The sequence below is a fragment of the Ruania alba genome, assembly GCF_900105765.1.
Lineage (GTDB): Bacteria > Actinomycetota > Actinomycetes > Actinomycetales > Beutenbergiaceae > Ruania > Ruania alba.
Genome location: NZ_FNTX01000002.1, coordinates 1,080,878 through 1,311,563, shown reverse-complemented (window position 1 = coordinate 1,311,563; position 230,686 = coordinate 1,080,878). Strand labels below are relative to the sequence as shown.

Below are 230,686 nucleotides of genomic sequence, written 5' to 3'. Positions count from 1 at the left end.
CACGTCACCATGTGGCAGGAGGTCCTGGCTGCGCTGCGCGAGGGACGCCCATGCGCCATCGATGCACCGGAGGCTGCCCGCACCGTCCAGCTGCTGGATGCGATCTACCGGGCTGCCGATACCGGCACTCAGGTGGAGGTGTCGGCATGATCCGGGTCGCCATTCTGGGAGCGGCACATCCGCACGTCTCGTACGCGCTCGACGAGGTGGCTGCGCGGGAGAACTGCACACTGGTCGCCGTCGCCGAACCGGACCCGGACATGCAGGCGGCACACCTGCCGGACATCGGCGACACACCGCGTTACGACTCCCCCGCTGAGCTACTGGCAGCCCACCAGGTCGACGTCGCACTGGTCGCCGGCGTCTATTCCCGCCGCGGTGCGGCCGTGATCGCGGCCCTGGAGGCGGGGGCACATGTGGTGGCAGACAAGCCGCTGTGCACCTCCCTGGACGAGCTGAACCAGATCGAGGAACTCGCCGCCGCGGCACACCGGCACGTCTCCGTCGTCTTCGAGAAGCGGTTCTATCCGGCCACACTCGCGCTGCGAGACCTGCTTGAGGACGGAACGCTGGGCCGGCCGGCGCTGATGGCCAGTACCGGTCCGCACAAGCTCAACCTCCCCAACCGGCCGGCCTGGTTCCTGGACCGCAGCACCTATGGCGGGATCGCCGGAGACCTCCCGGTGCACGACATCGACCTCGCCCTGATACTCAGCGGCGCGACCTCGGGGACCGTCTCAGCCATCACGGGCAACGCCCGGGCGGCCGACCACCCCCGGTTCGATGACCATGTGGCGGTGCTGCTGCACGCCGGGGATCTCACGGCGACGATCGAGGCCAACTGGCTCGCCCCCCAGGCAGCCGATGTGCACGGCCACTACCGGATGCGCCTGGCCGGGACGAACGGCACGGCCGAGCTGGACTGGGCCTATGACGCGGTGACGGTCACCACGCACGGCGAGCCCCGCCGTCAGGTGGACCTCCCGCCGGGCCGGCGCCCGGCCGCCTACTTCTTCGATGCGGTGGCGGCCGGCCACGAGCCGGAGATCACGACGGCGCAGAGCGTGTTGGCCACACGGGTCGCCTTGCTGGCTCAGGACAGTGCCGATCACGACGGCGCCCCGCGCCACTGGTGAGGACGAACCCCGCCCATGGTGGAGACCTGACCCAGATGCGTGTGCGGGATCTGCGCGTGTGGGCGTGCTCACGGGTACCACGGCGGCCCAGACGACGTGAGACGTCACAGTTCGGATACGGACACCACGCGCCTTGACAGGGCATCCTGCCGATCGTTACGTTGCGTGCAACCGATTGCAGGTTGCCGACCTCGACGCTGATCATTCACACACCCAATGGAGGGCTCATGAAGCACAAGGCCAAGGTCGCCGTGAGCGCGGCCGTTACGAGCGCACTGCTGCTCGCGGCATGCAGTGGCGAGGACGAGTCTCCCGAACAGGAGAACGCCGCGCCGGAGGACGTCTCCGGCACCGTGACGTTCTGGACGTACCCGTTCTCGACGATCACCGAGGCGTCCTGGTGGCAGCCGTACGTGGACGAGTTCAACGAGGAGTACCCGAATGTCGAGGTCGAGGTCGTGATGCAGGCCTGGCAGGGGCGTGAGGAGTCGCTCGTCACGGCGATCACGGGCAACAACGCACCCGATGTCGTGTACTTCAATCCCGACTTCGTACCGAAGTATGCCGACCAGGACCTGCTGCTCCCGATGGACGACCTGCGCGAGGACTGGGACCAGTTCTACGACTCCTCACTCGAGGCCATGACCTGGGACGACACCCTCTACGGACAACCCATGCTGATGCAGCTGCAGACGTCCTACTGCAACACCGACGTGCTAGAGGAGGCAGGTGTCGCCGCCTGCCCGACCACGTGGGACGAGTTCCGTGACGCCGCACCCGCCATCCGGGAAGCCGGCTACTACGCCACGGAGTACAACGGCGTCTCCACGCTGAACCACACCTTCTACATGTACCTCTGGCAGGCAGGCGGTGAGGTCCTCAACGAGGACATGACCGAGGCGACGTTCAACGGCCCGGAGGGCCTGCAGGCGCTGGAGTTCATCCAGGAGATGGTGGACAACGAGTGGGTTCCGCAGGAACCGTTGAGCATCGCTGAGCCCTTCGAGCAGACCGAGGCCGGGCAAGGGAACCTCGGCTACGTGATGGGGGCGAACCTGGCGGCGACTCGTGAGTTCGTCGACCCCGACGTCATCGAGACGGTCCCACCGATGAGCGGCGTCGAACAGGTCGCCTCCGGCTCAGTGGGTGCGTGGTCGGTGTTCAACACCACCGAGTCCCCGGAAGCCGCTCAGGCTTGGGTTCGGTTCCTCGGCGAGCCGGAGTTCCTCGAGGACTTCCTCAGCGAGTCGGGATATCTCTCACCGCGCACGGACCTCGACGGCCTGTTCGCCGATGATCCGCAGATCGCCGGCGGGTCCGACTACCTCGAGTACCTCCGCACCGGCGTCCAGCACCCCAAGGCTCGGGAGATCATCGACATGATCCGCCCGCACATCCAGAGTGTGCTGCTCGAAGGTGCCGATCCGCAGGAAGCACTGGACGCAGCCGCCGAAGAGGTGAACGGGGCCCTCTGACCCCGAGTCAGAGCCTCGTGTGTGCGTGGGGCCAGCCACCGCGCTGGCCCCACGCCTATTCAGAAAGGGATCGATCATGGCAGTAGCCACGGGATCCGCACCGGCAGACCAGACGGCGCAGGACACACGGCAGCCGCCGACCCGCAAGCGACGGTGGTGGAGGTCGAAGAGCGCGATCGCGGCGTACATCTTCATTGCGCCGTACGTCGTGTTCTTCATGGTGTTTCGCATCCTGCCGGCGATCTTCGGGATCGGTCTCAGCTTCGGCGAGTACAGTCTCTCAGGCGCGCTCACCTTCGTCGGGCTCGAGCACTACGCCAGGCTCTTCGACGACCCCAACTTCTGGGGGGCGCTCTGGGTCACGCTGAAATACGCAGCGATCGCCATGCCGCTGACAGTGGTGCTCTCCCTCGCGATCGCTCAACTGTGCAACCGCGTGATGCGCGGCATGTCCTTCTACCGCTCCATCTTCTTCCTTCCGGCCGTGACATCACCGGTGCTCTCCGGGCTCATCTTCGTGTGGATCTTCTCCGACTCGGGCCCGATCAACGGCCTCGTCAGAGCCGTGGGACTCCAGCCGATCAGCTGGCTGCAGGACGGATTCTGGGTGCTCCCGGCGCTGGCGCTCGTGAGTGCGTGGATGAGCTTCGGCTACAACATGCTGATCCTGCTGGCCGGCATGCTGGCGATCCCGCAGGAGTACTACGAGGCGGCATCGATCGATGGTGCGAACGGGTGGCAACGTTTCACGCGTATCACGCTGCCGTCCCTTCGGCCCGCTCTCTTCTTCGTGCTGGTGCTCGAGACCGTCAAGTCGTTCCAGACATTCGACACCATCTTCGTGATGACCGGCGGCGGCCCCGTACGGGCGAGCTACACGCTCACCTTCATGCTCTATGACCAGGGATTCGGGTACTTCGACTTCGGCTACGCCAGCGCAGTGGGCGTCGTCCTACTGATCATCGCCCTGGTCTTCTCACTCATCCAACGCCGACTGGTCGGGAGGGACGACTGATGTCCGTCACACGTGATCTCTCACCAGCTCCCGCTCCCACACCGCCTCGCACGAGTGCGTCCATGCCACTGTCACGCCGCCTGACCCGGGCCCGCCGCCTCGTCCCGATGCACGCGCTGCTCCTCGTCGTCGCGGTGGTGACGGCGTTCCCCTTCTACGCCATGGTGATCATCGCGTTCCAACCGGGCCAAGCCATCGTTCTCCCGGAATCGATGTTCCCGGAGGAGCTTTCCCTCGCTGCCTTCGAAGATGCACTCAACAGCCAGAACATTCCGCAATGGGCGTTGAACTCAGCGATCTACTCGGTCGTGTCAGTGGTCATCGTGCTGCTGTTCGCGTCCATGGCCGGATACGCCTTCGCCAAGAAGCGATTCGCGGGACGAGAGGTCATCTTCTGGGTCTTCATCGCGATGCTGATGATCCCCTACCACCTCACGATCATCCCGCAATACCTCATCGTCGGCGGGCTCAACGGTCTCGACACCATGTGGGGAATGATCGCGGCAACGATCGCGAATGCCCAGGCGATGTTCCTGATGCGGCAATTCATCTACAGCATCCCGGACGAGATGCTCGACGCGGCCAAGATCGACGGTGCCGGCGAGTTCCGGATCTATTGGTCGATCGTGCTGCCGCAGACCAAGCCCATCATGGCGACGCTGGGCACATTCGTCTTCCTCTGGCACTGGAACGACTTCCTGTGGCCGATGATCTCGCAGCAGTCTCCGGAGAACTACGTGCTGACGGTCGGCCTGAACACCCTGCAGGAGCAGCAGGTCCCGCTCTCGACCATGATGGCGGCCGCGGTGGTCAGCTTCATCCCGACTCTCATCATCTTCATCCTGCTGCAGCGCTACTTCGTCCGGGGCGTCATGATGTCCGGGATGAAGTAGCGCCGTAGAGCCCCGCTCCGTCGAGCCCGTCCATCCTCACCTGGCCGTCCTTCACGTGAGCCAGCTTCGGGAGCATGCGACGGAGCCCGTCATTGTCGGCAGGAGCGTACTGCCTGCTGTTGTACTCGAGCTGCGGCACGCTCACCCGCAAGACGCTGGCAATCCGCGCGGAGTGCAGATAGGCACCTCCAGTGGCGGTGAGGTCCTGAACGGTGACGAACAGTCCGAGGTGCCGTGCAACAGCAGCGGCGATCACCGCGGGTGTCTGCCCCTTGCTGGCCTTGATGACCACACCGGACCATCCCTCTGCGCGAAGTTGCGGTAGTCGCGCGAGGGACGTGAATCCCTCGTCCATGATGGTGGGCACCTGTTCGGAGAGGTACCGCATCTGGTCCGGGTCGACGACCACTGAGCGCGAGATCGGTTGCTCCAGGTACTGCACGGTGGCGGCGGCTTCCGGATCGGAAGCGGAGAGCTCGTCGAGCATGGTTCCCGCGACGATCGCGTCCGGGTAACCTTCGTTCGGGTCGACGGCCAGTTGCGGGGAAAAGCCATGTGACCTGGCAATGCGATAGATGTCAGAGATCCGCTGGGCATCGACAGCTGGGTCGGCACCTGCCACTTTGACCTTGAGACGGTCGACACCCTCCTGCACCATCCAGTCCGCGAGCGCGGTCGACCCGTCCCCTGCTGCCGCGGAGGTCAGCGGATCGGAGATGCCGACGACGTGCTGCACAGGCAACGACTGCCGCGGCGAAGGTTCGACCCCGTCGCCGGGGTAGCAGCCGGGCAAACCATGGGCACGCAGATCATCGGCCAGATGATCGGCCGTGTACATCTCGAATACGTTCTGGCCGGCCGCGTTGCCCCACGCATCATGCAGCGCATTGTCGACGGCGCCCAGGGCCAGGGCTATGCCCAGCTCCGGAACTCGCTCGTGCGCAACTGCCTGCAGGGCTGCGCGGCTGTCCTCAGTGCTGGTGGCCAGGTGGCCCCATATCGCGATCGGATCGGCCGGGTCGAGCCTCGCAGCGTGCTGTGCGTAGTGACGCACGAACCCGCGCAGCACTGCGTCTCGTTCTCCGACGGAAAGGGCGCTTCCCGGCCAGGCCCATGGCACCGACAGCACACTCTCGCCGTGCCCCGTTCCGCGCGCGCCTGAACGATTCACGACCTCCACATCGACTTCGGCCACGGTGAAGTGCGTGATCGACCCTCCGCTGATCGTCAGCGGCGACTCAAGCTTCACGTCGCGGTAGGCGACAGTTGCGTCGAGTACCCGGATGTCAGTCCCGGCCATCGTGGCTTGCGTCCCTCATCGCACGAAGGTCGATGAAGCCACACGGCACGTCATCCGCCTCCCAGGGCGAGCCCGGCGCATTGGCCGTCGGCCGAGCCGGTGATCGTGCTGGCACTGGCCTCATCGTCCGGATCGGAGGTGTTGTCGGAGCACTGCACGGAGCCGTGCACATCGTTGCCCGCGAACACGAACTCATCGGCGGTGCCAGTGACCGACACGTCACCGCGGATCTGACTGTCACGCACCTGCACACTCACAGCATCCACCGCTGTCAGGCCACCGCGGATCTGACTCAACCCCTCGACGACCAGCGTGCCACCGACCTCGACTGATACGCCCCCGTTCACGAGCGCGGCGTCGAGGCATAGGACGTCCCCGTCGGCAACGGTGAGGCCACCGTTCACCCGGTCGGTGAGCGTCTCGCTGCAAGTCGATGGCTCCTGGGAACCAGTCACGTTGTACCGGAACAGGTTGGCACCCGAACTCAGGTAGACGTCACCGTCCTCATCCACGGTGCTCCACTGGAGCCCGTTCGCGATTCGCGTTGTCTCACCGGTCTCGGGATCGTGAACGCTGAAGCGACTCCCCGCCGTGACGTAGATCCTTCCGTCCGCATCTGACATCGAGACTGTGCCGTAGGCCCAGAAGGTCCTGCCGTCCGGGTAGCGACCGCCCACGGTGCCCCTCACCTCCGACTCACCGGTGGCGGGATCGTAGGCGAACAGTGCCTCCTCAGCCACCCCCCACACCACGCCGTCGGGATCGACCATCAGTCCGGTGATGCCCTCACGCTCACTTCCGGCCGGATCGATCGTGGTGACAACGCTCCGGGTCTCCGGATCGAACACGATCAACTTGCCCGCCGTATTGCCGCTCGGGTCCGATCCGAGCCCGCCATCGACGGTGCTGCCGAGGTACACGAGACCGTCGACGGGGTTGTACGCGACTGAGACGATGTTCTCGTCCTGACCGATCTCAGAGGTCAGCCATTCGTGTTCGCCAGTGGCTCCGTCCCAGATCGCAAGTCCACCCTGGGTCTGCCCGTAGATGGCAACTGTGCCCATGTAGATCTCGTCACGATCGGGGTTATACGCCATGCCGAAAGGACGATCCTGCCCCTCGGCCAGGCCATCGAAGAGCCTCGGGACCGTGCTCCCATCCGTGGGATCGTATGTCTCGGGGTCGAGGACTTCGAGCTTGGCGTGCCCGTAGGCGCCGAGGTAGAGCTTCCCATCGCGCACCGCAGCCGACTCATACTGACCGCGCTGCATGGTGGGGCCGTGATCGGCGCCGCTCTTGTCCACCTGCGCCAGACCCACCATGTAGCCGGAGGCCCACACGGTGTTGCCGGGCCCCGTGTGGAGCTTCTGGATCAGCGTGGGCTGGGCGAAGTCGATCGCGTTCTCCGAGATCAGCGATTCGCTCTCAAGATCGGCGACGAACACACCGGACGCCGAGGTTCCATAGAGAAGAGGCGTGCCGCTCGAGTCGTCAACGATGCCGTTCGAGAGGTAGCCACCGATGCTGATACTCGTTGGCGCGAAGGAATTGGTCGCGATGTCGTATTCCACCAATGTCCCGCCTGCGGTCGAGAAGATCGCGGTACCGGGATCCGCACCAGCGATGAGGTGGTGCCCGAAGAAGTAGCGAGTCTGGTCGGCGTCCCAGTGGATGACGTTCCCGTCCAGATCCAGGACGAGCATTCGCAGCCCGACCTGAGCGAAGATCCGGTCACCGACGATGTCCATCCGGCCCACGAAGGTAGCTCCATCGTTCAGGCCTGGTGCCGTGGATTCGTCGGCGATCAGCGTCTGTTCGCCGCGTCCGGCGTCCGTGATCTTCCAGATTTGAGGGACTTGCCCGCCGGAGCCGACATAAACCGTGTCAGTCTCCTCGTGGTAAGCGATCGAGTGGATGTAGTCCGCATTCGGATCGATCTCGCGCAGCAGCTCGACCTCATCGGTCACCGGGTCCACATGCAGGAGGCGACCATCGGGGTAAGCCCCGATATACATCGATGCGTCAGGTCCGGGAGACATGCCGAAGGTCGAGTCCTTCTGGTCGCTCATCCGGCCCAGATTCTCGCACTCGCCCGTGGCGGGGTCATAGCGCCACAGCATGGAATCGTGGTACGTCCCCCAGTACACGCGACCGTCATCAGCGATGTTGAGGTTCCTCGAGTGCTCAGCACCGTCGATCTCACAGGTGCGGACCTGCTCGCCGGTGGCCACATCAGTCACCGCAAAGGTTGCCGGATATCCCGTGTCCGGCGCGCCCTTGAACGCCTGATACGACACGTGCCGCCCGTCCTCGATGCCGTGAGCCGCCTGACTCGGGATCTGAGTGGTCACGGGAGTACCGAGGTACTCGAGATTCTCATCCTGGGCGAGAATCGTCTCGACAGGAGACAGTTCAGGCTCCTCAGGTTCCTCACTCGCCGGCCCGAACCACACATCATCGATGAACGTGTTGAGCGTCGCCCCGGAGACCGCATAGAAGAGCAGACGTGCCGAGACTGTTCCCTCGGGAGCCTCGAAACGAACCGCCGTACGCTCCCACCTGTCGGTCGTAGAACGCACCATCTCGTACGGCTGGCTGATCACGTTCCCGTCGGAGTCGTCGAAGTAGAACGTGACGCTCAGCGCGCCGCCCACGCGATACTGATCAAAGTTGAACTCATACGTTTCGCCGCCGTCGGCTGGCACCGGATCAGAGACGAACCCACCGGTGCGCATCCCGTCTTCCCGGACAACGTGCAGACTCCGCACGCCATCGCTGGCGCGCTCCTCGGAGAACGAGACAAGCTCGTCCCTCCCCCACAATGGCGACCACCCCGGCGCACTGGTTGCGTCCTCGCCTTCTTCAAAGCTCGTGTTCGTGAGCCGATTGGGCTCCTCAGCCGGCGGATCGCCTGCTGCATGTGCACTGACGCCCGCCACGGCAAGCATCACTCCCGCCAGCAGGACACCCGCTGCTCGTGTCAGCAACCTTCTGGACTGTGTCATGGTCACTTCTCCTCCGCGCTGGGACAACGGCGTCGCGCGCTTTTCAACAAGCCGCAGATCTGCAATCGGTTGCAGATCTGGCTCGTCGAAGATACCGTGGTCCACCGACACTGCACAAGCCCGAGCTCGGAAGGCCATCCATGCGCATCGCCCTCCTCCCGCCGGACGAGCGCCCGAACACGGCCGGCTATGCAGAATGGTTCGGCCGGTGCTGCGGCGTCGACGTTCTCCTGCCCCCTCGGCATCTGATGCCGCGCTTCCGCGAGGGCGCGAACACAGCCGGGCTTGCCGTGTGGCTCCGGGAGATCGACCGGGACGTCGATGCCGTCGTCCTCTCGCTCGACCTCCTGGTGCACGGCGGACTCATCCCGTCCCGGAACACGCCAGACGGGATCCTCGATGCACTCCCGCGGCTCGAGGTACTCCGAGGACTCACCTCCCCGATCACGGCGTACCAGGTCGTCACCCGCCTTCCGCACTACGACAACAACACGCGCAGCCGGCAAGAGCCCGAGTACTGGGCGACCCATGGGCGTCGCCTGTTCGAGTTGTCCCAGGCCTGGGACAACTACGAGCACGGCGAGACCGACACCGACCAGGTGAGCGCCGCCCGGGAGGCCGTACCTGCCGACGCGGTGGCAGATCTGGTCGGGCGCAGGTTGCGCAACCACACGATCAACCTCACAGCCCTGTCCCTGCTCGCCGACGGCACGGTGGCCACGCTCGCCATCACATCCGACGACACCGCACCCCGCGGCCTTCCTGCATCGGACCGGCGCGCCCTGGACCGATGGAACAACCGCCTCGGCACACACGCCCTGTTCTACCCCGGGGCCGACGAGGTGCCGAGCGTGCTCACGGCCCGGGTCGCGGCCGAGGCGCAGGGAGTGACGCCGCGGATCTGCGTACGGTGCCCGGAGCCGGGCGGCCTCGACCGCACGGCACCGTACGAGGACCGCCCGCTCAACGACGGCATCGGCAATCAGATTCGCGCGCTCGGAGCGGTCCGCGTGGACGATCCAGCAGATGCCGATGTCGTTCTCGTCGTCTATCCACCGTCCACGACGCCCGGCGATTGGACCGGCGAGGCACCAGAACCGAGCACGCCAGCAGAGCGTGAGGGGCTCGTCGCCGAGGTCGAGGCACTGCTCGCTGATGACCGCCGCGTCGCGCTCGCCGACGTGCGCTACGCGAACGGTTCAGACCCGCTGCTGGTGGACGCCCTCGACGGCGCGAACCTGCTGCAACGCCTGGTCTCCTACGGCGGCTGGAATACGGCGGGAAACACCCTGGGGACCACTCTCGCGACCGCAGCCAGCGAGACCATCGACAATTCCGACGAGGCGTGCCATGAACGTGAGCAGTTCCGGGCGAACAAGATCATCAAAGACGGCCACTACCTGCCGGTGCTGCGCCCCCGGCTGCTGCACGAACTCAGGGAGCGTGGGCTGACCGATCCGCCGCTCGAGGAAATCCCCGATCTCGAGCGACGCGTCGAGGCCGAGCTCAACGACTGGGCATCCGGCATCGGCGCGCTGAACGGGTGGCGGGTACGCCACGTGCGCTGGCCCTGGAACTACCTGTTCACCGTGGACTTCGATCTGGAACGCATTCAATGAGTGCCGCCGGCCACGGGTCTGCTCACACCACCGATCCCACCGACCGGGCCGCGTGGATCAATTGGATCGGCGCACGCCGCCCCGTCAACGGATCGTGGCGGCTTGGCGAGGCGACACCCGGCCCTCACGGCAGCGTGCAGCGCCAGCTGCACCTGCACAGTTTCGGAGCGGACCTGACGGCGGTGCTGCTCACGCCCGATGCCAGCTCGCCCTCCGCCGTCGTGGTGGTGCCGTTCTACGACACGGACACGCTGCTGGGCCGGCCAAGCCCGCTCTATCCGGCGAGCCGCCCGGGGCCGGGCCGGGACTACGCGCTGCGCCTCGCCGCACACGGCCTCGGAGTGCTTGCCGTGCCGTGGTGGGCGGAGATGCTCTCCGAGCGCGAAGGCCCCACCGACCTGTCCGCGCGATACGGACCGCCGGCCGCGGCACACGCAGCGCATCACCCCGGTGTCACCGGCCTGGGCCGCAGCGTCGCCGATCTGCTGCTCGCCGTCGATGCACTGACCGAGATCCCGGGGGTCGACGCCGATCGAATCGGCACACTCGGCCACTCCCTCGGTGGCAAGCACGCGCTGTTCCTCGCCGCCCTCGATCCACGGATTCGCGCCGCCGTGGTGCACGAACCAGGCCTGGGCTTCGCGCACTCGAACTGGCACGACCCCTGGTACCTGGGCGACCAGCTGTCACGACACCGCGATCTGGACGAACTCACCGGACTCATCGCCCCTCGCCCCGTCCTGTACGCGGGCGGTGGAGCTTCGGACGGTTCGCACAACGCCGAGATCGCCCAGAGTGCGCAGCAGCACTGGCCCGATGCAGGCTTCGACGTGCTGATGCACGACGCGGGCCACCCACTTCCCGACCACATCTTCGCCGCCTGCGCTTCCTGGCTCACCGACCACCTGAACTAACCTTGCGGGAGTATCGTGCCGATGAACCGACGACGGACAGGGGGCGCACGCGTGAAGGCGACCATCTACTCGATCGCGCGAGAGCTCGACATCTCGGCATCGACTGTCTCGCGTGCCTTCTCCCGGCCGGACATGGTGAACACGAAGGTCCGCGAGCGGATCCTCGCGACTGCGGCGGCCCAGGGATACGAGCTCAACCGCGCCGCCCGCGGGCTCGCCACCGGGCGCACCGGACTGATCGGCCTGGTGGTGCTGGACATCACCAACCCCTTCTTCCCGCCACTGGTCCGAGCGGTCGAGCGCGCGGCGAGTGCGTCGGATGCGTCGGTGATGCTGCTCGACGCCGAGTCCGGCGGTCAGAAGGCCGCCGACCAACTCAAGCGCCTCAGCGCCCAGGTCGACGGACTGATCGTCGCTTCACCTCGCCTGGCCACCAAGGACCTGCAGGCAGCGGTTGGGTCGACGCCGACGGTGCTGGTCAACCGGGCGGTCCGCGGCATTCCCTCGGTGACCTGTGACAACTCTGCAGCTCTGCGGGAGGCGGGTGACCACCTGGTCGAGCTCGGTCACCGCAGGATCCTGCTGCTTCGCGGACCCGCAGGATCCTGGGCGGCAAGTCAGCGGACGAACGCCGTCCGCTCCTGGGCGCAGCAGACCTCGGCCGATGTCGAGCTCGTCGAGCTGGGACCCGTCGAAGCCACGTACGAGGCCGGCTGGCACGCAGCGGAGGCAATCGCTTCGAGCGGGGCGACGGCGATCATGGCCTTCGATGACTACCTTGCCTGCGGGGTGGTCGGCGGGCTCGACGAGCAGGGCCTGTCCGTCCCGAACGATCGCAGCATCATCGGCTGCGACGACGTGCTCCTTGCGCGCACCCTGACACCGCAGTTGAGCACTGTCACCGCTCCGTTCGAGGAGCTGGGCACCCGCGCGGTGACGCTGCTGAGCGAGGTCAGCGCGGGTGGAGCGCCAGGGAATCAGAAGTTGTCAGGGGAGTACGCGGCGCGGGGGACGACGGGGAGGGTCTGACGGCGACAGCTGGCCAGAGCGAGGGCCCCGGATCGGACCCACCGATACGATAGGGTCATGCCCGAACTCTCATCGCCAGCCCAAGGGCCGTTCAGCGGCTCTACGGGCCGGCGGGTAGCCGCACACCGTAGCGAGTTGCGCCGGGTGATGCGGCGCCATGGGCTGACCAACCCAGAGATCTTCGGCAGCACCGCCCGAGGGGACGACCACGAGAACAGCGACGTCGACATCTTGGTCGACATCCCGCCGGGCACCAGCATCATCGACCTCATTGGCATTCAGCATGCGCTCGAGGATCTCCTCGGTGTCCATGTCGACCTGGTCCCGCGCGACGGACTCAAGGAACGAGTGCGCGAGCGAGCGGCCAAGGACCTGGTCGCGCTGTGAGGCGCTCAGACATCGACCGCCTGAACGACATCGCGGACGCCATCGCCGCGATCCACTCGCACCTGCGGCACGGCCCGATCTCACGCGAACTTGTGATGGATGCCGTCGCGATGAGACTCCTTGAGATCGGCGAGGCAGTGAAGTCGCTGACCGCCGAGATCACTGACACTGAACCCGGAATCAGGTGGCGTGACATCGCAGGAATGCGGGACTTCCTGGCCCACCACTACTTCTCGACCAGTCCCGGCGTCGTTCAAGCCGTGATCGACAAGGACCTGCAGCCGCTGGCGGACGCGGTCCAACGTATGCGCAATGCACTCTCTACCGGGAACGAGCGCCCACCGAAGTCCGACTGAACCACGTGTCAATCGAACGACTTCCCGCCGCAATCACGCCACCAACTGGCGGCGCAACATGCCCTCCGCGGGCCTTCTCTCGAAATGTCTTACATCTCGTGAGACACTCAAGTTGTGGCCGCAACGATCACATTCCGTCCCGATGATGAGGCTCGGCTCGCACTCGATGAGTTGACCTCCGATGGAACTCCCGTGTCGCAGGCGGTGCGCGATGCCTTGGTCGAGGCGGCTGCCAAGCATGCGAAGTCCCGGCTACGGACCGAGGCTGAGGCTCTGGCTGCGGATCCCGATGACCGTGCTGAGGCCGCGCAGGTTTTGCGCGACATGGAGTCTCTGCGTGCGTGGTGATGTCTACCGTCTACGCGCACCCCGCGGTACCCGGGGTCACGAACAGCAGAGATCTCGCTACGCAGTCGTTGTGCAGTCCGATGATCTGCATCTCCTGTCGACCTGGCTGGTCGCTCCCACGTCGACGTCGGCACGCCCTGCCACATTCCGCCCGAGCGTTGAGATCGACGGCATCGAAACTCGCGTCCTCGCCGAACAGGCGAGCGCAGTCGATCCGAGCCGGCTCGGCGACCGGATCGGGCACCTGGGCTTCGATGAGTTGCGCGCGGTCGACGCCGCGCTGCGTGTGGTGATGAGCCTGTAGCGCGATGCGATGGCCCTCACCGTGGCGACGTGGTGGAGCCTGTCACCACAGTCTCGTCACAGCTCACTCAACGAGACCTGCCGGTGCTCACGCGTGCTCCGATGCACCGCTTCGGTGAATCGCATATAGCGCACGCCATCCTCGAAGGTCGTCCGGCGCACCTGCTCGGTGCCGCGGATCGCTGCCACGAACTCCTCTTCGACCCGCCATCCGGCCGCGGCGTCGGGCGGAACCGCCTCCGGTTCGGCGTCCCGCCGCTGAATCGTCAGCTCCCCGTCAGCGAAGGTCAGCGTGCCGTCGGTTCCGAGCATGTGCACGCCGTTCCCGGCCGACCGGCTCACCTGACTGATCGTCATCCGCAACTGACCACCCCCGGCCAATTCCCCGATGAGATCGACGTGGTCCGGCACGTCGACGGCGACAGTCCCACCAGCACCATCCGGTCGCACCGGGACGACCGTGCGCGCGAGCGCTGAGACGCGCGTCGCCTCCCCGACCCAGCGCATCACCTGCTCGTACCAGATTCCCAGCGTCATCACGTTGAGGCCACTGATGTCGACGTCCTGACGCCAGCTGCGAGGTGCCTGGCGGTCCGCGTACCCGGTCCGCATCGTCACGTCCACGCCGACCAGTTCCCCGATCGCTCCCTCGCCGATCAGGCGGGAAATAGCATCGTCATAGGGCAGCGTGAACGGCGCCGGCACGAGCTGCGCCGTCTGCTTCGGGTGCGTGCGCGCCGTGGCGAGCATCCGGCGAGCCTCGGCCAAGTCGCGCGCCATCCGCGCCTCGCACAGCACATGGTGCCCCGCCCGCAGTGCAGCCACGGTGACCGGCTCATGCATGTTCGGCCAGGTCCCGATCACGACGGCGTCCACGTCAGCATGGCCGACGAGATCCTGCCAGTGGTCATGGACCACGGGAATCCCGAACTCCTCAGCCACCCGGCTCCCCGATGCCCGGCTCCGGTTGGCGACGGCGACCACCTCGACACCGTCGATGGCCTGCAGCTTGGGCAGGTGGTGGCGCCGGGTGTTCGCTCCCGCTCCGACGACACCTACACGCACGGACTCGCCCACAACGTCCTCCAATCGTCTGGTTCACCCAGGTTCTCATATCGATGCTGCAATCGGTTGCATTTTTGGGCACGGATCCGTACCGTGTCCGCCATGGCCGCGCAGCGGTCGCCAGCGTCCCGATGCCGGGCGCAGCCGCGACCACCGCAGCGGCACAGTGCGGCACTCGCTCCCAACGAACTGGAACCTGTGATGAAGACTCTGCACGAGCTCGAGGAGGCCCTCGCGGTGCCCAGCGACGGGCTCATTCGTGACATGCGCGCCCTCGACGGCGACCTGGTCGTCCTCGGCGCGGGCGGCAAGCTCGGCCCCAGCCTGGTCTCACTGGCCGTGCGCGCGATCGAGCGCGCAGGAACCGGTGCGACGGTCTACGCGGTCTCCCGCTACGGCAGCGCGTCGTCTCGAGAGACGATCGAGCGAACGGGTGCGCGGATCGTGTCCGCCGACCTCAGCGACGACCGCGCGCTCGACGACCTCCCCGATGCGGCGAACGTCGTCTTCCTCGTGGGCGCCAAGTTCGGCAGCACCGGAGCTGAGGCCGCCACGTGGGCCACGAACGCCTACCTGCCCGGACGCGTGGCGCAGCGCTACGCCGGTTCCCGGATCGCAGCCCTGTCCACGGGGAATGTCTATCCGCTCGTGCCGGTGGCCGGCGGCGGCTCCCGCGAAGGCGACTCGCTCGGTCCGGTCGGAGACTATGCGATGTCCTGCCTGGGCCGGGAGCGCGTGCTCACCCACCTGGCCGGCACCACGCACACCCCCACCTCCCTGATCAGGCTGAACTACGCCGTCGAGATGCGCTACGGGGTACTGGTGGACATCGCCCGCGAGATCATGGCCGGCCGGCCGGTCGACGTGACCACCGGATTCGCGAACGTGGTGTGGCAGGGCTACGCCAACGAGGTGGTGCTGCGCTCGTTGCTGCACGCAGATGTGCCCCCGTTCGTGCTCAACCTCACCGGACCGGAGACGATCTCGATCCGCCAGGTGGCGAGTCAGCTCGCCGAACGGATGGGACGCGAGGTCGAGTTCACCGGCGAGGCGGCACCCACCGCACTGCTCGCCAATGCCGCCCGGTGCCACGGCTTGTTCGGCTACCCGGCGCTCACGCTCGATCAGCTCATCACGGCCACCGCCGACTGGGTCGCCTCCGGTGGCGAGACGCTCGGCAAGCCCACCAAGTTCCAGCAACGAGACGGGAAGTTCTGATGACCACCGCGACAGCACTCGACGCCTCGCCCGCCGTCGCCCGTTTCCGGGCCGGTGGCGTCATCCCCGCCCACCCGCTCGCGCTGACGAGCGACCGCAGACTCGATGAGCGCCGACAGCGAGCGCTGGGTCGCTACCAGATCGAGTCCGGGGCGCTCGGACTCGCGGTGGCCGTGCACTCGACGCAGTTCGCCATCCACGATTCGCATCAACACCTGCTCGAACCCGTCCTCACGCTCACGGCCGACGTCGCCCGGGAGTACCCGGCCGAGAACCCCCTGCTCGTGGCCGGCATCACCGGCCCGATTCGGCAGGCGGTGCGCGAGGCCGAGCTCGCCGCGTCCCTCGGCTACGACCTCGTGCTGCTCTCGCCCTACGGCGTCGGTGACGCGAGCGAGGACGATCTGATCGAGCGCGCCGCGGCGGTCGCTGCCGTGCTGCCGGTGATCGGCTTCTACCTCCAGCCCGCCGTCGGGGGCACGCGGCTCGCCCGCTCCTTCTGGGAGCGACTGGCCGCGCTGCCGAACGTCGTGGGCATCAAGATCGCCCCGTTCGACCGCTACGCCACGCTCGATGTGATCCAAGGTGTTGCCCGGTCCGACCGCGCCGATGAGGTGGCCCTGTACACGGGGAACGACGATCACATCGTGATGGATCTGCTCACCTCGTTCCCGGCTCAGACCACCAGCGGCGAGACCAGGCAGATGGAGATCGTCGGCGGGCTGCTCGGGCAATGGGCAGTGTGGGTGGGCGGCGCCGTCGACACACTGGCGCTCGCCGGCCGCGCCAAGCAGGGGGACGGCGAGGCGCTGGCGACCCTGCTGCGGATCAACCCCGCGCTCACCGATGCCAACGGGGTGATCTTCGATGCCGCGAACAGTTTCGCCGGCTGTATCCCGGGTATCCACGAGATCCTGCGCCGGCAGGGCCTGCTGGAGAATCTGGTCTTCCTCGACGAGAGCGAGGGCCTCTCCCCCGGGCAAGCCGAGGAGATCGACCGCATCTGGGCGGCCTACCCCCATCTGCGCGACGACGAGTTCATCGCGGAGAACCTTGACCGCTGGCTGGCCTAGCCCGTCGACCTCGCCAGGACGGCACCACCGCGCCACCGGAACCGATTGACCGTAGAACAACGCCACACTAGAGTAGTGCAACCGCTTGCAAGCGAAAGGAATGACATGCCCGTCACCGACGAGCTGGAGCCACGGGTCATCATGGGGGCCACCGTGGAGGAGACCGCTCGCGCAGCGGCCCAGCACGCCGCCGCAGCGATCATCGGGGCTATCCAGGATCACGGATCGGCACGCGTGGTCTTCGCCAGCGCCCCGTCCCAGGAGGCGATGCTGGCCGAGCTCTCGAGAGACGAACGCATCGACTGGTCGAAGGTCTCCTCCTTCCACATGGACGAGTACCTCGACCTGGCCATGGACCGGCCGCAGGCCTTCGGCCAGTGGCTCGCCGACCGCCTCCCGCTCACCGCTCTCCCCGGTTTTGAACGCATCCGCGCCGATGCCCACGACAGCGCGGCCGAGATCGCCCGGTACAGCGCCTTGCTTACCCGAGCACCGGTCGACGTGACGTGTCTCGGCGTGGGCGTCAACGGGCACATCGCCTTTAACGAGCCGGAGATCGCGGACTTCGCGGACCCCGGCTGGGTGCGGGAGGTCACGCTGGACCTGGTATCCCGGCAGCAGCAGGTCGACGACGGGCTGTTCGCCGACGTCTCGGAGGTACCCTCGCGGGCGCTCACGCTGACGGTGCCGGCCCTCGCCTCCGCCGCCACGATGGTGTGCACGGTCGTCGGCAGCCAGAAGGCACCTGCGGTGGCCCGGGCACTGACCGGTCCGGTGGAGCCGGCTTGCCCGGCGAGCCGCTTGCAAGAGCACCCCGGCGCCCGCTGGTTCCTCGATCGCGACGCGGCGAGCGAGCTCGATACGCACCCCGACGGATTGCCTGCGGCATCATCGACGCCATGACCACGCAGGAGCCAGGAAACCCCAGACACGTGACCTGGCCCGGCCTGGTCGATCTGCAGGTGAACGGCTATGGCGGTCTCGATCTGAACGCCCCTGAGGTCGACGCCGACCTGGTCATCGCGCTGACCCGGCGACTGTGGGCCGAAGGGACCACCACCTACCTGCCGACCCTCGTCACGGCGCCCGAAGCGCAGATCCTCGCAACGCTCCGTGCGATCGGCGAGGCACGCCGTCGGGATCCGCTCGTGGCGCATTCGATCCCGGGCGTACACATCGAGGGGCCTGCACTGAACCCCGACGACGGCCCTCGGGGCGCACACGACGGGCGCCACCTGCGTGACCCCGACCTGGCCGAGCTGGACCGGTGGCAGGAGGCCGGGGACGGGCTGGTGCGCATCGTTACCCTCGCCCCGGAACGGGATGGCGCACTGGAGTACATCCGCGGCGCCGCCGCACGGGGCGTGCGGGTCTCGCTCGGGCACTGCGCACCGAGCCCGGACCGGGTGCGCGAGGCGGCGGAAGCGGGCGCCAGCCTCGCCACCCACCTCGGCAACGGGACCTACCCCCAGCTGCCACGCCACCCGAACCATCTGTGGGCACAGCTCGCCGAGGACCGGCTGACGGCGATGGTGATCCCGGACGGGCATCATCTACCTGCCGACGTGCTCACCGTGTTCCTGCGAGCGACCGTTGACCGCTGCATCTTCACCTCCGACTCGGCCTCCCTCGCCGGCGCCGAGCCGGGCGAGTACCGCACACCGGTGGGCGGTGCGGTCACCGTCGCCGAGGACGGCCGGTTGACCCTGGCAGGAACCCCACTGCTCGCGGGGTCCGGCCGCTCGTTGCGCGCCTGCCTGGACTGGGCGCGCACGCACCTTCCCTTCCCCGAGGACGAGCTGGTCGGGATGGCCACGCACCGTCCGGCTGCCCTGCTCGGGCTCGAGGAGCGGGTCGGCCCCGACGGGGACCGCGTGCTAGTCGACCTCGACGGCACCGGCAGTCGGGTGCGTGCCGTGGACGTGGCCGGCATCCGCGTGGTGGAGCAGTAGCACCACGGCAGTGGCGCCACCCGGCCACCAGGCCGACCGCGGGCGGTGCGGAAGTCGTTCGTGCCGACCGCGGGACCAATATACGGAACGCTGTCTTTGCGAAATGATTTACATCGCGCTACTCTTTCGAAAATTTGCCCCACGGTTCGTCGCCTCGCCGGCGCACACCGACATCGATGGAGTCGCACCCCACCATGCCCCGGACCCGCTCAGCCCTCGCGCCCGCCGCGCTCCTGACCCTGCTGCTCTCCGCGTGCGGCACGGCCGCCACCTCGTCCGGCGAGGGCGGCGGCTCGGACGAGAACACCTCCGCCGTCACCGTCGAGCACGCGATGGGAAGCACCGACGTGGAGTGCACACCGCAGCGCGTCGTCACGCTCGGGCAGGGCCAGACCGACAGTGTCCTCGCTCTCGGCGTCACCCCCGTCGGCGTGGTGAGCCCGTGGACGGACGACTGGTACTCCTACCTCCCGGACGAGGTGAACGAGGCCGAGGTGCTCGGCACCGAGCTCGAGCCCGACCTGGAAGCGATCGCGGCCCTCGAGCCGGACGTCATCCTGGGTTCGAAGCTGCGCCACGAGGCGCTCTACGACCAGCTCTCCCAGATCGCTCCCACCGTCTTCTCCGAGACGATCGGCGTGACGTGGAAGGAGAACGTCTCGCTCTGGTCCGAGGCACTCTGTCTCGAGGAGGAGGGTGAGCAGATCGTCACCGAGTACGAGGAGCGGGCGGCTGCGCTCGGCTCCGCGCTCGCCGAGCGCGACGAGGCCGACACCGAGGTCTCCATGATCCGGTTCATGCCGGACCAGGTGCGCATCTACCTCACGGGGTTCCCCGGCTCGGTGCTGCGCGACGCCGGCCTGCAGCGGCCCGAGGCGCAGCAGGTCGAGGACTGGGCGTCCTCCGACCAGCTCATCGAGATCTCCGAGGAGCGGATCCCGGAGATGGACGGTGACGTGATCTTCCAGATGGTCTCCAGTGAGCACTACGCCCAGCAGGGCAGCCAGACCGTCGACGAGCAGATCGAACGGTGGACCAGCACCGACCTGTGGCAGAACCTTTCGGCGGTCCAGGCGGGCAACGTCGTCGTGGTGGACGAGAGCCACTGGAACCTCGGCGGCGGGATCGGCTCCGCCAATGCGATGCTGGACGACCTCGAGGATCACTTCCTGGACGGCGAGTGACCCCTCTCACCGCCACGCCGACGGCGCAGCGGGCCCGGTCAGGACCGGGCCTGCTGCGCCGTATCGGCGTCCCGGTGGCGCTGCTGGTCGCACTGGGAAGCGTCCTGGTCGCGAGCGCGGCGATCGGCTCGGTGCCGCTCCCGCTCCAAGAAGTCCTGGACGCCCTGGCCGGGGCGCGGGAGCTGGACGCGCACCTGATCGTGCAGGACTCCCGCCTTCCCCGCACGGCGAGCGGGATCGTGGCGGGCGTGTGCCTCGCCGTCTCCGGTGTGCTGCTGCAAGGCGCGACGCGGAACCCGCTCGCCTCCCCCACCCTGCTGGGTATCACCTCGGGTGCGGGGTTCGCGGTCGTGCTCACAGTGGCGGTGCTCGGCATGCCCTCCGGCTTTGCCGTCTGGGCAGCGTTCGCCGGCGGCGCGGGTGCGGCCGGGCTCGCACTCGCCCTGGCCAGCAGCGGGCGCGACGGGATGTCCCCGCTGCGCCTCGCCCTCTCCGGTGCGGTCATCTCCCTGCTGCTCTCGGCGTGGACCCGCGGGATCCTGGCGCTCAACGAGAGCCACTCGGACCAGGTGCGGCACTGGCTGGCCGGTTCGCTCGCCGGACGAGACGCGGCCGATGTACCGCCACTGCTGCCGGCCGTGGCCGTGTGCCTCGTCGCGGCCGTCGCCCTGGCCCGGCCGCTCGATGCGCTGGCCCTCGGCGATGAAGCGGCCGTCGGGCTCGGACAACGCCCGGCGCGCGTACGTACGCTCACCAGCGTGGTCGCCGTCGCGCTCGCGGCCATCGCGGTGGCCGTGGCCGGGCCGATCGCCTTCCTCGGACTGATGGTCCCGCACCTGGCGCGGTTCCTCGTCGGCGGCCGTCATCTGGAGGTGCTGCTCACCTCGGCGCTCATGGGGCCAGTGGTGCTGCTCGCCGCCGACATCGTCGGCCGGGTGATCGCGCGCCCGACCGAGGTGCAGGCCGGGGTACTGACGGCGCTGATCGGCGCACCCGTGCTGGTCTGGGTCGCGACGCGGGCAAGGATCGCCCGATGACCGCGACGACGCAGGTTCGCCCGGCGCGGCGACGCTCCCACGTGCGCATGCTGGTGCTGATCGTACTCATCGCGGTGCTGGGCACTCTCGCCACCGTCTCGCTCACGATCGGCTCCAGCGACATCCCTCCGCTGCAGGCGCTGCTGGCCGCCCTCGGCGTCGGGGAGTCCGGCGACGTGTTCGCGGTCCAGGTGCTGCGCCTGCCCCGGGTGCTCGTGGCCATCGCCGCCGGCGGGTGCCTCGGTGCCTCGGGTGCGCTGCTGCAGGGCTTGATGCGCAACCCGCTCGCCTCCCCGGACATCGTCGGAGTCACCGGCGGGGCGACCCTGGCCACCGTGCTCACCATCGGCGCCGGGGTGAGCCCGTCCCTGCTCCCGGTGAGCGCCGGCATCGGCGCCCTCGGTGCCACCGCACTCCTCGCCGCCCTGTCCCGGCACACCGGGACCTCCACGGTCCGCCTGGTCCTGGTCGGGATCGGACTGCACGCCATCGTCAGCGCCGCGGTCACGCTCGTGATCGCGCGCATCCCTGCCGACCGGCTGGGGGCGGCGGAGGTGTGGATGGCCGGGAGCCTGCACGCCCGCAGCACCACCCATGTAGTGATCGTGCTGCTCGGCGCCGCCCTGACGCTCCCCCTCGCCTACCTGCTGCTCCGCCGCCTCGGCGCCCTGGAGCTCGGCGACGAGATGTCGGTGGCGATGGGGGTCCCGACCCGGACCACCCGGACCCTGCTGCTCGTGGTCGCTGCCCTGCTGGCCGGTGTGGCCGTTGCCGTGGCCGGACCGATCGGCTTCGTCGCACTCGGCGCACCACACATCGCGCGACGCTTGGTTGGCCCCACCTCGGCTGCCATGCTCACCACCTCTGCGGGAGTCGGCGGCCTGCTCCTGGTGGCCGCGGACCTGATCGGCAGGACGATCCTCGGCACCACCGCGATCCCGGCCGGCATCATCACCGCCGCGCTGGGTGCTCCTTACCTCCTCTGGCTGCTCCATCAGACAGGACGACGATGACGAACGAGACCATGGACCGCACTCCCATCGACCTGAATCCGACCGCGCAGACCGCGGCACGGACCCCTGCCGGAACTCAGGTCCGGGTCGAGGGACTGCGGGTCGGCTATGCCCACGTGCCCGTCCTCGACGGCGTCGACCTGACCATCCCGACCGGCGCTGTCACGGCCATCGTCGGTCCGAACGGGTGCGGGAAGTCGACGCTGCTGCGGGCGATGGCGCGCGTGCTCACCCCCCAGGCAGGTGCCGTGGTGCTCGACGGCCGGCCAGTGCACCGGATGCCGACCAAGACTGTGGCCCGCATGCTCGGCCTGCTGCCGCAGAGCAACGTGGTGCCGGAGCAGCTGACCGTGCGCGACCTGGTGCAGCGGGGCCGCTACCCGCACCGCGGCGCCTTCGCACGCTGGTCACCCGAGGATCAGCGAGCCGTCGACGACGCGCTGCGCGACACCGGCACCACCGAGCTCGCTGATCGCCCGGTGGACGAGCTCTCCGGCGGGCAGCAACAGCGGGCCTGGGTCGCGATGGTGCTGGCCCAGCGGACCCCCGTGCTGCTGCTCGACGAGCCGACGACCTACCTGGACCTGGCACATCGGCTGGAGATTCTCCGGCTGCTGCGGCGGCTGAACGCCGAGCGCCGAGTGACCGTGGCGATGGTGCTGCACGACCTGGACGAGGCGTGCCGGTACGCCGACCACGTCGTGGCCATGCGCGACGGGGAGGTGGTCGCCGCCGGCCCGCCGCGGGACGTGGTCACCCCGGCGATGGTCGAGGCCGTGTTCGGGGTGCCGTGCACGACCGTTCCTGACCCGGTGACCGGCACCCCGATCGTGGTGCCGTTGGAGGAGGAGCACCCGGGTCCGCCCTGACCCGCTACCCGGCTCCTGCTCCGGCGGCGCCATCACGCAGAGTGACGTGCCCCTGGGTGGCTGACGTCCGTCCGGACGCCCACAGGCAGGTCAGCGGAGGACGTCGTCGATGCTCGCAGCGCCGGGCAGTCGGTCGACCCAGGCGTCAAGTTCCTCAGGAGTCGCAGCCTGGATCCGCTCAGTCTGCTCAGGGGTGGGTGGACCGAACCGCTGCACCAGCAGCCGGGTCAGCATGTGAGCAGCCCCTTCGGCGCGCCCCTTGGCGACGCCCTGTGCGACGCCTCGTTCGAGTGTGGTGGACATGTAGGCCTCCTGTGCATCTGGTCCAAGCTGGTGGAAGAACGTCTGCAACTCTTCCGGTTCTGTGTCGCTGACCTGGTAGGCGTACTCCATGATAGTCGCGAACATCCGATCCGCCCGGGTTCGCACCAGATCCAGCACATCCGGGGTGAACTCTTCCAGCACCTGCGCCAGGTGCTCCTGACGCGGCGCAAACCTCAGCATCGCCAACGCCAACCGCGCCGCCGGCGTCAACGGCGCCGCCAGCAACTCCTCCACACTCACCCCCGTCAGGTCATGCAGCACGAACTCATGCCGCGGCAACAACGCACCCAGTTCCCATTCGCCGACAGGCCCGTACAACCCAGCCAGGCTCGTGGGCACATTCCAGCGGCGCCGGCCCTGATACACCACAACCGGCAGCACGATCGGCAACCGCACCGACGATCCCGTCCCGCCTCGGCGCCGGGTAGCGCCGGTGCCCGACCCCACTCGAGCGTCCAGGTGACGCCACCAGATCCGGGTGACGTAGTCCAGGACCCGCAACGCCATCAACGGGTCAGGACTGGACTGATGCTCCACGAGCACATACACCAGCGTCGGCTCACGTTCAGCCGGGTGCTGAACAACAGGTCCGTATGCCGCTGGCGCATCTCCTCATCGACGAAACTGCCAGGCTCCAGCCGCAACCCGTCCTGGTCCAACCCGCCCGCAACCTCGGCAGGCAACACCGACGCCAGCACCGACGCCGCGTTCGCAGGCACCTCCACCACAGCACGGAACAACCCATCATGCGGGCTCGACCGCTCAGCTCTGCTCGCCATCCGAGCACCGTAGAACCGAACACCCCATCCCGCAGGCCTCACACCCGGGGCTGTGGATAACCCCTCGCCGGGCCCACAAGTCACCACAATGCGGCACTAGAACCGAGCACGCTCACGGCGCCATCGCCGGTCACCGCAGCTCGACGGGCCCCTCCCCCTCGGCGGCCCGCCGCAACCACGCCTCCACTCCCCCGATGTGCACGGTCAGCGCCGCGCGCGCCATCTCGGTGTCACGCCGGCGCAATGCCTCCAGAATGCCTCGGTGCTCGGCGAGCGTGCGGTCGGTCACGCCGTCCTGAGTGATCCCGCGCCAGACCCGCGCCCGCACCGTGGCACTGGTGAGCGAGTCGAGCAGGCTCGCCAGGTAGGTGTTGCCGCCGGCCGCTGTGATCGCGGCGTGGAAGCGCACGTCGTGGTCCACCAGCTCCTCCACCGTGGGCTCGGCAGGGAGTGCGTCCAGCTCAGCGGCGAGTGCATCCAGCTCTTCCGCCGTGATGCGCGTCGCGGCCCGCGCGGCGGCGTGCGGTTCGAGCAGCCGGCGTACCTCGAAGATCTCCAGCACGGAGTCGTCCTGATGCAGATCCACCACGAAGCTCATCGCCTCGAGCAGCAGGCCCGGCTCAAGCGAGGTCACATAGGTTCCATCGCCGCGCCGCACGTCCAGCACCCGGATGAGGTCCAGAGACTTGACCGCCTCGCGCAGGGAGTTCCGGGAGAGGCCGAGCCGTTCGCTGAGCTCCTTCTCCGGAGGAAGCCGTTGGCCGGGCCGCAGCTCACCGGAGACGATCATCTGCTTGATCGTCTCGATCGCGGTATCGGTCACGGCCACCGAATCATCCCACCTCTCGGCGGGTCAGCCCGCGGGAGTCCACGTGAACTCCTGGACGGATGCGGCATGCATCTCCGCGCCACTGCCGGGCCGCTGCGGGGCCCGATAGCGCGCGTTCTCGATCACCACCGGCTCGAGGAAGTGCTCGTGCAGGTGATCCACGTACTCGATCATCCGATCCTCGGTGGTGCCCGAGAGCGCCACGGCGTCGAACATCGACAGGTGCTGCACGACCTCGCACAGGCCCACCCCACCGGCGTGCGGGCATACACGCACCCCGAACTTGGCGGCGAGCAGCAGGATCGCGAGGTTCTCGTTCACCCCGGCCACGCGGGTGGCGTCGATCTGCACCACCTGGGCACCGCCGGCCTGCAGAAGCTGCTTGAACATCACCCGGTTGGCGGCGTGCTCCCCGGTGGCCACCGGCACCGGGTCCACCCCGCGCGCAATCGCGGCATGGGCGAGTACGTCGTCGGGGTTGGTGGGCTCCTCGATCCAGGCGAGGTCGAACTCGGCCAGGGCGTTCACCCATTCGATCGCCTCGGCGGTGTCCCAGCGCTGGTTCGCGTCGATGGCGATCTTCACGTCCGGCCCGACGGCGTCCCGTGCGATCCGTAGACGCCGCTTGTCATCCTCGAGGTCAGCACCGACCTTCAGCTTGATCTGGTGGTACCCGTCCGCCACCGCCTCCTTGCACAGGCGGGCGAGCTTCTCGTCCGAGTAACCGAGCCAGCCGGGGGTGGTCGTGTACGCGGGGTAGCCCTCAGCGAACAGGGTCGCCTCACGCTCGGCGCGCCCGGGTTCGGCGGCGGTGAGCAGTTCCAGTGCCTCGTCCCTGGTGAGCGCGTCGGTCAGGTAGCGGAAGTCCACGAGGTCCACGATCTCGGCCGGGCTGAGCCGGGCGAGCAGCTGCCACAGCGGCACTCCTTCGCGCTTGGCGCGTAGGTCCCACAGGGCGTTCACCACGGCGCCGACCGCCATGTGCGAGACGCCCTTCTCCGGGCCGAGCCAGCGCCACTGGGAGTCGTAGACCAGTTCCCGCCACATGCCGCCAAGGTCAGCGAGCATCGGCTCGACCTCCCGCCCGACGAGCTGTTCGGCCAGGCTGCGCACCGCAGCGGCCTGCACATCATTGCCGCGCCCGATGGTGAACACGAACCCGAATCCTGCGTGCTCGTCCTGAGCATCGGTGTCCACCCGGAGGTAGGCCGCCGAGTAATCCGGGTCGGGGTTCATCGCATCCGACCCGTCGAGGTCGGCGGACGTGGGGAAACGGATGTCGGTGACGTCGATGGCGACGACCTTGCTCATGGCAACCTCCCGTGGATACTGTGGTGAGCCTAGACATCGGATGTTTCGCGGGTCAACTGCCCGCACCGCCACACTGGAGGATCGATGAAGCTCGCCCGCCTGGGAGACCCCGGCCACGAGGTGCCCGTTCTGCTCGACGACGCCACGGCGTACGACCTGCGCTCGGTGGTACCTGACCTCACCGGGAACCACCTGAGCCCGGACTCGCTGGAGAAGATCCGCACCGCAGCCCAGGCAGGGGACCTGCCCGTGCTGGAAAACGCCGACGACCACCGGACCGGCTCGCCGATCGCCGCCGCCGGGTCCATCCTGTGCATCGGGCAGAACTACGCCGCGCACGCGGCTGAGTCCGGCTCCGCACCACCCGAGGTGCCGATCCTGTTCTTCAAGGCCGCGAACACGCTCACCGGCCCGAATGACCCCGTGGCAATCCCCCGGCGGGCCACCAAGACCGACTGGGAGGTGGAACTGGGCATCGTGATCGGCACCCGAGCCCTCTACCTCGACTCCCCCGAGCAGGCCCGCGCACACATCGCCGGCTTCGTCACCGCCGACGACCTCTCCGAGCGGGACTTCCAGCTCGCCGAGTCCGGTGGGCAGTGGAGCAAGGGCAAGTGTGCCCCCGACTTCTCCCCGCTCGGCCCCTGGCTGGTGACCGCCGATGAGGTGGACCCGACGAACCTCACCCTGCGCAGCTGGGTGAACGGTGAGCCGCGGCAGGACTCCAGCACCTCGGACATGATCTTCGGCGTGGACCACATCGTGTGGCACCTCAGCCAGTACCTGGCACTGGACCCGGGTGACGTGATCCTCACCGGCACCCCGAGGGCGTGGCGCTCTCCGGCCGGTTCCCTTACCTGAGCGAGGGGGACGTCGTCGAGGTGGAGATCGAGGGCCTCGGGCGTCAGCGCACCGTGATGGGAGCTGCCTGATGAGCACCTTCGACGGCCTGGTCGCCGTGGTCACCGGCGGTGCGTCCGGGATCGGTGCCGCGATCGCCACCCGTCTGCACGACGACGGCGCGCACGTGGTGGTCCTGGACCGTGATCTTCCCGCCGGCGAGCCGGCCCCGGTCCCGGGGCTTCCCGACGACGTGCGCGGGCTGCGTGCGGACGTCACCGATTCCGAGGGTGTGCGTGCCGCGGTGGAGCAGGTGGTGGCCGCCTACGGGCAGATCGACATCCTGGTGAACAACGCCGGGATCGGCGCCCAGGGCACCGTGGCCGACAACGACGACGCCGAGTGGGCGCGGGTGCTGGACGTGAACGTCGTCGGGATGGCCCGGGCGAGCCGCGCCTGCCTGCCCCACCTGCGCGCCTCGGAGCATGCAGCGATCGTGAACGTCAGCTCGATCGCCGCGACCGCCGGTCTGCCACAGCGCGCGCTGTACACCGCGTCGAAGGGGGCGGTGCTCGCCCTCACTCGGGCGATGGCCGCCGACCACGTGCGGGAGGGCATCCGGGTGAACTGCGTGAGCCCGGGCACCGTGGATACCCCGTGGATCGGCCGGCTGCTGGACGCAGCCGACGATCCGGGGGCCGAGCGGGCCGCCCTGGAGGCCCGCCAGCCGCACGAGCGGCTGGTCGACCCGACCGAGGTCGCGGGTGCCGTCGCCTACCTCGCCAGCCCGGCCAGCACCTCCACGGTGGGCGTCAGCCTGGCGGTGGACGGTGGCATGCACGAGCTCCGGTTGCGGCCGCGATGAGCGCCGACGTGATCGATGCTCATGCGCACGTGTGGGAGCGTGCCCGCACCCCGCAGTCATGGATCGACCCGGCCACGATGGCTGCCATCGACGCCGACTTCACGCTGACCGAACTGCGCGCGATGCACGACAGTCTGGGCATCAGCGGGGTCGTGCTGGTGCAGACCGCCCACGAGGAGGCCGAGACCCGGGAGTTCCTGAGCGCCGTGGACGGTCGCTGGGTACGCGGCGTCGTCGGGTGGGTGGACCTGACCGGCGATGTGACGGCGGCCGTCGACTCGCTCGGCGGGCGGGGCGCAGGCCTGGTCGGCGTCCGGCACCTGGCGCACCAGGACCCTGACGACGAGGCGTTGGTCCGGCCCGAGCGGGCAGCGGGCATCGACGCACTCGGTGCGCAGGGGCTCGCCCTGGACCTGGTGCTGCGACCCGAGCAGCTCGCCCAGGCCGTTCGTCTTGCCGAGACGCATTCCACCACGCTGGTGCTGGATCACCTCGGGAACCCGCCGTTCGGCACTGACCGATGGGCGGACTGGGAGCGTGACCTGACCGAGCTGGCACAGCACGACCACGTGGTCGCCAAGGTGTCCGGCCTGGGCCCGCTGGATCCGCACGCGTGCGACGCCGACGGGCTGCGCCCCGCCGTGGACCTCGCACTCGAGGTATTCGGACCGGACCGCCTGCTGTTCGGGACGGACTGGCCAGTGGTGCGGTTGCGGGGCGACGCCCCGCAGTGGGCCCGAGCAGCGCAAAACCTACTGGCCGGGCTCTCCCCGACGGAACGGGCCGCCGTCATGGGTGGCAACGCCACGCGCGTGTACGGCCTGGGGGAGGTGGCCCGCGATGCACACACGTGAGATCCGGGCCCAGTCGGGGTCCCTGGACCTCACCGAGATCGGGTTCGGCGCCGCCGGGCTCGGCAACCTGTATCAGGCGATCGACGACGAGGCCGCCCAGGCGACCGTGGACGCAGCCTGGGACGGCGGTATCAGGTATTTCGACACGGCCCCGCACTATGGGCTGGGGTTGTCCGAACGGCGCCTCGGTACCGGCTTGGCGGGGCGTCCGCGGGACGAGTATGTGCTCTCGACGAAGGTGGGTCGGCTGCTGGTGCCGCGGCTTCCCACAGCAGCCGTGGACGATGAGATGTTCGACGTTCCCGGCGACCTCACCCGCGAGTGGGGGTACGACCGGGACAGTGTGCGGCGCAGCCTCGACAGCTCGCTGGTGCGTCTCGGCATGGATCACGTGGATATCGCATTGGTGCACGATCCCGACGTCAGCGATGTGCCCGATGCCCTGGACCAGGGCGTCCGGGCACTGCTCGAACTGCGGGAGGCCGGCGTGGTGCGCGCAGTCGGAGTGGGCACCAACGACGCCGCGACCGCCGCGGTGGCGCTGGAGCGGTACGACATCGACACGGTGATGCTGGCGGGCCGCTACACGCTGCTCCGCAACGACGGGTTCGACCGGGTGGCCGCTGCGGCCGGTGACCGCCGGGTGGTGCTCGCCGGCGTGTTCAACTCTGGGATCCTCGCCAGAGAGACGGTGCCGACCGACGCCACGTTCGACTACTTCCCGGCCGACCCTCAGGTGCTGGAACGGGCGCGCGCGATGGCTCAGACAGCCGCGGCGCACGGGGCGACGCTGCCGCAGCTGGCGGTCGAGCACCCGCTGCGCCGACCCGAGGTGGCCTCCGTGGTGCTCGGGATGCAGACGGCGGCCGAGGTGACCGCGAACGTCGCGCTACGCGACCGGCCGCCGTTTACCGCCTGGGACCAGCTGGAGCTCTAGGACGACCGAGGGGCCGGCCCCGCACCGTGGACGCAGGGCCGGCCGTCGGCTGCGGTCAGCTCCGTCGGCGGACCACCAGGAGGACCACGCCACCGAGCACGGCGAGTACCGCGACGCCGATGATGGCGAAGACACCTGCGCTACCAGTGTCGGGCAGGCTCGGCACGACAGGCGGGGCCGACAGCACCGGCGATTCGGGCAACTCGAGGACGGTCGGGTCGTCCGGCTCGCCGTCACCGTTGGCGTCGGTGTCAGTGGGGTCATCCGGGTCGTCCGAGATGTCCTCCACCGGGTCACCGTTCGGGTCGGTCCCCTCGGTCAGGGCCTGGTTCTCGATCGATCCATTCGCCACGTCGCCCTCAGTGACCGTGTAGGTCGCCGACCAGGTGACAGTCTCGCCCGGGGCGAGGTCCATGTCGTCACCCTCACCGTCGGTGTCCGTGCCGCCCTCGAGGTACGCGGGAGCGGGCAGGTCACCTGTGCCGGTGAACATCGCGTCCTGCTCCGTCACGGTCACGTCGTAGACCGTGACCGCACCGGTGTTGGTGGTCACGTAGGTGTAGGTGATCACGTCCCCAGCGCTACCCGTGGTGCCGTCATCGTTGGTATCGACCACCTCGGACGTCTTCTCCAGGCTGATCGAGGCATCGAGGCCCAGCGGCGTCACTGTCGGGTCGCAGGCATCCGCGCCCCACGTGCACCCCTCCGTGACGTCGGTGGGATCTGTCGGATCGTCCGAGGTGTCATAAACGAGCTGGCTGTTGAGGTCGACGCCCTCAACCAAGGACTGATTCAACACCTGACCCTGGTCCACATCGGCCTGCACGAGCGTGTAGAGGCCCGTCCAGGTCAACGTGTCTCCGGGGTCCAGATCGGGATCGTCACGATGGCCGTCCAAGTCACTGCCACCACTGTCATAACGCATGGTCGGTGTTCGCGCGCCGTTCCCGGTGAAGGTGTCCACGATCTCTCCGACCCACACGTCGTAGACCGTCTCCACACCGGTGTTCGTGACCAGGTGCGTGTAGGCGATCTGATCGCCTGCATTCCCCACCACCCCGTCACCATTGGCGTCGACCAGCACCCCGGATTTCTCCAGGCTGAGCTCACCCGACGGGTGACCGATCTCGACCTTCGTCGGGTCACACGCATCGGCGCCAGCCGCGCATCCCTCGGTCATGTCGGTCGTGTCCTGCGGATCGTCCGAGGTGTCCGACACCGGAACATCGCCTGCATCGGTGCCGACAGCGGTCGCCTGATTGGTGATCGTCGCTTGCAGCGAATCCACGTCGGCCTCGGTCACGATGTACGTCGCAGTCCAGGTGACCGACTCGCCCGGGGCGAGATCCATGTCATCCGCTTCACCGTCGATGTCGGTCCCGCCCGCGGAGTACGCCGGGACCGGCAGCGGCCCCGAACCGGTGAACGACGCCTCGTCCTCGGACACCGTGACGTCGTAGACGGTCACCGGCCCCGTGTTGGTCGCCACGTAGGTGTAGACGATCTCGTCACCGGCGCTGCCTCCTACACCGTCGCGATTGGAGTCGGACACGTCGCCCGACTTCTCGAGCGAGATCGCCGGAGGCGGCGCGAGGGGTACCACTGTGGGATCGTCCGGATCGCCGTCGTCGTTCGGGTCGACGTCGGTCGGATCAGCCGGATCGTCCGAGGTGTCAGTCACGGGGTCTCCCGCTGACGTATCGCCAGACGTGATCGCCTGATTCTCGATCTGCCCCTGGTCGATGTCGGCCGGCACGATCGTGTACGTGGCCGTCCACGTCGCCGACTCCTCCGGGGAGAGGTCCAAGCCGTCGGCCTCGCCATCAAGATCAGAACCGCCCGAGGCATGCACCGGCGTGGGCAGTTCCCCGTTGCCGGTAAAGGCTGCTGCGTCCTCCGAGACAGTCACGTCGAACAACGAGGACGACCCGGTGTTGGTCGAGACGTAGGTGTACGCGATCTCGTCACCCGCATTGCCAACCACGCCGTCATCATTGGCGTCCACCACCTCGGCGGACTTCTCCAGCCCGATCGCGCAGGCGCCTTCGCTCTCCAGCATCACATTCCGGACGCGAAAATCGTCACCTTGCGGAACATTGTCGGTGACGGCCGCCACCGAGAACTCCAGCTCCCCACTCGCCGGAATGGAGTCCGGGAGGGTCACCTCATATGAGGCCCATGTAGCCGCGGCGGCTCCAGAGGTCGGGGTGATCGTTGCGCCGTTCAGGACCGTGACGGTCGACATAGTTCCGCTGTACGAGCTGGCCACTGCCGCGTAGGTCACCTCGTCGTACCGGAAGCTCACCTCGAGCACATCGCCAGGTCCCGGGATTCCATGACTCCAGTTGATGTCAAAGCTGAGTGTGCTCCCTGGAGTCACGCCAGAGACGCTCTGCACCACAGTATTGGTGCCGGGATCAGGTTGGTCGTCGAAGTACGTGAACGGGCTTGAACCCGCCCGGTACCAACTCTGGACGCTCACAGCGGAAGGGACGGGAGCTCCGTTGCCGAGCGTCCATGCCGAATCGTCGACCGGGTACACCGGGCATGACACGGGTGCCGCGGCTGCTGGTGTCGGCATGGCCACCACGCCGACTGCTCCGAGTCCAGCGCCCACGAGGATCCCGACACCCGCACCTGCGACAGCACGGCGAAGCCGCTCCCCCCACGCCCGCGCCCGCGCACCTGACCGCCTGGTCATCGGCGAACCTGTGCGCGCTGCGACTACCAATTCGCTGCCACTCACGGCATACCTCGTCTCTCCTCGAAGCGGAACTGGGGCATCCGTGCCTCAACCCGTCCGCGTCCTGCAGTTCTCCACACTCGTGCCCTCTTGCAAAAGACCATCAGCGGAGCGCTACTTCTCCGCGACGCGGTGTCGTCGGACGCCCACCAGCAGCAGTGCGCCGAGACCGCTCAAGGCAGGCAACGCGGCAGGGAACACACCCGCCTGCCTGCGCCATCGCCGGAATCCGGGCACGCGATTGAACGGTGACGAGCTCATCGTGCTCGGTGCCCTACTCATATGGTCCCTTCGTGCCCTAGCCGGCCGATTCCTCTCCCCCGAGAGGGCGCCAACGCGCCACTCATCGACCGCACTATCCTCGACGATACCGTCGATCCGGTCGTCCCGACGGGTGAGGCCTGGGTGAGAGCAGGGTGAAGTTCCGGCGGCCGTCAGCAGCACGGTCGCACCACAGCCGACCGGGGCTACCGACCTGCCAGACGTCATCCCGTGAGTCGCCACGAGGAGATCCGGGCGCGATGGCAACCTTGACGACCTGCGATCATCGCAGCGTCCGTCGACGGGTCGCAGCGAGCACTGCCGCACCGCCGCCCAGGGCAGACAACGCACCGAGCGCCAGGCCGACTGCGTCGGACGAGCCGGTGCGGGCCAGTTCACTGGTCGCACCTTCTGATGGATCGGTCGTCCGCCCCGACGTCGTCGTCTGGATCAGCTCGTGCGTCGGTTCTCCCGTCGCCGTCTCCGCCGGCATCGGCGAACGTGCCGGGTCGTCGGTCGACGTCGGACTCTCGGTCGGATCGGACACATCCGTTCTCGGTTCCTCAGTCGGAGCAGGATCGAGCGACCGGTTCACTACGGTGACAACGGTCGGCTCCACCTGCGCGACCGGTTCGACGACGGCGAGCAGACAGAACGCCGTGTCGGCCCGCTCCGCCGTGAACACCTCGTTCGTGGGCGCACCGCAGGTGCCGTCGGCCCCCATCGCACCGAAGGAGAGGCGCACGTCCACTCTCGCCGTTCCGAGACCCACCACAGCCTCGTCGGGCTGCGTCAGGGTGACGCGGTCCGCACAGGCGAACGCCCGGTTGGGGACGTCGCTCCCCTGGTACTCACAAGAGCTGGCCGAGAACACCAAGTCCTCGGTTTCGTCGATCCGCACCGTGTACGTGGCGTCCACCACCGGCGTCTCGCCGGTGGCCAGGTCGGTGAACGTCAACGACAGCGCGAGGTCAGCGTTGTGCAGACCGCGCTGGATGGTCTGGTTGAGGTGTGCGAGCTCAGCCAGCACCACCTCGCCCGGCGGCAACTGCTCGCCGTCGGGGGTGAGCACGGCAGCGAACCGGAGGCCGCTCTTGCGCTCGCTCGGCAGGTCGCACTCGCGGGTCAGCGGATTCCTGCCGGCACGAATCTCGGCGGTGCCTGCACCCTCGAGGCAGGAGATCGCCAGCGTGCTGCCGTTCGGCTCGGGATTCCGGGTGGGGTTCACGAACTCCCCGACGGCCTCGGTCAGCGCCACACCCGTGGCGGGCTCGGTCTCGGGCGTTCCCGCTGTGAGACCCTCGAGCTCAGCCTGGGCGGTGACCTGTTCGTAGCCCTCCCGCGCGCTCTGCACGACGACGTAGGAACATTCGGTCTGCTCGGCCTCGGCGGCATAGACAGCCAGGTCGAGGAATGAGGCGACGCCGGTCTCGTCACTGACAGCGACGGCACCCTCGGGCACGGCGCAGTTCTCGCTGCTGACGGCGTACTCCCAGCCATCCAGTGGGACGGACGGATCGCTCCCCTCAACGGTGATGCGGATGGTACCGAGGGCGGTGAGCGCCATCGCTGGCGCGGCTAGTGAGAGCACGAGCGAAGATGCAGCGACGAGACCCAGCATCATCGCACGCGCGCATCGAATGCGCGTCATGACATCGTTCCTTTCGGGGGATCGGAAGGGCGGAGGTTCCGCCCCGGCACCGCGCCCTCCCCCGAAGGCACTGCATGCAACGATCGGAGAGTACTCCGCCTACCACCCCGCCACAAACCTCGACCGTGCCTCCTGGTACAGGTCACGTGACCGACAGGTTGCTCGGTCCGCCATCGCGTTCTCTCGGCCCATGCCCTGCCGCGCACGGGCCATGGATACACTGCGCTGGTACAGCGACGTGCCGCCCTGTGATGATGAGGTATGGACTCCATGAAGCCTTCCGACCAGCTTCCGGACCGCGACCAGGTGATGACCGAGGTCGTCGATGCCGCGGGTGAGGAGCATGCCTGGCTGGCCGAGCGGCTCCTGGAGCACGTGGCCACCGAGGACCTGGCCGAGCGGCTCCCGGAGGAGGCTGTCGGAATGGTCCGCGCGATGCGCGCGCTCGCCGAACGCCGCCGCCCGAAGGAGACCCTGGTACGGGTAGGCGCTCCGGAAGAGTCGGGCACGGCCTGGTCGTCTTCGCACACGATCGTCCAGGTGTGCACGGACGACATGCCGTTCCTGGTGGACTCGGTCACCGCGGCGCTCTCGGCCGGCGGGCACCTCGTGGACCTCGTGGTGCACCCCACGATCGCGGTTCGACGCGACGACGGCGGAACTCTCACCCAGGTGCGTGAGGAACGGCCACCCACCACGGCCGGCACGGTCGAGTCCTGGATGCTGTTCGCCGTCGAGCGGATGTCCGAGCAGCGACGTGCTGAGCTGACCGAACGCCTGGAGGGCGTGCTCACCGACGTGCGCAACGCCGTCAGCGACTGGGCCGCGATGCGGCTGCGGTGCGAGGAGATCGCCCGCGAGATGCAGGCGGGTGCACCTCCCACGGTGGACCCGGCCGAGGTGGAACCCACAGAGAACTTCCTCACCTGGCTGGCGCGGGACCATTTCACCTTCCTCGGCTATCGCGAGTATCAGCTCATCGAGCGCGACGGCGAAGACGCGTTGAGCCCGATCGAGGGCACCGGACTGGGGATCCTGCACGACGCTCCCGAAGGCCCCGGCATCTACTCCCGGCTCCGGCCCGAAGCGCGCATCAGCGCCCGCACCCCCCGGTTGCTCACCATCACCAAGGCCAACTCCCGCGCGACCGTGCACCGCCCGGTCTACCTGGACTACATCGGGATCCGCACCTTCGACCCGGACGGGAACGTCACCGGGGAACGGCGCATCCTCGGGATGTTCACGTCCGCCGCCTACGCCGAGTCAGTGCTGCGGCTACCGATCGTGGCCGAGAAGGTGCGCGCCGTGCTGGAGCTCAGCGGGTTCTCCGCGCACAGCCACTCCGGCAAGGATCTGCTGCAGATCCTCGAGGCCTATCCGCGGGACGAGCTGTTCCAGAGCGAGCCCGACCACCTCTGGGAGGTGGCCGAGCAGGTGATGCACCTGGAGCAGCGGCGCCGGGCGAAACTGTTCCTGCGCCGGGACGAGTTCGGACGATTCGTCTCCGTGCTGGTGTACCTGCCCCGGGATCGCTACAACACCACGGTGCGGCTGCGCCTCGAGTCGATCCTGCGCCAGGCATTCGGTGCCGAGCATGTGGAGTTCGCCGCGCGGGTCACCGACTCCCCGCTCGCCCAGCTGCACGCCATCGTGCGGATGCCGCGGGGCACCTCGATCCCTGATGTGAGCGAGGGGCAGCTGCAGCCGCAGCTGATGGCCGCCACCCGCACCTGGGAGGAAGACCTGCTCGATGCCCTGCACGGGCAGGACGGGGAAGATCGGGCCGTCCCGTTCGTGCGCGGGTTCCCGGAGGCCTACAAGGAAGACGTCGACGCGGCGGGCGCGGTGGCCGACCTCGCCCAGCTCGTGCTGCTCGACGGGGACGAGACCCGGGTGCGCTTGTACGAGCCCGGACCTGACTCCCCGGTGCACCGGCGGATCAAGGTGTACCGCGCCCAGCCGATCGTGCTCACCGACATCCTGCCCGCGTTCACCGACCTGGGTGTGGACGTGGTGGACGAGCGCCCGTACCGGGTTGCCGATGACAATGGCACCACTCGGTACGTCTACGACTTCGGTCTCCGGATCCGCGACCTGCCGGGCTGGCCCGAAGGCGCCGAGCTCGCGCGCGGGTTCGAGGAGGCGTTCCTCGCCGTCCGGGACGGGCGGGCCGAGTCCGACTCCCTCGGCGCCTTGGTACTGCGTGCGGGGCTGACCTGGCGCCAGGTCACCGTCCTGCGCACCATCGCCCGATACATCCGGCAGGTCGGTTCGACGTTCAGTGTGGAGTACCTCGAGGACGCCCTGGTCGCCAACCCCAGCATCGCCGCCTCTCTGGTAGCCCTGTTCGAGGCCCGGTTCGACCCGGACCGCAGTGGCACGCCGGAGGACCGCGAGGCGACCCAGCAGGAGATCGTCGCAGACATCGATGCCGCGCTGGAGCAGGTGGCGAGCCTCGATCATGACCGCATCGTGCGTACGTTCACCGGCGTGATCATGGCGACCCTGCGCACGAACTACTACGTGACCGACGCAGGTGAGCATCGCCGGCAGATCAGCCTGAAGCTGGACTGCCGCAACGTGCCCGGGATCCCCGCACCGGTGCCGATGGCAGAGATCTGGGTGTACTCCCCGCGGGTGGAGGGGGTACACCTGCGGTTCGGGCCCGTGGCCCGGGGTGGATTGCGCTGGAGCGACCGGCGGGAGGACTTCCGCACCGAGGTGCTCGGGCTGGTGAAGGCGCAGATGGTGAAGAACGCCGTGATCGTGCCCACCGGGTCCAAGGGCGGGTTCGTGGCCAAGCGCCTCCCGGACCCGGCGGTGGACCGGGAGGCGTGGCTGGCCGAGGGCAAGGGCGCCTATCAGCTGTTCATCCGCGGGATGCTCGACATCACCGACGATCGCGTCGCCGGTGCAGTGGAACCACCGGAGCGAGTGGTGCGTCACGACGGTGACGACCCCTACCTGGTGGTCGCAGCCGACAAGGGCACCGCCACGTTCAGCGACATGGCCAACGGGATCGCCGGCGAGTACGGCTACTGGCTGGACGACGCGTTCGCCTCCGGCGGCAGCGCCGGCTACGACCACAAGGAGATGGGCATCACCGCCCGCGGCGCGTGGGAGTCCACCAAGCGCCACTTCGCCGAGATGGGCCGGAACTCCCAGACCGAGGACTTCACCTGCGTCGGGATCGGCGACATGAGCGGAGACGTGTTCGGCAACGGGATGCTGCTCTCGGAGCACATCCGCCTGGTGGCCGCGTTCGACCACCGGCACATCTTCCTCGATCCCGACCCGGACGCCGCCACCTCCTACGCCGAACGGCAACGGCTCTTCGACCTGCCCCGCTCCACCTGGGCGGACTACGACTCCACCTGGATCAGCGAGGGCGGCGGCGTCTACCCCCGCACCGCGAAGTCGATCGATATCACCCCCCAGGTGCGCGAGTCCCTGGGCCTGGCCGAGGACGTCACCTCGCTCACCCCCGCCGAGCTGATCCATCGGTGCCTGCTCGCCCCGGTGGACCTGTTGTACAACGGCGGGATCGGCACCTACGTCAAGGCCAGCTCCGAGTCCGATGCCGAGATCGGCGATCGCTCGAACGACGCCATCCGGGTCGACGGTGCCGAGCTGCGCTGCCAGGTGTTGGTCGAGGGCGGCAACCTCGGCGTCAGCCAGCTCGGTCGGATCGAAGCGGCTCAGCACGGCGTCCGGATCAACACCGACGCGATCGACAACTCCGCCGGGGTGGGCACCTCCGACCGAGAGGTGAACATCAAGATCCTGCTCACCGGCCTGGTCAAGGACGGCGTGCTCGACCTGGACTCCCGCAACGAGCTGCTCGCCTCGATGACCGACGAGGTGGCCGCCCAGGTGCTGCGGGACAACTACGTGCAGAACGTGCTGCTCGGCAACAGCCGCGACCAGGCGCATGTGATGCTCACCGTGCACCAGCGGCTGATTCACTGGCTCGAGGAGCGAGGTGAGCTGGACCGCTCGCTGGAGTTCCTGCCCAGCGATAACCAGATCGCCGAGCGGGATGCCGCGGGCGTGGGCCTGACCAGGCCGGAGTTCGCCGTCCTGGTCGCGTACGCGAAACTGGCGCTGAAGGCGGACCTGGCCACGACCGACCTGCCCGACGGCGCGTGGTTCTCCCGGACTCTCGATGCCTACTTCCCGAGCGCCCTGCGCGAGCAGTACGGGGACGCGATTGCCGAGCATCCGCTGCGCCGGGAAATCATCGTCAACGACGTGGTGAACTCGATGGTGAACCGCGGCGGCATCACGTTCGCGTTCCGCGCCACCGACGAGACCGGAGCCACGAGCGAACAGGTGGCGCGCGCGTTCGTGGCCTGCCGGGAGATCTTCGACCTGGAGTCCTACGTGGCCGAGGTGGAGCGCCTCGACCACGAGGTGCCCGCCGCCGTCCAGACGCGGATGTACATCGACTTCCGGCGATTGCTCGACCGCAGCTCGCGCTGGCTGGTGCTGCGCCGCCCGGACGCCGTGGACGTGGCGGCAGAGGTGGACACCTTCGCTGAGTCGGTGCGCCGCTTGGTCGGGCAGTTGCCCCGGCTGCTCCAGGGCGCACAGGGCGAGCGGTGCCACCGGATGGCTGCCGAGCTGACCGAGTCCGGGGTACCGGCCGACCTGGCCGAGCGGACCGCCACGCTGCTGCCTTCGCTCGCCCTGCTCGACGTGGTGGAGATCGCTGCGGAGAGCGGGGAATCGCTGGAAGACGTGGCGTCTTTGTACTTCGCGATCTCTGCGCGTTTCGAGGCGGACGACCTGCTCAACAAGGTGGCTGCCCTCGGGTTGGATGACCGGTGGGACGCCCTGGCCCGGGCCGCGCTCCGGGACGACCTGACCGCGACCCTACGGGACCTGACCCGCACCGTGCAGACCTCCACGACCTCCGGGGACACCGCGCAGACGCGGATCGCAGCGTGGGAGTCCACCGCCGGAGCAGCGCTGGAACGTGCGGAACAGGCGTTGCCGGCGGTCACCGGACTCGATCGCGCGACCTTGGCGCCGCTGTCGGTGGCGGTGCGGGCGCTGCGCTCGCTGGTGCGGTCCTAAGCCTCAGCCGCCCCGGGAGGAGATGCAGAACTCGTTCCCTTCCGGGTCGGCGAGGACGGTCCAGCCCGGGTGCTCGGCGAGCACCCGGGCGCCGAGCACCTGCACCCGGGTGACCTCGGCCTGCCGGTCCGCTGCCGTGACGTCGAGGTGGAGCCGGTTCTTCCCCGACTTCGGCTCGGGCACCTCCTGGAAGAACAGCGTCGGGCCGGGGCCGTCAACGGCCACCGTCGGGTCCGTCTGGGGCGTCAGGCCGAGGCCCGCCAATCGGGCGATCTCCGCGTCGTCGTAGGGGCGCACCGCATACCCGTCGAGCACCTCCGCCCAGAACCGCGCGAGGGCCGGGGCAGCACGGCAGTCCACGACGATCTCGTCCAACCGGGCCATCGTGCCTCCTTCCGAGGGCAGCGAGAGTAGCGCGGACGGCGGGACTCGACCAGATCACATGAGCGTGTAGCGGACCCTTCCCGCCGTGCCGTGCGGGATGCGCAGCATGTGCACCCGCCGCCGCGCGTCGGCGAACAGGGTGCGGGCGGTGGGCTGCACCGTCACCGCTGTCGCATCGCCCCAGTCGATCGTCAGCACGACGGCGTCCCTGGTGATGGTCACAGACGTCGCCGTCGCCTCGGCCGGCTCACCGTGGGTGAGCGTGCTGCCGTCGGAGAAGCGCACGCCGTCGGTCGGGAGCAGCACCAGCGGCACCTGCTCGACGGCGTCCATCGTCGCGGAGATCTCCCGCACGATCTCGGCGTCACTGATCAGGGCCTCGCCGGTCACGTTCCCGCCGGTGGTGGTCCAGCGCACGCCCAGGTCGGTCTCCAGTCCGGTCGGATCCGCCAGCACGCCGCCGTCGGCCACCGGCCCGTCGTACCAGGTGGGCGTGAGATTCGATGCGCCGTCGGTGCCGCCGTTCGGCAGCACCGTGGCCCAGCACTCGGTGTTCGAGCTCTGCCCACCCTGGATCAGCACCCCGGCCTCCGGATGCCAGAGCAGCCCGAACCCGGCCCGGACCACCGAGTTCGGCCGGGTGCCGAAGAACGCCATCAGGTAGCTCGCCGGCCGCCGGACGAACAGGTAGTGCTGGTCCATCGGGTCGGTGCGTAGTTCGGTGAACCGCTGCGAGCGCACCGCCGGGATCCGGCGCCATGCGGCCGCCTTCACCTGCTCACGCGGATAGTGCTCGCCGTAGGCGACGTTGGCGAGGATGCGCGGGTTCGCCCGCCCGGGTTCGAACGGAGGCACCGGCTCGGGCGATGCCGCCCACTCGGCGCGGATCCGGTCCCGCTCCTCGGCGGTGGTGTAGAAGGACGCCAGGTCCGGCACCTGCCGGCTCAGCACCGAGCCAACGTCCCGTTGCTGGAAGTCGGTAGTAACGGCGTCCAGGTAGTACATGGGGATCCGCGCCGCACCCGAGGCGAAGGAGACCAGGCCGGACCCGTCCGGTTCGGGCACGTTGACATAGCCGAACCAGTCGGCCAGCCGGTGCACCATCGGCAGCAGGGATGGTCGACCGGTCTCCCGGTGGATCTCAATGATCTCGGTGAGCGCCACGTTGAGGTTATAGGCGATGTCCATCCCGCGGGGCTCGTAGAGGAACCCGGCCGGGCTCTGCCCATGGTCGGCGATGAACTCGATCCGGTCCGTGAGCAATGCCTCGAGCCCGGCGTCCGGGTCCAGGCTCAGCGCACGGGCAGCACCGGAAACCCCCGCCAGCGGCTGGTTCACGAACTCGACCAGCTCGTCCTGCCAGATCTCGCCGTTGCCGGGGTCCAGGAACCACCGCATCGCCGCCCGGAGCGCGTCGGTGATCTGTGGCCGCCGGCCGGGCAGCAGGTCGGCCGAACGGAGCAGGTCGAGCGTCTTGCTCAGGTAGCCGAGCGCGAAGGCGGTGGCCGCGCGGGAGTGTTCGGTGGCCGAGTACTCCGGCCACGAGCCATCCTCGTGTTGCAGTGTGAGGTAGTAGCCGATCGCGGCATCGGTGCGGGCCACCAGGGCGGGATCACCGGTGTAGGGGTTCCAGCTGCGCTCGCTGGCCGCGAACCAGGCGAACACCGAGACCATCTCACTGATGCGAGCGTTGAACGGGGCGTCCGGGGAGCGCCACCAGCCGCCGTGGATGAAGCCCCGTAGCTCGGTGTCGGAGTCGTCCACGTCGTTCGCGATGTCGGCGAGGGTCACCAGGTAGTACGCGAGCCGCTGTTCCTCGGGGGCGAATGCCTGGCGGTCCGGGGCGCCCGCCGGCAGCGCAGACACCGGTGGGAGCGGCCCACTGGTCTGGTTCGCAGGCCGGGAGACCTCCGCACGTGCGGGGGTGTCGAGAGCTGTCGTGGCGACGCCTGCTGCTCCGGCAGCAAGGCTTCCGATGACGATGCGGCGAGTGGGGGCAGACGAGCGCATGGCGGCTTCCTTCCAGGGGCGGAACGGGTCCGCCGGGTCGACGTTGACTCGATTGAACGGTAGCCGTTACCGTCGACTTGCGCCATAGTGTCGCCTGTAGTTCGATATTGTCGAACGCACGCACGGCGCTGGTCCGATGAACGACGACGTTCGACAGGTAGGTCATGGACGATCCCGATACGCAGAGCACCCCGCAGGCAGCCCGCAGCTCGATCCAGGTGATCGACCGGTCGGTGGCCATGCTGCGCGCCATCGCACAGGCCGGTCCCGGAGGGCTCGCCCTGAAGTCACTGACGGCGTCCGCCGGTCTGCGACCGTCCACGGCCCGCACACTGCTGAGCGCCCTGGCCACCCACGGCTTGGTACGCCAACGGGACCCGGAGCGCCACTACCTGCTCGGCCCGACCTTCTTCGAGCTGAACCGCGCCTACGTGGAGCAGACCGACCTCGCCTCGGTGGCCACGCCGGTGCTGCGCGAGCTGTGGGAGAAGACCGACGAGACCGTGCACCTGTCCGTACTCAAGGACGGGCATCGCGTAGACCTGGCGGTGCTGGTGAGCCGGCAGTTGCTGAACATCAATCCGACGGTGGCGCGATTCGACACCGCGACGGCGACCGTGCCCTTCCACACCGCAGCGGGCAAGGTGCTCTTCGCCGAGCTCGATGATGCGCGACGCGACCACTTGCTCACATCGGCGCCCTGGCGGTCCAACGTGTCTGAGTCCAAGGCACAGCTCGCCGCCCTCGTCAGCGCCGTCCGGCAGCAGGGCTTCGCCACCAACGTCGAGGAGGAGGCGGCCGGCGTCTGCGGGGTGGCCGCCCCGGTGCGCGACCACAGCGGCGCGGTCGTCGCCGCGCTGTGCATCGGCTACCCGTCAGTGCGCAGCACCCCGGCGCATCAGGAGGCGATGCGCAGTGCCGTGCTGGACGCTGCGGACACCCTCTCTGCCCTGCTCGGCGCCAGAACCGACACCGTCCAGCAGGGCGAGGAGGAACGATGACCGAGCGCTACGACGTCGTCGTGATCGGCGGCGGACCAGCCGGAGCCCCGGCCGCCGTCCAGTCCGCCCGCGCGGGCGCACGCACGCTGCTGGTGGAGAAGAACGGCGCCCTCGGTGGCACCACCACCGTGGCCGGGGTGGCACTGCCGGGCCTGTTCCACGCCTGGGGTGAGCAGATCATCGCCGGCATCGGCTGGGAGATGGTCTCCCGCGCGGTGGCACTGACCGGTCGGGACCTGCCGGACTTCTCCCGCTGGGACCTCCCGCACTACAAGCTGCAGATCCCGGTGGTCCCGGCCATATACGCATCGGTGATCGACGAGACCGTGCTGGGCTCGGGTGCCGAGCTGCTGCTGCACACCATGCCGGCCACGGCAGAGCCCACGGCGGACGGCTGGTCCCTCACCCTGTGCGGCAAGGAGGGCCTGCGCCGCATCGAGGCCGCCCAGCTGGTGGACACCACGGGCGATGCCGACGTGACCGGGCTGGCCGGTCTCCCCCGGCGGCACAACACCGGCCGCCAACCGGGCACCATCATGGTGCGCCTGGACGGCTATGACCCCACCACGCTCGACTATGAGGCCCTGGACGCCGCCTACGAGGAGGCCGTCGCCGAGGGCCGGTTGCGCCGCGGCGACCTGCAGGAGTTCCACCAGCCCACCCGCGCGTTCCTGCGCAAGCGGGGCGAGAACGCGATCCACGTCCCAGGCATCGACGGCGGGACCTCCGAGAGCCGGACGGTCGCCGAGGTCGCCGGCCGGGCCACGCTGATGCGCGTCTACACCTTCCTGCGCGCTCAGCCAGGTCTCGAGGACCTCTCCATCGCCCGGTGGGCGATCGAGACGGGTGTCCGGGAGACCTTCACCATCGAGGGTGTGGAGCGGGTGACGCTGGCCGACTACACCTCCGGGCGACGGTGGCCGGACGCACTCAGCTACAGCTTCTACCCGATCGATGTGCACTCGGTGGACGGCGACGGGATCGACATCCGTCCGCTCAGCTTCGGCACCTTCCCCACGATGCCTCGCGGGGCGATGATCCCGCGCGGCAGCCACCGGCTCGTCGTCGCCGGCCGGCCGATCTCCGGCGACCAGGAGGCCAGCTCCGCGTACCGGGTACAGGCCTCCTGCATGGCGATGGGCCAGGCGGCCGGAGCACTGGCGAGCCTCGCCGCCGACACCGCCGCCGACCCGTTGGACGTCTCCCTGGAGTCGGCCCGCGGCCTGCTCCGCACGCATGGCGCGATCGTCCCGGGCGACCCCGGCACGCCGGGCACCGATCCACATCACACCCCTGCCCCACCCTCGAAGGAGAGGTCATGACCCGCACCGCACACCCGCACTCCCGTCGAGCCGTGCTCACCGGCGCGAGCGTCGCGACGCTCGCGCTCACCCTTGCCGCCTGCAGCGGCTTCGTGAACACCGACGATCCCGAGCCCGGCGGTTCCGGTGACGGCGATGCCGCAGGCGGCACCGTCACCGCCTATGTCTCGACCGAGCAGAACACCGGATTGGAGCCACTGCTGGAGGGCTTCACCGACGAGACCGGCATCACCGTGGACCACACGTCCGCCGCGGTCCCCGACCTGAACCAGCAGCTCGCGGTGCAGCTCGGCTCCGGTACTGCCGCGGACGTCTTCCGCGTCTCCCCCGGGTACTCCAGCAGTGTCGCGGCCGGGGCGCTCGGCTCCAGCGGGGGCCTGCTCGACCTGTCCGACCAGCCGTGGGTGAGCTCTATCGACCCCGGCACCACGGCCCTGTCCGCAGTGGACGGCGTCACCTATGGCTTCCCGGTGGCCAGGAATTCCCTGGTGATGGCCTACAACGTGGCGCTGTTCGACGAGCTCGGCCTCACCCCGCCGACCACGTGGTCGGAGTTGCTGGAGGTCTGCCAAGAGTTGCAGGACGCCGGCAAGACCCCGATCGCCCAGGGATTAGCCGGCGGGGCGATCTACCTGCAGTTCTACGTCTATGCCCTGGCCGGCACGATGATCTACGGCCCGGAGCCGGACATCGAGGAGCGGATGCGCGCCGAGGAGACCTCGTTCTCCGAGCACCCGGAGTGGACCGAGGTGTTCGAGAAGTATCTCGAGCTGCGCGACCGCGACTTCTTCACCGCCGACTCGCTGGGTGTGCCGCCGGAGGAGGCCCTGCAGGACGTGGCCACCGGCGAGGCAGGGATGGTGCTGCTGACCAACTCGGGCCTGCCGCAGCTGGTGGAGTACGCCCCGGGCGGGGCCGAGGACATCGCCATCTTCGCGATGCCGGCCACCGATGACGCCGAGGCCACTCTGCTGCCGACGGCACCGGACTTCCTGGCTGTGAACGCCGAGGCTGCCAACCCCGACGCTGCGCGGACCTTCCTGGAGTACCTGTCCCGCCCGGAGAACGTGGAGACGTACGCGAACACGATCGCGGCACTGCCCGGTCTGGACGTCGGAGCGCAGAGCACCAACGAGGCGCTGGAGCCGGTCATGCCGCTGGTGGACTCGGCCCGCACGGTCGCCTACGCGAATTACCTGTGGCCGAACGGGGATGTGCAGCAGACCATGCTGCAGTCCGGCGCACAGCTCTACGCGGACGAGATCACGATTCCTGACCTGCTCGAGCAGATGGACGCCGAGCACGACCTGGGTACCCCGTGACCACAGCACCACTGACTCGTGGCGGGCGAGGGACGCCGTCGTCCGCCACGAGCGTCACCCGGCGCACCCCTGCCGGGGTGCCCTATGCCTTGCTGCTCCCGGCACTCGCGCTCTACGGGCTGGTGGTGCTGTACCCGACGTTGTCCGGTGCGGCCTACGCGTTCACCGACTGGAGCGGCCGTGCCGACGGCACCACGTTCCTGGGGTGGGCCAACTTCACCGAGATGTTCTCCGACGTGGCCGCCCGGGCGGCACTGCGGAACACGGTGATCATCGCCGTCAGCGTGACCTCGATACAGACGGTGGTCGGTCTGGCGCTGGCGATCGCCCTGCACTCGGCGTTGCTGACCAAGAACGTGCTGCGCACGTTGTTCTTCGCTCCTGCGCTGCTGCCCCCGGTGGTGATCGCGTTCCTCTGGCAGTTCCTGCTCACCCCGTCCGGCCCGTTGAACACGGTGCTGCGCGATGTCGGGCTCGGGGCTCTGGCGCAGAACTGGCTGGGCGACTCCTCCATCGCGCTGGGGACGGTGATCGGGGTGATGATCTGGCAGAACGCCGGGCTCACGATGGTCATCTACCTGGCCGGCCTGCAGGGGATCCCTGCCGAGCTGGTCGAGTCTGCCTCGCTGGACGGGGCGTCGGCGTGGCAACGACTCGTGCAGATCACCATCCCGCTGCTGATCCCGGCCACCACGGTGGCGATGTCGCTCACCCTGATCAGCAGCCTCAAGGTGTTCGACCAGGTGTTCGCGATGACCGGTGGTGGCCCGGGCTACGCCACCGAGACCCTCTCGGTGATCATGTACAAGGAGGCGTTCGTCTCGGGACGGTTCGGCTATTCCACGGCGATCGCCCTGGTGCTGACGATGATCGTGTTCGCCTTCGCGCTGGTGCAGCTGGGGGCGTTGCGCAAGTTCGAGGTTGATCGATGAGTGGGAGGAGCCGTCAGATACAGCCGCAGGCAGGGGCGCCGAGGGACGAGGTGCACCGCAGCGAGGCACCGGACCACTCAGACCAGAAGACATCGATGAGTGGGAGGAGCCCCCGCGCAGGGGCGCCGAAGAGAGCGATCCGCCCCGGGCGGGTGGTCCGCGAACTGGCCATGGTGGCCCTCGCCGCCTGCTTCGTGTTCCCGTTCTACGTGTTCTTCACCGTCTCGCTGAAGACACCTCCCGAGGTGGCGGCCGACCCGCTCGGGCTCCCCACCGGACTGCACCTGAGCAACTACTCGACGGCCTGGGAGGCCGGGAAGCTCGGCAGCGCCTACGTCTCCTCGATCGTGGTGGCCGTGCTCTCCGTGGCGCTGCTGGTCCTGCTGGGATCGGTGGCCGCGTACACCCTGGCCCGCAGGCTGAGCCGGCTCAGCACGGTGATCTACCTGGTGTTCCTGCTCGGGCTGATGATCCCGTTGCAGCTGGCCATGGTGCCGCTGTACCAGTGGATGAACGAGGCCAACCTGCTCGGCACCTGGACGGCGGTGATCTTGTTCGAGGCTGGCCACCAGCTGCCGTTCACCGTGTTCCTGTACGCGGGCTTCGTGCGCGCCCTGCCGCGCGAGTACGAGGAGGCCGCCCGGGTGGACGGCGCCGGACCGCTGCGGACCTTCGGTTCCGTGGTCTTCCCGCTGCTGCGCCCGATCACCGGCACCGTGGTGATCCTCACCGGGATCACCACCTGGAACGACTTCCTCACCCCATTGCTGTACGTGGGCGGCAGTCCGCAGCAGACCCTCCCGGTGGCGATCTACGCCTTCCGCGGCGAGTACGCCACCGACTGGGGCGTGCTGTTCGCCGGGATGGCCATCGCGATCATTCCACTGCTGATCGTCTACTTCTTCATGCAGCGCACCTTCATCGTGGGCTTCGCCAGCGGGGTGAAGGGCTGACGGCGCCGTCCGCCCCTGTCGGAGCACAGAAGCGCAGCGGATGCGCCCCGGCGACCGGTCGGAGACGATGGTGCCCAGGCGCCCCCTGGCGCCGGAGAGGATGGTCAGCATGGGTATCGGCGGAGGTATCTTCCTCCTCGTTGTCGGCGCGATCCTGGCCTTCGCGGTCCGGGACAGCATCGACGCGGTCGATCTGACTATGGTCGGCTACATCTGCATGGGCGCCGGAGCGCTTGCGCTCATCCTGGCGATCGTCGTGAACGCCCAGCGCAACCGGAGCTCGCATACGGCCACCGTGGAGCACCGTGAGACCGGTCTTCCGCCGGAGGAGCGCCGCCGGGAGCAGTGAGCCCCGCAATCGGTCGCGGGTGACGTGTATCTAGGAGGCCGACGCACGCTCTGAAGGGGTAGCGGTGTCGAGCGTCGGCACCGGATTCCGCGACGCCCCAAGGATGCTGCCCCATGAACGACGGACTCGAACCGGACACCACTGAGTGGTGGGAGGAGCGTCCCGGCAGAGGCCCCTGTCAGGACTGTGGTGACGTGCACGGATCCGCACCGTGGGACTGCGACGCGGCCGGCGCCGCGCTGGTGCTCGGTAGACCTAGAGGGTGCTCGTTCGCAGATGGTCCCGAGGGCGATCAGCCCTCGGCCACGACGGCCACCCCGTGAGCGGGCACCACCACAGATTCACCGACCTCAGCACCGGAGACCAGGTCCGTTCCCGTGGCTGGCACGGTGGCAGCAGCGTCGGTGTGGTTCAGCACGAACAGGAAACTGCGGTTGCCACCGTCCTCGCCGTGCTCGGCGCGGCGCACCACCTCCACGCCCGGCGTCGTCGCTGCTGCCGGAGCCACTCCGGACTCGGCGAGCACCTGCTCGATCACGGCGGCGGTCCCGGCCTCGTCCTGACGGGTGGCCACGTACCAGGCAGCGCCCTCGCCGACGGCGTTGCGGGTGACCGCAGGACCGTCCGGTAGTGGACCGTCGGTGAAGGAGCGCACCACCTCGGCCGTGGTGACCTCGACCCGTTCGGTCCACACGTCCGCCGTCGTGCCGTCATCCAGGGTGACTCGCTCGTCGGCGAGTAGCGGGAAGAACTCGTCCGTACGCACGCCCAGCAGTTCCCGGAACGCACCGGGGTAGCCGCCGAGTCGGGCGTGGTCGTTCTCGTCGACGATCCCGGAGAAGTAGGTGATCAGCACCGTGGCGCCGCGCTCGGCAGCAGCCGCCACGTTCGCGGCGTCGGCGTCAGTGATCAGGTACAGCGTCGGAACCAGGATGAGGTCGTACTCGCTCAGGTCGGCACCGGGCTGCACCACGTCCGTGGCCACGCCGCGGCGCCACAGCTCGCGGTACAGCGCGCGCAGCCGGTCGCCGTAGGTGACGTCCTCGCTGGGGTGGGAGTCCAGCTCGCACGCCCACCACGCCTGATAGTCGAAGAGCAGCGCCACGCGTGCCTGCACCCGAGAGCCGACGACGTCCCCCAGGTTGGCGAGCACCTCGCCCAGGTGCACGCTCTCGCGCCAGATGGCTGACTCCCGCCCGGCGTGCGGCACCAGCGCGGAGTGGAACTTCTCGGCGCCTGCCTGGGACTGGCGGAACTGGAAGAACATCACCGAGTCCGCACCGCGGGCCACGTGCGCGAGCGAGTTGCGCAGCATCTCCCCCGGTCCCTTGGCCCGGTTGCGGGGCTGCCAGTTCACCGCGCCGGTGGAGTGCTCCATCAGGATCCACGGCTTGCCGCCGGCCACGCCGCGGGTCATGTCCGCGGCCAGGGCGAGGTCGACCTCCCGCTCGGCATCGGCGGCGATCGTGTAGTGGTCGGTGGCCACCACGTCCACCTCGCGCGCCCAGCGGTAGTAGTCCATCCACTTGGTGCTCAGGTTCACCATGAAGTTGGTGGTGGACGGGATGTGTGGAGTGATCGGCCGGACGGCGTCGCGCAGCTTCTTGTAGTAGTCCAGCAGGGTGTCCGAGGAGAACCGGGCGAAATCGAGCTGCTGGGTGGGGTTGGCGTAGGTGGGCGCCGACAGTGGGGGCAGCACGTCCTTGAATGCGCTGTAGCGCTGGGACCAGAAGGCGGTGCCCCAGGCAGTGTTCAACCGGTCGATGGTGCGGTACCTGCGGCGCAGCCAGGTGCGGAACGCCCGCTGCGCGGACTCGGAGTAGTCGTGCGGGACGTGGCAGCCGATCTCGTTGTCGATGTGCCACAGGGCGAGCGCCGGGTGCTCGGCGTACCGTTCGGCGATCGCTTTGGCCATCTTCACCGCGTACTCGCGGTACACCGGGGAGGACGGGGCGTAGGACTGCCGGCCGCCCTGGTGGAGCTCCACACCCTCGGCGGTGCGGGGCAGGATCTCCGGGTGGTTCGCCGTCAGCCACGGTGGTGGTGAGGCGGTTGCCGTGGCCAGCGCGACCTTCACCCCGGCGGCCTGCAGCCGATCCAGGATGTTGTCCAACCAGGTCCAGTCGTAGCGCCCCTCGCGCGGCTCGAGCGTGGCCCAGGAGAAGATCGCCAGGCTCACCAGGTTCACCCCGGCCTCACGCATCATCGCGATGTCCTCGAGCCGGACCTCCATCGGCCACTGCTCGGGGTTGTAGTCACCGCCGTACCCCATCACCGTCAGGCCGATCGGCCAGCTCGGGATGGCCGGCTTCGCAGGGGTGGTGGGTTCTGGTGCGGTGACATCGTCGGCCATGCGCCCCAGGGTATTCATTCACCTGTCAGCGGGCCTAATTCCGGGCCGTGCGCGGGCCGTGGGTCAGACCAGCGCATCGTCCGTCTGCCTACCAGAAGGCCGTCGACCTGCCTCACCGAGTCCGGCCATCTGCCTGATAGATGCTCGGCCATCTGCCTCATAGAGAAGTGGTGCCGTTGGCTCTGCTGGGTCCGTGAACCTCAGGAGATCGAGACCCCCAGCTGCTCGAGCAGCCCGATCCGCGCGGCCGCATCCCGCAGCAGCAGGAACCCGGCAATCCCCATCACCCAGCTGATCGTCTCGCCCGAGGACTTCGCCATCCAGGCCGACACCCGAGTCAGCAACGGCTCCATCACCCGGCGGGCAGCGATCCGCCCGCCGAGCAGCACCAGCGCCGGGAGCACCATCACCAGGCAGTATCCGGCCAGCAGCAGCACCCGATCGGTCGCGGTGAGATCGGCGGCGGTGAGCATCCCGACGGCGCCGAGGTACGGCAGCATCGTGGCCACCTCGAGAGTGGCCGCGCCCAGCGCAAGACCCACCAGGGCCGTCCAGCCGCCGCGCCCGTCCGCGGTGACGGTGCGTTCGCGCCATCGGGAGAGCCGACCGGGCGCGCGCTCCCCCTCCTTCGGCTTTCGGCCGACGACGAACGCCCCGGCGAACAGGGCGGCACCGAGCACCAGCTGGCCGTAGGTGAGCGCTGGGGAATCCTCGTCGAGGGCCGCCATCAGGGAGTCCGCACCGGCGAGCAGGAGCAGCCCGACGCCGAGGTAGAAGACCGCGACGGTCGCGAGGAAGACGAGCACCCGGCCCGGGCGCAACCGTCCTGGGCTCAGCATCAGCCAGATCGGGATGAGCAGCGTGCCGAAACTGGTGGAGTCCACCAGGGCGAGGACGGCCAGAGGGCCGAGCAGGGCGAGCGTCATGGCCTCAGCCTGCGCGAACGCGCCTGCGCAGGCATCGGCCAGGCGTCGCCATCGTGCCTCACACTTTCGTCGCATCCGCAGATCGACGGTGGCAGCGAGAATGGTCGCGTGGACGGATGGGTCGAGACGTGGCGCCGGCACCTGCGCGGCACCCCGCTGCGGCGCGCCGTCACCGACGCGGCAGCCGTCGCGGCCGTCGGCCTGATCGCGCTGAGCATCGGGCTGGGACCGGTGCTCAGCAACGCGCCGGTCTCCGGCGCACCCGGATGGTGGCACGTGCCGCCGCTCGCGCTCGGCTGCCTGGTGATGCTCGGCAAGAGCCGGCACCCGGTGGTCATGCTCGCCCTCGGTGCACTGATCTTCACCGCCGACCTCGCCATCGGCGGGAGTCTCGGCGTCATGCTCGTGCTGATCGACCTGCTCTACACCCTCGCCCTGGTCGGTTCCGAGCGCGCGCTCCGGCGGTTGTTCACCGTCACGGCCATGGTGATCGCCGGGGCCACCGTGCTCACCTGGGCGCTGGCGCTGGACCTGCGGGTGGGCCTCTTCGTCGGGCTGCAGGCGTTCGCCGTGCTCGCCACCCCGATCTGGTGGGGCACGTCGGTGCGCCGGCAGGCTCAGCTCGCCGCGCTCGCCTCCGCACGGGCGGACGACCAGGCCCGGCTCGCCCAGCTGCAGCAGGAGGAAGCGCTGCGGGACGAGCGGGAGCGCATGGCCCGGGACCTGCACGATGCCATCGCCGGGAACCTGTCCGCGATCGCGCTGCACACCGAGGCTGCCCTGGTGCGCACCGGCGCTGATCCCCCGACGCGCCGTGCCCTCGAAGCCACCCGCGCCTCAAGCCTGTCGGCGCTGAGCGAGATGCGCACCATGATCCGGTTGCTGCGTGGTGGTGAGCCGGAGCGTGCGGCCACCCGGATCAGCGACGCCCAGACCGTGCGGGACCTGGTCGCCGCTCATCACGGCACGTTGCGCTGCGCTGACCTGCCGGAACTCCCGACGGCGGTGGACCAGACCGCGTTCCGCCTCCTCCAGGAGAGCCTCACCAATGCGACCAAGCATGGCGACCAGCCACCTGAGATACGGGTGAGCACCACAGACGCGCACCTGAATCTGGAAGTGCGCAACGCCGTCAGCACGGCCGGCAGGGCGGAACGCACCGGTTCCGGGCTGGGGCTGGACATCATGACCGAGCGAGCCCACGCCGTCGGGGGTATCTGCACCGCTGGACTCGACGGCGGTACCTGGACGGTGCGGGCGCGGCTCCCGCTGACACAGGAGGCTCCATGACGATTCGCGTGCTCCTCGCCGACGACCACGGGGCCGTGCGCGCCGGGTTAAGGATGCTGCTCGAGACCGACCCGGGGATCGAGGTGGTCGGCGAGGCGGCCGACGGCGAAGCCGCCGTGGCGAACGCCCGTGCCCTGCGACCCGATGTGGTGCTGATGGACATCCGGATGCCCCGGATGGACGGCGTGCAGGCGACCGAGGCGATCGTCGCCGCCGCCTCGTCCCACGTGCTCGTCCTGACCACCTTCGACCTGGACGAGTACGTGCTGGCCGCGCTGCGTGCCGGTGCCGCCGGGTTCCTGCTCAAGACAACCGACGGCCCGTCGCTGGTGGATGCGGTGCGACGGGTGGGGGCGGGTGAGGGCGTGATCGCCCCGGAGGTCACCCGCACTCTCCTGGACGCCTTCGTCGCCTCCCGCCCGGGTTCTGGTGAGGGGACCGAGGCCGGCGAGCCCGATCAGTTCGGCGACCTCACCTCCCGCGAGTGCGAGGTCCTGGCCTGTATCGGCCGCGGCTGGTCGAACCAGGAGATCAGCCGGGCGTTGCACATCACGGAGGCGACCACCAAGTCGCACGTCTCCCGGGTGCTCGCGAAACTCGGTTGCCGGTCCCGGGTGCAGGCGGCGATCGTGGCGCGGGAGGCGGGGCTCACCGAACCGGTGCGGAAACCTCAGGCGTAGCCGATACCTTGCCCTCCCGCGTGCGGCCATGACCTCCGCCCTAGCCTGCCGACCCACGCCTCCGGCCGAGCACGGCGCGCAACCCGAGCAGGGCGAGACCTGCCATGATGCCGAGCGCGGCCAGACCGATCGGCGGGCCCGGGCTACTTCCGGTGCTGGGCAGATCCGCTGCACCCTCGGGCGCCTCAGGCTCGGCCGGCGGCTCGTCCGGTACCGGCGCCAGCACATCGGCCGGCTCTACCACGATCACCAGATCTGCTTGCGCCGGATTGTTCACGCCGATCGTGAAGGCATACTCGCCGGCGCTGGTCGGTGTCCCGGTGATCATCCCGTCGCCGCTCAGCTCCAGCCCCGGCGGCAGGGCGCCGGCCACCAGGGTCCAGGTGTAGTCCGCGACCAGACCGCCGGTGGCCGCCAGCTCCGCGGAGTAGGCCACGCCTTCCTGGCCCCCGGGCAGTTGCTCCGTGGTGACGAGGAGCGGGGCGAACGGGGTCGCCTCGACCGGCTCCGCGGCCGGGCCCTCACCGATCGCGTTGACGGCGGTGATCGCGTAGTAGTACGTGGTGCGGTTCTCCACGGCGGTGTCAATGTACGCGGCGGCTTCCAGCGGCCCGTCGGTCGTCAGCAACGTCCCGCGTTCGCCTGCCTCGGTGGATCGGTAGACCTGGTAGCCGAGCAGCGGGGACTCGCCATCGCTGGCCGGGGTGTCCCAGGTGAGCTCGACCTGGGCGTCACCGGCGCTCACGCCCGGGTTCAGCGGCGCACTCGGTTCGGACACGAACGTCACCGTGACGCGCGGCTCGAGCTCGAGCTCGCCCACGCTCGCCCGGTAGGTGACCTGCTCGGCCACCTCGTTCGTGACCTCGAAGGTGACCGTGCCGTCCTCGGCGGAGGTACCGGTCGTCTCGGTGATCTCCGAGCTGCCCCCGTCCGCGGTCAGGCTCACCTCCTCGCCGGCGACGGCGTTGCCCTGGGCGTCCAGGAGCGTGGCCGTGATCGTCGAGGTGCTCGTCCCGTCAGCCAGCGCAGTGGTCGGCTGGGCGGTCAGCGTCGAGTCGCTGGCCGAGACCTCACCCGCGATGAAGGTCACGGTGGCGGTCGCCTGGAGGGTCAGGTCCGCATCGGCGAGCAGGAGCACCCGGGCGTTGGCGACGGCGGTACGCACCTGGGCGCTGTAGGTCACCTGTTCGGCGGTCGTGTCGGTCACGGTGAAGGCGACCGTGCCGTCGGTGGCGGAGGTGGCCTCGGCCGGGGAGATCACCGAGTTGCCACCATCGGCCACCAGGGTCACCGTCTGCTCCGGGACAGGGTTGCCCTGGCTGTCCAGGAGCACAGCGGTGATGGTTGAGGCGCTCTCGCCGTCGGCGACAACGGTGCTCGGCTCGGCGGTCAGCGTGGAGTCGCTGACGGAGACTGCGCCCGGCGTGAACAGCACTCGTGCCGTCTGCGCGACCTCGACCCCACCGGCGCTGGCGGTGAAGGTGACCTGCTCGGCCACCGTGTTGGACACCAGGACGGTGGTCACGCCCTCCGAGGTCACCGATCCGGGGGCGAACACCACGGTCGTGCTGTCGGCGGCCAGCGCCACGTGTTGGTTGACGATCGGGTTGTCGAATGCGTCGCGGAGGGTGACAATGATCGCCGCTTGAGCGACGCCGTCGGCGACCACGGAGGACGGCTCTGCGGTGACCGTGGACAGTTCGGCCGAGACCGGACCGGGGGTGAAGTTCACCGCGGCCGTCTGGGCAAGTTCGGTCTGCCCGGCGGTAGCGGTGTAGGTGACCTGCTCCGCCACAGTGTTCGTCACGGTGAACGTGACCACACCATCGGCGTCGGAAAGGCCGCCGGGTTCGGAGACCTCTGAGCTGCCGGAGCCGGCCGCAAGACTCACCGAGTGACCCACAACCGGGTTCTGGTTCGCGTCCAACACGGTGACGGTGATAGTCGAGGTGCTCTCGCCGTCGGCGACGACGGAGGTGGGCGACGCGGTCATGGTCGACACCGAGGCGGAGACGTCCCCGGCGGTGAACGTGACAGTCGCGGTCTGCGCGATCTCGACCTCGCCCACGGAGGCGGTGTAGGCAACCTGCTCCGCCACTGTGTTGGTGACCGTGAACGTGACCACACCATCGCCGCCTGCCGGGCCGCTAGCCGCGGAGATGGTCGAGCTGCCACCACCGGCGGCCAGGCTCACATTCGCACCGGCCAGCGGGTTGCCGTTCGCATCCGTGACCGTGACCGTGACCGTCGAGGAGGTTTCGCCGTCGGCGACGACCGACTCGGGAGTGGCCATGACCGTGGAGCGCACGGCGGAGACAGCGCCGGCGGTGAACGTGACCGTCGCGGATTGGACCAGCGTCAGGCCCTCGACGGTGGCGGTGTAGGTGACCTGCTCGGCCACCGTGTCGGTCACGACGAATGCCGCGATTCCATCATCGTCAGTGAACTGGGTGTCCTCGCGGATCTCGGTGCTGCCAGTGCCCGTCAGTGAGACCAGCTGGTCCGCCAGCGGGTTGCCGTTCGCGTCCAGCGCGGTAACGGTGATCGTCGAAGCGTCCTCGCCATCGGCCACCGCCGACGTCGGCGACGCCGTCACCGTGGAAGCCGAAGCAGACACCGGGCCCGCGGTGAACGTGACCTGTGCGGTCTGCGCGATCTCGACGCCACCTGCCGTGGCGGTGTAAGTGACCTGCTCAGCGACCGTGTCCGTCACCGTGAAGGTGACCTGACCGTCGGCATCCGAGGCACCGCTCGGCGCCGACACCGCGGAACTGCCCCCACTCGCAGTCAGCGTCACCTCCTGACCGGCCACCGGGCTCGAGTCCGCGTCCAGCAGCGCGACCGTGATCGTGGAGGTCGCCGCGCCGTCGGCGCGCACCGAGCTAGGTGAGGCAGTCACCGTGGATCGCTCCGGAGAGAAGGAGGCATCGTCAATCGTGACGGTCAGCTCCTGGCTGTCCTGCTGGCTGTTCGCATCCGTCACAGTGACGGTGAAGGCCCAGCTGCCGGTCGACGTCGGCTCGCCGGAAATCATGGTCCCGCTCAGGTGCAGTCCTGGTGGGAGGTCGCCGTCGACGTCCCAGGTATAGGGCGGAGTCCCGCCGGTGGCTGCCAGCGTCGTCTCGTAAGGGGTGCCGACCGTGCCGCTGGGGAGGGACTCGGTGGTGATACTCGGCGCGGTCACCTCGGGGCCCACCTGCTGCGTGAGCGGATCCGAGGTGGAGGCGAGGTACTGCTCGAAGCCGGGGAACTCCGCGGTGATCGAGTGGCTGCCGTCGGTGGTGAAGGTGTGGGCGCAGGTAGCTTCTCCGGTGTCGGCATCGATCGGGACATCCCCGCAGAGGGTGGTCGACCCGTCGGTGAAGGTGACGCTGCCGCCGCGGGGGTTCGAGACGACGTCGGCGGTGAAGGTGACCTCCTCGCCCGCGGTGGACGGGTTGGCCGAGGAGGTCAGCGAGGTCGTGGTCACGATGTTGACCACCGGCGGGGTCCACTCCAGCGCGAGCGTGTGCGCTCCGCCGGCGGAGAGGGCGTAGACCCGCTCGAGGCCGTCCGGCACACTCAGCTGTTGTGCCGAGTCATCGCCCCAGGCGACCACTGTGCCGCCGTCCAGGCGGGCCACACCGTGGTACCAGCCGGCAGAGATCTCGACGGCATCATTCAGGTCGGGCGCGTTCGTCTGCCCGGAGTTGCCCTCACCCCACGCCACGAGGGACCCGCCCGTCAGTGCCAGACTCCACACTCCACCGGCCTCGACCTGAGTCGCTTCGGCGAGCCCGTCCGGCGGGCTGAGCTGGCCGCGGGCGAAGTCACCCCACCCGACCACAGCACCCTGTGGGGTCATGGCGTAGGAATGGAAGGTCCCGGCAGAGATCTGGGTGGCGAACAGGTCATCCGGAACGGCCTGCTGACCGGCGTTGTTGTATCCCCAGACGACAACGCTGCCGTCTGTCTTCAACGCGGCGGCATGGAAGTCCCCGGCGGCGATCGCCACCACATCGCTCAGGCCCGCGGGCACGTCGGTCTGACCGAGGTCGTTGCGACCCCAAGCCACCACGGTGCCGTCGGAACGCAACGCCGTGCTGTACTGCGAGCCGGCGGCGATCGCCACCACATCACTCGCACTTGTCGGTACGTCGGTCTCGCCGGCCCGGTTGCCGCCCCAGCCGACGATCGTTCCGGCCGCGGTCAACGCCAGGCTGTGATCACTTCCGGCCGCCACAGCGATGACGTCGTCCAGGCCCGTCGGGACGTCGATCTGCCCGGCATGATCGGGCGCGGGGACGTCATATCCGCCATCGTGAACGTTGGCTCCCCAAGCGACTACGTCACCGGTGCGGGTGGAGTAGACCACCTGCAGCAACTGGTCGGAGGTGCTGGCGGAGACGCTCTCCGTGCCGGAGAACTGCCCGGTTATCACGTACTCGCCCGCATCGAGTCCGCTCGGCGCGCAGGTCGCGGTGCCGGAGGCGTCCACCGGGACTGCGGCGCAGTCCTCGATCACCGTGTCGCGGTCGACGAATGCGACGGTGCCGCCGGTGGGTACCGGGTCGACGGTGGCGGTGAACGTGACCGTGTCGCTGTCCGTCGCCGGGTTCGTTCCGGAGATGACCGTGACCTGGCTCTCCGGCAGCTGCTCCCAGCCGGCGTAGAAGGTGATCGTTCTCGATTGAGAGGTCAGCTCGGTCCGCTCGGTGACCGGCTGCCCGTCACCGGCTGAGGACAGGTACCAGCCGGTGAAACCGTGAGCAGGCCAGGTCGGTTGTTCGCTGGGGAGGGACTTCGCACCCGCCTCCATCGTCGTGGCAAACACCGGGAACCCCTCCGGGGCATCGGTGCCGCCATTGGCATCGAAGGTGATCGAGTAGTTGTGCCCGGTTACGGTCAGGGTGCTCAAGTCCACGGTGCCGGTGTTCGCGATCGCACCCTGGTTGCTGATCGTGCCTTCGCCGGTGATCGTGCCGGAGTTGGTCACGCTCACCCCGTCGGGGATGACGACGTAGCTCTCGCCCGGGATCGTCAGCGTGCCGGCATTGCTCAGCGACCCGAGCCCCTCGGCCCCGGAACCGGGACCCAGGGCTGTGGAGGTAGCTGAGGCCCCGGACGCAGTGACTGCCGCTCCGGACCCGATCGTCACGTCACCGCCGGCACCGTTGCGCCCTCCGCCGATCCCGGCCGCTAGCCCGCCGCCAACTGACTCCACCTCGCCACCATTGATCGTGATCGAGCCGGCGCTCTCGTTGAAGTTGCCGCCGATCCCGGCGCCGAAGTCTCCGCCGTTGGTGGTTAGAGCGGCGCCACCCACGCTGTCCTCGATCACCAGTGTGGCCCCCGATGGCACACCGATCCCGGCATGGTCACGCTGGCCGGTGATCGCTACCGCATGCCCAGCCAGGTCCAGGGTCACGGTTCGTCCGTCAGCCACCTCGGGCCCGACGCTGGAGGTGACGTCCGCGCCGACCGTGACCGTGCAGCTCTGCTCACCGTCACAGTCGAAGGCGTCGGTGAGCTCAACGCCGCTGGTCACCGTGGCATCGGCCGCCGCAGCGGCAGAGCCGGAAGCGATCAGACCGGCCGAGACCAGCAGTGCGCTGCACACTGCCGAGAGTGCGCGGTAGAACCTGGGCCTGCCCGCAGACGTTGCGGATACGTTCTTCACTTGAGTCTCCCCCGGAGATCAGCGTCATGGCGATCGAGGCACGTCGATCCCCTGACGCAGGCTGCCGGCGCGCCCAGTCGCACCGGAAGTCTTGGTCACGCGTGCTACGAGAATTGGTCGATCGTAAAACGAGCTGCCAGGATCATGGCACACCCGTCCCGATGGCGTCTACAGAGCGCGTCGACTCATCCCATGTGCCCTGGTGGTCAAGATCCGCAACGGGGCGAACGTGGCCAGCCGGGCCTCGGCGACTCGGTCGGCTCGGGCGGGAACTGGCATTCATCGTGGAATCCAATCAGTGGGATGGTCGCTGAGCGTGGTGGCCGGAACGCTGTCGGTCACTCGATCCGGGAGTCGATGAAATCGGCCCTACTCGTCGCCTCGGCATTGTTCGCGGTGACGAACAGTCCCACATCCTGCTCCTCGGCGGCTCCGACGATCTCGACGGTGGCGATCTGCTGCCACAGACCATCACCCTCGGCGTAGTAGCCGGTGACCTGGTCGCCGTCACGTTCGAGCATCAGGCGGGCTGGGTAGGTGGTCGTGCCGGTGCGATAGCTCCGGTCCATCCCACCGTCTCCGTCGATATCGACGTTCATCACGTAGCCACGCCCGGCGGTGGCGGCCACCAGCACATACCCGGTCGGCGATTCTTCGCCGGAGATATCATTCCTGAGCATCAGGCCGGCACGTGCGGCCTCGTGGGTGTTCTGCTGGTAGGCGACCGTGGTGGTGACCGACGTCGACGGTCCGGCCGCTTCATCGAGGTAGATGGCGCCGAACTCGTTGACGGACTCCCAGATGCGACCACCGCTGGCGGCCACCAGGAAGGTGTTCCCGCGCTGCCCGAATCTCGCATCCGTCGACGCGAAGGTCTCCAGCGGTGGCTGGACAGATCCGAACGCCTCCTCAGGTGGAAGGTCGCCGGCATAGCGAACCTCCATCGTGGCGTGCTGCCTGCGCTCGTGGCCCTGGTGGCGGTACTCCGCCGCAGCGGTCAGGTGCAGATCCCCCGCATAGCCCGTATCCGGCGCGGTCACGTCGAACGCTGCCTGGACGCCTTCTCCCGGCATGAGCAGGGGTGAATCCGTCGACTCCTCCGCCTGCGGCACGGTGGCGACGTCCCAGCCCTCTGGCGCCTCCAGCATGAGCTCCACCGCTTCCGCGCCAGGCATCGCATTGGTGTTCGTGAAGGTCACCTCAACGCGCGTGGTCTGTCCGGCGAGGTACTCCTGCGTGGGCGCGACGATCTCCATCGACATCTCGCCCAGCGGACCGTACACCTGTGCGGCGATATCGCGGGTGACCCCGTCCGGGACCTCGATGGGCACATCGCCGTCGGTCGACCGCACCGTCTGCGTGTCGACGTGCTCACCGGTCCAGGTGTCGATCCACTCGACCCGGTAGGAGCCTGGAACCGTCCCTGCGAGGGTGAACTCATTACCGTCCACCGCAGCTCGATCGACGTACTCGTCGCTCGGCGTCCGCACCACCCACAACAACGCTCGTGGACCGTCCGTCCCGTTCGGCCGATCGCCCGCGGTGGGCCCGGCGTGCGTCATCCCGAAGTACTGCAGACCGCCCGGACCGCTGGTCTGGGTGAGCTCAGCCGCTTCCCACTGGTAGTCGCCCAACTCGACATCGCTGAGGAATGCCGCCGCGGCACCATAGACCTCGTCGTACAGATCGAGCGGACCGAGATGGGTGTACTGCCACCAGTACAGCGCCCCGCTCCGGTGCCCCATGATCGATGCCCAGAGGCCCTCATGCGCCTTGTACCCGTTCGGATCATCGTCAACCGGGTAGCGGAAGTACCACTTCTTGCCGTACTCCTCCAGCACGAGCGGCATGTCGTTCCCCGGCGCGAACTCGGCTTTGTCCAGGAAGACCCCCTCGCCCCAGCAGTCCTTGAGCTCGTCCTCGTCGTCATCGCACCGGTATGCGTGCTCGACCTCCTGATCGATCGGCGTGTAGGAGTTGAACACGAGGTGCGGGTTGGGGTCGGTAGCGCGGAGGTCCTCGATGGCCTCGGTGTAGAACGGAGTGGTCATGTCGAGGCGGGTCTCGTTGAAGAATGACCATCCGTACATGTGCGTGCTGTAGCTCCATCGGGCCACCTGGTACCGGAGACGGCGGTCGGTCAGCTGCTCATTCTCACCCCCAGGTGTCGCGTACGCCGACCCACCCCACGGGCTGTGCTGGTTCCAGGTCACCGGAGTGACATAGAGGCCGTGCTGTTCGGCGAGCTCGACCACCTGGTCGGCGATCCATGCGTTGGCGGCGTGGTACCGGCCGACGTCGAACCCGGGCACGCCGTCCGGGTATCCCGGGATCGGGTGATCGGAGTCGATCTCGAGCGGCAGCCACCACGAGTCCAGGCGTAGTCGCACGGCGTTCCCTCCGGCTTCCGCGAGGGAGACGATGGCGCGGCGGTATTCGTCGTAGACCGCATAGAGATTCTCCGGGGAAGCCCCCTCGGCCGGGCTGGTGATGTCGTCGCCGAAGAGCCCGTGATAGCGCGAGTCCGGTTCTGCGTGATGGTTACCGAGCCGGGTGAGCACCGGGATGTCGAGGTTGACCCCCATCGGGAAGAACGTCTCTGCGGTGCGCTCGAACTGGAAGTACCGCGGGTTGTCCGGGTTGACCGTGACGAATCCCCGCGCATCGTCGGCGGCGGGAGTCACGCTCAGGTCCTGCCACGGGGATGCCGCCGCTCCCCCGTCGGTGGTGACGTGCATCCGCACCTGATAGGTGCCGGGCTCGGGTGGGGTGTACCGCGCCGTCCAGGCGGGGGCACCGGACTCGACCACGCGCTCCCCGTCCAACCGGAAGTCCTGGTAGAGGAATCCGGGAACCGTGACCACCTCACCCCCTGGTCGGCGAACCTGCGCCTGCACGTCGATCAGATTCGGGTCGTCCGGGTTCGCGACGGACGCGTCGATGTCGGCCGTCAGCTCGACCATGGTCAGCGCCTCGACCTGGTCGGCGGACATCCTGACGGCACCCATCTGCGGAGCCTGGTCGGTCTCCGCCGGCGCCGCGTCATAGTGGGCGCGAACCTGGTCCGCGGTCAACGCCTCGTCGTACAGGGCCACTTCGTCGAGCGTTCCGTACAGGGTCCGTTCCCAGTCCGGTATGCCGCGACCGAGGTAGACAGTGCCCGGTTCCACCGTGGCGGTCCGCGTCGTCGTGGCGGTGCCCCGGGCCGCACCATCGCGATAGAAGGTGACCTCGTCGCCGTCGTAGGTCACCGCGACGTGATACCAACGCCCTTCCTCCCAGTCCAGGAGCTGGCTGAACCTCCACTGGTCCTCCCAGCGGAAACCGATCCGACCGTCCGCGGAGATGCGGAGGCCGTAATTTCCGGCCCGTTCGACGATCTTCTGGACTGTGCCCTGATCAGTGAGGTTGATCCGTGCCTCGATGGACATCGTCGCGTCCATCCCGAGGTCGGCGGACTCGTCCTCGACGAGCACGCCGTCGTCGTAACCGTCGATATGCAGCCCGCCGCCGATGCGTCCAGGTCCCCACGTTCCACCCTCGACCACGCCGTCGTGGCCACCTCCTGTCTCATCGACAACGACATCCCCCGATCCCGCGTCGAACGACCATGCCGCTACTGGTTCGGGAGGCGGGTCGGATGCTGCTGCGGGTGCCGATGCGAGAGCGAGCATCAGCACTGACGCGGTGCCGACATGGACTGCGCGCGGGAATCGGAAAGGCTGAGAGATCATGACGTCCTTCCTTGGATGTCGTGTACTAGGGATTGGCAGGGAGTGGTTCGTCATCGAGCCTCGTCACTGATGCGCGGGATGGATCAGACCGCGTCCGCGGAGTCGACCGCGCGGTCACGTTTCAGCCCTCGGAAGATCACCGGTACTCCGACCACCAGCGCCGTGAGCACCACGATCGTCATCGTGATGGGCCGTTGCAGGAGCACGGTCGGGTCGCCGTTCGCGAACGCCACGGTCTGGGTCAGCGACGACTCCAGGATCGGGCCGATCACGAAGGCGAGCATCAGGGCCACCCGGGAGAGCCGCAGCTTGACCATGACGTAGCCGAGGACCCCCATCGCGAAGAGCCAGAACACGTCGATCAGTGCGCTCCGAGCGGCATAGGTGCCGATGATCGCGATCAGCACGATCAGCCCCAGCAGCACGTCACGGGGGATGCGTAGCAAGGACGTGAAGAGCCCGACGAGCGGGAAGTTCAGGATGAGCAGGGTGATGTTCGCTGCGTACATCCCGGCGACGAGGCTCCAGAAGAGGTCAGGTGAGTTCTCCACGAACAGCGGACCGGGAATGATCCCGTGGATCGTGAAGCCGGCGAGCAGCAGCGCCGTCACGCCGTTGAACGGGAAGCCCAGCACGATGAGCGGCACCATGGCGCCACCTGCCGCACCGTTGTTGGCCGACTCCGGGCCGGAGACTCCTTCGATCGCTCCCTTGCCGAACTCGTCGCGGTGTTTCGAGATCCGCCGCTCCAGCATGTAGGAGGCATAGGTGGACACCGCGGCCGACGGCCCGGGAACCAGGCCGAAGAAGAAGCCGAGCAGTCCACCCCGGAACATCGGGGGCACCGCGCGGCGCATCTCGGTGCGCGTGGGCCACAGGCTGCGGAACGGCACCTTGGGCAGCTGGGGGACGTGGCCGCGGTTCTCCGCGAGGAGCAACACTTCCGCGATACCGAACAGCCCGACCGCGACCGGGGTGATCTCGACACCATGGATCAGCTCGCCGATGTCGAAGGTGAAGCGCACGTTCCCGGAGAGATCGTCCAACCCGATGGTGGCGAGCATGAGCCCGAGCCCGACGGCGAGCATCGAGCGGGTGAAGGTGCCGCCGGAGAGACGAGAGAGCACCAGGATCGCGAAGATGCACAGCGCGAGATACTCCGGGGCGGAGAAGCGGATGGCGAACGCGCTCAACGGTTCGCTGAGCAGCATCAGCAGCGCCACGGCCATCGTGCCCGCGACGAACGACCCGATCGCGGACACTGCGAGCGCCGCACCTGCGCGCCCACGTTTGGTCATCTGGTGCCCATCGAGGGTCGTGACCACCGATGATGCTTCGCCCGGCACGCTGAGCAGGATCGACGATGTCGAGCCGCCGTACTGCGACCCGAGATAGATCGCGATCGTCATGAGCAGGCCCACAGCCGGGTCGAAGGCGAAGCTGAGCGGCAACAGCAGGGCCATGGCGCCGACGGGGCCGATACCGGGCAGCACCCCGACGACGCTGCCGATGACGACTCCGGCCAGGAGGGCGATCAGGGCTGTCGGCGCGAGCAGTGCGCCGAAGCCGTCGGCGAGGGCGGAGAGGGTGTCCACCGGTGAGGTCCTTCCTGGGTCAGAACGTCAGGCCGAGGCGGCCGGCGGGGAGCGGGAGTCCGAGGAGGGTGGCCAGCAGGAGCTGGGAGCCGACCGCGCACCCAAGGGCGATCGTGAGGATCTGCCACCACGGCCGGGTACCGACCACGCGGAGTACGACACCGACGACGATCACTGAGCTCGCCATGTGGCCGAGCAGGGGCGCCACGAGGAAGTACGCCAGCACCGTCATCAGGACGATCAGAGGCTTGGCCCACGACCCCTCGGAGCCGGAGCGCTCGGTGCGCGCGCGGATCTCGACCACGAGCACACCGATCAACGGCAGGACGAACAGCGCTCCGGCGAACCTGGGGTAGAACCCGTGGCCCGGTTGGTCCATCGTCCCGTAGGGCAACAACGATGCCTGCCACAGGTACACCAACCCCACCAGCAGCAGTGCGGTCAACGCGGCGATCCGCCAGCGCTTACCCGGTTCCCAGGCTCCGCCCTCGCCCTCCTCACCGGCACTGGTGAGTTCGTCGGGCTCCTCGATCGCGTCGTCGGGCACGTCCTCGTCGCCTGCGGAGGACCTGGCCGGTGGATCACCGACGTGCGCCGATCGAGGTGTCGCTTCGTTCACAGGCCGTACCGTTCGATCAGCTCGGTGGCCGTCGCAGTGCCGTCATCGATCTTCTGGGCGAGCTCGTCGGGACCGGTGAACTGGGCGATCCCGTGGGTGGAGCTGATGTACTCGCTGAACTCCTCGGACGCGACGGCGGTCTCCACGGCCGCGGCCAGCGCGTCCACGATCTCTTCCGGTGTGCCTGCCGGGGCGACGATGCCCTCATAGCCGGCCACCGCCGTCGGGTCGATCTCGTACTCCGAGTCGGCCACGAGCGGTGCGTCGATACCGGCCGGTACGGCGTCGCCGAAGACACCGATCCAGGAGAGGTCGCCGCGTTCGACGTACTGGACAACCGGGGGTGCCTGAGCAGCACCGAGATCGTAGGTCCCGTTGACGACAGGCTGGATCTGCTCACCGGCGCCGACGTAGATCCGGTCGAACTCGATCTCTGCTACGGCCTCGAGCTCGCGGACAGCCAGATCCATCCCGGACCCTTCACCGGGCAGGGCCACGGAGATCTCGCCCGGTGCCGCCTCAGCGGCTGCCACGATGTCCTCGATCGTCGTCAGGCCCGAGTCGCTCGCGGCGAACATGACCGTTCCGACGCTGATCGCCTGAGCGACCGGGGTGATCGCCTCCGGCCCTTCGAAGGGCGTGTCGATCCGCTGCCACTGCATCGTCACCCCCGGGCTCGCGAACCAGCTGATGGTGTATCCGTCGGGCTCGGCGGCAGCGAGCTCGCTCAGCCCGATGGTTCCCGATCCGCCCTCCTTGTTCTCGATCACGATCCGCTGACCGAGCTCGGTCTCCATCACGGAGGCCAGCGTGCGAGCGGTGCTGTCGGGTGCTGAGCCGGCTGGGAACGGCACGATCATCGTGATCTGGTCCGAGGGGTAGTCCTCACTCCCGTTCCCGCTCCCGGAGGCGTCGGTGCAGGCGGTGAGAAGTGTTCCCGCGAGCAGGAGGCTCGCGGCGGCGAATGTGCGTCGTTGCATCGGTGGTCTTCCTTCTCTACTGGTGGGGCAGTGCGTGCCGCGCACCCGGGTCGGGGGCGGTCTCTGCTGCGGTGTCTCGCACAGGGGCGCCGGAGGCACCTCGTCGGACGGTGAGCTCCTTGAGGACGTTGCGGCCCCAGTGCTGGTAGGGGGTGAGGTGCGGCCAGGGGACTCCCAGAGCGGGGCCCGTGGCGAAGGCCCGATCGGCACGATCGGCCAGGTCGTGGATCCAGGCGGCACCAGAACCGACGGCGTCGGCCACCTCTCCCGCATCGGTCACCGTGTCGAAGGCGTGCAGCACGAGACCGTCCTGGATCTCCACCTTGTGGCGGCCGTCACTGATCATCTGCCTGTCCTCGACCTGGGAGAGGACGACATCGCGGTGCCGATCGGGTGACTCCTCGCGCAGCAGTGGCAGCAACGAGCGCCCTTGGTGCCCGTCGAGGGACGTGCCGGCGATGTCGAGGATGGTGGCGGAGACGTCGATCAGCTCGACCAGGCTGTCGCGGACCACGCCGCGCGCATAGCCGGACCCGTCCGGCGGCCGGACGATCAGTGGAACGCGCACGGCCGGGTCGAAGAACTGCGCCTTGCCGACGAGCTTGTGGTCACCGAGCATCTCCCCGTGATCGCTGCAGAAGATCACCCAGGTGTCCGAGAGCAGGTCCCGGTCGCGGAGCACCTGCATGAGCCTGCCGACCCAGGCGTCGATGTAGGTCACGTTGGCCAGGTACATCGCCCGCATGCGCTGGATCTGCTCGGGTGTGGCGTCGGGTACGTCCTTGCTCGCCACGCTCGGCCCGACGGGGTACTGGTAGTCCAACGGCCCGAGCGGCATGTCCGCCGGGTCGTACAGGCTCGCGTAGGGCTCCGGCGGGTCGAACGGGTCGTGCGGTCCGGGTGGTCCGACCCAGCAGAAGAATGGTTCGGTCTCGACGGCGGACAACCAGTCGGCCGCGCCACGCATCACCCAGCCGTCGATGTGGTCCTCCTCGTCGAGGATGGACGGGCGTGCTTCGTACGGCCCGTCCTCGACGCGGGTGAGCAGGTCGTCGAGGTAGCTCTCGAGCAGACCCTTCGAGCGCAAGTGCTCGGTGTATGCGCTGGCGCGCACGTTGCCCCGGCTCATCTTGCCGGTGGTCTCCAACGGCTCGTCGAAGCCCATCCGGCGCAGGATCGGGTCGGCCGCCAAGAGCTCGACGTCGTGGAACCAGGTGAAGTGAAGCTTGCCGACGTTCGCCGTCCGGTACCCCTCGTCTTGCAACGAGCGCACGAATGAGGGCGCCTCCGGCCAGAGGGAGTGGTCGTTGTCCTGGCAGCCGTGCTGGTGGACGTACCGGCCGGTCAGCAGGCTGGCCCGGGACGGGACGCACAGCGGGCTCTGCACGTAGGTCCGGCGGAACCACACGCCGTCGTCGGCCAACCGATCTAAGTTCGGAGTCTGAACAGGGAAGGTTCCTGCGCGTGCCAACGCGTCCCAGCGTTGCTGGTCGGTCATCACGAGCAGGATGTTCGGCCGGCCGGTCATGAGCTCGCCCCGATCGATTCCGGCTCCTGCAACATCAGCGCCACCCCTCCCATGGCTCCGGCACGGTCGCCGAGGTCACCCCACCCGATCGAGAGGGCCTGTGTGGCGATCGGTAGGGCATGATCGGTGACAGCCGTGCGTAGCGGTCCCATCACGAGGTCACCCGCGGCGGTCAGATCGCCGCCGACGATGATGCTCTCGGGGTTCAGCAGGTTGCAGACACCAGCCAAGCTGCGCCCGAGCATCGTGGCCGCGTCTGCCAGTGCACGGCGGCACGGTCGATCTCCGTCCGCGGCGCGCTCGGCGACGCCTTCGAAGGATGCGTCCGGGTGGTGCGGTCGGACCGCCTCGAGAATCGCCGGCGTCGCGGCGTAGAGCTCCAGGCAGCCACGACTGCCGCAGGAGCAGAGCGGCCCGTCGGGAACCGCGCACGTATGCCCGAGCGCCCCCGTGGCGCCGAGCGCGCCACGGCACATCTGCCCGTCGATCACCAGACCGGCGCTCAGGCCTGCGGATACCTTGACGTAGACGACGTGCCGACTGCCTCGCGCTGCGCCCCACACCGCCTCGGCGAGTGCGCCGAGGTGGGCAGTGTTGTCCTGCCGAACCGGCACCCCGAGCCGCTCGGCTAGCTGTGCCGACGGCCGCGCGCCGGCCCACTCCAACGACTTGCTCGACGTCCCGATCTCACCAGTGGTCCAGTCGACCGGGCCGGGGATCCCGAGACCAACGCCGGCGAGCGGTCGGCCGGTGACACCAGCATCGGCGCGCATCTCGTCGATGAGCTCGGCCCCGACGTCGAGGCGGCCCATCCACCCCAACTGCGGAGCGAGTGCGCGTGTCCCATCGGCCAGGACCTGGTGGCTGAGGTCCGCGATCACGCCGGTGACGCTGCCGGCGCTGAAGTCGAGGCCGACGATCACGCCGGCTTCGGGATTCAGCGTGAGGGCAGCGCGCTTGGCGGTCGGACCGCCATTCGCGGGCTCGCTCCCGGCGCCTTCCACCACCACGCCGCCTGCCAACAGTTCGTTCACGATCGTCGTCACGGTGGCGCGGGAGACACCTGCACGGCGTGCGAGCTCGGCACGGTGCAAAGCGCCATGCTCGCGCAAGAGGGCGATCAACCGTTCCCGATTGCTCTCCCGCAGCGACTGGAGCGATCCTCCGACATGATCCGTCATGAACATGAGTGTGGATCTGAAAGTCTTCGTATGTCAATAGTCTAAACATCATGGAAGACTGGCGATCGTGGGCGAAGGCGAAACCGTGGCACACCAGCGGGGCCACCGCGGGCACAGCCGGTTCCGCTCGTCCCAGGCGGGAGGGAGCTATCGACCTCGTCGGTTGCTGGATCCGCGCACGACGAGCTCGGGTGTCATCACGACCTCCTGATGATCGTGGTCACCGCTTCCGTCGATCTCCGCCAGCAGCAGCTCGGCCCCGCGGCGGCCCAGCTCGTACCGTGGCTGTCGGACCGAGCTCAGCGGAACGGCCGACCCGGCGGCGAACTCGATGTCGTCATAGCCCACCAGCGCGAGCTCATCCGGGACGGCCACGCCTGCGGCGAACATCGCTTGCAGCATCCCGAGGGCGAGGAGGTCGTTCGCGCAGATCACCGCCTGTGGACGTTCGGGCGCACCGAGAAGACGCTCGCCCGCGTCCCGCCCGGCCGCAAGGGTGAGGTCCGGGCACGCCATACTGGCCAGGTTCCCGGCAGGAACCCCGGCCGCCTCGAGCGCGGCGACGATCCCTTCCCGGCGCGCTCGCACCTGGCCGATCTCGAGCGGGCCGTGCACGTACATCAGGCGTTCGTGGCCCTGATTGAGCAGATGCCGGGCGGCGAGGTTCCCTCCGGTCACATCGTCGACGGAGACCGAGCACCGATCGATCGGACCTGCGCTGCTTCCGAGGAAGACGGCTGGGAGGTCGTCGCTGATGAGTTCTCGCAACGCCGGATTGTCCGCGTCGATCGGCGAGATCAGCAGCCCCTGCACCTGCTGCTCCGCCAGCATCCGGAGGTTGGCTTCCTCCCGGTCGTGCTGGCCGTTGCTGTTGCAGAGGATGACGGACATCCCGGCGCGGCTGAGGGTGTCCTCGACCCCGCGCATCACGTCGGTGAAGTACGGGTTCGCCACGTTCAGGACCACCAGGCCCACTGTTCGCGTGCGGCCCACACGCAGCTGTCGGGCGGCATTGTTGCGGACGTAGCCGAGGCGATTGATCGCCTCGAGCACGCGCACCCGGTTGTCCTCGGAGACGTAGTCGGGCCGGTTCAGGACGTTCGACACCGTACCGACCGAGACGCCGGCACTGCGCGCGACCTCCTTCATACTGACCACGACGACGTCCCTTCCGGTACCGCTCTCGAACTCGTCCGGGATGCCTGAGCAGTCCCGTAGGGGACCATCATGCCCGGTGGGTGTGCCGACGCGGGCACGCGTCGGCACACCGCCATGAGGACACGGTTGTCATCCGTTGACGGTCTCGACGGACAGGCTCGTCCGTCCACTCTCGTCGAGCGTAAGGGCGTCACCGCTGGTCTGCCGCACCCGTGCCTGGATGATGTCGCCGCCGGAGACCGGGACGATGGCTGTGTGCACGGTCTGCATGTCGACGTCGCCGGACCCGGGTGTGTTCGCGACGCCCTTGTCCTGCACACAACTCCCCGCGGTGACCGGTTCGGAGTTGCGCAGGATCTGCAGTTCGCGCACTCCGCTCGGGGAAGACTCCCACCCCACAGAAGCGATCACCTTCACGTAGCGCACCCCCTGCCCGGCGGGGATGGTGATCGAGTCGGGTTCGGAGCTGTTCCAGAACCCTGCCGTGTCCAGTTCCGTCCCGTGCCACTGCACCGTGGTCCACTCCGCATCCGGCACCTGTTGGGACTGCTCAGCCAGGGCAGTGACGGCGCGGAGCTCGTCGGAGGAGAAGGCCACAGCTCCGGCAGGGTCGTCGAGAATCGTCGCCACCAGCGGGGTGCCGTTGTAGGGGTCGGGTTCGGTGTGGAACATGTTCCCGGTGACGTTCACCCGGGTGGCGTTCGGCGCCACCGAGATCGCGGTTCCGGGGGAGGTGAAGTGGTTCCCGGAGATCAGCAGGTGCGAGGGATCGCCGGTCACATCGTTCTGCTGGTCGGCGATGCGCACGCCGGTGCGGTTGAGGTTGAACGGCTGCCGGAAGATGTTGTGAGAGATGGTGCCCAACCAGCCCGACTCCACCAGGATGTCGGTGTACTCCGGCGCGGTCTCCGGAGTGAAGTCGTCGCCGGGCAGGGAGTTGTAGAGCAGGCAGTTCGTGATCGTGAACTGTGCGCGGTTGATGTGGATGCCAATGTCGCGCCCGTTCGCGTGGCAGCGCTCGATCGCCGTCCCTGGTTCGAGGCTGTTCGGGGTCCGAACCTCAAACCCGACGCGCACGCCCACCGCGGAGCAGTTGTAGAACCAGCCACCCTCAGGCGCCGGCTCCGTGCGCTCGGTCACCAGTCTGTATCCGGTGAACGCGGACCAGACGTAGCAGTTCTCCACCACCGGCGCATAGCACTCGTCGATGAAGATCCCGCACGTGGCGGCGTACAGCAGTGAGTCGTCGGTCCGGTCCCGGTTGACGCCGCCTGCGAACGGCCCGGCGAAGATCACGTTCGTGACGAGCGGGTTGACCTGACTGATGGCGCGCAGCCCGTAGTCGAAGTAGTCGTTGTTGAGAGCGACGCCGCGCATCTCCACGTTCCGGATGGTCATCGTGCGGTTGTGACGGTCACCGATCGGGCGAATCGCCTCCAGGGCAGTGCCGCCACCGGCGCGCATTGAGAAGAAGGAGAGGTCCGTCACGGTCACCTGGCCCTGACGCCCGGTCTCGATCGACAGGACGCCGTCGGAGTTGTCGGAGAACAGGTTGGACACACCCTGCCCGGCCCCGACGATGCTCACGTTCAGTCGTCCCGCCGTCACGGTCACACGGTGGTCGAAGAGGTAGTTCCCGGGCGGGACGTACAGGCACCCCTCCTCAGCGGCCACGATCGCGTCCAATGCCTGCTGGAAGGCAGCGCTGTCGTCCGTGACGCCGTCGCCGACGGCGCCGTGGTCGCGGACGTTGACCACTCCTGTGGTCGATGTGCTCGTGCTCGACGGTGGGGGTGTGGCGTGGGCACGGCTACCGACGAGGCTCACGCCGGCGACGGCGGATGCTCCGACTGCCGCGAGGAACGCACCTCGGCTGACGGGCGCGGGGGCTGGAGATGCGGACGTGGTCCTGCTCATGGGTTCACCTTTCGTCGATGAAAGTTGAAATGAATGGATTCATGTCAACCTAGAAGAAGAGCGCCACCCGCGTCAAGGAGTCAAGCGGTTCTGTGAAGGTTGACGGATTCGGCATGGCTGTTAGTATCATGAATCGATTCATGATGAATGTCGTCCCGACCACCGGGCAATGGAGCACCGATGACAGCACAGATCAGCAGGAGGTCACTCCTGGCAGGCGGAGCAGCGGCCGCAGGCGTTGCGGCCGCGGGTCTTTGCGGGGTGCCGTTCGCCACCCGCGCCGCTGCCAACGTCGATGAGTCGAGCCCGGTCGTCTACAAGACCGCCACGGGCAAGGACCTGCTGCTGCACCGCTGGGAGCCGGAGGGAAGCGGCGCCCGGCCGAGCATCGTCTTTTTCCACGGAGGCGGCTGGCGGATTGGGAACTGGACCCAGTTCGAGTGGCTCGCCCAGTACTTCGCCTCCCGGGGGATGCGCGCCTTCTCGGTGGAGTACCGGACCGAGGGGCCTGTACCAGCCTCCGAGGATGCCGTGGACGCGCTGAATCACGTCATCACCCACGCCGATGAGCTGGGGGTCGATCCTCACCGGCTCGTCGCCGCCGGAGCCTCCGCAGGTGGTCACCTCGCCGCGGCGACAGCCTTCCTGACGCTACCGAACACTCAGGCCGGGGTTCGTCCGGCCGCGTTGGCGCTGCTCAATCCCGTCACAGACACCACCGGCCGATTCCCCGCCGGCTATGGCCGTCAGCTCTTCGACGATGCCGCGCACGCGCGCAGCTATTCCCCCGTACACCACATCACCAGCGGCGGCCCACCGACGCTGATCCTGCACGGCACTGGTGACGAGGTGGTGCACGTGGACAACTCTGCCCAGTTCATCGCCGCGATGAGGGAGGTCGGGAACGAGGCGGAGCTGGTCACCTTCGACGGCCAGCCGCATGGCTTCACCAATGTCCGCCCCCTGATCCACAACCCCTATGGTTTCGAAGGCGCCCGCCAGCTGGACCGCTTCCTGTGCGAGCTCGGCTTCCTCGACGGCCACCAGGACGTGCGGCCCGAACCCGGGCAGTTGCTGAGCAACGGCGACTTCACCCGGGGTCTGCACGGGTGGTCCACCGGAACAGGCACGAGCGTGCGTATCGCCTCCGGCACGGCCCGGATCGACCAGGACGACGCAGCTGGGGGCCTCAGCTGCGATGTCACCGACGCACTCCGGGCACGAGGCCGCGGCGCCTACCTGATGGGGGCACGCGTGAGCGACGCGAGCGCGCCGGTCGAACTGGCACTCGTGGTCACCGACAGCGCGAAGGGCGATACCCGTTCCTTCCCGCTCGGTCCGGTCCCCGGTGCCAGCTCCGACGGCCGGATCGCCGGCACCCGGGAGATCACCTGGGAGGGCCGGCTCGAATCCGCTCGGCTCGTGGCCAAGGCTCTCGACGGCGGCACGTTCGACCTCGAGGATGTGACCCTGGAGTTCCTGCCGGCCACGGTGATGCGGTACTCGATGGCCGATGCTGCCTCGGGAACGCTCACCGATGGGTCGGGATTCGGGCACGACGTCTCCGCCACCGCCCTGACGACCGTGGCCGACGGCGTCGAGGGCGTGGCCGCATCCTTCGACGGAGAAGGGTCCTGGGCGCGCCTGAAACAACTCGGCCGTGCCGCGATCCCCGGGATCGGTATTCACCTGTGGCTACGACCAGATGCTCCCACCGGGCAGCAGCAGGTGATCCTCGACGGTGGTGACGGCGACGCGCCCTGGCTGTCCCTCGACCCCGTCGGTCGGCTCGGCACCGCCCTCGGTGATGCGCCGCTGAGCGATACCAGCCCGCTCCCGACCGGTGAGTGGACTCAGGTCCATCTCACGCTGGACCAGCACGAGGTCAGGCTCTCGATCGCCGACCGCGTGGTGAGTACCTCCGGCCGGTCCACGCTGCAGCCTGGCATCGTCACGCTCGGCCGCCCGGTGGACCTCAGCCAGGGGCGCAGCGGATTCCGCGGCGACATTGACGAGGTCGAGGTCGATGATTTCCCAGCCCCCGCACCCCTGGTGACGTCCGGGATCACGGTGCGGGCCGCCGTCGGCGATCTACTCCTGCCCGGAGGGCGGGCAACGGCCGCGATCCGCGCACTCAACGGGCTCGATGACGCGATCCGCGACATCGAGCTGAGCCTCACGCCACCGTCCGGGTGGGCAAGCGAGGCCGTCCCGGATCTACCGCGGCTGATCGAGGCTGGGTCGACTGCCGAATCGTCGTGGTCATTGGCGGTGCCGGAGACCGCGGAGCCGGGTGTCCACACCGGTGCCCTGACACTGGCCTACGCCACAGGTGGGCAGACGGCACGCCACACCCTCCAGATCGCGTTCACCGTGCCCGAGGTGGCCGCGTCGCTGCCGGCGGCATTCACCAATGTGGCCACCTCGGACGAGGCGGGCACCGTGATCGGCGCCTTCACCGACCGTGGCCACAGCTACTCCCGCGAGGCGCTCGCCGAGGCGGGCCTGGCACCCGGAGCGTCCGTGACCGGTGCGGGGCTCACGTTCACCTGGCCCGATACCCGGCTCGGCGAACCGGACAATGTCGCACTCGGCGGTGAGTACGTCCGGCTCTCGGGTCACGCGCACGCCCTCGCCTTCCTCGGAGCGTCCGCCTACAGCACATACACCGCCTCCGGCGAGGTGTTCTATACCGACGGCGGGAGCGCACCCTTCGATCTCACCCTCCCCAACTGGCGAGCCATGAATTCACCGGCCGGCAGCGAGCTGGTGGCCAGCACCCCCTCCACGATGCGCCGTGGTGAGCCCGAGGAAGCACTCGGGAACATCTTCGCCACCGCTATCCCGCTCGATCCTGACCGGCAGTTGCTGGCTGTGCGGCTACCAGCGAACGAACGGATGCATGTCTTCGCCATGGCGGCTGGGTCGCCATGAGCTTTCCCACACCTGCCCCCGTCCTCCCCGACCCGACAACGACACCACTCAAGGAGCAACGATGAATCCCCTGAACAGGCGCACGTTCCTCACCGCAGCAGCGGGCACATCCCTGGCCGGCATGCTCACCGCATGCAGCAGCGACGACAACGGCGGCGGCGCGAACGGCGGCGGCACCCTCGACCTCCGGATGAGCTGGTGGGGCTCCGACGCCATCAACGGTGCCGTGACCTCGATGGTCGACCTCGCGAACCAGAACGTCGAGGGCGTCGCCATCGAGGGCGAGTTCACCGCCTTCGACACCTACTTCGACCGGCTCACCACCCAAGTTGCCTCCGACAACCACCCGGACCTGTTCGAGATGAGCGTGCCCGGACTGCGCGAGTACGCCGAGAACGGGGCGCTGCTCGAGCTGGACAGCCTGGACTCCCTCGACCTGTCCACCTACTCCGACGCCGCCGTGGACGTCGGCAAGGTGAACGGCACCCTCTACGGCGTGCCGTGGGGTGTGGCCGCCCAGACGGCGTTCTTCGACGTCGGCTCGTTCGAGTCCGCCGGTGTCGCGATCCCGGACGGACGGTGGACCTGGTCGGAGTTCGCCGATGCCATGCAGAACATCTCCGACGTCACCGAGGATGGCTTCTACGGCACCGGTGACCACGGCGGCTATGACACCTTCCTGGAGATTTTCGTCCGGCAGCGGGGCTCCACCCTGTTTACGGCGGATGGCCTGGGCTTCACCCCCGAGGACCTCACCGCCTGGCTCACCTACTGGGAGGAACTGCGCCAGTCCGGTGCCGCGACCCCCGCCGATATCACTGCGGAAGGTGGGCTCGGGCTGAACGACTCCCCGATGATCCGCGGCCTGGCAGCGGTCCGATTCGCGGGCATCAACATTCTCGACGCGGTGCACAACCTCAACGACGGCCCGGCAGACTTCACCAGCTTCCCCGTGGCTGAGGACGGCACGACCGGCCAGTATCCCCGGCCGGCCGTGTACTTCTGCGCCTCCTCCGCCACCGAAGACCCGGAAAAGGTCGGCGAGGTGATGGACTACATCCTGAACGACCCGGAGGCCCGCGAGCCCCTCGGCCTGCTGCTCGGGGTCCCGGCTTCGTCCACTGTGGCGGACGAACTCTCCGCGGCAGGGGACGAGGACACCGCCCGCGTGATCGAGTACACCGCGAGCGAGACCGAGGGTGCGGTGGCACCCGAGCCGGCACCGGTCGGCGCAAACACCGTGCGCGACCTGCTCAAGCGAGCCAACGAAGAGGTCGGCTTCGGCAGCGCCGGCGTGGACCAGGCCGTCGAGCAGTTCTTCACCGAGGCGGAAGGAGCCTTCGCCTGATGACGACTGCCTCACTCCGGCGATCGCCGGCGCGAGGAGGCGGCAGGACCGACCCACCCAGGCCCGGTCGGAAGCGCCGCGGCAAGCCACAGCACGCGGCGCGGATGGCGCACGAGGGCCTGTGGGGATATGCCTTCCTCGCGCCGTGGTTCCTCGGGCTACTCGGGCTCACGCTCGGACCGCTGATCGCCTCCCTGTACTTCTCCTTCACCGACTACAACCTCATCTCCTCGCCCGAGTGGACCGGCGTGGACAACTACGTGCGGATGTTCACCGAGGACTCCCGGTACTGGCAGTCGGCGAAGGTGACGCTCACCTACGTGCTCGTCGGAGTGCCGCTGGAGCTCGCGATGGCGTTGCTGGTGGCCGTCGTGCTGAACCGCGGGCTGCGGGCGCTCAACCTGTACCGAGCCGTGTTCTACCTGCCCTCATTGCTGGGCGGGAGCGTGGCGATCGCGATCCTGTGGCGGCAGTTGTTCGGCGTAGAAGGGCTGGTGAACCAGTTCCTCGGCATGTTCGGGATCGAGACGCAGAGCTGGGTGGCCTCACCGGACACGGCGCTGGGCACGCTGATCATCCTGAACGTGTGGCAGTTCGGTGCCCCGATGGTGATCTTCCTGGCTGGCCTGCGGCAGGTCCCGGGCGAGCTGTACGAGGCGGCCTCGGTGGACGGCGCCTCCGTGGTGCGCAAGTTCCTCGCGATCACCCTGCCGCTGCTCACGCCGATCATCTTCTTCAACCTGATCCTGCGGATCATCAACGCGTTCCAGGCGTTCACCCCGGCCTACATCGTCAGCGGCGGCACGGGTGGCCCGACCGACTCGACCCTGTTTTACACGCTGTACCTCTACCAGCAGGGCTTCGCGAACCTGGACATGGGCTATGCCGCCGCCATGGCGTGGGTGCTGCTGATCGTGATCGGCATCTTCACCGCGGCCAACTTCCTGTTCAGCCGGTTCTGGGTGTTCTACGGGGATGAGGGATGAGCGAGATGACCACTGACACCGCAATGACTGCACCCCAGCGCGCCACGAAAGGTCCGCGCCCCCGCATCCTCGCCCACATCGGGCTGATCGCGATCGCCGTGCTGATGATGTACCCGCTGGTGTGGATGATCTCCAGCTCGTTGAAGCCGGAGAGTGAGATCTTCAGCTCGCCGGGGCTGATCCCGCAGGAGTGGACGCTGAGCAACTACATCGAGGGATGGAACGGGATCCAGCGCCCGTTCTCCCACTACATGCTGAACTCGATCCTCATCGCCGTGCTCGCGGTGCTCGGGAACGTGATCGCGTGCTCGCTCGCGGCCTATGCCTTCGCACGGCTGCACTTCCCGCTGAAGCGGACCCTGTTCGCGATCATGCTCGGCACGATGATGCTGCCGATCCACGTGCAGATCATCCCGCAGTACATCATCTTCGACTCGCTCGCCTGGCTGGACACGTTCCTGCCGCTGGTGGTGCCGAAGTTCCTCGCCGTGGACGCGTTCTTCATCTTCCTGATCGTGCAGTTCATCCGCGGTATCCCGAAGGAGCTGGACTTCGCCGCCCGCGTGGACGGCTGTGGCCCGGTGAACATCTTCTTCCGGATCATCCTGCCGCTGCTCAAGCCGGCGCTGGTGACCACAGCGATCTTCACGTTCATCTGGTCCTACAACGACTTCTTCGCCCAGGTGATCTTCCTGTCCAGCAACGAGAACTTCACCGCACCGTTGGCGTTGAAGCTGTTCCTGGACCAGTCCACGGTCTCTTCGTGGGGTCCGATGTTCGCGATGAGCGTGGTCTCCCTGGTGCCGCTGTTCGCGTTCTTCCTGTTCTTCCAGCGTGGGCTGATCGAAGGGATCGCCACCACGGGGTTCAAAGGATGAGCACGAGGAGCAAGGGATGAGCGCGAGTACTGTCACCGGCGCCCGCCCCCGCGACGTCACCGCCGGCCCCCTCTACCGGTCGCTCGCGGCGGCCAGCGACATGGTGCTGCTGAACCTGGTCTGGTTGCTCGCCTCCCTTCCGGTGGTCACCTTCGTCCCGGCGACAGCGGCCCTGTTCTCGGTGCTGCGCGATCGACGTCTCGGCTCCGAGGTGACGCCGGTAGTCGCTTTCGCGCGCGCCCTGCGCACCGATCTACGACGGCGCACCCTCCTCGGTCTCGGATGGCTGGCCGTGGCCGGGGTGCTTGCCGTGGATGTCGTGATCGTCCAGCAGATGGGAGCCGGGGCCTCGATGGTGCTCGGCGTGATCACCGGGGCGCTCGCCCTGTTGTTCGCTGGCGCCTCCACCGTGCTGTTCCCCGTCATCGTCTCCTACGACCTGCCGTGGCGCGGGCTGCTGCGCACGACGACGACCCTCACCTTGGCCATGCCGGTGCACGTGGCGGGGGCCCTGCTGACGCTCGCCGCTGCCCTCGCCGTCACGGCGGTCTCCCCGCTGGCCGGCGCGCTCGTGGCGGGCAGCGGGGCCGCCTGGGCGATCGACCGGATCGTGGCGAGGGGCCTACGGGCTCGAGGGACGCCGTCGTGATCCCCGCGCCAACTGACAACCGAGAAGAAAGGGATGTGCCCGTGACGCGGCGACCGAATGTGCTGGTGGTGCTGACTGATCAGTGGAGGGCTCAGGCGACCGGTTATGCCGGCGATGAGAATGTCTCGACGCCGGTGCTGGACACCTTGGCAGCCGAGTCGGTGAACTTCACCGAGGCGGTCTCCGGGACTCCGGTGTGCTGCCCCGCCCGGGCGAGCATGCTCACCGGCCAGTACCCGCTCCAGCACGGGGTCTACATCAACGACGTCGAACTGGAACCGACCGGGTCCACCCTCGCCGAAGAATTCGCGACAGCCGGGTACCGCACCGGGTATATCGGCAAATGGCACCTGTACGGCAGCCCGGACGGCAACTACGGTCGCCGCAAGCTCCCGGTGCCGCGCGAGAAGCGGTTCGGGTTCGAGTACTGGAAAGCCGCCGAATGCACCCACAACTACAACAGCTCGCTCTACTTCCACGGCGACGACCCGCAGCCCAAAACCTGGCCCGGGTATGACGCCCACGCCCAAACCGAGGACGCCTGCGGATTCATCGCACAGAACAGCGCCGGTGAGGACCCGTACTTCCTGATGCTCTCCTACGGGCCACCACACTTCCCGCTGCACACCGCACCGCAGGAGTACCGGCAGCGGTACACCGATGCCGAGATCACCCTGCGGGCGAACGTCCCCGACGAAGCGGCGCAGGAATCGGCGCAGGCGCTGCGCGGCTACTACGCCCACATCGCCGCCCTGGACGACTGCCTAGCCCAGTTGCTGGCAGCGGTGGAGAACAGCGGCACAGCCGAAGACACCATCATCATCTTCGCCTCCGACCACGGCGACATGATGGGCTCCCACGGCATCCGCCACGACGTGAAAGTCTGCCCCTGGGACGAAGCAGTGCGGGTGCCGATGCTGGTGCGCTACCCCCGCCGATTCGGCCGCGAAGGCCGCACCGACACCTCGCCGTTCGACATGCCCGACCTGATGCCCACCCTCCTGGGCCTGTGCGGTCTGCCGGTACCAGGCCATGTCACCGGCACCGACGTCTTCGGGACGCGCCCCGCACACCGCGCCCACTCATCCTTCCTCTCCCTCCCCGTGCCGATCCTGTGGGCACGCAGCTACGGCTTCGACGCCTACCGCGGCATCCGCACCGCAACCCACACCTACATCCGCACCCGCACCAGCCCCTGGCTGCTCTACGACAACGTGGCCGATCCGTACCAGCAGCAGAACCTGTGCGGGCAACCGGAAGCCACCGGCCTACAACGCGACCTCGACGCCGAGCTGAACCACTGGCTCGCCGACCTCGACGACGACTTCGCACCACCCGAGACCTACCTGCACGCCGACGGACTCGAGCACTACTTCGAAGTCAACACCCCGGTCGGAACACCGCCCGCCGACAGCAGCATCACGCCGGTCGGCCAGTAAGTGCCCATCGATGTCGTCTCGCCCCGGCCATTCCGACGGCGATGGGCACCTCGCCGCCCGGCCACCCAGGTAGGCGTCACCCACCGTCGCTCAACCCACCTGACAGGGACGATGAGTGACACCTACCGCCCCGGGATCACCACACGCGCGCAAGGTGGGTGCCGATACGTGTCGCGATCGCTACTTGAGAGCGACATCGGGTGGCACCTCGCTGCTTGACCCGGGCAGCGACGGACGCGCAAGTGACAATCACGAACGAATACATGAATGGAGATGACGGGTGACTGACGCCGAACACCGCGACAAGGCACCGAGCACGCACCAGGGCGGGGCGAGCCTCCTCAGCGGCGACCCGAACTGGTGGCGTCAGGCCGTCGTCTACCAGATCTACCCCCGCTCCTTCGCCGACTCGAACGGCGACGGCATCGGCGACCTGCCCGGGATCACCAGCCGCGTGCCCTACCTGCGCGACCTCGGGGTGGACGCCGTCTGGCTCAGCCCGTTCTACCCCTCGGCGCTCGCCGACGGCGGTTACGACGTGGACGACTACCGCAACGTCGATCCGCGCTTCGGCACTCTGGACGACTTCGACGAGATGCTCGCTGCGCTCACCGAGGCCGGCATCAAGCTCATCATCGACATCGTGCCGAACCACACCTCGAACCAGCACGAGTGGTTCCGAGCCGCGCTGGCCGCCCCGAAGGGCTCGCCGGAGCGGGACAAGTACCTCTTCCGGGACGGCACTGGTCCCGACGGCGAGGAGCCGCCGTCCGACTGGACCAGCGCCTTCGGCGGCTCCGCCTGGGAGCGAGTCGAGGACGGTCAGTGGTACCTGCACCGCTTCGCGGTGGAGCAGCCCGATCTGAACTGGGACAACCGTGAGGTCCGGGAGGATTTCCTGCAGACGTTGCGGTTCTGGTCCGACCGCGGGGTGGCGGGCTTCCGGGTTGACGTGGCGCACATGACCGCCAAGCGGTTGCCGGACGAGTTGCCCACGATGGAGCAATTGCGAGCGATGCCCTTCGACGGCAACCACCCCACCCTGGACCGGGACGAGGTGCACGAGATCTACGCCGAGTGGCGTGAGGTATTCAACTCCTACGACCCACCGCGCACCGCCGTGGCCGAAGCCTGGGTGCCGGCACACCGGCGAGCTCGCTATGCCAGTGCTGAGGGTCTGGGCCAGGCATTCAACTTCGACCTGCTGCAGGCACCCTTCGAAGCCGAGGCGTTCCGTGACGTGATCGCCCGCAACCTCGAGCTCGCCGCACAGAGCGGGTCCTCCACCACCTGGGTGCTCTCCAACCATGACCTGGTGCGGCACGCCACCCGCTACGGGCTCCCGTACGATCCGGACGAGTTCAAGCAGGGCCGGCAGTGGCTGCTCAGTCGCGGCACTGAGCCGGTGCTGGAGGCCGACCGAGGGCTGCGCCGGGCACGCGCCGCGACCATGCTCGAGCTCGCATTGCCCGGTTCGGCCTACCTGTACCAGGGTGAGGAGCTCGGTCTGCACGAGGTGGCTGACATTCCCGACCACGCCCGGCAGGACCCGACGTTCACGCGCAAGCCAGGCCGCGACGTGGGGCGGGACGGTGTCCGTGTCCCGCTGCCATGGTCACTTGAGGGCCCATCCTTCGGATTCTCCGACGGTCCGCCGCACCTGCCTCAGCCAAGTTGGTTCGCCGAGCTAGCGGCATCTGGACAGGCCGAGGACGCTGCCTCCACCCTGGCGCTGTACCGGGAGGCGATCGCGCTGCGACACCGGCTGCAGAGCGAGGAGCGGCTGGAGTGGCTGGAAAACCCGCCGAACGTCCTCGCCTTCGCCCGGCCGAACGGCTGGGTATGCGTGACCAACTTCTCCGCTGAACCGGTAGGTATGCCCGACGGCGAGGTCCTGCTGGCGAGCAGCACGCTCACCACCGCCGTCCCAGGCGAGACCACCGTGTGGCTGCAACGATGCGGCCGGCATCGACACGAAACGGACGCCGACTGGCACTACTCGTGACATCCGACGAGTTGGACGTCTGAGGCAGCCTGACCTCAGTCGAGCAAGTGCGTCGTGGCGAGGGCTGCGATTCAGCGACAGGGAGGTGCCGTACAATTATGAATCGTATCAATGCTTGCGACTACGGTGGATGATCACCACGGTCGAAGAACTCTGCGCAGTGCTCGAATGCGGCAACGCCGGCCGCCGGGTCAGTGCAGGATCTCTCGGAAGGGACGGGCGATGTGGGTAGTTCCACGACGACATCGAGTCGACGAATGTGGTGGACGCGATCTGCGATCAGGACCAGGCCGCCGACCATGCCGGCAAGCTAACCGCCCCTCACTGACATCAGCCGCGGCACACGTGAGCCGCGGCATACATTCACAGCCAACCGGAAAGAGAGCCTCGTGAGCCGACCAAACGTCCTCCTGCTGCACTGCCACGACCTTGGCCGCTACCTCGGCTGCTATGGGGTCACCACCGTTCGCACCCCCCATCTCGACGCCCTCGCAGCTGACGGCGTCACATTCGAGCAGGCCTTCTGCACGGCACCGCAGTGCAGTCCCTCGCGCGCCTCGTTGTTCACCGGCAGATACCCCCACTCGGCCGGCGTCATGGGACTCACACACGCCCAGTTCGCCTGGGACCTATACCCCGAGGAACGTCATCTCGCGCGAGAGTTCAAGGACGCGGGGTACACCACATCCCTCCTCGGGGTACAGCACGAGTCACGCGCCAGCCGGACGCCCGAGGAGATGGCTGCCCGGCTGGGTTTCGACCGTGCTGTTCCGGCCGTGGAACGAGCCGGCCGACCTGACCGCGCACAGGCAGTCGCCGAGGCAGCCTGTGCGGAACTGGACCGTCTGACTGCGGGCGACCATCCCTTCTATCTGCAGGTCGGGTTCGTCGAGCCCCACCGCCTCCCTGGCGGCACCCGAGACGAGCCGGGATACCAGGGTTTCATCAGCGACTACATGGAGCCCGATGACGAACTTGGCGTCGAGATACCCCCGTACATCGAAGACGAGGGTGAGTGCACCCGCACCGAGCTCGCCGAGCTGCAGGGCGCGATCCACCACCTCGACCAGGCAGTAGGCCAGGTGCTCCGCCGGCTAGACGAGGACGGGCTGACCGAGAACACGCTCGTGATCTTCACGACCGACCACGGCGTCGCGCTCCCGCGCGCGAAGTGCGCGCTCTACGACCCCGGCCTCGAGGTGGCGTGGCTCATGCGGTGCCCGCGCCTCGGCTGGACCGGCGGTTCCAGGTATGACGAGTTGGTCTCCAACATCGACATCTTCCCCACCGTGCTGACCGCTGCAGGGATCGAGCCGACCGACCGCGTCCACGGCCGCAGCCTCCGTCCGCTGCTCGACGGCACCAGCGACGGCCCCGCGGTGGGGCGTGACGCTGTCTACGGGGAGATGACCTACCACGACTACTACGACCCGAGGCGGTGCATTCGTACGGAGAGGCACAAGCTGATCGTCAACTTCACCGCAGCGCCAGAGTTCATGGACTCGTCACAGTCGTGGCGGCCACGGACCACGCCGCGCACTCCCGTGCGCCGCTTCCACCCGGCGGTGGAGCTGTACGACCTCGTCGAAGACCCGATCGAGGCGCACAACGTGGCCGACGACCCCGCCTACGAATCAGTGCGCATCGAGTTGCTGCAGGACCTGCATCGGTGGATGCACGAGACGCAGGATCCGCTCCTCGACGGCGCGGTCACCAGTCCCTTGCACGAACAGTCGGTGTCGATCCTCGACGAGGCCGTGAACGCTGATCCGGCCTGATCACGTCGGACGACCATGAGCACGGCGCCATCGGGAGATGACGCGGAGCTCGAGCCGCGATCGACAACGACCGGCAGCCGGGCGGAGGTGGAGCGTTCACCGGCGCCCGGCGGCCATTCAGGCGGTGAAGCGGTGCTCACCCGGCCCGGCCGTGACCGTCTCGCCGCCGGGCAGCGTGACCTCCGCCGTCGTCCCGTCGGGAATGGCAACATCCAGGTGGAACTCGTCGCCATCGAGGCGCCAGGATGAGCTCACCTCGCCGTGCGGGGTGACCAGGCTGGACCGCGCCCAGGTCAGACCACCGCCCGGCTTGGGGGTGATTCGGATGCGCGAGTAGCCCGGTTCGGCGGGTTGGATGCCGGCCACCGCCTTGTGCAGCCAGTCCGCGACGGCGCCGAGTGCGTAGTGGTTGAAACTCGTCATCTTGCCCGGGTTGATGGAACCGTCCGGAAGCATGGAGTTCCACCGCTCCCATATCGTGGTGGCGCCCATCGTCACGGGGTACAGCCACGACGGGCACTCCTTCTCGAGGAGGAGGCGGTAGGCGGCATCCAGGTGCCCTGTCTCACTCAGTGCCCAGGTCACGAACGGGGTACCGGCGAAACCGGTCGATACCCGGTATCCGGCCTCGGCGACCAGCTCGGCGAGCCGTTGTCCGGCGAAGCCCCGTTGGGCGCCGTCGACGAGGCCGAACTGGATCGCCAGAGCATAGACCGTGGCGCAGTCGCTGGCGACTGTGCCACGCTCGTCCACGTAGTGCTCATGGAAGGCACGTTTCAGGCCGTCAGCCATGGTGCGGAACCTTTGACTGTCCTCGGTGTTCCCGAGCAGTTCTGCCGTGCGTGAGACAAGGTCCGCGGTCCGATAGGCACACGCCGTGGAGACGACACCCTTGTCCGCCTTGGCGGCACCTGGACGGTCTGGTGGCGCGTCCGGGTCGAGCCAGTCGGCGAACTGGAAGCCGGTGTCCCACACTCCGCTCGGAGACAGGTGCTCCGCGATCGCTGTGGCGTGGGCGACCATCGACCCGTACTGGTCCGCCAGGATCGTCAGGTCGCCGTAGGCCTGGTACAGGGACCACGGCACCCAGACGGCCGCGTCGCCCCAGATCGCCGTGATCGCGCCGTCCTTCTCGTCGCCTCGGTCCGGGTCCCTCGGGCCGATCCTGATCACGTCGGGGACCACGAACGGGACGCGGCCGTTCTGATGGCTCTGCTCGAACCTGAGATCGGCCAACCAGTCCGCCAGGAAGTCCTTGACGTCGAAGAGATAGGCCGCGGTGTCGGCGAACACGGAGATATCACCGGTCCAGCCGAGGCGCTCGTCGCGTTGCGGGCAGTCGGTCGGCAAGTCGAGGAAGTTGCCGCGCTGCCCCCAGACCACGTTCTCGTGGAGCTTGTTGATCATGTCGTCGGAGCATTCGAAGGAACCGATCCTGCGCAGATCGGAACTGACGACGACAGCCTCCAACGAGTCCGTCGTCAGCTCGCCAGGCCAACCCGTGACCTCCGCGTAGCGGAAGCCGTGGAACGTCAGCGTCGGCTCAAAATGGTCCACATCCCCAGATGTGATGAACCGGTCGGTTGCCTCGACATCGCGCAGCGGCCGAGTGCCAAGTTCGCCGTGCTCCAGCACCTCGGCATGCCGGATCGTGATCGTCGTACCAGCGGGCGCGGACACCGAGAACCGGATCCAACCGACGAGATTCTGGCCGAAGTCCACCAGGGTCTTGCCCGACGGCGAGGTGAAGATCGCCGTCGGCCTGATCGTCTCGTGCCGGACCACGGGCGGGCCGATCGGTGCGGTCAATCGGCCGCGATCGAAGTCGAGGGCATGGATCCCGGCCCATGCCTCGTCGTCGAAGCCGGGAGCGTTCCAGCCCGGTGTGCTGCGGCGGGCGTCGATCGTCTGACCGTCGTAGAGGTCGTTCGCAACGGTGCTCGACGGGCCGGACCGCCACGTCTCCCCGGTCACGACCGTTTGGACGTGTCCGTCCGCGTAGGTGACCTCGAGCTGGGCGATCAGGCCGAGCTCGTCCCCGTAGAGGGCGCGGCCACCCGTGAAACCGAGCCGGCCGCGATACCAGCCGTTGCCGAGCGCGGCACCGATCGCCACCTGCCCCTCGGAGGGGAGCCGCTCGGTGATGTCATGACTGCGCCACCGTAGGCGCCACTGGTAGCTCGACCAACCGGGCGAGAGCACGTCCGGGCCGACGGGCTGCCCGTTGACGAACATCTCGTGGACGCCGAGCGCGGTGCTGGTCAGCGTGGCCGCGACCACGTCGCCGTGCCCGCTGGCGAGGGAGAACTCCGTGCGGAGAAGAGGTGCGCCGTCGAAGTCCTGGTCGGGCGCGATCATCGTGGCGCCATGGAGTGGTGAGCTGACGTCCCTGTCGGTGCTGTCCTTGGGGTCGCCCGGGTGATGCGTCGTCATGCCTTCTCTCGTTCCTCGTCGCCGGTTGTTTCGAGTGGGTAGTGGCAGGCGGCGCGGTGGGCCGGAGCCAGTTCGCTGAGCATGGGAATGTCCGAGTCGCAGAGCTCGTCGCGACGGTGCGGGCATCGAGTGTGGAACGGGCAGCCGGCGGGCGGGTTGGTCGGGTCGGGCAGCTCGTCGTTGAGGCGGACGCGCCGGCCGTCATCGCGCCGGTGGGGGTCAGGCTGGGGCACCGCCGAGAAGAGCGCCTCGGTGTAGGGATGACGCGGCGCTGTGAACAGTTCGTCGGTGTCAGCCTGCTCCACCACGCGACCGAGGTACATCACGGCGACTCGGTCGCAGAGATGCTCGACGACGGAGAGGTCGTGGGAGATGAACAGGTACGTCAGGTCGTACTCCTCCTGGAGGTCTCCCAGCAGGTTGAGGATCTGCGCCCGCACCGACACGTCCAGCGCGGAGACGGCCTCGTCGGCGACCACCAGCCGCGGCCGGGTGATCAGGGCGCGGGCGATGTTCACGCGCTGGCGCTCACCACCGGAGAACGCGTGCGGGTAACGGCGCAAATACTCCGGGCGCAGCCCGACACGCCGCAACATACTTGCGACCTCGTCCTCGATGCTGGAGTCGTCCTCCTGCTTGATCTTGGTCAGCGGCTCACCGACGATCTGCAACAGGTTCTTCCGGGGGTTCAGCGAGGTGAACGGGTCCTGGAAAATCATGCGGATCTCACCGCGGTAGCGGCGCAGCGCGTTGTTGTCCAGGGCGGTCAGGTCAATGTCCTCACCGCCCGGGTGGTAGGTGATCGTGCCCTCGGTGGGGTCGATGGCCCGCACGATGGTGCGCCCCAAGGTGGTCTTGCCGCAGCCGGATTCTCCGACCAGGCCGAGGGTCTCGCCCTGACGGATGTCCAGGTCGACCCCGTCGACGGCGTGGACCTTGCCGGTGACTCGGCTGAAGAAGCCGCTACGGATCGGGAAGTGCACCCGGAGGTCCCGTACGGAGAGCAACGGTTCGTCGCTGCCTCGCCGTCCCTTGTCCGACGGCGTCTCGGCCTGGGCGGGTGCGTCCGCGGTGGCGGGTGCAGCCGCGGGTGCAGCCGCCGTCTCCGCGTCGGGTGCTGGCTTCGTGCCCGAGTCGGACGGGCCCTCCGGACGGTCGGGGTCCAGAAGGTGGCAGGCGGCGAGGCGCCCGTCGTTCTGCTCGATCACCGGCGGCGCGGTCGTGTCGCACAGACCGGAGATCGCGACGGCGCATCGGGTGTGGAACGGACACCCGTCGGGGCGTTCGCTCGGGTGAGGAACGATCCCGGAGATGGCGGGGAGCTTCTTCCCGCGGTTCTCGGGTGAGATCGACGGGATCGATTCGAGCAGAGCCTTGGTGTAAGGATGCTGCGGCCGGTCGAAGATGTCCGTCACACTGCCGCGTTCGACGACGGTGCCGAGGTACATCACGGTGACGTCGTCCGCGATCTCGGCGACGACACCGAGGTCGTGGGTGATGAACAACATCGACATGCCGGTCTCGTCCTGGAGCTCGGCGAGCAGGTCGAGGATCCTCGCCTGGGTGGTCACGTCGAGTGCGGTGGTCGGCTCATCGGCGATCAACAGAGCCGGGTCGTTCGCCAGAGCGATGGCGATCATCGCGCGCTGGTTCATCCCGCCCGAGAGTTGGAACGGGTACGCGTCGAATCGCTTGTCGGCGCGCGGGATACCGACACGACGCAGGTGATCGATCGCCTGTTCCTTGGCCTCTGCCTTCGAGATGGGCTGGTGCAAGCGGATCGCCCGGGAGAGCTGGGCACCGATCGTGTACATCGGCGACAGCGAGGCACCCGGCTCCTGGAAGACGAACCCGATCTGACCGCCACGGATCTCGCGAATCTCCGCACCTCGGGGATCGAGGGCAGCGAGGTCGACCACCTCACCGTTCGGTTCGCGCTGGAACCTGACGGTGCCCCCCTCGACGCGCCCGGGGGCGTCGACCAGCCCCGCGATCGAGCGTGCCGTGATGGACTTGCCGCACCCCGACTCCCCGACCACGCACATGGTCCTGCCCCGCGGCACGGTAAAGGTGACGCCGTCGGCAGCCTTGACCACCCCGTCGTCGGTGTGAAAATAGGTCCGCAGGCCGTCGACGGACAGGACATTGCCGCCGTCGGTCGGCGCGGATGCGGTCTGGGTCATGGAATCACTCTGTGATGTCATCGGCTCGTCTTCCATCATCGGTACGGGTCGGCGCTGTCCCGCAGTCCGTCGCCGAGGAAGTTCAGGGACAGGACGGCCACGACCACGGCAGCGCCGGGCAGCATCAACCACGGCGCGGTGGCGATCGCCCGCAGGTTCTGCGCCTCCTGCAACAGCACGCCCCAGGAGACCGTCGGCGGCTGGAGGCCGATACCGAGGAAGGAGAGCGCAGTCTCGGCCAAGATCATCGCCGGGATCGACAGCGTCAGCGTCGCGATCAGGTGCGAGGTGAACGACGGCAGCATGTGGGAGAAGATGATCGTGGGCTTCCCCGCACCGTCCAGCTTCGCCGCCGTGACGAAATCCTCCTCACGCAGCGAGAGAAACCGGCCCCGGACTTCACGGGCCAACCCGGTCCAGCCCACCAACGAGAGCACCACCGTGATGGCCAGATACTGCTGTACCGGGCCCCAATCCCGCGGGACCGCGGCCGCTAGGCCGAGCCACAACGGCAGCGTCGGGATCGCCATGAACGTCTCGATGATGCGCTGGATCAGCGTGTCGACCCGGCCACCGAAGTAGCCGGACAACCCGCCGAGGGTGATCCCAAGCACGAACGCCAACGACACACCGACCAGGCCCACCGACATCGAGATCTGCGTACCCAGCACCACCCGGGAGAACAGGTCATGCCCCAACCGGTCCGCGCCCCACAGGTACATCGGGTGGGCTGTGTCCGGATCGGCCGGCCCGATCAGATGCACATTCGTGGTGAACAACCCCCAGAACCGATACTCCGGTCCTTCGGCGAAGAGTTCCACCGGAACCTTCACCGACTCGTCCACCGTGAACGCCAACGCCAGCGTCTCCGGGTCCTGCTCGACCGAGTAGCCGTGGTAATACAGGCCCCAGTCCCACCCGTCGCCGGAGGTATCCACCACCTGCAATGGAGTCGGCGGCGCGTACGTGAACTCCGCATTCAGGTCTCCGCTGCCATACGGCGCGATGAACGCCGCGAACGCCGCAACGACGTACAGGAACAGCGTCATGATCAGGCCGATCATCGCCAGCCGATGTTTGCGGAACCGCCGCGCGATCAGGCGCCACTGCGACGCCTTCGCTGCGCCGGCCCCCTTGCGGCCCCGGCGCGTTCCGGTGTCGGTGGGTACCCCGCCGGGCTCGCCCTGGGAGTCGATCCCTGGTGTCTGCATACTGACCTGCGCGTTCATGCGCCACCTCCCACCGTGCGTAGCCGCACCCTCGGATCAGCCCAGGCCAACGCCAGGTCCGAGAGCAGCGTCCCGATCACCGTGAGCACCGCGGTGATCAGGATGATCGACCCGGCCAGATACATGTCCTGACTGCGCAACGCACCCAGCAACAGCGGGCCGATGGTGCTCAGGTTGGCGACCTGCGCCACGATGACCTCACCGCCGATGATCCCGGGCAGCAACCACCCAATGGTGGAGATGAACGGGTTCAGCGCCACGCGCAGCGGGTAGCGCAACAACAATGGGCCTTCGGCCATGCCCTGCGCCCGGGCCGCCACCACATAGGGCTTGCGCAGCTCGTCCAACAAGTTCGCCCGAAGGATCCGGATCAACCCTGCCGTCCCGGCAGTGCCGAGCACGATGATCGCGATGATGAGTGTGGGCAGGTTGTTCGTCCCCACGCTCAACCCGAACGTCGAGAACGCCAGCCACATCATGATCAGAGCGAGCAGGAAGTTCGGTGTCGCCAACCCCAAGAAGCCGATAGTCGTGACGATGTAGTCACCCACCGAGTACTGCTTCAACGCCGAGTACACCCCGATCGGCAATGCCACCGCCCACGTGAACAGCAACGTCGACAACGACAAGAGGACCGTCAACGGCAGGCGATCCGCCAACAGGCCCCCCACCGGCGCCGCGTACTCGAACGAGTAGCCGAAGTCCAGATGGAACACGATCCCCGAGATCCACTTCCAGTACTGCGCCAGCATCGGATCACCGAGACCGTACCGACTTTGCAGCGCCTCCAGCTGCGCCGTGTCGACACTCTGCCCCTCAGCCTCCAAACGCGCCACGTACGACGTCGCATAGTCGCCGGGCGGCAACTGGATGATCACGAACGCCGCGATCGAGATCAGGAACAGAGTCGGCACCATGTACAGCACCCGCCGACCCAAAAAGCTCAACACGGAGTCACACCTTCCGTCCGGGCCGGCGTGGCCATCACACAGCCGGCCAGCGACCGCATCATCATCGACCCTCACCTCCAACGTGCACACCGCATCTCCGCGGCTTGCCGATTGAATCGTATCAGACTACTCTTGACACTATGCATGCAGCTGGGCAAGCATGAGCACCGCAACGCGAGCCACGCCAGTGGCGATAAGTGGCCGGAATCCGCCAAACATCCTGGATCGCGACCACTGAAGGATTGCCGATGCATTGAAACGTATTGGACGACAATCCGTCGCCGCGACGCGGAATCTCCTCACGTTGCACATCGGACCCGACCGGATCCGATGCCAGACGTGGCCGTCTGCCCGACGGCCGAGGCAACGCCGCGCAGGCCGAGTCGAGAGCAAAGGAGCTGAGACACGATGCGAGACAGCACACTGCAGAACATGCCGCGCCGGAACTTCCTCGTACTGGGAGGTGGGGCGCTTGCCACCTCCTTCCTCGTCAGCGGCTGCGACCTCTTGGACGAGGGGGGTGACGGCGGGAACGGCACCTCGGCTGAGAAGGGAGCCGAGGCGCCCGACCTCGCCGCCCGGGTGGAGGCAGGCGACCTTCCCCCGGTCGAGGAACGCCTTCCGTCCGCTCCGTCGGTCGTCGAACCGGTCGATCGCGTAGGGATCTACGGCGGGTCGTGGCGCACGGCGATGCTCGGCGCCGCCAACAGCGGTGCCTGGGTGGACTTCACCATCGGCGGCGAGTACCTGGTCACGTTCCAGCCGAACACCACAGACATGACCGCACAGGGCGTGGTCGCCAACGTGGCGGAGTCGTTCGAGTACAGCGACGACAGCACGCAGTACACGTTCACCCTGCGCGAGGGGATGCGGTGGTCCGACGGCGAGCCGTTGACCGCCGACGACATCATGTTCTGGTACGAGGCCGTCTTCCTCAACGACGACCTCTACCCGGCCAAGACATCGTGGCTCACCTCGGCCGGTGAACCCGTGGTGGTGGAGAAGCTCGACGACTACACGGTCACGTTCACCTTCGCGCAACCGAACGGCCTCTTCCTGTCGAAGATGGCCCAGGAGGGCGATCAGATCACTCGGTCCCCGAAGCACTACCTCTCCCAGTTCCACCCGGACTACGCCGACGACATCGACGCCCTGATCGCCGAGGAGGGCGCCAGTAGCTGGGTCGAGCTATTCGCCGCGAAGGGAGGAACCTTCGATACGCGGTACAACAACCCGGAACTGCCGACGCTCTCCGCGTGGGTCCTCGACCACGGCCTGAACGAGGACGTCCAGGAGTTCGTCGCCACTCGGAACCCGTACTACTGGAAGGTCGACCCCGAGGGGAGCCAGCTGCCCTACATCGACACGGTCAACTTCCCGGTCTACTCCGACGTCGAGGCCCTCACGCTCAATGCGATCAACGGAGAACTCGACTTCCATTTCCCGAACATCGGCCAGTCGACCAACAAGCCCTTGTTCGCCGAGAACCGCGAGGATGGCAACTACGACTTCATCAGTATCGAGCGATCGCACTCGGTAGCGCCCGTCATCCAGCTCAACCTCGCCCACCAAGACGCGGTCAAGCGGGAGATCTTCCAGAACAAGGATTTCCGCATCGGGCTCTCCCATGCGATCAACCGCCAGGCGATCATCGACGCCGTCTATGCCCGCCAGGGCGAGCCCTACCAGGCGTCGCCTCGGCCGTCGTCGGAGTTCTACGACGAGGAAATGGCTCACCAGTACACCGAGTACGACGTCGACCTCGCCAACGAGTTCCTCGATCGGGCCGGCTACACCGAGACGAACGGGAACGGGATCCGCCTCGGGCCCGACGGAAACCCGATCTCCTTCGAGGTCGAGGCCATGGTCCAGCGAACGCCCGACGTCGACTCGATGCAGTTCGTCAAAGACGACTGGCAGGCCGTCGGCATCGAGATCACCATCAAGTCCGAGGACCCGTCGCTCTACACCGAGCGGCTGAACGGCAATCAGCACGATGCTGCTGTCCACTTCGCCACCGGCGGGCTGAATGCTCTGGTCGAACCGAGCATGTACTTCCCCTTCGGCCCGTTCAGCAGGTACGCCCTCCCGTGGATGCAGTGGTACACCAGCCGGGGCGAGGCGGGCGAGGAGCCGATCGAACCAGTCAAGCGGCAGATGGAGCTGTACGACGAGCTCACCACCGTCGCCGATGCCGATCGGCAGAAAGAAATCCTCACGGAGATCCTGCAGATCGCCAAGGAGGAGTTCTACACGATCGGCATCTCCCTGTGGGCCGACGCATTCGGGATCGTCAAGAACGACTTCCACAACGTCCCCGAGAACCTGGTGACCGGGGCATACCCGAATCCGGCAAGCACCAATCCCTGCCAGTACTTCCGCGAGTAGCTGAACCTGCTCGCCGCTCCGCCCGGCGCGGGCGGACGCCGAGAGTCACCGTCCGCTCGCGCCTGCAGTCCCTGACCCAAGAACGAGGTTTTCGATGCCCGACGCTCCCGACCAGCCGACGAAGCTCCAGTCAGACGCCGACCGGATCCATGCGTACCGCTCCGAGATCAAGAGTGGCTTGCTACGGCCAGCAGCCGGCATGCTGACGCGACCGTACTTGTCCGCAGGGACTGGACAGACCTACCCGGACCTCACGGACTGGGACGCGATCTGGGCGGGCGCGGCGTACCTGATCGACGGAGACGCCGAGCCGCTCCGCAACAGCCTCCTCAACCTGCTCGAGCACATCGGCCCCGACGGCAAGGGCCAGCGGCGGATCGGGAAGGACCGGTACAGCGCTCCGCCGTACCAGATCCGCCCGTTCCTCGCCGCGGGTTGCTTCGTGCTCTCGCGCGAGACCGACGACGTCACGTGGCTCGGGCCTGAGGGCTTCGAGCAGCTCGAGGCCTACCTGCTGTACCGGCACTCCCACAACATGGGACGCGAGGGCCTCCTCACGTGGCTGCACATCGACGAAGGCTTCGGCGACAACGCGACGGCGAACTGGGCCTGGGAGCCGAACGTCGTCGAAGCCGTTGACCTCAATGCCCAGATGGTCTACGAGCACACCGCGTTCGCCTGGCTGGCTACGCGAGTCGGCGACGAACGCCGGGCATCGCGCCACACCGCATACGCGAGGCGCCTTGCAGCGAGCATCAACAGGCTGCTCTGGAACGAGGAGGACGCGTTCTACTACAGCCTCTACATTCCGCCGCTGCGGCAGTCGCCCTCTCAGCACATCAGTGCCGCGCATGCGTCCAACCTGTGGCCGCTCTGGCTCGGCATCGTCCCGGATACCCGCGCTCGGCGAATCATCGACCGGTACGTTCTCTCCGCCGAACACATGTGGAGCGACTACGGCATCCGGTCGCTGAGTAGGTCCTCGCGGCACTACAACAATGCGCACAACGGGATCGCCATGCCGATCGGACATCACGCGATGCAAGGTCCCGCGATCGACACCGCAACGTGCTCGAACTGGCAAGGCCCCGTGTGGGCGCTCCACAACTACTTCGCCGTCCAGTACCTGCGCCGCTACGGCTACTTCGATGAAGCGCGCGAGGTCGCGGCGCGGATCATGACGTTGCACGCGGCTTCCCTCGAGGAGCACGGCGCCTACTTCGAGAACTTCGATGCCGAGACCGGGAGTGGCCTCGCAGCTCTGGGCATCGGCAGTTGGGGACTGATGCTGCCCCAGCTGGTCTCCGACCTCGAGACCGGTAGCGACTGGTGGTTGCGCGGTCTCGAGCTCCCCCAGGCCGAGGACGACGCAGGCGGGCATCCCTCATGAGCGAAGACTCCGGAAAGGGGCAGAAGGACGCACGTCGCCCCGACGTCCTGCTCATCTCGACAGATCAGCAGCGCTTCGACACGTTGGCGTGCCTGGGGAACGACAGCATCCACACACCCAACTTGGATCGGCTCGCGAGGCGTGGCACCGTCTTCCACCGCGGATACTCGACGTGTCCGGTCTGCGTGCCTGCCCGGTACACCATGCGTACCGGCTGGGAACCCACCCGCACCGACATCTGGGACAACCTCGTGCCGCCAGGTCGGCACGAGGAGATCCGAGATGAGGCCGGCCCCTATCTCGCCGGTGCGATGAAGGAACGCGGATACCGGACGTTCGGTATCGGCAAGTTCCACACCTATCCATGGGACGCCGATGTCGGCTACACGGTCCAGCTCCACAGCGAGGAGCTGTACGACACGCCGGCGCAGCGGGCCGGAGACGCGTACGCGGCGTGGATCGCCTCGGAACATCCCGAGTACGACTGGGTCGAAGGCCTCATGGGCGAGCGAACCGAGATGTACTACATGCCCCAGATGAGCCCGCTGCCCGCAGACCTGACCGTCGAAGCATGGGCGGCCGACCGTGCAGTGGAACAGATCGCCATGGACGACGGTCGTCCATTCTTCGGCTTCGTCTCCTTCATCGGCCCGCATCCACCGTTCGCTCCGCCGATGCCGTTCCATCGCATGTACGACCCAGACCGGATGCCGCTCCCCGTCACCGGCGACCTGGAGGTCGATCATCTCGATCAGCAGCTCCCCTGGATGAACGCGATGACGTTCGCGGAGAACGTCGACGACGACCGGGCACGGGCACTGAAGGCCCGATACTACGGCGAGATCAGTTACATCGACAGCTGCCTCGGCCGGATCCTCGACGCGGTCGATCGGCTCGACGACCCGGAGAACGTGCTCATCTGCTTCGTCTCCGATCACGGCGACCTGCTCGGCGACCACACCGCGTGGCAGAAGGAGAGCTTCTTCGAGGCCTCGACCCGGATCCCGTTCCTGCTGAGCTGGCCGAGCGTTATTCCAGCCGACCAGGAGAGCGACGACCTCGTGTCCTTGACCGACCTGTTCGGTATCTGCACCGGCGCGACCGGATGGCCCGACCTGCGGCAGGGCCACGACGTCCTCGGGATGCTGTCCGGCGACGTCGAACCACGACGGCGTCTCTTCGGTTTCCACGGCCGGCCCCGCACGAAAAAGTTCAAGGCGATGATCCGCCAGGACCAGTGGAAGCTGATCTTCCTCGCGAACGGCGGGCATCGGCTGCTCTTCGACGTCGATGCCGATCCGCACGAGCTCCGTCCTGTCCAGGACAGCCACCCGCAGGTGGTCGAGGAGCTGACCGAGGCGCTCGTCACCGAGCTCCTCGCCGAGGGGCGCAAGGATGCCCTCGTCATGGCGGCAGGCCAACCCACACGGCTATGGACGCAGCCCTACGAGACGTGGGAACGACAGCGGGTCTACCAGTTCGACCGGTCGCGCGGCGTCGCCGGTTTCCCGGACTTCCCTTCAGGCGTCCACCACGAACACGTACCTAGTCGATAACCACGCACCGATTCCACGAGTGATTCAACGGCGACACAGATGGAAGGTAAGCACCATGCACAATCCGAACGATCCCGCGATGACCAGGCGGCAGGTACTGACCTCCGCAGCAGGTATCTCGATCGCGGGCGCGAGCATCGCCACCGCGTCCGCGGCGACTGCCACGGATCACAGCGCTGCGGAAGCGTCCGAACGCGTACCCGAGTTCTGGTATCAGGACAACAATCTGGGGTTGGGCGGCAGAGGGGTCCCCACCGACTTCTTCAGCAGGTACGACGACCTCGACTCATGGGCACTCGCACGCGCACAGATGCATACCTTCGCGCTCGAACAGGGCACCTTCGTCAGGCAGGGGCTTTCGGAGCGGCCCGCGTTCCTCGAGAAGATGGCGGCCGCCCACGCCGGAATGAACTTCTGCTACAACGTGACCCAAGCAGTGGCCTGGTGGTGGCCGCACTATAACGAGACCGGCGAAGTTCCCGAGGGACCGCCCGACTACACCACGACGATCAACCACCTGCGTCAGCTCCGCTCGACCGGGTTCACCATCACGGACGTCATTCTGCAGAGCGTCCTGGCGAAGCCGGGGCCTGGTCGGTTCCTGGGCTACAGCATGGAGCGTCGCATCCGGGACGTCGTCGAGTTCTACGACCAAGTCAGACCAGAGTTCCCCGACGTGCGCATCGGGATCATCGACCCCCTGCCAGGGCAGTTTCCGTGGCAAGACGCCTACCGGTTTCTGAAGGACGAGCTTCGGTCCAACGGGCACGAACTCGACTTCATCCATTTCGACAAGCCCTTCGACCGAGTCCGTCTCGAACGCAACACCCCGCATGGTGTCATCACCTGGGACCGGATGGTCGAGGTCGGTGAGTTCGTCAAGAACGAGTTAGGCCTCACCTTCGGGCTCCAGTGCGTCGACGAACAGGCGGGCAAGACCAGCAGCAACGACTTCCGCAAGCACACGTTGGAAGGGCTCGCGAACTACGTCGCGCACGGCGGGACAGCAGACCGCTACATCCTGTGGCCCTTCTTTCCGCACCCCGAGCACTCGACCCCCGACGATCTCGGTGCGCTCCCACCCGAGGGCGCGAGCCAGATGAGAATCTTCCGCGAGCTCGCCCGCGGAGTGCCCGCCCGACGCTACCCGTGACCAATCGAGAGGATTCACCATGAGCAGCACGACCAGGAACCACTTCACCCGTCGCCAGGTGCTGACCTCCGCCGCGGGCGCCTCAATCGCAGGAGCGATCGGCGCACCAGCGGCCGCCGCAGCGGCGTCGGCGGGATCCGACGCGTCCGACCGTGTGCCTGAATTCTGGTATCAGGACAACAACCTTGGCCTCGGTGGCAACGGTATGCCGCCGGACCTCGTCAGCAGGTACGACGCCCTCGACACCTGGCAGCACGCACGCCGAGCCATGCACACGTTCTGCTTCAGCCAGCTCGGCGCCGGGGACAACTACGCCGACGAGGTCAAGTACTCGCCCGAACTCCTCGACAAGATGGTGGCCGCCCATTCGCAATCGAACTTCTCGTTCAATGTGACCCAGGCAACCACCTGGTGGTGGCACAAGTACCGTGACACGGGAGAGATCCCTGACGGTCCGCCGGACTACTCCGCCACGATCAACAACTTGCGCCAGGTTCGATCGGCCGGGTTCAACCTGGGCGACATCATGTTGCAGAGCGTGCTCACCAAGCCCGGGCCGGGACGGTTCAAGGGCTATAGCGTGGAGCGGCGCATCCAGGACGTCGTCGAGTTCTACGACCAGGTCAAGCCCGAGTTCCCCGACGTGCGCATCGGCATCATCGACCCCTGGCCGCTGAAGGTCGAGTCCACGTGGCTCCAGGATGAACTGAGAGCCAACGGACACGAGCTCGACTTCATCCATCTGGACAAGCCCTTCGACCGGATCCGGCTCGAACGCGACACCCCGAAGGGGGTCATCACCTGGGACCGGATGGTCGAGGCCAGCGAATTCGTCCAGAACGAACTCGGCATCACTTTCGGCCTCCAGTGCGTCGATGAACGGGCCGGAAACACCAGCAACAACGACTTCCGCAAATACACCTTGGAAGGGCTCGCGAACTACGTCGCGCACGGCGGGACGGCGGACCGCTACATCCTGTGGCCTTTCTTCCGCTACCCGGACCACTCGACGCCCGACGATCTCGGCCCGCTCCCGCCCGAGGGCGCCAGCCACATGCGCGTCTTCCGCGAGCTCGCCCGGGGGGCGGCGCGGCGTCGCTAGAACGGTGCGGACCGTACTGCCACCAGCGCAGTGAGCAGGCGGACGGCATCGCCTCGATACGGCGGGAGGGCAGCGCTGAGCTGCTCTCCCGCCACCGCACGGCACCCCTTCTCGGCCGTCAACCCTCGCACAGCGCAACGGTCGCGCTCAACATGACTCGACATTCCGCGGCATGCTGCCTCAACTCAGCGCTGTCGGCATTCTCCCCACCGCTGCCGTGTGGAGGGCGCTCTCGGCCCGCCAGCGCGAGATCGTCTGCCGAAGCTCCGCCTTGACTGACAAACAGGCAGGGTCGTCCCACAGCGACTGTTCCTCCATCGGGTCGCTCCGAAGATCGAACAACTGCCCCTGGTCGGAGTCGACGAACTCGACCAACTTCCAGTCGGAGCTACGCACCATGGTCATTAAGGCGGTCTCCGTGAGGATCCCGTCGCGCGCGTGCTCGGCAAAGACATACTCGCGTCCCCGCCAATCCGCTCCGGTACAAGCACCGAGCAGGGACCTCGCCTCCATCCAGGCCGGCGTGTCCGCCCCGACGAGGTCGAGGACGGTCGGTCCCAGGTCGAACAACGAGGTGAGCTCGTCGACGACGTACCCCGCTCGAACCCGACCCGGCCCCCAGACGATGGCTGGCACACGGACGCTCGGTTCGTACATGGTCCACTTCTGGCTATGCCCATGGTCCCCGAGCGCGTCGCCGTGGTCCGACGTGAAGATGATGACGGTGTCCTCGAGGACGCCGCGCGCGTCGAGCGACTCGATCAGACCACCGACCTGAGCGTCGATCATCGAGATGTTCGCCAGGTAGTGCTGACGTTGACGACGGCTTCGTTCAGGTGACGGGTCCTCGTCGTGGACCACCGAGTCGTGATCGTTCCTGACGTGCTGCTCTCGCAGTGCCTTGAGGACGTCCGGCTGACCGTCGCGGTCGCGCCGGGAGTTGCACGGGTCCGGGATCTCCCGGTCCGTGTACTTCTCGATGTATCGCGGTACGGCATCGTAGGGCGGGTGCGGGCCGGGGAAGCCGACCTGGAGGAAGAACGGCTGATCGGAGATGTCTGGAGAGACATCGATCCAATGGCGTGCCATGTTCCCGACGAAGTTGTCCACGTGCAAGTCTTCGGGGAGCTCCCAGTCGAATGCGCCGAGCCGGTCACCGTAGTCCGGGAGGTTCCGCAACGTCCGGCGGTCCGGCTTGACATGTCCGTGGCTCCAGAGCGCCTTGTCCCAGTCGTCGAAGAGGAACGGGAGATCGGGGCTCCCACGATCCTTGTTCTCCACGACGTGACGCTCGTGGAAGCCGACGGAAGCGTCATAGGGGAAGGTGTGCATCTTCCCGACGTTCGCGCACCTGTACCCCTGAGCAGCGACCTCCTCGACCCACGAGTGCCGCCACACGTCGTCGTTCTTGTACACGCCGGTCGTGTGCGGATAGAGGCCGGTGAAGAGGCTGGCGCGGGATGGTGCACACGACGGAGAGGTCACGTACATGTGGGAGAACGCCGTTCCCTCGCGCACCAGGCGATCGAGGTGTGGAGTATGCGCGTGCGCGTGCCCGAGAGCCGCGATCGTGTCCCAGCGCTGCTGGTCGGTGATGATAAAGACGATATTCGGTCGTCGTGCCGACTCTTCCATGAACTCTTCCGTTGGTCGCGACCTAGGTGGCGGGCGTGCGAAGGGAACGTCGTGAACTAGCGTCATAGCGCTCATCTGAGCGCTGCTGTGATACACTTGAGAGACTACCTGCAGGCGTCACACCCGGCAACCAACGACCAGAAGGACACACGATGGCACCATCGGCGATCGAGCCGCACCTGTCGCCTGGGCTCATGTCAGCCATAGCGCACGCGTACTACGTCGAGGACGAGTCGAAAGTGGCCATCGCCAAAACGCATGGCATCAGCAGGTTTCAGGTCGCCCGACTCCTGCAACGCGCACGCGAACAAGGGCTGGTCCGCATCGACATCCGGTCCGCCGATGGGGTGAACGTTGGCCTGAGTAGTGAGCTGCGGGAAGCGCTCGGCCTCACGGCAGCCTGGGTGGTCGAACCCGACGAGGAGGACCCCGTGGAACTTGTGGGGTCCACGATGGCGAGGGTCCTCGAGAGCACCGTGCAGACCGGCGAGGTCATCGGGATGAACTGGAGCCGCGCACTCGTCACGATGACGCGCCACCTGACGCGACTGCCGAGGTGCACCACGGTCCAACTCGCCGGTCACGCGGCGATCGGGACAGACTTGCCTGATACCTCCGAACTCGTGCGCCGGATCGCCCGGGCTTCGGGGGGCGACGCATTCCCCATCCCGGCCCCATTGCTCGTGACGGACGAGGCCGCTCTCCGATCACTCCTCGGACAGCCGGCAATCGCAGCGGCGACCGCGATGTTCGACTCGATCGACACGGCTGCGATATCGGTCGGCGCTTGGACGGCGGGCGAGTCGACCGTCCACGCGTCGGCATCCGAGCGCGACCGAACGCAGGCCGACGCACACGGCGTGGTCGGCGAGGTCAACGGGAGACTCTTCGACCAGACCGGAGCGCCTGTCGAGAACGTCATCGGCAATCGCGTACTCGGCATCCACCTCGACCAGCTCACGAGGGTGCCACGGCTCCTCGCCGGCGCCTTCGGGGAAGTGCGCGCAGAAGCCACGATCGCCGCAGTACGGGCGGGCTACGTCAACGAGCTGGTCGCCGACCGCGCCCTTGCCGAGGCGATCCTTGCGAGGTACTGACTCCGGCGGAACCATGGTTGCGCACTCATGACACGTCGACTAGGCTCCTTGCCATTCGAGCACATACTCCGCTCACATGAGCGACACAGCGTCGAGGGGAGTCACGGGACATCCAGGGATGTGTGTCGGCAACGAGGGAAGGACGTCTCATGGACGAGACCTCGCCCACTCCCGCCAACCGAACCGTTGGGAATGAGTGCGGTCGCCCAACCACGGCGCGCCCAGCCGGAGCCTCATACAACTTTCAGGGTTCACGTGTGCTGGTGACGGGAGGATCCCGGGGAATCGGCCGCGGCATCGCCTTGGCGTTCGCACGCTCCGGCGCCGACGTCACCTGCGCCCAACGAACACCGGGAGATCTCGGCGGGCACGACATCCATAACGGAGGAAGCATCTCGACGAAGGAGGTCGACCTCACGTCGCGGGAGTCGGTCGGACAGCTAGCGTCCGACGTCAACGACGAGGGCCCGATCGACATCCTGGTGAACAACGCAGGGATGCAAGCATGGCACGACAGCGCAGACTTCCCGCTCGATGAGTTCGATCGAATTCTGGAGGTGAACCTGCGTGCGGTCTTCCACCTGACACAGGCGATCGGATCGCGGATGGTCGAACGCCGCGCAGGGAAGATCATCACCATTGCATCCCTGACGTCGTTCATCGGCGGCTACCGCGCACCGGCATACGTCGCGTCCAAGGGCGCGGTCGCCCAACTGACCAAGGCACTCTGCAACGAGTGGGCGCCGCTCGGCGTCAATGTCAACGCGATCGCACCCGGCTATATCGAGACCGAACTCAACACCGCGCTCAAGGAAGATGATGTCCGGTCCACGGAGATCATGCGCCGCATTCCAGCAGACCGATGGGGCGAGCCCGACGAGATCGCCGACGCAGCCCTGTTCCTGGCATCCGACTCCGCGCGCTATATCCACGGGATCGTGCTGCCCGTGGACGGCGGATGGCTGGCACGGTGACGCCGCAGCGGGACCGATACCCCCTTCACGGAAGACACGGCAATCCAGGAGGCCTTTCATGACCACAGTGGTGATCAGCTCGGACCACGCAGGCCTTGCGCTACGGGGTGATCTCGTCGACCACCTTCGCCGCCGCGGTTACACCGTAGACGACCGCGGGCCGGCAACTCCCGTCGTCACGGACTTCCCGGATATAGCCGCTGACGTTGCCCATGTTGTTGCGAGCGCCGGATCCGAGGCGCGGGGAATCCTGATCTGCGGATCCGGTGTGGGCGTCTCGATCGCGGCCAACAAGGTCAACGGGATCCGGGCGGCGCTCGCGCACGACACCTACTCCGCACACCAGGCGGTCGAACATGACCGAGCGAACGTCCTCTGCCTAGGCGCCCGTGTCATCGGCATTGCCCTCGCTCGCGAGCTGTGCGACACATTCCTCGCCGCACAGTTCATGTGGGAGGAGGACTTCGTTCGTCGGGTACGCAAGATCGACGCACTCGAACGTCAGGGGTGACCGGACATCATCACGTGCGCTCGCCCCCGACTGAAACGTCTCAGTAGACAGATCGCATCCCGACCGCCCATCGAGTTCATCGCGAAGGAGCTGTGAACGATGAGGAATACCCAGCGCGCATCTCTCCCACTCCCGCTCTGGTGGCCCGTCGCCCTTTCAAGGGACGTGACGGCACCTCTCCGGTCGCGCACCGTCCTCGTTGGAGAGGAACTGGTCGTTCGAAGGGGAGCCCAAGGCTCTGCCGAGTGCCGTGACGACACGACAGGCGGCTATGTCGGAGGTGGCAGATCTCCCCCGATCACCCTTCGGCCGGAGCGCCCGAGCATTCGCGCACGACGCAGACCCCCACACCAACGAACCCACAAGTCGGTCTCACCCGGTTCACGATCGCGGACCCACGGTGAGCCCGGGAAGGATCCACCATGACGACATCGAACGGACGAGCGATGAACCTGACGAGACGGCAGGCCCTCACTGTGGCCGGCGGCGCCATCGCCGGAGCCGCCGGAGCGAGCACCTTGACCGCTTTGCCCGCGGGCGCGGCGAACCCCACGCACGGACCGCGCGACTTGCCGGAACTCTGGTATTGCGAGAACAACATGGGCTGGGGCAAGGGCATCCCGCCGGACTTCTTCAGCCGGTACGACGATCCCGACTCATTTGCCGCCGCCCGCAGGGTCATGGACACGTACATGGTCCGGATGGGCAGCTATGAGGGACAGTTCGAGGGAGACATCCCGTTCCTCGAGAAGATGGCGACGGTCCATCACAACTCGAACTTCGCCTTCAACGTCACCGAGGTGGTCGCCTGGTGGTGGCGCGAGTACAACCGAACGGGGGAGGTGCCCGACGGCCCGCCCGTGTACAGCGCGACGCTCAGACACATCCGCCAGTTCAAGGAAGCTGGGATCATCCCGACGGACATCGCTGTCCAGAGTGTGCTCTCCAAGCCAGGCCCTGGAAGGTACAAGGGGTACCCCATGGAGCGTCGCATCCAGGATGTGGTCGATTTCTTCCACCAGGTCAAGCCTGAGCTACCGGACGTACGGATCGGGATCATCGACCCGCTACCGGACCACTGGGAGGACGGCGTCCACCGAGCTGAATGGCTCCAGAGAGAGCTCCAGTACGCCGGATACGAGCTCAGCTTCATTCACTTCGACAAGCCGTTCGATCGCCCCCGGAGGGAGCACGTCGGACCAGCAGGAAAGATGACCTGGGAGAGGATGGTCGCCCAAGCGGACTTCGTACGGGACGAGCTGGGCATCACGTTCGGCCTCAATTGCACCGACGAGATCGGCGGGAACCGCGGGAACAACCTCTGGCGGGAGCACGTCTTGGACGGCATTGACCAGTTCATCCGTCACGGGGGAAAGGCGGACCGGTACATCCTGACGCCCTTCCACCCCCACCCGGACCATACGGTCCCGGACGACCTCGGACCACTGCCGCCGGAAGGTGCCAGTCAGATGAGGGTGCTCCGTGAACTCGGGCGAGCAGCTGGTCGTCGTTGAGATTTGATCCGGGGCGTACTCTCGGTGTCGATGCTCGGTCCTACACCGTCATCGAACCGGGAGCACGCCCGGATATCTCTGGTGCCAGCCATGGACGCGGCCTGCCGTCACCAGCAGCAACTGCGCCGAGCGTCGCGGCTCCGTCACAGGTCTACGGCGTCCGGGCCGGGTCGCTCGAGGAACGGACGACGAGCTCCGGTGTGAAGAGCACCTGCTCATGAAGGTGCGACTGCCCGTGCTCGATCTCGTCCAGGAGGAGGGCGGCAGCGCGAGAACCGAACTCCGCCTTCGGTCGACGGACCGAGGTCAGCGACGGTGACAGCATCGACGAGAACTCGAGGTCGTCGTATCCGACGACAGCAACGTCGTCGGGTACCTGAAGGCCCTGCGCACGCAATCCGCGCAGCACTCCGAGCGCGAGGAGGTCGTTGATGCACATCACAGCGGTCGGGGGATTCGAGCCTGCCATGAGCTGCGGCACGGCCGCCTCGCCCGCCTGCGCGCCGGGCGTGACGACGGTGACCTCTCGAACCGTTGTCTTGACATCCAAGCCGGCAGCCTCGACTGCCTGATGCAGGCCGGCACGACGCTCAACCGCCTGGTGGAAAGCTGCCCCCGCCGTCACCAGGCCGATCCGGCGGTGCCCCATCTCGATCAGGTGTGCGGCTGCCATGGCGCCGCCCTTGACGTCGTCGGAGGCAACAGAGCACTGGTCCGGGTAGGGACTCGGCAGATCCAGCAAGACCACCGGCGTCCCGCGGCTGCGGAGCTGGTTCATCGCAGTGAAATCGTCGCTCGACGGCGCTAGGAGAATCCCGCGAACCCCCTGCTCCTCGAGCTGGACGAGCAGCCGGCGTTCCGTCTCCGCATCGCGGTCGCAGCTGCTGAGCGTGAGACTGAGCTCGGCTTCGGTGAGACGCCGCTCGACGCCTGCGGCAACCTCGGAAAAGTACGGCCCCCTGATGCTACCGACGAGCAGGCCGACGGTCTGGCTCCGCCCCATCCGAAGTTGGCGGGCCGAACGATTCCGCACGAAGCCCAGGTCACCGATCGCGGCCTCGACCTTCGCACGGGTCTCGCTGGCCACGAGCTCGGGCTTGTTCAACACGTTCGAGACCGTCCCGACCGACACACCTGCATGTCTCGCGACGTCACGACTGTTCGGTCTGTTGGTCGTGCCGGCGGGCACCGGCGGAGTGCCCGCGTCATGACTCCTGCGATCGCTCACCACTCCATCTTGGCACGTTTCAGGGGATGAGTCGGACGGAACGAGACCATGAACCTGGGCCATGCAGGCTCGCACCTACCCGGCCAGCAGGATGTCCTGCTGGCCCATCGGGCAACCCAGCAGACCCAATCGTGACGGAATCGTTGCAGTGATGTAACGCATCCGCGACCGCCATCCGGGGCGTGGTAGGTCAGGATGGAGTCGGTTCCAGAGCGCCTCGCGTTCGGAACTGCGCAATGGGGCGCATACGGGACGTGGCCGGCATCCCCTGCGCCGGCCACGTCCCGCACTCCCCGTTCGTGGCGGCCAGCACTCCCGTTCGTGACCGCCCCGGCTATCCGTCGGGCCCGGGCCCTTCATCTCCCCTACCCTGAGGGGCATGTCAGCGACGCACGTGGCCGCCCGGTTCGAGGACGGTTTCCACCGCCGCCTGATCCCCTATCTCCGAAGCCGTGGCTGGCTGCCGCGCACGATCGACTACATCGGCTATGGGAACCGGCAGGTTGTCCGGGTGCTCGCCCGCGTGGTGCTCTCTCGGCAACCCTCCGACGACGATGCTCGCCTCTCCGCGCTGGACCTGATCGAGCGTCGTGGCTGGCGTGCCTACGTCACGGCACCCGTCTCCTTCATCCCGGTGACGGTGCGCGTCGGCGGGTACGAGCACACCACTGTCACGGACCGCAGCGGGTACCTGGACCTGGTGATCAATGGCCACGACCTGCCCGCCGGGTGGCACAGCGTCGAGATCCGGGCGAAGGCCGCTGCCCCTGCCTATGCCCGGGTGCGGATCATCGACACCGATTCCCAGCTGGGGATCGTCAGCGACATCGACGACACCGCCCTGGTGACCCTCGTGCCGCGACCGTTCATCGCCCTCTGGAACACCTTCGTACGGCACGGGAGCGCCCGGCATGTGGTCCCGGGGATGGCGCAGATGTATCAGCGGATCGCCCAGGAGCACCCGGGCACGCCGATGTTCTATCTCTCTACCGGGGCGTGGAACATCATGCCGACGCTGGTGCAGTTCCTGCGCAGCCACGCTTTCCCGGCCGGGCCGATGCTGATGACCGACTGGGGCCCCACGAACACCGGCTGGTTCCGATCCGGTCAGGAGCACAAACGGGTGGCGTTGCGCAGGCTCGCCGCCGAGTTTCCGCACGTGCGCTGGGTCCTGGTGGGCGACGACGGCCAGCACGACCCCTCGATCTACCGGGAGTTCGCCCGGGAGTACCCCACCCGGGTGGCAGCGATCGCGATCCGCCAGCTCACTCCGGGTGAGCAGGTGCTCGCCCACGGAACGCCGATGCCCACGGTGGAGCCGGGTGAGTACCGCGGACAGAGCCCCGCACCCGAGATCACCGGTGCGGACGGCTTCGACCTCGCACCGCAGCTCTCCGCAGTGCTGCGCGCCCTCTGACGCCGTCCCTTCAGGTCGCGACGCCGGCTACTTCTTGGGCTCGACGAAGGTGTCGGGTCCGGGACAGTACGTCGTCTCGTGCTCGTCCTCGGACCAGCGCACGTGCCACGGTGGTTCACCGTGCTCCGAGACGCTGACGACTTCACCTTCGCGTGCCGGGACGTCCGTGTGTGCGGACGTGATCACCACGCGGTCTCCCACTGCGGCCCTCATCGAGACCTCCCGCATCATCGCCGGTGGTGGCTCTCACCACCTCACACCCAGTCTGGCGCCTGACGGCGTCCGGCACCACCGCAGGGACGCCCGGCCTGGTGACCGGTCGCCGTCAGCCCACCGTGGTGCCGAAGGCGAGCCCGAGGAGATAGGTGACCCCGGCAGCACCCCACCCGATCAACAGTTGCCGCAGCGCCCGGCGCATCGGCGGAGCACCGGAGAGAACCCCGACCGCGGCACCGGTGGCCACCAATGCCAGGCCGACCAGTCCTGCCGCAAGCAGCACCGCCGTCAGACCGGTGAGCCCGAGTGCGTACGGCAGCACCGGGATCACCGCTCCGGAGGAGAAGAACGCGAAGCTGGAGATGGCGGCCTGCCAGGCGGAGCCGACCTCCTCGAGCGAGTGCGGCGCGATCCGGCGCGGTGGAACGGTCGGGTTGTAGTCGGCCAGTCGCTGCTCCGCCTTTTCCTGTGCTTCCTCGGCGCTCATCCCGCGCGCCCGGTAGACCAGGGCGAGTTCGTTGGCGTTCACGTCCAGGTCCCCGACGGCGGCGTGCGCCTGCGGGCTAGGCGTGGACGCCTCGAGCAGTTCCCGTTGGGAGCGGACCGAGACGTACTCGCCGGCTCCCATGGAGAGCGCGCCGGCAAGGAGGCCGGCGATCCCGGTCAGCAGCACAGCGCTGGTGCCGAGCCCTGAGGCTCCGATACCCATCACGAGGGCGAGGTTCGAGACAAGCCCATCGTTCATCCCGAACACCGCGGCCCGGAACGTGCCGGACATCTTGGCCCGGCCGCGCATCGCGAGCGAGCGGATGACCTCCTCGTGGATGCGTTCGTCGGCGGCCATCGCTGGAGTGGCGTGCGAGTCCCCGGCGTACTCGGACCGTGCCTCGGCGCGCTGGGCGAGGGCCAGCACGAAGACCGAGCCGAACCGGCGGGCCAGGGCGATCAGCAGACGTGACCGCATCGACGGCGGTCGCTCCCGGCCGATCTGGTCACCGAGCAACTGCACCCAGTGGGCGGCGTGCCGGCCCTCGGCGTTGGCAAGGTCGAGCAGGATCTCCCGCTCCTCACCGTCCCGCCGTGCAGCGAGTTGTGTGTAGAGGGCGGCCTCCGCTCGTTCCTCCGCGAGATAACGGCGCCATCGGCGCACGTCCGCACGCTGTGGTTCGCGAGTGGTCGTCATGGGTCCAGTCTTCCAGGCGGCGCGCGGCTGCCGAAACTGTGGCAGCGGTCAACCCCGACGGCGCACCTCACCCTCCGCCTCACCCTCTGCCTCACCCTCATCTCACCCTTTCCGGGCGGCATTTTTCACCCGTACTCATAGCCATCCGGCATGTATCAGAGGGCGCTTTCAAGAGCACGATGCCAGGGAGAGCTTCCGGGAATCCGCCACGCCGCGAATATGCGTGGGTCCGGGGGCCGAATTCCCGTCCCCAGGAGGACCGATGAGACACGCACGAACGTACCCAGGAAAGGTGTCGAGGCGCCCCGCGGGCGTTGCTCTCGGCACGGTCATGGCGGCTATCCTCGCCATGACCGTCGGGGCGAGCGCCGGGTGGGCCGAGAGCGCCCCGCCCGACGACGCCGATACCGCGATCACTGCCGAGGCCCAGAACGCCGCGGAAGCCGCAGAGGCAGTCACGGAAACTGCAACTACAGAGAGCACGGACGAGGCCGGCGAGGAGGCGGCCGACCAGGCACAAGAATCGGTGACACCGTTGCCCACCGAGGAGTCCGATGAATCGGAAGAATCTGGTGGCGCTGAAGAATCCACCACACCAGCCGACTCCGAAGAATCCGAGAGCACCGGAGAAGACGCCGAGCAATCCCATGAGGCCGAGGAATCCCATGAGGCGGTAGCCGCCGAGAGCGAGCAGAGCACAGAAGTCGAGGGTGGTGAAGGTGCCGAGGAAGCTGATGAGTCCGAGGAGTCCACGGATGAGGCATCAGCCGAGGACGGCACTGCCGACGAGGGCGCCGAGCAGGACGTGGCCGTTGCGAGCGCCGAGGAGTCGGTGCAGCTGACCGAGCGTGACGTCGAGGTGATCCAGGACGTCGGCGGTGGTGCTGCGACCGAGTGTGCGGACATCGGATTCGACTTCGGGGTGAAGCTGGACACCGGCGCCGCGGGTAGCTATACCTACTACGGGTCCGGCCCGTGGGAGCCGGACGGCATCGACATCGCGCTGAGCGTGACCATCGCGGACTCGCACACGTTCTCCTTCATGGCCGATCCGGCAGTCGGCGCCATCCTCGTCAAGGCCGGCCAGGGTAGCCAGCAGCTTGCCGGCGGGACCGCAGGATTCCGCGAGATCGGCGGTCAACAGGCGATCAGTCACCTCACGTTCTGCTACAACGAGCCCGAGGAGGAGCTGACCGTCACTCAGACCCTCGAGACCACGTTCGACCGCGAGCACTTCTGGTCGATCGACAAGTGGGCCGACCCCGAGTCACTCACCCTGTACCCGTTCGCCGAAGCCGGTCCCACTAGCGGCACTATCGACTGGACCGTCGACGTCGGCTACGAGGGCCACGAGGACTCCGGCCATGTGGTCTCGGGCACGATCTCGATCGAGAACACCGGCGACACTACGGCCGCGTTCGATGGCACCCATGTGCTGGAGACCAGCGAGGGCAACATCCTCCCGGACCTGGACTGCGTACCGCCGGTGCCCATCCTCGACCCAGGGGGCACGTTCACCTGCACGTACTCCCATCCGGTGGACAGTGCGGTCTCGGGTCAGAGCGTCCTGGAGATCGTCACGAGCGAGAACAGCTACGCTGCCGATCCGGCGCCCATCACCTGGGGTGACCCGGACAGCGAGGTGAACGCCACGATCGACGTGACGGACGTCAGTGACCTCAACGGTCTTGTCAACGAGTCGTTCACCGCTCCGAACGGTGGCACGATCACCTACGACTGGGACTTTGCGTGGTCGGAGTTCGGTCTCGACGCATGTGGTGCGTACAGCTACGACAACGCCGCGACCATCACGCAGACGGAGCAGTCCGCCGACGAGTCGGTGACCGTGGAGGTCGTGTGCCTGGAGACCACACCAGTCGTGCCGACCCTGACCCCAGGGATCTGCACCGACGGCGTACTGGTGCACCCGACGCTCGCTCTCGCCGAGACCGATGGCATCGAGTACGCGGTCGACAGCGAGGGCCCGTACGCAGGTGGTCAGACCGTGGGGATCATGGCGAGTCTCACCGAGGGTTACGTCTGGGGCGAGGTCGGGTCCGAGTGGACCATCGTCGACGACCTGACCGTGACCACCGACGTGACCCTCGAAGAGGTGCCTTGCATCCCGACCTTGCCGGAGCCGCCGAGCGTGGATGACGGCGACTGCGAGGACGGTGCCGGTGTACCGCCGAGCCTGACGCTCGGTGAGACCGCGGGCATCACCTACTCGGTGGATCCGTCCGAGCCATATGAGCCGGGTCAGACGGTGACCGTCACTGCGACGCTAGCCGAGGGGTACAGCTGGGGGGAACCGGCCGCGATGACGCTCGCACCGGCCGCCGCCACCGCTGGCGGACGTTCTGTGCCCGCTCGGGTCCCGACCGAGCACGCAGTGTCGGACACCGAGGCTCAGCCCGTCGGTTGGCCCGAGGAGTGGACGTACGTCTCACCCACGGAGGCGACGTTCGAGGTCACCTTCGAGGACCCGGAGTGCCCGCAGACGCAGCCGCCGCAGGTGGCCGCGTCACCGCAGTTGCCGAGCACCGGGACACCGTCGCTCGACCTTGCCGCTCTGACACTGGCGACGCTGGCCGGAGGGTTGCTGCTGGCGAGCGTCGCGCGCCGTCGGCGCACCACGATCGGCTGAGTATCCGCCGTCGGTGGGGCCCGGGCGTGTGCGCCCGGGCCCCACGGGCGCGTACTGCGGGGAAATCGCCACGGGCCGCGCAATAGTCGCGCGCCGACCGGAATTGACGTGTGGAGTGAATATTTCGACCTCAACGTGATGAGCAATGGGATTCATCGCAATAGAAAAGTGTCGCTGAAAAGCGATCCTGGCGCCCCGCGTCACCAGTCCATCGATACATCTCCGCCGAGGAATCCCCCACCTCACCCCGCCCCGGCCGGCCGCACAACACGCCAACGCAGCCCTCAGCAGGACTCCGCGGCGAATCACAGGAGTGCAACTCACCCCCTCTCCTCACCCTTCTCACCCTCACCTCACCCTCTAAAAGCCCCACTTTTCACCCGTACAGCCTGGTGCTTATTCGTAGTCCGAGGAGCACACTGACGGCACACCACGCAGTAGCCCATCGACCCCTTTTCTGGCGTCGCTCATGGGTTCTACCAGGTGCGTCCAAAGCGATGTGGGGAGACATACGATGAGGCACGCCCGAATAGCTCGGAATCCGTCTGAAATTCACACCTGGTCCATTCGAAGAGCCATGCTCGGTGCCGCAGTCGCCACCTTGCTGGTACTCACCAGTGGCGCCGGAGCAGCCTGGGCAGAGACGGTCGATCCGTCAGCGTCCTCCGAGGACGAGCGCACCGTACGCACGCCAGAGGCAGTTGCCGAAGAAGAGAGCGTCGAGACGCAGGAGGCGGAGACTGCGTTCGCGGCCCTTTCAGAGTCCGAGCCAGAAGCAGTCGCAGAGAACGCACCCGAGCCGGAGCAGCCGGCCGAACCCGAGGCTCCCGAGCCAGAGGAGCCCGCCGAAGCGGAGGTCCTCGAGACAGAGGAACCTGCGGAGCCGGAACCGGAGCCCGCTGAGCCGGAAGCACCTGCAGAGTCTGAGGAGCCTGCTGAACCCGAGCAGCCCACGACCGACGAGTCCGCTCCGGGCACGGACATTGCCGAGAGCACCACGGAATCGGACGAGGAACCGGCACCCGTCGAAGCCGAGGATGTGGAGATCACCCCACTCGTCGACACCGTCGGCCCGGGACCCACTGCCGGTGCCGTCGACCAGGAGCGCTTCCGCGCGGCACGAGGAGCCACCTACTCCAACGCGAACCTCGGGGCTGCTGATTCCTCAGACGTGGTGACCCAGCTGACCAGCTCGGACCGCGTCTTCGAGTGCGGCGACACCATCATCTTCTTCGAGATCATCCCGGTCACCGGGTCCGCCGAGGGGGAGTCCACAGCCACGGTCACGCAGGTGTTCGACACCCGCTTCGGAAACAACGATCAGGTCGGCTACACGCAGGTCACTGCCTTCCTGGCGTTCGATGACTCCGGCTACGTCAGTGACGGCGAGGAAACGATCACGAGCGGCACGGGTGCCAGTGGTACCTGGTCGGACGGGACGATGACGATCGCCACGACCGTGAGCGATGTGGAGGCCGGCGAGACGATCGTGATCGAGTACCACGCCCTGCTCACCTGCGGGAACCCGCCCGGAACGATCAGCGGGAACCTGCACGCCTCCCACGACTCCACGGTGATCAGCCAGAACGCCGGTGACGGCCCCTCCAACACCACCGGCGGCGGCAACCAGACCGTGCCGCTGTTCTCCAACGCCGTGCTGATCACCACACAGCCGAGCAACCCGAGCGTGACTCAGGCGGTCTGCGTGGACGGGGAGCTCACCGACCCGACGCTTACCTTGCCCGCGGACACCGACGCGATCACCTACAGCGCCAACCCCGGTGGGCCCTACTCCCCCGGTGACACGGTGACCGTTACTGCCACCCTGAGCGCCGGCTACGCCTGGGGCGACATGCCCGCCGGATGGACTCAGACCTCACCGACAACCGCCGAGTATGTCGTCACCTTCGACGACGTCGAGTGCATCCCCGTCGCCCCCGAGGACCCCACCATCACCCAGGCAGTCTGTGAGGACGGTGAACTCATCGACCCGACCCTCACCCTCCCGGAGACTGAGGGCGTCACCTACAGTGCCGATCCATCCGGACCCTACTCCGCCGGTGACACGGTCACGGTGACCGCGACCCTGGCCGACGGATACGAATGGGGCACCCTCGGCGAGGGCTGGACCCAGGACTCACCCACTCAGGCGAGCTACGTCGTCACCTTCGACGACGTCGAGTGCATCCCCGTCGCCCCCGAGGACCCGACCATCACCCAAGCAGTCTGTGAGAACGGCGAACTCACCGAACCCACCCTCACCCTGCCCAGCGACACCGACGCACTCACCTACACCGCCGACCCCGCCGACACCTACGAACCCGGCCAAACAGTCACCGTGACCGCAACCCTCGCCGACGGATACGAATGGGGCACCCTCCCCGAGGGCTGGACCGAGGACTCCCCCACCCAGGCGAGCTACGTCCTCACCTTCGACGACGTCGAGTGCGTGCCCGTGACGCCGATGGACCCGCAGGTCACCCAGGCAGTCTGTGAAGGCGGCGAACTCACCGAACCCACCCTCACCCTGCCCGCCGACACTGACGCCCTCACCTACATGGCCACCCCCGGCGGGCCCTACTCCGCCGGCGACACCGTCACGGTGACCGCAACCCTCGCCGACGGATACGAATGGGGCACGCTGACCGAGGGCTGGACCCAGGACTCACCCACCCAGGCGAGCTACGCCGTCACCTTCGACGACGTCGAGTGCGTGCCCGTGACGCCGATGGACCCGCAGGTCACCCAGGCAGTCTGTGAAGGCGGCGAACTCACCGAACCCACCCTGACCCTGCCGGCCGACACGGACGCACTCACCTACATGGCCACCCCCGGCGGGCCCTACTCCGCCGGCGACACCGTCACGGTGACCGCAACCCTCGCCGACGGATACGAATGGGGCACCCTCAGCGCCGGCTGGACCGAGGACTCCCCCACCCAGGCGAGCTACGCCGTCACCTTCGACGACGTCGAGTGCATCCCCGTCGCCCCCGAGGACCCCACCATCACCCAGGCAGTCTGTGAAGACGGCGAACTCACCAATCCCACCCTCACCCTGCCCGCCGACACTGACGCCCTCACCTACATGGCCACCCCCGGCGGGCCCTACTCCGCCGGCGACACCGTCACGGTGACCGCAACCCTCGCCGACGGATACGAATGGGGCACGCTGACCGAGGGCTGGACCCAGGACTCACCCACCCAGGCGAGCTACGCCGTCACCTTCGACGACGTCGAGTGCATCCCCGTCGCCCCCGAGAACCCGACCATCACCCAAGCAGTCTGTGAAGACGGAGCGGTGACACCACCGACCCTGATCCTTCCGGGTGACACTGTGGCGATCACGTACGCCGCCGCCCCGTCCGGACCCTACGAGCCCGGGCAGATGGTCACGGTGGCCGCCACCCTCGCTGACGGCTACGAGTGGGGCACCCTGACCGACGGCTGGACCGAGGACTCCCCCACCCAGGCGAGCTACGCCGTCACCTTCGACGACGTCGAGTGCATCCCCGTCGCCCCCGAGAACCCCACCATCACCCAGGCAGTCTGCAAGGACGGCGAACTCACCGATCCCACCCTCACCTTGCCGGCCGACACCGAGGCACTCACCTACACCGTTGACGTCTCCGGGCCGTATGCACCGGGCCAAACGGTCACCGTGACCGCCACCCTGAACGACGGCTACGCATGGGCCGACCTGCTGCCCCTGCCCTGGGTCGAGGACTCCCTCACCCAGGCCAGCTACGTCGTCATCTTCGACGAGGTGGAGTGCATCCCGGCGCTCCCCGCCGATCCGGACGTGACCCAGGCGGTCTGCGTGGACGGCGGGCTCACCGATCCGACGCTCACTCTCCCGGAGACCGAAGGCGTCACCTACACCGTCGACCCGGCCGGACCCTACGAGCCAGGCCAGACCGTGGTCATCACCGCGACCCTCGCCGACGGCTATGCATGGGGCGAGGAGACCATCGCGCTCGCCAAGGTGATGGGCCTCATGGTCGCGGACGAGATTCCGCTGCCCTCCGGGTGGCCGGAGAGCTGGACCTGGGTGTCGCCGACCGAGGCGACCTTCGAGGTCACCTTCGAGGAAGTCGAGTGCACCCCTGCCGTCCCGGAGAGCCCGGACCTCACTCAGGCGGTCTGCGTGGACGGAGACCTCTCCGATCCCACGCTCACCCTGGCCGAGACCGAGGGCATCACCTCCATGGCCAGCCCTCGGGGCGGTTACCAGGCCGGTGACTCGGTGATCGTCACGGCCACCCTCGCCGACGGCTACGCGTGGGGCGAGCTGCCCGACGGCTGGACCGAGAGGTCACCGACTGAGGCGACCTTCGAGACAGCCTTCGACGACGTCGAGTGCGTCCCGCCATCAGTACCGTCGCCATCGGTACCGTCGTCGGCACTGCCCGCGACTGGTGCACCCAGCGAACTCGGCAGCATCGCAGCCGTGATCCTTGGTCTCGGGTTGGCGCTCCTCGCCATCGCCCGACGCCGAAAGAGCCTGATCGGCTGACAGAGCCCCGGCAACGGCCCGGAACGCGCGTCCCCTCACGCGTCCGGGTCGTTGTCGGCTGTCCATCCACAGGCAACGGTGCGATGCTCTCCCGTCCACAGCCGGCCGCCGTCGGGGAGGTCATGCAGGCCACAGCGTGGCCATGCTGTGGCCATGGCAGAGGTCCGACGGCGGAGTGTCACCGTGATCACCGTGGTCGCCCTGGCCGCCGCGGTCGCGTGGGTGTTCCCGCGGTGGTGGGACCAAGTGGCGCCCATGCCGCCCACACCGGTGGCTCGGGAGACACTGCGGGAGGCTCGGGCGGCGTTGCCGGAGCTGACCGTCGTGGAACCGCTGCCGCTGGAGGACTACGACCGGCGCTTCTTCGGCGACCCGTGGGCCGATGTGGACGGCAACGGGTGCGATACCCGCAACGACGTGCTCGGCCTGTGGCTGACCGATCAGGTGCGGGACTCGACGGTGCCGTGCGTGGTGGAGTCCGGGACTTTGCACGACCCGTACACCGGGCACGTGATCGACTTCCGGCGCGGACCGGCCACCAGCGCGGCGGTCCAGGTCGATCATGTGGTGGCGCTCGCCGACGCGTGGCGCAAGGGCGGGCGGGAGTGGGCACCCGAACGGGCGTTGGCGTTCGCGAACGACCCGGCCAACCTGATCCCGACCGACGGAGCCGCGAACCAGGAGAAGGGTGCCGACGATGCGGCGGGATGGTTGCCACCGAACGAGGGATTCCGGTGCGCGTACGTGGCACAGCAGATCCTCGTCAAGGATGCCTACGGCTTGGGGATCGCCCCGGCGGAGCTGGCGGCGTTGACGGAGGTGCTCGACGGCGAGTGCCACAGAACGATCGCCGATGCGGCGATGTCGGTCGGCGCCGATAGCCTCAGGTGGTCGGCGCCCTCGTCGGCGCGGCGGGAGAGGAGGCGATCGGGTGTTCCTGGCAGATGACGTGCTCGTGTACAGCGCGAGCGACCTCTCCACGGCGTTCGCGTGCGAGTTCCAGCTCCTGCGCAAGCTCGACGAGAAGCTGGGTCGGGTGCCGAAGCTGGAGACCTCGGACCCGATGCTCGAGCGCGCGGCCCGCCTCGGCGCCGAGCACGAGGCGCTGGTGCTCGCTGACTACCGCGACCGCTTCGGGGCGGGAGTGGTGGAGATCGACCCTCCCACCGAGTACACCGCCCACGCCCTGCGCCAGCAGCAGGTCCAGACGGTCGCTGCGCTCCGCGACGGTGCGGACGTGGTGGTCCAGGGCAGCTTCTTCGACGGCCGGTTCCACGGACGCTCGGACTTTCTGGTGCGTGAGGGGGACGTGGACGGGCGGCCGCGCTACGCCGTCGTGGACACGAAGCTGGCCCGCTCGGCGAAGCCGAAGGCCATCCTGCAGCTGGCCGCCTACGCCGACCAGCTGCAGCGGCTGGGGATCCCACTGGCTGAGCACACCCGTCTGCACCTGGGCAACGGGGCGATCACCGAGCACGAGACCGCCGCGAGTGTCGCCGTCCATCGGGAGCACCGACGGCACGTGCAGACCCTGCTGGACGGTCATCGCGCGGACGACGGACCGGTGCCGTGGGGCGACGAGCGATTCATGGCGTGCCTGTGGTGCGAACACTGTAAGGCCGAGATCGCCCGCACCCGGGACGTGCAGCTGGTGTGGGGGATCCGGCGCCAGCACCGGGAGGCGTTGCGCCGCGCGGGCCTCGCCACCATCGATGCACTGGCCATGGCCACTCGTCCCGTGGAGGGTGTGCGGCCCGAGATGTGGCAGCGGCTGCAGGCGCAGGCGCGCCTGCAGCTGAAGCAGGAGCAGGTGATCGCCGACGGCGCAGGTCAGGTGCTCAGTGAGGCGCACGACCGTACGGGGCTGGATGAGCTCCCTGCCCCGGATGCCGGCGATGTGTTCTTCGACTTCGAGGGCGACCCGTTGTGGGTGGATGCCGACCGCACCGTGTGGGGGCTGGAGTACCTGTTCGGGCTGATGGAGGTCGACGGAGCGTACGTGACGTTCTGGGCGCACGATCGCGCGGCGGAGGGGGTGGCGCTGCGGAAGTTCCTCGACTACCTGCGGCAGCGGCGGGCTCGGCACCCAGGGATGCACGTGTATCACTTCGCCGGGTACGAGCAGTACACCTTGCGGAACCTGGCGGAGCGGCACGGGGGCGTCGAGGAGGTCACCGAGCTGCTCGATTCCGGGCTGTTCGTGGACCTGTACCGCACGGTGAAGAGCTCGGTGCGGGTGGGGCAGGCGTCCTACTCGTTGAAGAAGCTCGAGCCGCTGTACATGGGGGCCGAGCAACGCTCCGGCGTGACCACCGGGGGTGATTCGGTGGTGGCGTACGAGGACGCCTGCGCGATGCGCGATCGCGGCGATGAGACCGGGTATCGAGCGCGGCTGGACGAGCTGGCGGACTACAACCGGTACGACTGTCTGTCCACGCGGCAACTGCGGGACTGGTTGCTCGCGCAGCGGGATGCTCTCGGGCCGGACGAGGCCGTCACACCGTCCGAGCCCGGTGAGAGGGCAGCCGCCGAGACGGCGACCGGCGAGACTGTGGCAGCGGAGCCGGTCGAGTCGGCGGTGCGTGGGTTGTCCGACGCCACGGCAATGCACGACCACGCGGCCGGGCCGCTCCACCACCTCGCGGGGATCGCCGCCGGGCTGCACCTGGTGTCGGTGCCGCACCGCGGGAACTCGAGGGTCTCCTCCGAGGAGTCAGCCGAGATCGTCGCGCAGGTGACCTCGCTCCTTGGCCGGCAGCTCGTCGACGGCGAGCAGACCCGGCCGCTGGTCGCGGCGGACCTCCTCGTGCTCGCCGCGGATGCGGAGCAGGCGCGGCGGATCGGCCTGGACCTGCGGGCGGCCGATATCACTGGTGTGCGAGTGGGCACGGTGCACGAGCTGCAGGGGCAGCGGGCCGCCGTCGTGATCGGTTCGCTCGCGGCCTCCACCCCCGAGGACGTCCGGCGCGACCTGCGGTTCGTCCTCGCTCCGGACCGATGGGGGGCGGCGGTCGCCGCGGCCCGATGGGCGACGATCCTGGTGCGCTCCCCCACGCTCACGCGGCGGCTTCCGGCCGATCCGACGGACCTCGCAACTCTCGGATCGTTCCTCGAGCTGTGCACCGGTGCGCGGGAGCGCCGTCCTCGGAGTCGCTGAGTCAGCGCTCGGGGTGACCGCCGTCGGCGTCGTGATCCGATGCCGGTGTCTCTGCCGTCGGCGCGGACTCCGGAGCTGCGGCGCTGTCGTCGGCGGACGCACCCGAGGTGGTGAAGCCGGCGATGCGGTCCTTGACCACCTGCGCCGCCTTGTCGGTCATCTGCGCGCCCTGCTCACGCATCACGGTGCCGACCCGCTCCTCGGCGGCGGAGACGCGCTCCTGCACCTTGGGATTCTGCCACACGGTCTGCGTGGCACCCTTGAGCCGGTCGTACTGCTCCCGGCCGGCGCGGGTGCCGAGCACGTACCCGATGCCGGCTCCGATGATGAATGCGATCTTGCCGTTCATGCGTCCTCCCAGCTGCGATCGGTGTGCGCACCACCCTAGCGGCGTCCGCCGCCCCCATCCCCACCCCCATCGCCGAACGCAACCTGGTGCGGCATTCTGCGGGAACAACGCCGCACAGGGTTGCGCTCGGCCGGGTGGGGGGGCGGGGATGGACTACGGGGTGGATGACGGCGTGGAACTACCGGCTGGCGCGGGTCTGCTCGGTCGCTGCGACCAGGTTCCGCAAGGACTCGACAGTCTCGGTGTACCCGCGGGTCTTCAGCCCGCAGTCCGGATTCACCCACAGCTGGCGATCCGGGACCGCGGCCAGGGCCCGGCCCAGCAGGTCGACGATCTCCGCCTCGCTCGGCACTCGCGGGGAGTGGATGTCCCACACGCCCGGGCCGATGCCGCGGGAGAACCCGGCCTCGGCCAACTCGGGCACGACCTCCATCGCGGAGCGTGCCGCCTCCAACGAGGTGACGTCGGCGCCGAGGCCGTCGATGGCATCGATCACCTCGCCGAACTCGGAGTAGCACAGGTGGGTGTGCACCTGGGTGTGCGTGGCGGCACCGGAGGTGGCCAGCCGGAACGAGCGCACCGACCAGTCCAGGTAGGCCTGGTGATCGTCGGCGCGTAGCGGCAGCAGCTCACGCAGGGCAGGCTCGTCCACCTGGATCACGCCGATCCCGGCATGCTCAAGATCGCTCACCTCGTCCCGGAGCGCGAGCGCCACCTGGTCGGCCACCTCCCCCAGCGGCAGGTCGTCACGCACGAACGACCAGGCCAGGATCGTCACCGGGCCAGTGAGCATGCCCTTGACCGGTTTGTCGGTGAGCGAGGCCGCGTACCGGGTCCACTCCACCGTCATCGGTGCCGGGCGGGAGACGTCGCCCCACAGGATCGACGGGCGGGTGCACCGCGACCCGTAGGACTGCACCCAGCCGTGCTGGGTCACGGCGAACCCGTCCAGCAGCTCGGCGAAGTACTGCACCATGTCATTGCGCTCCGGCTCCCCGTGCACGAGCACGTCCAGCCCGAGCTCGGTCTGCAGCTCGATCACCCGGCTGATCTCGCCGCGGATCACCTCGGCGTACTGCTCCTCCGTGAGCTCACCCTTACGCCGCTGCGCCCGGGCCCGGCGCAGATCGCCCGTCTGCGGGAACGACCCGATCGTGGTGGTGGGCAGCGACGGAAGGTTCAGGCGCTCCTGCTGGGCGGTCGCACGCTCGGAGGCATCCGCCCGTTCGGTGTCGGCCGCTGTCAGGGCGGCGGTCCGCCGTCGGACCTCGTCGCGGCGCACACCGAGGGCCCCAGAGCGATCCTCGCGGACGGCGCGCGACGTCGTGAACGCCTCCGGTGCGGTCTCGGGTCCGGCGGTGAGGGCCAGTACCTCGCCGACCTTCTCGTCGGCGAACGCCAGCCACGAGCGCAGCTGCTCGGGCAGGTCGGTCTCGTCGGCCACGGTGTGCGGGACGTGCAGCAGCGAGGTGGAGGTGGCCACGCTGACCGGCCCGTCGTGGGCGGCGCGCAGGTGCTGCAGCCGCTCGGCAGCGGCGTGAAGATCAGTGCGCCAGACGTTGTGGCCGTCCACCAGCCCGGCGACCAGGGTGAGGCCGCGTGCGTGGGCGAGGGCGCCGTCGTCGGGAATCTCACCCTTCACCAGATCGAGGGCGATCGCCTCCACGCCCGTGCCGGCGAGCGTGGCGAAGCGCTCCCGAAGGTCACCGTACGGGGCAGCGACGAGGATCCCGGGGCGGTCGGCGGTGGCGGCGAGAGTGCGGTAGGCGCGGTCAGCGGCCTCACCGAGCTGCGCTGCGGGGACCGCGCCGTTGTCGCTGACCAGAGCGGGTTCGTCGAGCTGCACCCAGGTGGCGCCCGCGGCCGCCAGCTCTGCGAGCAGCTGTTGGTACACGGCCACCAGCTCGTCCAGCCGGGCGAGCGGATCGGTCCCCTTGGCCAGAGCCAGCAGGGTGACCGGCCCGACGACGACCGGCCGGGTGTGCACGCCGGTCGCCTGGGCCTCGGCGAACTCCGCCACCGGCGCCGAGCCGGGCGCGTGCCGCAGGGGGGTGTCCGGACCGATCTCGGGCACCAGGTAGTGGTAGTTGGTGTCGAACCATTTGGTGAGCTCGAGCGGGGCGGTCTCGGCGTCCCCGCGGGCCAGGCGGGAGTAGTCGGCCAGGCTGATCGGGGTGGAGGCATCGATGCCGAACCGCTCGGGGATGGCACCCACGGCCACAGCGGTGCTGAGCACCTGGTCGTAGTAGCTGAAGTCGGACGGAATCGCGGCGGCCTGCGGGTCGAGGCCCAGGTCGGTCAGGTGGGTGCGGGTGCGGGTGCGGAGCGCAGCGCCGGCCTCGGCGAGATCGGCCTTGGTGGTGGCCCCGGACCAGAAGGACTCCAGGGCACGCTTCAGCTCTCGACGCGGGCCGATGCGGGGGTAACCGAGGATCGTGCTGGCGGGGAACGCGGGCAGGTGATCGGACATGACAATCTCCAGACGTGTGTCAGTAACCACCCTGCCGAGCGCAACCTTGTGCGGCTTTTGGGGAGGCAGAAGCCGCACAACGTTGCGTTCGGCGAGGTGGGGGCGGGTATCAGGCGGGTGTGACGTGGGTCAGTCGGTCAGCGCAGACCGGAGGCGTGCAGCAGGTCCAGCACGGCCCTCGAGGAGTTGAAGGTGTAGAAGTGGATGCCCGGTGCCCCGGTCTCGAGCACCTCGCGCACCAGGCGCACGCTGGCGGCGAGCCCGCGGCGGTAGGCCTCCTCCTTGTCGGCGGCCTCGTCGAGATGCTCGAGAAGCACCGGGGGCACGGCCACACCGGTGAGTTCCACCATGCGGCGGAGCCGGTTCGGGTCGGTGAGCGGGATCAGGCCCGGCACGATCGGGATGTGCACGCCGGCCGCACGTGCTGCCTGAACGAGTTCGGCGTAGTGCCTGGCGTCGTAGAACAACTGGGTGATGGCGAAGTCGGCGCCCGCGGCCTGCTTCTCCAGCAGGGCGGAGACGTCGTTCGGGCACACCACCGGGCGACCGGACTCGTCGTAGGAACCACCGGGGTAGGTAGCCACACTGATGCTGACGTCGGCGCCGTCGCTGCCGAGGTGCTCGGTGGCGAGGCGCCGCAGCAGGTGCACGAGCTGGCTCGCGCGGGTCAGGCCGTCCGGGTGCGGCCGCCAGTCGGGTTGTCCGGCCGGTGGGTCACCGCGCAGGGCGAGGAAGTCACGGACCCCGGCCTCCAGCAGTGAGCTCACGTACTCGGAGAGGTCCTCCTCGCTCGCGCCCACGCAGGTGAGGTGAGCCAGTGGCGTGACCGGGGTGCCGCTCAGGATGCGCCCGATCAGGTCACGAGAGGTGTTCCGGGTGGACCCGGAAGCCCCATAGGTGACCGAGAAGTAGTCCGGCTGAATCTCCGCCAGGGCACCGACGGTGCGGGTCAGAGTCTGCTCACCCTTCGGGGTGCGCGGTGGATAGAGCTCGAACGAGACGCACGGGTCCGGGCGAGGGCTGCGGTAGAGAGTGGCGGTCGTCATGAGCGACCGCCACGGTTCGGATGTGGGTGAATCTGTGCCTGCATAGATGACTCCATCGAACCTGGCTGTAGCACCCTTCCCCGCGGGAGGCTTCCGTTGGGGGGTTGCTGCGGCGTCCTCGAGCCAGGACTCTCAGCCGCTCTGGATGGTCTGCACTCGATGCTACCGGTCCGGGAGGGCATCTACACCGCGTATCACCGACTGAGACCACCCGTCCATGGCATGCGGCAACACCAGCACCCGAAGATCAAACGTCGATCTGGCTACCACGCAGCAGGCAAAACGACGTTTGATTTCGGGATTGGGCGCCGATCCAGAGAGTGCTCGGGGTGGCGGCCGCCCCGGTGTCGGTGCTCGGGTGCAGACTCGGGAGCAAGCGCAGCACGCAGGAAGGAACGCGGAATGGCACGCACGGACCGTCTGCATGAGAACCTCACCCTGGCGGGTGCGCGCGACGAGCGAGACGCCGTCCTGGCGGCACTGGCCGACGCCGAATGGCTCGACCACGCCGGCACGGCCGGGCTGGATACCCGGGAGATGGCACTGCTGGACGATCTGGGCGCGCTGGACGCGCTGCTCTCCGAGAGCCGTCGCAGTGCGTGACACGGCCGAGCCCGAGACGCGCGCCGTGGCCGAACCGGCGCATGCAGGTTCGGCCACGGCCGCCCGGTAGTAGGCACCCCGGTCGCAGGGCGCCACGCGTCACGCCCGGATGCGTGGGCTACAGGTGTGCGCGCAGGTCGGTCACGATCGCCGTGAGGTGCTCTCGCGCCGCGTCATCGTCGATCTGCTCCACCACGTCCACCGCACGGTCCAGCGCACGGTCGGCCTGCCGCCCCTGACCTCGATCTGCGAAGCGTTCCGCCGAGTTCAGCTGCGCTCTGATCCGCCGGTACTCGGCTGTGCCGATTGAACCGTCCGCGTCGTAATCGTCGAGGTGTTGCCGCGCGGCATCGTAGGGAGCCGCCGGTTCCGGTTCCCTACCGTCATCCTCGACCACGAGCAGGCCCATGAAGACGAAGTCCGGCAGCACGACGCTGCAGATCCCGTCACTGACTTCCACGTCCAGGACAGTCTCCGTCAGCACCTCGGTCACCTGAGCAGGCGCCGGGAGCCCGATCCCCGCCCGCCACGTCACGCGGACGCCCGATGCCGGCGGTCCGACCGGGTTCTCTTCCCCGGGAGGCACACCGCCGCCGGAGTTCGTCTGGAACCAGGTGAGGTCATTGGTCACCGCGACGACCAGAGCACCGTCCGACCGCGAATAGGCCAAGGCGTACGAGTCCTGCGGACGCTCGGCTACGACGACTGGAGCGTCGGACAACTGATCCGCGACCACAGCTCGGAACGCGTCCTCTGCGTCGCCGGTGGCCGCCGGGTCGCTCCACGGCCATGACGGGTCGTTCACCACGACCGTGCCACCAGATGCCGCGAACGCATCCACGGATGCCTGCTGCTCGGCCGTCAGTTCATCGGGATTGGTCAAGACCAGAAGCTGATAGTCGTCCAACTCCCCGTTCGCCAGCTGGTGGTCGTTCACCACGCCGACCGGCACACCGGCCCGGGTGAGCACCCGATAGGCACCGGTCAGTGGCCACATCACCTCCTCCCACGCTTGTCGGTAGTCCCCAGCGCGGGCCTCGCGGCTCTCCTCCGCGAAGTGGCACGCTGCCCATCGCAGCGGTTGAGTGCCGGCGAAGTGCGGAGACAGGCGCGCTCCGAAGTCGAATGCCTCGCGCGCGGCCTCGATCGTGGTCTTCCCACGCGGCTGGTTGATCCCGAGCAGCACCGCCGGGTGAACATCGACGTTGGCTACACATCCATGAGAGACCAGATGCGCGACCATGGCAAGGGCGTGGTCGGTGTTCGGCACTCCCGTCGTCCACACATGGGAGGGGCGGCCATTCGCTGCACCGTTGACCACGGCCCAACCGAGCGCCTGGCTCACGTGTTCCGGGGGCTGCGCCAGGTCCGGGTTGTCCTCGAAGATGTCGAGATTCATCAAGGTCTTCGTCGCCAGCGTGACTTCCAACTTTGTGGAGTCCGCGATGCGGCACAGGCGTGTGGTGGAGTCCGGCCGGGTGAGGGCGGGGACAGAGGCGGCGCTCACGATGAAGAACGACTCTGGGTTCCGCGTCTTCATTTCATCGCGCCACCACAGGATCGTGTCCTCGATCTTGCGAGCCTTGTGAGCGATGAACCGGCGCCAGTTCGGATCGTGGTGGTCGTTCCCGGCCGGCATGCTGAGTCCGGTTTCGCTCTCGAAGGAGTCCTGGATCGCACTGCCCCAGATCCCGTCGAACGGCAGGTGGCGGTTGTCGAAGAAGAACCCGTCAACGCCCATGTCCGAGAGCTCGAGCAAACGATCGAGCACCACCTCGCCGTACGGACCAGTGATATCGAGGTAGTCACCCTTGCGTGGGTGCGAGAGGGGGTTTCCGTTCACGTCTCGGCAGACCCACTCGGGATACAGCTCGGCCAGCCGGTGCTCTGACATGAACCAGTAGTAGGCGATGATCCGCGCGCCCTCATCATGAACACGGTCGATGATGTCCTGACTGACGTTCGCACCGGCGTCGAGCTCGATATCGCCGTCGCACGTGAGCCGGTTACCGTCATAGAGGCGCGATCCGTCGTCGGGATGCCGCGGCTGGTCAGCAGGCCACCATGGATCTTCGATCCCTTCATTCTTGATCAGGTGAGTCTGGACCGTGGCACCCACATCTGCGAACAGGCCCGGCACCTCGGGTAGGCGTTCGTCCACATAGCCCCGGATGCCGCACAGGGACGCATGTGTCATCCCTTGAACACGTTCTGCGGTGAACCAGTCGGGCACAGATCCGTCCTCGGCGCCCACGTTCGCCAGACGCGGCATGCTCTTTCGTTGCGGAACGGTCCCTGCAGCGGCCGGATAGATCGGAAGCAAGGTCCCGACCGCTACCAGTCCACCACCTACGAGGAACGTGCGACGACTCTGTTCCATGGCACTCTCTCCCATCATTCGACGCATCAGCGCGGCATATTATGGATACGCCGACAACCGGGCGAGTCATCAAGAACTTCGTTCCCGAGATTCGTTATCCGCATTCACGTCGATCGCCACATCGCTGTGGACTCCAGAACGTGCACATGCGAATCGGAACGCTTTTCGGAGATCACAGTCACCTGTTCGGGTCACGATTTCGCTCGTATCACCGGCGCATCTTCGATATTAGCTCTCCGGCACGAGACCTTACAAGAGGAGATCACCGATGGCTCGATAACGGCGCGTTATCAAAAATCACTCCACGTCCGCACCAAATGGCACGGCCTCGACAGTTCATACGGCGAAGGGTAGCCTCGACACTCACACTCGTTCGCCCGAACGCACGCAGAGCGACCAATCGAGAATCGGAGTTCTTGGGTTCCATGAGAGAACAGACAATCGTGTTCCTCGCAGGAGATTCAACAGTGGCGGCGAGACCGATCCATGAAAAGCCCTCATTTGGCTGGGGAGTACATCTCGGCGCGACCCTCAACGCACGGATCTCGACCGTCACCGGCGAACCCATTCCAGTCTTCAATATCGCCAAGGGCGGCGCCTCGACCGATTCGTTCCGCGAAGAGGGCCTCTGGAAGGCACTCCTGGCGGAACTCACCCCAATCGACGTCGTCCTCATTCAGTTCGCCCACAACGACCAGAAGCTCGGGCACCTTTCCCCGGCGGGCGGGTTCTCGGCAAACATGGAGCGCTTCACCGACGATGTCCAGGAGTGCGGCGCACTCCCCATCCTGTGCACGCCGCCCGCGCGAAGGACCTGGAGCGGCGAGGAGCTCATCAACTCTCACGGCGACTACCCCGACGCCACACGTCGATTGGCAGAACGCCGCCAGATTCCGCTGGTCGACCTCACCGCCAGCACGACCGAGCTCATCAGAACGTTGGGCAGTTCGGAATCAGCTCGTCTGTACGCCCATCTCCCGCCCGGCCTCTCGCCGTCGTACCCAGACGGACTTGCTGACAACACACACTTCTCATTTGCCGGCGCCTGCGCCGTCGCTGAGATCGTCGCCGATGAGATCGAGGAAGTCGTCAGGGCCCGAGTCCACGGCACATCACCAGACGCAGGTCGATAGCATCACCTGATGGACATCCGGCAGCTCAGGTATTTCATCGCCACCGCCGAGGAGCTCCATTTCGGGCGCGCCGCAGCACGGCTCGGCGTTTCGCAGCCACTCCTCAGTCAACAGATCAGAACCCTGGAGCAAGAGTTCGACGTCGTTCTGCTCGAACGTACGAGCCGCCGGGTGGAGCTCACACCCGCCGGAGTTGCCCTCTTGGACGGGGCTCGAGCCGTGGCAGGTGAGATCGACCGTACCCGCGACGCCGTCCGCGACGTCGCCACCGGGCGCGGGGGAAGACTGACGGTCGGCTCCGTGGCAGCAGGCTTCAACGGTGTCTTGGTGCCGATTCTCAGGCGACTGCGAGTCGAGTCACCGGAGCTCGACGTGACGCTCCGATTGCAGCCGAGCAGCGCGCGGCTGCTTCGTCAGATTCGTGACGGCACTTTGGACGTCGCCCTGCTCCGTGGCGCGCCCGCCACAGCGGGAGTGACCGTGCACGGTCTCTACGACGAGCCATTCGTCACCTACATGCCAATCGGCCACCGGCTCGCCAAGGACGGCAGTACCGCGATGGCGCTCAGCGAACTGGCCGATGAGCCGATGGTCCTCTGGCCTCGTTCCATGGCTCCGCAATTCCATGATGTGATCGTCGGTGGCTGCCTCAAGAGTGGCTTTCACCCGAACGTCGTCTCGGAAGAGCAGAGCCTTGAGGCCCAGCTCGCGCTCGTGGCCGCAGGATTCGGAGTGTCACTTCAGCCGGCCTCCAATGCTCAGCTGACCAGGCTCGATCTCACCACGCGGCTCATCGAACCGGAGACACTGCGCTGCGGCATGGATGTTGCCTACGCTGTCAACCGACGTCCGGCAGCGCTCGACACTTTCCTCGCGATCGCTCGTGATGTGATCGCCGACGACACTCTCCTCAATCCGGCCGGTGACCAGCGGGCCCGCGGGACGCGCCCGGTCCGCTCCACCTGAGCACCGAGCGGACGACGGGCCCGTTTCCCGTCAACCTCCCCATCAATGACGACCGCGCTGGGATGCCAGTCCCCGGCTCCGCGCAGGTGCGGCAGCTCGGGGCGCCGCCCCGGCCAGTGCGCCCGCCACGATCCACTCCGGATTCTCTGCAGGTGCAACCTCGATCAGATACCGGGTCAGCCCGTCCCGGACGTCGGAGTGCTGGGCTGAGTGCGAGAGGTCTTGACGCTCCTGCGGGTCGTTGCTCAGGTCGAACAACTGGACGACGTTTCCGGCTGGGTAGTAGAGGAGCTTGAAGCGCTCGTCGCGCACCATGCAAGACTCACCTGAGCCCGTACCAACCCATCCCCAGTAGTACTCCCGCCGGCGTTCACTGAGCATGGAGATCCCCCCGATCCCCGCAGGCGTATCGACGCCGGCAAGGTCCGCCAACGTGGGCAGCACGTCTTCGAGCCCGCACAGTCGCGGGTCCGTCTGGCCGGCCCCTGCCCGCGTGTCCGCAGCTGCGCTGACGAGGATCATTGGGATTGAGGCAGCCCCCTCGTAGAACATCGACTTTCCCCACAAGCCGTGATCGCCCAACAGGTCGCCATGGTCGGAGGTGAACAGAATCACCGTCTCGTCGAGGATGCCCTCCTCGCGCAGCGTCCCGATGACCACCCGGATCTGATGGTCGATGTGTGTACACAGGGCGTAGAACGCGCGGCGAGCACGGTCGCGCAGCGATGCGGCGGGAGCCGCCGCCTGCCGCTGCAGAACCATCGGTGGCACCTGCTCGGCAACGAGCCACTCTCCGTATGGGGGCTCATCCAGATCTTCGTGCTGATAGAGGTCGGCGTAGGCCGCCGGGGGAACGAGAGGGGGATGCGGTGGAGAGTAGGACAGATAGAACAGGCCCGGCCTGGTGGGGTCGCGCCGCCTGATCTGCCGGCACATCTGCTCAGTGGCCCACGCCGTCGGATGTAGCTGCTCCGGCAGGTGCCAGGGCCGGGTCACGTACTGGTTGTTCCCCATGCCATGGGTGAAGGCTTGACCGGGGTAGCCCGCATCAGCAAGGGCCGTCTCGTAGTCGTCCTGCACTCCCCACTGGGTTCGTCCTTCCTCGCTCAGCAGCACGTCGTCGAAGCCGATCCGAGATCGTTGCGGATGAACGTGTAGCTTGCCGACCGCCGTCGTTTGGTAGCCGCCCTGCCTGAACACCTCAGCCAGGGTGGCCATGGGCGGCATCCGCGCGGTGGGTTCGTTCCATCTGAGGCCGTGTGTCGATGCGCTCGTCCCGGTCATCAGCGCGCGTCTGGCCGGGATGCAGACCGGTGTCTCACTGGAGACGTTGGTGAATCGAGTCCCGACGGCGGCCAACTCATCGAGGGTCGGCGTCTGGATCACGGGGTGCCCGGCGCAGCCGAGCAGGCGGGCCGGCCACTGGTCCACAGTGATCAGTAGGACGTGTCGGCCCTCGCTCACCGGATCGCCGTTCGGGCCGGCAACCGTCTGACGGTCAAGTCCGCATACTCGCCGATCATCGGCGCCATCTGCCGAAAGCCGATCCGTCCGCCGTCATGGGGTGGGCCACCGACCGATCCGTCGTCGGTAAATGTGAACGAGATCAGGCCATCAATGGCGAACACCACGGTGTCGGACTGCTTCACGATCTGCATCCGATAGGGCGGCCTGGCGTCAGATACCGGCGGCAACGGGTCCGCACCTTGCGCCACGAGGTGGAAACCGTGGCTCTTTCGCAGATTGCACGTGTGAAACGCGCGCTCGTGGGGAGCTCTCCTGCGGAAATAGGACACGTGATAGGCGTTGATGTCACCGCTGTGATATTGCTCGTAACGCCCGGTACGCGGCGCCAGATCAGGATCGAACACGTCGTCGCCGCCCCTACCGCGCGCTGCGAAGAACAAGATGGCCAGGCCCGGTTCGCGCACGGGCCAGAACTTCCATTCGATTGCCACGTTGTCGTCGAACTCTTCGTTGCACCACAGCACCAGGTTGGCGTCCTGACCCTCCTCGGCAGACCGGGTACTCTCCAACCGCATCCGCTCCAGGGGGAAGGTGACGGCACCGTCGCCCTCGAGCCGGAACCCAGCAATATCGGATTCGTTCCGTAGGTCGTTCGAATACAGCAACTCACCCTTGCTGAACGCCGCCGCTAGGTCCATGACATGTCCACCTTCCGTGTGCTCGCATCCACCATTAGCCTCACGCGCTGATCACGCAGAGTTGAGCGGTGCCGGAAGCATCACTCGCATAGAGGATCTGACGACCGTCACGGGACCAGACGGGATGGAGATGAGTTCCCAGGTGGGAGTGATCTGTGACGGCGACCTGCACCAGATGCTCGACAGTTCCGGACTCGGCATGGATCAGATTCAGTGACGCGGTGCCCTCTGACGCAATCACGTGGTCGACAACGACCCGGGTTCCGTCGGGCGAGTACGAGGGATGCCCGAACCCGCCCATAGCGGTCGTCGCCAAGCGTGTGTCACCGGTGCGCGTATCCATCAGGACCAGGCTGTTCCCGGGGCGATCACCGAATGGCGAGTTGGCGAAGATCTCCTCGCCACCGGGGTGCCAGCTCGGGTGCGCCCCGAATTCTCCGACCCGACGCAGGTTCTGGCCATCGGCGTCCACCACGTAGACATCCTTGACACGCGGAAGCTCGACGAACTTGGCGTCGTAGAACTTCTCGTTGGTGAAGACGAACATCAGGCGGCTCCCATCCGGTGACCACTTGGTGTGTTTCACATAGAGATGCCACCCGGCAATCTCTGCCCGTCGAGGGTGTAGACGTACGCAGTCCTCGATGCTGGCGAGCTGGTGTGTCGAGCCGGTCTCGAGATTCTGGACGAAGACGCCTGCGCTGTCGCGCTCACGCAGGACAGCGTCGTCGGACATGTGACGCCGGTCGGTGTGGAACGCATGCTCGTGGGCTCCTGGCCGGATCATCCGGAGGTCTCCGCGATGTTGAGACCTCTCCCCCGACGCCACGTCCACCCACGCGACGAGTGCCCCCGCCTCATCACGGTCACGGAAGTAGATCCGAGCGCCGTCATGGGACCACTGCGGCATGGCCCCGTCGTTCGGGGTCATCGCATGTGAGCTGGCGACCGAGACTGGTTGTCCACCATCGGCGTCGATCACGCAGATCTCTCCGTCCAGTGCGCCGGGTCGCCGCCTGCTGAACGTGACTCGACTGGTGATCGGACACCACGGAGGATTGTCGTAGTAGGAATGCACCGAGTGTGCCGAACTGTTCGTCAACTGCAGGATCTGACGGCCGGTCACCTCGTCGGTCCGCGTCAATGATTCGCCCACATCTCTCCTTCATCGTCGTGGCTCTGGACGGGCCACGGGATTCGGGCGCTCCGTGGCCATGACCCCTCATCCCCGCAGGGCGCCTCCGAGAATCGTCGCTCCACGCAGCACCGTCCGTTGCGTGAACAACAGCACCAGCAGTACCGGCGCCATCGTCAGCAGCGTCGCGAGGATCACTTCCGAGACGCCGATGTCGAACTGCCCGATCGTGTTCGGGTTCAGTTCGGGCGCAGCCGATGCGAGCACGGCGAGTCCAACAGGCAGGGGGAACTGGTCGCTGTTGAGCATGATGTAAGGCAGCAGGAATTCACCCCAGTTCCGCATGAACGAGAAGAACGTGACCAGCGCAATGATCGGCGCCGCCAGCGGCAAGGCAATCTTGACGAACACCTGCCACTCCGTGCACCCATCCACACGTGCAGCGTCATAGATGTCCTTGCCGATCGTGGTGGAGAAGTAGATGAACGTCAGGTAGATACCCAACGGGAAGACCGCACCCGGGAGAATGACGGAAAGCCGGTTACCGACCAGTCCGAGCGCCACCATCTCGAGGAACTGCGGCAACACCAACGCCCCGCCCGGGAGCAGGATGAGCCCTAGTGTCACGATGAGGATGGGTCGCCGCAGCCGGAATTGACACGCCCCCAGGGCGTACCCGGCCGGGATCGTCGCCACGAGAGTCAGCACGATCTGCGCACCGGTCAGGATGACCGTATTGCCCAACCACCCGAACATGGCACCGTTGTTGAACTCCACCAGGTGCTCCCACGATTCCGCGATCCGGGAGAACGAGCCAAACGCGAACGGAGGCCGAGTGGCGAGCTCTGTGCCGGACTTGGTGGCGGCCAGCAGCAGCCACAGCATAGGCAGGATCGCGTAGAGCGCCCACAGCAGGAGCCCGACCCAGGCAAAGATCCGGGCCACCCTGGTGTTGATGGACAGCCCCTGCCGAACGGGGCCACCTTCGGGCGGCGCAGATGCGGACAAACGCGGCCCACCCACACGAGGAGGTCGAGACGATACGCGTTGCTCAGTAGTGGGCATGATCAGATCTCCACTCGAAACAGTCCGGTCTTCTTCACCACGAGGACGGCCGCGAGGATGCCCAGCAGCAGAAGCTGGATGGACAGTGCCGCCGAGGCGGGAAAGTTGCCGTACTGGTAGGCGTAGGTGTACGCGAGCTGCAGCGGTGAGAAGTTCTCACCGACGGCCCCGTTCGTGACCGCCGACATCAACTGCGGCTCGGCAAAGAGTTGCGTCGAAGCCGCCACACTCACGATCAGCAGGTAGGCCACCCACTTACGCAGCAGGGGGAGCTTAATGCGCCAGATGAGCTGCCAGGAGTTCGCGCCGTCGATGGAAGCGGCCTCTTCGATCTCCCGTGGCACCGAGGACAACGCTGCGAACATCAGCAGAATGCCCTGCCCAGACGTCCACACGGCGATGATGGCGAACAGCACGGCCAGGCTGGCCGGACTGCTCGGACGCACCACGTGGTAGAGGCTGTCGAAACCGAGGGACTGGAGGAGCCCGCCGATCGGCGAGACCCGCGGGGTCAGCAGGAACAACCACAACAGCACGGCTGCCACGCCGATCACCGAGTGTGGCAGGTAGTACACCACCCTGAACGTCGAAGCCACCGCGGGGCGGCGCCCATGGAGCAGGAGAGCCAACCCGATCGAGACCACCATGGTCGGGACCAAGAACATCAAGGCATAGATCCCGAGGTTCTTGAATGTCTCGACGTACCGGTAATCGGTGATTACTGTCTCGAAGTTGCTCAGCCAGGCGAATCCTCCCTCAGGGCGTACGAACGCGAGATAGATGGCGTACAACGCTGGTAGCAACGCGAATCCACCGAGCAGAACGACGTAGAGAGCGGAGAAGGCGTATCCGGCCACCGACTGTCCATGGGTGACAGTCCGGCTACCGCGACGGCGCTCGACCGAGCGCGCCGGCGATTCAGTCAGCGTGGCCATGGGGCCTCCCTTCTGGGCCGTGCCAACGGCCCACGCGACACGCTGCTACCCGACATCGACGGTCCAGCCGGCTGCTTCAGCTTCGTTGACGATGTACTGCTCCCACTCCGGAACCAGCTCAGCGATCGTCCGCCCGTGCACCAGTTCTGGACCGACCACCTGCCCATAACTTCCTCGCACCGATCCGAGATTGATCTCCGACCAGTACGGAGAGAGCTGCGACTCGGCGGCGTCGATGATCTCCTCGAGCTCAGCATCACCGGTGTAGAAGGCGTCGCGATTGTTCTCGATCCATACCTCCTGGGCCGGACGGTAGGCCGGGAACGTCACAGTCTCGGGATGGGTCTGGTAGTCGCCTGTTGCCATCCAGACGGCCAGCTCTGCGGCAGCGGCCTGATACTCACTGTGCCGCGACACCGCATATCCGGACCCGCCCCCGGCGTAGTTGTGTACCTCATCCTCATCGGCCCAACGCAACGGCGGGGCGATACCCACCGAGCCTTCCGGCCAGTTGTACTCGTTGATGAACCCGAACCGCCCCCGGTGCAGCGCCTGGACGGACATCAGGATCTGGCGTGGCGCACCGTACTCGGCGACGTAGTCGGGGTCGTTCGCGGATCCCGGGATCATTGTTCCCGCCTCCACCAGGTTGTCGACGAGGTCGAACACGCGCGTGCACCGCTCGTGCTCGAGGTCCACGTGCAGCTCCATCTGGCCGGTCACCTCAGCCATCGGGCAGCGCGAACCAGGCAGGATGGCTGTCGTTGCTGCGTGGCCCACGATGTACCCGGGGTGCTCGTCGGCCAGGCGCAGCCCGATCTCTTCGAACTCCTCCCACGTCGTCGGTAGCTCGTATCCGAACTCCTCCATCAGGTCCCGGTCGTACCAGAGCACGAGTGGGGAGAGGTCATTGTTCATACACCGGAGAGCGTCGCCGTCCTGGCACAGGTCCAGCAGGCCTGGGGAGAACTCCGCGAGGATGTCCTCGTCGACGTAGTCAGAGATGTCTGCCGAGAAGTCGAGCGGAGGCTGGCCGAAAGCCTCGAGCTGGAAGCGCTTGAGGGTCATGATGTCCGGCCAGCCCTCACCGGCTTCGTTGGCCAGCATCAGGCGGGAATCCACGTCGTCGGGCAGGACCTCGATCTGCAGGTCGATCTCCGGGTGCAGCTCTTGGTACATCTCGAACCCGACCTGACGGACTGGGTCCGTCCAGACCACCAGTTCCACGGGGCCCTCTGCCTGCGGTGGCGGCTCCTCCCCTCCGGCGGTCGTCGGGTCGTTCGTGGTCCCTTGCCCCGGCACACATGCCGCCAGCGTGATTGCGGCGCAGACGCTGCTCGCCAAGGCGAACCTGCTGCGGCGGTGGCGTCCGCGTAGGAGTCCCTCGCGGCTGGGTGGCTTCATTGACATCTCTCAGGCCTTTCTGAGTAGTGGATCACCGGTCACGTAATCTGCTGGTCACTGGTCATGGTTGGGGAATTTCTCAGGCGGGACTCCTCGACCTCGTCGAACCAGTGGTCGAGCAAACCCGTCATCGTGTCCACACGGGTGGGGTACTCCTGAGCGACGTCGATCCGTTCGGTCGGATCGACGAGCAGGTTGAACAGCTGCGGGCGAGCCCGCATCGGCTCGTCACGACCCGGTGCCGGCGGACGGCGCAGGCTCAGAGCGCGGTCAGGGTCATATTTGACGAGACGATCGATCTCAAGGTCAGCCGTCGCGGCATCCAACGAGCCGGCCCAGGCTGGCCAGACGAGTTTCCACTGCCCGTCCCGCACGGCGGCGTTGCATCGCGCGATCGGCCGATAGCGGGTCCACTGCCAGTAGCGTGCCTGCGGAACACTGGAGCCTTCGCCGCGCAGAACGGGCAGGACATCGCACCCATCGAGGTGGACCTCAGGAAGCGCGGCCTCGGCGACATGAGCCAGCGTCGGCATCCAGTCCGTGAAGTGGATCGGCTCATGCGTGATCGGCTCCCTCTCGATCCCGTCCGGCCACCGGACGATGAGCGGAACACGAATCCCTCCTTCGAGGACGCTCTGCTTCGCTCCGTTGAACCCCACGTTGTAGCGGACCGTCGATTCCTCATTGTCACCGTCCAACTGCGGGCCGTTGTCACTGGTCACCATGACCAGCGTGTTGTCGCTGAGATGGAGATCGTCGAGCTCCTGACAGAGACGGGCGATCCCGCGATCCATCACCGCGAGCATCGCGTAGATCGTTGCTACTCGGCGGTCCAGACCACGGTCCTGAAACTGGCGCACCTCTGATTCCGGCGCCTGGAACGGAAAGTGTGGAGCCGAATAGGCTAGGTGCAGGTAGAACGACTCATTCTGGTGCCGACGAATGAAATTCAGTGCGTCATCCGTGAGCACATCCGTGATGTATCTACCGTCGGACCGTCGAGGTGTTCCATCGCACTCCATGCGCCAGTCCCAATAATCCTGCCACCCGCCACGAAATCCAGAAAACTCTGAAAAACCACGCTTGTTCGGGTGATGCCTCGGATCGAAGGCGCCATTGTGCCACTTTCCGATCAGTCCAGTCACATAGCCCGACCGCTGGAGTACATCACCCACCGTGATCTCGTTGAGTCCGAGCCGATCTGTTCCGCGAGCCTCCATAGTGTCAATGACGCCAGTGCGCTGGGGATACCGCCCGGTGAGCAACGCGGCGCGGGCCGGAGCACACACCGGCGACGCTGAGTAATGCTGGGTCGCGACAGTTCCGTCAGCCGCCAGCTGATCCATGGCGGGCGTTGACGACGCTCCATAATTGAACATCGACAGATCCCCGATACCCATATCGTCAGCCACGATCTGCACGATGTTCGGGCGATGTCGGCTCATATATCCCTCCTCACGCCGATCACGCTAGGAGAGTCAACCCATAAGATCAAGGCAACTAGAGCAATGCATCAATATCGTTTCCTTATTGATGAGGTCCGATCCGCACGGTAGTGCGACATCCACCGCGCGGTAGCCGCGCCAGGCCGCATCCGCCGTGGTGGTGCACACTCGAGACATGGAGGAGGCCGCGAAGCGATCACCCGTGCCGGGACCCGACCTGGCTGGGTGGACTCCAGCGAACGAGCACGTGCTCGTCGCCCGCCAGGGCACGCTGGGTCGGATCCGGCTGAACCGGCCGCGAGCGATCAACGCGCTCACCCTCGACATGGTCACCGCCATGACGGCGCAGTTGCGCCGCTGGGCCGAGGAGGGGACGGTGCGTGCGGTCGCTCTGGACGGCGCCGGGGACCGTGGCATGTGCGCCGGTGGAGACGTCCGCGCCATCCGTGACTCGTTACTGGGCAGCGGCGGTGTCGAGCAGGCCGTGCAGTTCTGGGAGTCCGAGTACACCCTGGACCAGCTGATCGCCGAGGCCGAGCTCCCGGTGGCGGCGTTCATGGACGGTGTGGTGATGGGCGGCGGCATCGGCCTGGGAGGCCATGCCGCCCTCCGCCTGGTCACGCCACGCACCCGGGTAGCGATGCCCGAGACGGGGATCGGCTTCTTCCCCGACGTCGGCGCCCTCCATCCCCTGTCCCGGGCTCCGGGTGAGCTCGGCACCCACCTCGCCCTGACCGGGGCGAGCGTCACGGGATCGGACGCGATCGCCGTCGGGCTGGCTGACGCGATGATCGAGACCGGCACCTGGGAGGACATGTGCGCACAGTGGGCCACCGGTGCCCCACTGGTGCAGCCGGGCGAGCACGCGCTGCCGGAGCAGCACAGTGATCTCACCGCCCAGCGGCCATGGATCGACACTTGTTTCACTGGCGACGACGCAGCCACGATCGAGGCGCGCCTGCTCGCGCGGCCGGAGCCGGAAGCGCAGCAGGCCGCCGCCACGCTGGGCTCACGGTGCCCGTTCTCGGTGGCCGTGACGCTGGCGGCGATCCGACGTGCCGCCGAGCTCCCCGCCGTGGCGGACGTGCTCGAGCAGGATCTGCGCCTGGGGACGGCATTCATGCGAGGAGACGCCGCCGAGGACTTCATCGAAGGGGTGCGGGCGGTCCTGGTGGATCGCGATCACGCGCCGCGATGGCGGCATGACTCACTCGCGGCGATCGACCGGAGCGAGGTGTTGGCCCTGTTCTGAAGCACCGAGTGCGCCGGCCACCAGCGGCATCACCAGCACGCTCACCGCGCCGGCCGCCACGAGCACCGACGCCACCTCTGATGGCATCGCCTCCGCGGCCACGGCCACCTGAGTCACAGCCACGATGATCGGCAGACTGGTCGCCGCGTACAGACCGACCTGGGCGGCGTCCCGTGTGCCCAACCGGTCCGCCCCCACGAACCGCTCCCCGAGGAACACCGGCAGCCCGCGCACCACCAGCAGCGCGACCAACAGGATCGCGAGCAGGCCCGGCGACCCCGCCACCGCTCCGGGATCGATCGCCATCCCCGAGGTCACGAAGAACACCGGGATCAGGAAGCCGTATCCGAAGCCCTCCAGCTTGCGCTCCAGGGCGTGGTCGCCGCTCGGCAGCACGCGGCGCAGGATGAACCCGGCAGCGAACGCACCGAGGATGATGTCCAGGTGCAGGAGCGCGGCCACGGCGAGCATGGCCACGAGCAGCAGCATGGTCGCACGGACAGTGGTCTGAGACGTGGTCTCGGACTTGTACCGGATCACGTGCAGCACCTTCGACGAGGCGCGCTGGGCGCGCAACGGCACCCGGGCGATGAGCACCGCGGCCACGACAAACAGGGCGAGCACCCCGAGCGAGGCGAGCGTGCCGCGAGCACCCAGCAGGATCGCCATGGCCAGCACCGGACCGACCTCCCCGATGGTGCCGTGGTTCATCACGGCACGGCCCACACCGGTCCCGCCGAGCCCTTTCTCCCGCAGGATCGGCACCAGCGTGCCGAGCGCGGTGGCACACAGCACGATCGCCGCCGAGAAGCCGGTGACGGCGGAGCTCGCGAACAGACCCGCGGCCGCCGTCAGGGCGATCGCGAGCGCGAAGCACACCACCCAGACCAGCATGGAGCGTCGGCCCCGGTGACTGGTCAGCTCCTCGGTCTCGATCTCGTACCCGGCGAGCAGGAACAGCATCCCCAGGCCCAGCTCACGGACCAGCTCCACCCCGTGCTCGGTTCCGGCCAGGTCCAGCACATGCGGGCCGAGCAGCACCCCAGCGCCGATCAGCAGCACCACCTCGGGCACCGCCCGCCCCGGCACGGCCGAGGCGATCAGCGGGGCCAGCACGGCCACCAGCATGATCCAGAACAGGGAGACCAGGGCTACGTCCATCGCGTCCTCCTCGGGTGAGCACGCACACTCTGGCACACAGCAGGGGGCGCGTGGGCCGGTTTCCCGGGTCCACGCGCCACCGGGACGTTCAGCGGCGAGGGACGAGCGCGAAGGTGCGCTCAGCCAGCTCCTCGATGCTCACCCGGTCGAAATCACGCACTGCGCTGCGTACATGCACATGGGTGGTGCCGATCAGGTCCTCAGGGATCGACCCAGGTCCGTGCAGCGCCCCGTACACGCTGCCCACAGTGGCCCCGTTTGAGTCGGTGTCGCGCCCACCTGCGAGCGTGATCCCGAGCGCATCGATGAACGACTCGCCCCAGGTGAGCCCGATCGCGATCAGCGCCGCGTTGTTCAGGGTGTGCACCCACGGGTAGTGGCCCAGCTCCCGGTCCACCCAGTCAAGCGCCTCGGTGGCGTCGGCACCGGAGTTGCGCAGCGTGTCCACCTCGCGGAGCACCACGGCGAGCCGGGAATGCGCCGGCACCACGGCGGCGGCCGCGCGCAGCACCTCGCTGATGTCCTCGGCGGCGAGCGCCGCAGCACAGAGGGCAGCCGCCCAGGTCTCGCCGTAGATGCCGTTCTGGCGGTGGGTGAGGCGGGCGTCGGTGAACGCGGCACGCGCGGCCGCACCAGGGTCGCCCGGGTGGACGTAACCGAAGACGTCGCCGCGGATGAGCGCGCCGATCCACTCCCGGTAGGGGTTGCGCACCGTGGCTGTCTCCGCCACACCGATGCTGTGCACAAGGTTGCGGTAGGCGGCCCGCTCGGCGGTGTAGGTCTGGGTGAACGGCACCCGGTCCAGCCAGGCGTGGGCGACGTGATCCGTGCTCAGGTCAGCGCCGTGCTCCTCCAGCAGGTGCAGGTTGAGCATGGTCCAGTCGATGTCGTCATCGCGCGGCACGTCGGTGAAGTTGCCCTCGGTGGCCACCGGGGCCGAGGGGTGCAGCTCACCGACGCCCTCGGGCAGTGGGTCGAGCAGCGGCAGGTACCCGCGCAACGGCCAGTGCCCGGCGGCGCGCAGGTAACGCTCGGTCTCGGCCCGGGTCAGCCCCTCGATCGGCTTGCCGAGGGTGTTCCCCACGGCGCGCCCCTGCCAGGCCCCGAGCAGGCGGGTGCGCACCTGGTCGAGGTCCACCTCCATCCGCGTGACGTGCTCGGTCAGTGCCCGCAGCGAGTCCTCGTCGTCGGGCTCGTCGTAAGCCCATTCCGGGGATCGCTCGAGTTTGCCCAGCGCCTCCTCCAGCTGGAGCAGGCGTGCGGTGTCCGAGTTCCCGACGGCGGCCCTCACCTCCTCGTCCAGGCCTGACGTGTCGTAGCCGGTCAGGGCGAGCTGTTCGACCTCGTCGGAGACGATGTCGCGCAGGTCCAGGACGTCATGCATGTAGGGGCGCTCCTCGCGTGTGTGGGGTCGTTCGTGCTGTGTGCGGTGCTGGCGGGCCTAGCCCTTGACCGCACCGGAGAGGAAGCCCTGCGTGACCTGCTTCTGCAGCAGCACGAAGAGCACGATCACCGGCAAGATCGTGATCAGTGTCCCGGCCGCGAGTGGGCCGATGTCAATGGACCGACCGCCGAGGAACAGGTACAGACCGGTGGTGAGCGGTCGGTACGCACCGTTGGGCAGGTACAGCAGCGGCACCAGGAAGTTGTTCCAGTTCTGGATGAAGGTAAACACGGCCAGTGCCCCGGCGCCCGAGCCGACCAACGGCATCATGATGCGCACGAACAGTTGCCACTCCGAGGCACCGTCGATCCGGGCGGCCTGCTCCAGCTCGGTGGGCAGGTCCGTGAAGAACGCCCGCATGAAGAAGGTGCCGAACGCCAGCCCGGTGGAGGCGAGCACGAGGTTCACCCCGAGCAGGGTGTCGAGCAGCCCGAGCCCGCGCAGCTGGAAGTACAGCGGGATCATGTAGGTGAAGAACGGCACCAGCAGACCGAGCACCACCAGGTAGAACGCCACCGTCCGGCCCGGGAATGCGAGCCGGGCGAAGGTGTACCCGGCCATCGTGGAGAGCGCCACCACCAGCGCTGTGCTCGGCACGGTGAGCAGCACGGAGTCGAGCAGGTAGCTGCGGAAGTTGCCGACCGTCCATGCGGTCGCGATGTTCTCCATCGAGAACGAGCTGAAGAAGCCGAACGGGTTGACCTGCACGTCTTCCGGCGTCTTCAGCGCGGTGGAGACGGTGAGCAGCACCGGGAACAAGGAGATGAAGGACAGCACGAGCAGGAGGCCGCGGTGCCCGAGAAGCCCGACGCGGCGGCGCCCGGAGAGAGTGTTCGTCGGAGTACTCATGCGCCCGTCCCTTGCAGCGAGAGCCGCTTCTGCAGCTGGTTGAGTGCGATGGTGAAGGGGATCGCGAGCACGGTGATGAGCAGCGCCAGCGTGGTCCCGTAACTGATCCGGTTGAGCTCGAAGGCGTTCGAGTAGGCGTAGGTGCCGAGCACGTCGGTGGCCCCGGCAGGTCCGCCGCCGGTCATCACGAAGATGATGTCGAAGACGCTGAAGCCACCGATCAGGGTGATCGTGGTGACCATCAGGAAGACCGGCATGATCTGCGGCAGGATGATGCTCCACAGCCGCTGCGCGGCGTTGGCGCCGTCCAACAGGGATGCCTCCACCTGTTCGATGTCCACGTTGCGCAGAGCGGACAGGAAGATGACGAAGACGAACCCGACGGTCGCCCAGATCGCGGTGCCGAGCACGGCGTACAGGGCGGTGTTCGGGTTGCCCAGCCAGCCGGTCTGCAATGCCCCGAGGCCGACGACGTCCAGAATCTTGTTCAGCCAGCCGCGGATCGGGTCGTAGATCCAGCCCCACACGATGCCGATCGCCACCTGGGGCAGCACGTACGGGAGGAAGAAGGCCACCCGGAACGCGGCACCGCCACGCCGCACGTTCCACATCAGCAGCGCGAGCACGAGCCCGATCACCAAGGGGGCGACAGTGCCGAGCACGATCCAGATCGCGTTGTTCTTCAGTGCCGCCCACACCTTCGGGTCGGTGAACATCTCGGTGAAGTTCCCCAGGCCCACGAACGGCGGGTTCGGGGTCAGTCCGTCGAAGTCGACGAACGCGAAGTACAGCGCGTTGCCGAGCGGCACGAGCAGGAAGACCACGACGATCAGCATCAGCGGGGCGACCAGCAGGATGCCCAGGCGCGCTTGCGCCTTTCGCGTCACCAGCGGCGGCTGGTACTGCCCGGTGTGCCGGGCCGCCGCACGTTGCTGGCGGCCCGGCTTCCGAGCACTCGCTACCCGCTCCTGGGCGGCGGTGGGTGCAGAGGTCACTGCTGCGCAGCCTCCTCGAGCTGGTCGGCCACCTCGGCCGGGGTGGCCTGGTCGGTGTAGATCGCCTGCATCCCGTCGAACATGGCCTCGTTGAAGGCGTCCGACATGAGCACGTCGATGTTCACTCCGAAGTCACCGGTGCCGGCGCCGAACTCCTCGACGTCCGCGAGCACCTGGGAGAACAGCGGGGAGACATCCACGCCCTCCAGATCCGCCGGGAACGGCGGGATCACGTTCAGGTTCTCCACCATCCATCGGCCATGCTCGGAGGAGGCAAGAAAGTCCAGCAGGGCGAGCGACTCCTCGGGGTATTCGGTCTCGGCGGCGATCATCGGACCGGAGCCGAGGCCGGCGGAATAGATGCCGGGGCCGTCCGGTGCCGGGAACGGGATATAGCCGGCCTCGAAGTCGGCGTTCGCGGTGATGCCGTCCACGAGCCAGCTACCCATCGGCATCATGGCGGCCTCGCCGGAGAAGAACAGCGCGTTGCCGGAGTCGTAGGTCACCGACGTCGGGAACGGGGTGAGGTACTCGGCCTCCTGGAACTCGTCCCAGACGGTGATCGCGTCGACCACCTCGGGTGAGTTCCACGGGCGCTCCCCCTCGATGAGCGCGTTCGCGCCGTCGGATCCCACGGCGCTGGAGAGGGCGATGCTGAGCTGGTGCCCGCCCTGCCAGCCTTCCTGGTCGCTCAGCGCGAACGGCATGTAGCCCGCCTCGGCGATCGCCCCGGCAGTCTCACGCAAGTCATTCAGGTTCTGCGGCTCAGAGAGGCCGAGCTCATCGAAGATGCCCTTGTTGTAGAACAGCCCGATCGTCTCCATCTCGCCGGGGATGCCGTAGATCACGCCATCGTCGGTGGTGACCCGCTCCTGGGCGAAGTCGTAGACCTCCCATCCGTACTCCTCGTAGGCGTCGGAGAGGTCGTAGAGGAGACCGGCGTCGGCGAGCGCGCCACCGAAGCTCGGGCCGGATCCCCAGCTGATCACGTCGGGAGCGTCCCCGGAGCGCAACTGGGTCTGCAGCACCGTGCGCATGGTGTCGAACGGCATCGAGCTCAGGTCCACGGCGATGCCGGGGTTCTGTGCCTCGAACTCGTCGAGGCGCGCCCGGAGTCGCTCCTCGGCGTCAGCGTCCTCGAGCTGCTCGACGAGGTAGCGGATGGTGACGTCGCCGGTGTTGCCAGCGTTGGTGTCATCACCACCGGTGGACTCGGGAGCACCGGAGGTCCCGGTGCAGGCAGCGAGCCCGAACGTCAGGGTGACTGCTGCGGCGATGGTGGTGGTGCGTCTCATGGTCGCGATCTCCTCGCGTGGTGATCCGATGGGGAGGGGGAACGTGCACACGGGCACTCGTGATCCGACTGCTCCGTGGGACTCACACGATATCTTTGCAGCACGAAATCATAAGTGTCAATGCTCCCTCGACGAACGATGCGTAACGGTGACCCAGGAGCTGCCATCAGCACCCCAGGATCGTCAGCGCGAGCGCCATAGGGCGCAGAGTCACCACGACCACCGGAGGCCGCAGGGCAGCGCACGGCGGGGTTGACGGCAGAGTCAGAGAGGAAACTCGGCCTGGATCGCCACGGCGGCCGCGCCGCGGGCCCATTCGAAGAAGTCCATCGGCTGCACCACCAGGTCCGGCTGGGACTGGCCATCGGCCTCGGGCTCACCCAGCTCGTACTCGCGGTACCCCTCGTACAGGCTCTCGGCCTCGATCTCCGCCAGGTGCACGCCGTCACCGGAGAGCACGATCCGCTCCACCCCGGTCATGGTGGCGACCGCCGCTGCCGCACGCCCCAGCCCCCGGGCCGCATCACGCACGGTGCGAGCGGCGACCGCATCACCGGACTCGGCGAGGATCAGGGCCTCCTCGAATGAGACGGCCTGGCGGTGACCCACCGAGACGCTGGCCGCGATGGCCTCCGAGGTGAGCATCGCCGTCAGGCATCCTCGGTGCCCCTTCGGGCACGGCGGACCGGCCGGGTCCACCGGGAAATGGCTGATCGGCGAGATGCGGGTGTCCACGCGCTCATGGTTGACGACGAGTCCGTACCCGATGCCGACGCCGACGGTGAGCAGCGCAAAGCTGGCGTGCCCGCGCCCGGCACCGAACCAGTGCTGCACCTTGGTGAGGCCAACCACGTCGTTCGCCAGGTGCACCCGCGGGAGCCCTTGTTCCTCCAGCAAGGCACGCATCGGCACGTCCTGCCAGTGCAAGTAGGTGGAGTTCGCGACCCGCTCGTCCTCCTCCACGTGACCGCCCACAGTGACGCCGACGGCAGTCACCGGCACGGGCGCGTCCGCCTCGAACCGCCGCACCACGGCCGTCACCGCGGCCACCACGTCCCGGACGTCGAGCGACTCGAGCGGTTCGGAGTGCCGACCCAGCTCCTGGGCCCTCAGGTCGGTCACCACCGCGTACAGCGTGTCCCGGGTGAGCTTGACGCCGACGAACCGGTATCGGTCCGGGACCACATCCAACGCGATCGCCGAACGCCCGCGCCCGGGGGTGCGCAGCAGTTCGGTTTCGACGAGCACGCCCGCGTCCAGCAGGGGCCGCACCAGACGCGTGACCGTGGCGGCGGAGATGCCCATCCGCTCCCCCACGCTGGCACGCGGCTGGGCGCCGTGGACGAGGATGTCCACGGCGACCAGGCGGGACAGGTTGGACAGCCCGTCGGTCGTACTGTCCAGACCTCTGCCCTCCTGCTCACGAACCGCGCCCGTGGCGGCGTCGTGCCCAGAGTAGTCCCGGCTACTCACCGGGGTAGCGCAACCCGATCTGTTCCCGTACGCGGTCCATGGTGCCCATCACCGCGATCGACTCGTCCAGTGGCATCAACGGGCTCTCGGCGTCGCCGGCACGGATCACCCGCTCCAGCTCGGCCGCCTGGTACTGCATCCCCCGGGCCGGCACGTCCGCGCGGAACACCTCGACGACGTCCCCCGCGTTGTCCTTGTGCGTCACCGAGGTGGGGGCGTACCAGGTGGCGTCGATCTCCAACCGGCCCTGATCGCCCAGGATCGTGGCCTGGTTGCGACCTCGGGCGTCCATCGAGGAGAAGGTGGTGGCCAGCACGCCACCAGCGTGCGTGCTCACGGTGGCGACCGAGGCGTCCACACCCAACGGGGTGAACGTGGCGCGGGCATTCAGCCCGTCGGGCGCACCGACCACGTCGTGCAGGAAGGAGAGCGGGTAGACGCCGAGGTCCAACAGGGCGCCACCACCGAGCTGGGGGTCGCGCAGCCGATGACCATCGCCGAACGGCAGGTGCTGGCCGTGCTCGGCGGTCACCGAGAGCACGGTGCCGATCCGGGACTCGGCCAGGGCCTGGCGGATCCAGACCATATGCGGCAGGAACCGCGTCCACATGGCTTCCATCACCACCCGGCCCGCGGCCCGGGCTGCCTGGGCCACGTCGTGGGCCTCGGTGGCGTTCAGCGTGAATGCCTTCTCCACCAGCACGTGCTTGCCGTGGCTCAGTGCGAGCCGAGTGTTCTCGGCATGCATGGTGTGCGGGGTGGCGACATAGACGATGTCCACCTCAGGATCGGCCGCCAGCTCCTCGTAGGAACCGTGCGCGCGGGGGATCTCATGGGTGGCGGCGAACGCCCGGGCACTCTCGACCGATCGGGACCCGACGGCGCGCAGGTCGAAGCCGTGCCGGCGCAGGTCGGTGGCGAAGGTGCCGGCGATGCCACCGGTGGCGAGGATGCCCCACCGCAGCGGGGTGCTATCGGCGGCCATCAGGCACCGTCGCGGTAGTCGAGCAGCACCTGGAGGGCGTCCTGAGGAGCCCGGTCGAGCATCTCGAACGCCTGGGGCGCCTGCTCGGCCGGCAGCACGTGACTGATCAACGGGTCGAGGGCGAGCGCGCCCTCGCGGGCGAGCTGGAGCACAGTGGTGGACTCGCGGATCTCGTCCCAGCGGTGCTGCAGCGCGGGGGCCACCCCGGAGATCTGCGAGCAGATCACGGCAACCCGGTTGTGGTGGAACTCCTCGCCCAGCCGCACCGGGGTGGCCCCGCCCTGGAAGAAGCCGGAGGCGACCACGCGGGAGCTGTAGGCCACCGTGCGGACGGCCTCGTGCAGCGCCTGGTAGTGCCCGCTCATCTCGATCGCCACATCGGCACCGCGACCATCGGTGAGCGCGCGGACCTGCTCGGCCACGGCGCCCTCGGTGGGGTTGATCGTGGCGACGGCACCGAGCTGCTCGGCGAGCTCACGGCGGGAGGCGATCGGGTCGAGCACGATCACCCGGCCCCCGTTGAGGCGGGCCAGCTGGGCGGTGAGCTGCCCGGGAACCCCGGCGCCGAACACGGCGACCGTCTCGCCCACGTGGATGTCGGCATCGAGCACTGCGTTCAGCGCGATCGCGCCGATCTTGGCGAACGCGCCGGCTCGCTCGTCGATCTCCTCGCCGGTCCACTCCTCCATCAGGCGCGGGGCAACCCAGTCGGCACTCCGGACGGCGGAGGTGCGGTGGCCCCAGGTGCCCCAGACGAGCCGGCCCACGAGACCGGCGTCGACGTCGGAGCCCACCTCGCTGATCCGGCCGACCTCTTCGTAGCCCCAGCCGTCGAGCGGGTAGGTGTGGGTCGGTTCCCCGGTGACGAACAGCCGGTCCTCGGTGTCCCAGCGGTGGTGCATGTACGGGTTGGTGCCGCGATAGGCGGTGAGCTCGGTGCCGGCGGAGATGCCGGACCACAGCGTCCTCAGCCGGACCTCGTCGGGCGCCAGGGCCGGGTCGTCGACGTCGACGACCTCGGCGTGCTGCGGTGCGGAGAAGCGGACGATACGTCCCACGGTGGGGATCCCTTCAGTTCGGCGGGTGAATCAATCGATCGAGGCGTCAGGCGTCCTGCTCGCGGACGAGCCGGAACAGCAGCGCCTGTTCGGGGTAGAGGACCGGCCCTTGCAGGCCGGCGGTGGCGAGCACCCGCCCGGAGAGCACAGTCGGTTCGGACCACCAGGCCGGTGGTCCGGCGGGGCGGCGCACCAGAGCGCTCGCCGAGAGCTGGATCGGTTCGATCCGGTAGCGCGCGTCCGGGTCGAGGCCGGGCAGCCGGATCCGTCCCGGCTGCGAGGCCACCATCGTGGCCATGGCGACGAACGAGTACAGCGCCCGGGATTTGTCCGGTGCCACGTACCCGTGCGCCCAATAGGCGGGGTCGGGGTAGTCGGCATGCACGGCAGTGCCGCTGTGGATCAACCCACGCTCGGTCTTGTACAGCTCCACCCAGGCGGCCACCTCGTCGAGCTCGGCCTCGGTGGCGGTGCGCAGGTCCCACTCGATGCCGAGGTGACCGAACAGCGCGGTGGCGGCGCGGAAGGCGAGATCGTGGGTGCGGTGGGTGGTGTGCGCCCGGGGGGATCCGATGTGGGCGCCGACCAGCTCTGGTGGGAGCAACAGGCCGGTCCAGCGCTGGATCTGCTGGCGCTCCAGCGGGTCGATGCAGTCGCTGGCCCACACCCGGTCGGTGCGCTCGAGCACCTCGAGGTCCACGCGCCCCCCACCGGACGAGCACGACTCGATCTCCAGGGCTGGGTGCCGGCGGCGAAGCTCGTCCATCAGCGCGTACACGGCGCGGGTCTGGCCGTGCACCGCCGCGCGGGAGGAGGCCCGGGTACCGGCCTCGGTGAGGTCCCGGTTGTGATCCCACTTGATGTAGTCGATCCCGTACTCGGTCACCAGCGTGCTGATCGACTCCAGGATGTAGGTGTAGGCCTCGGGAATCGTCAGGTTGAGGACGTGCTGGCTGCGCCCGGTCACCGGGAGCCGCTCACCCGGCGCCATGATCCAGTCTGGGTGCTCGCGGGCGAGGATCGAGTCCCCGTTGACCATCTCCGGCTCGAACCACAGGCCGAAGTCCATCCCGAGCTCGCGCACGGTGGACACCAGCGGGCCGAGCCCGTCCGGCCACACCTCGGCGTCCACCCGCCAGTCCCCCAGCCCGGCGGTGTCGTCGCGGCGGGAGATGAACCAGCCGTCGTCCACCACGAACCGCTCCACACCCACCCGCGCAGCCACGCGCGCGAGCTCGGAGAGCGTCGCGGTGTCCTGGTCGAAGTAGACCGCCTCCCAGGTGTTCAGCACCACCGGCCGGGGTGAGGCCGGATGGTGTGGGCGGGAGCGCAGGTAGGCGTGGAAGGCGCCACCGACGGCGTCCAGGCCGGCTCCGTAGCTGGCGTACAGCCAGGGGCTGCGGTACTGCTGCCCGGGTGCGAGGACGACCTCGCCGGGGAGCAGTACCTCACCGCCACCGATGACCTTCGCCCCGGTGAGCGCGAGCTCGGCGTAGGTGGCGTGGTTACCGCTCCAGGCGGTGTGCACCGCCCAGGCCTCTCCGCTGCCGAACCCGACCCCGGGGGTGCCGGCCACCAGGACGGTCGCCGCGTCGGAGCCGGTCCGGCCCCGACGCCCCTCACGCAGGTGGGTGCCGATCACGAAGGGGTGGCGCTGCGGGGTGCGCTCGCGCAGGTGCCGGCCGATGAAGTCGATGATCTCCTGCGCCTCGACCGGCACCGGGAGGGCGAGCCGGAGACCGTCGACGGTGTAGCTGGACTCGTCGTCGGAGTTGGTGATCGCGGCGTTCACCCGCAACACACCGCTGTCGAACAGCTCGAGGGTGCTGGTCAGGGCGAGACCGGCGGTCTCGTCCACGCCGTGCACGGTGAGCACCTGTGCACCGCCGGTCTCGGTGACGGTGTGGCCGCCCGGCTCGAACCGGTGCGCGAAGTGGCTCCCGTCGCGGTGCCCCTCGAGACCAGGAGTTCCTGCCCAGCCGGTCCACTGCTCGGGCAGCAGTGCGGGCGGACCGGCGCCCTGGAGCGCGTCCGAGCCACCCTGAGAGACGGCGAGCGTCGCCAGGTAGGCGAGATCATCCGTGCCTGCGTCCAGGCGCGGGCCCCAGTACAGCACCCGAGGAACGCCCCGGGTCGCATCGACGACGACGGTGATCTGGTCGGACTGCAGCACGGTCAACGCGCAGGAGTCCACGGACGTGGCGGTCGCGAGGGTGGAGGCGGTCACGAGAACTTATCGTTGCAGCATGAAAGGAAATTGACAAGAGTGTCGTGACGGCGCAGGGCCTGCCAGGTCGGCCGGGCTACCCCACTGGCCGCAGCCGGGCCACCACGGCGCGGTGGTCCGTGCCGGTGATGTCCACGACGGCGGCCCGCACCACCGAGAATGCCGCACCATCGGCGAGGACATGGTCGATCGGAGTGCCCAGGAGCCGTGGCAGGCTCGCCGGCCAGGTTCCCACACCACCCACTCCTGCCTTGGTGGCGGCGTCGATGCAGGTGCCGAGGTCGCGCATCGGGCCGTGATCGAGCGTCGCGTTGAAGTCGCCGGCCACGATGGCGCCGGGAATCTGCGGGCACAGCCCGGCAGCGTCCGCGACTTCGGCACGCCACCATCGCATGCGCTCGGTCGCCCCGGGGAACACTGGTGGGGCGATCGGGTGCACGGCGATCAGGGTGGGTCCCGTTCCGTCGGCCGGGACGACGTGAACCGACCCGGGTGTCGACGCAGCCGCGGGGACGTACTCCCCGAGCGTGTCTCGCACCAGCAGTGCGGTCCCGCGTGGATCTGCGCTCAAAGGCACTCCCGTGCCGTCGAAGACAGTGAATGTCAGACCGGCCACGGCGAGCGCCCGGACCATCTCGTCGGTGTCGCCCGCCTCAGGCACCATCACCACGTCTGCCCCTGCGCCCGCGATCACATCGACGACGCGCGCCGTGTCCCCGCTGCCGCCAAGCATGTTCACCGCGACCACGGTGACGTCCCCGGGCTGCGCGGTCTCGGCGAGCGGCGGCTGGGTGTCGGAGGTTCCGCGCACCAGCACGACCCCGAGGTGTCCGGCCGCCACCACAGCGGCGATCAGGGCGAGCGTCACCAGGCGAGGCGCCCGGCCGTCGGAGAGCAGCCGGACCAGACCCGCCAGCAGGGTCAGGAGCAGGGCGGCGATCAGGCACGCGGCCGCCGCCCAGGGGCGCACCGCGATGAGCTGCGCCACGCCGTCCGCCATCGATAGACCGAGGACACCGGGAGCAAGGGTGGCGAAGAACGCCGCCCCGATCCCCACCACCAGTACCCATCCGAACGCTCGCATGTGCCGATCCTGCGCGACGCACGGGCATCAGGGCATCGGCCCACGGTCGGGTGACCTCTCGCCGTCGGTCCCCCTCTGGGTGGACGCCCGGCTCATCCCGACCGACCGAAGTGACCGGAGTCGCTACTCCTGGCCGACTTGGCCGGTCAGCGTCCAGACCTGCGGCACGGCGGTGCCGCCCGGACCGTCACCAAAGGTTGCGAACCCGTCAAGATGCTGGTTGATGAACTCCTGCCACCGTGCGTTCGCCGGGCTCGACTCGAGTGCGATCATCGCGCCCTCGAAATCGTCGCAGTCGACGAGGTGGAACAGGTCCCGGCCACTGCGCCAGATCCGCCACTCATGGACACCCAGACGGGCAAACTCTGCGGCCAGGTCGTCCGGGATGTGCTGGTGGTCGCGCTCGTAGGCCTCTTCGTGGCCTTCCTTGAGCCGGGAGTGCAGGGCGATAGTCATGGCGTCCTTTCCTGGTGATCGGCATCGAGCGAGGCCGCTGCCGAGATCCGTGCGTAGGAGGAATCGATGTGCTCGAGCATGGCGACGCGAGCCGCCTCCGGGTCCCGGCCCCGAACGGCGCTCAGGATGGCCGCGTGTTCGTCGTTGGTGTCGTGGACGAAGGTATGCCGGAAGTTGAGCCGATACAGGTGCATGTGCGCGCGCAACCGCACGATCGATTCCTCCAGCAACGGACTCCCCGAGGCGTTCGCCACGACATGGTGGAAGTGCATGTCCTCGTCGATGAACTGCCGGTAATCCCCGTACCGGTCGGCGCCACGGGCGGCTCTGACGCCGTCGGACCTCATCGCGTCCAGCAACGTGGCCAGCTGCTCCCCGACCCCTGTCGCGGCACGTTCGGCGGTCCGACGGGCGGCTTCCGGTTCCAGCAGTCGGCGCATCTCATACAGGTCCCGCATCCCCGCAGCGTCCAGCAGCGGCGCCGCGACATACCCCTTCAGTGCGCGCTTGACCACCAGGCCCTCCACCTCCAGTCGGGTGAGGGCCTCACGGACCGGTGTCGGGGAGACGTCCAGTTCACGGGCAAGGCCGTCGATGCTGGCGCGTTCCCCTGGGCCGATCACCTGGTCCATCAACAGCGCGAGCACGGCGTCGTAGACATCGTCCACGAGCGCCCGCCTCGCCGGAAGGCGTCGATCCACCGCATGCCCGGATTCACTGACCACCATCTGATGCTACGCATCCCGTCCGTCGCCGCAGACCTTCATCACGCGACTCGGAGTCGTTCCAGCGCGTCCATGTCCCAGGCGATACCCAGACCCGGATCCGTCGGGGCATGCGCCAGCCCGTCAGCGACCTCGAGCTCACTCGTGGTCACCGCGCGCAGCTGGGGGATGTGCTCCAGGTACAGCGCGTTCGGTACCGCGCAGGTCAGTGAGGCGTGCAGCTCCATCAGGAAGTGCGGGGCGACGGTGGCGTTGAATGCTTCGGCGAGGTGGGCGATCTTCAACCACGGTGTCACTCCGCCCACTCGTGCCACATCGGCCTGGACGACGGCGGCTGCACCGCGCTGCAGATACTCGCGGAAATGGCCGAGGGAATACATGCTCTCCCCCACCGCCACCGGGATCGAGGTGGCCTGGGCAAGGCGTTCGTGCCCTGCCACATCCTCGGCCGGGAGCGGCTCCTCGAACCAGAACACGTCCACCTGCTCGAACAGGCGCGCCCGCCGGATCGCCTCGGCGGCGGTGAACGACTGGTTCGCATCCACCATCAGATCCATGCAGGGCCCGACGGCGTCCCGCACCGCCCGCAATCGCTCCAGGTCCTCGTGGCCCCGGGGTTTGCCCACCTTGATCTTGACTCCGTGCATCCCGCGACGCTGCGACGCCACCGCGTGCTCGACGAGTTCGTCAGTGCTCAGGTGCAGCCAGCCACCCTCGGTGTCGTACACCGGCACCGTGGCCGAGGCGCCACCGGCCTCCACCCACAGCGGGCGTCCGGCCAGGCGTGCTTTCGCGTCCCACACCGCGGTGTCGGCCGCGGCGAACGCCAGGGCAGCGATCACCCCGACCGTGGTGGCCCGGGTGCTCGTGAAGAGCGCCCGCCAGGTCGCCTCAGGACGCGTGGCATCCTGACCCACCAGCACGTCCAGCAACGTCGTGCGCAGCAGGCTCAGCACCGCAGCGCCTCCGGTGCCGATCGTGTAGCTGTACCCGAGGCCCTCGGTGCCGTCCGTGGTCCGGATCCGCACCACGATGGTCTCCTGCTTCAGGAAGGCCTGCACGGCATCGGTGCGCACCGCCTCCACGGGGATGTCGCACAGGAACGCCTCCGCGTGCACGATGCGCCCACGGCCAGGGTCACCGTCCTGGCCGGCAGAACCGGCCGCCGTCGGGAGTGGCACGCCCGGAACAGGTTGTGTCGTCGTCATCTCATCGTCCTCCCAGCCCCCCGAGGGAGACCCCTTTGATCAGCTGCCGCTGCAGCAGCACCACCATGAGCAGCGAAGGAATGACGGCCATGGTCGAGGCCGCCATCACCAAGGACCACTGCGTGCCGTACTGGCCGGTGAACATGCCCAGTCCGAGCGGCACCGTGGCCTTGTCCTGGCTGTTGATCACGATCAACGGCCAGAGGTAGGAGTTCCAGTACCCGATGAAGGAGAACACCGCGAGCACGCTCAGCGGCGCCACCAGCTGGGGCACCAGGATGGAGAAGAGCGTGCGCAGCCGACCCGCGCCGTCGATCCGGGCCGCTTCCTCGTACTCAGCCGGAACGGTGAGCAGGAACTGTCGGAGCAGGAAGGTTCCGAAGGCTGTGAACGCGAACGGGAGGATCAGCGCCACATAGGTGTCGATCAGCCCCAGCTCGTTCATGAAGATGAACAGCGGCACCACCAGCACTTCCTGCGGCAGCACGAGCGTGAGCACATATCCCTGGAAGAGCGCGTCGCGGCCGCGGAAGTGCAGCCGCGAGAAGGCGTAGGCCGAGAAGATTGCCACCAGCACGGCCAGCGACGCACCGAGCACAGAGACCACGAACCCGTTCACGATGAACCGCCCGAACGGCACGATCGTCCATGCTTCGGCGAAGTTCGACCAGCGGATCTCGCTGCCGAACGCCCGCGGCGCACCGAACACCTCTGTCTCCGGTTTGAGCGCCGTGAGGAACATCCACACGAACGGGAACGCGAAGATCGCTGCCACCACCGCGATGGCCCCGGTGTTCAGCCAGGTCGCCACCTCACGTCGACGAGTGGCACGCGCACGGACCTGAGGCACGCCGTCACGCATAGTTCACCCACCTGCGTTGCCCAGCGAACTGCACAGCCGTGATGAGCATGACCACCAGGAAGAGGATCCACGCCAGCGCTGAGGCGTACCCGAGCCGGTCGAAGACGAACCCGTTCCGATAGAGGTAGAGCACGAAGGTGTTGGTCGCCTCACCGGGTCCACCCTGGGTGAGGAAGAGCGGCTGCACGAACACTTGGAAGGCCCCGATCATCGTCATCGTCGATGCGAAGAACGTCGACGGCGAGAGGATCGGGAGCGTCACGTACCGCACCCGGCTCCATGCGCGGGTGCCGTCGATCCGGGCCGCCTCCATGATCTCCCGTGGAATCCCCGACAGGCCGGCGGAGAGCACGATCACGTTGTAGCCGAACGACTGCCACACGGACATGACGATCACGGAGAGGAGCGCCCAGCGCGAGTCCGAGAGCCACAGCTGCCCGTCGATGCCCGCCGTGGCGAGGGTGGCGTTCACCAACCCTCCCTCGGAGAGCATCAGGCGCCACACCAGCGCGTTCGCGACCATCGGGGTGATCACGGGCAGGAAGAAGATCACCCGCCACAGTCCTGTGGCCCGCATCCTCGTCTGCAACCAGAGCGCGATCGCCAGGGCGAGCGCGAGGTTCGCCCCCGTGTAGACCACCGCGAAGATGACGGTGTTCACCAGGACTGTGTAGAACGTGGGATCGGCGAACAGCTTGACGTAGTTGCTCAGCCCGATGAACTCACGATCACCGAAGATCGGCCACTCGAACAGGCTGATCAGCGCCGATCCCACCAGCGGAAGCAGCAGGAACGCGCCGAACCCGATCGCACCGGGGGCGAGGAATGCCACCGCCACCCAGGATTCCCGGACCGGCCGGCGGCGCGAACGCGCCGGCCGGTCCATGGTGAGGGACGCCGTCATCAGCCTGCCGCCGACGCCGCCGAGTTCGAGATGAGCTCCATGATCTCGGCAGCCGTCATCTCGCCCCGGTATCCCTGGGTGGCGTACTGCGTGGTCAGCGTCTCCACCTGGTTCCACGTCGGTGTGGTGAGCTGGGCCGTGGCGTTCCCGAGCAGTGCGGCGATCACGTCACCGGCCCCCTCGGCCTTGCCTTCCTGCCATGCGGGGAGGGCATCGATGCGCGCCGGGACGATGCCGCGCTCGGCGGCCTGGGTCTCCTGCACGCCCTGGGACGTGAGCGCGACGATCGCCTCGAAGGCTTCCTCCGGACGATCGCAGTTGCTCGCGATCCCGAAGCCGGAGCCGGCGGTCATCGCCGTGGCCTCACCGGAGGTGCTCGGCACGATCGTCAAACCCATCTCGAACTCGGCCGATTCGGCGAACGTGCCGTACATCCACGGGCCTTCGATGAGCATGTCCACCTCCCCGTTGATAAAGGCCTGCTGCGCCAGTTCGCCGGAGTCCGAGGCTTCGGGAGCGCGGGCGACCTGCTCGACGGCCACGAGGTCGTAGTAGCTCTGCATCTGAGCCACGAACTCCGGATCCGTCAGCGCCAGCTCACCGTCCTCAGTGACCGCAGGGACGCCGTCGGCCAGTGCCCACGCGTTCGGGATGAAGATCCCTGGCGTGATGGCAAGGGCATAATCCTCACCATCGGTGAGCGCACGGGCGTCGTCGAGGAACTGCTCGCGCGTGTAGGTCGTAGTCGGCAGGTCGAGGCCGGCCTCGGTGAACGTGTCCTGGTTGTAGTACAGGACGATCGGCTCGGCGTCGTACGGGATAGCCCGGACGCTTCCATCTACGGTCATCCCCTGCAGCATCGACGCGTCGATGGCATCGGTGTCGAGATCTTGCTCGGCAATCAGGTCGTCCAGGGGCATGAGCAGGGCCTCGAGCTCCTGCGCTCGTGCCGCCTGCGTGGTGAGGATGCAGGGCGGGTTGTCCCCGGAAAGACGGGTCTTCACCTTCGTCCAGTAGTCGGTGAAGCTGGGGCCTTCGACAGTGATCTCGAGGTCCGGGTCCACCTCCTGGGCGCCCGCGATGAACGAGTCCCACTGGGCTTGGTCGGACTCGCCGCTGACCCAGGTATACATGGTGAGCGGACCGTCGTCGGGGGTCTGGGAACCGCCGCCGGAACATGCGGCGAGGGCGAGCATGGCCGCAGCCGAGGTCGAGGCGAGGGCAGCGCGGGTTCGGTTCGAGCGATTCAGTGGCACGGGAGACTCCTTCGTCAGTGCAGCAGGGTGGGACAGTCAGCGCAGATCGATCGCGATCACGTCGAGGACGCCGGACGGGCTGTCGGGAGCGGCGATGCGGAGTTCGCCGAGATCGCGATCGGGGTCGGCATCGGGGCCGAGGTGGTAGTCGTGCTCGAGCTCGAGTCCGTCGGCGAGTCGGTAGACGCGCTGCACCCGCCCGATCGGGATACCGCGGACCGCGAACTCGCCGACCGGTTGCATGACCAGATGCAGGTACAGGCGTCCGGGTCGGGTCGTCGTCGGACCGTGGAAGTCCACCGCCTGGGTCGGGGCCACTCCGATCACGGACTCGGCGTGCTGAGACATCCAGGCGCCGATCTGCTCCAGCAACGTCGTCTGGTCCGGGTTCAGCGAGCCGTCGCCGCGCGGACCGATGTTCAGCAGGAGATTGCCGCCGCGGCCGGCCACATCGCACAGTTCGGCGATCAGCCTGCGGGCGCTCTTGTTCCGCACGTCGTCCGGGCGCCACGCCCAGTAGTCCCCGATCGTCTGGCACAGCTCCCAGGGCCCGTCCGGCGGCACCAGCGGGTACGCCTGCTCGGGCGTGGCATAGTCGCCTTGGCCGAGGAGCCGATCGTTGATCACCACGTTCGGTTGCAGCGACTTGATCAGTGCGCGCAGATCCTCGGACTGCCACTCGGCGATCGTTCGCTCCCACTGACCGTCGAACCAGAGCAGGTCGATCTGCCCGTAGTCGGTGAGCAGCTCGGTCAGCTGGCCACGGAGATAGTCGCGGTAACGCTGCCACGCAGCGTGATCGGCGCGCCGGTGCTCTTTCGTTCCCGGGCGCGTGTTCACCTCGACGCCGTCACGCACGCTCCAGTGCTCACCCGGATACGGCCTGTCGGCGTCCGTGAAGGCCGGGTAGTCGGGGTGATTCCAGTCGGAGAGGGAGTAGTACAGACCCACCCGGATCCCCTCGGCGCGCATGGCATCCACGTACTCCCGAGTCAGGTCCCGGCCTGACGGGGTGCTCGCGACTGAGAAGTCCGAGTGAGCCGAGCGGAACATCGCATACCCAGCGTGGTGGCGCGCGGTGAAGACCGCATACGTAGCACCGGCCTCGCGAAGCAGCCGTGCGAGTGCCGGGGCGTCCCACTCTGTGGGGTCAAAAGTGGCCGCGCTGGACTGGTACTTCTCGACGGAGACGTGTTGCTCGGGCACAGACGTGGTCGGGATCCCCGCGCCACCCACCAGCGGCCAGGAGATCTCCAGGCCCTGCTGACTGGCGTGGTCCCAGTGGATGAAGACGCCGAATCCCGCACCGGTGAACCACTCCCCACCCGGGATCTGGCTGACGGCCCTGCTCAGTGCTGCAGTGCTGGTGTCACTCACGACGTTGACGCCTCTCTTCGTTGAGCCTCTTTCCTATAGGATAGATGCTACGGGATCTGAGAACAAGATGGGAAGACATGACGGAGCCAGCCAGACTCCGGCAATCCCACCGCCATCGACCATCAGTGCAGCCCGGATAAAGTGGCTGGGAGACAAGGAGGCCACCACATCGCCTGCACAGGACTGAGCGCGTTTCCCCTCACCCCGATGCGTGACGACGCCGTGGACGAGCGCGCGTTCGCTGCCCAGGTCGCTCGGGTGGCGGCGTCGGGCGTCGACTCGATCGGCGCGCTGGGGTCGACCGGCGTGTACCCCTATCTGAGCCGCGCCGAACGGGCGCGGGTGGCCCGGGTGACCGTGGAGCATGCCGACGGCGTCCCGGTGATCGTCGGCGTCGGATCGTTGCGGACCTCGCACGTGCTGGAGCATGTCGATGACGCCGTGGAGGCAGGTGCCGCGGCAGTGCTGCTGCCCGCGATGTCCTACCACCCGCTCACCGATGACGACGTGATTGGGCTCGTGGAGACGGTTGCGGCGCACAGCCCGGCGCCGGTGATCGTCTACGACAACCCGGGAACGACACACATCACCTTCACGCAAGAGCTGTATGCGCGGGTGGCACGCGTGCCAGGGGTGGTGTCGATCAAGATTCCCGGGGTACCGACCGAGCCGGCGGCGGCGCGTGAGCACGTCGCGACGATCCGTGGTGCGGTGAGTGAGGACGTCACCATCGGCGTCTCCGGCGACCCGTTCGCCACGGCCGGGCTCGCCGCCGGGTGCGACGCCTGGTACTCGGTGATCGCCGGCACCGTGCCCGAGGTGGCGGTACGACTGGCACGCCCGGCGCTGGCAGGCAACGCTGCGGAGGCCGATGCCGAGAACGCGCGGCTGGCACCATTGTGGCAGCTGTTCACCGAGATGGGAGGCAGCATCCGGGTGATCGCCGCCATCGCCGAACTGCTCGGGATTGCCGAGCAGCCGTGCCTCCCGCTCCCGATCCGCGGGCTGGACGGGGAGCAACGACGGCGGGTGGCGGCGGTGCTCGAGACGCTCGACCATGCGGCGGAGCCCGACCGGGATGAGTGAGGCGCGCCCGGGTGAGGGGCACCCGAGTGGCTCGCCGCCCGAGCAGGGCAGGTCGCCGTCCGACGGTGACGCACAGGGCGCGGCGCCTCCCGGGGCCACCCCTCCACCGACGACCACCTCGCGGGTGGCGCTCGCACGGTGGCTCACCTCCTACGCCAGCTTTGCCGTCCCGCAGGCTGCCGCACCGATCGCGTTCGCCCTCGTGGCGCTGCCACTGACTGGGACCGCAGACAGCGGTGCCGCCATGGTCCTGGCGATGACCGCCGCCCAGGTGATCGGCGCGGTACCGGTCACTCGGATCACTCGCAGGATCGGGACGACCACCTCGGTGCGATTGTTGGTGGCGATCCGGACCGTCGCGCTCGTCGCGGTGGCCCTGCTGGCGCACCTGGCGGCACCTTTCCCGTGGCTGGTGGCAGCTGCGGCTGCGGCCGGACTGGTCAGCGGTGCGGCCTACGGTCATCTACGGACGACGCTCAATCATGTGGTTCAGCCCTGGCGGCTGCCGCGCGCACTCGGGATCGCGGCGACCATGAACGAGGTGGTGTTCGTGAGCGCTCCGGCGCTCGCCTCGCTGCTCGGCTCGATCTCCGCACCAGCCGCGGTGCTCGCGCTGGCTGTGCTCGGGGCGGGGTCGTTCGTGCTCGTACCGCGGGTCGCGTCGGCGGCACCATCGACGCCGAAGTCGGCGCAGGAGATCTCGGCGACCGCCGCAGCGTGGTCAACAGTCAGCTCGGAGACTGCTGCAGACGCTACTCCGACCGAGGCGGCCGCACCTACCCGGCGGAGACCGGCAAGTCTGATCACGCCCGAGATCGCCCTGTGGTTGCTGTGCGCCACCGCCGGGTCCGCAGCGGTGGCGGGGATCGAGGTGGGCGCCGTGTCCCTAGCCATCCGCTTCGGGCTCACTCCGGCGGCCGGCTTCCTTTTCGCTACGACGCTCTGCCTGGCCTCGGTCGCCGGCGGCATCTGGGTGAGCGCCCGGAACAGGACATCGCCCGCGGTCACCGTGGTGGTGCAGTTGCTGGTGACGACGGTCGGCACCCTGCTGATCGCCGTTGGTCCGGCGTTGTGGACGACGCTGCTCGGTGCGGTGCTGGTCGGGGCACTCCTGGCTCCACTCGGAACGCACTACTCGCTGACCCTCGATCGCCTAGCGCCCGAGCCTCGACGGGCGGAAGTCTTCGCACTGCTGCGCACCGCGCAATCACTCGGGATCATCGCGGTGAGCGGGCTGCTCACCCTCACCTCACTCCCGGTAGCACTGGCCGGGTCAAGCGTGTTGATGGCGGTGGCCACCCTCGCGGCCGCGAGCGGACTCTGGCGGTCCAGGAGGCTTTCCGCGTATCGCCCCTGAGGTGGTGGGAGCGGCGGGTCACCCCACCGCGCATCCATGGCGGGTGTCACCCGGACGGGTACCGAGGCCTAGCCACCCGACGGAACCTATGGCCGCGCCACCCGGACGGCACCTGTGGCCGCGTTAGCCAGCCGGTCACCGGTGGGCGGGCACCGGGACCAACCGCCCGGCACGCTCAATGGGTGGACTACTCGTCTCACTTCCTGGCAACCCCGCCCTTTGCGAGGCGCTGCCGAGACCGCGTGCTCCAGGGGCGTATCTGTGGACAACCGTGGTCGAGCGCAACGTTGTGCGGCATCCACCCGCGGCTGTCCACAACCGCACACGCGATGCACCATTGTCCACAAGTAGGACGCGGATTTTTCCGCGTAATACCAACGAAAAATGTTGCTCTACACGCACGCCCGTTCTAGGCTGAGAGCACGCCCCAACCACACATCACACACCGCTGAGGAGGTGCCCGGTGACCACCACGATCGACACCCACCCGGGCACCGAGCCGACCGACACCATCACGGTCGTCAGTGCCCCGGAGCCGACCAGCAACACGGGCACCAGCACCAGCGACAGCTGGATCGACACCGGCCGAGCTGGCGACCGTGATGGCCAGGGCACCCGTCCCACCGCCAGCACGACGAGTGAGGTGGCGGCTGCGCAGGTCGAGCACCGCCTGGACCAGATCACCGCCGAGCTGGACGCGCTCGTGCAGATCGACCTGCAGGAGCTCGCCTCCGACCGGCTGACCGGACTGGTCGACCAGGTCGAGAGCGTCGAACGACGCCTGCACGCCTTCACCCACCAACTGGCCACCACCATCGAGGCTGACGGCACGTGGGCCCTGACCGGCTACCGCAGCCTGCCTACCTGGTGGGCGGGCCACACGCGCCGCCGCCTCGGCCCCACCCGCACCCGGATCCGCACCGCCACCCTGCTACGCGACCACCTCCCCCTCACCCAGGCAGCACTCGCAGCCGGCACGATCAGCGACGATCACGCCACCCTCCTCGCTCACCACGCCACCAGGACACCCGTCCTGATCAGCCAGCTCACCGACCCCGACATTGGCGAAGCATTCCTCGTCCGCCAAGCCACCCTGCTGGGTGCCGACCAGTTCCGCCGCGCCCTCCAAGCCTGGGCCATCCGCGCCGACCCCGAAGCCGCTGACCGCAACTGGGTCGCCGACGCGGACAAACAACACCTCTTCGTCTCCGAAACCCTCGACGGCTACGCCCTCAACGGCTGGCTCACCCCCGAGAACGGCCACGCCCTCAGGATCGCCCTCGAAGCCATCGTCGGCGTTCCCGACACCAGCGACGACCGCAGCCCCTCCCAACGCCTGGCCGACGCGCTGATCACCCTCACCCACCTCACCCTGGACTCCGGAACGCTGCAGCCCGGTGCTCGAATCCGGCCGCACACCACCGTCACCGTCGACGCCCACACGCTCCACCGCTTGGTCACCGACCACACCAGCGGCACCAACGAGGAACACCACCGCCGCAACGACACGAACCTCGCAGGTAGCACAGGCGACCCCGCCGATTCGGGCTGCAGCGCACGCCCACCGACCGGCCCCGGCCCTGGCGCCGAGACTGGCGCGGGTACTAGCGCCGGTACCGGCACTCGCACCAGTGAGGTGCCCGACGGCACCACCATCGCCACCCGGATCGACTACACCGCCATGACGGGTACCGAGCCCGCCATGCTCGATGACGGCACCCCACTGAGCCCCGCGCAACTCGCCCATCTCGTGTGCGGCTCCGAGTTCACCCGCGTCATCTTCGACCCCGAGGGCCAACCGCTCGACGTCGGACGGGCCCAGCGGCTACACACCCGCGCACAGGCCACCGCCATCGTCGCCCGCGACAAGCACTGCGCCTACCCCGGATGCACCGCACCACCAGGCTGGGGCGAGATCCACCACAGCATCTGGTGGTCCCGCGGCGGACACACCAACACCCACCACGGCATCCTGCTCTGCCGGTGGCACCACCGGGTGGTCCACCAACGCCAGATCGCCATCACCAGACACCACGACCACTGGCACTTCACCCGAGCAGGCGGACATCCCATCAGCTACCGCCACCCACCGCCCTGCGAACAGCCCCACTGGGACCCACCACCGCGAGAACCAGCCCTGCTCGAGTGAAAGCGTTCCCGACCGACCGGCGCGCACCGATGTGTCATGACGTGTCACGGTTCCCGGTGACCGCTGACGGTGCGAGCGGGCCCGTCCTCGGCCGGCGCGCAGTTCTGGCCGAACTGGCGCTCCAAGCCCCCTTCGTCGTCCCGATCTGCACCAGGACCGACACCGCGACCCCACCACCCGGTCCAACTCTCTGAGCACGCCGACACCACCAGCCCATTCCCCAGGCAACACCCAGCCGCCAGGGCTACCCTGACTCGCATGACCGAGGAAGCGACGCGGGACGAGCCCTCCACGAGTTCACCCCGGATCCCCGTCACCCTCTCCAGCGTGAGCGTGTATCCGCGCAAGACGCCGTACGCCTTCGAGATCGCCGCCGAGCTCGGCTACGACGGGCTGGAGCTGATGGTCTGGTCCGACCCGACCAGCCAGGACGTGAAACATCTGCGGCGCCTCGTCCAGCGTTACGACCTCCCGGTCCGGAGCGTGCATGCGCCCACGATCCTGCTCTCCCGCCGGGTGTGGGGCTCGTCTCCCCGAGGCAAGCTGGACCGCACCGCCGACCTCGCACGCGAGCTCGGCGCGAGCACGGTGGTCGTGCACCCGCCATTCCGCTGGCAGTACCGCTACGCCCGGGGCTTCGCCGAGCACGTCCACGAGGTGAACGCCGAACCGGACCTGACGATCGCCGTCGAGAACATGTACCCCTGGCGCGGCGGCAAACGGGAGATGAAGGCTTACCTTCCCGGCTGGGACCCGACGGAGCACGACTACGACCAGGTGACCCTGGACGTCTCCCACGCCGCCGTGGCGCGGCAGAACAGCCTCGACCTGCTCGACGTCTTCGCCGACCGGCTGGCACACGTGCACCTGGCGGACGGGACGGCGTCGATGATGGATGAGCACCTCGTACCCGGCCGGGGCGACCAGCCGTGCGCCGACCTGCTCGGTGAGCTCACCCGGCGAGGCTTCGCCGGGGACGTGGTGATCGAGATCCAGACCCGCCGCGCCCGCACAGCCGCCGAGCGGGTGGCCGACCTGCAGGCCTCACTCACCTTCGCCCGCACGTACCTCGACCCGGCCCACCAGGTGGACTACACCCCTCCACCCGGGCCGCACCACCGGCACCTGGACGCCTGGTGAGCTGAGGGAATCTAGCCACGGCCGAGCCACACGTTCTCGCACAGCAACTGCCCCGAACCGCTACTTGGCGCGGGTACCGTGGGTGCAGCACGCTCTCCTGCCTCCCACCGAAAGACTCCTGCTCAGGTGACCGACGCGCTCCCCGGCGGCACGCCGTACGAGATCCTCGGGGTGCCCCGCGACGCACCCGCCGAGACGCTCCGGCGTGCCTACCGCCGTCGGTTGCGGGAGACGCACCCTGATACCGGCGGCAGCGCCGACGGGTTCCATCAGGTGCAGCAGGCGTGGGAGCTGGTGGGCACACCCGCGGCACGTCGCGCCTATGACGCGCGCTCGGCGCGCACCACCCGCCCCACGGACCGGTCCAGGAGCGCCTCGCCCGCTCCGTCGGCGAGCACGCCCGACGACGGCCCTCGGGTCTGGACGGCGGGGCGCACCTCGGGCGAGGCTCGCCCCCGCCCGAAGGCCCGTAGCCACGGACACCCCGGCGGATGGTCCCGAGAGCGGTACCTGACCCTGTTACGCGAATGGGTGGGCCGCGGGGTGGACATCCCCGATCCGTACGACGCCACCTTGGTCGCCCGTGCCCCGCGGGAGATCCGGCACGCCCTCGCCGATGCGCGTGCGGAGGAGGCCACCGCCCGGGAGCTCGCCACCTTGGGCTCGGCGTTCACGATCTGGCACGACGTCGCCACTGCTCGCGGTCACGAGGGGTGGAGCCGCGACGCCGGTGCCCCCCGGACCGACCCGGCCAAGCTCGACCATGTGATCCTGGGCCCGACCGGGCTGATCGTCGCGCAGTCGGAGGACTGGGGAGCGCCCGTGCGGCGCAAGGGCAAGGAGCTGGTCAGCGAGGGGCTCGCTGCCGGGGAGCGGCCGGTCAAGGCACTCACCCGGCGCGCTCGGGTCACCCGCAGCTGGGGCGTACGACACTCGGCGCTGCTGCTGGTGCTCGAGGACTCTCAGCTCGAGGCCATGGCCGTCCCGCTGGGCGGCAGCCGCGGGGTACCCCGGTTCGCGATCCGCCGCAGCGCCCTCGCGGGCACGCTCACCGTCGGCCTGCCCGGTGTGCCGATCGTTGCTGAGGACCAGATCTTCGACCAGCGCACCCGGCTGCACCAGGCGATTCGGTTCGCGTGAGCCCACGGCCGGCCCCGTCTACCCCGTCTGCCGAGGAAGAAGCGAGCGTCGGCGACGAACCTCACCGCCAGTGCGGTCAATCTCGCTCACTCAGTGAGATTTAGGCGAGATCGCGCGCACTCGCTGCGGCATAGGAGGCCGGGATCGCGGGCGGAACAGGATGACGCCACTGCCTGCGCACCGCCACCAGCAACAGCGCCGAGATGGTCATGACGCCGACCATCACCCCGGCCATCGCCTGGGCGGTCCCGCCGAGCAGCCCGCTCACCGGGGAGACCAGGGCACCGAGCACGAAACCCATCGCCCCGTTCAGGGCGGCGGCCGACCCGGCCCGGTGGCCGTTGTGCTCCAGCACGATCGCGGGCACTGACGGCATCACGAAACCCACGGTGCCCAGGGTCGGCACGAGCAGCGCCAGCAACAGCCAGAACCCTTCCCCCTCGGCCACCACCAGGGTCACCACGAACAGGGCCAGGGTAAGCAGCCAGCCCACGGTGATGGCCGCCGTCACGATCCGTTCCGGACGCATCCGCCGTACCAGCGCACCGTTGATCTGCGAACCCGCGGTGACGGCCAGCGCACCGGCACCGAAGATGTAGCCGAACTGGCTCTCGGTGAGCCCGAAGCCCTCCTGGAACACAAACGTGGAGGAGGAGACGTAGGTGAACATCGCCCCCATCGCGAAGGCGCCCATCAGTACCGCTCCGATGAAGGACCAGTCGGTGAGCAGCGACCGGTAGGAGGCGAGCGCGGCACCGATCCCGCTGCTCCGGCGGCGCTCCCGCGGCAACGACTCCTTGAGGAACACCCACGCCACGACCAGCATCAGTACCCCGAACACGGCGAGCACCCCGAACATCATGCGCCAGCTGCCGAAGCGCAGAATCTGGGCACCGAGCGTCGGCGCCAGGATCGGGGCCACGCCCACCACCAGCATCAGCCGGGAGATCACCGTGCCGATGCCCATCCCGCCGAACCGGTCCCGCACGACGGCCAGCGCGAGCACCATGCCGGCGCCGCCGGTGAGGCCCTGCACCACCCGCAGGAGGGTCAGCGCCTCCACGTTCTGCACGCCGATGATCGCGAGCGAGGAGAGCACGTACACCGCCAGCGCGATCAGCAACGGCCGGCGCCGGCCGTAGGAGTCCGAGAGCGAGCCGATCACCAGCTGCCCCACCGCGAGGCCGGCCAGGGTGGCCGTCATCGTCAGCTGCACCTTCGCCGGGGAGGTGTCCAGATCGGTGACGATCTGCGGGAAGGCAGCGAGGTACAGGTCGATGGTCAACGGGCCGATGGCGACCAGCGCGGACAGCAGCAGCACGAAGCCGAACCCGAGGCGCTCCCGGGTCGGCGCAGGGAAACTCATAACGGCGGCAACACCGGCCCCGCCGCCCCTGTTCCCCTCCCAGCGAAATCCGACGTCGATCTGGCTGTGGCATGGGTCACAGTGGATGGCGCGCTGCTACTCGATGGCGATATCGGTGAGCCGCCACGCCTCGTCGTGGGGGTTCACGAGCTGAACGGTCACGGTGTCCTGCACGGCCAGTCCGGCGGGGTAGATCAGCACCGAGGTCCGGGTGTCTCCGCCGTCCAGCCGGGAGAAGGTGGCCAGGTCCGTCAGAGGCACGACGGCGTCCGGTTGCGCAGGTGAGGCCCCGTGCAGTGCCGGGATGGTTGCCGTGCTGCCGTTCATGACGGCGACCCCCGCCATCGTGCGCAACGTGTCCAGCCCCGCGGGGCCGGCGAACGTTCCTTGGTACACGGCCGGGCCGGCCACGGAGTCGACCGCATCGTCGGTGGCGGTGGTGTGCAGCTCCACCACCAGGTGGTCGTCCACGATCCTGGCGGTGGGCGCCTGGATCAGGAAGCTGCGGTTGCCCACCTCCCACTCGATGCCCTCGGCACCGGTGGCCTCCAGTCCCTCGAACTCGATCGGTTCGGTGGCCTCGACCACCTCGGCGGAGGCGGGTGTCTCCACGACGAGCTCCACCCGTCGGTTCGCGGCTCGGCCGCTCGAGGAGGAGTTGTCCGCCACCGGTTCGGTCTCGCCACGTCCGGACACCTCGAGCGGATAGACCTCGGTGTCGATCAGGTCTTCCAGCGTCTCGGCGACGGCCGCGGCCCGCCGTTCGGAGAGGTCCTGATTGTGCGCATCGGAGTCCCGGTTGTCGGTGTGGCCGATCACCTGGACGGGTCCGGGCTCGCGCTCCTGCACGTCTGCGGCGGCTGTCTCGATCACCGCGAGCGCGTCGTCTGTGAGTTCGGCGGAGTCCACGTCGAAGAGCACGTCTGAGCCGAGTGCGATAGTCAGGGACTGGTCGCTGCGCTCGGTGCGGGTGGTGGTGACCATGTCCACCGAGAACTCCGAGAGCGAGGCCACGTCGGCGGAGGCGACGTCGTCGATCGGGAGTTCCTCGTCGCCACCGGCGGCGGGCACCTCGGCGTCGATGACCGGGATGTCTTCCACCAGCCCGCCCTGGGGGACGAACAGCGTGAGCGCATCGGCACCGGGATCGCCGTAGAGCACCTGCAGGCGTTCCGAGCCGTCGGCGTTCTCGGCGGAGACAAAGATCGTCTCGTCACTGGCGTCGAGGGCGGGTGCGACGGCCTCCTCGTCGGGCAGGTCGAGCAGGCGGAGGCCCACCCAGTCCTGGAAGCTGGTGCCGCTTCGACTCGCCCACGGTGCCCTCAGGGCGCGGACGATTCCCCGGTCGGTCACCTCGGCCGGGTCGTCCGCCGTCATGTCGAGGGTGAGCACCAAGCCGGCATCGGTGCGCTCCAGCGGGAGCACGTCGGCGGTCACGGTGGCCGGGCCCAGCCCGATCTCCACCTGGGCGACCGAGGCTTCCGGGTCCACGCTCTCGGCATCCTCGTGCTCACCGGCTCCGGTCTGGTCAGTCCCGGTGGGCTCGTCCGGTTCGGAGGTGCAGGCCGCGAGCAGCAGGCATGCGGCGAGAGCCTGTACGGCGAGCTTCTTCATCGGGCCACGGTATGACACGCAAGCGTCGATCCTTCAGACAAAACACTCGCCCCCGTCAGCGACAATGGATCACGCCCGACCCGCCGACCCGAGCCAGCGAACGAGTGAGCGAGACCAACCCCCGCCCCGAGCACCGGGAGCGCCCGAATCACCAGCCGAGGCGCCGCGGTCACTCTGGCAACCCCCGCCGTGGCCGCTCGGGCGACCCCAAGCGCAGGCCGAACCCGAAGCGCCAGGGCTACCGGCCGCCGTCGCCGGAGTTGATCGCGAAACGGGAAGCCGCCCGCCCGGCCATCTCCTATCCAGCCCAGCTCCCCGTCTCCGCCCGCGCCGAGGACATCGCCGCCGCCATCCGCGACCACCAGGTGGTCATCGTGGCCGGGGCCACCGGATCCGGAAAGACCACCCAGATCCCGAAGATCTGCCTGGAGCTCGGGCGCGGGATCCACGGCACCATCGGGCACACCCAACCGCGCCGGATCGCCGCCCGCACGGTGGCCGAGCGGCTCAGCGAAGAACTCTCCGTCGAGCTCGGCGGCGTGGTCGGCTACCAGGTGCGGTTCACCGACCAGGTCTCGCCGACCACGCTCGTGAAGGTGATGACCGACGGCATCCTGCTCGCCGAGATCCAGCGCGACCCGCTGCTGCACCGGTACGACACGATCATCGTGGACGAGGCGCACGAGCGTTCCCTGAACATCGATTTCCTGCTCGGTTACCTGCACCAGCTGCTCCCCCAGCGGCCCGACCTGAAGGTGATCGTCACCTCGGCCACGATCGACTCGGAGCGGTTCGCGGAGTACTTCAGCACGACCGCCGGCGAGGTTCCGGTGATCGAGGTGTCCGGGCGCACCTACCCGGTCGAGGTGCGGTACCGGCCGTTGGTCCCCGATCTGGAGGACCCCGACGGCGAAGCCTCCTCTCCCGGCGGCCCACCCGAGCAGGGGGTCACCAACGGCGACGAGGCCATCGACCAGTCCACCGGGATCTGCCTCGCCGCCGATGAGCTGATGGCCGCCGGCCCGGGCGACATCCTGGTGTTCTGCTCCGGTGAGCGGGAGATCCGCGACGCCACCGACGCGCTCGCCTCCCACTTCGGGCACCGGTACGTCAAGGCCGGGATGGTGAGGTCCTCCGCCCACGCCGCCGACGCCGTCGAGGTGGTGCCCCTCTACGCACGGCTCTCAGCAGCCGAGCAGCACCGGGTGTTCGAGAAGCACACCACCCGCCGCATCGTGATCGCCACGAACGTGGCCGAGACCTCCCTGACCGTGCCGGGCATCCGGTACGTGATCGACACCGGCACCGCCCGGATCTCCCGGTACTCCAACCGCACCAAGGTGCAACGCCTGCCGATCGAACCGGTGAGCCAGGCCAGCGCCAACCAGCGTGCCGGCCGGTGCGGGCGCGTGGCCGACGGCATCTGCATCCGGCTCTACTCGGCCCGGGACTACGACGGCCGCCCAGAGTTCACCGAACCGGAGATCCTGCGCACCTCGCTCGCCTCGGTGATCCTGCAGATGGCCGCCGCCGGTCTCGGCGAGATCACCCGGTTCAACTTCCTCGACTCCCCTGACTCGCGCGCCATCCGCGATGGCGTCCAGCTGCTGCACGAACTGGGTGCGATCGAACCGACCGCGGACGGCGGCATGAGTCGCCTGACCCGCACCGGCCGCCAGCTCGCGCAGCTTCCGATCGACCCCCGGATGGGCCGGATGATCGTCGAGGCCGCGACGCAGGGCTGCCTGCGCGAGGTGATGGTGATCGTGGCGGGCCTGTCGGTGCAGGACGTGCGCGAGCGCCCGGCCGAGGCGCAGCAGGCGGCGGACGAGAAGCACCGCCGGTTCGCCGATCCGACGTCCGATTTCCTCGCGATCCTGAACCTGTGGCGGTACCTGAGCGAGCAGCAGCGCGACCTCTCCTCCTCGGCATTCCGGCGCCAGTGCAAGGCCGAGTACCTGCACTTCCTGCGGATCCGGGAGTGGCAGGACGTGCACAGCCAACTGCGTCAGATGGTGAAGCAGCTGGGGCTTCCGCTGGGGCACGAGCGGCACGACCCGAGCGAGCAGACCAAAGAACAGGCCGAGAAGAACGCCGACGCCATCCACATCTCCCTCCTCGCCGGCCTGCTCTCCCAGATCGGCTCCTGGGACGAGCGCCGCCGCGAGTACGCCGGCGCGCGCGGCACCCGGTTCGTGATCTTCCCCGGCTCCCACCTGGCGAAGAAGAACCCCGCGTGGGTGATGGCCGGCGAGCTGGTGGAGACCTCCCGCCTGTTCGCGCGCACCGTCGCCCGGATCAAGCCCGAGTGGGCCGAACCGCTCGCCGAGCACCTGGTCAAGCGGGTGCACGCCGAGCCGTACTGGTCCGCCAAGCAGGGGGCGGCGATGGTCAAGGAGAAGGTGCTCCTGTACGGGGTGCCGATCGTGGCCGAGCGGGCGGTCCCGTTGGCGCGGGTGGACCCCGTCGAGGCTCGGGACACGTTCATCCGCCGCGCCCTGGTGGAGGGCGACTGGCGCAGCCGGCACGCCTTCGTGGCCGCCAACGCCGAGCTGCTTGCCGAGGCTGAGGCCGTGGCTGCCCGCGAGCGCCGGCACGACCTGCTCATCGACGATCAGGGCATCTACGACTTCTACGACGCCCGCATCCCCGGGGAGGTCGTCACTGCTCGGCATTTTGATTCCTGGTGGAAGAAGGCCCGGCACGAGTCCCCGGACCTGCTCGACTTCACCATGGAGCTGCTCATCCCCGAGCAGGAGCAGCTGGACGCTGATGCCTTCCCGGACACCTGGCACCAGGGCGATCTCACCCTGCCGCTGAGCTACCAGTTCGAACCGGGCACCGAGAGTGACGGCGTCACGGTGCACATCCCGATCGCGGTGCTGCACCAGGTACGCCCGGACGGCTTCGACTGGTTGGTGCCCGGCCTGGTGGACGAGCTCGTGGTCGCGACCATCCGCGCCCTGCCCAAACCGCTGCGCCGCAACCTCGTACCCGCCCCCGATGTAGCCCGTGAGGCGGTGGCGCGCCTGCCGGAGTGGGCCGAGGTGGCACCGGCCCCCGACGGCGCACCCTCCTTCCTGGATGCCTTCGCCAGGTGCGTGGCCGAGATGCGTGAGGTGACCGTGACCCCGGGCGATGTGGATGCCAGCCGGGTGCCGCCGCACCTGCAGATGACGTTCCAGGTGCATGGAGAGCGCGGTGCCGTGATGGGCACCGGGAACGATCTGGCGCAGCTGCAGCGCCGGCTCGCCCGGGAGTCCGCCGACGCCGTCCGTTCCGCCGTGCGCGGTGCGCTCAGCCAGGCGCGGGGCCCGGTGCCGAAGGAACCGAGCCGTGGCGCCGGCTCGGGCAGCGGGGCCGGCTCGGGCAGCGGGGCCGGCTCGGACCTCACCGGACTGACGCCCGGGCTCGCCGAGGAGTCCGGCCTGACCGACTGGCCCTCGCTGGACCACATCCCCACCTCGGTGACCTCGACAGGGCCCGGCGGGCTCGAGGTCCGCGGATATCCCGCACTCGTTGACGAGCGAGTGCGGGCGATTTCGGCTAAGTCTCAGCAGGTGAGCGAGAAGGCCCGCACTCGCGGAGTGGGGTTGCGGGTGCTGACCGATTCAGCCCACCAGGCCGTGGCCCACCGAGCCGGGGTCCGGGCGCTGCTGCTGGACCGGCTCGCGCTGGCCACGAACCGGGTCACCTCCCGGTGGAGCTCGGCGCAATCCCTGGCACTGGCGGCCAGCCCGTACCCGAGCACCGAGGCCCTGGTGAGCGACCTGCAGCTGGCCGCCATCGGCGGCCTCACCGCCGGCACGGACCTGGCGACCGTGCGCCGTCGGGACGAGTTCGAACAGCTCGTTGCCAGGCTGCGAGACGGCCTGGAGGACGAGGCGCACCGGATCGCGGCACTCGCCGCAGAGATCCTCACTCTCTCGCGCGAGCTGGACGGCTGCATCAAGGCGACCACCTCGATGGCCCTGCTCGATGTGCTCACGGACGTACGGGATCAGCAGCAGGCACTCATCGGCCCCGGCTTCCTCACCAGCACGCCGACCGACCGGCTGCCGCACCTGCCTCGGTACCTGCGGGCCGCCGTCGTGCGCCTGCAGAAGGCCGCGGACAACCCCCGCCGCGATGCCGACCTGGCCTGGCAGCTGAGCGAGCTGTCCGACGCGTGGTGGGCGGCCCGCCGCAGCACGGACGGCGACCCGGTGCGCACCGCCCGGCTGGAGCACGTGCGCTGGCAGCTGGAGGAGCTGCGGGTGAGCTTCTTCGCCCAGCAGCTCGGCACCGCCGAGCCGATCTCGGCCAAGCGGGTGCGCACAGCACTCGCGGCGGTCTGAGCGTCGATCAGCCGGGCTGCTCGGCGCTCCACTGCGACCGGCCGGATTCGGTCGTGGCCTTGTCGGCGTCGTCGACGAATCCGAGCGAGCGCGCCGCGCGAACGGCCTCGGTGCGGTTGCGCACACCGAGCTTGCGGTAGATGTTGCGCAGCTGGGTCTTGATCGTGTTCGGCGAGACGTGCAACGCGGCGGCCATCGCCCGGACCGAGTCGTCCCGGGCCAGCAGAATCACGACCTTGCGTTCCTGAGAGGTCAGCGGCTGCGTCTGGGCGGTCCCGCGCAGGCGGTCCCGCGCCGTCTGCAGGTCGGTCAGGTACTGGCGCGTGGCCTGGTCCACGGTGAGCTCGTCCGCGCGGGCGAGCAACGTCGTCATCGCCTCCAGCCCTTGCCGGGCGAACGGCAGGGAGATGCCGGAGGCCGCACCCAGTACCAGGGCATCCTCGAGGCAGGTGTGCGCGGACCTGTCCTCCCCCAGCTCCTCGTGCGCAAGCGCGAGCAGCACATGGATCCAGACGAGGTGTCGTCCCGCACGTGCACTGTCGGCGTCCCTCGCCCAGGTGAGAGCACGCACGGCCGCATCGGTCTGGCCGAGCTGCATCAGCGCCCGGGCCCGGTACACCTCCACGTAGTAGTGCTCGGGCTCGGTCCCGTGCGCCTCCTCGATCATGTCCAGAGCGCGCCGCGCCTCCCCTGCGGCGAGCAACGCCTCGGTCCGGTAGGAACGCAGTTGCTGCATCTGGGAGTCGGACAGGTGGTCGCGCCGGGAGGAGGCGTCGATGATCGCCAGGTGATTCAACGCGATCCGGGGGGTACGCAGCACGCTGTGGGCGATCACGCGGGCCTGCATGTCGAGCAGGTGCACACCGATCGGGTCGTCCAGCACGGGACTCCAGGGCCGGTCCATCAAGCGCCGCACCATATCGATATCGAGCCGGCTCAACGCGATCGACAGGCGCCACGCCCGGGCCGGCAGCTCCCAGGTGGAGGACTGGATCGGGCCGGACTCGGCCATCAACCGCCACCACGCGGCGGTATCGGAGCTGGCGCTCACGGTCAGCGCGTGCAGCTCGTTCGCCAGATCACTCAGGCGTCGGTCGTGCTGCGCCAACCCACCGGTCCGGGCGCCACGAAGTACCGCTTCGGCAGTCGTTCCTTCGCCGACGCCGATGGCGGTCAGCCCCGTGTGCAGCTGCGCGACCACCCGGTCGCGAGGATCCAGGGTCAGGTCTTCGGCGAGCGCCTGGTGGGTCTGCAACGCCTCGGCATGGTGCCCGTTCGCCCGGTCCATCGCGCCCGAGATCACGTCGAGCATCGGGCCGATCTCCGCTTCCAGCTCGGGCGGGTGATCACCGACCCGGTCGAGCAGGTGCGCGGCGAGCTCTCGATCAGGGTCGGTGACATAGCCCGGGTATCCGTGATGGGTGGCGTCGACGATGGCGCGCACGTGGGCGAGCAGCACACGAGGGTCGGTGCCAGCGTGCACCATCCCACGCAGCCAGGTCCGCACCCGGGTAGCGGGGATGTCGGCGACCGAACGCCAATGCTCGGCGACGAGCTCAGTCGTCAGTGACGGTGTGCGTGCGGTGAGCGCCAGGGCGTCGGCCAGGTGCCCTCGCTCGATCAGTGCCGCGCAGCCCTGCCGTTGCAGCTCGACCACCCGGTCCTCCGGGATGTCGGTGGTCAGGCGGCGGGCCGCTGCACCGCGGATACCGCGAGGGAAACCGAACAGGTCATCGCCCTGCGGCAGGATCAGACCACCGAGCCGAAGCGTGTGCAGGACGGCCGCACCATCCTCGGCCAGGAGGTCCCACAGGACGGCGAGCCCCTGGGCGCTGAAACCGTCCGCGCTGGCGGTGAGCAGCCCGGCCTCCCAGATCGGCCAGGGCATCAGACCGTGGAAGGCGGACGTGGCCAGGCTCGACATCGCCACGTCGCACCCGTCGCGGACCGCTGCCTCGGAGAAGTGCCCGGAACGCTCCGCAGCTCGAAGCACCCCGCTCACGAACGGTGGTTGACCCGCGGTCGCCACCAGCACCTCGCGGCACTCGTTCGCATCCAGGGGAGCTCCCCGCGAGTGAGCGAGCTCGGCCACTTCCTGTGCCGTGAACGCCACCGTTCGACCGGTGATCACCGTGTCCGGACGGAGACCGAGGACGTCCAGCCCGTCCGGCCAGCCCCACGGACTCACCACGAGCAGCACCGCCTGCGGCCATCGCTCCCGCACGTTCCGGATCGCTTCGGCCTCGGCACGTCGGGCAGTGGGGACCGTCAGGACCACCACCTGCGGGGAGGGTGCGTCGTGCTCCGGGAGGACGGTACCGGGGGAGGTGAGACGCAGGACCGGTCCGGTGGCGGCGTCCGCCCACTGTTCAGCGACGGTGGACATCCCGCTGCCGTGCGGACCGCGCAGCAGGACCGTCGCTCCCTGGCGCAACGATGCCCCGAGGCGCACTACCCGCGGCCGGGCGTACACGGCGGGGTCCTCGCCCAACATCCGCTCCCCCCATTCCGGCCGATCGAGCATCGGATCGGCACCGTCCTTTCACCTACGTTCGATCATGGCACCGAGCACCCTGCTGTGCTCGGTCACGGTCCGACCGCCTGTGGTCGCCGTCACCACATGCCTGACCACGCGGGTGATGCGCGGGTGATTCGATGGTGAACGTGGCGCAGAACCCTGGTCCGACCTGTAGTCACGTGTCACTGTAGTCCCACGGCCACAGCACGTTCCGGTGACTCCCCCGCACCTGAGCGTCGTTCGCCGAGAGAGAGGCGCCGCACCTGGTGTGCGGTGCCTCTCTCACTTTCTCAGGGCAACAGCCGCCGCTGTCGTGCCATGCGGAGGGCAGTGGCCCGGTTCGTCGCACCGAGCTTGCGGTAGACCGCTCGGAGCTGGGACTTCACCGTGTTCTCCGTGACGTGCAGCGTCCGGGCCAGCTCACGCATCCTGCCGGTGTGCACGAGCTGCTCGAGCAGCACCTGCTCCCGCGTGCTGAGCGGATTGGCTCCGTACGACAACGCGACGAGGTCGCCGTGTGCCTGGGTCAGCCGGTCGACGTAGGTGCGGACGACGTCGTCGAGGTCGAGCTGCTCGGCCCGCCCGAGCAGCACGGTCAACGTGTCCAGGCCGAGCCGGGCAAACGGGAACAGGAGCACAGAGCGCTCGCCGGCCACGAACGCTGCCTCCAGGCTATGGTCCCCCTTCGCCGTGCAGCCGCGGGCATAGTGTGCCACCGCCAGCATCACCTGCGACCACACGATGAAGCGACCGCCACGTCCCGAGAACGATTGGACGACCGCGTCGAGCTCAACGACCACGTCGTCGTTGTGGCCCAGCGCCAGGAGTGCGCGGGCACGAGCCAGATGCAGCACGGCATTCGCTCGGCCACCGAGCTCGTCCGAGATGACGAGCTGATCCAGCAACTCGAGCCCCTCCTCGGCACGGTCGTTGAGGACGAGGAGCTCGGCATGCGTGGTCTCCAGCAGGCGGCGTTCGAACGGTGAGAGGGCGCGGGGAGCGAGCGCCGCCCGTACCCCGAGTACCCCGTCCAACGCCTCGGCGGCCCGGTGCAGCATACTCAGGCCGAGAGCCTCCGCCTGCACGTGCAGCAGGCCGAGTGCCAGCGGCTCCTGCACGCTGGTGGCTGCGGGGATGTGCGGATCCAGTGCCTGCGTGACAGACACGTCGAGTCGGAGTACGGCGTCGAGCAGGGCTACGGCCCGCGCGGTGATCGACTCATGGGTTCCCTCGCGGTGGGTCCGGTCAGCGCTCCTGCGCCACCACAAGGTCGGGTCGTCCAGGACGGTCCCCATCAACGTCTCCAGGTCCTCCGCCTGGTGCGCCAACCGGGGAGCGCCTCCCTCCCGCGCCCGCACCTGGGCCACCGAAAAACGATGCGCGGCTTCCGGCAGGTGGTCCACGGCCAACGCGCTCAGGCCCGCGTGCAGGTGGACCGCCGCCGGTACCGGTCCGAATCCGCTCGTGGTGGCGGCGAGCAGGGCGTGCTCGCGCTCCGCCTGTTCGTAGTCTCCCGTCGCCCGGTCCAGGGTTGCCCGGAGCATGCGCACCATGAGGCGGACGTTCTCACCCTCGTACTCGGCTGCGCGGCCGAGCAGAGCGTGAGCCCGGTCCACCACGTCTTTCGGGAGGGCACCGGTGTGCCCAGCATGGGTGCGATCTGCCCACGCACGAGCCGCAGCGAGCGCAATCCGGGGGTCGCGAGCGTCCGCGTGCTCCAGAGCGGGTAGCAAGACGGTCACCGGTACCTCCGTGAGGTGCTCCCAGTGGGGTGCCAAGGCCTCGTGCAGCAGTGTCGGTTCGACTCGACCCAGGGTGATGGCGTCGGTCAGCAGGCCCCGCTGCAGGAGGGTCTGCAGCGCACGTGCCAGGGCGGCACGCAGATCGTCTCGACGCGGCTCCGCTGCCTGGCGCAGGGCGTCGCGATAGCCCTGCGGGAGACTGAGCGAGCCAGCACCGTCCCGCTCAGCGATCAGGCCCGACGTGCGCAAGGTGCGCAGGGTGCCCGTACCAGGACCGCAAGCCCAGAGGGCACCCATGGCGGCCGTGCTCAACGGGTCGGCCCGGCCGGTGAGCAGGAGTGTGTCCGCCGCGGCGGGGAGCGAGCCGAGCAGATGATCGACGGCGGCCGTGCACCCCTGGGCGAGGCCCGCCTCGGTCACCTCGCCTGCCTGTGCTGCAGCCCGGACCGAGCGGGCCACGGCGAGGGCCAGACCACCGGTGCTGTGGTGGATGGCGGCGGCTGCCGCCTCGTCGAGCTCAAGTCCCAGCCGGTGCGCCCAAGCGACCACCTCGCGCACAGTGAACTGCAGCTCACTGCCGGAGATCACAGCATCCGGGCTGAGGCCGCTCTCACCGAAGGCGCCTGGCCAGCCGCTCGTGCTGAGCAGAGCCACGACGGCGTGGGGCCACGTCCGCTGGACGGTGCGGACCCGTTCGAGGTCAGTCGCATCGCCATGCAGCCGGATCGCCACAACGCCCGGATCAGACGTGTTCGTCCCTTCTGGTGGACCGACAGCCACGCCTGTGCGTTCGGCCCAATCGAGCAGGGCGGTGCGTTTACCGCTGCCGGGGGGTCCGTCCACCAGGAGGAAGCCGCCCGGACGTACCGTACGTTGGGCGCCTACACGCTCGCGGGGCACCCCCCGGCGACGCATCGGGGCGCTCGAGCCGGCGCGAGGGTTCCCGGCGGCCGCTCGTTCGTCCGAGGCTGTCACGGCTCGTAGCGTAACCGTGGCGGGAGCCAACGCGCTCCCCACGCGTATCGGGTGCCTGGCCCGCCACCGCGGGCACTGCGGTGACGGGCCAGGCGAGTGGCCGCTACCGTCAAAGGGGGAGAAAGAGGCAACGGCCACCGGGATCCATCGGCGGGATCAGCCGATTCGAGAACGGCTCCGATGGATCGTCAGGGCGGCACCCCGAAGGGCAGCCAACCCGGCTTGTGAGACGAGCGGTGCTGAGCGCCACACCGTCATGAGGTCCTGCGTCTCCATGCTGGAATCCCCTCTGATCGGTCCTGCTGGTGACGACCCGCACGGTGCATCGCGTGCCCGGCCCGTGTACAGACCAGTCTGCCGACCGACGCATCGGCGTGTCCGGCCGATCTCAGGTGATCCGCGGGTGATCTGCGGGCCATCCCACCCAGGGTGAGGTGAGGGTGACCCACACCGACCTGCGGACAGCCGACCGAGCGGGGAGGCAGGCTGCCGGATTTGACCTCACATCTCGGTCGACTCGTCCAGCCCGGTGGGTGACGGAGCCGAGATCGATCTCGGCTCCTCGAGCAGCCCACGCGCACGGCCCACGCGCAATGCAGCAACGCGGTTCGAGACGCCGAGCTTGCGGTACACCTGCGCGAGATGCGCTTTGGCGGTGCTCTCCGACACCGCCAACCAGCGGGCCAGGGTACGAGTGTTGGGTGCCTCGTGAAGGAGACGGAGCACATGGCGTTGGCGCTCACTCAGAGCTACTCCGCCGGGTTCACCCGCCACTGCCTCGCGCACCTGGACCAAGCGCGCGACGAAGCGACGTGTCTCGTCGTCCAGGTCCAGGTGCTGGGCCGCACTGATCAGGTCGTCGAGTGACTGCGGTCCCTGCCGGAGGAACGGGAACAGGATCTCCGCCTCGCAGCCGGCCACCAGAGCCATCTCGAGGCAACGATCGGCTTCGTCATCTCGTCCCATGGCCCGGGCAGCCAGGCTGAGCAGCACGTGTGCCCAGCACACGAATCGTCCGCCGGTCCGGCCGATGTCGGTCAATGCCCGGTGCACCGTGGTCGGCACCTCGTCGAACCGTTCCAACGTGAGCAACACCCGAGCGCGGCACAGGGCCAGGTCCAGGGGCGGAGGTCCCGCGATCCCGTCCGGAACCTCGTGCCAGGCCATCTCCTCCAGCACGTCGAGCGCATGCCTCCCGCGACCGGCCGCGGCAAGGAGATCAGCGTGTGCTGCCACCAGCATGCGCCGCTCCCGAGGTGAGGTCGGGCCGATCGTCGCGCGGAGTGCGCCGAGCACCTCGATCCCCTCCTCAGGTCGCTGCAGGGCGTTCAGCGCGAGGGCCTCGATCTGCACCTGGATCAGCGCGAGGGCACGGGGTTCCGCGACGGGCTCCGGGCGGAGCCGCGGTTCGAGGGCTCGCATCCTGGCGATGTCAGCGCGCAGCACGGCGTCCAGCAACAGGAGCTCGCGAGACGGCCCATCTCCGATCGCAGCCGTCGTGCTCGTGCGGGGAACGTTCTGCCGCCACCAGCTGCGCGGATCGTCGTCGATCTGGTTCAGCAAAGCCGCGAGATCCCGCGCGGTGTGGGCGAGCTGTGCGCGCTCCGCGTCGCCCGCACGCAGCATCGCGGTGGTGCAGTGCCCACGTGCTGCCGAGATCCGGGAGGCCGCGAAAGCGCTCAGCCCGGCATGGACGCGGATACTGACCGTGAGCTCGCCCTCAGGTTCTGCGCTTCGGAGCAGGGTCTCGAGGGTGGTCGCGGAGCGGTCCGCGTGGCCGTTCGCACGGTCGAGGATCGCCCTGAGCATGACCGTGGTACGGCGGGCCGACTCGTCGGTGAGGGCGCGCACCGCGGGCCCGTCGAGCAGCGCCTGGGCACGGCTGACGTCCCCCGATGAGACGTGCCCGGAGTGTCCGGTGTGGGTGATGTCCAGGTAGGCCCGGGCGGCCGCGATCGCCAGGTGCGGGTCCAAGCCAGCACGCCTCCCGCGTGCGGAGACTGCCTCCAGGAGCACCGGGGCGGGGACGTCGACGAGCCGCTCCCATCGCTCTGCCACCTGCGGGAGGACGGCTGGGCGTAGCGCTGGGACGCTGGCCATGCAGACAAGATCGTCGTACCGTCCGCGCTCGACCAGCTGGCTCACCGCCCTGGCGATCACATCGTCGCGCAGCCCCGGCTCACGATCTGCCAGCCGCCGGAACGCGTCCCGCAGACCGACCGGTAGCCGCAGCATGTCCAGCGTGTCAGCCTCAACGACCAGTCCGGCACCCCGAAGGCCCGAGAGCACCGCTGGCCCGTCCTGCACCGCCGACCACAGGATCCGCGCCGTGTCCGAGCACCCCCCGTCGGCCAGAGCCAAGAGCAGCAGTGGGCCGAGCAGCTCGGCCGAGTACTCCGCCTGCAGGAGCGCCACCCCATGGTCGCACCCGGAAGCCAGCGCGGATGAGTCCCACCGACCATCACCGGGGGCCGATTCCAGTGCGGCAGCCACGGCGCCGGGCAGCCCGCCGGTGGCCGCGATGACGCGAGCGGCAACTCGATCGGAGATATCGAGCCCGCGCGAGGCCGCCAGCGCCTGGAGGTCCGTTGCGGTGAACGCCAGTGTCGTACCCGAGATCACCCGGTCCGGGGCCAGGTCCGTGGAGCGCCAGCTCGTCGGCCACCCTGCCGTGCTCAGCACGATCACGACAGCCGTCGGCGACTGTGCTCGCACGACTCGAAGGGTGGCCTGGTCCACCGTGTCAGTGCGAACCAGCAGCACCTCGAGTGCGGAGCCCGCGGACGGTCCGCGACGGGCGTGCTGCGCCGACTCGGCCACGGGCAGCCACCGAGCGGACCGGCCACGAGCCTCGAGCCAGCGTTGCACCAGCGTCGCTTTCCCGCCGCCGGGAGGAGCATCGACGAGCACGATCGATCCAGGCGCGGCAAGGTCGAGCTCTGCCATCGCTGCGTCACGGTCCAGCATGATCCGTGCCTCCTCGCGCGAAGCCTCGGGCGGGGCGGTGGCACACAGGCCGGCCCCCGACCTGAACCCGTCTCACCGGGCCACCGATACGGCATCCTAAGACGCACGAGGCCCGCTCCGCGGGGAAACCGTGCAACGCATTCCCCCGCTCCTCACCCGTGCACCGGGGCGATGTCCGAAGGCCCCGCTATCGTCAGCGCCACGAACCACGAGGGAGGATCTATGCACCTGGACGACGTCGCTGACCTCGGGCGGCGGCTGCTTACCGCACACGGCCTGCACGAGTGGACCCTGACCTTCGACTCCGCCCGTCGGCGCGCCGGGCTGTGCCGCTACGACAGGCGCACCATCAGCCTCAGCCGGCACCTGATGCCGCTGCTGGACGAGGTCGCGGTGCGGGACACCCTGCTGCATGAGATTGCGCATGCCTTGGCGGGCCCTCGGAGCGGGCACGGACCCCGGTGGCGGGAGATCGCCGTCAGTATCGGCGCCAGCGGGCAACGCTGCCTCCCCGCAGATGCGCCAGCCCCACCGGCTCCATGGGAGGGAACGTGCCGCGCCGGTCACGTGCACCGACGGTACCGACGCCCCTCCCGGCCGCTCGCCTGTGCGCGATGCGCCCGCAGGTTCGCCCCCGAGCACCTGATCACGTGGCGCTTCCACGGCGAAGAGGTCGACCTCGGTCCCCGTTACCGGACCGCCCTGGCCGAGATCGGCCTACGTGCAGGGTGAAGCTCCCAGGGATCTCCCAGCACCAGCCCAGCCTGTTCGCTGGTTCGGCGAGCGTGAGGTGATCGTCGAACAGAAGGAGATCGCCATGCCGCACCTGCCTGAGCTGAGCAGTTTCCGGAACAGGACGCCGGGATTCGCCACGCCCGCGGCGGGACGTCCCAGCGTGCGACGCCGTCCCGACCGCGATGCCGTGGCAGTCCGTCTCGGCGCACAGGTGTACGGACCTGCCTCCCGCCCAGACGCCAGCACGCCCCGCGGCCCAGGAGTGCTCGGTAGATCTCGACGACCGCACCGCGCGATTCGCGATCACGATCACAACTCCTGTACCGCCGTAGCGTAGTGGGACCTGCCATTACCTGAGATGCTGGCTCCAGGGCAGTTCAGTTCCCGACCGCTCGACAGCGCACGCTCCCTCGAGCGAGTCATGGCCGATTCCCATCGAGGAGGTGCACGATCGTGAGCTCGGACCGTTGGCCCCGCCCCACGGGCCTCCCTCGACTTCCGCGCACCGTCGAGCTTGCCGACAACGTGCTGAACACTCTGGCGGCTCGGTGGCCGTTGACCGTGATCCGGGGGCCGCGGGGATACGGAAAGACCAGCGCACTCGCCGCCTGGCTGTCGTCGATCGAGGTCCCGGCCAGAACGATCTACCTCCCCCTCACGTCGGCCAGCAACCGGTCCCAGGGGTTCTGGGAGGAGCTCCACGACGGCCTGATCCGCTCCGGGCTGCTGCCGCAGACCGACACTGACTCGGAGAAGGCAGTAGGTGACCTGCTGGCATCCCCGGAACCGCTGACGCTCATCCTGGACAACTTCCATGAAGCTGGCATCGACAACGGTGCCGCCGAGATCGACGAACGCCTGATGTCGCTCCTGCAGCAGAACAAGGATCTGTTCGTCGTCACTGCTGGACGGATGCTGCGTTCCCTGGAGGCTGTCGGATCTCATTCGGTCGAGACGGCAGTCATCGGCCCCAAGGAGCTGAGGCTGACGGGACCGATGGTCCATCGTCTCGCGGGCCGCCTCGGCGTCGAGCTGAGCCTAACCGGCGCCGAGGAGTTGGCCGACGAGCTCGGCGGTTGGCCGTCCGCGATCCGTGCAGGGCTGTTCGGGTCCGCCGGTCACGATGAGTCAGGATCAGTGAACCGTGGCCTGATCGACGACTACATCGCCACCACGGTGCGCGAGGCCAGGTTCGAGAACGTCCGCTTATTCGTGCTTCGAACGGCGATCCCGGACGAGTTCGACGTCGCGACGGCCCGGGCGATCGACTCAGACGAGGCGGCGAGCCTGATTCGCCTGGTGCACTCCGCCGGGCTGCTTTCCGAGCGATTCACGGCGGACGGTCCCGTCTACGTCTACCCGCCGGCGGTTCGACGTGCGCTGCGTCGTCTCGTCCGCGAGTCCTACCCCGAGATCGAACGGGGAGTCCATCTCGCCCTGATGCGGCGCTGGCACGACCGGGACCGGCCGGCCCTGACCCTCCTGCATGCGGCACATGCGGGCGAGTGGCAGACCGCCCTGGGCATCGTCGACAGCGAGTGGCGGCGAATGCTGATCGAGGATCCCCTAGTACTGACCGACGCTGCGCGCTTGTTCCCGACATCGATGGCCACCGAGAGTCCCCGGCTGACGGTCGCGCTCGAACATCTGGCCTTCGTCGGGACCATGTCGTCGGCGTCGAAGTACGGCTGGTCCGGGGTGGAGTCGCCGCGCCTGAACACCGAGGTCGCAGCCCATCGTGCCGATGTGCGTGAGCAGGGCGACGATGAGCTGGTGGTGCTGACCCAGTGGGGCATCACCAGCATGATGATGGGGAATCTCGAGACCTCGTTGTACGCCTTTAGCCAGGCGCGTGCGTGCGCCATGCGCGAGGGGGAGGACGGACCCAGCGTGCACGTGGGGACGGCAGGGCTCGCGCTCGTGCACGCCCTGATGGGCGAGCCTGATGCGGCTCTGCAGTGGCTGGCCGATCCGGCACTGGAGCATCGCCTGGAGGATGCCGAGGAGCATCGGTCCGAAGATGTGGTGCGTTTGGTCGCGGCAACAGCGCGTGCGCTCGCGCACGTCGATCGCGCTGACCCAGAGGCCGCACGTTCGGTGGCGGAGATCCCGGCAAGTACGCATCGCGATGAGCTCTGGGCACTGGGGGTCTTCGTCCGCGCGCTCCACGTGTCCTCGACCGGCACCGTGGATGACCTGGCGCGAGAGGCCAACCAACTCCGCGGAGCGCTTCGGCACCTTCGGCGCGGTTCCCTCGTGGAGGCTGTCCTGACCCTGATGCTGATCAAGGTGCTCGTCCTTGCCGAGCGGACACCTGAGGCCAGGGAGATCGTCGACCGGTGGGAGCCGCGCGGCTTCACCTGGATCGCGCGCGCGATCCTGCACGGAGCGGAAGGGGCACATCCGGCGGCAGCAGAGGCAGCAGCGCGAGTACTCCAGTTGAACGACCAGGGCGGACGCTACGCGCTTCCGGCCGCCGTCCTGCTCGCCACTGCTCACCACGGGTCCGGCCGGCACGCCGACGCCCGAGATGCCTTCCGCACCGCAGTCCAGCTCTGCCGGGACACGGGGCGTCGGACACCGTTCTCACTGATGCCGCGGCACATCTTCGACGCTCTGGCGAGCGAGCACGGCAGCGCCGCCGGGCTATGGCCGTATGAGACGGAGGACGCCACGCCCAGTCCCCCTCCGGTGACGGCGGCGATCACCACGCTCACGGCCAAGGAGGTCGAGATCCTTCAAGCCCTGCCCGATCATGCCGGTCCAGTCGGCATCGCTCACGCGCTCGGGCTCTCGACGAACACCGTCAAGACCCACCTGCGCGCGGTGTACCGGAAGCTCGGGGTGACCAGCCGGGAGGAGGCGCTGGCCGTCTCCGGGCAGGTACCCGCTCGGGACTGAGCCGCCGAGGCTCTCACCCGAGGTGGTAGGCCACGCGTACCCGACACCTCGGATGGCGGGGCCGACGTGGCGGCGTACCGTGGACCGTGGTGGTTACCATGCACGCCTCAGACGAACGAACGGCCGAACGTGCGGTCGACCGCGCCTTCGCGGCCGCGCCCCGCAGCGCGTTCCTGCCTCCGGACCAACGCGACGAAGCGCCCGAGGACCGCCCGATCGGGATCGGCGAAGGCCAGACCTGCTCGCAGCCGTCCACGGTCCGCGCGATGCTCCTCCTGCTCGCCGTGGCACCAGGCGCGCGAGTGCTCGACCTCGGCAGCGGGTCCGCCTGGACCACTGCGCTGCTCGCGCACCTGGTCGGTCCGACCGGCCGGGTGGACGGGGTGGAGCGACGGCACGACCTGGCGGCATGGGGACGCGACAATCTTCAGACGTTGCAGTTGCCATGGGCCCAGGTGCACACCGCGCGTGCGGACGTGCTGGGGTGGCCCCAGGGCGCTCCGTACGACCGGATCCTCGTCTCGGCGACCGCACCCCGGCTGCCGGAGTCGTTGCTCGATCAGCTCGCTGACGGTGGACGGATGGTGATCCCGGTGCGCACCACGATGACCGTGGTGGACCGCGTCGGGGCAGAGCTGCGGCAGTGGGAGGCCGGCCAGTACCGGTTCGTCCCGCTGATCGTGCCCGAGTCCCGTTGATCGTGCCCGATGAGCCCGGCTGAGGCGCTCGACCCGATCAGCTCCGGGTCAGCACCACCACGGGATCGGACGTCGGTGCGTCCGACCCGCCCGCTGGTTCCACGGTGACCGCCACGCTCGCCCCGGCAGGGACGTCGGCCATCTCCGCGGAGGTCGCGCCCTCCTGCAGGTGGAGCAGCCCGGCTGGTACTGGGGCAGCATCGGTGGCCGCGATGATCCACAGTTGGTAGTCCCGCTCGGTCACCTCCGGCAGGCCGGCCGCGGCGAACACCACCCGGGTCCCGTCGTCGATCAGCGCCGCAGATCCTCCGCCTACCACGTCCGCCTGCGTCACCTGAGCGTCCCCGGCAGCGACCGCATCGATCACGATCTGCAACTGAGTCTCGAGCCGCTCAGCCCGCTGCCGTTCCTGCCATGCCAGGCCGGAAGGAACGCCGACGGCGATCACCAGGACCGCCGCGACGGCCAGTCGCCGCAGGGTCGCCATTCGGGACGATCGGCCATGTCCGGGCCTCCCACTGGTCGGAGCAGTGGGGGGCACAGACCGGCCGCTCTGCTCACTGGCCGCGACCTCACCCAGCACACGATCACGCAACTGCGCCGGCGGCTCGGCGCGCTCGGCCTCGGCCAGTCCCGCCACTGCTTCACGCAGCTCGGCGGCCTCCCGGGCAAGCTCGGGATCCTCGGCAAGGGCTCGTTCAACCGTCCGACGTTCCACATCGTCCACGGCGTCGACCGCCCATGCGCCGAGCAGCGCACGCACCTCGTCGGTACTCATCGGGCACCTCCTGCGCGTTCCAGTCCCAGGCAGCTACGTAGCCGGAGCAGTCCGTCCCGGATCCGGGACTTCACCGTGGGCAACGCGGCTCCGCTCTCCTCGGCGACCTCACGGTAGGTGAGTCCGCCGTAGAAGGCCCGCTCGACGGCGTCCCGTTGCAGGTCCGTCAAGGTCCCCAGGCAGGTCCGCACCGCGCGCGCTTGGTCACGACCGACCACGGTCTCGGACACCTCATCGAAGGGGCGGTCGAACGCCTGGGGGCCCACCTTCTCGGTCCGGTCCCGGTAGGACTGCTCCGCCCGCACCCGGTCGACGGCACGTCGGCGCGTGACCAGGGCGACCCACGCCGTCACCGGGCCGGACTCCGGCCGGTAACGCGAGGCGGTCCGCCAGATCTCGACCATCGCCTCTTGCGTCACATCGGCCGCCAGGTCCCGGTCCCGGACGATGCGCACGGCCACACCGAAGGCCAGCGCAGCGACGTCGTCATAGAGCGCGGCGAAGGCCTCACGGTCCCCGCCGGCCGACCGGGTGAGCAGCGCTGCACGGTCCGCTGCTGTCAGCGGCCTGCGTGCGTCGGCAGTGGTCACGGCCCCAGTATGACCCGTCCCGGCACGCAGACTGAGCCGGCAGAACGTGCCGAGGTCGATCCGGTCGACAGTCATGGCTCCTCATCGCTTCCTCCTGTCGTCGCACCGGAGGTTCGCAGCCGCGCGCCCTTCGGATGGGTCTCACGGTCAGCACCTCCCGGTACGGTGCCCGGGTGACGTCGCGATTCCAGGTGGTCCCTGCCGCCTACCTGATCCTGCTCCGTGGCACAGACGCCGACCGTGAGGTGCTCCTGCAGCTGCGCCGCGGTACCGGCTACCGCGACGAGCACTGGGCCTGCGCCGCGGCCGGGCACGTCGAGGCAGGTGAGTCGGTGGTCGCTGCCGTGCTGCGAGAAGCCGGTGAGGAGCTCGGGATCACGGTCGACGCTGCTGCCCTGGAGCCGTTGACCACGATGCACCGTACCCATGCCAACCAGCAGCCGATCGACGAGCGGGTGGACTTCTTCTTCGTGTGCCGTCACTGGAGTGGCCGGCCCCGCACGATGGAACCGGCGAAGTCTGCCGGGCTGGAGTGGTGCCGGCTCGACGACCTGCCCGTACCGGTGGTGCCGCACGAGCTGCAGGTGCTGCGCGCCGTCCGGGACGGCACAGTGACACCGATCGTGACCCACGGATTCGACTCTGTCCCCTCCTGACCGGATACGTGACCGCCACGTTGGTGGAGCAGAAGGGGGGACATCTCCCCCACGATGGCGATAGCGCTCGGCCCGGCCCCGCCGTACGGTAGGAGAGTCGATCGAGGAGGGGAACGAACCATGACGAACCCACAACAGCCGCAGGAGCCCCGGGACCCGAACCAGCCCTCAGCCGGCCAGGTCCCCCCGGTAGGTCCGCCGCAGGCCGGTGGGGTCCCACCCGTCGGTCCCCCTCCGCCACAGCCCGGGCAGGCTCCGTCCTGGCAGAACCCGCCCGCCGCTCCCACAGCGCCGACCGGTGGGGAGTACGGCGCGTACGGGGCACCCGCAGGCGTACCGGACGCGCGCCCCGGTGGGGTCACCGCGGCCGCCATCATGACCTGGGTGGGCAGTGCCCTGATCGTGGTGGCCGGCCTGTTCCTGCTCGGAGCGTCCGGCATGTCCAGCGAGCTTCAGGACGCCGGGCTTCCGGCGGAGTTCACCGAGGTGCTGCCTGCTATCGGTGGCGTCCTGCTGGTGATCGGCATCGCGGCGATCGTGCTCGCCGTGCTCGCCTTCCGGCGCAGCAAGGTCGGCCTCTACGGTCTGCTCGCCCTCGGCGGGATCTACCTGATCATGACCATCATCAGCATGGCCTCCGGCGCCGGCGGCGGCGGCATCGTCGGCCTTCTCTGGGTGGGTATCGCGTGCGGGCTGCTGTTCCGGGCCCGCGAGTGGTTCAACCAGAGCCCCACGACCATCTGAACTCGGGCGCGGCTCCTCTCCCAGGCACAGTGCCCCGGGCGCCACGTCTGGTCCGGGGCCGTGGCGTGAGGTCCAGCACCCTCTCAGCAATCTCCCGGCCGGTCGCCAGGTGCACTTCATAGCGTCTGGTGTTGTCACCGACAACCGGCACAGAGGAGATCGCCATGAGCCACACCCAGACGCTGCGGACCTACCAGGGCCGGGTGCTGCCGCACCAGGATGAAGAGGTGGTGGATCAAGGCCTCGCGTTCGACGTGGCCACCCTGATGTCGCGGCGCACGATGCTCGGCGCCTTCGGCGTCGGGGCTACCGGTCTTGGTCTGGCTGCCTGCTCGGCAACAACGACGGAGAGCGCGTCCGGATCCACCCCGACCCCATCAGAGACCTCCGGACTCACCGAGATCCCTGAGGAGACGGCCGGCCCCTACCCCGGTGACGGCTCGAACGGGCCGGACGTGCTGGAGGAGTCCGGCATCGTGCGCAGCGACATCACCACCAGTTTCGGTGAGTCCTCCGGGGTAGCCGAGGGGGTCCCGATGACGCTCGACCTGACCATGGTCGATCGTGCGAACGGCGACGTTCCGTTCGAGGGCGTGGCGGTGTATGTGTGGCACTGCACGCGCGAAGGCGGCTACTCGATGTATTCCGACGGAGCCGCCGAGGAAAACTACCTCCGCGGGGTGCAGATCGCCGACGACGAAGGCCTCGTCACCTTCGGCAGCATCTTTCCCGCCTGCTACAGCGGTCGATGGCCGCACATCCACTTCGAGGTCTACCCGGACCAGGAGAGCATCACCGACTCCGCGAACGCGATCGCGACCTCGCAAGTGGCGCTCCCGCAGGACGTGTGCGAGATCGTCTACGCCGAGACCGGTTACGAAGCCTCGGTGGGCAATCTCGCCCGCATCACTCTGGACTCAGACAATGTCTTCTCCGATGACGGCGGAGCGAGCCAGCTCGCGACCGTCACCGGGGACAACGCCGCCGGCTACACGGTGGCCCTCACCGTGGGAGTGGACACCACCACCGAGACCGGTGGCGGTGGCCCGCCGGACGGTGGGTCAGCCGGCGCCGACGGCCCACCCGGCAATGACGACCGTCTGTGAGCAAAACTCGAGGTGCCGGACCCCTGCAGGGGAGGGTCCGGCGCTTCTCAGGCCGGGCGGGTGACGCGGGCCAGCACCTCGAGCACGTGCTCGTACGCGCGCCCGGTGGCGCGGCTCATGCCCATCTCGCAGGTGCGGTTGCACGAGGCGTAGGAGTCATATCGCCCCGCTACGGCCTCCAGCTCGGCGATCTCTGCCGCCTCGGCTTCCGTGGCCCCCGCGGTGAGCTCGGGATGCAGCATCCCCCGGTCCCCGGCGAACCCGCAACACCCCCATGACGGCGGCACCGTCACCGAGCGGGCGGCCGCACCTGCCACGGCCGCCAGGTCCGGCCCCGTCCCCAGGTGCTCGGTCGAGCAGGTGGGGTGCAGCACCAGGGAATCCAGGCGGGCGTCGTCGGGCACCTCCAGGCGCGGCAGTACCTCGCGGCGGACGTAGGTGACGGCGTCCAGCACCTCGACCTTGTCCCAGAGTGCAGCACGCACCGGGTCCAGATGGGTGGCCAGGTCGGCGATCCCGTGCGTGCAGGAGGCAGCGTCGCAGACTACGGGTGCCCGGCCGCCGTCGGTGGCCGCGAGCACCGCGTCGGCCACCCGCGCGGCCATCGCGTCCTGCCCCTGGGTGAATCCCTTCGACGCCCACGGTGTCCCGCAGCACAGCCCGTCGATCCCCTGCACGAGCTCGACCCGCAGACCGGCACGCGCGCACACCTCGAGCATCGCCGCAGAGGCGCCGACGTCCCCGGCCGCCGGGCCGAACAGGGCACCGGTGCAGGAAGGGAAGAACACCACATCGGGCACCGGCGTGGGGCCGGTCTCGGGCACGCCCAGGTCACTGCGCTTGCGCCCCGGACCGGGCAGATCCTCCCCCACGGCGGGCACGAGATCATGCGGGAGCACCGTACGCGCTGCGGAGGTGACACCGCGCAGGACGGGCGAGGGGACGCCGTCGGCGATCGTGAGACCGGTGCGCAGCACCGAGGTGAGCGGCGCCCACGCGCCGGCCACCGTACTCCCGGCACGCTGCGCGAAGGCCCCGTGCTCCTCGGCGCGGAAGCTCTTCATCACGGCCCCGGTGTCGATGTCGACCGGGCACGCGCGGGCACACAGGGAGTCGGCGGCACAGGTCTGCACCGCATCGTAGGAATAGGCGGCCTCGATCTCGGCCCGAGTGGTGGTGTCGCCGGCCGACCCGGCCAGGTCGGCCTCTCGCAGCAGCGCGATCCGGCGCCGCGGCGTGGTGGTGGTGTTCCGGGACGGACAGGCCGGTTCGCAGAACCCACAGTCCACGCACCGGTCCACGGCGCCGTTGACGGTAGGCACCACCTTGAGGTTGCGCACATGCGCGCGGGGATCGTCGTCCAGCAGCACACCGGGCGCAAGGATGCCGCGCGGGTCGCACAGGCGCTTCACCTCGCCCATCGCGGCGTACAGCTCATCCCCGTACTGACGGCGCACGTACGCGGACATGATCCGGCCGGTGCCGTGCTCGGCCTTGAGGGTGCCGTCGGCGCCGAGCACCAGGTCCACCATGTCGTCAGTGAACGCCTCGTAGCCGGCAAGCTCGCCCGGGTCGTCGAGGTTCGGCGTGATCATGAAGTGCAGGTTCGCGTCGCGCGCATGGCCGAAGATCACGGCGTCGTCGTAGCCGTACTGCGCGAACAGCCGGGTGAGCCCGTGCACGGTGTCGGTGAGCGCGGCGGGGGGAACGGCGATGTCCTCGAGCAGGTTCGTGGTGCCCGGGCGGCGCGCGCCGGCAACTGCGGCGTACAGGCCCTTCCGCACCACCCACATCGCCGAGCGGGCTGCGGCCTCGGAGGTGAACTCGGCGGCGATCCCGAGGCGCTCGATCACCGGTCCGGCCGCGGCCACCTGAGCGGCCAGCTCGTCGGGGTCGGTGGTCTGGAACTCGATCAGCAACCCCGCGTGGTTCGCTACGTGCAGGTCCTTCATCTGCGCCGGTGCGGCCGGCAGCTGCTGGGCCACCCGGAGGGCGGCGGCGTCCATGAGCTCGGCGGCGCGGGCGCCGGCACCGAGGAGATCCGGGAGCGCGTCCGTGGCAGCCCCGGCGGTGGGGAGCACCAGCAGGGCGGTGGCGTGCTCGGTGGGTACGGGCACGGTGCGCAGCACCACTGACGCGATGTAGCCGAGGGTGCCCTCCGAGCCGACCATCAGGTGCGCGAGGATGTCGGCCGGGGCGTCATGGTCGAGGAAGGCGTTGAGGGCGTAGCCCATCGTGTTCTTCATGGAGAACTGGTGCTCGATCACTGCCCGCAGCGCCGGTGTCGAGCGAATCTGCTTCCGGATCCGGAGCAGCCCGGCGTGCAGTTCCGGTTCGGCGTCGCGCAGCCGGCCATCGGCGTCCGATGCACCGGTGTCCACCACGGTGCCGGTGGGCAGCACGAAGCGGATCGAATCGAGGGTGTGATACGCCGTGGCGGCGATACCGCTGGTCATCCCGGAGGAGTTGTTCGCGACCACCCCGCCCACGGTGCAGGCGATCTCGCTAGCGGGATCGGGGCCGAGCTTGCGACCGTAGCGGGCGAGGATTGCGTTGACCCGGCGCAGCACGGCTCCGGGCGCGCATCGCACCCGGGCGCCGCCGTCGAGCACCTCCACCTCGTCGAAATGGCGGCGCACATCGATGAGCACCCCGTCGGTGCCGGCCTGCCCGGAGAGGGAGGTACCGCCAGCGCGGAAGGTGACCGGCTGTCCCGCCCGGTGGGCGGCGGTGAGGGCCGCCACGAGCTCTGGAAAGGTGCCTGGTGTGGCCACCGCGCGGGGCCGGAGCAGGTAGTGGGAGGCGTCGTGCGCCATCCCTGCCAAGTCCGCCGCTGCCGTGCTCCAGGCGTCCGGGGCGACGGCGTCCCGCACCTGATCGAGAGGGTCTGCGGTCGCGGACGGGGTCGGCATACGGGCCACCCTATGTCGTCGAGGGGCACGGGCAGCAGCCGTGGTTTGCACGCACCGCCGCGTACACTCGGCGCCACGACGAGCGAGGGGGCTCCATGGCACACCCGCAGCATCCTGGTCATCCACCGTGGGGACCAGCGCCCGTCACTCGGCCTCGGCCGGTGACCGTGCTTGTGGCGTGCGTGCTCACCTGGGTCGGTGCACCGGCCGTGCTCGCCCTTGCCGGCTTTCTGCTCATTTACTCCACCGATGCCGCGGTGCAGGAAGGTGTTCCAGCCACGAACGCTGCCATCCACCGGGTGGTCGGCTGGCTGATGGTGGCGGCCTGTCTGACCGGGGTAGGAGCCGCGATCGGCACCCTCCTGCGGAAGCGGATCGGGTTTCTCACGCACCTCATCACCCAGGGTGCGCTCCTGGTGCTCGGGGCTGTCGTGACCTTCACCTGGGAACCGGGAGTGCCGGCCCTGCTGATGGCAGGGGCTGCCCTCGTGATCACCCTGCTGTTCCTCGGCCGCGGGTGGTATACGCCCACGCCGCATCGCCCGATGCCACCGGGATGGCCGCACCCGTGACTGGGGCTGACGGCAATACCGTGGTACTGACCGGGCCTTGATCTCCCGCCGCTCGGCCGGGTGATGCACACGTGGGGCTGGGTTTGCAGGGGTGAGTTTATTTCCCGCCGGTGGTGGCGATGCCTTTGACGAGGAACTTCTGCCCGAACAGGAACGCGAGGAACATGGGTACGAGGGAGACGATGGACATCGCGAACATGGCACCCCAGTTGGAGCCGGAGGTGGCGTCCAGGAACGAACGCAGTGCCACCGGCACGGTGTACATGTCGGGGCTGGTCAGGTAGATCAGCGGGGTGAAGAAGTCTGACCAGTTCCAGATGAAGGTGAAGATCGCTGTGGTGGCCAGCGCCGGGATCATCAGCGGGATCAGTACTTGTCCGAAGATGCGTAGGTGACCGGCGCCGTCGATCGTGGCGGCCTCGTCCAGCTCACGGGGGACCCCGCGGATGAACTGGACCATGAGGAACACGAAGAACGCGTCGGTGGCCACGAACTTCGGCAGGACCAGTGGTAGGAACGTGTTCACCATGTCGAAGGCGTTGAACATGATGTATTGCGGCACCACGATCACGTGGATGGGCAGCATGATCGACATCAGCATGATCGCGAACCACAGGCCGCGCAGCCGGAACCTGAGCCGGGCGAAGGCGTAGGCGGCCAGTGAGCAGGAGATCAGGTTCCCGATGATCGCCCCACTCACCACGATCGCGGAGTTGACCAGGTACCAGTCGAAGGCCTGGGACAGGGCGAACCACCCGTCGGAGTAGTTCTCCACATACAGCTCGTTCAACCATAGGCCGGGGGTGCGGAAGATGACCTCGGTGGGTCGCAACGAGGAGACGATCATCCACAGCAGCGGGTAGATCATCAGCAGGCTGACCGCGATCAGCACTGCATGCTTGCCCATGCTGCGCACGTGGTCTTTCGCGGTGCGGGGGGCGGCGATCTCGCCGGCGATCGTCTCAGTCATCGTAGAACACCCAGTACTTCGCGAGGAGGAAGTTCACCGCCGTGAACGTGGCGATGATCAGCAGCAGCAGCCAGGCCATCGCCGAGGCGTAGCCCATGTCGAACCGGGCGAAGCCCTGCTCGTACAGGTACAGCGTGTAGAACAACGTCGAGTCCGACGGTCCCCCGGTGCCGTTGGAGACCACGAACGCCTGAGTGAAGGACTGGAACGCGTTGATGATCTGCAACACCAGGTTGAAGAAGATGATCGGTGACAGCAACGGCATCGTGACCCGGGCGAACTGCGAGAGCCGGCCCGCACCATCCAACGCCGCCGCCTCGTAGTACATCGACGGGATCTGGCGCAGCCCCGCCAGGAAGATCACCATCGGTGAACCGAAGGTCCACACGTTCAACAAGATCAACGTCCACAACGCATAATCCGGGTCCGAGACATACCCCGTCGTGGCATCGATGCCGAAGAACTGCAGCACCTGGTTCACCAGACCGGTCGTGCCGAAGATCTGACGCCACAACAACGCGATCGCGACCGAACCGCCCAACATCGAGGGCAGATAGAACACCGACCGGTAGAACGCCAACCCGCGCATGCCCTTGTTCAGCAGCACCGCCACCGCCAAAGCCAGCGCGAGCTGCATCGGCACACCCACACCCACATAGATCAGGGTGACCTTCAACGACTGATGCAACCGCCCATCAGTGAGCATCCGCTCGTAATTGTCCAACCCGAGGAAGTTCGGCGCCTGGATCAGGCTGTAATCAGTCAACGACAAATACAGCGACGCCAGGATCGGCCCCAACGTGAACAGGAACAACCCCACCAGCCACGGCAACAAGAACAGATACGCCGCCTTGTTGTCATGAGACTGCTCCTTACGCCGCGCAGCCCGCTGCTCCGGGGTCACCGGCCCCTTCTGCTTCAGATGGGACAGCTCAGAAATCGCGCTCATCAACACTCCCCGGTCGACGTCATCTGCACGTCCTCATCCGGCCTGTGCGCAAATGACGCCTGCACAGTCACCGTGATCCCTGACCGGCAGCGACCGGCTCCGGCGGCGGTATAGGGCCACGGAGCAGCGCATCGTCGGTGGAGATCATGAATTCCTCGAGGCGTCCCCTGAGCCGACGAGCGGCGTCACCGTGCTCGGGATCGTCGACGATATTGACGATCTCGTGGGGATCGGACCGCAGGTCGTAGAGTTCCTCGCGGGACCTGGGTCCCAGGTGCGCGTCCCCCATTCCCTTCCGTGTCGGTGAGGACTCGAGGTCGGGCGGAAGGGCGAGCACGGAACGGTCCTCGAAACTACGGATGTACTTGTAGGAATCGGTTCGCACGGCGCGCACCGGGTCATAATCGCTGTGATAGGTCTTCTCCAGAAATACCTCTCGACGCTCCGGAGGAGCGCCATCACAGAGAGACCGGGCGATGCTTTGGCCCTGAACGTGATCAGGCACCGGGATCTCCAACAGGTTCAGAATCGTCGGAACCACGTCGATATGGCTGACCAGCCCGTTCTCCGTCCGCGGACCGGCGCCCTGCCATGTCGGGGGCAGCTTGATCATCAGAGCGACTTGAACCCCTGGGTCATGCAGGGTGCTCTTGGCGCCCGGGAACGGTGCACCGTGGTCGGTGGTGAAGATGACGATCGTGTTGTGGTCGAGATGATTGCGAGCGAGGGCGTCCAGAATGAGCCCGACACCTTGGTCGGCGACGTGGATGGCTGAGGCGAAGGCCGCCAGATCGTGCCGGGTGTGCTCGTTGTCCGGCAGGTAGGCCGGAACGTCCACCTGTTCGGGCGGCACGGTGGGCGGATAACGGTCCTCGGGCCAGTCGCGGTGCGCCTCGACCATGCCGCAGACGAGGAGGAAGGGATCGGCGTCAGGACCACGCCCGTCGAGCCAGCTCGCAGCCACTGATCCGACGTCCTCGGCCCAGGCCCGATCCGGGCCGAGAAGTTCGTCGAAACCAAGTCTGGTCGGGTCACTCGATTCATGCTGAAGACCCGCCAGTGCCGTGCGGTAACCAGCGTCGGCCAGGTACATCGGAAGGGTCTGCTCGCCCTCGTTGAACTCCCATCCGCGATGGGTCAGGCCCTGCAATCCGTTGCTGTGGGGATACCGGCCTGTCCAGAGCGAGCCTCGCGCAGGGCTGCACAGCGGACTGGCGCTGAAGCACCGGGTGAAGAGGGTCGACTCTCCGGCCAGCGCCTCGGTGTGCGGACTGTCCACCTGGTAGCCGTAGGCCGAGAGGTAGGTGCCAAGATCATGCCAGTGAACGATGACGACGTTCGGGCGGTCGGCCGAGGTCATGCGACCTCCGCCGTCAGGTCGTCGACGAAGGCCTGCGCACCGTCCTCGGGCGTGACACGTTCGAAGAGCACGTCCTCCCCATGACGACCCAAGATGCCGGGATAGGCCCCGGCGCCGGCCGGAGGAGGTGGCGGCGGGGTGGACAGATCGGGCTCACACGAATCCATGTACTCGAACACCCGGGCGTCGGCTCCCGAGACGAGATCCACGATGGCCTCGCGTACAGCACCGTTCGGAGGAGTCCCCCGGTCGGCGAGGAGGATCTCGCCCGCCTGCGTGCTGTTGATGAGGAAGTCCACCAGGGTAGTGGCCTCCTCCTGGCGCTCCGAGGTGGCTGCCACACAATAGAGCTGAGCCGGCCGGAACCACATTCCGAGATCAGCCGGCTGGCCGGTCCTGGTGGGGATCCGCAACAACTGCAACTCCCGCTCCATCAGGTCCTCGAACACGGTGAGGTAGTTGGTCGGGATGAACAACATGCCCAGCTGACCCTGGGCGAACAGCGACTGCTCGATCCCGGCCGAACCGTCCTCAAGAGCTGCCGAGGCCGAGGGCGCTATCCCCTCCTTCACCAACTGCAGCCACAGGTCGTACCAGGCGCGCACCTGATCCACCTCGACGCCGACGCCCTCCTCGTCGAAGACCGGGGCGCCGTGCTGCGCGCAGTAAAAGTTCGCGGTGATCTGATCGCCGGCCTGATATGTCACGCCGAACGATCCGTCCGCGGAACCGTCGGTGAGCGCGCGACCGATCTCGCGAAAGTCGTCCCAGGTCCACGTCGTATCGTCGGGCACTTCCACGCCGGCGTCCTCGAAGAACGCCGGGTCCACGAGGACCGCCTGCAGGCCGACACCTGCGGTCGCTCCGAAGAGTTGCCCACCGACCTGCCCACCTCCGGCGGCACCATCGCTCCAGTTGTCGGTGCTGACGCCGGTGAGATCAGCCAGTGAACCTCGATCGGCGTACTCACGCAGGTTCCACTCGTTCATCATGAAGACGTCGGGCCCGCCACCGCCGGCCGTCTGGGTGGCAAGCTTGTCGAAGTAGCCGTCGAAGCCACCAAACTCGCCTGTGACGTCGATCGAGGGGTGCTCCGCCTCGAACGCGGCAATCGCCTCCTCGGTGAGCTCAGTGCGCAGGTCGTCACCCCACCACGCGTACCGCAACGATGCTGCGTCAGCCTCCGGGGCAGCACCTCCGCCGCGAGAACATGCCGAGGCTGAGAGCGCGGCGAGGCCGGCAAGTCCGAGGGCCTGCCGTCGTGACGGGTCCCAGCGTGCGTTGCGATCCATTGCTTCTCCTTCGAATGCGTCTGATCGGTGGCGTGATCGACATGCTCGCGGCATCCGCCCACATTTGTCAACTGCATGTGATTAATCGTGAACAGCCCGCCGTCCTGCTCAGGCATCCACCGTCAGACCGAGAAGGCTCTCGTATACTCGTGCGAATGCCCGGCACGTCGACGCAACTGATGGTCCGTCAGCGCAACTCGACGGCCGCGGCGATCGTGCGCGCCCTCCTCGCCGAGGGACCACTGGGCCGAAAGGAGCTCGCCGCGTCGACTGGCGCGAGTTTCACGACGATCACCAAGCTCGTGACCGAGTTGCTCGAGCGCGGCGACCTGGAAGAGATCCCGCAGGCCCGCCCGCGGCGCTCGGCCGGACGGCCGACCATCCCGATCGATGTACCGCAGCGAGGCAGGGTCCTGCTCGGTGCCCATCTGCACCCCCAGCACACATCCTGTGGCGCCTACACCTTGCGCGGAGAACAGCTGCTGTACCGGTCGCTGCCGACGGCGGCACACACGTCACAGGAAAGGATCGGCGAGGTCGTCGGCCTCGTCCGCGACGTGGCCGACGCCGTGGGTGTCGACGCCGTTCTCGGCATCGGCGTATCGAAGCCCTGGGACGAGTTCTGGGCGGGCCCCCGGCCCCAACAGGTGGTGGACGTCGATCACACCGGGCTGTTGGATGGCCTGCGTGCCCGGATCGACCTGCCGATCCGCGTGGACTCCAACGTCCAGGCTCTGGCGCTGGACCAGCACTGGTGGGACGGGTACGACGGCAACGTGTTGAGCATCCTCGTCGGGCGATCCGTGCGAATCGCCCAGATGCGAGGTGATTCCCTCGTGCTGGAAGGTCCCACCGGTGGCGGTGTGGTCTCACACCTGGTCGTCCCCGGCTCGACGGCACCATGCAACTGCGGCCAGACCGGATGTGTCCGGGTCACCTGCACCGACGACGCCTTGCTCACCCAGGCGGTTGACGCGGGCCTGCTGCCCAGCGATGCGATGCAGCGCGATCTCTACCCACCAGCGGCGGCGGACTCCCCCGGTCTCGCGGACCTCCGCCGCTGTCGTGCGCTCGCGCTCGGGCAGTTCGTCCCGCTGTTGATGGGCCTCCTCCAACCAGATCAGACAGTGATCAGCGGACCGCTCGGAACGCAGGACGAGATTCAGGAGTGCCTGGAACTGATCCGCACCCGTCACGCCGAGCTGACCGGTCACACTGCGCGGGTTCACCGCCACGCCCGGTTCGGGCCGGAGACATGGCCGCGGGCATCGGCGGCACTCGCGCTCGACAGTTATCTCGCTGCGCCCCTGGCTATCGAACGCGGCACCCCGGCGAGCGGAAACCTGGCTGCCGCCGATCAGTCCGCGGGCACATGACCCAGCCCACTCGAGACCAGCCCGTACGACCAGGCGGGATCACCGCCGCCGTGGCGATGACCATCCTGGGCTCGGCCCTGATGACCGTCGTCGGTGCAGGATTCGTGGCGTTGGGAAGCGTCACGCCGGATCAGCTGTCCGTACTCGGCACCCGGGCCGGCACGATGGTGCCGTTCCTCGGCGGTGCCCTCCTCGTCTCCGCCGCAGCCGCGATCACGCTCGCCGCGCTCGTCCTGCGACGCCGCCGCGGCGCCCTCTACAGCCTGCTGGCGCTGGGGCTGTTGGTGATGTTCGGCTGTGTCCTGGCGGTGGTCTACGACGTCGGCGGGCCGCAGGCCATCGGTCCGATCCTGTGGATCGGGGTGGCGAGCGGGCTGCTGTGGCAGCACCGGACCTGGTTCAGCGACTGAGCCGAGAAACTATCGGCGGCCCACAGCCCTCAGTTGCCCTGTGCGGGGCAGTGATGTGCTCAGCACCGTCGAAACTTCGCCGGTTCGCCGATAGACTCGGCCCCACAACTTCACCCGACCGCGCACCCGTCACGGGAGAACGCCGCTCAGCGGCTGCCGTAGGAGCAACCCCTCCCGGGAATCTCTCAGGCCCACGCACCGTGGCGGCAGGTCACTCTGGAGAGCGGTGCCTGGATCCATCCAGGGCACCCGCCGACGGGGCAAGCGGACTGCGCAGCACGGCAGCGTCGCACAATCTCTCAGGCACAGTACAGAGCGGGAGGAACCACCAGACGCGCCTGACGCAAGGAGTTCCTCGATGTCCGCACCCACCCCGCAGCCACCAGCGGCGACGCGTGCACCATGGGTGGGGATCTTCGACCTCTTCACCGTGGGGATCGGACCGTCCAGCTCACACACGGTGGGGCCGATGAGCGCGGCCCGGGACTTCGTCGAACGGCTCGGGGACCAGGTGGCCGACGTGGCCCACCTCGAGGTGGAGTTGTACGGCTCGCTCGCGGCCACAGGCCGTGGGCACGGCACCCTGACGGCGGTAATGCTGGGCCTGGAGGGGTGCGCCCCGGACCGGATCCGCACCCAGGAGGTGACCGAGCGCGCCGAACGGATCGCCCACGAGCACACGCTCGTCCTCGCCGGCCGCACCACAGTGCCCTTCGACGCCGACCGCATCGTGCTCTCCCCGCGCACCGTGCTCGCCCGGCACAGCAACGGGATGCGCCTGCGCGCCCTGGGCTCCGACGGCGTCGTGCTGGATGAGGCCGTGTACTTCTCCATCGGGGGCGGGTTCATCGTCCGGGAGGATCGCGAACCCGCCGAGTTGGGCAGGGATACGGCCGGTTCTGGGGCCGAGAGCGACCGCAACCTTGCCCAACCCGGTGGGGAGCAGCCAGCCGGAGAGGGAACGGCCGGCACCGGGACGGCGGAGGTGCCGTTCCCGTTCGAGACGGCTGCCGAGCTCCTCGCCATCTGCACCCGCGAGCGCCTGAGCATCGCCGAGGTGGCCATGCGCAACGAGACCGCCACCCGCACCGAGGCCGAGGTCAGAGCCGGTGTGCTGCACATCCGGTCGGCAATGAACGAGTGCATCGCCGCCGGCATCTCCGCCGAGGGTGAGCTGCCGGGCGGACTACAGGTACGCCGTCGGGCGCCTGCCTGGGCGGCACGGCTGCGGGCGGAAGACACCGATCGCGACCCCGCCTATGCCCAGGAGTGGGTGAACCTGGTGGCGCTGGCAGTGAACGAGGAGAACGCGGCCGGCGGGCGCGTGGTGACCGCACCCACGAACGGTGCAGCCGGTGTCATACCCGCCGTGCTCGACTACGCCGTGCACTACGGCCCGACGGCGCACGGTGCCTCACGCGATGATGTGGCCGTGACGTTTCTGCTCACCGCCGCAGCGATCGGGGCGTTGTACAAGGCCCGCGCATCGATCTCCGGTGCCGAGGTGGGCTGCCAAGGCGAGGTGGGCTCGGCCAGCTCGATGGCGGCCGGCGGGCTCGCTGCAGTGCTCGGCGGCACACCGGAGCAGGTGGAGAACGCCGCCGAGATCGCGATGGAGCACAATCTCGGCCTCACCTGTGACCCGGTGGGTGGGCTGGTGCAGATCCCGTGCATCGAACGGAACGCGATCGCCGCGGGCAAGGCTGTCAACGCCGCGAAGATGGCGATGTGGGGCGACGGCACGCACCGGGTCAGCCTGGACCAGGTGATCGAGACGATGCGCCAGACCGGCAAGGATATGAGCGACAAGTACAAGGAGACCGCCACTGGCGGGCTCGCCGTGAACGTGGTCGAGTGCTGACCAGGGAGGACACAGCGTGACCGGATCGACGAGCGATATCGACGCAGGCGGGCCCGGCGAGCCGCGGGAGACGCCGCTGCGTGCCGAGCACGAGGCGCTCGGGGCCAGCTTCACCGACTTCGGAGGCTGGTGGATGCCGGTGCGCTACTCCTCCGACATCGGCGAGCACAAGGCCGTGCGCGAAGCAGCCGGCCTGTTCGACATCTCGCACATGGGCGAGATCGTGGTGCGCGGTGCCGGGGCCGGGGAGTTCCTGGACTACGCGCTCGCCGGGCGACTCTCCGCGGTGACGGTGGGCCGGGCGAAGTACACGATGATCCTCACCGCCAGCGGCGGCATCATCGACGACCTCGTGCTCTACCGTCTGGCTGAGGACAAGTTCCTGGTGATCGCGAACGCCGCCAACCGGGAGACCGTGGCGGCGGAGCTCACCTCACGCGCCGACGGCTTCGACGCCACCGTCACCGACGACTCCGACTCCTACGCGCTGATCGCGCTGCAGGGGCCGGCCGCCGTCGGCATCCTCGACGAGGTAGTGGCCTCCGGAGCGATCACCGAGATGGGCATGCCGCTCGCGGAGGTGAAGAACTACGCCTGGACCGACGCCACCTTCACCCCGGGTGAGGGTGCGGTCGATGATCGGGCCGAGACCGACCACAAGGTCACCCCCGGTGAGGAAGGCGCCGGTGCGGGCGTGACGCCGCTGCTGCTCGCCCGCACGGGGTACACCGGTGAGGACGGGTTCGAGCTGTACGTGGCCGCCGAGCACGCGGTGGCGCTGTGGCGGACGGTGTTGGCGGCGGGTGCGCCGCACGGGCTGATACCGGCCGGGCTGGCCGCCCGGGACACGCTCCGCCTGGAGGCAGGAATGCCGCTGTACGGGCATGAGCTCTCCCGCGACATCGTGCCCGCGCAGGCCGGCCTGGGCCGGATCATCCCGCGCGACAAGGGGGACTTCGTGGGTCGTCCGGCGCTGGAGGAGCGCCCGGATGCGCGTGTGCTGGTGGGCCTGGTGGCCGAGGGCCGGCGCGCGGGCCGCGCCGGCTACACCGTGCACGACGGCGAGACCACCGTCGGAGAGATCACCAGCGGTGCCCTCTCCCCCACCCTGGGCCATCCGGTGGCCCTCGCCTCTGTGGACCCGGCCGTGGCTGAACCCGGGACTGCCCTGACCATCGACGTGCGCGGGAAGCGGATCCCCGCCACCGTGACCACCCCGCCCTTCTACCGGAGGAAGAAGTGACCGACCTGAACACCCTGCACTACACCGCCGAGCACGAGTGGATCGCCATCGACGCCGATGTGGCGACCATCGGTGTCACCGACTTCGCCGCCGACCAGCTCGGTGACGTCGTCTTCGTGGACCTGCCGGCCGTCGGCACCACCGTGACCGCCGGGGAGGAGATGGGGGAGATCGAGTCCACCAAGTCCGTCTCGGAGCTGTACGCACCGGTGACCGGTGAGGTGATCGAGGTGAACCAGGCGGTGGACGACGACCCGGCGCTGGTGAACTCCTCCCCCTTCGACCAGGCATGGCTGGTGAGGGTCCGGGTCGACGCCGAGGTGACGGGGCTGCTGGACCGGGACGCGTACGTGGCGATCACCGGGGGCGCGTCGTGAGCACACCCCACCGCCGCAACTCCTACGCCGACCGGCACATCGGTCCCTCCCCCACTGACCAGCAAGCGATGGCCGCAAGCCTGGGGATCACGGGGGACGACCCGGTCGGAGCGACGATGGAGTCCGCGGTGCCGGGTGTGATCCGCGGGCTCGGCGAGGCCGGTGCGAGTGTGCCGCAAGCCGGCTCCACCGAGACTGAGGTGCTGACCGAGCTGCGCGCTCTCGCCGCGAAGAACCGGGTGCTCACCCCGATGATCGGTCTGGGCTACTCCGACACGATCACCCCGTCGGTCATCCAGCGGAACGTGCTGGAGAACCCGTCCTGGTACACCGCCTACACCCCGTACCAGCCGGAGATCTCCCAGGGCCGGCTCGAGGCACTGCTGAACTTCCAGACCATGGTGGCCGACCTGACCGGGCTACCGACGGCGAACGCCTCCCTGCTCGACGAAGCGACCGCCGTCGTGGAGGCGATGCTGGTGGCACGCCGGGCGGTGAAGCGCGGCGGGGACACCTTCGTGGTGGACGCCGACGCGCTGCCGCAGACGAAGGCAGTGCTCACGATGCGGGCGGAGGCACTCGGGATCGAGCTGGTGGAGGTCGATCTCGCCGGTGGTGGGGCACTGCCGGAGCAGGTGTTCGGTGGCTTCATCCAGTACCCCGGCGCCTCTGGGACCGTGTGGGACCCGCGTGCTGCGATCGACGCGCTGCATGCGGCCGGTGGGCAGGCCGTGGTGGCGGCGGACCCACTGGCGCTGACACTGCTGTCCTCGCCAGGATCGATGGGTGCGGACGTGGTGGTCGGGTCCACCCAACGGTTCGGGGTGCCGCTCGGCTTCGGTGGCCCGCACGCCGGGTACATGGTGGTGCGGCAAGGTCTGGAGCGGCAGCTTCCGGGCCGGCTCGTGGGCGTGTCCAAGGACGCCGACGGTCACCTCGCCCACCGGCTCGCGCTGCAGACCCGCGAGCAGCACATCCGCCGGGAGAAGGCGACCTCGAACATCTGCACCGCGCAGGTGCTGCTCGCCGTGATGGCCGGGATGTACGCGGTCTACCACGGGCCGCACGGGCTGCGGGCGATCGGCGAGAACGTGCTGGGCAAGACGATGCTGCTGCGTTCCTGGCTGGTGGACGCGGGGGCGCAGGTGATCACCGAGTCATTCGTCGACACCCTGCGGGTCCGCGTGCCGGGCAGGGCCGCCGAGGTGGTGGCTACCGCCCACGAGCTGGGCGTGCAGCTGTGGCAGGTCGATACCGACACCGTGGGGGTGTCAGTGGGTGAGGCCACCACGCACACCGATCTGCACCGGGTGGCCGCGGCCTTCGGCGGACCGACCGAGCGGGCCTTCGCCACGGTGGGCGCCTTCCCGGCCGGTGACGAGCACGAGTGGCCGATTCCGGCCGAGCTGCGCCGGGAGGTGGACTACCTGGAGCATCCGGTGTTCTCCACGCACCACTCCGAGACGGCGATGATGCGCTACCTGAAGCGTCTGGCCGACTCCGACTATGCACTGGACCGCGGGATGATCCCGCTGGGTTCGTGCACGATGAAGCTGAACGCGGCCACGGCGATGGCATCGATCACGTGGCCGGAGTTCTCCCGGATCCACCCGTTCGCCCCGGCGCAGGACGTCGGCGGCTACCTGGAGCTGATCGACCAGCTGGCCACCTGGTTGGCGGACCTGACCGGGTATGACCAGGTGTCCCTGCAGCCGAACGCGGGCTCGCAGGGTGAGCTGGCCGGGCTGCTCGCGATCCGCGCCTACCACCATTCCCGCGGGGACCACGATCGTGACGTGTGCCTGATCCCGAGCTCGGCGCACGGCACCAACGCGGCCTCGGCGGTACTCGCCGGGATGCGGGTGGTCGTGGTGGCCTGCGATGACATGGGCAACGTCGACCTGGCCGACCTGCAGGCGAAGATCGCCCAGCATGGCGATCAGCTGTCCGCCCTGATGATCACCTACCCCTCCACGCACGGTGTCTACGAGCACGACGTGCTGGACATCACCGCGGCCGTGCACGAGGCCGGTGGGCAGGTCTACATCGACGGCGCGAACCTGAACGCCCTCCTCGGGCATGCCCGATTCGGTGACCTCGGTGGAGACGTCTCGCACCTGAACCTGCACAAGACGTTCGCGATCCCCCACGGCGGTGGGGGACCCGGCGTCGGGCCGGTGGCGGCGAAAGGGCACCTGGCACCGTTCCTGCCCTCGCACCCATACGCTCAGGAACCGTCCGAGGGTGTTGGCCCTGTCTCAGCGGCGCCTTATGGCTCCGCCGGGATCCTGCCGATCTCCTGGGCATATGTGCGGATGCTCGGGCTGGAGGGCCTCACCGAGGCCACCGATGCCGCCGTGCTCGGGGCGAACTACCTGGCCGCACGGCTCGGGGAGCACTTCCCGATCCTGTACACCGGGGACCATGGACGGGTGGCGCACGAGTGCATCGTGGACCTGCGCCCGCTGAAGGCGGCCACCGGGATCACCGTGGACGATGTGGCCAAACGACTCATCGACTACGGCTTTCACGCCCCGACCATGAGTTTCCCCGTGGCGGGCACGTTCATGGTCGAACCCACCGAGTCCGAGGACCTGGCCGAGCTGGATCGCTTCACTGACGCGATGGCCGCGATCAAGGCGGAAGCCGAGCGGGTCGCCGCCGGGGAATGGCCGGCAGGCGACAACCCGCTGGTGAACGCCCCGCACACAGCGGCGTCGATCGCAACCGAGTGGACCCACCCGTACACCCGCGAGGAGGCCGTCTACCCGGCCGGGGTCACCGCGGCGAAGTACTGGCCTCCGGTGCGCCGGATCGACCAGGCGCACGGGGATCGGAACCTCGTGTGCTCGTGCCCGCCGATCGAGGCGTTCAGTTCGTGAGGATCACAGGGTCGAGCCCAGCGGCCGATCGGATGTGAAGCCGGGGAGCACGAGGAAGGCGCCACTCGCGCTCACGCGCGTGTAGTCCATCAGGTCGTCACTGTCATCGAGGCGCTGCTGGGTGCGCACGAACGTGCGCAGGTCGCGTTGAAAGCACATGAACAGCAGACCGGAATCCGCGCCCCCGTTGTCGAAGGCGTACCCGCGGCGGAGCATGAGCTGACTGCCGGTGAACGAGGGGTGCGCGGCACGCACGTGCGAACGCGCCGGAGTGCGGAACTCACCGTCGGCGGTCTTGGCAAGCAGATCCACCTCATCAGTGAGCCCGCCGCCGCTGAGGGGCGCGCCGTCGGAGCGGCGGCGGCCCACGATCTGCTCCTGCCGGGCGACCGGCTCGCTGCGGAACGCCTCCGCGTCCAGCACGATCCGCCGGACCACCAGCACGGTGCCACCGGCGGCGGGCCCGTCCGGGATCCAGACGTTCTCGGCGAGCTCCTCCGTGCTGCGTGGCACGATCACACCGTCATGGAAGCCGAGCGGGTTGCGCACGATCGTGCCCTGGCCCGGGCCGCGGAAGCACCGTTGGCCCCAGCGCACCTCGCCACCGCCGACGGCGGAGGTCACCGCCGCCATGGCGTCCGCCGTGGCGTTGGGGTCGCTGCCGTAGACGGCCAGGAAGAGGTCGCCGCCGCTGAGTTGCTCGTCCAGGTCGGCGTCGCTGTCGAACCGGGGAAGCGCCTGTGCACCGGGGACGTCCGGTCCGCGGAGTGAGCGCACCACGGCCGGGCCGATCCCGACCGTGACGGTCACGTCTCCCGGTCCGTCAGGGAGCTCGGGAGTCCCGGTCGTGGTCAGGCGGGTGATCTCCTCCCCCACGGCAGCGAGCATCGACCGCACCTGAGGGGCGCCGTGACGGTCCAGATCGAGCACGGTCACGCAGCCGTGCTGCGGCGGGGTGGCGGGCCTGTCGATGCCGGCCTGGTGGTCACCGTGTGGCGAGACCGGGACCGGTGCGCGGACGTCCTCGCGCAGGTGGGTTTCCGGCCCGGAACGGCCCGCCCAGGCGGTCGCGGCCACGGCACCGAGCCCCGCGGACCCGGCGCCGATCGCCAGGCCGCGCAGCACATGCCGGCGTGGTGGTGCGGCCGGGGTGAGGTCGCCGGCCGGCGACGCGATCTCCGCCGTGCTCGCAGCGGTATCCGTGCCGTCTGTGCTCTCCGGGTGGTCGGGGCGCCCGGTCACTCCACACCTGCCCGGTCGGCCAACAGGCCCGGCTCCGGTACCTCGAACTCGGCCGGATCCGGCATGACGACCTGGGCGGGCAGCGGCTCCGGCACCTGCTCGTCGACTGGCAGGCTGGGCTGCTCCGGTGGTTCGGGCACCTGCAGGAAGCTGATCCCCTGCGGCACGTCCACCTCCATCGGCTGGCCCCCTCCGCCGTCGGGAATGCCTTCCGGGCACACGGCGTCGGCCAGCGACGACGGGCTCGTAGTCACCTCGCCAAGGCCCTCGTGGCAGTTCTCGGCCGACGGCGTCCGCTCGGCCGAACCGTCGACCAGATCCACCCCGTTACCGCCCAGCACCCCCGCGCGCACCACGTTCCCACGGGCGGGCAGATCCTCGGTGTTGGTCAGCAGCACCCCGGCAGCTGGGTTGTTCTCGATCCGGTTGTTCTCCAGCACGTTGTCCTGGCCGCCATTGATCCCGACACCGATCCCGAACCCGCCGAGAGCGTGTGCCGGTGACTCGGCACTCGTGTTGCCGCTGATCAGGTTACCCACCACCACATTCGCACGCTGGGGGGTGAACGCCTCCTGATAGTTGGAGATCAGCGTCATCCCGATACGGTTCCCGCTGAACCGGTTGCCTGCGATGAGTACCGAGTCCGAGGCGTTCGCGTTCTCGAACCCGATGGCGTTGCGCTCGGCGACATTGCCCGAGACCAGCACATCGCAGTCCTCGCACTGGCCAACGTAGAAGCCGGAGTCCGCCGAACCGGAGGCGTAGGAACCGGTGATCGACCCGTGCCGCGCGTTAAAGGCGTAGATCCCGTAGAGACCGTTGTTGAACGCGGTCACGTGATCGACAGCGAACCGTTCCAACGGGGGGAAGTCGGCCGGATCGAGCTCGGTGTACCCCGGGCCGCCATGCGCGAGCGGACCGGTCTCGTCGTGCATGCTCGTCACGAGCACCCCGTAGAACAGGGCCGAGTGCACGGTGAGATTCTCGATACGTGCCCCGTCCGCGGTGGCGACGACCCCGAACGAACGCACCCCTCCGCCGTCGATGATCACGCCGTTGCGATCGGTCCCCCGCAACGTGACGTCCTCGACGTCGATCGTCACCTCCTCGGGATAGGTGCCCGGTTCCACGAGCACGAGTCCGCCTGGGGCCACCTCATCCATGGCCGCACTGATGGTCGCCGCATCAGTGGGCACGCGCACGACGGCGGAGCTCGCCTCCGCAGGAGAGCCGTCCTGGCATCCGGCGAGCACCAGGCATCCGGCGAGCAGGCCTGCGAGCATCGTGGCGGGACGGCGTGCTCGTGACCGACGCATCGGCATCCTCTCGGTCGTGGTCATGCGACGGTCAGCTCAGCTGGGTGAGGTCGAAGGCCACGTCGGAGGCGTCGTTCAGATCGACGGTGACCCACTCTGCTCCGCCGCCGAGGGATAGCTCCAGCCGGTGCAGCGTGGAGTCGGCGGACACCCAGTAGCGCACCTCCGCGGTGGCCCCGTCGGCCCCGGACGCATCGGCGGTCGCCACGGTGTCGGAGGAGGGGCCACGGAAGACAGTCACGTCGGCCCCGGCGATGGTGTCCTCCCGCAACCAGCGAGCATCAGTCTGGGTGAGTAGCACGGGGTTGTCCGGGCGGTCGCTGCCGAGGGTGATCAGCACGGCCAGCACGGCGTGCAGGCGAGACTGCTGGGGGACCAGCGACGAGGACGTCCAGCCGTCCACAGGGGGCGGTAGCGGTGCCGCTCCGGGGCGGCTCGGGGCACCGGTGGCGACCCCTTGGCTTGTCCAGGCGAGGGTCGACGACTCCCCTGTCGCCGGACTCGTCACGGTGCCGTACCCGGTGCCGGCTGGGAAGTCGACCCAGGCGTCCACTTCGTAGCGGGTGCCGGAGTCGGTCACGGCGAACATCGCCTCACGCACACCGGCGTCGAAGTTGCGGAACCGCGTCAGGGCGAGAAGCTCGGACTCCTCCGCGCTCAGCGGGCGGGTGTCATCGCCACTCTCAGCACAGCCGACCAGCAGGAGGAGCGCGGTGAGGATGCTCAGGATGGCCGGGAACCGGTGGCGGGGCGTTCGGCGGCTGCTGCTCATGTCTCCTCGGTCCTCATCCAAGCACGCGGGGGTGGGTGGGAAACCATCGGCCCCGGACTGGGCTGGGGCGCCTGGTCCGGGGCCGGGGTCCGGCGGTGACCGCCCAGGGTGGACGGTCACCGTCGACTCGGCGGCGGGCTAGTTCGCCAGCCGGTTCCGGGCCCGGACGGTCACCATGGCGGCACCGGCGAGCACGGTCATCCCCCGAGCAGTGCGAGAAGAGTCAGGCCGTCGGCACCCGTGGAGGGCAACTCCGGCGGCGGGCTGGCGCAGGCGTCGTCATCGAGCACGATGCCGGCCCCAGTCACGGTCGCGACGTTGAGGAACCCGCCGCCATCGGTGGTGGTGCCTGCGGGCGGGCACCCCATGGCTGCCGTACCCAGGGTTTCCTCGGCGATCGTGCCGGTCACGGTGACCTCATACACGTGCACACCACCAGCGACGATCGGCACCCCCGTGACGATGACCAGATCCTGCCCCGCACCCATCCCGGACCACGTCTGGGACGGCTCCACACCCTCGGGCGCCGCGGTGACCTCAGAACCGGTCACCACGATGCCCTCACCAAAGGCCAATTCATCGGCCAGGTCATACGCCGTGTCGTTCACCCCGGCGTTGGTCACCTCGATCTCATAGGTGATCGTGTACGCGCCGTCGGCGTCCAGATCCGGACCATCGGCGATCGTCTTGTCCAGCTCGATCACTGCCGGCTCAGCACAGGCCACGTCGTCGGCGACCAGGTCGTTGTGCCCGATCCCCGCCTGGTTGTTCAACCCGCCGACCTCATCGGACCCCAGCTCGGGGCAGGTCAACGCCTCGGTGACCGCTGCCGGATCGCTCGGGTCATCGATGGTGACGAAAACCTGCACCTCGTAGGAGTGCACCACACCCGCATCGAGCGGAACGTCGGCCGCGATCAGCGAACCACCCAGCTCATCCTCGCTCCCGATCCAGGAATCGTTCACCTCCACACCCTCCGGAGCCACTGTCACCCCGGTTTCCAGCACCTCGATGCTGTCGGAGAACCTGAGCAGATCGGCCAGGTCATACTCGCCCGACAGGCCACCGGTGTTGGTGACCTCGATGCCGTACGTGACCAACCAGGATCCGTCACCCTGCAGTGCAGGAGAAGCGGAGTCGGTGGTCTTGTCGATCGCGAACTCCGGCGGCGCCGCGCACGCATCATCACCCTCAACCGCTCCGGCCTCATCGATCAGGTGAGACACGTTCAGGAACGCCCGCGCCTGCGGATCAGCATGATCCACCGCACCATCACCACACGTGGCCGGATCCACCCCGTCCACCGGATCAGCAAACGTCAGCGGCACATCGGCCAGCACCGTCAGTTCATACACGTGCGGGGCATACCACTCGTCATCAGTACCGGGCATGGTCGCACCAGTGACGACCCGGGTGTACGCACTGCCGTCCCACGCCGGATCCGTCAACGCCACGTCCTCCGGCGAACCGGTGATCGCAGCATCGGTGACCTCGATCCCGGCACCGAAGTGCAGCTCATCGTCCAGGTCATACCCGACCTGCTCGACACCGTTGTTGCTCACCTCGATCTGGTAGACGATCTCCCACTGCCCCTCGCCCGCCGGCTCGGCGGAGACCAGCACCTTGTCATGGGTGACCTCACCGACCTCACGGCACGCATCGCCATAGTCCCGGTAGCCGTTGAACGAGGTCACCGCCTCGTTGAACAGACCCGTGGTCAGGTCGTCGGATCCGATGGCGCCGCAGCTCGAGGGATCCGAATCAATCGCCTCGCCCGGAAGGTCCACCGCGTACCGGACCGTCACCGTGTAGGTGTCGACCTGCCCACCCGCGATCGGGACGTCCGTGGCGATGACGGGCTCGCTCCCGCCGTCATAGGCAGGGTTGACCGCCACATCGCCCGGAGCAGTGTTCTCGGCAACGACCGAGCCGGCCACCACCGTCACGCCCGCGCCGAAGCGCAACCGGTCCGCGAGGGCGTAACTGGTCGCGGTCTCAGTCTCGTTGGTGACCGTCAAGCCGTAGGTGACCTCGTACTCACCCGGGTTGTTCACCGGGTCCACCGGGTGGGGCTCGGCCGTGACCGTCTTGTCCAGCGTCACCACCGGCAGATCGGCACACTCGTCGTCGCTCAGCTGGTCACTGTTGACCGGATCCATCGCGGCCGCGTTGAACAGCCCGGCGGTGTCGTCACCTCCCTGGTCCGGGGCGCACCCGAACTGACTGGGATCGAGGACCGCATCGCCGGTCTCAGGATCCGTGGCGAGCGCGACGGTCACGCGGAGCAGATAGACATGCTCGGACTCGTTCTCGATCGTGGACCCTGCAGCGATCGGCATGTCCTCCGTGATCACCCGCATGTCGTCGACGCCGTCCCAGTCCGGGTTCAGCGCCGCGCCGTCTGGCCCGGAAACCACCTCGGTACGCGCCACGACGATGCCCTCGCCGTAGCCGGTCAGATCATCGCTCAGGCCATAGGCCCCGTCGATCCCTCCGAGGTTCTCGGCGACCAGGTCGTACTCGATCACCCAGGTGCCGTCATCATCGGAAGACTGCGTCGGCCCGGAGACGATCCGCTTGTCGAACTCATAGTCGATGAGTGCGTAGCCGAAGTCGATCGTGTGGTCGTTCTCCCCGGGGCCGTCAGTGGTGATCGCGGCGAACGGGAAGGACCCGCCGTCGCTCTCCTCGACCAGACCGTCGGAGTCGTTCCGATCCGGATCGACCGCAGCACCGACGTCGGGCACCGTCGGGTACCAGTTCTCCAACGGACCACCCGCCGCGTAATCATCCGGGTTGTCCACCCCGACCACGTAGTCGGTGTTGGTCATCAACTGGTAGCCCTCATCGAAGGATGAGAAGTAGTACTCGCCCCACTCATTGGTCAATGCGCTGCTGACCAGCGTGCGCGTTCCATCACCGGTGACCTCATACAGGTTCACCGTGGCACCCTCGACCGGAGCCTCATCCGGGTCCTGGACGCCGTCGTTGTCGGCGTCGTACCAGAGGTAGTTACCGATCTCGATCGGCGCCGCGGAGGCAGCGATCGAGACCGACCCCAGCCCGTTGCCCTTGGACGTCACACTCGGGGTAGGCGAGGGATCGTGCGGGCTCTCGTTCTGGATGACGAGCGCACCCCGAGGCTGGAAGTTCGCCCCGGTGTCCTGGAAGAGGCGGCGCACACCCACCTGGTTCGACCCGTTCGCGGCATGGATGGCGGTGGTGAGGACGCCGTCATCACGGCTCGGGATCGTGACGATGGAACCGAGCGCCAGCCCGGTGTCGCTCCAGCCACCGCCGTCCTGGGCCCACGAGTCGTCGAAGTACTTGTAGCCGCCCGGGCCGAGGAGCTCGTTGGCCGCTCCCGCACCGGACACACCGCCCACCACGCCGTCGTTCTCCAGGGTGAAGGTGCCATCATCGTTGTCGTCCGCCAGGTAGACGTCACCATAGGAGCGGACCACCGTCACGACAGTGTTGTCCGCCTCGCTCGCCGGGTCCGGCCCGAGCAGGGTGTGGGACCCGACGAGGTCGCCCCAGAGGTCACGCACCCCGAGCACCATCTGGCCGTGCAGGATCTTAGCGTCGGCGAGCATCGGCATCGGCCACCTGCCACCGACGGTCGGGCCATCCGTGTCCAGCCCCAGGTCGTCGACCGTGCCGATCCACGGCCGCCAATCGACCTCCTGACCGTTGCGCGCCTCACGGGCGAAGTCCAGCGGGACCTCCAGCACCAGCTCGAGGGCCGTCGGATCGTCGGGGAAGAACCGGTAGACATGGCCGATCAGATCGCCCGCGTCCTGCGTCGACTCGGCCGTGTTCGTCACCGTGAGGTACATGGCGCCGGTCACGGGGTCCGAGGACACCCCGAACGGGCGCATGTCGCCCTCGAAGCCGAGGTCGAACTCGTCGACGCTCTGCACCTCGGTGGCCGGTGACCCGGTGGTGATGCGCACCAGCGACCGATTGTGCAGGTTGACCACGAACATCTGCGTCTCGTCCGGGGAGAGTGCCAACCCGCCGAGCCCCTCGCGGCCGACCCGCTCGAACGCCTGCGCGTCCCGAACCCAGTCGTAGGCGGGGTTCTCGGCGGTCACGGTCGGGCGCAGCCCCACCGGATCACCGGTCGTTGCACCCGGGGCCGAGTCGCTGCCCACATCGACACCCCATGCGGTCAGGTCCACGAACACCTCTGCCGAGGCGGTCGGTGCCTCGATGCTGTCGCCGTCCGGCACCACCCGATAGATCGCCCCGATCCCGCCTGGTCCGAGCCCGGCGTGGCGGCGCACGTACGCCGCGGTGAACAGCTGCCCGAGGCCGCCGGGCTCGGCCGCACGCTGCCAGGCGGAACCGTTGGTGGCCCCCATATCACCAAAGGGCACACCGACGGTGGTCGGCACCGGCGTCGTCGACGTGCTGCTCATCGCGTCGTACCGGATGGCCTCGCCTCCGGTCAGGTCGGCAGCAGGGCCGTCGGAGGCGCCGAAACGGTACTCCGGCAGGAAGACATAGGGGTTGTTCTCCACGTACGCGCTGGGCACATGGAAGGAGAAGTCCGCACCATCAGCACCCACGCCGTCGGCCACCGTGACCATCTGTACCGTCGTGCCGTTGGTCAGCTCGCCGTCACCCCCGACGGCGGAGGGTCGCCACTGGTCCCACTCGGGACCCTCGGGCAGGTGGGCCTCCACCCGCCACCGAGCCGCGTCCGAGGTCACCGGGAGCGTGTACGTCCCGTCCGCCGTACTCACGACCGGGCCGGCGACCGTACCGCCGGCGTCATAGCCGACGATCTCGATCCCGCCGAGTCCGTCCTCATAGGAGTCGAAGACCCCGTTGGCGTCATAGTCCTGCCAGACCGATCCGGTGATCTCATCACCGGTCGCGGCCGTGGCCGCTCCAGCCAGGCCCGCGGCACTGACCAGGGAACCGATCAGTACACCCGTGGCTGATGCGACGCCCCATCGGCTCCGTCGACTTCTTCTCGCGCGCAATTGATGCCTTCCCCCGCCCAGCGGTACTTCGGTGTGAACACCGCAACCCGGGCGCCCGTCCTCATCCAACTGTCCAGCGGAGCACTGCGGCCAGGCCCTTCGGGGTGATCGCAGGGTGATACCGGGGTGATGCCGCGCGGACCGCACGGCGATCTCGAACTGACCTGGACCGGCTTTCCGAACGTCTCAGAGTGGACCGAGGCGCTCGTTCCCAGCCACGACTGCGTCGTCGCCCTCGGGTGGGATGAGCCGCATCAGCCGACCCACTCGCAGTGCCTCGGCCCGGCTGGATACCTCCAGCTTGCGGTACAGGTTCCGTAGTTGGGTTTTCACAGTGTTCGGGGAGACGTGCAGCTCCCGACCCAGCCGCCGGACACTGTCGATGCCGACCAGAGCTCGCAACAACACCGCCTCACGTTCGCTGAGCGGCACCAACCCTCGCGTGCGACGCAGCGCGTCATGGGCCGCCGTCAATTGCTCGACCAGGGCTCGGGACGAGGCGTCCAGATCGAGTCGCTGCGCCTGCGCCACAACGGCGGTGAGCTCGCTGCGTCCCATGCGCGCGAACGGGAAGAGCAGATGGGAACGCGCCGCCGCCATGATGGCAACGGTCAGGGATCGGTTCGACTCCTCGTGATCACCCAGGTGTCGGTACGCCACCGAGCGCAACATGTGCGCCCAGGCGCCCTTCCGCCCGAGCTGCCCGCCGGAGCGGTGCACCGCGTCGTCGAGCCGTCGAAGTGCCTCGTCATCGCGGCCTTGAGCGATCAAGATCTGAGTCCGAAGCAACTCGACATCGCCGTGAGATGCCGGATTGGGAAACGTCTCGGCAAGCAGCGTCCAAGCCGCCGACGTCTCACCGGCGTGGGCGAGGGCCGTGGCGCGGGTCAACGTCAGGATGGCGGACTCGAACGTGGACAGTTCCACGGTCACCGCAGAACTCGCCACGTCGAGGTGGGCGAGCGTGGTGCGCGAGCTCCCGACGACCATCAGCGCGAGCACCTGCACATAGATCTGCATGACGTGCAGGACCACCGGCTCATCTGGTATCGGCACATCGCCGGGCCGCACGAGCACCTCCTGGAGCACCGGGACGTCGAGCGTCTCGACCGCCGAGATCAGCCGGATGAGCCGCGCCACTTGTGAGCCACCAGAGGCAGAGCTGCTCGGCAGAGCTGCAGCCCGATGCACCGGTAGCGGGTCATCCTGCAATCGCTCAACGAGCACCCGGAGGTCGTCGGCCATCCCGGCGAGCCGAGGGAGACCGGAGCTCTGCGCTTCGTGCGCAGCGGCAGCGAAGTAATCGCCGGCTGCCCCGCTGCGGCCATCACCGAGCGCAACCACACCGTTCTGGATCGCCAGTGCGGGTCGTACCAGCCACGACACGTCGCCACCGGCGACGGCATCCTCGCCGGCTTCGTTGATGCGTCGCCGCCCGCGTTCGTCTGTCATCAGGGATGCGAGCACGGCACGAGCCGTGTCATCCAACTGGTCGATTCGTCGGCCGGCCTGGTCGAGCAACAACGTCGCGCGCTCGCGGTCCAGTCGTGTCAGATGGCCCGGGTGATCTCGCTGCAGGACGTCACAGATGGCGCGCGCATGCGCCACCAGCAACCGCGGATCCGGGTTCGGCCCCGCATGCGTGAGCTGCGCTCGGACCTGGCCGGCCGGCAGCTCATGCAGACGCGCCCAATGCCTGGCCGTGAAATCGAGGCGTACCTCCGCAAGCTCCGGGCTACGCAGCACCGCCAGAGCGTCGTCAAGGCGGCCGGCGGCTGCGAACGAGTCCGCGAGCGCCACGCCGACTTCCGCACGGCGTGCTTGCGGAAGGTCGGTGCTGATCCGACGGCGGCACGCCTCGCGGATCGCTCCAGGCAGTCCCAGGTAGCCGGCGCGGCCCTGCTCTCCGATGAATCCGGCGTTGCGCATCGCCCGCAAGCCTTCCGGCCCGTGCAGCGCCGTGCTCCAGAGTTCCTCCATCGCACCCACCGTGAGTTCACCGGCATCGGCGCTCATCAGGAACAGTTCCCACAACGCCCACGGCACGATTCCCGCCGAGGCGGCTGTGGCAAGCTCCGCGACGCCACGGTCGCACCCCCGGGCGCAGACGCTCTCGTCAAAACCGTCGGCCTCCACGGTCTCCTGGATCACCGCACCCACAGCGATCGCGTACCCGCCGGACTCGACCACAATCTCCTCAGCCTGCGCGTCGGTGATCGGCACGCCGCACTCTAGCGCCCAGGCTGCGGTCTGCTCCGGCGTGAAGCACAAGCCGCGCGCGGTGACGGCGACCTCGACCCGCAGGTCCGAGTCGTGCAAGACATTCGGCCACCCGTAGGGGCTGAGCACGACCATGCGTGCATCGGGCCAGAGCCGGCGGCAGTCCAGCACGAACTGTGCGTCACGCTCGTCCGCGTCGCTCAGACGCAACACCAGAACGTCCGGCGCGAGTTCTCGCGCGTCGGCGGCGTTCGGCAGTGCTCGGCTCGGTGTCCACCACAGGAAACGGTGCTCGCTCGCGGCCAGCCATTGCGACACGTACGTGGACTTGCCGCTCCCGAACGGGCCGGACAGCAGCGCCAACTCCCCGGGTGCAAGGTGAGCCAGATCGGGGCCGGGCAGGACTCGTTCCAGAGCGTGCCGGGGAGCCACAGCCTGTCGCATTCGCGATGACACTCTCAGTTCGGAGCGAACTCGGCGCCCGGCCCTGCCCAACCGGGCCTGATGACCGAGGCGACCTCGCTGCCCTAGCCGCCTCGCAGTCTATACGAGCACCTGTACGCGCGTACAAGCAGTCACTTCTCGGGCGCTCCGACGACCATCATGCCCGCCCTCCGACCACGTGACGTGACCGGGGTCATATCCCGACCACGTCATATCCAGATCCCCCTGTGCCTCACAGAGACATACGGCTGAACACCTGGCCAGTCTCTACGCACAGAAGGATCTTCGTTGACCACGCTCGCCCCGACCATCGACGCCTCCACGACCGACCGCTCCGACGACCGGCTGCTCATCGCGCAGGCCATCGCGCGTGCCACCCGGGAGCGTCGCATCATCGTCCTGATCCCCGCATACAACGAGGCGAGCTCGATCGGGGCCACGATCGCCAGCGTCGCGCAGCAGTCGGTGCAGCCGACCGCGACCGTCGTCGTCGCCAACAACTGTTCGGACGGCACGGAGGCGGTCGCGCGCGAGCACGGTGCGCTGGTGTTCCTGGCCGAGCCGAACCGGGACAAGAAGGCCGGTGCTCTCAACATGGCGCTCGAGTACGTGGTGCCGCTGCTGGAGAACAGCGACGCCATCCTCGCCATGGATGCCGATACGACCCTGTCCCCGACGTTCATCGAGGTCGCCTCGGAGCGCCTGACGGGCACGGTCGGCGGAGTCGGTGGCGCCTTCATCGGGCGCGAGAGCAGTACCACGGTCGGCTACTTGCAGCGCATGGAGTACTACCGCTATCGGCGCGAAATCGTCCAGCGCGGTGAGCGCGCCTTCGTACTCAGCGGCACCGGGGCCCTGATCAGCGTGGCCGCGTTGACGGCTGTGAAAGCCTGCCGCGACGGCGAGACACTGCCTGCCGGCTCCTCCTTCTACGACACCTTCAGCCTCACCGAGGACAACGAGCTCACGTTCGCACTCCTGGCGTGCGGCTACCAGTGCCTCTCCCCGGTGGAGATGACCACCACCACAGACGTGATGGAAAGCCCGTCGATGCTGTGGCAGCAGCGCCACCGCTGGTACCTCGGCGCGCTCCGCAACCTGCAGGCCTACGGGTCACGGATGCCGTGGCACATGCGGTGGGTGTACTGGCGTCAGCAAGCCGGCCTGACCCTCTCCGTGTTGGCTGTCGCGGCGCACGTGATCCTCGTGGCCATCCTGCTCGGCATCGGCGGGTTCACCCTCTCCCCACTCTGGGTGGGGCTGGCGGCCTGCATCCTGCTCGCGAACATGGCGATGGTCTGGCGGATGGGCAGGCGTGCTCGAATCCTGACCCTCACGGTGGAGCCGTTCTACAACGTCTTCCTCCTCGCCATCTTCTGCGCCGCCGCCGTGAGTTGCGTCTCGGGCAAGAAAGGAGAGTGGGTGCACACCTGATCTGACGACACACCAGCACACCGCGCATTCTGATCAACCACACCAAGGAGAAACTCTCGATGTACAGCGGTCCCGCCAACTCCACCACGCTCGCCGCAACCGGCTTCGGAATCACGGCCGCCACCGGCCTCTACTGGTTCCTCGCCCTGGTCGCGATCGGAGGGGCGCTGGCAGTTGCCGGCAAGCTCACCACGCGGCTGGCCCTGGAGCCCGTGCAGGGCGCCGACGGCCAGCACCGGCTGCGATTCACCAGGAACGGACAGCCCCTCCGCTGACGAGGTGACCAGTGGCGGGGTCGGGCCAGGACCGACAGACTGAGGCGGATCCGTGAACCACACCGCTGAGGAGTCGATCCGCGATGACGCGCCGATCCCGCCTGGTCGCCACGATGGCGGCGGCGCTCGTCCTGCCCGCTGCCATCGCCGGCGCCAGCCCCGCTGAAGCCGGGCCCGTCACGTCCACGCTGACCGAAGCCTGGGACTCCTCACCAGACCACTTCATCACCTACGACCTGGCGCGCAGCTCGGCCGAACCGGGAACGCCAGACCAGGATGCAGGCGATGGTGAGGCGCTCCGACTAGAGCTTCCGAAGAACGCCACCCCCGGGGCCGGCGGTGGCGCCTACGGTGAGTCCGCTGACCGCTTTCTCTACGGCACCTTCGAGTCGCGGCTGCGAACTGCGGACTGCTCGTCCCAGCCGGACGCCGGCGTCGTCACCGGCCAGATGTTCACCTACTTCCACGACGGCTCCGACTCCGACGGCGACGGCCTCCCCGACAACAGCGAGATCGACTTCGAGACCCTGTGCGCCCAGCCAGAGGTCCTCTACATGACCGTGTGGACGGACTACCGTCCCTCTGACGGCGCACAGAGCCGGGTGATGCGCGCGGTGAACCTGGCCACCGGGGAGATCCTCTCCACCTGCCACTACGCGGGCTTCGGCGGCCATTTCTGCGACCCGCTCGCCGGCGACGAGGCGCAGCCGACGAGCATCCCGGCCGTCCCGGGGTTCGACTCCTCGTCCGCGTACTACGAGTACGGCTTCACGTGGGAACCCGACGGGGTGCATTTCTGGATCGTCGCAGGCGGTCAGACGATCACGCTCTGGGACTACCAGGGACCGAGCGATCGGATCCCGCAGGTACCCGCCTACCTGCTGCACAACGTCTGGCACACCGACGGTTGGTGGCCGGAGGGCGAGCCGGATGCGGTGGAGCGCCCGAGCGTGCGCGGGATCGCCGCCCACATCGACTGGACGCGCATCACGCCGCACTCCTGATCTCCGTCCTCGATGCGGCCACTCGATGGCTGCTGCTTACGGAACTCCCGCCACTGACGTGCTCCCCTTGGATCCGATCCTGAGCGAGCTGGTCCGGTTGCTCGTCTCCGTGAACAGTCGCTGCCAGCAGACGTACGAGGGCATCCGTCGCCATCTCGACAATGCCGGTGTGGAGGCGCTCACGATGGCGACCATCACCATGGAGGTGTGGGTGCGGTTGTTTCTCGCCCGCGGTCATTCGCCACATCCCGTCGACCGAGTGGTTCGCGAGAACGGACACCGCAGCGCCCACTGACCCCTCGCTGGCCCGCTGACCGAGTGACTGGACTTCCAGCACGAGACCGTTGGGGGCCACCTGGATCCGGGCTCATTTCGATGACATCGGCGAGGTTACGTGCTTGGATTGTTCCGTGGTGGTGAATCGAGGTTTCAGCGGCCGCCCACGCGGATCGGCCAGTGTTGAGGGCCGCGTGCCCCCGGGGCAGTTCGTCACGGAGGACTTCCCGGTTCTGACGGCAGGGCCGAACCAAGGACTCCGTCGCGAGGAATGGCGGCTGACCGTCGGAGACGGAGTCGAGTCGAAGACCTACGACTGGGACGCACTTGTCGCGCTCGGCACGGTCGATGTGACCACCGATATCCACTGTGTGACGCACTGGACCAAGTTGGACACCACGTGGACCGGCGTGCCGGTCTCGACCGTGTTCGAGGACGCGGGCCTGGACGACTTCGCCTACGCGGACGTCCGGTCCTACGGCGGCTACTCGACGAACGTCCCCGTGGAGGACCTGATCGACCGGGACGCGATGTTCGCCACGGCCTACGAAGGAGAGGCGATCAGCGACTCCCACGGTGGCCCGGTGCGCCTTCTGATCCCGCACCTGTACCTGTGGAAGTCCGCCAAATGGGTGCGCGAGGTCCTCCTGGACGACCTGGACTCGCCCGGGTTCTGGGAGCAAGCCGGGTACCACAACTACGGCGACCCGTTCCGCGAGCAGCGCTACTACTCGGACTGATCGGGTGCGGTCCTGGCGAGTAGCAACGGTGGTCGAGGTCGTCGAGGAGACTCCCTCGGCCCACAGCCTCGTGCTCGATATCCCTGGCTGGCAGGGGGCGGTTGCGGGGCAACACCTGGACGTGCGCCTGACCGCACCGGACGGGTACCAGGCGAGTCGCTCGTATTCGCTGGCGTCCGGCCCGCGGGAGGCTCCGATGATCACGGTGCAGCGGGTCGACGACGGCGAAGTGTCGCCTTACCTGGTGGATGGGGTGGAGGTGGGCGAGCAGCTGGAGGTGCTGGGCCCCCTCGGTGGCTATTTCGTGTGGCACGGTGGCAGCGCACCGGTGCTGCTGGTGGGCGGCGGCTCCGGGATCGTGCCGCTGCGATCGATCTGGCGTGCCCGCAGCGCGGCGACTCCGATGCGGGTGTTCTACTCGGCTCGTGGCATGGACCGGGTGCTCTATGGCCGCGAGATCGAGGAGCTGGACGTCCAGACCGTGGTGCACCTGACCCGCGAGCGGGTGGACGGGTACGGGTACGGACGGCTGGACGCTGCGCAGGTGCAGGCAGCGATCACGACTCCTGAGAGTGACGTGTACATCTGCGGTCCGACAGTGTTCGTGGAGTCCATGGCGCAGGCGGTGCTCGCCGCCGGTGTGCCTGCACCGCAGATCCGGACCGAACGGTTCGGCTGACGAGGAGGACGAGATGAGTCATGTGGACGGCAGCGCGATCCTGGGAATTCTCGCCATCGGACTGGGACGCGACATGAGCGGCACGGAACTGACCTGCGCCGGATGCGGGGACCGTCACGTGGTCGAACGCACCCGGGTGTACCGGCGCTGCCCGGGAATCGTGGTGCGCTGCCCCGGGTGCGATGGCGTCGAACTGTTGGTCACCGAGATCCGCCGCAGGATCCAGGTGCAGTTGCGCGGGGTAGCGAACGTCCAGTTCTGAGTATCGCAACGACGGCAGGGTGCTCCACTTCTACAATCACCACTAGCGCTGGTCCGGTGTCGGAGCATACGTATCAGCAATGTCAGCAACCTCCTCGGATCACTGCGGCGAGCGGCAGACCACCGGCGAAGGGCAAGCGGGTGAACGCACGACGGCGGCACGAAGCACGGGCTGCCTACACGATGCTGCTGCCCAGTTTCATCGGCGTGGGGGCCTTCCTGCTCCTGCCCGTGCTCGTCGTACTGGGCCTGTCCTTCATGGAGTGGGATCTGATCTCTCCGCCCGAGTGGGTGGGCCTGGAGAACTACGCCTACCTGCTCACCTCCGAGCGGTTCGCGAATTCCCTGTGGGTCACCGCCGTCTTCACCCTGCTCTCCATCCCGACGGCGATCGCGCTGGGTCTGCTGCTGGCGATCGCCATCAATCGTGGTCTGCCGGGCACGAGCTGGTTGCGGGTGCTGTACGTGTTGCCGTGGGTGAGTGCCCCGCTCGCCCTGGGGGTGGTGTGGAAGTGGATCCTGGACCCGTCCTACGGGGTACTGAATGCACTGATCGGACGCCGGGTGGAATGGCTCACCGATCCTCAGCTCGCGCTGCCGGCCGTGGTGTTCGTGCAGATCTGGACCACCGTGGGCTACATCTCGCTGTTCTTCCTCGCCGGGCTGCAGCAGATCCCGGTAGCGGTCTACGAGGCAGCGATGCTCGACGGCGCCGCCAGGATCCGCACCCTGTGGTCGATCACCCTGCCGCTGCTGCGCCCCACGATGTTCTTCGTGACCGTGACCTCGGTGATCGCCTCGTTCCAGGTGTTCGACTCCATCTACGCGATGACGCGCGGCGGCCCCGCCTTCCGCACCGATGTGATCGCCTCCCGCATCTACGACGAGGCGTTCGTGAACCTGCGCCTGGGGCGCGCCGCCGCGATGGCCGTGGTGTTGTTCCTGGTGCTCGTGGCGATCACGCTCATCCAGCAGCGCTACTTCCGGCGCCGAATCACCTACGACATGTCATGACCGGAGGGCAGATGACCAGCGCGACCGTCCGCACCCGAGGCGACCGGACGCCGTCGGCGCGCGCCTCCCGGCTGCTCGCGAACACCCTCACCTACACCTTCCTGATCGCCGGCGCCGCGTTGATGCTCGGTCCGTTCCTGTTCTCGCTGCTCACCTCGTTGAAGACCCCGAGCCAGTTCAACACCACCTGGCCGGTGAGCCTGCCGGATCCGATCACGACGGAGAACTTCACCAGCCTGTTCTCCGAGGAGTACAACTTCGTGGTGCCGATCGCCGTCACTGCCCAGGTGGTGCTGGTGCTGGTGGCTGGGCAGATGCTGTGCTCGATTCTGGCCGCCTACGCCTTCGCCCAGCTCGACTTCCCCGGACGGGACACGCTGTTCTGGGTGTACGTGGCCACCCTGATGATCCCGGCCGTGGTGACGATCATCCCGCTGTACTCGATGATGACCTCGCTGGACCTGAAGAACACCTTTCTGGGTCTGGTGCTGCCGTTCATGTTCGGCTCCCCCTACGCGATCTTCCTGCTCCGGGAGAACTTCCGCTCTACTCCCGCCGATGTGCTGGATGCGGCCACCATCGACGGTGCCGGGGTGTGGCGGCGGCTCTGGCAGATCATGGTGCCGATGAACACGCCGATCCTGGCCACGCTGCTGCTGATCACGGTGGTGACCCAGTGGAACAACTTCCTGTGGCCGCTGATCATCGCCCCGGCGCAGGAGTGGAACGTGATCACGGTGGCCACCGCTGCCCTGCAGACCCAGTACGCGGGCAACTGGACGCTGGTGATGGCGGCCACCACGATCGCGATCGCACCGCTGGTGACGTTGTTCATCATCTTCCAGAAGCAGATCACGTCCTCGTTGGGTGTCACCGGGGTGCGGTGACACCACGCTGCCCGCCCATCTGATCCAGTACGGCGGTCTGACCTATCGCCAGCCATGTGTCCTTCCGTAAAAGGTGGTTCAGGCGAATGGAGAAACACTCGGCGCGCGCCAGCACACCGAGGCAAGAACCCAGCTATCCGCACGCAGTTGTCCACAGGCGGGCTGCACGTCCGCGCATCGTGTCGGCACCAGGTGACACCTGAGTTGGGCCAATTCAGTGCGCAGCGGCTCACGTCTTGATGGCTTCGATCGCGGCCGCGAGGTCTGGATTGAGGGCGTAGAGCCGGATATGGGCCACCGCGACACCCTAGAGCCCGGGAGTAGTGCACAAAGCCGCCTGTACCGGCAACACCGCAGGTCGGCGCGTCGCGGCCGCGTCACACCGAAATCTTGGCCCAAGTCAGGTCTTTGGGCGGCGGACGGCAACAACTGTCCGAAACGTTCGATGCAATCACGAGCGCTGAAATGCACTGACTCACCGATGCACACGCGCTTGAGGGTCACGGCCGCGGCCCATCGCACCACGGACAACCGTCGCAGGCGCCCAAGTTGTCGTAGGCTCATATGGATACATTGGCTGCCGTCTATGCTCATATGGCAGCTCGGAAATTTCGACCGTCGTAACTCCAGGCGTGCCCACCAGAATCATCGCGCCAGCGATGGAATCAAAGGCCGGGCGAGGCGAGTGCACTCCCTTCGCAACTATTATTCTCTGATCAGCCGGCTCAATTCCCACCGACCGAAACTGCTCCAGGCTCGTTGTTGGCGCTGGTCGAGACACCACGACAATTCGATATCCTTCGTCAGTCTCGATAGCCACCGTAGGTCCATTATTGTAATGTCTAAATCCAGCATGCGTGGGAACTGCGTCCTCGAAGACGCCGTCAGACACAGCGGTGACGTGGCCAACGACCGGAAATGGGCGGCCGTGCACACCGTCTGTTCGGCCGCCCACAGCCACGACAACTTCTGAGCCCACACCCGCCGACTCACACACCATGACTGCCTGGGGGTCGCATATGACCTGGACAACACCACGCACGCGCGCTTCCCGCGCAGCATGCAGGATATGCGTAGCGTCCCCTGGACCACCCCCACCAACATTATCACCTGTATCCAACAGAATGACCGGCGAACGAGAAAGAGTATCAGCCTCGCGGAGCGCTTCCGCGACAGGAAGGGCACTACCGTTCAAATCCGACCGGCTACCCCAGACACGCTCGGCGACTGCATTGGAAACATCGAGCGCATGCTCGATGCTACTCCTAGTAATGGCGATCACTGACATCCCCATTTCGGCCACGTCAGCATAAGGGAAGCCTTCGAGCACACTCACAGCCAAGACCTCAGGAAAGGACTCGACCCTACGCGCCTCCGCCAAGATACTTCGCATCGGATCGCCCTCCGTGCCCATCTGCAGAATATTCGCCGCGAGGGGCACTCGGGTCAGAGCCATGTGCGGGCGCACGCCAGTGACAATTGCGTCGAGCACCATACGGGCGCACCTCTCCGCCTGTTCGAAAGCGTCCAGGTGTGGGTTCGTCTGATAAGCCACGATCAAGTCAGCCGACTCGACCATCAGCGACGAAACATTGGCATGCATATCCAGCGTCGCGCCCACAACGACACTCGGCCCGACAATTTCTCGGATCCGACGCAAGAACTCTCCATCCGCGTCGCGATACGTTTCAGAAACCGCTGCACCGTGAGCTGCGACGAGTACGCCGTCCCACGGACCCTCGGCAACAAGTGCGCCCAGAAGACGTTCACAAAGGTACTCGAATGCTTCGTCTGTGATGGGACCCATCGGCGTGAGGCGCGAGAAAACCAAGGGCACGCCCTGCAGGTTCGCAACATTATCTGTAAATTCAATATAGCCGGCCACCGTCGAACGTGCGGAACCGTACTCCTGTCGGATCGCGGCACCTTCAAGCACACCCGCCTCACACCACACGTCTATCGTGGCACGGGTCGGGGCAAAAGTGTTCGTCTCATGATGAAATCCCAAGATAGCCATGCGAATAGGCCGGACATTGGAATGCTCCAACGATCGCGTTGTCATAACCTCACACTACCTTCCCACATAGCTAAGTCCCCTCTGGCCTCGCCCGTCCGGGGGTTCAAACTCACCGGCTGGCTCCGGCGAGCCACATCTAAGGTCATTGCCCCGGCCACACGGCTACTGCCGCGTACCCGATCGTACGACCGGCAACGCAAACTGCCGATTCCGATGTCATAGACTCTCGCACTACCGCTTAGGCTCAAATAAACTGCTCCTCAGCGTATAGCCCGAGCGTTGCCCAAGGCCGGGATCCAGCACAGCTCCGATACCCGGACGCTCAGGAAGATTCAGAGAGCCATCACTAACATCAGGTAGCCAATCCACCCACTGGCTGTATCGGTAGCGTAGGAAGGCACGCACCACTTCCTGGTACATTCCATTTGGCGCATTCGCCAATAAGTGCATCCCGGCGAGAAGCGTAAACGGGCCCGTACAGTCATGCATCGTGATGGGTAGGCCGAAGCCATCCGCCATGGTGGCGATCTTCTTCGATTCCGTGATTCCACCTGTCCATGTGGGATCGATCATGATGTAATCACAAGCACGCTGCTCCAACACGGGTAGATAGTCCCAGCGAGTCATCAAGAACTCGCTCGCGGAAACAGGGGTTGATGTCGATTCGCGCAGCCTCCGCAACTCACTGACGTTCCGCGCAAGGGTCAAATCCTCCAACCACGCCAATTGAAATTCCTCGACGGCCTTCGCAATGCTGATGGCGGGAGCAAGTTGCCAATATCCGTGGCCCTCTAGCATGATCTCGATCCCATCCCCCACCGCATGGCGTATCTGCTCCAGCGGACGCACGCCCTCCCTCAAGTCCGACTTACTGATTAGGCGGCCACCGTCCACGCGCTGCGAGATCGGGTCGAAGGGCCACACCTTCATGGCCGTGAATCCATCGTCTAACAGGTCTTGAGCAAGAACTCCTGCCTCGTACATTGCGAACCACAAATCGTCGCGGGGGTCAGGACTATCAGAACGCACATAGGGAGTACGATTCGCGCGGCCTGGACCCCCAGAACCGTAGCTCGGCCCGCCGCACGTGTTGTAGACCGGAAGTTTCTCTAGTGTCGTACCTCCCAGGAGCTGATAGATCGGAACCCCCGCCCGCTGCCCAGCGATATCCCACAGCGCCACGTCGATCGCTGATATCGCGCGTATCTCAGCGCCGCGGGACCCGAATCTGCAGGCAAGATCGAATTGCAATCGCCAAAGGTACTCAATCCTTGACTCGTCGGCGCCAAGCAAAAGGTGGCTAGACTGCTCATGAATGAACGCCTCAACGGTGTTTGGGGCGTAGTACGTTTCGCCGTGACCGACCAGCCCATCCGCAGTGTGAACAATCACGAATATCAAATTCGGTTGAGGGCAACCAGGCGCCTGCGTAATGGTCTCAATTTTTGTAATCGTCATGCTCGATGACCCTCCTGTCGGACAAGCTGCTCAAGGGCTCCATCGACTCGCTCCAGGACCGCCTCGAGTTCGGGCTCCGCATGCGTAGTCGAGACGTACCAGACACCACGACCCGCGACCCACACACCTTGGTTCGCCAGTTCGGCCGCAAACCGGTGGTAGCGGTCAAGATCGAGCATCTGCAGGTCTTCGTAGTTCGTAACCGGCTCAGGGTCCCCAAAAGACACGTGGAACGCCATGGGCAAGCCTTGGACGCGCAACGGGACGCCGTGCCGCCTACCAAGCTCGCGGAGACCTCTCATCAACGCGTGCCCATGAGCCTCAATACGGGCGTACGGTGGATCGTCCCGGAGAGCCGCCAGGCTTGCGGACACAGCGGCACACGCGCCAACAGAGGCATTGAACGTTCCAGAATGGTTGACCGCTCCCGTTCCAAGAGATTCCATCAGGTCTGCCGTCCCGGCGAGCGCCGCGACGGGCCAGCCTCCCGCCATCGCCTTGCCGAACGTAGCCAGGTCCGGAACAACGCCAAAACGTTCCGCCGCACCGCCAGCCGCAAGCCGGAATCCAGTGACGACCTCGTCGAATATGAGCACCACGCCGTAGCGCGTACACAGCTCACGAACGCCTTCCAGATAGCCCGGCCTAGGTGGGATGGCACCGATGTTACACATCACCGGCTCAAGGATCACGGCCGCAACCTCCGTGTGCCGATGCGCTAGCGCCGTTTCCACAGCCTCCAGGTCGTTGAACCGAAGCATCAGCGAGTCGGTGAGATGCGACTCGACCTGGCCCTTGCTAGCAGGAGACGGGATCCCGTTCACAGTCTTAACGAGGACATTGTCAAGCCAACCGTGATAGTGGCCCTCGAACCGAATGAACTTGTCACGTCCCGTTAGAGCCCGAGCCAAGCGGAGCGCGACCTGCACAACCTCGGTCCCTGACGATCCGAAGCGGACCTGATCTGCCCACCGCACTGTGTCCAGGAAGGCTTCGCCCGCGGGGTTCTCATAGACGTTCTGGGAGCCAAACACTGAGCCGCGAGACATGGCATCCGCGACGGAACGATTCAGAACGTCGGGCGCATGCCCGAAGAAATTTGGCCCTTGGCCTAGGAGATAGTCTACATAGTCATTGCCGTCGACATCCCACAGCCACGCGCCCTTTCCGCGAGCAAATGTAATGTTCGGGGCACTCAAACGCACGTTTGAGTGCACGCCGCCAGGCGTCAACTCCAGCGCTCTCCGCCGCGCCTCTATCGATTCGTCGAACGCTCGCAAATTCATAATACTGATCCGTTTCTCCTAATAGTGTACCCAGCCACCGTCTACGTTCACCACTTGGCCCGTGACAAAGGAACTCTCATCGCTGGCTAAGAACGTGAATACGCCCGCGACGTCCTTCGCAAGACCCCGTCTTTCTAGCGCCTGGCTGGCTATCAAGCGCCCGAAATTCTTGCCATCCGGAACCAAACCCTCCTCATACTCTGTTCGAATCGCGCCCGGCATCACCGCGTTCACGCGAATCCTCTCTCCACCAAGCTCGCGCGAAAGCGCGCGCGTAATTCCAATCACTGCCGCCTTGCTGGCCGTATAATGTAGCGCACCGACCTGGCCCGTTTCGACCATTACGCTGGTAACAGTGATGATCGATGCGCACGCACTTGCACGCAAGGCCGGATAGGCGGCGCGAGCAAGGAGCCAAGTTCCCCGAACATTGACGCTCTGCATGTGATCCCACTCGGCAACGCTAATGTCACGCCATGATGCACGCTGTTGGGCCGCCGCATTGGCAACGACGATGTCGATCCCGCCCAGTGCATCCCGTGAGCGGCGAACCAAGTCCTCTATATCGTCTGGGTTGCTCAAGTCCGCTGCGAATGCCACTGCCGTCGCTCCACCTTCAGTGAGGTCCGCTGCTAGACCAAACGCAAGATCCCTCATCTCAGGCCTCGGCTCATAGCAAAGAGCTACTGCCGCCCCCTCTGATGCGAATGCCCGTGCCGCTTCTGCACCAATCCCTCGAGACGCACCCGTGACAAGAGCCTTACGCCCAGCGAGCCTGCCGGGAACCCGGTGCTCAACATTCCCGGTTGGGAAATTGTTGTCCGAGCGCTTCTTCAATTCACTCATATCGATTTCCACGTTCTTGTAGCGATTCCGATGTATCCGACGATCGAATTGCTGGCATGCTTCTACATGGGGAGATCTCGCAATCATTACCGTCCGTCGGCATCACGGGAGTCCGCCCTTACGATCAAACGCCGCCAAGCTTCAAGGCGATGAGCAACAACTGGCACTTGACGCATGGTGTGCATCTCCCCTCCGGATCCGTTTCTAGATCGAGACGTTGTTCCGATCCGACGGCTCCGTTCCATGCGCTGGATGATTCTCACGCATCGTGTGTTCCGACAATGCGTTCCAGTGATCAGACTTCGCTTGACCTAAAGCCCATCGAGACTACGCCAGACATGCTTCTCGCGTTCTCTAGTGCAATGATGCGTATCCGAAACAGCTTCTCCCCCCATACGCGCCTCAATTGCGGATCCTGTAGTGCGACTTCGTCGATCTCTGATTTGAAACGACTCCCGTCGAAGTCGAGCTCGAGCGAACGCCCAGCGCTCCCCTGAAAGCCAATTCGACCTCTTCCCCGAACCTTTGGCCGTACGGCACACATCAGGTGCCACACCAGGCTAGTCGGCGATCCGTTGAGCGACCAACTGTCCTCCACCCGTATCGCGGCGGTCGATGATTCGGGGTCCCCTACGGCTCGACATGGGGCAAGCCGACAGAATCGAAAGGTGCGAGTCCAAGCCACCATGCCAGCACGTTTCGGATATGCCCCATCAATGTCGACGACGAGACGATCTTCCGTCTCGCCCGGGCTATATACTACATTGGAGGCGTGGAATTCCGGGCCGGAACCTTGTTGTACTCCGTCTACTTCCGGAAGGTTGTGAGACGAACTCTGCATTGTCCAAATGTCGTACCGTTCAGGACCAAATGTTTTTGCTGTGTAGCGTTCCACGCCGACGTCTACGATCAACGGCCGGCCGTCCAAGCCAACGATGAAACTGCCCACATCATTATGATTGTGGCTGTCGCCGTTCCCTCCACCCTTTGCGGCTAGGAAGAGTCCGTCTGTTGATCCACTCCTCTCTCGAAGAGTTAGAATCTGATTCTCCGAGTACCATGCGCGGCGCGGAAGCATATACCCGCTATTGCCACGCTCTACCTCCGCCTGAAATTCGAAGTCCGTGATACTAGCCAACACGCGACCGATGGACGTTAGACGACCGACTATCGTGGGCGGCGATCCGTAGACGGATTCCGACCGCGCCCAGGCAGACGCCATCGCGAGCGCGTGCTCTGAGACATCGGGCTGATTCGTCCTGCGTCCGAGAAGATAGAGTACGTGTGCATCCGCTCCTCGATCAGGGCGCGCCGAGCCGTCGGCGAAGTTCGAGTACCATGGTCCCCCGATATGCACTGCTGGGAGGAAGCGAGTCATGGGCGCAACGAGTGGATGTTGGTATCCATTGAGACCACCGTCTGTCGCGTCATGCAGCAGGGCCAGGCAGTCGCCCAGTGAGCCAGCTGCACGCCACCAGTAGGTGGGCCCCTCTTCGCACGCTCCATCGTCCTTGTATCCGATGAGGAACTTGTCGAGTCCCTCGACGCATCGCGCAATAGTCTGAATTATGACTTCATGGTCCCGCCCGAGCAGGAGAGTACATGTGAGGATGTTTGCGTGGATCCATGGATTCCAATTGTTGGCTCCAGCCCTGAGCCAACGCCACTCCGAGCTCGCAAGGAACGGTTCCAGTATGCGTCGCTCAACCTCGCCATGAATTCGATCACGGATCCCTGGTGCAGTATCGTCAAGTCGGTCTCCAAGAATCCGATCGATCCAAGCAAGTGTTGCCGCAGTCTCAGCCCCGAATATATCGACAGTCCGTAGTTGGGGATCCGGGACGCGCATCCGCCGCCCGATCGACGAACTGGCATGCGCCGGTACCACCCACGACGTCTCCTCGCAGACCTGCATAATTCCATCGACGCTCCGTTCGAGCCACGCTTCGTCGCCCGTCAGTACGGCAGCCAGAGCGTATGCAATGAGCATGCTGCGGCGAGCAAGGTACGGCTCTTCATATGGTGCGCGTTCACCCGACCGTGCGTAGCACAAATAATCAGAAGCTAGTAGCGGTGGCCAGCGCCCCTCTGAGTACTGCTCGGCACTTCTGAGTATGTTGATCCGGGAACCGGGGTCGACTTGATTCCAGTACTTGCGGTCACCCATGACTGCGTAGGGCTGCCAGAGCCCGGGATGAGGCGCCGTCGCCGCAATGCGTTCCAGTGGCAGGATCGCCGCAAGGGTCCGGCCAGAACTCGAAGGCCCGGCGATAGCAGCGTGATCGCGGAGGTTCGTCGTTTCAGAGCTGCTCTGCATCGCCAAGGGGCCGGGCGAACGCAGATTCGCGCGAAGTTGACTCTTCGAAGCGTCGGCACCGTCTGAAGTCATGGCTTGTCCTCTTTGAAAGGCATCCCGAGGGCTCTGCCCTCCGGAACCCATTCGAGTAGTGCCTGTGCCTTCATAACGGGGCCAAACTCGTCGTCAACGCTCCGCGGGGGGTCATCGTCATCTTTGGAATCTTACGGTTCATGTGAACTCCTAGGTATTCCGACTGGGTTCCGGGCCGATCTTTGCCTCATCGCGCGCCCCCGAGCCACTTGCAGTATTCGATCTCACCGCCTGCTGATCCACTTGTCAGGACCCGGCCGGCGGGCGACCTAGCGGGCATCGACGTATTCCGATTACCCACCGCGTGGCCGCCCACTGGCTAGCGATCGCGGCTGCCGCTGACCCTGAGCCCTTGGCGTCATCCTTTGACCGCTCCAATCACCAAGCCCTTGGCAAAGTGCTTCTGCAAGAACGGATAGACCATGCAGATAGGAATGAGCGCAATCACCAGTATTGCCATTTGCAGCGACTGCTGTGGGGGGAGGGTTTCCACAGGAAGGTCGGTTCCGATGGCCGACCTATCAACGACGTATGTTCTGAGAACGAGTTGCAGCGGCCACTTTTCAGGTGAGTTCATATATAGGACCGCATTGAAGAAGGCGTTCCAGTATGTAACTGCGTTGAATAGTGCAACGACGGCGATCACGGCGCGCGAAAGGGGCAGCATTATGTTCAACAAGATTCTTATTTCGGACGCGCCGTCGATACGCGCAGCATCGATGATCTCACGGGGTACCTCGATGAAGAAGGAACGCATGATGACCACCTGGAAGCCACTCACCAACGTCGGAAGAATCAGCGCCCAATACGAATCGATCAGCCCAAGTTGTTTAATGAGCAGATAGTTTGGAATCATGCCTGCCGAGAACAACATTGTAAAGAGCACTACGAACAGGATCGATTTGTGGCCCCACGTCCCGGGCCTGGCCAGTGAGTAGGCTAGAAGTGCCACGACAGTGACGGACATACCAGAGCCAACGACGGTTATTCCGATCGACACAAGGGTTGCTCGTGATACAACGCCGTTCTGTAACACAGCCTGATATGCCGCAAGCGATGGGCGATCGGGCCAAAGGACGTAGCCGCCAGCGGCTACGATCTGAGCCTCGTCGGCGAGACTGGTAGAGATCACCATTACGAATGGCAATATGACCACCGCGCAGCAGACGACAAGGACGACTGCCTTGAGCCCACGGATACCGATGCCCGGTGGATTGGCTCCATTGATGGTGCGCATGCGAGCTGCACGACTCCCACCTATCGTCTTCACTAGTCTCCTCGAGCGGGGACGGGAGGCCCCATTGGGAGCTCGCTCAGGACTCCGATTCAAGTTGATACCTCGCTCATGCGTCGTAGCCCCTTCGGCCTGGGTGGCGGTCCGTCGTCGGGGCCATTACTGTCGTGTGGAGTAGATTCCGCTCTCGCCGAATAGGTGGGCAATTCGGTTCGCAGCCAGAACGAGTACGGTGCCCACCAGGCCCTTCACTAGTCCGACAGCCGCGGAGGTGCCCCAACTTCCCCCGACGACTCCATGGTTATATACGTAGGTGTCGAGCACCTCGGATACGCCCGTCCCAACCGCGTCCTGTTGGAGGAACATTTGTTCAAAGCCCACGGTTAGGACATCGCCGAGACGCAGGATCAGAAGGAGAATGATGATGGGTCGGATCGAGGGCAGGGTGATGTGCCAAAGTTGTCGTAGTCTGCCTCCGCCATCGACGGCGACGGATTCGTACAGGTCGAGGTCTACCCTGCTTATGGCGGCAAGGAAGATGATTGTCCCCCACCCTGCGTCCTTCCAAATCACCTGTGATGTGATCAGCGGGATGAAGAGGTCAGGATTTCCAATGATGTTGACTTGGAAGAAGTCGGCTCCACGCGCCCAGGCATTGTAGATTCCGGCGTTCCCAAGGACGTGCTGAAATAGTGCAACCACGACGACCCAGGAGAGGAAGTGTGGCAGGTACAGGACTGACTGAACGACACGCTTGATCTTCTCTGACACCAGGCTGTTCAGAAGCAGTGCAAGCGCAATGGGGACCGGGAAGACAAACACCAGCTGCACGAAGGAGATCACCAGTGTGTTGGTAAGGGCGTTAACGAACGCCGGGTCGCCATTGAAGATGACGCGGAAGTTCTCGAACCCTACCCATGGTGAAGCGGCTATTCCAAGATAGGGTTGGTACGCTTTGAACGCAATCACGTTTCCGAGCAAGGGAATGTAGTGAAATATGATCACTAAGACGATGCCCGGGGCGCCTAGTACGAGAAGCAGGCGGTCGCGTTTGAACTTTTGCAAACTGGATGCGCCGGAATTGCGAGACGGGGCACGAGCGCTCATCAGCTTTCCTCCACGGCGCACCCGGTCACCAGGGCGATCGATTGCGGCGCCCTCGGTACCTGCCTAGTCTCGGCTCGACTCTGTGGGTGGGCGTTGTCGCGGGCCTCAACGCTCCGCATTTGCTGCCTCGAACGCAGCCCGAATTTCATCCCCTGCGTCCGACCTCCATTTCTCGAGGACCGCAGGCCAGTCGGCCAGCGGACGACGACCGGCTACGATGTCGATTACTGC

The 230,686-nt window shown here is 67.7% G+C and carries 170 protein-coding genes, 1 pseudogene and 3 riboswitches (2 of these 174 cut by a window edge); of the genes and pseudogenes, 87 read left to right on the top strand and 84 right to left on the bottom strand.

All coding sequences use genetic code 11. The features are described from left to right. The 5 genes from BLU77_RS16285 to BLU77_RS16265 all read left to right on the top strand — a co-directional run. Positions 1-150: the 3' portion of a Gfo/Idh/MocA family protein gene (locus BLU77_RS16285; protein ID WP_245708909.1), read on the top strand. It extends 879 nt beyond the left edge of the window; 150 of the gene's 1,029 nt are visible here — the last part of the coding sequence; its start codon lies off the left edge, out of view; it ends in the stop codon at positions 148-150. Continuing rightward, the gene (locus BLU77_RS16280; RefSeq protein ID WP_089774102.1) at positions 147-1,136 is read left to right on the top strand and encodes a Gfo/Idh/MocA family protein; all 990 of its coding nucleotides are present in this window, start codon (positions 147-149) and stop codon (positions 1,134-1,136) included. Before BLU77_RS16285 ends, BLU77_RS16280 begins: the two co-directional genes overlap by 4 nt. Before the next feature lie 227 nt (positions 1,137-1,363). Next, a complete protein-coding gene (locus BLU77_RS16275; protein ID WP_089774101.1) occupies positions 1,364-2,611 on the top strand; it encodes a sugar ABC transporter substrate-binding protein in 1,248 nt (415 codons plus the stop codon). Positions 2,612-2,687: 76 nt separating this feature from the next. Beyond that, positions 2,688-3,626: a carbohydrate ABC transporter permease gene (locus BLU77_RS16270; protein WP_217632481.1), complete on the top strand. Its 939-nt coding sequence runs from the start codon at positions 2,688-2,690 to the stop codon at positions 3,624-3,626. A gap of 62 nt (positions 3,627-3,688) precedes the next feature. Further along, positions 3,689-4,519, top strand: coding sequence for a carbohydrate ABC transporter permease (locus BLU77_RS16265; RefSeq protein WP_089774100.1), 831 nt, complete (start codon positions 3,689-3,691; stop codon positions 4,517-4,519). On the opposite strand, the gene BLU77_RS16260 is transcribed toward BLU77_RS16265, so the two are convergent. Together BLU77_RS16260 and BLU77_RS16255 are read right to left on the bottom strand one after the other, a co-directional pair. Continuing rightward, on the bottom strand, positions 4,497-5,819 hold the full coding sequence (locus BLU77_RS16260) for an enolase C-terminal domain-like protein (protein WP_089774099.1): 1,323 nt from the start codon (positions 5,817-5,819) through the stop codon (positions 4,497-4,499). The two genes, BLU77_RS16265 and BLU77_RS16260, sit on opposite strands and share 23 nt — an antisense overlap. 50 nt (positions 5,820-5,869) lie before the next feature. Then, positions 5,870-8,824 (bottom strand): SMP-30/gluconolactonase/LRE family protein, encoded by a 2,955-nt coding sequence (locus tag BLU77_RS16255; protein WP_139177805.1) that lies wholly within the window; start codon positions 8,822-8,824, stop codon positions 5,870-5,872. A 140-nt stretch (positions 8,825-8,964) separates the two neighbouring features. Here BLU77_RS16255 and BLU77_RS16250 point away from each other — a divergent pair, with 140 nt between their 5' ends. The 7 genes from BLU77_RS16250 to BLU77_RS16220 all read left to right on the top strand — a co-directional run bounded on the left by BLU77_RS16250 (position 8,965) and on the right by BLU77_RS16220 (position 13,781). Beyond that, complete coding sequence (locus BLU77_RS16250; protein ID WP_089774097.1) at positions 8,965-10,443, top strand: DUF4127 family protein; 1,479 nt, start codon at positions 8,965-8,967, stop codon at positions 10,441-10,443. Further along, positions 10,440-11,357 carry a dienelactone hydrolase family protein gene (locus BLU77_RS16245; RefSeq protein ID WP_089774096.1) on the top strand — a complete coding sequence of 306 codons (918 nt, stop codon included), beginning with the start codon at positions 10,440-10,442 and terminating at the stop codon, positions 11,355-11,357. The genes BLU77_RS16250 and BLU77_RS16245 overlap by 4 nt, the downstream gene beginning before the upstream one ends. 51 nt (positions 11,358-11,408) lie before the next feature. Further along, complete coding sequence (locus BLU77_RS16240; RefSeq protein ID WP_175477161.1) at positions 11,409-12,386, top strand: LacI family DNA-binding transcriptional regulator; 978 nt, start codon at positions 11,409-11,411, stop codon at positions 12,384-12,386. Positions 12,387-12,443: 57 nt separating this feature from the next. Then, positions 12,444-12,773 (top strand): nucleotidyltransferase family protein, encoded by a 330-nt coding sequence (locus tag BLU77_RS16235; RefSeq protein ID WP_089774094.1) that lies wholly within the window; start codon positions 12,444-12,446, stop codon positions 12,771-12,773. Then, the gene (locus tag BLU77_RS16230; RefSeq protein WP_089774093.1) at positions 12,770-13,129 is read left to right on the top strand and encodes a HepT-like ribonuclease domain-containing protein; all 360 of its coding nucleotides are present in this window, start codon (positions 12,770-12,772) and stop codon (positions 13,127-13,129) included. The genes BLU77_RS16235 and BLU77_RS16230 overlap by 4 nt, the downstream gene beginning before the upstream one ends. A gap of 114 nt (positions 13,130-13,243) precedes the next feature. Then, the gene (locus BLU77_RS16225; RefSeq protein WP_089774092.1) at positions 13,244-13,477 is read left to right on the top strand and encodes a hypothetical protein; all 234 of its coding nucleotides are present in this window, start codon (positions 13,244-13,246) and stop codon (positions 13,475-13,477) included. Beyond that, positions 13,368-13,781, top strand: coding sequence for a type II toxin-antitoxin system PemK/MazF family toxin (locus BLU77_RS16220; protein ID WP_342741473.1), 414 nt, complete (start codon positions 13,368-13,370; stop codon positions 13,779-13,781). Before BLU77_RS16225 ends, BLU77_RS16220 begins: the two co-directional genes overlap by 110 nt. Before the next feature lie 56 nt (positions 13,782-13,837). On the opposite strand, the gene BLU77_RS16215 is transcribed toward BLU77_RS16220, so the two are convergent. Next, the gene (locus BLU77_RS16215) at positions 13,838-14,845 is read right to left on the bottom strand and encodes a Gfo/Idh/MocA family protein (RefSeq protein WP_217632480.1); all 1,008 of its coding nucleotides are present in this window, start codon (positions 14,843-14,845) and stop codon (positions 13,838-13,840) included. Between the two features lie 201 nt (positions 14,846-15,046). On the opposite strand from BLU77_RS16215, the gene BLU77_RS16210 reads away from it, so the two are divergent. The 8 genes from BLU77_RS16210 (at position 15,047) to BLU77_RS16175 (ending at position 23,191) form a co-directional block, all read left to right on the top strand. Continuing rightward, a complete protein-coding gene (locus BLU77_RS16210; protein ID WP_089774089.1) occupies positions 15,047-16,063 on the top strand; it encodes an NAD-dependent epimerase/dehydratase family protein in 1,017 nt (338 codons plus the stop codon). Continuing rightward, complete coding sequence (locus BLU77_RS16205; RefSeq protein ID WP_089774088.1) at positions 16,063-17,136, top strand: dihydrodipicolinate synthase family protein; 1,074 nt, start codon at positions 16,063-16,065, stop codon at positions 17,134-17,136. The genes BLU77_RS16210 and BLU77_RS16205 overlap by 1 nt, the downstream gene beginning before the upstream one ends. Positions 17,137-17,241: 105 nt before the next feature. After that, entirely contained in the window at positions 17,242-18,039 is a 798-nt protein-coding gene (locus tag BLU77_RS16200) for a 6-phosphogluconolactonase (RefSeq protein WP_089774087.1), read from the top strand. Next, positions 18,036-19,088 (top strand): N-acetylglucosamine-6-phosphate deacetylase, encoded by a 1,053-nt coding sequence (locus tag BLU77_RS16195; protein ID WP_089774086.1) that lies wholly within the window; start codon positions 18,036-18,038, stop codon positions 19,086-19,088. Before BLU77_RS16200 ends, BLU77_RS16195 begins: the two co-directional genes overlap by 4 nt. 194 nt (positions 19,089-19,282) lie before the next feature. After that, on the top strand, positions 19,283-20,272 hold the full coding sequence (locus tag BLU77_RS16190) for an ABC transporter substrate-binding protein (protein WP_175477160.1): 990 nt from the start codon (positions 19,283-19,285) through the stop codon (positions 20,270-20,272). Then, on the top strand, positions 20,269-21,309 hold the full coding sequence (locus tag BLU77_RS16185; RefSeq protein WP_175477159.1) for a FecCD family ABC transporter permease: 1,041 nt from the start codon (positions 20,269-20,271) through the stop codon (positions 21,307-21,309). The genes BLU77_RS16190 and BLU77_RS16185 overlap by 4 nt, the downstream gene beginning before the upstream one ends. Then, entirely contained in the window at positions 21,306-22,322 is a 1,017-nt protein-coding gene (locus BLU77_RS16180) for a FecCD family ABC transporter permease (RefSeq protein WP_089774083.1), read from the top strand. Before BLU77_RS16185 ends, BLU77_RS16180 begins: the two co-directional genes overlap by 4 nt. Then, a complete protein-coding gene (locus BLU77_RS16175) occupies positions 22,319-23,191 on the top strand; it encodes an ABC transporter ATP-binding protein (protein ID WP_245708907.1) in 873 nt (290 codons plus the stop codon). Before BLU77_RS16180 ends, BLU77_RS16175 begins: the two co-directional genes overlap by 4 nt. Before the next feature lie 90 nt (positions 23,192-23,281). Here the strand turns inward: BLU77_RS16175 and BLU77_RS16170 are convergent, their stop codons facing one another. The 4 genes from BLU77_RS16170 to BLU77_RS16155 form a co-directional block, all read right to left on the bottom strand. Beyond that, positions 23,282-24,058: an Rpn family recombination-promoting nuclease/putative transposase gene (locus tag BLU77_RS16170; RefSeq protein ID WP_175477158.1), complete on the bottom strand. Its 777-nt coding sequence runs from the start codon at positions 24,056-24,058 to the stop codon at positions 23,282-23,284. Continuing rightward, the gene (locus BLU77_RS22960; RefSeq protein WP_089774081.1) at positions 24,022-24,294 is read right to left on the bottom strand and encodes an Rpn family recombination-promoting nuclease/putative transposase; all 273 of its coding nucleotides are present in this window, start codon (positions 24,292-24,294) and stop codon (positions 24,022-24,024) included. The genes BLU77_RS16170 and BLU77_RS22960 overlap by 37 nt, the downstream gene beginning before the upstream one ends. A gap of 130 nt (positions 24,295-24,424) precedes the next feature. Further along, positions 24,425-25,123, bottom strand: a complete 699-nt coding sequence (locus BLU77_RS16160) for a FadR/GntR family transcriptional regulator (protein WP_089774080.1) — start codon at positions 25,121-25,123, stop codon at positions 24,425-24,427. 24 nt (positions 25,124-25,147) lie between these two features. Next, positions 25,148-26,434 carry an enolase C-terminal domain-like protein gene (locus BLU77_RS16155; RefSeq protein WP_089774079.1) on the bottom strand — a complete coding sequence of 429 codons (1,287 nt, stop codon included), beginning with the start codon at positions 26,432-26,434 and terminating at the stop codon, positions 25,148-25,150. A gap of 84 nt (positions 26,435-26,518) precedes the next feature. On the opposite strand from BLU77_RS16155, the pseudogene BLU77_RS16150 reads away from it, so the two are divergent. The 4 genes and pseudogenes from BLU77_RS16150 (at position 26,519) to BLU77_RS16135 (ending at position 29,930) form a co-directional block, all read left to right on the top strand. After that, a pseudogene (locus BLU77_RS16150) lies at positions 26,519-27,366 on the top strand (fumarylacetoacetate hydrolase family protein). Then, a complete protein-coding gene (locus BLU77_RS16145; protein WP_089774078.1) occupies positions 27,366-28,139 on the top strand; it encodes an SDR family NAD(P)-dependent oxidoreductase in 774 nt (257 codons plus the stop codon). The pseudogene BLU77_RS16150 and the gene BLU77_RS16145 overlap by 1 nt, the downstream one beginning before the upstream one ends. After that, positions 28,136-28,993, top strand: a complete 858-nt coding sequence (locus tag BLU77_RS16140) for an amidohydrolase family protein (RefSeq protein WP_089774077.1) — start codon at positions 28,136-28,138, stop codon at positions 28,991-28,993. Before BLU77_RS16145 ends, BLU77_RS16140 begins: the two co-directional genes overlap by 4 nt. Beyond that, positions 28,980-29,930, top strand: a complete 951-nt coding sequence (locus tag BLU77_RS16135; protein WP_089774076.1) for an aldo/keto reductase — start codon at positions 28,980-28,982, stop codon at positions 29,928-29,930. The genes BLU77_RS16140 and BLU77_RS16135 overlap by 14 nt, the downstream gene beginning before the upstream one ends. 55 nt (positions 29,931-29,985) lie before the next feature. On the opposite strand, the gene BLU77_RS16130 is transcribed toward BLU77_RS16135, so the two are convergent. Together BLU77_RS16130 and BLU77_RS16125 are read right to left on the bottom strand one after the other, a co-directional pair. After that, on the bottom strand, positions 29,986-32,631 hold the full coding sequence (locus BLU77_RS16130; protein WP_139177804.1) for a DUF7507 domain-containing protein: 2,646 nt from the start codon (positions 32,629-32,631) through the stop codon (positions 29,986-29,988). 586 nt (positions 32,632-33,217) lie between these two features. After that, positions 33,218-34,585, bottom strand: a complete 1,368-nt coding sequence (locus BLU77_RS16125) for a hypothetical protein (protein ID WP_139177803.1) — start codon at positions 34,583-34,585, stop codon at positions 33,218-33,220. Between the two features lie 261 nt (positions 34,586-34,846). On the opposite strand from BLU77_RS16125, the gene BLU77_RS16120 reads away from it, so the two are divergent. Continuing rightward, complete coding sequence (locus tag BLU77_RS16120) at positions 34,847-39,664, top strand: NAD-glutamate dehydrogenase (RefSeq protein WP_245708906.1); 4,818 nt, start codon at positions 34,847-34,849, stop codon at positions 39,662-39,664. Positions 39,665-39,667: 3 nt separating this feature from the next. Here the strand turns inward: BLU77_RS16120 and BLU77_RS16115 are convergent, their stop codons facing one another. Together BLU77_RS16115 and BLU77_RS16110 are read right to left on the bottom strand one after the other, a co-directional pair. Beyond that, on the bottom strand, positions 39,668-40,048 hold the full coding sequence (locus tag BLU77_RS16115) for a VOC family protein (protein ID WP_089774073.1): 381 nt from the start codon (positions 40,046-40,048) through the stop codon (positions 39,668-39,670). A gap of 54 nt (positions 40,049-40,102) precedes the next feature. Beyond that, positions 40,103-42,058 carry a hypothetical protein gene (locus tag BLU77_RS16110; protein ID WP_089774072.1) on the bottom strand — a complete coding sequence of 652 codons (1,956 nt, stop codon included), beginning with the start codon at positions 42,056-42,058 and terminating at the stop codon, positions 40,103-40,105. 164 nt (positions 42,059-42,222) lie between these two features. Here BLU77_RS16110 and BLU77_RS16105 point away from each other — a divergent pair, with 164 nt between their 5' ends. From BLU77_RS16105 to BLU77_RS16080, 6 genes are all read left to right on the top strand, one after another. Further along, a complete protein-coding gene (locus BLU77_RS16105) occupies positions 42,223-43,059 on the top strand; it encodes an IclR family transcriptional regulator (protein WP_089774071.1) in 837 nt (278 codons plus the stop codon). Then, on the top strand, positions 43,056-44,381 hold the full coding sequence (locus BLU77_RS16100; RefSeq protein ID WP_089774070.1) for an FAD-dependent oxidoreductase: 1,326 nt from the start codon (positions 43,056-43,058) through the stop codon (positions 44,379-44,381). Before BLU77_RS16105 ends, BLU77_RS16100 begins: the two co-directional genes overlap by 4 nt. After that, a complete protein-coding gene (locus tag BLU77_RS16095; RefSeq protein WP_089774069.1) occupies positions 44,378-45,703 on the top strand; it encodes an ABC transporter substrate-binding protein in 1,326 nt (441 codons plus the stop codon). Before BLU77_RS16100 ends, BLU77_RS16095 begins: the two co-directional genes overlap by 4 nt. Then, positions 45,700-46,635, top strand: coding sequence for a carbohydrate ABC transporter permease (locus tag BLU77_RS16090; protein ID WP_245708905.1), 936 nt, complete (start codon positions 45,700-45,702; stop codon positions 46,633-46,635). The genes BLU77_RS16095 and BLU77_RS16090 overlap by 4 nt, the downstream gene beginning before the upstream one ends. A 95-nt stretch (positions 46,636-46,730) precedes the next feature. Next, positions 46,731-47,588 carry a carbohydrate ABC transporter permease gene (locus BLU77_RS16085; RefSeq protein ID WP_245708904.1) on the top strand — a complete coding sequence of 286 codons (858 nt, stop codon included), beginning with the start codon at positions 46,731-46,733 and terminating at the stop codon, positions 47,586-47,588. A 109-nt stretch (positions 47,589-47,697) separates the two neighbouring features. Then, the gene (locus tag BLU77_RS16080; protein ID WP_089775911.1) at positions 47,698-47,937 is read left to right on the top strand and encodes a DUF6458 family protein; all 240 of its coding nucleotides are present in this window, start codon (positions 47,698-47,700) and stop codon (positions 47,935-47,937) included. Between the two features lie 292 nt (positions 47,938-48,229). Here the strand turns inward: BLU77_RS16080 and BLU77_RS16075 are convergent, their stop codons facing one another. Both BLU77_RS16075 and BLU77_RS16070 read right to left on the bottom strand, forming a co-directional pair. Next, a complete protein-coding gene (locus BLU77_RS16075; protein WP_089774067.1) occupies positions 48,230-50,290 on the bottom strand; it encodes a beta-galactosidase in 2,061 nt (686 codons plus the stop codon). A 200-nt stretch (positions 50,291-50,490) separates the two neighbouring features. Continuing rightward, complete coding sequence (locus BLU77_RS16070) at positions 50,491-51,216, bottom strand: GAP family protein (protein WP_089774066.1); 726 nt, start codon at positions 51,214-51,216, stop codon at positions 50,491-50,493. A 108-nt stretch (positions 51,217-51,324) separates the two neighbouring features. Between BLU77_RS16070 and BLU77_RS16065 the strand changes: the two genes are divergently transcribed. Together BLU77_RS16065 and BLU77_RS16060 are read left to right on the top strand one after the other, a co-directional pair. Beyond that, positions 51,325-52,506, top strand: coding sequence for a sensor histidine kinase (locus BLU77_RS16065; protein ID WP_089774065.1), 1,182 nt, complete (start codon positions 51,325-51,327; stop codon positions 52,504-52,506). Further along, positions 52,503-53,186, top strand: a complete 684-nt coding sequence (locus tag BLU77_RS16060) for a response regulator (RefSeq protein WP_089774064.1) — start codon at positions 52,503-52,505, stop codon at positions 53,184-53,186. Before BLU77_RS16065 ends, BLU77_RS16060 begins: the two co-directional genes overlap by 4 nt. 40 nt (positions 53,187-53,226) lie before the next feature. Here BLU77_RS16060 and BLU77_RS16055 read toward each other — a convergent pair whose 3' ends face one another. The 9 genes from BLU77_RS16055 to BLU77_RS16015 all read right to left on the bottom strand — a co-directional run bounded on the left by BLU77_RS16055 (position 53,227) and on the right by BLU77_RS16015 (position 71,557). After that, a complete protein-coding gene (locus tag BLU77_RS16055) occupies positions 53,227-58,845 on the bottom strand; it encodes an Ig-like domain-containing protein (protein WP_089774063.1) in 5,619 nt (1,872 codons plus the stop codon). Positions 58,846-59,183: 338 nt separating this feature from the next. Next, a complete protein-coding gene (locus BLU77_RS16050; RefSeq protein ID WP_175477157.1) occupies positions 59,184-62,579 on the bottom strand; it encodes a LamG-like jellyroll fold domain-containing protein in 3,396 nt (1,131 codons plus the stop codon). An 83-nt stretch (positions 62,580-62,662) separates the two neighbouring features. Next, positions 62,663-64,174 (bottom strand): tripartite tricarboxylate transporter permease, encoded by a 1,512-nt coding sequence (locus BLU77_RS16045; RefSeq protein WP_089774061.1) that lies wholly within the window; start codon positions 64,172-64,174, stop codon positions 62,663-62,665. Positions 64,175-64,193: 19 nt separating this feature from the next. Further along, positions 64,194-64,793 (bottom strand): tripartite tricarboxylate transporter TctB family protein, encoded by a 600-nt coding sequence (locus tag BLU77_RS16040; protein ID WP_089774060.1) that lies wholly within the window; start codon positions 64,791-64,793, stop codon positions 64,194-64,196. Continuing rightward, positions 64,790-65,773, bottom strand: coding sequence for a tripartite tricarboxylate transporter substrate binding protein (locus BLU77_RS16035; protein ID WP_175477156.1), 984 nt, complete (start codon positions 65,771-65,773; stop codon positions 64,790-64,792). Before BLU77_RS16035 ends, BLU77_RS16040 begins: the two co-directional genes overlap by 4 nt. 16 nt (positions 65,774-65,789) lie before the next feature. Beyond that, positions 65,790-67,301, bottom strand: coding sequence for a sulfatase family protein (locus tag BLU77_RS16030; protein ID WP_089774058.1), 1,512 nt, complete (start codon positions 67,299-67,301; stop codon positions 65,790-65,792). Next, on the bottom strand, positions 67,298-68,482 hold the full coding sequence (locus BLU77_RS16025; RefSeq protein ID WP_175477155.1) for an ROK family transcriptional regulator: 1,185 nt from the start codon (positions 68,480-68,482) through the stop codon (positions 67,298-67,300). The genes BLU77_RS16030 and BLU77_RS16025 overlap by 4 nt, the downstream gene beginning before the upstream one ends. Positions 68,483-68,629: 147 nt before the next feature. Then, entirely contained in the window at positions 68,630-69,748 is a 1,119-nt protein-coding gene (locus tag BLU77_RS16020; RefSeq protein ID WP_245708903.1) for a LacI family DNA-binding transcriptional regulator, read from the bottom strand. Between the two features lie 21 nt (positions 69,749-69,769). Further along, positions 69,770-71,557 (bottom strand): right-handed parallel beta-helix repeat-containing protein, encoded by a 1,788-nt coding sequence (locus tag BLU77_RS16015; protein WP_089774056.1) that lies wholly within the window; start codon positions 71,555-71,557, stop codon positions 69,770-69,772. A 180-nt stretch (positions 71,558-71,737) separates the two neighbouring features. Between BLU77_RS16015 and BLU77_RS16010 the strand changes: the two genes are divergently transcribed. The 8 genes from BLU77_RS16010 (at position 71,738) to BLU77_RS15975 (ending at position 83,574) form a co-directional block, all read left to right on the top strand. After that, positions 71,738-74,491: an alpha/beta hydrolase fold domain-containing protein gene (locus tag BLU77_RS16010; RefSeq protein ID WP_175477154.1), complete on the top strand. Its 2,754-nt coding sequence runs from the start codon at positions 71,738-71,740 to the stop codon at positions 74,489-74,491. Positions 74,492-74,552: 61 nt separating this feature from the next. After that, positions 74,553-75,839: an ABC transporter substrate-binding protein gene (locus BLU77_RS16005; RefSeq protein ID WP_175477153.1), complete on the top strand. Its 1,287-nt coding sequence runs from the start codon at positions 74,553-74,555 to the stop codon at positions 75,837-75,839. Continuing rightward, positions 75,836-76,825: a carbohydrate ABC transporter permease gene (locus BLU77_RS16000; protein WP_425441237.1), complete on the top strand. Its 990-nt coding sequence runs from the start codon at positions 75,836-75,838 to the stop codon at positions 76,823-76,825. Before BLU77_RS16005 ends, BLU77_RS16000 begins: the two co-directional genes overlap by 4 nt. Positions 76,826-76,830: 5 nt before the next feature. Further along, positions 76,831-77,703, top strand: a complete 873-nt coding sequence (locus BLU77_RS15995; RefSeq protein WP_089775907.1) for a carbohydrate ABC transporter permease — start codon at positions 76,831-76,833, stop codon at positions 77,701-77,703. Positions 77,704-77,719: 16 nt separating this feature from the next. Further along, entirely contained in the window at positions 77,720-78,352 is a 633-nt protein-coding gene (locus tag BLU77_RS15990) for a YesL family protein (RefSeq protein WP_089774052.1), read from the top strand. A gap of 41 nt (positions 78,353-78,393) precedes the next feature. Then, positions 78,394-79,791, top strand: a complete 1,398-nt coding sequence (locus BLU77_RS15985; RefSeq protein WP_175477152.1) for a sulfatase family protein — start codon at positions 78,394-78,396, stop codon at positions 79,789-79,791. A gap of 280 nt (positions 79,792-80,071) precedes the next feature. Then, complete coding sequence (locus BLU77_RS15980; protein WP_089774050.1) at positions 80,072-81,796, top strand: glycoside hydrolase family 13 protein; 1,725 nt, start codon at positions 80,072-80,074, stop codon at positions 81,794-81,796. A 389-nt stretch (positions 81,797-82,185) separates the two neighbouring features. Then, complete coding sequence (locus BLU77_RS15975) at positions 82,186-83,574, top strand: sulfatase family protein (protein ID WP_217632478.1); 1,389 nt, start codon at positions 82,186-82,188, stop codon at positions 83,572-83,574. 117 nt (positions 83,575-83,691) lie between these two features. Here BLU77_RS15975 and BLU77_RS15970 read toward each other — a convergent pair whose 3' ends face one another. Genes BLU77_RS15970 through BLU77_RS15955 form a run of 4 tightly spaced genes read right to left on the bottom strand, consistent with a single transcriptional unit; the run spans position 83,692 to position 90,369 of the window. Next, complete coding sequence (locus tag BLU77_RS15970) at positions 83,692-86,007, bottom strand: glycoside hydrolase family 78 protein (RefSeq protein WP_342741472.1); 2,316 nt, start codon at positions 86,005-86,007, stop codon at positions 83,692-83,694. Next, the gene (locus tag BLU77_RS15965; RefSeq protein ID WP_089775903.1) at positions 86,004-88,190 is read right to left on the bottom strand and encodes an ABC transporter ATP-binding protein; all 2,187 of its coding nucleotides are present in this window, start codon (positions 88,188-88,190) and stop codon (positions 86,004-86,006) included. The genes BLU77_RS15970 and BLU77_RS15965 overlap by 4 nt, the downstream gene beginning before the upstream one ends. Before the next feature lie 35 nt (positions 88,191-88,225). Continuing rightward, on the bottom strand, positions 88,226-89,419 hold the full coding sequence (locus BLU77_RS15960) for an ABC transporter permease (protein WP_217632477.1): 1,194 nt from the start codon (positions 89,417-89,419) through the stop codon (positions 88,226-88,228). Further along, entirely contained in the window at positions 89,416-90,369 is a 954-nt protein-coding gene (locus tag BLU77_RS15955) for an ABC transporter permease (RefSeq protein ID WP_089774048.1), read from the bottom strand. The genes BLU77_RS15960 and BLU77_RS15955 overlap by 4 nt, the downstream gene beginning before the upstream one ends. Before the next feature lie 408 nt (positions 90,370-90,777). Between BLU77_RS15955 and BLU77_RS15950 the strand changes: the two genes are divergently transcribed. From BLU77_RS15950 to BLU77_RS15930, 5 genes are all read left to right on the top strand, one after another. Continuing rightward, the gene (locus tag BLU77_RS15950; RefSeq protein WP_089774047.1) at positions 90,778-92,757 is read left to right on the top strand and encodes an ABC transporter substrate-binding protein; all 1,980 of its coding nucleotides are present in this window, start codon (positions 90,778-90,780) and stop codon (positions 92,755-92,757) included. Positions 92,758-92,851: 94 nt separating this feature from the next. Further along, the gene (locus BLU77_RS15945) at positions 92,852-94,147 is read left to right on the top strand and encodes an MGH1-like glycoside hydrolase domain-containing protein (protein WP_089774046.1); all 1,296 of its coding nucleotides are present in this window, start codon (positions 92,852-92,854) and stop codon (positions 94,145-94,147) included. Continuing rightward, the gene (locus BLU77_RS15940; protein WP_089774045.1) at positions 94,144-95,703 is read left to right on the top strand and encodes a sulfatase family protein; all 1,560 of its coding nucleotides are present in this window, start codon (positions 94,144-94,146) and stop codon (positions 95,701-95,703) included. Before BLU77_RS15945 ends, BLU77_RS15940 begins: the two co-directional genes overlap by 4 nt. A gap of 79 nt (positions 95,704-95,782) precedes the next feature. Then, complete coding sequence (locus BLU77_RS15935) at positions 95,783-96,856, top strand: hypothetical protein (RefSeq protein ID WP_139177802.1); 1,074 nt, start codon at positions 95,783-95,785, stop codon at positions 96,854-96,856. Between the two features lie 58 nt (positions 96,857-96,914). Beyond that, a complete protein-coding gene (locus tag BLU77_RS15930; RefSeq protein WP_139177801.1) occupies positions 96,915-97,958 on the top strand; it encodes a hypothetical protein in 1,044 nt (347 codons plus the stop codon). Here the strand turns inward: BLU77_RS15930 and BLU77_RS22955 are convergent. Both BLU77_RS22955 and BLU77_RS15925 read right to left on the bottom strand, forming a co-directional pair. Next, entirely contained in the window at positions 97,955-98,089 is a 135-nt protein-coding gene (locus tag BLU77_RS22955; protein WP_281242113.1) for a hypothetical protein, read from the bottom strand. The two genes, BLU77_RS15930 and BLU77_RS22955, sit on opposite strands and share 4 nt — an antisense overlap. Before the next feature lie 49 nt (positions 98,090-98,138). Continuing rightward, positions 98,139-99,593, bottom strand: a complete 1,455-nt coding sequence (locus BLU77_RS15925) for a sulfatase family protein (RefSeq protein ID WP_089774042.1) — start codon at positions 99,591-99,593, stop codon at positions 98,139-98,141. Positions 99,594-99,787: 194 nt separating this feature from the next. On the opposite strand from BLU77_RS15925, the gene BLU77_RS15920 reads away from it, so the two are divergent. The 4 genes from BLU77_RS15920 to BLU77_RS15905 all read left to right on the top strand — a co-directional run bounded on the left by BLU77_RS15920 (position 99,788) and on the right by BLU77_RS15905 (position 103,689). After that, a complete protein-coding gene (locus tag BLU77_RS15920) occupies positions 99,788-100,690 on the top strand; it encodes a sugar-binding transcriptional regulator (protein ID WP_175477151.1) in 903 nt (300 codons plus the stop codon). Between the two features lie 149 nt (positions 100,691-100,839). After that, positions 100,840-101,664: an SDR family oxidoreductase gene (locus BLU77_RS15915; protein WP_089774040.1), complete on the top strand. Its 825-nt coding sequence runs from the start codon at positions 100,840-100,842 to the stop codon at positions 101,662-101,664. 58 nt (positions 101,665-101,722) lie between these two features. Continuing rightward, the gene (locus BLU77_RS15910) at positions 101,723-102,175 is read left to right on the top strand and encodes an RpiB/LacA/LacB family sugar-phosphate isomerase (RefSeq protein WP_089774039.1); all 453 of its coding nucleotides are present in this window, start codon (positions 101,723-101,725) and stop codon (positions 102,173-102,175) included. Between the two features lie 422 nt (positions 102,176-102,597). Continuing rightward, a complete protein-coding gene (locus BLU77_RS15905) occupies positions 102,598-103,689 on the top strand; it encodes a hypothetical protein (RefSeq protein WP_089774038.1) in 1,092 nt (363 codons plus the stop codon). Between the two features lie 151 nt (positions 103,690-103,840). On the opposite strand, the gene BLU77_RS15900 is transcribed toward BLU77_RS15905, so the two are convergent. Beyond that, the gene (locus BLU77_RS15900) at positions 103,841-104,878 is read right to left on the bottom strand and encodes a LacI family DNA-binding transcriptional regulator (RefSeq protein WP_281242123.1); all 1,038 of its coding nucleotides are present in this window, start codon (positions 104,876-104,878) and stop codon (positions 103,841-103,843) included. A 418-nt stretch (positions 104,879-105,296) separates the two neighbouring features. On the opposite strand from BLU77_RS15900, the gene BLU77_RS15895 reads away from it, so the two are divergent. After that, the gene (locus BLU77_RS15895) at positions 105,297-106,334 is read left to right on the top strand and encodes an App1 family protein phosphatidate phosphatase (RefSeq protein WP_089774036.1); all 1,038 of its coding nucleotides are present in this window, start codon (positions 105,297-105,299) and stop codon (positions 106,332-106,334) included. A gap of 27 nt (positions 106,335-106,361) precedes the next feature. Here the strand turns inward: BLU77_RS15895 and BLU77_RS15890 are convergent, their stop codons facing one another. Both BLU77_RS15890 and BLU77_RS15885 read right to left on the bottom strand, forming a co-directional pair. After that, positions 106,362-106,547: a DUF1918 domain-containing protein gene (locus tag BLU77_RS15890; protein ID WP_089775899.1), complete on the bottom strand. Its 186-nt coding sequence runs from the start codon at positions 106,545-106,547 to the stop codon at positions 106,362-106,364. A gap of 112 nt (positions 106,548-106,659) precedes the next feature. Then, positions 106,660-107,733: a VIT1/CCC1 transporter family protein gene (locus tag BLU77_RS15885; protein ID WP_089774035.1), complete on the bottom strand. Its 1,074-nt coding sequence runs from the start codon at positions 107,731-107,733 to the stop codon at positions 106,660-106,662. Positions 107,734-107,995: 262 nt separating this feature from the next. On the opposite strand from BLU77_RS15885, the gene BLU77_RS15880 reads away from it, so the two are divergent. From BLU77_RS15880 to BLU77_RS15865, 4 genes are all read left to right on the top strand, one after another. Then, entirely contained in the window at positions 107,996-110,380 is a 2,385-nt protein-coding gene (locus BLU77_RS15880) for a hypothetical protein (RefSeq protein ID WP_139177800.1), read from the top strand. A gap of 577 nt (positions 110,381-110,957) precedes the next feature. Beyond that, positions 110,958-114,893 carry an InlB B-repeat-containing protein gene (locus BLU77_RS15875; protein ID WP_089774033.1) on the top strand — a complete coding sequence of 1,312 codons (3,936 nt, stop codon included), beginning with the start codon at positions 110,958-110,960 and terminating at the stop codon, positions 114,891-114,893. 153 nt (positions 114,894-115,046) lie between these two features. After that, positions 115,047-115,841 (top strand): HNH endonuclease family protein, encoded by a 795-nt coding sequence (locus BLU77_RS15870; RefSeq protein ID WP_089774032.1) that lies wholly within the window; start codon positions 115,047-115,049, stop codon positions 115,839-115,841. Beyond that, positions 115,825-118,050, top strand: coding sequence for a TM0106 family RecB-like putative nuclease (locus BLU77_RS15865; protein ID WP_175477150.1), 2,226 nt, complete (start codon positions 115,825-115,827; stop codon positions 118,048-118,050). Before BLU77_RS15870 ends, BLU77_RS15865 begins: the two co-directional genes overlap by 17 nt. A 1-nt stretch (position 118,051) precedes the next feature. Here the strand turns inward: BLU77_RS15865 and BLU77_RS15860 are convergent, their stop codons facing one another. The 3 genes from BLU77_RS15860 to BLU77_RS15850 all read right to left on the bottom strand — a co-directional run bounded on the left by BLU77_RS15860 (position 118,052) and on the right by BLU77_RS15850 (position 121,915). After that, positions 118,052-118,399 (bottom strand): YtxH domain-containing protein, encoded by a 348-nt coding sequence (locus BLU77_RS15860; protein WP_175477149.1) that lies wholly within the window; start codon positions 118,397-118,399, stop codon positions 118,052-118,054. A gap of 178 nt (positions 118,400-118,577) precedes the next feature. Beyond that, positions 118,578-120,869, bottom strand: coding sequence for a 5-methyltetrahydropteroyltriglutamate--homocysteine S-methyltransferase (gene metE, locus BLU77_RS15855; RefSeq protein WP_089774030.1), 2,292 nt, complete (start codon positions 120,867-120,869; stop codon positions 118,578-118,580). A 137-nt stretch (positions 120,870-121,006) separates the two neighbouring features. After that, positions 121,007-121,915 (bottom strand): methylenetetrahydrofolate reductase, encoded by a 909-nt coding sequence (locus BLU77_RS15850; protein ID WP_089774029.1) that lies wholly within the window; start codon positions 121,913-121,915, stop codon positions 121,007-121,009. A 49-nt stretch (positions 121,916-121,964) separates the two neighbouring features. Further along, positions 121,965-122,067, bottom strand: a riboswitch (SAM riboswitch). 250 nt (positions 122,068-122,317) lie between these two features. Here BLU77_RS15850 and BLU77_RS15845 point away from each other — a divergent pair. Continuing rightward, on the top strand, positions 122,318-122,518 hold the full coding sequence (locus tag BLU77_RS15845; RefSeq protein WP_089774028.1) for a hypothetical protein: 201 nt from the start codon (positions 122,318-122,320) through the stop codon (positions 122,516-122,518). 118 nt (positions 122,519-122,636) lie between these two features. Here the strand turns inward: BLU77_RS15845 and BLU77_RS15840 are convergent, their stop codons facing one another. After that, on the bottom strand, positions 122,637-124,898 hold the full coding sequence (locus tag BLU77_RS15840) for an alpha-amylase family protein (RefSeq protein WP_089774027.1): 2,262 nt from the start codon (positions 124,896-124,898) through the stop codon (positions 122,637-122,639). A gap of 425 nt (positions 124,899-125,323) precedes the next feature. Between BLU77_RS15840 and BLU77_RS15835 the strand changes: the two genes are divergently transcribed. Together BLU77_RS15835 and BLU77_RS15830 are read left to right on the top strand one after the other, a co-directional pair. Continuing rightward, positions 125,324-126,031 carry a rhamnogalacturonan acetylesterase gene (locus tag BLU77_RS15835; RefSeq protein ID WP_175477148.1) on the top strand — a complete coding sequence of 236 codons (708 nt, stop codon included), beginning with the start codon at positions 125,324-125,326 and terminating at the stop codon, positions 126,029-126,031. Between the two features lie 9 nt (positions 126,032-126,040). After that, complete coding sequence (locus BLU77_RS15830) at positions 126,041-126,997, top strand: LysR family transcriptional regulator (protein WP_089774025.1); 957 nt, start codon at positions 126,041-126,043, stop codon at positions 126,995-126,997. Positions 126,998-127,039: 42 nt separating this feature from the next. Here the strand turns inward: BLU77_RS15830 and BLU77_RS15825 are convergent, their stop codons facing one another. From BLU77_RS15825 to BLU77_RS15795, 7 genes are all read right to left on the bottom strand, one after another. Further along, complete coding sequence (locus BLU77_RS15825) at positions 127,040-128,461, bottom strand: sulfatase-like hydrolase/transferase (protein ID WP_089774024.1); 1,422 nt, start codon at positions 128,459-128,461, stop codon at positions 127,040-127,042. After that, positions 128,458-129,162, bottom strand: a complete 705-nt coding sequence (locus BLU77_RS15820) for a DUF1961 family protein (RefSeq protein WP_089774023.1) — start codon at positions 129,160-129,162, stop codon at positions 128,458-128,460. Before BLU77_RS15820 ends, BLU77_RS15825 begins: the two co-directional genes overlap by 4 nt. Before the next feature lie 40 nt (positions 129,163-129,202). After that, positions 129,203-130,318: a TolB family protein gene (locus BLU77_RS15815; protein WP_089774022.1), complete on the bottom strand. Its 1,116-nt coding sequence runs from the start codon at positions 130,316-130,318 to the stop codon at positions 129,203-129,205. Between the two features lie 66 nt (positions 130,319-130,384). Further along, positions 130,385-131,305: a carbohydrate ABC transporter permease gene (locus BLU77_RS15810; protein WP_175477147.1), complete on the bottom strand. Its 921-nt coding sequence runs from the start codon at positions 131,303-131,305 to the stop codon at positions 130,385-130,387. A 59-nt stretch (positions 131,306-131,364) separates the two neighbouring features. Beyond that, on the bottom strand, positions 131,365-132,297 hold the full coding sequence (locus tag BLU77_RS15805) for a carbohydrate ABC transporter permease (protein WP_089774020.1): 933 nt from the start codon (positions 132,295-132,297) through the stop codon (positions 131,365-131,367). 45 nt (positions 132,298-132,342) lie between these two features. Next, positions 132,343-133,701 (bottom strand): ABC transporter substrate-binding protein, encoded by a 1,359-nt coding sequence (locus BLU77_RS15800; RefSeq protein ID WP_175477146.1) that lies wholly within the window; start codon positions 133,699-133,701, stop codon positions 132,343-132,345. Between the two features lie 38 nt (positions 133,702-133,739). Further along, entirely contained in the window at positions 133,740-135,146 is a 1,407-nt protein-coding gene (locus BLU77_RS15795; protein WP_089774018.1) for a sulfatase-like hydrolase/transferase, read from the bottom strand. A 175-nt stretch (positions 135,147-135,321) separates the two neighbouring features. On the opposite strand from BLU77_RS15795, the gene BLU77_RS15790 reads away from it, so the two are divergent. Continuing rightward, complete coding sequence (locus tag BLU77_RS15790) at positions 135,322-136,398, top strand: 3-hydroxyisobutyryl-CoA hydrolase (protein WP_089774017.1); 1,077 nt, start codon at positions 135,322-135,324, stop codon at positions 136,396-136,398. Here the strand turns inward: BLU77_RS15790 and BLU77_RS15785 are convergent. The 17 genes from BLU77_RS15785 to BLU77_RS15705 all read right to left on the bottom strand — a co-directional run bounded on the left by BLU77_RS15785 (position 136,354) and on the right by BLU77_RS15705 (position 155,757). Beyond that, the gene (locus BLU77_RS15785; RefSeq protein ID WP_089774016.1) at positions 136,354-137,559 is read right to left on the bottom strand and encodes a cation:proton antiporter; all 1,206 of its coding nucleotides are present in this window, start codon (positions 137,557-137,559) and stop codon (positions 136,354-136,356) included. The two genes, BLU77_RS15790 and BLU77_RS15785, sit on opposite strands and share 45 nt — an antisense overlap. 88 nt (positions 137,560-137,647) lie before the next feature. Then, positions 137,648-138,943 (bottom strand): ADP-ribosylglycohydrolase family protein, encoded by a 1,296-nt coding sequence (locus tag BLU77_RS15780; protein WP_089774015.1) that lies wholly within the window; start codon positions 138,941-138,943, stop codon positions 137,648-137,650. A 57-nt stretch (positions 138,944-139,000) separates the two neighbouring features. Further along, the gene (locus tag BLU77_RS15775; protein WP_089774014.1) at positions 139,001-139,852 is read right to left on the bottom strand and encodes a carbohydrate ABC transporter permease; all 852 of its coding nucleotides are present in this window, start codon (positions 139,850-139,852) and stop codon (positions 139,001-139,003) included. Continuing rightward, positions 139,849-140,847, bottom strand: coding sequence for a carbohydrate ABC transporter permease (locus BLU77_RS15770; protein WP_089774013.1), 999 nt, complete (start codon positions 140,845-140,847; stop codon positions 139,849-139,851). Before BLU77_RS15770 ends, BLU77_RS15775 begins: the two co-directional genes overlap by 4 nt. Continuing rightward, positions 140,844-142,142, bottom strand: a complete 1,299-nt coding sequence (locus BLU77_RS15765) for an ABC transporter substrate-binding protein (protein WP_139177799.1) — start codon at positions 142,140-142,142, stop codon at positions 140,844-140,846. The genes BLU77_RS15770 and BLU77_RS15765 overlap by 4 nt, the downstream gene beginning before the upstream one ends. A 264-nt stretch (positions 142,143-142,406) precedes the next feature. Then, complete coding sequence (locus BLU77_RS15760; protein WP_089774011.1) at positions 142,407-143,615, bottom strand: ROK family protein; 1,209 nt, start codon at positions 143,613-143,615, stop codon at positions 142,407-142,409. Then, positions 143,608-144,600, bottom strand: a complete 993-nt coding sequence (locus BLU77_RS15755; RefSeq protein WP_089774010.1) for a Gfo/Idh/MocA family protein — start codon at positions 144,598-144,600, stop codon at positions 143,608-143,610. Before BLU77_RS15755 ends, BLU77_RS15760 begins: the two co-directional genes overlap by 8 nt. Next, complete coding sequence (locus BLU77_RS15750) at positions 144,600-145,658, bottom strand: zinc-dependent alcohol dehydrogenase (protein WP_089774009.1); 1,059 nt, start codon at positions 145,656-145,658, stop codon at positions 144,600-144,602. The genes BLU77_RS15755 and BLU77_RS15750 overlap by 1 nt, the downstream gene beginning before the upstream one ends. A 46-nt stretch (positions 145,659-145,704) precedes the next feature. Further along, a complete protein-coding gene (locus tag BLU77_RS15745; RefSeq protein WP_245708901.1) occupies positions 145,705-147,885 on the bottom strand; it encodes an alpha-galactosidase in 2,181 nt (726 codons plus the stop codon). A 76-nt stretch (positions 147,886-147,961) separates the two neighbouring features. Continuing rightward, positions 147,962-148,969, bottom strand: coding sequence for an endonuclease/exonuclease/phosphatase family protein (locus BLU77_RS15740; RefSeq protein WP_089774008.1), 1,008 nt, complete (start codon positions 148,967-148,969; stop codon positions 147,962-147,964). Between the two features lie 123 nt (positions 148,970-149,092). After that, positions 149,093-149,425 carry an L-rhamnose mutarotase gene (locus BLU77_RS15735; RefSeq protein ID WP_089774007.1) on the bottom strand — a complete coding sequence of 111 codons (333 nt, stop codon included), beginning with the start codon at positions 149,423-149,425 and terminating at the stop codon, positions 149,093-149,095. Then, the gene (locus BLU77_RS15730) at positions 149,422-150,150 is read right to left on the bottom strand and encodes a GntR family transcriptional regulator (RefSeq protein WP_245708900.1); all 729 of its coding nucleotides are present in this window, start codon (positions 150,148-150,150) and stop codon (positions 149,422-149,424) included. Before BLU77_RS15730 ends, BLU77_RS15735 begins: the two co-directional genes overlap by 4 nt. A gap of 41 nt (positions 150,151-150,191) precedes the next feature. After that, positions 150,192-151,358: a mandelate racemase/muconate lactonizing enzyme family protein gene (locus BLU77_RS15725; RefSeq protein WP_089774005.1), complete on the bottom strand. Its 1,167-nt coding sequence runs from the start codon at positions 151,356-151,358 to the stop codon at positions 150,192-150,194. A 1-nt stretch (position 151,359) separates the two neighbouring features. After that, the gene (locus BLU77_RS15720) at positions 151,360-152,220 is read right to left on the bottom strand and encodes a carbohydrate ABC transporter permease (protein WP_089774004.1); all 861 of its coding nucleotides are present in this window, start codon (positions 152,218-152,220) and stop codon (positions 151,360-151,362) included. Then, positions 152,213-153,124, bottom strand: coding sequence for a carbohydrate ABC transporter permease (locus BLU77_RS15715; protein WP_089774003.1), 912 nt, complete (start codon positions 153,122-153,124; stop codon positions 152,213-152,215). Before BLU77_RS15715 ends, BLU77_RS15720 begins: the two co-directional genes overlap by 8 nt. Then, complete coding sequence (locus BLU77_RS15710) at positions 153,124-154,380, bottom strand: ABC transporter substrate-binding protein (protein ID WP_245708899.1); 1,257 nt, start codon at positions 154,378-154,380, stop codon at positions 153,124-153,126. Before BLU77_RS15710 ends, BLU77_RS15715 begins: the two co-directional genes overlap by 1 nt. A gap of 36 nt (positions 154,381-154,416) precedes the next feature. Continuing rightward, positions 154,417-155,757, bottom strand: a complete 1,341-nt coding sequence (locus BLU77_RS15705) for an alpha-L-fucosidase (protein WP_089774002.1) — start codon at positions 155,755-155,757, stop codon at positions 154,417-154,419. Between the two features lie 168 nt (positions 155,758-155,925). Here BLU77_RS15705 and BLU77_RS15700 point away from each other — a divergent pair, with 168 nt between their 5' ends. The 5 genes from BLU77_RS15700 (at position 155,926) to BLU77_RS15680 (ending at position 162,629) form a co-directional block, all read left to right on the top strand. Next, positions 155,926-156,843 carry a dihydrodipicolinate synthase family protein gene (locus tag BLU77_RS15700; protein ID WP_089775893.1) on the top strand — a complete coding sequence of 306 codons (918 nt, stop codon included), beginning with the start codon at positions 155,926-155,928 and terminating at the stop codon, positions 156,841-156,843. Then, a complete protein-coding gene (locus BLU77_RS15695) occupies positions 156,836-158,200 on the top strand; it encodes an MFS transporter (protein ID WP_175477145.1) in 1,365 nt (454 codons plus the stop codon). Before BLU77_RS15700 ends, BLU77_RS15695 begins: the two co-directional genes overlap by 8 nt. Positions 158,201-158,663: 463 nt before the next feature. Then, the gene (locus tag BLU77_RS15690) at positions 158,664-160,349 is read left to right on the top strand and encodes an HNH endonuclease signature motif containing protein (RefSeq protein WP_089774000.1); all 1,686 of its coding nucleotides are present in this window, start codon (positions 158,664-158,666) and stop codon (positions 160,347-160,349) included. Positions 160,350-160,607: 258 nt separating this feature from the next. Then, on the top strand, positions 160,608-161,489 hold the full coding sequence (locus tag BLU77_RS15685) for a sugar phosphate isomerase/epimerase family protein (protein WP_089773999.1): 882 nt from the start codon (positions 160,608-160,610) through the stop codon (positions 161,487-161,489). Between the two features lie 126 nt (positions 161,490-161,615). Next, on the top strand, positions 161,616-162,629 hold the full coding sequence (locus BLU77_RS15680; RefSeq protein WP_089773998.1) for a J domain-containing protein: 1,014 nt from the start codon (positions 161,616-161,618) through the stop codon (positions 162,627-162,629). A gap of 100 nt (positions 162,630-162,729) precedes the next feature. Here the strand turns inward: BLU77_RS15680 and BLU77_RS15675 are convergent, their stop codons facing one another. Further along, positions 162,730-163,995, bottom strand: coding sequence for a multidrug effflux MFS transporter (locus BLU77_RS15675; protein ID WP_089773997.1), 1,266 nt, complete (start codon positions 163,993-163,995; stop codon positions 162,730-162,732). Between the two features lie 96 nt (positions 163,996-164,091). Then, positions 164,092-165,609: an OmpA family protein gene (locus BLU77_RS15670; RefSeq protein ID WP_089773996.1), complete on the bottom strand. Its 1,518-nt coding sequence runs from the start codon at positions 165,607-165,609 to the stop codon at positions 164,092-164,094. Between the two features lie 11 nt (positions 165,610-165,620). Here BLU77_RS15670 and hrpA point away from each other — a divergent pair, with 11 nt between their 5' ends. Next, positions 165,621-169,946 carry an ATP-dependent RNA helicase HrpA gene (gene hrpA, locus BLU77_RS15665; RefSeq protein WP_089773995.1) on the top strand — a complete coding sequence of 1,442 codons (4,326 nt, stop codon included), beginning with the start codon at positions 165,621-165,623 and terminating at the stop codon, positions 169,944-169,946. Positions 169,947-169,953: 7 nt separating this feature from the next. Here hrpA and BLU77_RS15660 read toward each other — a convergent pair whose 3' ends face one another. The 3 genes from BLU77_RS15660 to BLU77_RS15650 form a co-directional block, all read right to left on the bottom strand. Continuing rightward, entirely contained in the window at positions 169,954-172,470 is a 2,517-nt protein-coding gene (locus BLU77_RS15660; protein ID WP_089773994.1) for a LuxR family transcriptional regulator, read from the bottom strand. Positions 172,471-172,754: 284 nt separating this feature from the next. Continuing rightward, positions 172,755-175,181: a LuxR C-terminal-related transcriptional regulator gene (locus BLU77_RS22755; protein ID WP_139177798.1), complete on the bottom strand. Its 2,427-nt coding sequence runs from the start codon at positions 175,179-175,181 to the stop codon at positions 172,755-172,757. A gap of 501 nt (positions 175,182-175,682) precedes the next feature. Next, entirely contained in the window at positions 175,683-178,148 is a 2,466-nt protein-coding gene (locus tag BLU77_RS15650; protein ID WP_089773993.1) for a helix-turn-helix domain-containing protein, read from the bottom strand. Between the two features lie 222 nt (positions 178,149-178,370). Here BLU77_RS15650 and BLU77_RS15645 point away from each other — a divergent pair, with 222 nt between their 5' ends. The 3 genes from BLU77_RS15645 (at position 178,371) to BLU77_RS15635 (ending at position 182,482) form a co-directional block, all read left to right on the top strand. Next, positions 178,371-178,880: a SprT-like domain-containing protein gene (locus BLU77_RS15645; protein ID WP_089773992.1), complete on the top strand. Its 510-nt coding sequence runs from the start codon at positions 178,371-178,373 to the stop codon at positions 178,878-178,880. A gap of 456 nt (positions 178,881-179,336) precedes the next feature. Further along, positions 179,337-181,784: a LuxR C-terminal-related transcriptional regulator gene (locus BLU77_RS15640; protein WP_089773991.1), complete on the top strand. Its 2,448-nt coding sequence runs from the start codon at positions 179,337-179,339 to the stop codon at positions 181,782-181,784. Positions 181,785-181,882: 98 nt separating this feature from the next. Next, positions 181,883-182,482, top strand: coding sequence for a protein-L-isoaspartate O-methyltransferase family protein (locus tag BLU77_RS15635; RefSeq protein ID WP_089773990.1), 600 nt, complete (start codon positions 181,883-181,885; stop codon positions 182,480-182,482). A gap of 37 nt (positions 182,483-182,519) precedes the next feature. Here the strand turns inward: BLU77_RS15635 and BLU77_RS15630 are convergent, their stop codons facing one another. Both BLU77_RS15630 and BLU77_RS15625 read right to left on the bottom strand, forming a co-directional pair. Continuing rightward, positions 182,520-183,260: an anti-sigma factor gene (locus BLU77_RS15630; protein WP_089773989.1), complete on the bottom strand. Its 741-nt coding sequence runs from the start codon at positions 183,258-183,260 to the stop codon at positions 182,520-182,522. Then, positions 183,257-183,850: a sigma-70 family RNA polymerase sigma factor gene (locus BLU77_RS15625; RefSeq protein ID WP_245708897.1), complete on the bottom strand. Its 594-nt coding sequence runs from the start codon at positions 183,848-183,850 to the stop codon at positions 183,257-183,259. The genes BLU77_RS15630 and BLU77_RS15625 overlap by 4 nt, the downstream gene beginning before the upstream one ends. Positions 183,851-184,023: 173 nt before the next feature. Between BLU77_RS15625 and BLU77_RS15620 the strand changes: the two genes are divergently transcribed. From BLU77_RS15620 to BLU77_RS15610, 3 genes are all read left to right on the top strand, one after another. After that, positions 184,024-184,506 carry an NUDIX hydrolase gene (locus tag BLU77_RS15620; RefSeq protein ID WP_089775889.1) on the top strand — a complete coding sequence of 161 codons (483 nt, stop codon included), beginning with the start codon at positions 184,024-184,026 and terminating at the stop codon, positions 184,504-184,506. Positions 184,507-184,626: 120 nt separating this feature from the next. Further along, positions 184,627-185,250: a hypothetical protein gene (locus BLU77_RS21820; RefSeq protein ID WP_139177797.1), complete on the top strand. Its 624-nt coding sequence runs from the start codon at positions 184,627-184,629 to the stop codon at positions 185,248-185,250. A gap of 164 nt (positions 185,251-185,414) precedes the next feature. Next, entirely contained in the window at positions 185,415-186,356 is a 942-nt protein-coding gene (locus tag BLU77_RS15610) for an intradiol ring-cleavage dioxygenase (protein WP_089773986.1), read from the top strand. Positions 186,357-186,403: 47 nt separating this feature from the next. On the opposite strand, the gene BLU77_RS15605 is transcribed toward BLU77_RS15610, so the two are convergent. After that, positions 186,404-189,268 carry an FAD-binding and (Fe-S)-binding domain-containing protein gene (locus tag BLU77_RS15605; protein WP_089773985.1) on the bottom strand — a complete coding sequence of 955 codons (2,865 nt, stop codon included), beginning with the start codon at positions 189,266-189,268 and terminating at the stop codon, positions 186,404-186,406. A 161-nt stretch (positions 189,269-189,429) separates the two neighbouring features. Here BLU77_RS15605 and BLU77_RS15600 point away from each other — a divergent pair, with 161 nt between their 5' ends. Further along, complete coding sequence (locus BLU77_RS15600) at positions 189,430-189,840, top strand: hypothetical protein (protein WP_089773984.1); 411 nt, start codon at positions 189,430-189,432, stop codon at positions 189,838-189,840. Between the two features lie 97 nt (positions 189,841-189,937). Here BLU77_RS15600 and BLU77_RS15595 read toward each other — a convergent pair whose 3' ends face one another. The 4 genes from BLU77_RS15595 to BLU77_RS15580 form a co-directional block, all read right to left on the bottom strand. Further along, a complete protein-coding gene (locus BLU77_RS15595) occupies positions 189,938-190,810 on the bottom strand; it encodes a carbohydrate ABC transporter permease (protein ID WP_089773983.1) in 873 nt (290 codons plus the stop codon). Further along, positions 190,803-191,759: a carbohydrate ABC transporter permease gene (locus BLU77_RS15590; RefSeq protein ID WP_089775887.1), complete on the bottom strand. Its 957-nt coding sequence runs from the start codon at positions 191,757-191,759 to the stop codon at positions 190,803-190,805. The genes BLU77_RS15595 and BLU77_RS15590 overlap by 8 nt, the downstream gene beginning before the upstream one ends. Before the next feature lie 67 nt (positions 191,760-191,826). After that, the gene (locus BLU77_RS15585) at positions 191,827-193,119 is read right to left on the bottom strand and encodes a sulfatase family protein (RefSeq protein WP_089773982.1); all 1,293 of its coding nucleotides are present in this window, start codon (positions 193,117-193,119) and stop codon (positions 191,827-191,829) included. Further along, positions 193,116-194,411, bottom strand: coding sequence for an ABC transporter substrate-binding protein (locus BLU77_RS15580; RefSeq protein ID WP_175477144.1), 1,296 nt, complete (start codon positions 194,409-194,411; stop codon positions 193,116-193,118). Before BLU77_RS15580 ends, BLU77_RS15585 begins: the two co-directional genes overlap by 4 nt. A gap of 155 nt (positions 194,412-194,566) precedes the next feature. Here BLU77_RS15580 and BLU77_RS15575 point away from each other — a divergent pair, with 155 nt between their 5' ends. From BLU77_RS15575 to gcvP, 6 genes are all read left to right on the top strand, one after another. After that, on the top strand, positions 194,567-195,787 hold the full coding sequence (locus tag BLU77_RS15575; RefSeq protein ID WP_175477143.1) for an ROK family protein: 1,221 nt from the start codon (positions 194,567-194,569) through the stop codon (positions 195,785-195,787). Further along, complete coding sequence (locus BLU77_RS15570) at positions 195,784-196,197, top strand: hypothetical protein (RefSeq protein ID WP_089773980.1); 414 nt, start codon at positions 195,784-195,786, stop codon at positions 196,195-196,197. Before BLU77_RS15575 ends, BLU77_RS15570 begins: the two co-directional genes overlap by 4 nt. Positions 196,198-196,319: 122 nt before the next feature. Further along, positions 196,320-196,408: riboswitch (glycine riboswitch) on the top strand. Next, a riboswitch (glycine riboswitch) is annotated at positions 196,409-196,521 on the top strand. Positions 196,522-196,555: 34 nt separating this feature from the next. Continuing rightward, the gene (locus BLU77_RS15565) at positions 196,556-198,058 is read left to right on the top strand and encodes an L-serine ammonia-lyase (protein ID WP_089773979.1); all 1,503 of its coding nucleotides are present in this window, start codon (positions 196,556-196,558) and stop codon (positions 198,056-198,058) included. 16 nt (positions 198,059-198,074) lie between these two features. Next, positions 198,075-199,301, top strand: coding sequence for a glycine cleavage system aminomethyltransferase GcvT (locus BLU77_RS15560; protein WP_089773978.1), 1,227 nt, complete (start codon positions 198,075-198,077; stop codon positions 199,299-199,301). Beyond that, positions 199,298-199,678: a glycine cleavage system protein GcvH gene (gene gcvH / locus BLU77_RS15555; protein ID WP_089773977.1), complete on the top strand. Its 381-nt coding sequence runs from the start codon at positions 199,298-199,300 to the stop codon at positions 199,676-199,678. Before BLU77_RS15560 ends, gcvH begins: the two co-directional genes overlap by 4 nt. Positions 199,679-199,746: 68 nt before the next feature. Continuing rightward, a complete protein-coding gene (gene gcvP, locus BLU77_RS15550; RefSeq protein ID WP_245709008.1) occupies positions 199,747-202,560 on the top strand; it encodes an aminomethyl-transferring glycine dehydrogenase in 2,814 nt (937 codons plus the stop codon). Positions 202,561-202,563: 3 nt separating this feature from the next. Here the strand turns inward: gcvP and BLU77_RS15545 are convergent, their stop codons facing one another. The 5 genes from BLU77_RS15545 to BLU77_RS15525 form a co-directional block, all read right to left on the bottom strand. Continuing rightward, entirely contained in the window at positions 202,564-203,802 is a 1,239-nt protein-coding gene (locus BLU77_RS15545; protein ID WP_175477142.1) for a Dyp-type peroxidase, read from the bottom strand. Continuing rightward, entirely contained in the window at positions 203,799-205,118 is a 1,320-nt protein-coding gene (locus tag BLU77_RS15540) for a right-handed parallel beta-helix repeat-containing protein (RefSeq protein WP_175477141.1), read from the bottom strand. The genes BLU77_RS15545 and BLU77_RS15540 overlap by 4 nt, the downstream gene beginning before the upstream one ends. A 31-nt stretch (positions 205,119-205,149) precedes the next feature. Beyond that, positions 205,150-205,890 carry a hypothetical protein gene (locus BLU77_RS15535; RefSeq protein WP_089773973.1) on the bottom strand — a complete coding sequence of 247 codons (741 nt, stop codon included), beginning with the start codon at positions 205,888-205,890 and terminating at the stop codon, positions 205,150-205,152. Between the two features lie 197 nt (positions 205,891-206,087). Next, positions 206,088-210,884 carry an SdrD B-like domain-containing protein gene (locus BLU77_RS15530; protein ID WP_089773972.1) on the bottom strand — a complete coding sequence of 1,599 codons (4,797 nt, stop codon included), beginning with the start codon at positions 210,882-210,884 and terminating at the stop codon, positions 206,088-206,090. Between the two features lie 186 nt (positions 210,885-211,070). After that, positions 211,071-213,548: a helix-turn-helix transcriptional regulator gene (locus tag BLU77_RS15525; protein ID WP_089773971.1), complete on the bottom strand. Its 2,478-nt coding sequence runs from the start codon at positions 213,546-213,548 to the stop codon at positions 211,071-211,073. A gap of 288 nt (positions 213,549-213,836) precedes the next feature. Here BLU77_RS15525 and BLU77_RS15520 point away from each other — a divergent pair, with 288 nt between their 5' ends. The 9 genes from BLU77_RS15520 to BLU77_RS15480 all read left to right on the top strand — a co-directional run bounded on the left by BLU77_RS15520 (position 213,837) and on the right by BLU77_RS15480 (position 220,118). Then, a complete protein-coding gene (locus BLU77_RS15520) occupies positions 213,837-214,982 on the top strand; it encodes a glycosyltransferase family 2 protein (RefSeq protein WP_089773970.1) in 1,146 nt (381 codons plus the stop codon). A gap of 59 nt (positions 214,983-215,041) precedes the next feature. After that, positions 215,042-215,257, top strand: a complete 216-nt coding sequence (locus tag BLU77_RS15515; RefSeq protein WP_089773969.1) for a hypothetical protein — start codon at positions 215,042-215,044, stop codon at positions 215,255-215,257. An 83-nt stretch (positions 215,258-215,340) separates the two neighbouring features. Next, a complete protein-coding gene (locus BLU77_RS15510) occupies positions 215,341-216,261 on the top strand; it encodes a glycoside hydrolase family 16 protein (protein WP_089773968.1) in 921 nt (306 codons plus the stop codon). Positions 216,262-216,286: 25 nt separating this feature from the next. Then, the gene (locus BLU77_RS15505; RefSeq protein WP_089773967.1) at positions 216,287-216,556 is read left to right on the top strand and encodes a hypothetical protein; all 270 of its coding nucleotides are present in this window, start codon (positions 216,287-216,289) and stop codon (positions 216,554-216,556) included. A 175-nt stretch (positions 216,557-216,731) separates the two neighbouring features. After that, positions 216,732-217,277: a molybdopterin-dependent oxidoreductase gene (locus tag BLU77_RS15500; protein ID WP_245708896.1), complete on the top strand. Its 546-nt coding sequence runs from the start codon at positions 216,732-216,734 to the stop codon at positions 217,275-217,277. A 28-nt stretch (positions 217,278-217,305) separates the two neighbouring features. Then, on the top strand, positions 217,306-217,956 hold the full coding sequence (locus BLU77_RS15495) for an FAD-binding oxidoreductase (protein ID WP_245708895.1): 651 nt from the start codon (positions 217,306-217,308) through the stop codon (positions 217,954-217,956). Between the two features lie 13 nt (positions 217,957-217,969). Beyond that, positions 217,970-218,218 (top strand): DUF6510 family protein, encoded by a 249-nt coding sequence (locus BLU77_RS15490; RefSeq protein ID WP_089773964.1) that lies wholly within the window; start codon positions 217,970-217,972, stop codon positions 218,216-218,218. 140 nt (positions 218,219-218,358) lie between these two features. Then, positions 218,359-219,231, top strand: a complete 873-nt coding sequence (locus BLU77_RS15485) for a carbohydrate ABC transporter permease (protein WP_245708894.1) — start codon at positions 218,359-218,361, stop codon at positions 219,229-219,231. Between the two features lie 11 nt (positions 219,232-219,242). Beyond that, positions 219,243-220,118 (top strand): carbohydrate ABC transporter permease, encoded by an 876-nt coding sequence (locus BLU77_RS15480; RefSeq protein WP_089773962.1) that lies wholly within the window; start codon positions 219,243-219,245, stop codon positions 220,116-220,118. A gap of 475 nt (positions 220,119-220,593) precedes the next feature. On the opposite strand, the gene BLU77_RS15475 is transcribed toward BLU77_RS15480, so the two are convergent. The 8 genes from BLU77_RS15475 to BLU77_RS15440 form a co-directional block, all read right to left on the bottom strand. Further along, positions 220,594-222,135: a M81 family metallopeptidase gene (locus tag BLU77_RS15475; protein WP_175477140.1), complete on the bottom strand. Its 1,542-nt coding sequence runs from the start codon at positions 222,133-222,135 to the stop codon at positions 220,594-220,596. Between the two features lie 231 nt (positions 222,136-222,366). After that, positions 222,367-223,593: a mandelate racemase/muconate lactonizing enzyme family protein gene (locus BLU77_RS15470; RefSeq protein ID WP_089773960.1), complete on the bottom strand. Its 1,227-nt coding sequence runs from the start codon at positions 223,591-223,593 to the stop codon at positions 222,367-222,369. Beyond that, a complete protein-coding gene (locus BLU77_RS15465) occupies positions 223,590-224,873 on the bottom strand; it encodes an aspartate aminotransferase family protein (protein WP_245708893.1) in 1,284 nt (427 codons plus the stop codon). The genes BLU77_RS15470 and BLU77_RS15465 overlap by 4 nt, the downstream gene beginning before the upstream one ends. A gap of 24 nt (positions 224,874-224,897) precedes the next feature. Beyond that, positions 224,898-225,725: an SDR family NAD(P)-dependent oxidoreductase gene (locus BLU77_RS15460; RefSeq protein ID WP_175477139.1), complete on the bottom strand. Its 828-nt coding sequence runs from the start codon at positions 225,723-225,725 to the stop codon at positions 224,898-224,900. A 295-nt stretch (positions 225,726-226,020) separates the two neighbouring features. Further along, the gene (locus tag BLU77_RS23260) at positions 226,021-226,803 is read right to left on the bottom strand and encodes a heparinase II/III domain-containing protein (protein WP_425441236.1); all 783 of its coding nucleotides are present in this window, start codon (positions 226,801-226,803) and stop codon (positions 226,021-226,023) included. A gap of 1,669 nt (positions 226,804-228,472) precedes the next feature. Next, complete coding sequence (locus tag BLU77_RS15450) at positions 228,473-229,351, bottom strand: carbohydrate ABC transporter permease (RefSeq protein ID WP_089773956.1); 879 nt, start codon at positions 229,349-229,351, stop codon at positions 228,473-228,475. A 156-nt stretch (positions 229,352-229,507) separates the two neighbouring features. Then, a complete protein-coding gene (locus BLU77_RS15445; RefSeq protein ID WP_089773955.1) occupies positions 229,508-230,455 on the bottom strand; it encodes an ABC transporter permease in 948 nt (315 codons plus the stop codon). Between the two features lie 105 nt (positions 230,456-230,560). Then, positions 230,561-230,686, bottom strand: the final stretch of a protein-coding gene (locus BLU77_RS15440; RefSeq protein ID WP_139177796.1) for a type 2 periplasmic-binding domain-containing protein. 1,542 nt of this gene lie beyond the right edge of the window; 126 of the gene's 1,668 nt are visible here — the last part of the coding sequence; its start codon lies beyond the right edge, outside the window; the stop codon is at positions 230,561-230,563.

What these genes read in the sequence shown, in the direction of transcription:
- BLU77_RS15765 (WP_139177799.1), bottom strand. Translation starts at nt 142,142, where the DNA reads ATGAGACGCACCACCACCATCGCCGCAGCAGTCACCCTGACGTTCGGG.
- BLU77_RS16100 (WP_089774070.1), top strand. Translation starts at nt 43,056, where the DNA reads ATGACCGAGCGCTACGACGTCGTCGTGATCGGCGGCGGACCAGCCGGA.
- BLU77_RS16200 (WP_089774087.1), top strand. Translation starts at nt 17,242, where the DNA reads ATGCCCGTCACCGACGAGCTGGAGCCACGGGTCATCATGGGGGCCACC.
- BLU77_RS16105 (WP_089774071.1), top strand. Translation starts at nt 42,223, where the DNA reads ATGGACGATCCCGATACGCAGAGCACCCCGCAGGCAGCCCGCAGCTCG.
- BLU77_RS16260 (WP_089774099.1), bottom strand. Translation starts at nt 5,819, where the DNA reads ATGGCCGGGACTGACATCCGGGTACTCGACGCAACTGTCGCCTACCGC.
- BLU77_RS15675 (WP_089773997.1), bottom strand. Translation starts at nt 163,995, where the DNA reads ATGAGTTTCCCTGCGCCGACCCGGGAGCGCCTCGGGTTCGGCTTCGTG.
- BLU77_RS15845 (WP_089774028.1), top strand. Translation starts at nt 122,318, where the DNA reads ATGGCACGCACGGACCGTCTGCATGAGAACCTCACCCTGGCGGGTGCG.
- BLU77_RS16280 (WP_089774102.1), top strand. Translation starts at nt 147, where the DNA reads ATGATCCGGGTCGCCATTCTGGGAGCGGCACATCCGCACGTCTCGTAC.
- BLU77_RS15890 (WP_089775899.1), bottom strand. Translation starts at nt 106,547, where the DNA reads ATGAGGGCCGCAGTGGGAGACCGCGTGGTGATCACGTCCGCACACACG.
- BLU77_RS16175 (WP_245708907.1), top strand. Translation starts at nt 22,319, where the DNA reads ATGACGAACGAGACCATGGACCGCACTCCCATCGACCTGAATCCGACC.
- BLU77_RS15480 (WP_089773962.1), top strand. Translation starts at nt 219,243, where the DNA reads ATGACCAGCGCGACCGTCCGCACCCGAGGCGACCGGACGCCGTCGGCG.
- BLU77_RS15510 (WP_089773968.1), top strand. Translation starts at nt 215,341, where the DNA reads ATGACGCGCCGATCCCGCCTGGTCGCCACGATGGCGGCGGCGCTCGTC.
- BLU77_RS15585 (WP_089773982.1), bottom strand. Translation starts at nt 193,119, where the DNA reads ATGACCTCGGCCGACCGCCCGAACGTCGTCATCGTTCACTGGCATGAT.
- BLU77_RS15885 (WP_089774035.1), bottom strand. Translation starts at nt 107,733, where the DNA reads ATGACGACCACTCGCGAACCACAGCGTGCGGACGTGCGCCGATGGCGC.
- BLU77_RS15670 (WP_089773996.1), bottom strand. Translation starts at nt 165,609, where the DNA reads ATGAAGAAGCTCGCCGTACAGGCTCTCGCCGCATGCCTGCTGCTCGCG.
- BLU77_RS15895 (WP_089774036.1), top strand. Translation starts at nt 105,297, where the DNA reads ATGTCAGCGACGCACGTGGCCGCCCGGTTCGAGGACGGTTTCCACCGC.
- BLU77_RS15910 (WP_089774039.1), top strand. Translation starts at nt 101,723, where the DNA reads ATGACCACAGTGGTGATCAGCTCGGACCACGCAGGCCTTGCGCTACGG.
- BLU77_RS15660 (WP_089773994.1), bottom strand. Translation starts at nt 172,470, where the DNA reads ATGCTCGATCGGCCGGAATGGGGGGAGCGGATGTTGGGCGAGGACCCC.
- BLU77_RS15820 (WP_089774023.1), bottom strand. Translation starts at nt 129,162, where the DNA reads ATGGACCTAGCGGCGGCGTTCAGCAAGGGTGAGTTGCTGTATTCGAAC.
- BLU77_RS15515 (WP_089773969.1), top strand. Translation starts at nt 215,042, where the DNA reads ATGTACAGCGGTCCCGCCAACTCCACCACGCTCGCCGCAACCGGCTTC.
- BLU77_RS16155 (WP_089774079.1), bottom strand. Translation starts at nt 26,434, where the DNA reads ATGAGCAAGGTCGTCGCCATCGACGTCACCGACATCCGTTTCCCCACG.
- BLU77_RS15635 (WP_089773990.1), top strand. Translation starts at nt 181,883, where the DNA reads ATGCACGCCTCAGACGAACGAACGGCCGAACGTGCGGTCGACCGCGCC.
- BLU77_RS15725 (WP_089774005.1), bottom strand. Translation starts at nt 151,358, where the DNA reads ATGACGACGACACAACCTGTTCCGGGCGTGCCACTCCCGACGGCGGCC.
- BLU77_RS15630 (WP_089773989.1), bottom strand. Translation starts at nt 183,260, where the DNA reads ATGAGTACCGACGAGGTGCGTGCGCTGCTCGGCGCATGGGCGGTCGAC.
- BLU77_RS15590 (WP_089775887.1), bottom strand. Translation starts at nt 191,759, where the DNA reads ATGAGCGCGATTTCTGAGCTGTCCCATCTGAAGCAGAAGGGGCCGGTG.
- BLU77_RS15790 (WP_089774017.1), top strand. Translation starts at nt 135,322, where the DNA reads ATGGAGGAGGCCGCGAAGCGATCACCCGTGCCGGGACCCGACCTGGCT.
- BLU77_RS16275 (WP_089774101.1), top strand. Translation starts at nt 1,364, where the DNA reads ATGAAGCACAAGGCCAAGGTCGCCGTGAGCGCGGCCGTTACGAGCGCA.
- BLU77_RS16005 (WP_175477153.1), top strand. Translation starts at nt 74,553, where the DNA reads ATGAATCCCCTGAACAGGCGCACGTTCCTCACCGCAGCAGCGGGCACA.
- BLU77_RS16070 (WP_089774066.1), bottom strand. Translation starts at nt 51,216, where the DNA reads ATGACGCTCGCCCTGCTCGGCCCTCTGGCCGTCCTCGCCCTGGTGGAC.
- BLU77_RS16195 (WP_089774086.1), top strand. Translation starts at nt 18,036, where the DNA reads ATGACCACGCAGGAGCCAGGAAACCCCAGACACGTGACCTGGCCCGGC.
- BLU77_RS16135 (WP_089774076.1), top strand. Translation starts at nt 28,980, where the DNA reads ATGCACACACGTGAGATCCGGGCCCAGTCGGGGTCCCTGGACCTCACC.
- BLU77_RS15490 (WP_089773964.1), top strand. Translation starts at nt 217,970, where the DNA reads ATGAGTCATGTGGACGGCAGCGCGATCCTGGGAATTCTCGCCATCGGA.
- BLU77_RS15445 (WP_089773955.1), bottom strand. Translation starts at nt 230,455, where the DNA reads ATGAGCGCTCGTGCCCCGTCTCGCAATTCCGGCGCATCCAGTTTGCAA.
- BLU77_RS15740 (WP_089774008.1), bottom strand. Translation starts at nt 148,969, where the DNA reads ATGCGAGCGTTCGGATGGGTACTGGTGGTGGGGATCGGGGCGGCGTTC.
- BLU77_RS15990 (WP_089774052.1), top strand. Translation starts at nt 77,720, where the DNA reads ATGAGCGCGAGTACTGTCACCGGCGCCCGCCCCCGCGACGTCACCGCC.
- BLU77_RS15755 (WP_089774010.1), bottom strand. Translation starts at nt 144,600, where the DNA reads ATGGCCGCCGATAGCACCCCGCTGCGGTGGGGCATCCTCGCCACCGGT.
- BLU77_RS15610 (WP_089773986.1), top strand. Translation starts at nt 185,415, where the DNA reads ATGAGCCACACCCAGACGCTGCGGACCTACCAGGGCCGGGTGCTGCCG.
- BLU77_RS15935 (WP_139177802.1), top strand. Translation starts at nt 95,783, where the DNA reads ATGACCAGGCGGCAGGTACTGACCTCCGCAGCAGGTATCTCGATCGCG.
- BLU77_RS15840 (WP_089774027.1), bottom strand. Translation starts at nt 124,898, where the DNA reads ATGGAACAGAGTCGTCGCACGTTCCTCGTAGGTGGTGGACTGGTAGCG.
- BLU77_RS15795 (WP_089774018.1), bottom strand. Translation starts at nt 135,146, where the DNA reads ATGAGCCGACATCGCCCGAACATCGTGCAGATCGTGGCTGACGATATG.
- BLU77_RS16120 (WP_245708906.1), top strand. Translation starts at nt 34,847, where the DNA reads ATGGACTCCATGAAGCCTTCCGACCAGCTTCCGGACCGCGACCAGGTG.
- BLU77_RS15580 (WP_175477144.1), bottom strand. Translation starts at nt 194,411, where the DNA reads ATGGATCGCAACGCACGCTGGGACCCGTCACGACGGCAGGCCCTCGGA.
- BLU77_RS15915 (WP_089774040.1), top strand. Translation starts at nt 100,840, where the DNA reads ATGGACGAGACCTCGCCCACTCCCGCCAACCGAACCGTTGGGAATGAG.
- BLU77_RS15775 (WP_089774014.1), bottom strand. Translation starts at nt 139,852, where the DNA reads ATGAGTACTCCGACGAACACTCTCTCCGGGCGCCGCCGCGTCGGGCTT.
- BLU77_RS22960 (WP_089774081.1), bottom strand. Translation starts at nt 24,294, where the DNA reads ATGGCGAGCAGAGCTGAGCGGTCGAGCCCGCATGATGGGTTGTTCCGT.
- BLU77_RS16270 (WP_217632481.1), top strand. Translation starts at nt 2,688, where the DNA reads ATGGCAGTAGCCACGGGATCCGCACCGGCAGACCAGACGGCGCAGGAC.
- BLU77_RS16030 (WP_089774058.1), bottom strand. Translation starts at nt 67,301, where the DNA reads ATGACCGGCCGGCCGAACATCCTGCTCGTGATGACCGACCAGCAACGC.
- BLU77_RS16245 (WP_089774096.1), top strand. Translation starts at nt 10,440, where the DNA reads ATGAGTGCCGCCGGCCACGGGTCTGCTCACACCACCGATCCCACCGAC.
- BLU77_RS15475 (WP_175477140.1), bottom strand. Translation starts at nt 222,135, where the DNA reads ATGGCTATCTTGGGATTTCATCATGAGACGAACACTTTTGCCCCGACC.
- BLU77_RS15535 (WP_089773973.1), bottom strand. Translation starts at nt 205,890, where the DNA reads ATGAGCAGCAGCCGCCGAACGCCCCGCCACCGGTTCCCGGCCATCCTG.
- BLU77_RS16035 (WP_175477156.1), bottom strand. Translation starts at nt 65,773, where the DNA reads ATGCAACGACGCACATTCGCCGCCGCGAGCCTCCTGCTCGCGGGAACA.
- metE (WP_089774030.1), bottom strand. Translation starts at nt 120,869, where the DNA reads ATGTCCGATCACCTGCCCGCGTTCCCCGCCAGCACGATCCTCGGTTAC.
- BLU77_RS16110 (WP_089774072.1), bottom strand. Translation starts at nt 42,058, where the DNA reads ATGCGCTCGTCTGCCCCCACTCGCCGCATCGTCATCGGAAGCCTTGCT.
- BLU77_RS16015 (WP_089774056.1), bottom strand. Translation starts at nt 71,557, where the DNA reads ATGAGCAGGACCACGTCCGCATCTCCAGCCCCCGCGCCCGTCAGCCGA.
- BLU77_RS21820 (WP_139177797.1), top strand. Translation starts at nt 184,627, where the DNA reads ATGACGAACCCACAACAGCCGCAGGAGCCCCGGGACCCGAACCAGCCC.
- gcvP (WP_245709008.1), top strand. Translation starts at nt 199,747, where the DNA reads ATGGCCGCAAGCCTGGGGATCACGGGGGACGACCCGGTCGGAGCGACG.
- BLU77_RS15785 (WP_089774016.1), bottom strand. Translation starts at nt 137,559, where the DNA reads ATGGACGTAGCCCTGGTCTCCCTGTTCTGGATCATGCTGGTGGCCGTG.
- BLU77_RS15850 (WP_089774029.1), bottom strand. Translation starts at nt 121,915, where the DNA reads ATGACGACCGCCACTCTCTACCGCAGCCCTCGCCCGGACCCGTGCGTC.
- BLU77_RS15565 (WP_089773979.1), top strand. Translation starts at nt 196,556, where the DNA reads ATGTCCGCACCCACCCCGCAGCCACCAGCGGCGACGCGTGCACCATGG.
- BLU77_RS16220 (WP_342741473.1), top strand. Translation starts at nt 13,368, where the DNA reads ATGCGAAGTCCCGGCTACGGACCGAGGCTGAGGCTCTGGCTGCGGATC.
- BLU77_RS15870 (WP_089774032.1), top strand. Translation starts at nt 115,047, where the DNA reads ATGGCAGAGGTCCGACGGCGGAGTGTCACCGTGATCACCGTGGTCGCC.
- BLU77_RS15945 (WP_089774046.1), top strand. Translation starts at nt 92,852, where the DNA reads ATGCCCGACGCTCCCGACCAGCCGACGAAGCTCCAGTCAGACGCCGAC.
- BLU77_RS15505 (WP_089773967.1), top strand. Translation starts at nt 216,287, where the DNA reads ATGGCTGCTGCTTACGGAACTCCCGCCACTGACGTGCTCCCCTTGGAT.
- BLU77_RS15830 (WP_089774025.1), top strand. Translation starts at nt 126,041, where the DNA reads ATGGACATCCGGCAGCTCAGGTATTTCATCGCCACCGCCGAGGAGCTC.
- BLU77_RS16210 (WP_089774089.1), top strand. Translation starts at nt 15,047, where the DNA reads ATGAAGACTCTGCACGAGCTCGAGGAGGCCCTCGCGGTGCCCAGCGAC.
- BLU77_RS15950 (WP_089774047.1), top strand. Translation starts at nt 90,778, where the DNA reads ATGCGAGACAGCACACTGCAGAACATGCCGCGCCGGAACTTCCTCGTA.
- BLU77_RS15605 (WP_089773985.1), bottom strand. Translation starts at nt 189,268, where the DNA reads ATGCCGACCCCGTCCGCGACCGCAGACCCTCTCGATCAGGTGCGGGAC.
- BLU77_RS23260 (WP_425441236.1), bottom strand. Translation starts at nt 226,803, where the DNA reads ATGCTTCCGCGCCGCGCATGGTACTCGGAGAATCAGATTCTAACTCTT.
- BLU77_RS15720 (WP_089774004.1), bottom strand. Translation starts at nt 152,220, where the DNA reads ATGCGTGACGGCGTGCCTCAGGTCCGTGCGCGTGCCACTCGTCGACGT.
- BLU77_RS15575 (WP_175477143.1), top strand. Translation starts at nt 194,567, where the DNA reads ATGCCCGGCACGTCGACGCAACTGATGGTCCGTCAGCGCAACTCGACG.
- BLU77_RS16190 (WP_175477160.1), top strand. Translation starts at nt 19,283, where the DNA reads ATGCCCCGGACCCGCTCAGCCCTCGCGCCCGCCGCGCTCCTGACCCTG.
- BLU77_RS16265 (WP_089774100.1), top strand. Translation starts at nt 3,689, where the DNA reads ATGCCACTGTCACGCCGCCTGACCCGGGCCCGCCGCCTCGTCCCGATG.
- BLU77_RS16180 (WP_089774083.1), top strand. Translation starts at nt 21,306, where the DNA reads ATGACCGCGACGACGCAGGTTCGCCCGGCGCGGCGACGCTCCCACGTG.
- BLU77_RS15835 (WP_175477148.1), top strand. Translation starts at nt 125,324, where the DNA reads ATGAGAGAACAGACAATCGTGTTCCTCGCAGGAGATTCAACAGTGGCG.
- BLU77_RS16115 (WP_089774073.1), bottom strand. Translation starts at nt 40,048, where the DNA reads ATGGCCCGGTTGGACGAGATCGTCGTGGACTGCCGTGCTGCCCCGGCC.
- BLU77_RS15645 (WP_089773992.1), top strand. Translation starts at nt 178,371, where the DNA reads ATGCACCTGGACGACGTCGCTGACCTCGGGCGGCGGCTGCTTACCGCA.
- BLU77_RS15880 (WP_139177800.1), top strand. Translation starts at nt 107,996, where the DNA reads ATGAGACACGCACGAACGTACCCAGGAAAGGTGTCGAGGCGCCCCGCG.
- BLU77_RS15995 (WP_089775907.1), top strand. Translation starts at nt 76,831, where the DNA reads ATGACCACTGACACCGCAATGACTGCACCCCAGCGCGCCACGAAAGGT.
- BLU77_RS16145 (WP_089774078.1), top strand. Translation starts at nt 27,366, where the DNA reads ATGAGCACCTTCGACGGCCTGGTCGCCGTGGTCACCGGCGGTGCGTCC.
- BLU77_RS16140 (WP_089774077.1), top strand. Translation starts at nt 28,136, where the DNA reads ATGAGCGCCGACGTGATCGATGCTCATGCGCACGTGTGGGAGCGTGCC.
- BLU77_RS15940 (WP_089774045.1), top strand. Translation starts at nt 94,144, where the DNA reads ATGAGCGAAGACTCCGGAAAGGGGCAGAAGGACGCACGTCGCCCCGAC.
- BLU77_RS16125 (WP_139177803.1), bottom strand. Translation starts at nt 34,585, where the DNA reads ATGACGCGCATTCGATGCGCGCGTGCGATGATGCTGGGTCTCGTCGCT.
- hrpA (WP_089773995.1), top strand. Translation starts at nt 165,621, where the DNA reads ATGACACGCAAGCGTCGATCCTTCAGACAAAACACTCGCCCCCGTCAG.
- BLU77_RS16205 (WP_089774088.1), top strand. Translation starts at nt 16,063, where the DNA reads ATGACCACCGCGACAGCACTCGACGCCTCGCCCGCCGTCGCCCGTTTC.
- BLU77_RS16255 (WP_139177805.1), bottom strand. Translation starts at nt 8,824, where the DNA reads ATGACACAGTCCAGAAGGTTGCTGACACGAGCAGCGGGTGTCCTGCTG.
- BLU77_RS16060 (WP_089774064.1), top strand. Translation starts at nt 52,503, where the DNA reads ATGACGATTCGCGTGCTCCTCGCCGACGACCACGGGGCCGTGCGCGCC.
- BLU77_RS16010 (WP_175477154.1), top strand. Translation starts at nt 71,738, where the DNA reads ATGACAGCACAGATCAGCAGGAGGTCACTCCTGGCAGGCGGAGCAGCG.
- BLU77_RS15920 (WP_175477151.1), top strand. Translation starts at nt 99,788, where the DNA reads ATGTCAGCCATAGCGCACGCGTACTACGTCGAGGACGAGTCGAAAGTG.
- BLU77_RS15925 (WP_089774042.1), bottom strand. Translation starts at nt 99,593, where the DNA reads ATGGAAGAGTCGGCACGACGACCGAATATCGTCTTTATCATCACCGAC.
- BLU77_RS15470 (WP_089773960.1), bottom strand. Translation starts at nt 223,593, where the DNA reads ATGACGATTACAAAAATTGAGACCATTACGCAGGCGCCTGGTTGCCCT.
- BLU77_RS15540 (WP_175477141.1), bottom strand. Translation starts at nt 205,118, where the DNA reads ATGCGTCGGTCACGAGCACGCCGTCCCGCCACGATGCTCGCAGGCCTG.
- BLU77_RS15570 (WP_089773980.1), top strand. Translation starts at nt 195,784, where the DNA reads ATGACCCAGCCCACTCGAGACCAGCCCGTACGACCAGGCGGGATCACC.
- BLU77_RS15525 (WP_089773971.1), bottom strand. Translation starts at nt 213,548, where the DNA reads ATGCGACAGGCTGTGGCTCCCCGGCACGCTCTGGAACGAGTCCTGCCC.
- BLU77_RS16250 (WP_089774097.1), top strand. Translation starts at nt 8,965, where the DNA reads ATGCGCATCGCCCTCCTCCCGCCGGACGAGCGCCCGAACACGGCCGGC.
- BLU77_RS15780 (WP_089774015.1), bottom strand. Translation starts at nt 138,943, where the DNA reads ATGCATGACGTCCTGGACCTGCGCGACATCGTCTCCGACGAGGTCGAA.
- BLU77_RS16235 (WP_089774094.1), top strand. Translation starts at nt 12,444, where the DNA reads ATGCCCGAACTCTCATCGCCAGCCCAAGGGCCGTTCAGCGGCTCTACG.
- BLU77_RS16080 (WP_089775911.1), top strand. Translation starts at nt 47,698, where the DNA reads ATGGGTATCGGCGGAGGTATCTTCCTCCTCGTTGTCGGCGCGATCCTG.
- BLU77_RS16085 (WP_245708904.1), top strand. Translation starts at nt 46,731, where the DNA reads ATGAGTGGGAGGAGCCCCCGCGCAGGGGCGCCGAAGAGAGCGATCCGC.
- BLU77_RS15860 (WP_175477149.1), bottom strand. Translation starts at nt 118,399, where the DNA reads ATGAACGGCAAGATCGCATTCATCATCGGAGCCGGCATCGGGTACGTG.
- BLU77_RS15970 (WP_342741472.1), bottom strand. Translation starts at nt 86,007, where the DNA reads ATGACGACGCATCACCCGGGCGACCCCAAGGACAGCACCGACAGGGAC.
- BLU77_RS16130 (WP_139177804.1), bottom strand. Translation starts at nt 32,631, where the DNA reads ATGACCAGGCGGTCAGGTGCGCGGGCGCGGGCGTGGGGGGAGCGGCTT.
- BLU77_RS15450 (WP_089773956.1), bottom strand. Translation starts at nt 229,351, where the DNA reads ATGCGCACCATCAATGGAGCCAATCCACCGGGCATCGGTATCCGTGGG.
- BLU77_RS15905 (WP_089774038.1), top strand. Translation starts at nt 102,598, where the DNA reads ATGACGACATCGAACGGACGAGCGATGAACCTGACGAGACGGCAGGCC.
- BLU77_RS15875 (WP_089774033.1), top strand. Translation starts at nt 110,958, where the DNA reads ATGCTCGGTGCCGCAGTCGCCACCTTGCTGGTACTCACCAGTGGCGCC.
- BLU77_RS16025 (WP_175477155.1), bottom strand. Translation starts at nt 68,482, where the DNA reads ATGACGGATCATGTCGGAGGATCGCTCCAGTCGCTGCGGGAGAGCAAT.
- BLU77_RS15805 (WP_089774020.1), bottom strand. Translation starts at nt 132,297, where the DNA reads ATGGCCACGCTGACTGAATCGCCGGCGCGCTCGGTCGAGCGCCGTCGC.
- BLU77_RS16095 (WP_089774069.1), top strand. Translation starts at nt 44,378, where the DNA reads ATGACCCGCACCGCACACCCGCACTCCCGTCGAGCCGTGCTCACCGGC.
- BLU77_RS15715 (WP_089774003.1), bottom strand. Translation starts at nt 153,124, where the DNA reads ATGACGGCGTCCCTCACCATGGACCGGCCGGCGCGTTCGCGCCGCCGG.
- BLU77_RS15800 (WP_175477146.1), bottom strand. Translation starts at nt 133,701, where the DNA reads ATGAAGCCACCCAGCCGCGAGGGACTCCTACGCGGACGCCACCGCCGC.
- BLU77_RS15595 (WP_089773983.1), bottom strand. Translation starts at nt 190,810, where the DNA reads ATGACTGAGACGATCGCCGGCGAGATCGCCGCCCCCCGCACCGCGAAA.
- BLU77_RS16050 (WP_175477157.1), bottom strand. Translation starts at nt 62,579, where the DNA reads ATGATCTCTCAGCCTTTCCGATTCCCGCGCGCAGTCCATGTCGGCACC.
- BLU77_RS15650 (WP_089773993.1), bottom strand. Translation starts at nt 178,148, where the DNA reads ATGCTGGACCGTGACGCAGCGATGGCAGAGCTCGACCTTGCCGCGCCT.
- BLU77_RS16075 (WP_089774067.1), bottom strand. Translation starts at nt 50,290, where the DNA reads ATGGCCGACGATGTCACCGCACCAGAACCCACCACCCCTGCGAAGCCG.
- BLU77_RS15685 (WP_089773999.1), top strand. Translation starts at nt 160,608, where the DNA reads ATGACCGAGGAAGCGACGCGGGACGAGCCCTCCACGAGTTCACCCCGG.
- BLU77_RS15965 (WP_089775903.1), bottom strand. Translation starts at nt 88,190, where the DNA reads ATGACCCAGACCGCATCCGCGCCGACCGACGGCGGCAATGTCCTGTCC.
- BLU77_RS15960 (WP_217632477.1), bottom strand. Translation starts at nt 89,419, where the DNA reads ATGAACGCGCAGGTCAGTATGCAGACACCAGGGATCGACTCCCAGGGC.
- BLU77_RS15735 (WP_089774007.1), bottom strand. Translation starts at nt 149,425, where the DNA reads ATGACTATCGCCCTGCACTCCCGGCTCAAGGAAGGCCACGAAGAGGCC.
- BLU77_RS15695 (WP_175477145.1), top strand. Translation starts at nt 156,836, where the DNA reads ATGAGTGAGGCGCGCCCGGGTGAGGGGCACCCGAGTGGCTCGCCGCCC.
- BLU77_RS15460 (WP_175477139.1), bottom strand. Translation starts at nt 225,725, where the DNA reads ATGAGTGAATTGAAGAAGCGCTCGGACAACAATTTCCCAACCGGGAAT.